This window comes from Amycolatopsis sp. cmx-11-32 (assembly GCF_047608695.1).
In the GTDB taxonomy this organism is placed as follows: Bacteria; Actinomycetota; Actinomycetes; order Mycobacteriales; family Pseudonocardiaceae; genus Amycolatopsis.
In genome coordinates this window covers 331,471-553,421 of sequence record NZ_JADNQN010000002.1, presented here as the reverse complement: position 1 = coordinate 553,421, position 221,951 = coordinate 331,471, and the positions used below count along the sequence as shown (strand labels likewise).

The window sequence follows — 221,951 nt, the reverse complement described above, 5'->3', positions numbered from 1 at the left end:
TGCCGAGCACGCTTTCGCGGGCCAGGTTGAAGTCACGGGCGTGCTTGAGCACCGCTCCGGCGGCGACCTCGCCGATCACCTCGTCCTGCAGGGAGAAGCGGCTGACCAGGCCGTCGAGGGCGGCCGTGAACATGTCCTGGTTCGACGCTTTCGCGTACGGACCGTTCGAGCGGGCGAAGGGGATCCGGTTGCCGCCGATGATCGCGACCTTGCGCACGGGTGCCGTCCTTTTCGTGGCCATTTTTTTCCACTCCTCCGTAGGCTCTCTCACACTGTAACCTACTAGCGAGTAGGTTAGAATACGACGTGATGCAAACTGCACGGGAGGCACGTAATGGCTGACAGGTACCAGCAGTTCACGAAATCCCCGGTGGGGAAGTTCGTGGTGCCGAAGCTCGGCCTGCCGAACCCCGCGACGCTTCGCCGGTACAAGCCCGGTCAGCCTGCCCTTGAAGGTCCCGCACTTCTCGGCGCCGCGCCGGGCGGCCGCCTCGCAAAGGTGATCGAGGCGCAGCTGCACCGCGCCGGCATCGACGTCATCTCGACAGCGGCCGACAAGCACGCCGCGCTCGTCTTCGACGCGACAGGCGTGAAGGACCCGAAGCAGCTTCGTGAGGTCTACTCCTTCTTCCACCCCGTGATCCGCAGCGTCGGTTCGTCGGGCCGCGTCGTCGTCCTCGGAACGCCGCCGGAGCTGGCCGAAGGACACGAGCGGATCGCCCAGCGCGCGCTCGAAGGCTTCGTTCGCTCCGTCGCTAAGGAACTGAAGCGCGGCGCGACCGCTCAGCTCGTGTACGTCGCCGAAGGGGCCGAAGAGGCCACCGAGTCCACGCTCCGATTCCTGCTGTCGTCTAAGTCCGCCTTCGTCGACGCCCAAGTCATCCGCGTCGGCACGGAGACCAAGACCGCGTCGGCCCCGGCCGACTGGGCCAAGCCCTTGGAGGGCAAGGTCGCGCTGGTCACCGGTGCTTCTCGCGGTATCGGTACCGCCATCGCCGAGGTACTGGGCCGCGACGGCGCCCACGTCGTCGCACTCGACATCCCCGCGCAGGGCGCGGACCTGTCCAAGGTGGCCAACAAGGTCCGCGGCTCGGCGCTGCAGCTGGACATCACCGCCGCCGACGCGCCGGAGAAGCTGGCCGAGTACCTGACCACCCGGCACGGCGGCGTCGACATCGTCGTGCACAACGCCGGCATCACGCGCGACAAGACGCTGGGCAACATGACCGAAGGCGGCTGGGACTCGGTCATCGCGGTCAACCTCGCGTCGCAGCTCGCGGTGAACGAGAAGCTCCTGTCCGGCAAGGTGCTCCACGAGAACGGCCGGATCGTCGGCGTCTCCTCGATCGCCGGGATCGCGGGCAACGTCGGCCAGACCAACTACGCCACCAGCAAGGCGGGCGTCATCGGCATGGTGAATGTCGGCGCGCCGAAGCTCGCGGAGTACGGCGGCACGATCAACGCCGTCGCGCCGGGCTTCATCGAGACCAAGATGACCGCCGCGGTGCCGCTGTTCATCCGCGAGGCGGGGCGCCGGCTGTCCAGCCTCGGCCAGGGCGGGCTCCCGGTCGACGTCGCCGAGGCCATCGCCTGGTACGCGAACCCGGCGTCGGCCGCGGTCAACGGCAACGTGGTCCGCGTCTGCGGCCAGGCACTGCTGGGGGCGTGATCATGGCGGTCAAGGAACTTCGCGATTCGCCGAGCCTGTCTTCGCTGTACCCCAAGGCGTTGCTCGGTTCGCTGCGCAAGAGCGGCGGGAGCACGCTGCCGGGGACCGAGTTCGTCCGCCAGGGCGTCGTCGTCGACCCGGCGCACCTCGCCGCGTACAACCAGGTGTGCGGTTTCCGGCTGGACGACGTCCTGCCCGCGACGTATCCGCACATCCTGGCGTTCCCGCTGCAGATGGCGCTGATGACCGAGCCCGACTTCCCGTTCCCGTTGCTGGGCATGGTGCACGTCGAGAACCGGATCACCCAGCACCGCCCGCTGCGGCTCGAAGAGTCGTTCACCCTGCGTGTGCGCGCCGAAGATCTGCGGCCGCACGAGAAGGGCAAGCAGTTCGACGTGATCAGCGAGTTGCTCGTCGGCGACAGTCCTGTATGGACGGACGTCAGCACCTACCTGCGCCGTGGTGGCGGCAGCGGCGAGAAGACCTCGCGCGGCCAGCTCTCACAGCCGTCGCCCAACGCGATCTGGCAGGTGCCCGGCGACATCGGACGCCGCTACGCCGAGGTCTCCGGCGACCGCAACCCGATCCACCTGCACCCGATCACCGCGAAGGCGTTCGGATTCCCGTCGGCCATCGCGCACGGCATGTGGACCAAGGCGCACGCGCTGGCGGCGTTCGAAGGCAGGCTGCCGGAGGCGTTCACGGTCGACGTCAAGTTCAAGCAGCCGGTGCTGTTGCCTGCGAAGGCGGCGCTCACCACCTGGAGTGAAGGCGGTGGCTGGGCCTTCGAACTCTGGAACGCGCGCAAGCCGAAGCCGCACTTGGAGGGATCAGTCGTCGCTCTCTGACGGCTTCCAGACATCGCCCTCGACGAGGTCGTTGAACCCGAGCCAGACGAGGTTCATCAGCCACGAGGCGAGTACGCCGTCGGAGACATCGGGGTGGTCGAGCGCCCAGTCGGCCAGCGACTCGGCCGCCCCGACCAGCGCGGCGGACAGCCCGGCGCCGGAGAACTCGGCCTGCTCGCCGAGGCCCTTGCGGGTGCCGGCGGAGACGACCAGCGCGGCGACCAGTTCGATCGCGCGGGTGCGCATGGCGGTGATCTCCGCGGCGAAGGCGCCGCCGACGGTCATGGCCTGGCGGTGCAGCACCGTCCAGGACTCGCGGTAGTCGGCGACGAACCGGTAGAACGCGCGAAGCCCGTGCCAAAGCTGCATGTCGGGTGGCAGATCGGGCTTGATGCCGTCCTGCACCGCCTCGAGCAGGCGAGTGGCCTCGCGGCGGATGCACGCGCCGAAAAGGTCTTCCTTGGACCCGAGGTAGGTGTAGATCATCGGCTTGGACACGCCGGCGACCTCGGAGATCTCGTCCATCGACGCGGAGTGATAGCCGTAGCGCGAGAACACCGAGACCGCTGCGTCCAGGATCTGGCGTTCCCGCACCGCTCTCGGCAGCCTTTTGGCGCGTTCGGCGGGACGCGGTACTTCCTCGGACACTCAGGACCTCCCCTTAGTTCGCGTGAGACGCTACCGGGCTACCTCCGGCAAGGGTGATTTCGGCACGCTTGCCCACCTACCTACTGGCGGGTAGCCTTACGTCTTGGTAGGTGGAGCTGGAGGGAAAGATGACCGAGATCGTGGGGCTGACCGGCCGCGCGCTGGTCGACGCGCTGGACCGGATCGAGCCGGATTCGGCCGAGGCGCACGCTCTCGACGTCAACGAGGTCGCGGGTGCCATCGACCCGAAGGATCTCGGCAAGGACGACGTCCGGCGGCTGCTGGCCGCGCTCGGGCGGCTCGCGGAGTCCGCGCCCGCGTTCGACCTCCGCAAGGTCGACCCTGCCCGGTTCGCGAACCTCGTCGCCCGCGCCTCGCGCACGCAACTGGAGAGCGTCGTCGCCGAGCGGCCGCTCCGGGAACGCGTGCTGCGGGAGATCTTCGACCGCATGGGTGCCCACATCCGGCAGGACCGGGCGAAGACCCTGCACGCCGTCGTCCACTGGCGGCTTTCCGGCGGCATCGGCGAAGGCGGGTACGACCGCTACGAGACGGTGATTTCCCACGGTGAGTGCACGGTCGGCCGGGACATGAAGGAGAAGCCGAGGGTGACGATCACGATCGCGCCCGTCGATTTCTTCCGGCTCATCACCCATCAGGCGACACCCGCTGTGCTATTCGTCACCGGAAAGATCAAAGTAAAAGGTGACCTGGCCTTCGCGGCCGGCCTGATCGGTTTCTTCGACCTTCCGAAGCCTTCCTGAGCCCGGCCGAGCAGATACACTTCCGTGCCGTGCCCCGAAATTCTCCGAACCGGCGCAGGCGGGACAAGGTGCGCTTTTCCCGCCCGTTACGGCTGCACAAGACGCGCACCGGCGGTGAGCACGTCGTCAACGCCTTCGCGGAGAAGCTGGAGCTCGCCAAACTGAGCCCCGAGCAGTTCGTGCAGGTGCTGGAAACCCTGCATATGCTGGGCGAAGCCGGCGCGGGTATCGAGTTGAGCTCACTGGAGACCGAGGTGCTGGTCGACATCGTTCAGCGGGCGTCACGGGAGCAGCTCAAGGCGATCTCCGATCACCCGGAACTGCGTTCGGCGTTCCTCGACGAGATTTTCCGCAGAATGTCGGACCATTTCGTTCCCGAACGCGCGCGGCATGTCGAGTTCGTCGTCGCATGGCGTTTTACCGAAGGTGACGGAGAAGACGGTTTCGATCGTTTTCAAACGGTCATCGAAGACGGTGTCTGCGTTTCCAGCATTGATCTCGCGCGCTCGCCGGACACCACCATCACGCTGTCCGTCGACGACTTCATCCGGATGGCCACCGGCAACGCGGCCGTGGCGGCGATGTTCGTGACCGGCAAGGTGAAGGTGAAGGGCGAGTACGCGCCTGCCGTCCGGTTCAGCGGCTATTTCGACATCCCGAAGCCGAACGGGACCTGAAGGGGCCCTTCACCGCATGCGATGCGGTGAAGGACGCTTTCGTGGCTTGGGATGCGGGGAAAGTCCCCTTCAGCCCAGCTTCGCCGCTAGCAGCGTAGTGGCGAAGCTGAGGGGACTCAGCCCTCGACGATGCGGCCTTCGATCACCGGCGGTTGCTTCTTGGCGGCTTCGGCGGGAGGCGTGTCCATGACGACCTCGCTGTCCACCACCATCACCGGTCCACGCGCGTGGTTGGCGTACTTGACCGCCCGGCGCTGCATCCGCTTCTGCCAGACCTTGCGCGCGACACTCCGCGTCGGCGGCAGGATGAGCAGCAGTCCGAAGACGTCGCTCACGAAACCGGGCAGCAGGATCAGCAGACCGCCGAGGGCGATCAGCATCCCGTCGGTGAGTTCCTTCTCCGCGTCGGCCGGTCGGCCGAGGCGCGCGGACTCGGCGAACGCCCGGAAGGCGCGCCCGCCTTCGCGGCGTGCGAGCCAGGATCCGACGAACGCACCGGCGAAGAGCAGGGCGATCGTGCCGAGCACGCCAACAGCCGAGCCCACCGCCCACACGGCGGCGATCTCGGCGACGACATAGAGCAGGAACGCGACAGCCATACTTGGACAACGTACGGCTTGCCCGTTTTGCTCCCAACCCCCGATACGGTGGTCGGTCGGGTGGACTTGGCTGAGGCATGGAGACCCTCGTGTACTCGGTGGGATGACCGCGGCGGCGGCAAGCGGACGCTGAACTCACCGTCGTCGCCGGTCTGGGCGGTGTCGTGCTGCTCGTGGTGAGCCTGCGCAAGCAGCGAGTCGCCGTGAGCTGTGAAGGGGTTATCTTCCGGGGGCCGGTGACGCGGTTCGCAGGACGGCTCCTGTTCGGCGAGTTCACCGACTGGCGGGCGGGCTTCACCTTCTCGCGATACGAAGTCGCCCATCGTCGCCCCCACTTTCAAAGGAGAGTATGGGCTGGTGCTTTTTACTTCGCCGGAGCAAGGTCGAGGGCGTGAGTTTCGCCCTCGACCCCGATCCGGTCGAAGGTCAGCTGACGGCCTCGTCGAGATAGGCGGCGGCCTGCAAGGTGAACAGGTCGGCATAGCCCGCCTTCGCCGCCATCAGCTCGTCGTGCGTGCCGTATTCGGCGACCTTTCCGTGCTCGAGCAACAGAATCCGCTCCGCCTGCCGGACGGTGGAGAACCGGTGCGAGATGTACAGCGTCGTGCGTCCCTCCGAAAGCTCCCTCAGTCGCGAGAAGAGATCATGCTCCGCCTGGGCGTCCAGGGCGGACGTCGGTTCGTCGAGGATCAGGATCGGCGCTTCCCGCAGGAACGCCCTCGCCAGCGCGATCTTCTGCCACTCGCCGCCGGAAAGGCTGACACCCTGGTCGAACCAGCGGCCGAGCGGACTGTCGTACCCGCTGGGCAGGCGCTCGATCCGCTCGTCGGCCCCGGCTCGTTTGGCGGACTTCTCGATGCGCTCGCGGTCGACGAGGTGCGTCAGATCGCCGAGTCCGATGTTCTCGGACGCGGTGCCCTGGTAGGTCACGTAGTCCTGGAACATCGCGCTGACCCGTTTCCGCAGTTCCACCGGGTCGTATTCGCGGATGTCGACACTGTCGAGCAGGATCCGGCCGCCCGTCGGGTCGTACAGCCGGCACAGCAGTTTGAACAGCGTCGACTTCCCGGCGCCGTTGCGGCCGACGACGGCGACCGTTTCGCCAGGCCGGATCTCGAAGCTCACGCCGTCGAGCGCGGGTTCTGGTGCGCCGGGGTAGGTGAAGGACACTTCCTCGAACTCGATGTGTCCTTCCACAGTGGATGGAAGGGCGCGGGGTTCCGGCGGCGCGACGATCTCCGGTTTCGTGCCGAGGAAGCGATACAGCGTGTCGAGGTAGAGATTGTTCTCGTACATTCCGGAAAACGCGGTGAACAGGCCCTGGACCGACGTCTGCACCGAAGCGGCGGCGGCCGTGTACAGCGCTAGATCGCCGAGAGTGAGCCTGCCGCCGACGGCCTCCAGTGCGATGTACAGCGCGATCGCGGATCCGGCGGCGGTGCTCAGCAGACCCCATGACGTCGAACTGACACTGCGCTTGCGGGTCAGTTTCCGCTGGCGGTCGTAGGAGACCTGGCCGAGCCGCTGGAACCGGTCGACGAAGTACGGGCCGAGACCGAAGAGCTTGGTTTCCTTGGCATAGGTGTCCGTGGTGACCAAAGAGGACAGATAGTCCATGCGCCGTTTCAGCGGGGACATCATCAGCGTCAGCCAGAACGCGCGGGCACCGTACTTCGACTGCGAGATGAACGCGGGGATCGGCGCCACGAGCGCGACGAGCGCCAGCAGCGGGCTGATCGAGACGAGCAGCGCGACCATGCTGCCGAACGTGATCGCCGTCCGGACAAGGCCCAGCGCCGAGTTCATCATCGAAAGCGGCCGGGTCGGTGCCTCCTGCGCGGCCTGACGCAACATGTCGTAGGACGCGGAGCCCTCGAAGTACGACAGATGCAGCTTGCTCGCGTGGTCCATCACCTGGTGGCGGATGGTCAGCGTCATCCGTTCCTGCAGCAGGGTCTGGCCATAGGTGGTCAGCGCCTGCGAGAGCGCGGTGAGCACGAGGACACCGAACTGGAACAGCGCGACGCCGACGATCGCGCTCTTGGTCCCGTGCCCCTGGATCGCCGCGACCACCGAATCGATCAGCAGCTTCGCGATGTACGCGGTCGCCGTGGGCAGCAGCCCGGAAAGCAGCGTCACCAAGGTGATCATGATGGTCAGGAACGGGCTCGCCTGCCAGGTCAGCTTCGTGACCTTGGGCAGGCCGCGGAACGTGCCCGAGACGTTGACCCACATGCGGCCGAGCCGGGACTTCAGGTCTTTCGGGCCGGCTTCGGGTGCGGGCTCCGGGATGTCGACCGGACCGGTCAGCCCGCTGTCGGGCACCGTCGACGGCGGGCGGCGTCGCCTGCCACCCCGCGCCAGCAGCATCTCCATCCCGCCCCCGCCGGGCGGGCCGATCACACGGTCCCCAAGGTGCCGTTGAGGAACACGTCGACGAGTTCCATCGTGGTGGGTTCGTCACCGGTCTCGCCGAACCGGATCCGGCCGCTGAACAGCAGTGACAGGAAGAGCGCCGCGGATTGCGCCGCGGGCAGGCGGAGCCGGTCCTTCTCCGGTTCGAACAGTTCGACCATGGCGTCGCGCATCGCGCTCATCGATTCCTTCCGGCGGTCCCCCCGGCCGTCGGGGCCGTGGCGGTGTTCGGGTCGCCCGCCGGTGCCGTGCATGGCGGCCATCAGCGCAGCCATCCGCTGGAGGTGCGCGCTGAGTGCGTCTGCCGCTTCGATGAGCCTCTCGTCGAGGGGTTGATCGAGGTCGATGACCGCGATCGCGTCGAGCACCTGGTCGGGTTTCAGTGCTTCGGCGAAGCAGGTGGCGAAGAGTTCGTCCTTGTCCTTGAACACGCGGAAGACCGTGCCCTCGCCGATGCCGGCGGCGCGGGCGATCTGGGCCGACGTGACGCCGGCGCCGTGCTCCACCAGCAGGGGCAGCACGGACTGGACGATCATCCGGCGCCTCTCGTCGGCACTCATCCCCGGCGCTCTTCGCCGTGAGGTGGTTTCTGTCATGCTTCCAGTCTGCGGAGTGAGCGCTCACTCCGTCAAGTGATTAAGCGGCGCAAGGGCCCAGAAGTATGTGAAGGCCCCTTGCTTGCGCTTGGCGCAAGCAAGGGGCCTTCACATACTTGGGTCAGTAAGTGATCGCAACCGCGGGGTCGGCCAGCAGCGCGCCGACGTCGGCCAGGAACTCCGAACCCTGCTGCCCGTCGACCACGCGGTGGTCGAAGCTCAGCGAAAGCTGGAGGACCTTGCGCACCTTGATCTCTCCGTCGACCACCCATGGGGTGTCCTTGATCGCACCGAGCGCGAGGATGGCGGACTCGCCAGGGTTGATGATCGGGGTACCGGTGTCGATGCCGAAGACGCCGATGTTGCTGATCGTGAAGGTGCCGTGGAGCATCGCCGCCGGTGTGGTCTTGCCTTGACGGGCGACATCGGTCAGCTCGGAGATCGCGGCCGCGAGGTCCTTCAGTGAGAGAGAATCCGCGTCACGGACCTTCGGCACGACGAGTCCGCGCGGGGTGGCCGCGGCGATCCCGAGGTGCACGTAGTCCTTGAAGACGATCTCTTGCGCCGCTTCGTCCCACACCGCGTTGATGTCCGGAGTGCGCTTGGCCGCCAGGCACACGGCCTTCGCCGCGAAGGTCAGCGGGGTGACCTTGACCCCGGCGAACTCACGCGACTTCTTGAGCTTCTCCCGGAACTCCATCATCGGCGTGACGTCGATGGTGAGGAACTCCGTGACGTGCGGGGCGGTGTAGGCGCTCCGCACCATCGCGGCCGCGGTGGCCTTGCGGACACCCTTGATCGGCACCCGGCGTTCGCGGGTCGCGGGGTCGTAGCCACTGTCCACAACGGAGGGTGTGGCGGTGGGCGCGGCGGAACCGTTGGCGGCGGCGTGCACGTCGTCACGGGTGATGACACCGGCGTTCGCGGTGCCGGTGAGCGCGTGCAGGTCGACGCCGAGGTCCTTGGCGAGTTTGCGCACCGGCGGCTTCGCCAGCGGCACGTACCCGCCCTTCGGCTTCGAAGGGGCGACGGCCACAGCAGCGGCTGGGGCAGGGGCGGGAGCGACGGGTGCCGCGCCCTTCCGTGCCCGGCGCTGCGTGACGACGGCCTTGGAGCCGTAGCCGACCAGCGGCTTCATCTCCTCCTCGGCCGGTTCCTCTTCCTTCGCGGCGGCGGGTGCCGGGGCGGAAGGAGCCGCCTTGCCACCGGGGTCGACGTCGATGGTGAGGATCGGCGCGCCGACCTCCACCGTCTGACCCGGTTCGACGAGCAGTTCGGTGACCACACCCGCCCACGGGATGGGCAGTTCGACGGCGGCCTTCGCGGTCTCGACCTCGACCACGATCTGGTTCACCGTCACGGTGTCACCCGGTTTGACCTGCCAGGCGATGATGTCGGCTTCGGTCAGCCCCTCGGCCGTGTCGGCGAGGGGAAAGTGTTTGTACTCGGGCATTTCAGGAAATTCCCCCTTACCAGGCGAGTGAGCGGTCGACGGTGTGCAGCACCCGGTCCAGGTCGGGGAGGTAGTGCTCCTCGAGCTTGGCGGGCGGGTACGGCGTGTCGAATCCGGTCACCCGGAGCACGGGGGCTTCGAGCGAGTAGAAGCATTCCTGCTGCACGCGCGCGGCGATCTCCGAAGTCAGCGACGTCTCCGACGGCGCCTCGCTCAGCGCGATGAGTCGTCCGGTCTTGCGCACCGACTCGAACACCGGGTCCAGGTCCAGCGGGGACAGCGTCCGCAGGTCGATGACCTCGAGGGACTTGCCCTCGTCCTCGGCGGCGGCGGCCGCGTCAAGCGCGACCTTCACCGAAGGGCCGTACGCGACGACGGTGGCCGTGGTGCCTTCGCGGACGACGCGGGATTTGAACAGCGCGTCCGGCGTGCCTTCCGTGTCGACTTCGGCCTTCATCGCGCCGGAGTGGTACAGCTTCTTCGGCTCGAAGAACAGGATCGGGTCGTCGGACTTGATGGCCTGCTGGATCATGAAGTAGGCGTCGACGGCGTTCGAGCACGAGACGACCTTGAGGCCGGGGACGTGCGAGAACAGCGATTCCGGCGACTCCGAGTGGTGCTCGACCGCGCCGATGCCGCCGCCGAACGGCACCCGGATCACGATGGGCATCCTGACCTTGCCCTGCGTCCGGTAGTGCAGCTTCGCCACCTGGCTCACGATCTGGTCGAAGCCGGGGAAGATGAAGCCTTCGAACTGGATCTCGCACACCGGGCGGAAGCCGCGGACGGCCAGGCCGACCGCGGTGCCGATGATGCCCGACTCGGCGAGCGGCGTGTCCAGCACGCGCTGCTCGCCGAAGTCCTTCTGCAGGCCGTCGGTGATGCGGAAGACGCCGCCGAGCTTGCCGACGTCCTCACCCATGATCAGGACCTTGGGGTCGGCTTCCATGGCACGCCGGAGGCCGAGGTTGATCGCCTTGCCGATGGTGAGTTTCTGGAGGTCGCTCATCTCAGTGCTCACCCGCCTCGACGAAACCGTCCATATAGGACAGGAACTCTTCACGCTGCGCGTCCAGCAGTGGCGTGGATTCCGTGTAGACGTTGGAGAAGATCCGCTCGGGAGGCGGTTCGGGCATGTTGAAGCAGTACTCGCGCAGCTCGGCCGCGAAGGCGTCCGAATCGGCCTGCACCTGGTCGAAGAACGCCTGGTCGGCGCCGCCACCGCGGGCGAGGTACGCCCGGACACGCTCGATCGGGTCCTTCAGCTTCCACTCCTCCAGCTCGTCGGAGAGCCGGTAGCGGGTGGGGTCGTCGGTGGTGGTGTGCGCGTCCATCCGGTAGGTGAACGCCTCGATCAGCACCGGGCCGTTGCCGTGGCGGCACTCCTCCAGCGCCCAGCGGGAGACCGCGAGGCAGGCGAGGACGTCGTTGCCGTCCACGCGGATGCCGGGGAAGCCGTAGCCGCGGGCGCGCTGGTACAGCGGCAGGCGTGACTGGCGTTCGGTGGGTTCCGAGATCGCCCACTGGTTGTTCTGGCAGAAGAACACGAGCGGTGCGTCGTAGACGGCGGCCCAGACGAAGCCCTCGTGCACGTCGCCCTGCGAAGTCGCTCCGTCACCGAAGTAACAGATGGTGGCCTCGCCGTCGTCGTCGCCGACCTTGCCCTCGAACTTCTGGCCCATCGCGTAACCGGCGGCGTTGAGCACCTGGTTGCCGATCACGATGGTGTACGGGTGGAAGCCGTGGGCCTGGTAGTCCCAGCCGCCGTGGTCGGTGCAGCGGAAGATGCCGAGCACCTCTTTGAGGTCGACACCGCGGGCGTACGCGACGCCGTGTTCGCGATAGCTGGGAAACGCCATGTCCCCCTTCCGCAACGCGCGACCGGAGCCGATCTGCGCGGCCTCCTGGCCGAGCAGCGGGACCCAGATGCCGAGCTGGCCCTGGCGCTGCATCGCGTTGGCCTCGCGGTCCGCGCGGCGGACCAAAACCATGTCGCGATAGAGGCCGCGAAGGGCTTCGGAGTCGATGTCGTCGACATACCGGTCGAATCGCGGCGAGGGGATCCGTTCGCCTTCGGGGGTGAGCAGCTGAGTCAGCTCAGCGCCACCTTCACTCGTTGCTCGCAAACCGGCGATCACCTGTTCAGGGGACGGTTGCGCCGATACGGCGGCGGGACCATCTCCAGGTTCCGGGTGCGTCCAGTGTTCGGACGGCATGAGCTGCTCTCCTTGATGTCGGCGCCTCTGGCGGCCACTTGTGGCGGCCACAGTGACTGCGCCGGCGGGGACCAGCACGTCGGATCTGAAGCGCTGGGTCACCATCGGCGTTGACGGTTCGTGCGCACATCCTGGCATGCCGGACGCCGTTTTGGTCAGTGGCGGATGCTGATTTGTTGCTGAGAAAGAGTGCCTGATCAGGGAAAATGCTAGGACTCCCGAGTGTGGGGCCGCCGAAAGTAGGGGTTTCACCCGCGCCCCGACCAGCGGGCGGTGAGCCCCGATGGGCGTAGCGCCCCGCTTGCGCGATGACGATCCGTGCCCGCCGCTGTGACCCACAACACCCTCGTGAAACCGTGGCAGGATGGCGGACGTGGAGCAGAAATCCGTACGCGAAACCGTGGTTTCGAACTGGGCGCACGACGTCCTTCCCAGCTTGTCCGGCCTGGTGGCGATCCCGGCGTTGTCACCGGCGTTCGACGCCGAGTGGGCGGCGAACGGCCATCTGGCCGGTGCCGTCGAGCACGTCCGCTCCTGGATCGCCGCCCGGGAGATCCCCGGCGCGACGCTCGAGGTCGTGGAACTCGAAGGCCGCAGCCCGCTCTTGGTCGTCGACATCCCGGCGACGTCCGAAGCGGCCGACAAGGGCACCGTGCTGATGTACGGGCACCTCGACAAGCAGCCGCCGGTCGGAGGCTGGTCCGAGGGGCTCGACCCGTGGACGCCGGTGATCCGCGACGGCCGGTTGTACGGCCGCGGCGCGGTCGACGACGGCTACTCCGGCTACGCGGCGACCACGGCGATCGAGGCCGTACGCGCCGCCGGTGGTAAGCACTCCCGCGCGGTCGTGCTGCTCGAGACCGGTGAGGAGTCCGGCAGTCCGGACCTGCCGGCGTACCTCGAGCACCTGAAGGAGCGGCTCGGCACCGTCTCGCTGGTCGTCTGCCTCGACGCGGGCGGCACGGACTACGAGCGGCTGTGGCTGACCACCAGTCTGCGCGGGATGCTGCACCTCAACGTCACCGTCCGCGTGCTCGAATCGGCGCAGCACTCCGGCATGGCCAGCGGCATCGTGGCGAGTTCGTTCCGCGTGCTGCGTGCCCTGATCGACCGGATCGAGGACGTCGAGACCGGCGAGATCAAGCTCGCCGAACTGAGCGTCGAGATTCCGGAGAACCGCGTCGACGAGGCTCGCGGTGTCGTCGAGATCGCGCCCGGCGCGGCGAAGAAGCTCTTCCCGGTGGTCGGTCGCCCGATGTCCGACGACGACCTCGAACTGCTGCTCAACAACTCGTGGCGGCCGACGCTTTCGGTGATCGGCGCGGAGGGCTTCCCGCTCCCGGCCGACGCGGGCAACGTGCTGCGCGACAGCACCACGCTCACGCTGAGCTTCCGGCTGCCACCGACCGCCGACGCGCCGGCCGCGATGGAGGCGGTCCGCCGCGTGCTCACCACCGACGTCCCTTACGACGCTTCGGTCGAGCTGGGCGGGTTCCAGGCCGAGAACGGCTGGAACGCGCCCGTCAGCGCCCCGTGGCTCGACGACGTCCTGCACCGCGTGAGCGGCGAGGTCTTCGGCGCGCCGCACAAGAGCTACGGCATGGGCGGGTCGATCCCGTTCATGGGGCTGCTCGGCGAGAAGTACCCGGAGGCGCAGTTCGTGGTCACCGGCGCTTGCGGGCCGGACTCGAACATCCACGTGCCGGACGAGTGGCTGAACATCGACTTCGCGCAGCGGGTCACCGAAGCGGTCGCGCACATCCTGGACGCGCACGCCCGGAGCTGATTTCCTCGTTCAGGCTGTGATGAACGGGACTTTCCTTGCACAATTTGCAAGGAAAGTCCCGTTCATCTCATCTCGGGAGGGTCATGTTCGAGGGATTCAAGCTCGAAGAGGCCGACGTCGGCGAAGTGACCCTCAGGGTCCGTCACGGCGGTTCAGGACCGCCTCTGGTCCTCCTCCATGGACATCCCCGCACCCACACCACCTGGTACGACGTCGCGCCCCGGCTCTCGGACGCGTTCACCGTCGTCTGCCCGGATCTCCGTGGCTACGGCCAGTCCTCGAAGCCCGCGAGCACCGAAGACCACTCCGCGCACTCGAAGCGCGCCATGGCGAACGACGTCGTCGCGCTCATGCGGCATCTCGGACACGAGCGGTTCGCCGTCGCAGGCCACGATCGCGGCAGCTACGTCGCGCACCGGCTGGCGGTGGACCACCCCGAGAACGTCACCAAGTTGGTCATCCTCGACGGCGTCCCGATCGGCGAAGCGCTCGCCCGCGCCGATGCGAACTTCGCGCGGAAATGGTGGCACTGGTTCTTCTTCGGCCAGCTCGCGAAACCCGCTGAGCGGGTGATCAACGCGGATCCGGACGCCTGGTACGGCGGCGATCCCGGCGTGATGGGTGCCGAGAACCACGCCGACTTCCTGCGCGCGATCCACGATCCCGAGACCGTCCACGCGATGCTCGAGGACTACCGCGCGGGCCTCGGTCCTGACCGCGACGCCGATGACGCCGACAAGGCGGCCGGGCGGAAACTCGCCTGTCCCCTCCTCATGTTGTGGTCCAGTCGCGACGACATGGCCGATCTGTACGGCGACCCGATCGCGGTCTGGCGCGAATGGGCCGAGGACGTCCGCGGTTTCGCCATCGAGTCCGGCCACCACATGGCCGAGGACAACCCGGCAGACCTCGCGGCGGCGCTACGCGAATTCCTGGCCTAGCGACACATGCTCACGTCTGATCACGCGACTTGGGCGAACTTGTTCAGCGCGGCGGTGGGTTCCGTCAGCTGCGGCGTGAAGCGCTGGTGGGAGAACGGTGTCTCGTTGTTCCAGGGGATCAGCTTCCCGGCCTTCACCGCGGGCAGCTGCGCCCAGGTCGGCACGCCGCCGAGCCCGGCCGGGCCCAGCGAAAGCGAACCGCCGCGGTTGTCGTACATGATCACGTCGGCCGGATACTTGCCGATGTTCTCCCAGCTGATCTGCTGGTAGTACCCGCCCTGGCTGTCGTCCGGAGCCTTTGGCGTGACGAAGTTCGGGCCTGACGGCTCACGTCAGCCGGGTCAGCTGCACCGAGACGTCCAAAGTGGACTGCCCGCCGCCGGTGAAGATGCCCTTGAGCGGCGCGACGTCGGCGTAGTCCCGCCCGTACGCGACCCAGACGTGCCTCGTGCCGACCGGGATCGCGTTCGTCGGGTCGTAGGCCCACCAGCCGCCGGTCCAGACGTCGACCCAGGCATGGCTTTCGCCTTCGACCGTCTCGCCGAGTTTCGCCTCCGGTTTCGTGTGCAGGTACCCGGAGACGTACCGCGCCGGGACGCCGATCGCGCGCAGCATCACCAGCGTCACGTGGGCGAAGTCCTGGCAAACCCCTTCGCGCGCACGCCAGGCGTCGGTCGCCGTGCTGTGCACGCCGGTCGTTCCGGGCTGGTACTTGAGCTGTTCGTTGACCCAGCCGCAGATCGCGAGCACGGCCTCTGCCGGGTCGAGCCCCTTCCGCAGTTCGCGCGCGACCTTCGTCAGCTCCGGATCTTTTGGTGTGTACGGCGTCGGCGTCAAATACTCGGTGCGGTGGTCGACCACGGTGTCGCCGCGCAGGTCCTTCCACGACGCCGAACGGATCGGCTCGCCTTCGTCGGCGGTCTCGACCACCGACGTCGCGAGCACGGTGAACTCGGTGTGCGGCGCGTGAAGGTCGAACGAGGTCACGACGGTGCCCCAGTAATCCGTGTACCGGTAGGCGCGGGTCGCCGGCGTCGTCTCGACCCGGTTCACGACCGTGGTCTGCCGCCGGTCGGATCGCGGGGTCAGCCGCGCCTCGTTGTACGACTGCGTGGCCGGCGTCGCGTACCGGTATCCCGTCCGGTGAGCCACCCGAAGCTGCCAGGTCACAGCGAAACCTCCGCACCGCTCCAGGCCACCCACGGCGACGAATGGAAGTACTGCACCGAAACCGCGTCGCCGATGTCCTTGATCTCCGTCTGCAGGGCGCCGAGCCGTTTCGGCAGGTCGTCCAGCAGATCTGACTGCCGCAGGAACTCCAGCTCACTGCGGGCGCGACCGAGTTGCCGCAGCGCTTCGGACTTCTCGTTGGCACGCGAGCTGACGCCGGGGTCCAGCCGCTCCAGGCATTCCTCGGCCTGGCGCAGCGCGTGGAACACCGACCGCGGGAACAGCGTGTCCCGCATCAGGAACTGCACGACACGGCCGGCGTCGAGTGCGCCGCGGTAGGTCCGCAGGTAGGTGTCCTGCGCGCCGGCCGAGCGGAGCACGGTGATCCAGCCAGGCGAGGACGCGCTGTCCTGGACCCGCGAAAGCAGCAGCCGCACCACCATGTCCGCGCGCTCGACCGAGCGGCCGAGCACCATGAACAGCCAGCCGTCGTCACGGCTCATCGTGGAATCCGCGAGCCCGGCGAACATCGCCGCGCGCTCCTCCACGAAGGAAAGGAAAGCGTGCGGCCCCGCCCGGCGCGCGTACCGCTGCCTGTCCGGCACCGCGTTCCACGTCGCGTTGAGGCATTCCCACAGCTCGGTCGAGACGACCTCGCGGGCGCCGCGCGTGTTCTCGCGGGCCGAGTTGATCGAACCGACGATCGACGCCGGGTTGTCCTTGGCGTAGGCGACCAGCTCGGTCAGCTTCCACACGTCGAGCGAGTCCACGCCCTCCGGCGAGATGCCGAGGACAGCGAGCAGTTGGCGGCTCGCGTGGTCCGAGTCGACGCTCGCGTCTTCGAGCAGCTGATGCACCGCGACATTGAGGATCCGGGAGGTGTCATCGGCGCGTTCGACGTACCGGCCGATCCAGTACAGCGATTCCGCGTTGCGGGCGAGCACATCAACCTCCCTGTGCCTGTTGCTGCTGTTGTTGCTGGGTCGTGGTCAGCTCGGGGCCCTGTTCGGCGACCAGACCATCCACATGGGACAGCTCGCCGAGTGCGGGCCGTTCCAGCTCCCGCTCCGCCGTGGAGGACCGCGGCGCCAGTACCCAGGTGTCCTTGGACCCGCCGCCCTGCGACGAGTTGACCATCAGGCTGCCCTCCGGGAGCGCGACCCTGGTCAGGCCGCCCGGCACGACGAAGATGTCCTTGCCGTCGTTGACCGCGAACGGGCGCAGGTCGACGTGCCGCGGCGCCAGTAGGTCGTCCACTTTGGACGGTACGGTGGACAGCTGGACGACGGGCTGGGCGATCCAGCCGCGTTTGTACGCCCGGACCTTCCGCTTCAGCGCGGCCAGTTCGGCCTGCGTCGCGTCCGGTCCGAACACGATGCCGTACCCGCCGGAGCCTTCGACCGGTTTGATGACCAGCTCTTCCGTATGCTGCATGACGTAGTCGAACTCGTCCGGCAGCCAGCAGCGAAAGGTGTCCACATTGGGCAGCAGCGGTTTCTCGTCGAGGTAGTACTTCACCATCTCGGGCACGTAGGTGTAGACGAGCTTGTCGTCACCGACGCCGTTGCCGACCGCGTTCGCGATCACCACGTTGCCCGCGCGGGCCGCGTTGAGGATCCCGGCGACGCCGAGTACGGAATCCGGCCGGTAGTGCACCGGATCCAGGAACTCGTCGTCGATCCGCCGGTAGATGACGTCGACCTGCTGTTCGCCCTCGGTGGTGCGCAGGTAGACGACGTTGTCGCGGCAGAACATGTCGCGACCTTCGACCAGTTCGACGCCCATCAGCCGGGCCAGCAGCGAATGCTCGAAGTAGGCGGAGTTGTGCACACCGGGGGTGAGCACGACGACCATCGGATCGGCGACGTTCGCCGCGGCCGCCGCCCGCAGCGCGCGCAGCAGATGCGAGGTGTAGTCACCGACCGGGCGGACCCGGTGCTGGGCGAACAGATCCGGGAACACGCGCGCCATCGTGCGGCGATTCTCCATCACGTACGACACGCCGGACGGGTTCCGGAGGTTGTCCTCCAGCACCCGGAACGTGCCCTCCTCGTCGCGCACCAGGTCCACACCGGACACGTGGATACGGACGCCGTTGGGCGGGTTGATCCCGAACGCCTCACGCTGGAAATGCGCACACGAGGTGATCAGCCGTCGCGGCAGAACGCCTTCGCGCAGGATCTGCCGGTCGCCGTAGATGTCGGCGAGAAACGCTTCGAGCGCGCGGACCCGTTGCGCCACACCACGTTCGAGTTTGCTCCATTCGGCCGAAGTGATCACCCGCGGCACCAGGTCGAGCGGGAACGGCCGTTCCTGGCCGGACAGCGAGAACGTGATGCCCTGATCCACCATGGCCCGGTCGATCGCCGCTGAGCGGGACGAAAGGTCCGCCGAGGTCAGTGCGGAGATCGACTCGTACAGCGCCCGGTACGGCTGGCGGACCGTGCCGTCGGCGGTGAACATCTCGTCGTACGCGCCCGCGTGCGGCCGTGACGGCGAGAGATAGCCGTCGAACTGCGCTCCGGGTTTCGACGCCCGGGGTTTCGCCGCCCGCCCCGCCGAAGTGGTGGCGCGGGGGCGGCGTCCGGCCGGTGGAAGGCGCGGCGCCGAGTTGTTGTTCATGGTCGCCATACTCACTCACCTTGCCATGTCGGCGCGATACCCGACGGCTGACCAGTAACGGCCGAAACGGCGCTGTAACGTCGTAGTGCTGTGCTTGCCGCCGGATGAGTGGCAATATGCGTGCTCTCGACACATGGGAACTACAAGGAGTGACGACGTGGCCCGATTCAAAGCGCTCGCCCTGATCCCGGCGCTCGCCCTAGCCGCGGGCGCGCTGTCCGCGTGCGGCGAGGAAGGCGGAACCGCGGCCGGCGGCGTCCAACTCGTCGCGTCCGGCAAGGTCACCACCTGCACGCACCTGCCCTACCAGCCGTTCCAGGTCAAGCAGGGCGACAAGGTCGTCGGCTTCGACGTCGACCTGGTCGACCTGGTCGGCAAGAAGCTGGGTGTCGAGCAGAGCATCGTCGACATCGCCTTCGAGAACATCGAGTCCGGCGAATCGATGAACAGCGGACAGTGCGATCTGGCCGCGGCAGGCATGACGATCACCGACGAGCGCAAGCAGAAGTTCGACTTCTCCGACCCGTACTTCGAGGCGACCCAGGCACTGCTGGTCAAGACCGGTTCGCCGGTCAAGGACCTCACCGGCGTCGCGGGCAAGAAGATCGGTGTCCAGTCGGCCACCACCGGCGCCAAGTACGCGGAGAAGGAGGCCAAGGGCGCCGAGATCGTCACGTTCGACGACCTCGCGCTGCTGGAGCAAGCCGTCAAGAACGGAACGATCGACGCGGGCGTCAACGACAACGGCGTCCTCTACGACTTCGCGAAGACGAACCCGGACACCACGGTCGTCACGGAGTTCAAGACGAACGAGTTCTACGGAATCGGTGTGAAGAAGGGCAACACCGCCCTGCTCGCCCAGATCAACGAGGTGCTGAAGGCGTCCGTGGCGGACGGCTCTTACGCGCAGATCTACCAGAAGTGGTTCGGCAAGGCCCCGGCCTGGCAGCCGGGCGGCCCGACCGCCAGCTGATAATCCGTCTCCGGTGGCCGGTGCCCAGTGCACCGGCCACCGGTTTGTCGCCACTTGGTTGAGGAGAGAAATGGCTTTGAGCCGCCGCCAGCGACGTTCGGCGTTCCGAACCGGGCAATACAGCCTGCTGCTGGTGATCGTCATCGTGCTCGCGCTACTGGCCGACTGGAGCAAGATCGGCAAGGCGTTCTTCGATCTCGAGGTCGCCGCCAACCAGTTCCCGGACGTCATCACCGTCGCACTGAAGAACACCATCGTCTTCACCACACTGGGCTTCGTGCTCGGTCTCGGGCTGGGCCTGCTGCTCGCCCTCATGAGACTTTCCTCGGTCGCCCCGTACCGCTGGGTGGCGCGCGGGTACATCGAGTTCTTCCGCGGCCTGCCCGCGCTGCTGATCTTCATCGCCGTCGGCATCGGGGTGCCGACGGCCTTCAACACGAACCTGCCGCGCAACATCGCGATCATGCTGGCGCTGGGCATCGTGTCCTCGGCCTACATGGCGGAGACCATCCGCGCCGGGATCCAGGCGGTGCCACGCGGACAGGTCGAAGCCGCGCGTTCACTCGGCATGTCGCCCGCGCGCACGATGATCACCGTCGTGATCCCGCAGGCGTTCCGGATCATCCTGCCGCCGCTGGCCAACGAGCTGATCATGCTGACGAAGGACTCTTCACTGGCGTTCCTGCTCGGCACCACGCCCTTGCAGCAGGAACTGGCGCAGTTCAGCCGTCAGGCGCTGATCGAGGCCAGGGGACTGACGCCGGTCGTCGTGGCCGGTCTGTGTTATCTCGTCATCACGATTCCGCTGTCGATCCTGCAGCAGCGGCTCGAAAAGAAATACGGGGCCGGAGTGCCCGGCGGAGGAACGGTATGAGCGCCAAGACGGACACCGGACCGATCGTCAAGGTTTCGGGACTGCACAAGGCTTTCGGCGAGCTCAAGGTGCTCAAGGGCATCGACCTGCACGTCGAACGGGGTCAGGTCGTCTGCATCATCGGCCCCTCGGGTTCGGGTAAGTCGACGCTGTTGCGCTGCGTCAACCTCCTCGAGGAACCGCAGCAGGGCAAGATCGTGGTCAACGGCAGCGAGATCACCGACCCGGACGTCGACATCGACGGCGCCCGCACGAAAATCGGCATGGTCTTCCAGTCGTTCAACCTGTTCTCGCACCTGAGCGTGCTCGAAAACCTCACCGTCGCGCAGCGCAAGGTTCTGAAGCGTGGCAAGGAAGAGGCGGAGCGTATCGCGCGGGACAATCTGGTGAAGGTCGGCTTGGCGGAGAAGGAGACTTCGCTGCCGCTGCAGCTTTCCGGCGGTCAGCAGCAGCGGGTCGCGATCGCCAGGGCGCTGTCGATGGACCCCGACGTGATGCTGTTCGACGAGCCGACGTCGGCCCTCGACCCCGAACTGGTCGGCGATGTCCTCGCGGTCATGCGGCAGCTCGCGCAGGAGGGCATGACGATGCTCGTCGTCACACACGAGATGCAGTTCGCCCGCGAGGTGGCCGACATCGTGCTGTTCATGGACGGCGGCGTCGTCGTCGAACAGGGCACGCCGGACCAGGTCATCGGCGACCCACAGGAGGAACGCACGAAGACGTTCCTCTCGCGGGTCTTGAACCCGAACCACCAGGGCTAGCGGCCGCGTAGCTGCGACTCCAGCTGGACGACTTTGGCGGCGATTTCGTGCGGCCCGGCGCCCATGAGGCTCACCCAGCCTTTGGTGTCCGGGCCGAACACGACGCGGCCCTGTTCGGTGTCCATCCAGCCCGGCGGTCTCTCCACGCGTTTCCGGTTGCCGCCGCCGTCACGGATAGCGACATACAGTCGTCCGAAGAAGGTGTGCGGCGACCGGATCCACCGGAGGATCTTCTTGGCGTCGCGGATGCTCGGGCCGCCTCCGGTCAGCATTTCGCCCTCCATCAGGACCTGCAGGTCGGCTTCCGCGCAGTTCAAGGACGGTGTGCGCGCGGGGAGAGCCTCGGGGAGCAGCCCGGTGAAGTCCTGCGCGAGCGTGTCCGGCCGGGTCGGCTTCAGGTAGACGACCTTGTCGACCAGGACGACGGTGAGCGCTTCCCGACCACTGCCCGCGGCGCGAACGGTCTGTTCGCACCCCTCGGACTTCACCCACGAGTAGTACTCGACTGCCGGCCGCTGCAGGAAACGCAGCGTGTCGAGGAACTCGTCGTCGATCCGGCCTCGCCGCAGCAGGCCCTGTCTGTCCAATTCGGACTGGGCGGTGGCGGCCAGCTCACGGCGTTCCTCGGGCAGGTACCACCGCGCGCCGCGGACGAGCGTCGGGTGGATGTCACCGAGGTTATGCTGGTCCAGCAGGGTTTCGTAGGTCTGGAGCGTCAGTTCGACGGGTTTCTGGAGCACGGTTATGCGCCGATCACCGGCGGAACCGGCTTGTCACCGTCGTAGCCGCCGAAGATGGAGTCGCCGTCCTCTTCCTGCAGCGTGATCTTGCGCTGGTGCTCCTCGTCCTCGCCGCCCTTGCCCCCTTTGCCCGCGCCGGCGCCCATACCGCCCATTCCGGGAGCGCCGGGCCTGCCTGCCGCCGGGCCACCCGCGGGTGTTCCGGCCGGACCGCGCATCGCGCCTTCGCCGGGCATCCCGGCCCCGACACCGCGACCGGGCCCCATACTCCCCGGCCCGCCCGTCGATCCACCCGGTCCGAATCCGCCGCCGGGCCCGAATCCGCCACCCGATCCGAATCCGCCGCCGGGTCCGCCGCTTCCTGGCCCGAAATTCGGCGGGCGGTGCTCCCCTGGACGCAGCTGTGGCCCGTGGTCCGTCCTGGACAGGCCGGTCTGGTCGTTCGGTCGCGGAGACGGCATCGGCGTCGGTCGCGGAGGTTGCGGCATCTGCGGCATTCTCGGCGGCTGCGAGATCTGCGGCGACCTCGGCGCCTGATACCCCTCGGCCCCCGGAGGCGCGCTGTACGAACTCGGCCCGCCCGTGTACCCACCGGGCCCACCATGCCGTCCCGAGTCGCCACCGGGATACCCGCCGCTGAACCCGCTTACCTTGGTCTGTCCGGGATCCACCGGGTCCGCCGTGATCGGTCCGGCGGAGACGTTCGGATCGTGCGCGGCCGGATAGACCGGCGCGAGCGTCAGCTGCCGTGGCTGGGTGCTCTGGTAGTACGGCTCGTAGACCTCGACGTTGTGCTTGGTGTCCGCGTCGAACTTCGCGGCCGCGATCTCGTCGTCACTGGCACCGATGGACAGCACGTCTTCGGGCCCGCTGTCCCCGGCGCGCTCCTTCTCCACCGGGCGGACGTTGCCGCGCGTGTAATGGAAGGAGGCGTTCTGGTCGAACATCGACTGACGGGCGCGGTCCATGTTCTCGCCCGCGATCTTGGAGGTCGCGATGAGCGGGGCGAGACCTGCCGCGCCGCTGTCGGCGGCTTCGCCCTTCCAAAAGGAACTCAACGCGGTCTGGCTGTCTCCCATGGCCTTGCTGATGTCTTCATGGATGACCAACAGCTTGTGGGACGACACCTGAGCCGCGTCGAGTCGCTTGGTCGTGTTGGGGTTGGCGTTGAGCTTGGTGAAGATCTCCCAGCCGCTGTAGGTCATTGGGCCGCCTTCAGGTGCTGGACAGCGAACTCGCCGATTTTCGTGAGCAGCCCGCAGGCGTCGTTGTACTTGGGGCTGCCCTTGAAGAGTTGTGTGGTCAGGACGTACATCATGTCGTCGCGTACGCCGATCGCCAGGTTGCAGACACCTGCGCCCTCGCCGCCATTGGCGTAAACGACCGCCGGGTAGCCGGCGATGTCGGCCACTGGCTGAAATGTCGTCACCCCGCTGCCCTGTGCTTTGAGCGCGTAGAGGTGGCTGAGCCCGTCGGGCTCGTTGACATTGAGGTTCCCGGTCACCGTCCCGGAGGTGTTCGTGAAGATCCACAGGCAACCTTTGCCGCCTGCGATCTCCTGCGGTTCGGCCGTCTTCAAAGTCACGCCGGTGCCGTTGATCTCCGATTCGGACGCTGCCTCACACGCGTTCGTTTCGATGGCTGTCGTCTTCAAAGGAGTTCCCACCTTCGGGGCGCCCGCCCTCGGAAGGCCGGACTCCGCGGCGGAAGACGCTGTCGGGCCAGGAGCGGGCGTACCCGGGGTCTCGCTGCCGCACCCGGCGACTACGGCGGCGGCTGAGACAACGGCGGCAAGGGTGGCCACGGACCGAGAACGCATTTAAAGTGCCTTTCCGATGGAGCGAATCGCGTCGAGTGCGGCCTGGTCTTGATTCTGATAGGCCGTCTTGATGTCTATCAGGGTTTGCATATATGCCTGCGCGTAGGCGGCGGCTCCGTTGAGAAAGGTCTGGTAGGCCGCGCCGGACGCGTTCGCCATGGCGACATAGCCGTCACTCGCGATCTCGGCACCCATGGCGTCGATACCAGTGAGGTTGCTGGCTTCGGCGCGTGCTCGGCTGAAGTCGCGTTCGATGCATTCTTGGAGCCGCTTGATGACGTTGTCCATGGCTTCGGCGTCGAATTCCCAGCCGCCGTTCGCCGAGGCGGCGGCGAAGTCGGCCTTCGCCTGCCCGGTGCCCAACTCGCCATAGTTCGGTGGCGGTTGGGATGGCGGCGCCGCGGCGGCGCCCGGAATCATCCCCGAGCCCGTTGGCGGTGCTTGCGGCCCTGGCCCGTTGATCTGGTCGTAGACCCCCTGAGAGCCGCTTCCCGGTCCTGTCATGACGTGCCTCCCCGCACGGGCCGCGTTGGGGCGCGACCTACCCGTAGTTCGCTTCTGACTCCAACCAGTGACCATAGCAGCCGGTAAACCGCCGATCAGCCCATCGCGGAAGATCGCCGTCGAAAGATGTCGGATCGACCTAACTTTTGTCCTGAACAGCCCTTTCGTATGGCGCCGGAACCCCGGTGGCTGTTCTGCCGTCGCGATCCCATGACAGGTTCCGGTCTACTGACCTGGGCCCCTTGCGAATCCACTGCGTGATCGGCTTCGCTGGTGCCAGGGGAACGACGGGGGAGGGAAGCGAGACGATGCCGGGCTTTCGGCGCAACAACGGGCCGCGCGATCCGGGGGAAGGGGAGCCGAACGGCGATGCGGTCCTTCCGCCGCTCGACCCGTTCGACCCGAACCCCGACAAGCGGTACGAGGTCCCGGCGTCCGAGCTGATGAAGCCGGGTTCGACCGGTCTGCTCCGGTGGCGCCGTCAGGCGACCAACGCGCCGATCGTGCAGGTCGAGGACGCCTACATCACCGGGACGCTCGATCTGCGCGCCGCCGACATCAAGTACCTGTTCCGGTTCGAGCGGTGCCGGTTCGAGCATCCGCCGGACGTTCGCGAGGCACATCTGCTCGGGCTCGTGTTCCGCAAGTGCTGGTTGCCCGGGCTCAAGGCGCGGAACCTCCGCACCCGCAACGACGTCCGCCTGATCCGCAGTGTCGTGCACGTCGACGGCGAGCACGAGATCGAGGAGACCACGGTCCAGCGCGGCGACGATCGCGAGCGCGGGATGCCGAACGCGGCGGTCAACCTCACCGACGCGGTCATCGAGGGCTCGGTCGTGCTGACCCGTACGGTGATCACCCATCCGCGGGGCAAGGCGATCCAGGCCGACCGGGTCAACATCGTCGGCGCGCTGCTCGCGTATCGGCTGGTGGCCAACGGAGAAGTCCGCATCCCGGGTATGCGGGCCGGCGGTAACGTCAACTTCTCCGGTGCGACGCTGAACAACCGGGACGGCTTCGCGCTCAACGGGAACGGGATCCACATCGGCGGCAGCCTGTTGTGCGAGGTGGACAACTACGGGCCCGCCGCGCAGCGGAAACGCTTCTCCGCCAGTGGGATCGTGTTCCTGCCGAGTGCCACTGTGGACAGTGACATCGTCATGCGGGAGGCCAGGCTGTCGGTGAACCAGTCCGGGCCGATCGTGGTGGACGCCTGGAAGTCGAACGACCCGTACATCGACCCGCGTCCGGCGCTGGTCGCGGATCGGTTGACGGTCAACGGAAACCTCGAACTGAGCGACGGTATGCAGGCCACCGGGACACTGCGGATGGTCAACGCGCGGATCGGCGGTTCGCTCCGGCTGGCGGGCGCCGAGATCCAGGTCGTGCGCGGGCAGAGCATTCCTTACTACGACCGCGCGATCCACCTCGACGGGACGACGATCGGCGGTGACATCGAGGCGACGAGCCTGCGGGTGCCGTCGGGACAGTTGCGCATGGCGGACATCACCGTCGGCGGCAACGTGCTCGCCTGGAATTCGATGTTCCTGCATCCCCGTCGCGACGTCTTTTCCGCGCGGCGCGCGAAAATCGCGGGCAACTTCCAGCTCACCGACGCGACCGTCCAGGGAACCCTGCGGCTGCAGGGCGCCGAGGTCGGCGGCAGCGTGAACCTCTTCGGTACCAGCCTGACCGAGCCCGGTGCGCGGACGAACACCAGTTACTCGCTGGACGTCCGCACCGCGCGGATCGGCCGCGACCTCGTCCTCACCGAGAACAAGGAACGCCCGTTCATCGCGCAGGGCGGGGTCAACCTCGACGGCGCCCAGGTCGCGCGGCGCGTCGACTTCCGTGGCGCGCGGCTCGGTTCCCTGCCGCAGCACGGGATCGCGCTCGACGGCAGCGATGTCTCGGCCGACGAGTTCCTGCTCACGCCCGCGACGCCGCCGGACGGCCGGATCGTGCTGCGGCGCGCGCATTGCGGGACCCTGGGCGACAACGAGGCGTTCTGGGCGTCGGCGGCGGGGATCGAGTTGGAGGATTTCCGTTACGACGCGCTGCAAGAGGACATCGCCCTCGACGACGACCGGGCGATCGACCATCGGATCGTGTTGCTGCGCGAGGCGATGGACGGCTATCGGCCAGGGCCCTACGACCAGCTGGCGGCGACGCTGCGCGCGTCCGGTAACGAAGAGCACGCCTCCACGGTGCTGCTGAAGAAACAGCAGTTCCGGTACGTGGCGCTCGCGAAGGGCTTCAAGTTCTTCGGACCCGGCGTGCACTTGTGGAGCTGGTTGCAGCGATCGATGGTCGGCTACGGCTTCCGTCCGGTGCGCGCGCTCGGCTGGCTGTTGACGTTGCTCGTGCTCGGGAGCCTGTGGTTCGGGCTCGGGGTCGACGACTGCATCACCAAAGCCAATCTCACCGTGAGCGGGCCCCGGTGCCTCGTGAACCAGGACGACACCGGGCTGCAGTGGAACCCGGTGCTGTACACGGTCGACCTCCTGGTCCCGATCGTCGACTTCGGCAACAAGTCGCGCTGGTACATGCACGGTACGGACAACTGGGTCGCGGCCGGGTTCACCGCGTCGGGCTGGGTGCTGGCGACGACGGTGGCGGCCGGTATCAGTCGCATGCTCCGGCGGGACAACTGAGGGTATTTCACATACCCTCAGTACGGAGGTATGTCATGACCGAGCCCAGCGCCACCGGCAAGATCGCGATCGCCGCCCCGTCCGAGAAGGTGTACGCCCTGGTCAGCGACCCGGGCGCGCTCGCGGGGATGGCCGAGGAGTACGAAGGGCACCGCTGGGTGGGCGACGTGAAGACCGTCGCCGTCGGCGCGAAGTTCCGCGGCCGCAACCGTCGCGGGGTCCGCCGCTGGAGCACCCTGTCGACGATCACCGACGCCGACGAGGGCAGGCGGTTCGCGTTCGAGGTGACCACTTTCGCCGGGCTTCCCGTGGCGCGCTGGCAGTACGACATCGAGTCCACGGAAGACGGTTGCGTGACCGTCGAGAGTGCGTGGGACCGGCGGCCGGGCTGGCTCCGCGGTCCGACGTCGCTGTTCACCGGGGTCTGGAAGCGGGACGACGCCAACCGGGCGAACATCGCCGCGACCCTGGCCCGGCTGAAGGCCACCGCCGAATCTTGACCCTCAACGCCGAAGCGAGCCGACCAGGCGCCCTCCTCGGGCTGGTCGTCGCGCCACACGCTGGCCACCAGCGAGGTCAGCTTCAGTCCACGCGGCGGCTAATCCACGAACCGCGACCAGAACTCCACCTGCCGCGGCCCGCCCGGTGGCGGCGGGCCCAGCGGCTGGTCGCAGAAGTCGTGTCGCAGGTATCCCCGTAGGTCGTAACCGTAGTAAACGATGTCGGTCTGGTACACCGACAGCACCGGAAATCCCGTGCTCCCGGCTATCCCGGGCAGATACCGATGCCCGCATACGGGGACTAGCTGTGGAACACGCTTCAAATGTGAGCGCGCTCGCGAAAGGGCGTCGGCGAGTTCGATCGGGCGCAGGCCCCAGTCCGACAGCCAGAAGCCGTTGTGCTCGATGTCGTAGAGCACCCCGTCGACCGGCCAATCCAGCCGTTTGCGCAACTGTTCGGGGTTGCCGCAGCGCCAGTCCGGCCAGCGGTCGCCGATCGGCACCCCGGCGGTGAGGAAGGTCCGGTGATCGGCGGCAAACCGGAAGCCGAAGCGTGCTTCGACGTCGTCGAGCTCGGCCTCGCTCAACCCGGGACGCACGGGTTCGGCCAAGCTCGCCTGGAGGTCACGTGCCTCCTTGAGAGTGAAGGCGGGCTCAACTGTGGACATGTGTTCGAGCCTAAGTCGCGCGACGCGGAGACGCCTTCTCTTTTAACGTGGCCTCCACGCGTGCCCTCATCACCCACATGAGGCTCCTCCCCTGGGGTGAGCTAGCCCTCTCAACGCCTGGACCTCGGAACAGAGCGGCTCCGCGTGTAGTTCACTCATGGCGTGACTTCTCCACGAACGCAGTCCCGTGTGCGGGCACCCGAGCTCGCCGGCGACGGGTGGCTCAACACCGGCGGCGAGCGGCTCACCCTCGCCGGGCTGCGCGGCCGCATCGTCCTGCTGGACTTCTGGACCAGCGGCTGCGTCAACTGCCTGCACGTGCTGGACGAGCTTCGCCCGCTGGAGGCCGAGTTCGCCGACGTCCTGGTGACCGTCGGCGTGCATTCGCCCAAGTTCCTGCACGAGGGCGAGGCGGCCGCGATCGAGGCCGCGGTGCGCCGCTACGAGGTGCACCACCCGGTGCTCAACGACCCGCAGATGACCACCTGGTCGCAGTACGCGGTCAAGGCGTGGCCGACGCTTGTCGTCGTGGATCCCGAGGGCTACGTCGTGCACGTCGCCGCCGGTGAAGGGCACGCCGAGGCGCTGCGCCGGGTGATCGCCGACCTCGTCGCGACCCACGAGGCCAAGGGCACGCTGCGCCGCGGCGGCAGCCCGTACGTCCCGGCCGAGGAACAGCGCTCCGAGCTGCGCTTCCCGAGCAAGGCCGTCACCACCGCCGAGGGCCGGATCCTGGTCGCGGACACCGGCAACCACTCCATCGTCGAGTTCGCGTCCGACGGCGAGACGATCATCCGCCGCTTCGGCAGCGGCGCACGCGGTGCGCAGGACGGGCCCTTCGACCTGGCGACCTTCACCGAGCCGTCCGGGATCACGCTGTTGCCGTACGAGGTCGCGGAGCGCGCGGGCTACCACGCCGTCGTCGCCGACACGGCAGGTCACCGGTTGCGCGGGATCGATCTGATCACCGGCGAGGTCAGCACGGTCGCCGGGACCGGCCGCCAGTGGCGCGACGGCGTCGACACCGGCGATGCGCTCGACATCGACCTCACCAGCCCCTGGGACGTCGCCTGGTGGGGCCCCGCGGGCGGGGTCGTGGTCGCCATGGCCGGCAACCACACGCTGAGCGTGTTCGAGCCGGTCTCGGGCACCATCCGCCGCTTCGCCGGTACGACCGTCGAGGGCCTGCGAGACGGCGATGTCCACGAAGCGTTCTTCGCGCAGACGTCCGGTCTCGCACCCGACGGGCAGCGGCTGTGGCTCGCGGACCCCGAGACGTCGGCTCTGCGCTGGATCCAGCCCGAGGGCGAAACGTTCACCGTGCACACCGCGGTCGGCGTCGATCTGTTCTCCTTCGGCCACGTCGACGGACCCGCGGACCAGGCGCTTCTGCAGCATCCGCTCGGCCTCGCCGTGCTGCCCGGCGACACCATCGCGATCGCCGACACCTACAACGGCGCCATCCGCCGCTACGACCCGCTCACCCGCCGGGTGACCACGCTCGCGACCGGTCTCGCGGAGCCGTCCGGCCTGCTGGTGCACGACGGCGAACTGCTGGTCGTCGAGTCGGCGGGGAACGGGATCGGGCCGGTGCCGCTCGGCGAGCAGGCGGTGACCGGGGACGCGCACGCCGTCCGCCGTCCGCCGTCCGTGCTGGCGCCGGGTGAGCTGGAGTTCTCCGTCGTCTTCGCCCCGCCTCCCGGTGAGAAGCTCGACGACCGCTTCGGCCCCTCGACGCGGCTGGAGATCAGCGCGTCGCCGCCGGAATTGCTCGTCGACGGCGCGGGGGTGGGCACGGACCTGTTCCGCACGCTCCGTTTCGCCGAGGGCGTCACCGAAGGCGTCCTGCAGGTCGTCGCACAGGCCGCGAGCTGCGATGACGGCGGCGAGCACCCCGCTTGCCGCATCACCCGGCAGGACTGGGGGGTGCCCGTCCGGTTCGAAGACGGTGGAGAAAGCACGCTGAGCCTGGTCATGGCGGGGGATCCGGGTAAGTAGAGTCGTACTCGTGTCAGACGGGCCGAAACTCGAGATTCAGATGTTGCAGGACAGGGTGCTCGTGAAGCTGTCCCCCGAGGACGGGGAGCGCCGGAGTTCCGGCGGCATCGTCATCCCCGCCACCGCGCAGGTCGCGCGGCGGCTCTCGTGGGGTGATGTACTGGGCGTGGGCAACAGTGTGCGGAACGTCAAGACCGGCGACCGTGTGCTGTTCAACCCGGACGACCAGCACGAGGTCGAGATCCAGGGTGAGGGGCACCTGGTGATGCGGGAGCGGGACATCCACGCCGTGGCGACCGAACGGTCCGAACACGGCACGGGGTTGTACCTGTAGCTCCAGTCGCGGGAGGGGTGGTGAGAGTGGGTGCGTGATGAGCACGACGAACCGGGCACCGACCTGTTCACCGACGAACTCCTTCCCGCTGTCGAGACCGACGAAGACCTGGTAGACGAGCTTTTCGAGGGCGACAGGGTGGTGGTGCAGCCGCTGCCCACGCCCGCGTCGAGGTTCCGCAGAGGCCTCGGTAAGGCCTTCATGCTCGCCGGCGTGCTCATGGGCCTGTTCGTGCTCGCGTACGCGGGGGACCTGATTTTCAGCGCCGGGGACGTCCCGCGCGGCGTCACCGTCGCGGGGATCGACGTCGGAGGCCTCACGCACAAGGAAGCCGAGTCGAAGCTTCGCCGCGAGCTGGAGCCGAGGCTGATCGAGCCGGTGCGGGTCCGCGCCGGCGACATCCGCACGGTGCTGTACCCCACGTCGTCCGGTCTCGGCCTTGACTGGCCGCAGACGCTGGGCCGCGCCGGTCACCAGCCCCTGAGCCCGTACACGCGGGTCATGTCGTTCTTCACCAGCCGTGAGGTCGGTGTCGTCACCTGGACCGACGCGCCGAAGCTCGAAAAGGCCGTCTCCGACCTCGCCGCCGCGAAGCTGAACCGCCCGCCGGTCGAAGGCGACATCACCTTCCAGCCCGTCGCGGGCACTGACGGCGGGGTCTTCCCGGCCGCGGTCGAGCCGCGGGCCGGTCAGACGCTCGCCGACGTCAGGGCGTCGGTCACCGCGGTCACCGATGGCTGGCTGAGCGATGGTGGCGTCGAGCTGAAGGTGAACGTCGCGCCGGTGAAGGCGACTTCGCCGGGGGTACACGCGGCGCTGGACAAGATCGTCGTCCCGGCGGTGGCGAAGCCGCTGCTGATCCGCGGCGAGGGCAAGGACGCGACGCTGAAACCGGTCACGATCGCGGGATCCTTCCAGTTCGCCCCGCGCGACGACGGCAACCTCGAGGTCCGCATCGATCAGGGCAAGCTGCGGGCCGCCGCGCAGCCCCAGCTCGAGCCGACCGAGACCGACGGGGCGGACGCGCAGATCGTCTTCGTCGGCGACCGGCCGGCGGTCCAGCCGTCGAAGGACGCGCGGAAGGTCAACTGGGACCTCACGTTCTCCGCGCTGACCACGGCGCTCGCGAAGAGCGAAGACCGGGAGCTGAAGGCGGTCTACGACGCCAGCAGCCCGGCCGTCAGCACCGACGCGGCGAACGTCCTCGGCATCAAAGAGGTCATCGGCGAGTTCACCACGTCGGGCCTGAACGGGCAGGCGATGACGAACGTCCAGGCGCTGGCCACCCGGGTGTCCGGCACCATCGTGAAGCCGAACGAGACGTTCAGCCTCGGCGCCCGATCGGGAGCGCGGACGGCGGACGCGGGCTACGTCCCCGCCCCGGTGAGCGAGGACGGCACCGGGCCGGTCGTGGTGGGCGGCGGCGTCTCGCAGCTCGCGACGACGCTCTACAACGCCGCGTACCTGGCGGGACTGGCCGACGGCGGGCATCTGGAGCACGACCACCACCTCGACCGCTATCCGGTCGCGCGGGACGCGAAGGCGATCAACAACGATGGTTCGCCGGTCGAGATGCAGGTCGTCAACGACGCCCCGACCGGTATCGCGATCCAGGTCGTCCCCGCCAACGGCTCGGTGACCGTGCGAATCTGGGGCACGAAACGGTTCTCGGTCCAGAGCGTCGGCGGCGAACGGCACTCCTACGTCGCCCAGCCGGTGCAGGTCGGTTCGGGCCCTGGCTGCGTGCCGGATCCCGGTGCCGCCGGTTTCAGCACCTCGGACACCCGCGTGCTCATCGACGTCGTCACCGGCACGGAGGTCCGCCGGGAGACCCGCAACGCGACCTACTCGCCGCGGACCACGATCATCTGCGCTTGAGGGTCACTGTTTCGCCAGCCGCGCGGCCTGCTCGGTACCGGTTTCGGTCGTCCGCCGCAGAAACCGTTCGATCACCGTGAGTTCGTCGGCGCTGAAGTCCGCGAGAACAGCCGCGAACGCGTTGCCGGGCTCCTCCCAGGCCGCCCCCGCCTCGGCTCCGCGCCGGGCCGCCAGTGAGACGAGGGCCTTCCGGCGATCCAGTGGATCCGGCATCCGGGTGATGAACCCCGCCTTCTCCAGCCGGTCCACGAGGCGGGTCGCGGATCCGGAGGTGAGTCCGATCGACTTCGCGATCTCGCCGGTGGAAAGCGGCTCCGTTTCGAGTTCGAGCAGGCCGAGGCATTGCAGATCGGTGGGATGCAGACCGAGCCGGTTGGCGAGAGCCTGGTTGAACAGGGTGTAGGCGACGTAATGCCGCCGGGCGGCCACGGTGACGGCCTTCAGCAGTTCCGCGTGCTTCTCGTTTGACACGGGTAGACATCCATTCCTAAAATGTCTGCGTGACGCAGAGACTGTGTTACGCAGACACTTCTCTCTCCAGGAGTTCACTCATGGACACTTTGCCCGACGTCGACCTTCGCGAGCTGTATGCCCGCTGGTCCGAGCTGTGGCGCGGTGATTTCCGGCACGCCGAGGACGTCCTCGACCCCGGCTTCGTCGTGCATCAGGCGCGTCCCGACGGCACCGATTCGGAGGCGACGACCGGCCCCGCTCGGCTGCTTCCCGAAATCGAGCAGACCAGGGCGGCGTTCGACGACATCGACATCAGCGTGGATCTCGGTCCTCTCGTCGACGGCGACCTGGTCTCGGCGCGGTGGACCATGCGTGCCACGTACGCGGGCGGTCTGCCAGGGGCCACCGCGCCGGTGGGGACCGAGATCGCGTTCAGCGGTCACGACATCCTGCGTGCCTCGGGCGGGAAATTCGTCGAGTACTGGACCTGCACCGACATCTTGGACGGGCTCACCCAGCTCGGCGCGATCGCCGGTCCGAACGGGCCCGCACTGGCCGGATAGGGCTCACCGCAGCACCATGCAGCCGCGGTCCTCGAAATCTTCGAGCCACGACGGCTCGCGGAATTCCTTGTTCCAGCGCAGATCCAGTTTGTCCAATTTCGACAATCGGGCGAGGGAAGCAGGCAGGGTGGTGAGCTGGTTCTCGCGCAGGTCCAGCTGGCGCAACTCGCTCAGCTCACCGAGGGAGTCCGGCAACGACGTCAGCCGGTTGCGCCGCAGATGCAGTTCGCGCAACGGGGAAAGCGTCCCCAGTGACTCCGGCAGGGCGGTCAACCTGTTGCCGTACAAGCGAAGTTCCCGCAGTGAGGCCAGCCCGGACAGGTCGTCCGGCAACGTGGAGACGCGATTGTCCGTGAACCCCAGGTATTTCAGCCTTCCGAGCGAGCACAGCGCGGCGGGGAACTCGGTCAGCCGGTTGTCGCTCAGGTAAAGGTATTCCGTCAGCCCGGAAAGCTCGCCGAGCTCGTCCGGCAGGGCCGAAAGCTCGTTGTGCCCCAGATCGAGGGTGTGCAGCTGCCGCAGGGCGCCGATCGAAGGTGAGATGGAGGTCAGCCGGTTGGTGGCCAGATTCAGTACCCGGAGGCCGGACAGCGACCACAGCTCCTCGGGAACGGAGGTCAGCCGGTTGTCGTACAGGTCCAGGTACTCGAGGGAGGCCGGGAGGGGGACGCCGGTCAGGGAGGTCAGCCCCTGGCCACTGAGTTCGAGTCGAGTGGTCACAGGGGCTGACCGTAGCCCTGATCAGGTCACGGTACGGTGCCCGCCGCCCTTGACCTTCGCGTAGATGGCGGCCGCGGCGATGACGCCGATGACGGCCGCGCCGACCTGGAAGGCGTGCCGGATCCAGTCGATGCCCGCGGTGTCGCGGACGCCGAACACGCCGGCCAGCCAGTTGCCGATGAAAGCGGCGACGATGCCGACCAAGATCGTCAGCCACATCGGGATCTTCTGATCGCCGGAAGCCAGCATCCGGCCGATGACGCCGAGGATCAGACCGACCACGATCGTGGTGATGATGCCCCAAAGGCCACCCAACATGGTTCCTCCTTCGCTGGAGAATCGAGTTGGACCCACCGTGACACCAAAACCGCCTTGTCGCGCCTCAAGACCCCTTACCGGGTGACACCCCGGCGTCCGTAAAGGTTCGCGGCCAGGGCGACACCGACGGCCGCGACCACGATCTGGGTGATGAGTTCGAGCCAGTCGAAGCCCTTGGTGTCCGCGTAGCCGAGCCCGCGGGCGATCCAGGTGCCGATGAAGGCGGCGACGATGCCGACCCCGATCGTCAGCCAGATCGGGATCGATTGCTTGCCGGGGGCGAAGAACCTGCCGAGCACCCCGAGGATCAAACCGACCACGATCGCCGTGATGATGCCGGTGACTGTCATTGAAAAACTCCTTTGCCGAGGTCTCCGCCGAGGGGCGGACTCAGCACGGAAATGCCCCCGGGAAACCCACTCGAAACCAGAAAAGCCCCCTCCGTGCTGGAAGGGGCTTTCCGGTGTCCGAATGGCCTAGAAAGCGGCTTCGGAGAGCTCCATGAGGGCGTTGTCCGCGGCCTCGACGATCGCCCGGCGCGACGTCAGCTCCGGCAGCACGCTCTTCGCGAAGAACGACGCCACGGCGATCTTGCCCTCGTAGAACGGGGTGTCCTTCGCCGACGCGCCGGCGTCGAGCTTGCCGATGGCGACCTCGGCGTGCTTGATGAGCTGCCAGCCGATGATCAGGTCGCCGACCGACATCAGCAGCCGGACCGTGTGCTGGCCGACCTTGTTGATGTTCTGCGGGTCTTCCTGCGACGAGGTCAGGTAGCCGATCAGCGAGCCGAGCATGCCCTGGGTGTCTTCGAGCGCCTGCTTGAGCAGACCGCGCTCGTTCTTGAGCCGCCCGTTGCCGATCTCCGACTCGATGGTCTTCGTGATCTCCCCGGCGACGTAGGCCAGCGAAGCGCCCTTGTCGCGGACGATCTTGCGGAAGAAGAAGTCCAGCGACTGGATGGCCGTGGTGCCTTCGTACAGCGAGTCGATCTTCGCGTCACGGATGTACTGCTCGATCGGGTAGTCCTGCAGGAAGCCCGACCCGCCGAGGGTCTGCAGCGACTGCACGAGCTGCTCGGTCGCGCGCTCCGAACCGACGCCCTTGACGATCGGCAGCAGCAGGTCGTTGACGCCGTGCGCCACCTTCCGCGAAGCCTCGTCGCCCTCGCCGGTCCACACCTGGTCCTGGAACGACGCCGTGTAGAGGTACACCGCGCGCAGGCCCTCGGCGTACGCCTTCTGCAGCATCAGCGAGCGGCGGACGTCCGGGTGGTGGGTGATCGTGACGCGCGGCGCCGCCTTGTTCAGCATGTTCGGCAGGTCGGCGCCCTGGACGCGCTCCTTGGCGTACTCGAGCGCGTTGAGGTAACCGGTCGACAGCGTCGCGATGGCCTTGGTGCCGACCATCATGCGGGCGTACTCGATGACCTGGAACATCTGCGCGATACCGTCGTGCACCTCGCCGAGCAGCCAGCCCTTGGCGGGAGTGCCGTGCTGGCCAAAGGTCAGCTCGCAGGTGGTGGAGGCCTTGATGCCCATCTTGTGCTCGACTCCTGTGACGAAGGCGCCGTTGCGCTCGCCCAGCTCGCCGGTCTCGCCGTCGAAGTGGAACTTCGGCACGAGGAACAGCGACAGGCCCTTGGTGCCGGCCTTGGTCTCGATGCCGGGACCCTCGGGGCGGGCCAGTACCAGGTGCAGGATGTTCTCGACCATGTCGTTCTCGGCCGAGGTGATGAACCGCTTCACGCCGTCGATGTGCCAGGAGCCGTCCTCCTGCTTGACGGCCTTGGCGCGGCCGGCGCCGACGTCGGAACCGGCGTCGGGCTCGGTGAGCACCATCGTCGCGCCCCAGCCGCGGTCGATCATGACCTGCGCCCAGCGCTTCTGCTCTTCGGTGCCGTTCTTGTCGACGATCCCGGCGAAGCTCGGGCCCGCCATGTACATGAACAGCGGCGCGTTGGCGCCGAGGATCAGCTCGGCGGCGGCCCACTGCACGGTCGGGGGCAGGCCGAAGCCGCCCAGCTCGTTCGGCAGGCCCAGCCGCCACCATTCGCCGTCCATCAGCGCCTGGTAGCTCTTCTTGAACGACTCGGGGATCTTCACCGAGAAGGTCTTCGGGTCGTACACCGGCGGGTTGCGGTCCGCGTCGGCGTACGAATCGGCGAGGGGACCGGAAGCGAGCTTGTTCAGCTCGGTCAGCACGCCGCGCGCGGTCTCCTCGTCGGATTCCGCGAGAACGCCCTTGCCGAGGCGGTCCTGCACGCCGAGGACCTCGAAGAGGTTGAACTCCAGGTCTCGGACGTTGCTCTTGTAGTGGCCCATTTCGTCACTCCAATGTGTTCGGCTCCCCGGCCGGGCACACGTCCCCTACTCGCCGGTAACTTCAGGATATTACCTGTGGGTAACCGGCGGCAAGTGAATGGCCACTGTTGTGATGTGTAAATCAGCAATACGGGGGGTCTCAGCGAGGTGACGGCGCGATCGACGTGGCCGTCGAGGCGTCCGGCGGATCGTGCGCGTCGTCAGGGTTCGTGACCAGGATGCCGGATCGGAACGCGATGGTGACCGCGTGTGTCCGGTCCCGGGCCGACAGCTTGCGCAGGATGCTCTTGACGTGGGTCCGGACGGTTTCCACGGACAGGAACAGGATCTTCGCGATCCCGGAGTTCTCCAGCCCTTCGGCGACCAGTTGCAGGACCTGGTACTCGCGCCGGGACAGCGGCATCAGGCCGCGCGCGGTCGCGGGCTTGGGGGGTTCGCCCGCCTTCGGGAGTACGGGCTGGCGCTTCGGCCGCGCCGTCAGCGCCGCCAGCGTCGGGTCGATGTAGCGGCGGTCACTGTGCGCGCGCCGGATCGCCTCGGTCAGATGCCGCCCGTCGGTCGCTCGCGGCACGATCGCGTGCACGCCGGCCGCGATCGCCGCGGCGAGGTACTGCTGTGTGCGGTTGGTGTCCCTGACCAGCGTGATGATGACCAGCGCCGGGTCGCCGCCACTGAGCAGCCGGGACAGGTGGCAGTTCGGGTCGAGCGCCGAATCCAGCACGATGACGTCCGGTTTGAGCTGCTCGCACAGCTGGAGCGCGGCATGGTGGCTGCTCGCGTGCCCGAGCCAGTGCAGCCCCGGCGTGCGGTGGACCAGCGAACTCAGGCCCTCACAGAAGATCGGGATCGGATCGACGGCGGCCACGCCGAGCCCTCGGCCGCCTGGTGGCGGTCCGCCAGGCCTCCCGACCTGCGTTCGGTTCGGTTCGACGCTTCGCATCACGGACCCCTCCGTTTTCCTGCCCGTCATTCCCGGACGAGAGGACATGAAGTCCCTGCGGCGCCCATGGCCCCCCGGCGTGGTCGCCCTCGTCAACCGGTCCCCCCTGCGGGACCGGACGGAAATAACACCTCGTAACTATTACGAGTCAGTAGGTCTGTGGACGTGACGCGGTATCCCCCTCATAGATGTATCGCATCGTCGCAGCAAACTCTGCGTACCTGCTGGTTGTGGATCTCTTGCTCGAATGAGCGCGACAAGGGTAGATCCTGACGCGTTCACTACTCAGAGTGGACTTCGGCCCGGAGGAGGCCGAACTCGTCCCCGAGCGCCGCGGGCGTCCAATGCGCGTTCAACCCACTCGGATTCGGCAGAACCCAGACCCGCGCGCCCCCGATCTCGCCGTCCTGCGGGCCGACCTTCGCCTTCGGCAGCCGGAACGCGGTCCGGAAGGCCGTGATCCCGACCACGGCGAGCCAGCGCGGCCGGTATTCGGTGACCCTCGCCGTGAGAAGACGCCCGCCTTCGAAGAATTCGTCCTTTGTCAGTTCGTCGGCCCGTGCCGTCGTCCGCGCGACGACGTTCGTGATGCCGAGCCCGTACCCGAGCAGTTCGTCCTGTTCGCTCGGATCGAGCAGGCGCGGGGTGAAGCCGCCGCGATGCAGGGCAGGCCAGAACCGGTTTCCCGGCCTGGCGAAGTGCAGGCCGAGGGCGCCGGAGTAGAGGCCGGGGTTGATCCCGCAGAACAGCACGTCCAGGTCCGGCGCGATGACGTCGTCGATGGTCTTGCCGTACGCGGCGGCCTGCTCGTCCTTGGTCGGTCGTGTCCTCACCGGGCCAGTTTCCGGCACGCTGGCGGGTATGGAGCAGGGGGTGTTCACAGCCGACGGCTGTTCGGTCGAGGTGTATCGGCTGCTGCCACCCGCCGGGGAGGCCGGGATCGTGCACGCGGCCGTCCCGGACGGCGCCTCGATCCTGGAGCTCGGCAGCGGCGCCGGGCGGGTCACGCACGCGCTGCTGGATCTGGGCCATCCGGTGGTCGCGGTGGACGACTCACCGGAGATGCTCGCCCACGTCCGTACCGCGACGGTTTGTTCGAAGATCGAGGACCTGCGGCTCGACCGGGACTTCGACGCGGTGGTGCTCGGCAGTCACCTGGTCAACACCGCTCTCGACGCCGACCGCGCGGCCTTCCTGAGTACCGCTCGCGAGCACGTCGCGCCCGGTGGGCGGGTGCTCGTCGAATGGCATCCACCGGACTGGTTCGACACGGTCCGCGATGGTCAGGGCGGACGCCTCGGCGAGGTCGATGTCCGGCTCGGTGACCTCGTCCGCGACGGTGACCTGCTCTCGGCCGTCGTCCGGTACTCGTCGGGCGGCCGGTGGTGGAATCAGGCGTTCACCTGCCGTCGGCTGGAACCGCCGGGTCTGGACGCTGCCCTGGCCGCCGCTGGTCTGGTCATCGAACGCTGGTGTACCGACGACCGGACGTGGTTCTCGGCCGTCCCCGCGTGACCCGGGACACGATCAGTCGTCGCAAGGGGTGGCCAAGTCAGCACGACATGCGTACTGTTTGTGATCTCGCGCACAAGGTCCGTATTCGAGGAGGCGTTTTGCAGCTCTCGCTCATCCTCGGCCTGGTCGCGTTGATCTTCGTGGTGGCCACCGTGCTGGTGGTCGCGGAAGACCGGCGGGCCGCGCGGCGCGTGGCCCAGCGGCGGCAGGCGAGGCTAGCGAGCCTGGGCGAGGTCGACCCGCTCGCGGCGCAACGGCTGCGCCAATGAGCCCTCGGCGGAGACAAGTACCTCGGACCGCATCTCGACCGTCGGAGCAACGGGCTTCCGCACCAGGCTGAGCAGCAGGGCTCCGGCGATCCAGCCGAGCATCGCGCCACCGGTGTTGTTGAGCAGGTCGTCGACGTCGAAGATCCGGTAGACGTAGGGCGCGGTGCCGAAGTTCGCGGTCAGCTGTGTGAACTCGATCAGCAGCGACGCGGCGAGACCGATCAGCGTCGTGCCGATGAGGCCGCGTTTCCAGAGCGTCCTGGCGAAGAAGCCGAGCGGGACGAACAGCAGCACGTTCATGGTGGCCTGCTGGAAGGTCTGGGTGGTGAACCAGTCGGCCATCGGGAGCCCGTGCTTGAGCAACTCGGTGTGGATGTCGGTGATCCACTGGAACGCGTGCGGCTGCACGGTCTGGCTCAGCCGTTCGGCGCCGGGGCCGGGCAGCGGCAGGAAGGTCACCGCCAGGGTCATGGTGCCGTAGAGCAGCACGGCGGCCATGGTCAGGACGGGACGAAGGCGCACCTGGCCGTGCCGCGCGTGCAGGAGGATCAGCTGCGGGATCAGCACCGTCGCCCAAAGCGCGAAGAAACCGATCAGCCCGTACTGCAGGGCGGTGACCTGTGCGTTCGTCATGACACCGACGTTATGGATCATGAGGGGTCTGCCACTTCGGTCGAAGAGCCGCGCCGGGCGGGACCGGATCGGCCGAGTGGCCGACCCTGACCCTGGCCGGTCGGTGAAATCCGCTCCCCGTCAGGACGGTGGCCGTGGGATTCTGCCGGGATGCTGCTCGTTCGACGGCTGGCCGCCGGAGACCTCGACGTCTTCCGCGAGATCCGCCTGCGTGCTCTGACGGACACCCCCGAGAACTACGGCTCGATCGCCGCGGTGGAACGGGCGCAGTCCGATGAAGAGTGGCTCGCGCGGCTGGCCGGGGACGCCTGGTTCGTCGCGTTCGATGACGGCCGCCCGGTCGGCCTGGTCGCCGGCCGGGCCCGCGACGACGGCTGGATCCTTTACTCGATGTGGGTCGAGGCCGAGGCACGCGGCCGAGGCCTCGGCGAGAGGCTGGTGCGCGAGGTGCGGTCGGCGGCCGAGCTGGGTGGCGCACGTGAGGTGTGGCTGCACGTCGCGGAGGACAACGACCGGGCGCGGCGGTTGTATCTGCGACTGGGGTTCATCGCGACGGGTGAACTGGAGCCGATGCCGAACGACGTCACCCGGCGGCGCGAACGTCTTTATTTACCTGTTACCGCTGGTAGCAGGAAATAGCCTGGCCTCGCGGCGTGGACAACGTCGTCTTCGACCGCGCGGACAAGGGCGAGCCGCTGGTGCCGTGATCCCGCCGCTCACACCGCACCGAGACTTCATCACCGTCGACCCGCCCGGCTTCCGGTTCGCGGGCGTCGTCGAAGACATCCCGGTGACCATCGCGTGGGCGCGGCACGACCGCATCCTCGCCCGCCCGAAGGCGGAACCGCTGGTCCTTCCCGGCTGCGGGGCACGTGCCGATGAACGACGAGCCCGAGCTGGTGACGCGAGTGCTGCTGAACGGTTCACGCGACAGGTGACGTTTGCTTATCGTCCTGGTTTTTCCTCTGGTGAAGGTCAGCTTCGCCAGGCAAACTCCTCCGCCGTGCGCCCAAGAATGAAGCTGGCCGTGATCGCCGGTGCCGCGCTGACCACGCTGGCCACCCTCGCCGCGCCCGCGTCCGCCGCGCCGGCCACCACCGACGTCCGGATCGTCACGTTCAACGACCTGCACGGCAACCTCGAACCGCCGTCCGGTTCGAGCGGCCGCGTCACGTTGCCCGGTGGCGCGCCGGTCAACGCGGGCGGTGCCGCCTACCTCGCGACGCACCTGAAGCGGCTTCGCGGTGAAGTGCACAACTCGGTCGTGCTTTCGACCGGTGACAGCATCGGTGCGTCGCCGGTGATCTCGGCGCTGTTCCACGACGAGCCGACCGTCGAACTGCTGAACCTGCTCGGTGTCGAGGCTTCCGTGGTGGGCAACCACGAATTCGACGAAGGACTCAAGGAGCTCCGCCGGATCCAGCACGGCGGCTGCCACCCGACCGACGGCTGCCAGTTCCGGAAGTCCTTCGAAGGCGCGAACTTCCCGCTCCTCGGAGCCAATGTGTACTACGAGAACGGCTTCCCGGCCCTGCTGCCGTTCAGCGTCGAGTTCTCCGGCGGTCTCCCGATCGGCGTCATCGGCGCGACACTGAAGGATCTGCCGCAGGTCGTCACCCCCGAGGCGATCAAGGGCCTGAAGTTCGGTGAAGAGGTCCAGGCGATCGACCGCACCGCGAAGCTGCTCGACCGGTTCGGCGTCAAGGCGCAGGTCGTGCTGCTGCACCAGGGCGACAACTCCGAGACCGCCGGCCCGGACGAGTGCAAGGTCAAACCGGGCGCCGCGACCGCGATCGCGCGGAAGGTGACGTCCAAAGTGGACGCGATCTTCACCGGGCACAGCCACCAGCAGTACAACTGCGTGATCAACGACCCCGATGGCAAGCCCCGCCCGGTGATCCAGGGCGCGTCGTTCGGTCGTCTGCTGTCGGTCGTCGACCTGAAGATCGACCGCCGGACCCGTGACGTCGTGCGTGGCGAGACCAAGGCGCACAACGAGATCGTGACCCGCGACGTCAAGCTGGACGGCGACGTGCAGAAGCTGATCGACGAGGCGAAGACCAAGGCCGCGCCGATCGCGAACAAGGCCATCGGCACCATCACCGCGGACCTGGTCGCCAAGGGTGTGCCCTCCGGCGAGTCCCCGCTCGGCGACGTCATCGCGGACGCTCAGCTCGAGGCCACGCAGTCGAACGGTGCCCAGATCGCGATGACGAACCCGGGCGGCATCCGCACGGACTTCACCTACGCGTCTTCGCCCGCCGGTGAAGGCGCTGGTGTCGTCACCTACGGCGAGGCGTTCGCCGTGCAGCCGTTCGCGAACATCATGCAGACCATCACGCTCACCGGGGCCAACCTGAAGAACGTGCTCGAACAGCAGTGGCAGGCGAACGGGATCGTGCGGACCCTGCAGATCTCGAAGTCGCTGAAGTACTCGTTCTCGGCTTCGGCGCCCGCCGGATCGAAGATCTCGAACCTGACGCTCGACGGCACGCCGATCGACCCGGCGGCGTCGTACCGCGTTTCGGTGAACAACTTCCTCGTCGCCGGCGGGGACGGCTTCACCGAGTTCACCAAGGGGACCGATCTCGCGGGTGGTCCGGTGGACCTGGACGCGCTGATCGCGTACTTCGCGGCGCACCCGGGCATCGCCCCACCGGCCGCGGACCGGATCACCGTCCTGCCATAACCCTCTCCGCGCTTGTCAGTGACCCAGGGCACAATGGCCGCCATGACGACCTGGGAAGAAGTCGTGGACCTGGCGGGCAGGCTGCCGGAGGTCGAGGAGTCCACGTCGTACCGCACACCGTCGCTCAAGGTCGCGGGCAAGAACTTCGCCCGGCTGCGCAGCGAGGCCGAGGGCGGGCTGATGCTGCTGTGTGAGCACGCGGAGAAGGAGGCCCTGCTGGCCTCCGGCGACCCCGCGTACTTCACCACGCCGCATTACGACGGCTACGGCGCGATCCTCGTCGACCTGGAGAAAGTGGAGAAGGCGCAGCTACGTGAGCTCATCGAGGAGGCCTGGCGGATGAAGGCACCCGCCAGGCTCAAGAAAGGTCTGGACGACTAGCGGAGCTCCCCTTCGAGCAGGCTCATCAGGTACTCGTCGTGCCACTCGCCGTTCTGGCCGCGGAACGACTGCCGGTGCCTGCCGTCCACCTGGAACCCGAGCTTCTTGTAGATGTGGATCGCGGCTTCGTTGTCGACCACGACCCACAGCGCGATCATGTGCAGCCGCATCATTTCGAAGCCGTAGCGGCAAAGTGTGCGCATGGCGTCGGTGCCGTAGCCGCCGCCCCAGTGATCCCTCTCGCCGAGGTAGATGTCGAGTTCCGCGCGCCCCTGTTCCGGCGTGGCGTCGCGCAGGGTGCACGTGCCGATCAGCGTGCCGACGGCGAGGCTCTCGATCGCGAAGCTCGCCCGCGCGTAGCTGTTGGGCTCCCGCTTGGTGAAGCGCTCGCGGATCTGGGCGAGCGATTCCGGGTGGTCCGCGGTCAACCAGCGTACGACCTCCGGGTCGTTGTGCCAGCGCCACAGCGTGTCGGCGTCCTCGGGCTCCAGCGGCCGTAAGCGGATCAGTTCACCGGTCAGCATCGTCCATCCCAAGATCGGTATCGGACTTTCCAGACTATTCGGCGACACCCTTGAGCAGCCACCGCTTTACGGGCATTTCCAGCAGCGCTCAGGCCGTCCGCGCGGAGTGTGCACAACAGGCTCGCGGTCCCGCGTGAGACGTTCGATAAGCGATTGATCACGTTTCACCTGGTCAGCTTGCCCGAAAGCTAGGGTCCCGGGCGTATGAAGGTCCACCAGTACTGCTACTTCGCTTTGAAGAGCGAAACCGTGTCCGCCGCGGAGATCACCGCGCGGCTCGGCATGCAGCCCGACGAGGTCCTGGTACTGGGTTCGCGGTCCGCCGAACACCGGTTGCCGCGGATGCACGCCTGGAAGGTGACGCATCGGGGTTCGGAACCGGTCGACGACCAGATCGAGAGCGTGATCGGCAGGCTCGCCCCGGTCCGCCCGGGAATCCGGGCGCTGGCGGACGAGGGGGTGACCGCGGTGCTGCAGGTGGTGCGCTACTTCCATCACCGCGACGGCGGCGAGGAATTCGGCTGGTACCTCTCGCCCGCCGTGATCGCGTTCCTCACCGAAGCCGCCGCCGCGCTGGACGCCGACGAATACGACCTCAGCGAATGACCTTCCGTCGAGCCGGTGCGCGACGGGAACGCCGGAGATGGTGGGATGGTGCCCCACAGCCGGACAACCCCGTTGGGAGCCCAGCATGTCGAGCGAGAACTGGCCGCTGCGTCAGGACCCGGAGTCGCCGGTCATCATCTCCCGGTCGCTCGTGGAGGACCCGTCGAACCTCGCGTTCGTCGTGCTGGACGACGACGGTGACTGGTTCATCAGCGACGGCAACGAGTTCTCCGAGGACATGGAACTCAACCGCGACGCGTTCGGCGCGCTGCCCCTGCGGGACGCGGTGGACCTCATCCCCGAAATCGCCGCGCTCGCCGGCCTCCCCACCGGCATGGCCGCCGACTGGGACCCGGAGCGCCGCACCTGGCTGCTGAGCTCGGTCGCCGACTCGGATGACGACGACGAGGACCTCCTGGTGCGCGCCGCCCGCCTCGCGGCGTGGACGCACCCCGGCTCGCCGCTGGAAGAAGTCCAGGTGAGCACCGAACTCGCCGAGATCCCCACCGACCCCGCCGCACCGGCCCGCGCCGTGCGCCAGGTCGTCCGCGAGGCGGACGGCACCTGGCTGCTCGTCGGCTTCCAGGTGCCGGAGAACGAGGATTTCGAGGTCGAAGCCCTCGAGATGGAGCACGCCGTCACCCTGTACCCGGACGTCGCGCTGGTGCTGAGCGCCGCGCCCGGCCAGGTGTACGACCGCGTCAGCGCCGACGCCTCGTGGGAACTCGTCGAGGGCTGACCCTCAGCCGAAGTCGCAGTACATGACGTGCAGCCCGATGCGCCCCAGCGTCGGGTGCTCGAACGCACCCGGCACCGTCCCGACGATCTCGAACCCGAGCCGCTCGTAGATCCGGATCCCAGCCGCGTTCGACTCGGCGACCGCGTTGAACTGCATCCCCGCGAACCCCTGTTCCCTGGCCCAACCCAGGACATACGCGCACAACGCGCTGCCGATGCCCTTGCCGCGAAGGTCCTTGTCCACCATGAAACTGGCCGTCGACACATGTGCCCCGGGCCCGTCGCGGTTCGGCCCCATCTTGGCCGTGCCGAGCACCCGGCCGTCCTCGACCGCGACCACCGTCAGGCCCGGCGGTTTCGAGATCCATACCGCGCGTGCGTCGTCCTCGCTCAGGCCGGGATCGTAGGTGTACGTGTCCGCCGCCCGCACGACTTCGCGAACGATCGGCCACACCTGCGGCCAGTCGTCTTCGGTGCTCTCCCGGATCTCCATGCCCGGCACCGTAACAACCGCGCCGCCCGACCCGACCTCCGAGCGCGGCGAACTTCCGCGACCCGAGGAGTTCGGATGGCCGAGTACGAGCGGTGGCCACATCCTGGCCGTCGGCCGCGGTGTCACTTGCTGCGGGCCGACGATGTCTATGCGTCGATGGACAACGGCGATCAGTACTTCACCGATGCCAACGGCCGCAAAGCCTCTGTGCGGAAATGAGCTTGTTCCTGCGGCGTCGAAACGCTGAGGTCCACGGCCGACGCCAGCTTGCGGAACAATTTGGACAACTTGCCGCGCTGCGACTATTGAAGGGTAATTCGAAGTGCCGTGGCGACACCCCCGTTGCGCCCAGCTGCCCATCGTCATGGTGGGGCGAGTGGGCGTTAGATGACCCAAAATCCACACAGTCCGCCCCACGAAGGTCGCCGCCCCGCTCACGAACACGACACCTTTGCCTCAACCGTCAATAGAAACCGTTGCGGCGGTTCTGGAACCACCGCCAGGCGAAGCCGGAACCCAGGAGCAGCCCTGCGCCGGTCAAGCCCGCGCCGATCCAGATCTCCGTCGTTCTGGACTCCCGCTCGACGCGCGTCCCTGGCGGCAACTCGGCCGCGATCCCCTCGATTCTTCCCTGGATCGCACGCTGGTCGAAGACGCTCAGGTCACCGTCCTCCAGCAACGTGGTCAACCAGCGACGCACCTCGTTGTTCTGCTCAAGGGAGAAGCCAGGAAATTCGATCGAGGACATCCGGAACAGCCCGGGCCCCATGCATCTCAGTGGCTCTCCGGTGGACGCGTCGAGATACTGTCCGGTCGCGCCGCATTCGTCGCCCGGCTTGGCGAAAATGGCGGTGTACGGCCCCGGGGCACTGCCCGTGTTCAAGCCGATGATGAGGAAGATCGCGCCGACCAGCAACAGCGGGAGGAGCAGCGCCCCCGCCAGAACGGTCAGCAAGGCGGCCGCTGTGCTGTCGCTCGGCATTCTTCGCACGCCGCGGACGGTAACGGCGGTTGCGGGGAGGGGTCCCGAAAACCGATCGGCACAGGACTCCCTCTGGGTGGGCACCTGACACTCGGTGCGGCTGTGATCACAGGGGGCGCGCACAATTGTGGCTAGGATGAAGTTACAGCGACTGGCGAAAGCCCAGATCCGGTTGCGCCTCGCGAGGAGGCCCGCCGCCTCATCGAGGCTGTTCCTGACGAGCGGGTGTCCGCCGCGTTGGCTGCGCTCAGGCAGTTGGCTGACGCGCAGCCGGACACCGAGTCGTCGCTTTCGTACGGTAGGTGTGTTCGACGAAGTGGCTCGTCACGAACTCGGCGGCGGATCAAGTAAGTCGGCGTGATTCGAGCTGTACAAATGGTTGCTGCGTAGGCACATTTCGCCGGACCTGGGCGGGGTCGAGCTGGGCAAGTCGTCCATGGCGATCATTCGACAGTGGCAGGCCGACCGACTGGCGGTTGCGGGTGATCCTGAATACGCCGGTGGAGGAGGACAAGATCTCGCCTCGCAACCCGTGTCGGGTCCCGCGGGGCCGATCGCGCGAATCCGGACGAACGCCCGGTGATCACCGTGGCCCAAGTGTTCGACCTGGCCAGCAGGATGCCGGAGCGGTTCCGCGTCGACCAGCACCGGACGGGCAACGCGGACGACGATGACGACGGCCTGAGCGGTCAGCCGTGCCCGTCGGCTAATGGCCCGTTAATGGCCGGGCAAGCACAAAGCAAAAGCCCCAGGTCTAAAGTGGACATCCACTGACCTGGGGCTTTCGCAGGAGAGCGGATGACGGGAATCGAACCCGCGTATTCAGCTTGGGAAGCTGATGTTCTACCATTGAACTACATCCGCAGTGCTCGGCCAGCATACATGGTCCGGATCTCCCCTTGCCAAGACCCACCCCGCCTTGACGTCGCCGTCAAAAGTGACAACACTTGTTGTCTACATCGGAGGTGAGCCGGATGGACGAGAGGCTGCCCGACCCCGAGCTGTTCCGCCAAGGCGGGTTCCGGGTCGCATCGAGGTTGTTCATCGAGGGCGACATCAGGGGCGACGAGCGCCAGGTTGCCCGGCTGCGGAAGTGTGCGCAGCGGGAGGACCCGGCGGCGGACTCGTTGGTGCCGTACCTCCGAAGCGGCGGTCACAAGAAGTTTGAACAGGCGCTGCGACAAGGCATCGACAGTGTCGAGGAGCCGCCGGAGGAGCTCGAAGCCTTCTTCCGCAACGTCGAGGCGACGCCGTACTGGGTCGACCCGGATCGCCTCGATCGCGGAGCGCGGGCGATCACGCGTGCCGGGTTGCTCGGCCTCTTTCCGCTTGGTGACGTCTCGCTGATGGGCGGTTATCTCGCGTCGCGTGCCACGAAATCGCTCGTCGGCACCGGTGAGATCGAGTACAAGGCGGCACGGCGTCTCGTCGAGACGGCGACGTGGTGGATCCACGTGACTACGCCGGGCGCGTTGGTGCTCGGTGGGCGCGGGTACGAGTCCGCGTTGCGGGTGCGGGTGGTGCACGCGCATGTCCGTGCGGCCATGAACCGCCGCAAGGACTGGGATTACGCCGCTTGGGACCGGCCGGTCAACCAGGTTCAGACGGCGGGCACGCTCCTGCTCTTCTCCCTCGTCTACGTCTTCGGCACGCAACTGCTCGGGCTCCGCTACAGCGCCCGCGAGCGCGCGGACATCCTGCACCTCTGGCGGTACGTCGGTTGGCTGATGGGCGTCGACGAAGAACTCCTGCCCGCCGGCGAGGACGACGCCTGGCGGCTGCTGTGGCTGCTCGCCACCACCGAGTTCATCCCCGACGACGATTCCAAGCGGCTCGCCGCGGCGCTCATGAAATCCCACGCCGCGATCGGCGAGGGCCGGGGCGCGGTCGGCAAGGTCCTGTCGCATGTGTCGGTCGCGGCACACGGGTCGATCAGCAGGCTTCTCCTTGGCAAGACCAACGCCGACTTCCTGGAACTGCCCGACGATCCGATCGCGCAGGCGGCCGTGGTCGCGGTGGCGGGCGTCAACTTCGCCGCCGAGACGGTCCGGCGGCTGGTGCCGGGGGCGACGGCGCTCCAGGAGCGGATCGGGGCCGCCGGGCGACGCCATTATCTCCGGCAGGTCACCAAGGTGTTCGGGCTCGACCCCACCTACGGCAGGCACATGAAGGCCGCTTGACTACGCTGATCGCGTGCTCCTCAGCGACCGTGACCTCCGTAAAGAGCTCGACGCCGGCCGTCTTGGCGTCGACCCGTTCGACCCGACGATGGTCCAGCCGTCGAGCATCGACGTGCGCCTTGACCGCTTCTTCCGCGTGTTCGACAACAGCAAGTACACGCATATCGACCCGCAGCTCCAACAGGACGAGCTGACGTCGTTGGTCGAGAAGGAGGGCGAAGACCCCTTCGTCCTCCACCCCGGCGAGTTCGTGCTCGGCTCCACCTACGAGACCGTCACGCTCGCCGACGACCTCGCCGGCCGCCTGGAGGGCAAGTCGTCCCTCGGCCGCCTCGGTCTGCTCACCCATTCCACCGCGGGCTTCATCGACCCCGGTTTCTCCGGCCACATCACCCTCGAACTGTCGAACGTCGCCAACCTGCCGATCACGCTCTGGCCGGGCATGAAGATCGGCCAGCTCTGCATCTTCCGGCTGTCCAGTGCCGCGGAGTTCCCGTACGGCTCGAATGAGGCAGGCTCGCGCTACCAGGGGCAGCGGGGACCGACCCCGAGCCGCGCGTACAAGAACTTCCACCGCGTCGACACCTGGCGGTGATAGCTGTCGAGCGCTGACGAGAACCCGCCGAAGGGGCGTCGTTCCGAAGGTCTCTCACTGTGGCTGAGCAAAGCGGCCTCTCGGCCGTCGAAAGCAGGGTGGCCGACTACCTCGCTCGCTTCGGCCCGCAGACGACGAAGGCGCTTTCGCAGCTGGTGGGGCTCTCGCTGGCGTCGATCACGGCACTCATGTGGCGATGACGGCCAGTGCCGCCCCGCTGTGGGATCACCTGGTGAAGTCGGTCTGCGAAGCCTGCGAGAAGTACACGGACGGTGAGCTCCCTTCCTGGCCGGCACGAAGGCGATCACGCACGAATCGACAGGGGTTGATCACCCGGTTTTAGATGACAGAGCGCGACCGCTGACCCGTATTACTACTTTCGGGGGTATTGCCGTAACCAGTTCGTGATAGTTTTCGGCCTCGTGTCCCCCAAAAGAGCGAGAAACCGGTTACTTCTTGTCACGCTCAGCTTCCTGCTGGGTGGGGTGCTCGCCGGCGCGAGCTACCTGATGGTGACCGACCGGTTCCAGGGGACGGCGCTGAGCAACCTGTCCTTGAGCGTCCCCGACACCAAGGGCAGGCCCGGTGACGCGCTCGCGAAACCGCCCGCCTACTTCGGCCAGACGTCCGCTCCGGCAGCGGGCGACCCCGGGGCAGGCTCGCCCGCTCCGGCGGCGTCTCCGGAAGCTCCCACGTCTTCCTCCGCCCCGCCCAGCTCGTCCTCCGCCCCGGCCGAGCCGCCAGCCCAGACATCCGAGGCTCCGAAGCCCACTCCCAGCAAGGCCGCGGATCCGCCTCGCTCGCCGGACGGTTCGCTCGCCGGTCAGGTCATCGACCTCGTCAACTCCGAGCGCGCCGGAGCGGGCTGTTCGCCGGTGAGCAACGAGTCGCACCTCGCCGCCGCGGCGCAGGGGCACAGCGACGACATGTCCGCCCGTAACTACTTCTCGCACACCACGCCGGAAGGCACCACGTTCGACCAGCGCATCCGGGCCGCCGGCTACGACAAGCCCGGCGCCGAGAACATCGCCAAGGGCCAGTCGAACGCCGCCAAGGTGATGGACGCCTGGATGAACTCCGAGGGCCACCGCGCGAACATCCTCAACTGCAAGCTGAAGAAGATCGGCGTCGGCGTCAACACCAAGGGCATGTACTGGACGCAGAACTTCGGCTACTGACCCTTGTCCCAGCGTTCGGCGATGTCGCCGTAGCGGGCCAGTACCGCCGCGCGCAACTCGGGATCCGTGCGCGGGACCGGTTCGATGAACACCTCGGTGACGTCCCCGAACGATCGCGTCAGTTCGACCGCGAGCCGGACGCAGGCGCGTTCGACATCCGGCGCGCCCAGTGAATCGTCGAAGTCGACACGCGCGCACACGAGCACCTGGTCGGTGCCCATCAGCATGGTCTGCAGGTCGACGACGGCCTCGATCTCGGGCGCGCCGACCAGGTGGTCCCGGATCTCGCGCACCAGCTTCGGATCCGCCTGCCTGCCGATCAGCAGGCCGCGGTTGGTGCGTCCGAGCACGTAGGCGACGAGCGCCAGCAGCACGCCGATCGCGATCGACGCCGCACCGTCCCAGACGTGCGAGCCGGTGAGCTGGTGCAGCCCGATCCCGGTGAACGCGAGCAGCAGGCCGATCAGCGCCGCCGAGTCCTCGAACAGGACGGTCTTCGGCGCCGGGTCGTCGATCGTCCGCAGGTAGACTGACACCTTCTTACCCGCTTGGGCGGCGTCGCGCCGCACTTGCCGCACGGCCTGGAACCACGAGACGGATTCGAGGACGAAGGCGATCGCGAGCACGACGTAGCCGACGATCGGATCGGTCTGGTCGGTCGCCTCGCCGAACACCGTCGAGAAGCCTTCGTACAGCGCGAACATCGCGCCGGACGCGAAGATCGACACCGCCGCGAGCAGCGACCAGAAGTACCGCTCCTTGCCGTAGCCGAAGGGGTGGACGCGGTCGGCGGGCCGGTCCGAGCGTTTCAGCGCGGTCAGCAGGAGGCCTTCGGTGATCGTGTCGGCCACCGAGTGCGCGGCTTCCGAGAGCATCGCGCCGGAGCCGGTGATGATCCCGGCGATCAGTTTCAGTACCGCGATGGCGAGGTTGACCCCGCCCGCCAGCACTACGGTCAGGGTGCTTTCGCCACCGGGTTCTTCACTCACCTTGCGTAGCGTAGTGCGAGTGCGCCGATCTCACAGGCGACGCAATCCGTGCAGGACGCGTTCCATCAAGGCGAGTGCCGGATGACCGTCGAATTCAGCTTGCGTTTCATGAACGGTAACCAGGCCGAGTTCGGCCATATCACCCAAAAGGACCTTTGCAACGCCGAGTGGAACGCATAATGAAGCGGCTACTTCGGCGACGGAAGTCGGACGGCGGCACAGTGAACGGACCGAATGGAATTCCACGCTGAACCCGGGCGCGGTCCACGGTGCGTCGTTCCGGACGGAAATCATCGCTTCGATCGCGAAGTTCCGCTTGGACTGTGTGCGTCCGCCCGTGCGGACGTACGGGCGGACGCGCGTGCGTTGCCGTTCCTGTCGCGGCGGCCGCCGGGCGGCCGGGATGCTGGGGATGGTCGCTTCCTGGGCCATCCGGGCGAGCGCCGCGGCCGACGGCAGGCGGGCCATCGGACGACCTGTCGACGACCCCGGCATCGCGAGGCGGTGTGCCATGCCCGGACGGAGTTCGTGACGGTTGCCCATTGATTTCCTCGCCCCCTTTTTTTCGAACCTATCGCCTGTGCCGCCTAAAGCAACCTCGTAGACGACAACGGCAACGAGGAAACGCCAGCTTATCGCCACCGTGTACCGCCGAACGGGTAAGGGAACGGAATGGTCTGGACCGGATAAAGCATGAGGGAACATTCTCTCGCATTATGTGCGAGAGAATGTTCCCTCCGGCCTCGACGTGCTACTTGTCTTCCTCCGAAAGTGGACTCTCGGTGGCGGGCTCGTCCGCCTTCTCGTCGAGTTCAGCATCTGAGACGGCGTCCAAGGACGGCGCGCCGGCCGGGACCAGTTGCGGCTCCGGCTTGCGCTTGACGGCGGTCAGCAGGAGCTGCGCGACGTCGACGATCTCGACCTTCTCGCTCGCCTGGCCGTCGCTCTGGCGCGCGGTGAGGCCGTCGTTGAGCATCACCTTGCAGAACGGGCAGCCGGTCGCGATCTTCGACGGCGCGGTGCCGAGCGCCTCGTCCACGCGTTCGACGTTGATCCGCTTGCCGATCTTCTCTTCCATCCACATCCGCGCGCCGCCGGCGCCGCAGCACATCGACCGGTCGCCGTGCCGCGGCATCTCCCGCAGCGTCGCGCCGGTGGCCCCGACGAGCTCGCGGGGAGCGTCGTAGACCTTGTTGTGGCGGCCCAGGTAGCACGGGTCGTGATAGGTGACGTCCTCGGCGACCGGGGCCACCGGGGTCAGGTGCTTCTCCCGCACCAGGCGGTTGAGCAGCTGCGTGTGGTGCACGACGTCGAACTGGCCGCCCAGTTCCGGGTACTCGTTCGCGAGGGTGTTGAAGCAGTGGGCACAGGTGACGACCACCTTGCGCGCCTTGCGTTCGCGGCCCTCGAACACCGAGTTCAGGATCTCGACGTTCTGCTGCGCCAGCATCTGGAACAGGAACTCGTTGCCTGCCCGGCGGGCCGGGTCGCCGGTGCAGGACTCCTCCGAGCCGAGCACGGTGTACTTCACGCCCGCGATGTGCAGCAGTTCCGCGACGGCCCGTGTGGTCTTCTTCGCGCGGTCCTCGAACGCGCCGGCACAGCCGACCCAGAAGAGGTACTCGGTGTCGCCGAGGTCGCCGTCGAACACCGGCACCTCGAACTCCAGGTCCTCGGTCCAGGCGAGCCGGTCCTTGGCGTTCTGGCCCCACGGGTTGCCCTTGTTCTCCAGGTTCTTGAACATCCCGTTGAGCTCGCTGGGGAACGCGGACTCGATCATCACCTGGTAGCGGCGCATGTCGACGATGTGGTCGACGTGCTCGATGTCCACCGGGCACTGCTCGACGCAAGCACCGCAGGAGGTGCAGGACCACAGCACCTCGGGGTCGATCACGCCGCCGTCGTCGCCGATGAGCGCCTTCTGGGACTCCGCGATCGCGAGGACGTCGATACCCGCGTACATGTCGTCACCGGACAGTCCGACTTCGTCACCCGCCATGTCGCGCTTGCCGCCCGCGAGCAGGTACGGCGCCTTCGCGTAGGCGTGGTCGCGAAGCTGCGTGATGAGCAGCTTCGGGGAGAGCGGCTTACCGGTGTTCCACGCGGGGCACTGCGACTGGCAGCGGCCGCATTCGGTGCAGGTGGAGAAGTCCAGCCAGCCCTTCCAGCTGAAGTCCTCGACCTTGCCGACGCCGAACGTGTCCTCGTCCGGGTCCGCCTCTTCGAGATCGAGCACCTTGCCGTTGCTCATCATCGGCTTGAGCGCGCCGAGCGCGACCTCGCCGTCGGCCTCGCGCTTGAAGTAGATGTTGAAGAAGGCGCTGAACCGGTGCCAGGCGATGCCCATGGTCATCGTGCGGGCGATGACGAACAGCCAGATCGTGGCGCTCATCAGCTTGACGAACGCGAACACCGAGACCAGGTTCGGGCTGGCCGGCAGCAGCTCACCGATCGGATGCGAGACGAACGCGGCCCAGACCGGGGCTTCGTGGACGTTCATCGCGGACTTCGCGGCCCGGACGCCGATGATGCCGATGCCCTCGATGAGCACGACGGCCTCGATGAAGTACGCCCACTTGAAGTTGGAGCCCTGGAAACGGGACTGCCGGTCGGCGCGGCGCGGGTGGTTCTTCTGGCGGATCCCGATCAGGACCAGCGCGCCGACGATGGTGCCGACCCCGAGCAGCTCCATGAGCAGCTGGAACAGCGACCAGTCTTCGAGGATGGGCCAGCCCCACGTGGGGACGAAGACTTCGCCGTATGCCTCGAACAGGGCGAGCGACCCGAGCAGGAAGCCCCACATGACCAGCCAGTGCGCGGCCCCGACGCTCCGGATCTTGTTCATCCGGGTGTGCGCCGCGAATTCCTTGATCAAGGTCTTCATCCGCGCCGTGATCGGACCGTTGCGGGTCGAGTCCGGCTGGCCGAGGCGGATCACCCGCACGAAGCGGGCGATGGTCGCGAAGAACATTCCCCAGGCGACGACGCCGAGCAGGACCGAGATCCCGCCGAGCGTCAGCTGTACAGCGCCCATCGTCGGGTGCCTTTCGTCCGAGTGAAGCTGTGGTGGTTCGGGCAGACTAATGCTTCTTACTGATGGGTAACCCACTGGCCGCGCCCAAGTCCCACCGATGTGGTGTACGCCTCTCTTTGTTTTAAGACGATCGTCCAGTTAAATTTTGTAACATGGGTGCGTACCTTCTCCTCGCTTTCGCCATCGCCGCCGAGGTGACCGCCACGGTCTCGTTGAAGCTCTCCGAGGGCTTCAGCAAGCTGGGGCCCTCGATCCTCGTGGTGGCCGGATACGCCTTCGCGTTCGTCGCGCTCGCATACGTTCTGAAGGCGGGCGTGCCGGTGAGCGTCGCCTACGCGATCTGGGCCGCGGCAGGCGTCGCGCTGGTGGCGGCCGTCGGCATCGTGTTCTTCAAAGAGCCGGTCAACCTCGCCGTGATCGCCGGGCTGGTGCTGGTGGTCGGCGGTGTCGTGTTGATCGAGGCAGGGAGTGCGCGCTAAGTGAAGATCCAGGTCGACGGCCGGAAGGCCAGGGGCGAGAAGCGGCGCGAGGAGATCATCGCGGCCGCGCTGCGGGTGATCGAGCGGGACGGCGTCGCCGGTGTCACCCATCGGACGGTCGCCACCGAGGCGGGCGTGCCGACCGCGTCGACGACTTATCACTTCTCCAGCCTCGACGACCTGCTGATCGCGACCCTCATCTCGTGCGCGAGGGATATGGCGACCGAGGTCTACTGGATGATCGACAGGGCCCGTTCGCGTGGCAGCCGCGGCGCGGAGGAGGTCGCCGGACTGCTCGCCGAGGCGCTGGGACCGCGGCGCGGGCGGACGATGGCGGAGTACGAGCTGTACCTGCTGGCCGCGCGGAAACCCGAACTGCGGCCCGCCGCGCGGCGTTGGCTGGACGTGCTGACCTCGATGGTCCGGCACGACGACGAGGTCGCCTTCCGGGTGTTCCTCGCCGGCATCGACGGCCTGCTGATCCAGGGCCTCATCGACGACGAGCCGCCGTCCGCGGACGAGCTGCGGCCGGTGGTGGACTACCTGCTGAAACCTCGTTGACCTGCCGGGTAGCTTTCGGATCATGAGGACTGTCGGCGCGTACGAACTGGATGACGACCCGGCTCGGGTGGACCTCGACGTGGTGTGGAAGTGCCTGTCCACCAGCGTCTACTGGGGCAAGTGGCGAGACCGGGAAATGATCGAGAAGGTCTTCAGGAACGCGTGGCGCGTCGTGGGTGCGTACGAGGATTCGACAGGCCGCCTGGTCGGCTTCGCGCGGGCGTTCTCGGACACCATCGGCAGCGCCTACCTGGCGGACGTCTTCGTCGTCGAGGACGCGCGCGGCGCGGGACTCGGCAAGGAACTGGTCCGGGAGATGATCGACAACGGACCGGGCGCGGAGTTCCGATGGATGCTGCACACCGCCGACGCGCACGAGCTGTACCGGCCGTTCGGCTTCGGCGACCCGGAGGAGGGCCAGTACATGGAGCGGTCCAGGCCGCACGGCCGGAGCTGAAGGGGACTTTCCCCGCATGCGACGCGGTGAAGGACGCTTTCACCACGTCGCACGCGGTGAAAGCGTCCTTCAGCCCCTGAAGCCGCTCAGTCCTTGTTCTCGTGCAGGGCAGTAAGAGAAGCTCGCGCGATCGCGTGGCTGAAGAGGTTGAAGCCGAGCAGAGCCGGCGTAGCGTCTTCGCCGACATCCAGCTTTTCGACGTCGACAGCGTGCACCGTGAAGATGTACCGGTGCGGCCCGTGCCCGGGCGGCGGTGCGGCCCCGAGGAACTGCTTCACGCCGCCGTCCCCCTTCAGGGTGACAGCGCCTTCGGGCAGGCCGGAGCCCGCCTCGTCGCCGGCGTTCCCCGCCAGCGCGTTCACCGAGGCGGGGATGTCGAACACCGCCCAGTGCCAGAACCCACTCGCGGTGGGGGCGTCCGGGTCGTAGCAAGTCACGGCGAAGCTCTTGGTCTCGGCGGGGAAGCCGTCCCAGGACAGCTGCGGGGAACGATCCTCGCCGCCCGCGCCGAAGATCCCGGACAGCTGGGGCGTCGGCAGGAAACCGCCTTCTTCGATGTCGGTGCTGCTCAAGGTGAAGGCAGGCAGATCGGGCAGGAAGTCGTACGGATCGGGTGCCTGCGGCATGCGTCCTCCTGATCGTGGAACCGGTGACGAAGCCAGGTTAGGACCCCGAGAACCCCGGCGCGGGATCAGGGACGATTCCGGGGGTTACCCCTATGTCCATCCCGGCGCGGTGCCCTTAGCTTCGAGACACACGAAAACCTGCTCTGGAGGGACTCAACACCATGGCCCGCCCACTCCTCGCCATCGGAGGCATCGCCTTGATCGGCGTCGGTGTCCTCACCGGCCTCGGCTGGTGGTGGCCCTCCGACGCGGAGGCGACCTCCGAGCTGACCCAGTCGATCAAGAGCGTCCGCGTCGAAAACGACGAGGGCGCCGTCAAGATCCGCACGGGCAGCGGCCCGGCGAAGGTCCGCCAAGAGTTCTCGTACCGCTGGAACAAGCCCAGCGACGCCTATCGCGTGGACGGTGACACCCTGGTCCTCGCCGGCTGCGGGAACAACTGCGAGGTCGACTACGACGTCACCGTCCCGGCGGGGGTCCCGGTCACCGGGCGGGTCGACTCCGGTGCGGTGGAGATCGCCGGTGTGTCCACTGTGGATATTTCGGTCGACTCCGGCCGGGTCGAGGTGCGCGACGTGCCGGGCACCGTGAAGGTCAGGGCCGACTCCGGTCGCATCGAGCTGAAGAACATCGGGCAGGACGTCGACATCCACGCGAGTTCCGGCGCGATCAAGGGCGAGCGGCTCGGCGGGAACGTGCAGGCACAGGCCGACAGCGGCCGCATCGAACTCGAGCTGGTCGAGGCCGCGAACATCACGGCCCGGAGCGACAGCGGTTCGATCGAGGTCACCGTGCCCTCCGGCGACTACAACGTCAGCGGCACCACCGACAGCGGCAGCCGCGACATCGACGTGAACCAGTCCGGTTCGGCCCAGTACAAGCTCGATCTCAACACCGACAGCGGAAGCGTCAAGGTCAACGCGGCCTGACGGACTTTATCGGGGGAAACACTTTCTCATGGGGAACAAAGAGAAGCGCGTCCTCGGCGCGCTCGCGCTCGGCGCGCTGACGGCCTTCGGGATCGTCGGCTGCGCAGGCGAAAGCCGCCAGACGCTGAGCGACGGCACACCCGTCACCGAGCAGATCACCGCCGTCCGGGTCGACGTCCCGGTCGGCGGCGTCACACTCCGGGTCGAGGACGGCGCACCGGTCTCGCTGCGCCGCGAAGTCACTTACACCGGCCGGAATCCCGGCAAGACGCACAGCGTCGAGAACGGCACGCTCGTCCTCGGCGGCTGCAGCCAGTGCGGCGTGGACTACGACGTCGTGGTCCCGCGTGAGCTGGCGATCTCCGGCGGCATCGGCACCGGCAAGATCACGCTCACCCGCGCGGCCGCGGTGGACCTCCGGGGCGACACCGGGGAGCTCGAGGTCCTGAGTTCGACCGGTCCGGTGAAACTGACCATCGGTACCGGGGACATCAAGGTGGGGCTGGCGAAACCGGGCGCGGTCACCGCGAACGCCGACACCGGGAAGGTCACCGTCACCGTTCCCGATGCCGCGTATCGCATCAACGCCAGGTCGGAGTTCGGCAAGGTCGAGACCGCCGGAATCCGGCAGGACCAGGCTTCGGCGAACGTCCTGGACCTCAAGTCCGGCACCGGTTCGGTCACGGTGAAGCCCGCGTGAACAGGAAGACGAAGGCGCTCGCCGCCGTCACCGCGCTGGCCCTGCTCCCGCTTTCCGTGCTGCCTGCTTCCGCCGCGCCGCGGATCGCTTGGAAACCGTGCGCGACCGAGTACGCGCCGACACTGGAATGCGCGAGCCTCCGGGTGAGCGGTCCCTTCACGATCGCGCTGGCGAAACTGCCCGCGACCGATCCCGCACGCCGCGTCGGTTCCCTGCTGACGAACCCTGGCGGGCCGGGCGGCTCCGGCGTCACCGTGCTCAAGTACGGTGGCCGCGGTTTCGCGCTGGACAAGCTGGAAATGGCCGAAGCGCGACAACGGTTCGACGTCATCGGTTTCGACCCGCGGGGCGTCGGGGCCAGTACGCCCGCGGTGACCTGCGGGCCGACGCTGCACGACCCGTCGATCAGCCGCTTCCCCCGGAATCGCGCGGAGTACGACCGGTTCATCGAGCACAATCGCGCTTCGGGTCAGGACTGTCTCGACAGGACCGGTCCAGCGATGTCCCAAGTGGACACCTGGAACGCCGCCGACGACATCGAGTCGATCCGGGTCGCCCTCGGCGAACCCAAGGTCAACTGGCTCGGGGTCTCCTACGGTTCCGAGCTCGGCGCCGTGTACGCGGAGAAGTATCCGAAGCGCATCCGCGCGATGGTCCTCGACGGTGCCATCGACCACTCGGTGCCGACGCGGAAGGCGATCCTCGACGAGACCATCGCGACCGAAAGCGCACTCAAGGACTTCGCCCGGTGGTGCACGACGTCGGCCGAGTGTGCGCTTCGCGGCAAGGACGTCCTCGCCACCTACGACGCGCTCATGGCGCCGCCGGGCGGTGTCCCGTCGAGCGAACTCGGGCGGAACGTGACTGCCGAGGAAATGGCGGCCGGTGTCTACGGCTCGATCATCCTGCCGGCGTTCTGGCCGGACCTGAGCAAGGCGATCTCGATCGCGACGGCGGAGAAGCCGGACGCCTCGGGACTGGTGCCCTACTCGCAGCTGGACCCGTCGTACGGTGCCTACCGTGCGATCGGCTGCCACGACTTCGGCCCGGCCTTCACCTCCTACGCCGACATGAGGGTGATGCAAGGGCTGGTGAAGACCCTCGCCCCGCACAGCTGGCGCTACTCGGAGTTCTGGGACATCGCGAGCGGCTGCGCGGGCTGGCCCGTCACGCCCGCGTACCCACCGCGGCCGCAGAAGGTGCGGGGGGCGGCGCCGATCCTGGTGGTCGGCGGCGAACACGATCCGGCGACGCCGCTGGTGTGGGCGAAGGGGCTCGCGCGGAACATCGAGAACTCGACGTTGCTGGTCGACGCCGGGTACGGGCACACGGGGCTGCTCAACTCCGCCTGCGTGCGCACCGAAGAGGTGAAGTACCTGGTGAGCGGGGTCACACCCACTTCGGGCAAGGTCTGCCGGTAGTCCGGGAACAAGACGACCGGGTCGCTCGTTGAGCCGGATACAAGGTTGAGTGCAGGCGACTCAAGTCCAGCTTGACGGAAGCCGCATCATCCCGATAGAACTTGCGTGACACCCACTCAAGGTGGGAGTGAACCCGCAGGTCAAGAACTAGCAGGAGGAACACACCATGGCGCGAGCGGTCGGCATCGACCTCGGCACGACCAACTCGGTCGTCGCCGTCCTGGAGGGCGGCGAGCCGGCGGTCATCGCCAACTCGGAAGGTTCACGTACCACCCCGTCCATCGTCGCCTTCGCCAAGAACGGCGAAGTGCTGACCGGTCAGCCTGCCAAGAACCAGGCCGTGACGAACGTCGACCGGACCATCCGGTCGGTCAAGCGGCACGTCGGCACCGACTGGAAGACCGAGATCGACGGCAAGGCCTACACCTCGCAGGAGATCAGCGCCCGGGTGCTGATGAAGCTCAAGCGTGACGCCGAGGCGTACCTGGGTGAGACCATCACCGACGCGGTCATCACCGTCCCCGCCTACTTCGAGGACGCACAGCGGCAGGCCACCAAGGAGGCCGGGCAGATCGCCGGCCTGAACGTGCTCCGCATCGTCAACGAGCCCACCGCGGCGGCGCTGGCGTACGGCCTCGACAAGGGCGAGAAGGAACAGACCATTCTGGTCTTCGACCTCGGTGGCGGCACGTTCGACGTCTCGCTGCTGGAGATCGGCGAGGGTGTCGTCGAGGTCCGCGCGACCTCGGGTGACAACCACCTCGGTGGTGACGACTGGGACGAGCGCATCGTCACCTGGCTGGTCGACAAGTTCAAGGCCTCCAACGGCATCGACCTCACCAAGGACAAGATGGCGCTCCAGCGCATCAGGGAAGCCTCTGAGAAGGCGAAGATCGAGCTGTCCAGCTCGAACTCCGCGGGTATCAACCTGCCGTACATCACGGTGGACTCGGACAAGAACCCGCTGTTCCTCGACGAGCAGCTTTCCCGCGCCGAGTTCCAGAAGATCACTTCGGACCTGCTCGAGCGCACCCGGAAGCCGTTCAACAACGTCATCCGTGACGCCGGTGTCGCCGTCGGCGACATCGACCACGTCGTGCTCGTGGGTGGTTCCACCCGCATGCCTGCCGTGTCGGACCTGGTCAAGGAGCTGACCGGCGGCCGCGAACCGAACAAGGGCGTGAACCCGGACGAGGTCGTCGCCGTCGGCGCGGCGCTGCAGGCCGGTGTGCTCAAGGGTGAGGTCAAGGACGTCCTGCTGCTCGACGTGACCCCGCTTTCGCTGGGCATCGAGACCAAGGGCGGCGTGTTCACCAAGCTCATCGAGCGCAACACCACGATCCCGACCAAGCGTTCGGAGATCTTCTCCACCGCGGACGACAACCAGCCGTCGGTGCAGATCCAGGTGTTCCAGGGTGAGCGCGAGATCGCGGCGCACAACAAGAAGCTCGGCATGTTCGAGCTGACCGGTCTTCCGCCCGCGCCCCGTGGCGTGCCGCAGATCGAGGTCACTTTCGACATCGACGCCAACGGCATCGTGCACGTCCTCGCGAAGGACCTCGGTACGAACAAGGAGCAGTCGATGACGATCACCGGTGGCTCCGCGCTGCCGAAGGACGACATCGAGCGCATGGTCAAGGACGCCGAGGCGCACGCCGAAGAGGACAAGCAGCGCCGCGAGGAGGCGGAGACCCGCAACCAGGCGGAGACCCTCGTCTACCAGACGGAGAAGTTCGTCAAGGACAACGAGGACAAGCTGCCCGAGGAGCTCAAGGGCAAGGTGAAGTCCGCGATCGACGAGGCCAACGAGGCGCTCAAGGGCACCGACTCGGCGAAGATCCGCGAGTCCATCGAGAAGCTGAACACCGCTTCGCAGGAGCTTGGCACGGCGCTCTACGCCAACGCGGCAGGCAACGCCGCCGATGACGCCGCCGCCGGCGAAGGCGCGACGGGTGCCGCCGGCGGTACCGGTTCGCAGGCCAAGGCCGACGACGTCGTCGACGCCGAGATCGTCGAAGAGGACGAGAAAGACAAGAAGGACAAGAAGTGACGGGGCGCTACGACGAAACCGAGGGCCGGGGCCCGGAGGAACCGGTGGTCGTGCGGGACCAGCGGCGGATTGATCCGCTGACCGGCGAGGTCCGTCCGGCCGCCCCGGCAGCCGATCCCCAGGACGGTCCGAAGCACGCCGCTCCCTCGGAAGACCCAGTGGCGCCCGCGCCGGAGCCCGCGACACACGCGGGCCCCGGCCTCGGGGACTCCATCATGGACGATTCGGTGATGGTGGCCACCGGTCTGGAGAAGGAGCTGGCGGAGCGCACCGCCGACCTCCAGCGTCTCCAGGCGGAGTACGCCAACTACCGCAAGCGCGTGGACCGCGACCGTGAGCAGGTCGTCGCCGCCGCGAAGGCGGCGGTCGTCGGTGACCTGCTCCCGCTGCTCGACGACCTCGAGCGCGCGGAGCAGCACGGCGATCTGACGGGTGCCTTCAAGGCGGTCGGCGAGAAGCTGGTCGGGAGCCTGCAGCGGTCGGGTCTCGAGCCGTTCGGTGCCGAGGGTGAGGCCTTCGACCCGAGCGTGCACGAGGCCGTCCAGCACAGCACCTCGCCGGACGTCGCGGGCCCGACGGTCACCACGGTCATGCGCCGCGGTTACCGCTTCGGCGAGCGCGTGCTTCGCGCGGCGCTGGTCGGGGTCACCGACCACGAGCCCGGCGCGGCCCCCGCACCGGAGGCGCAGGCTGCTCCGGTCGACCCGCCCGTCGGTGGCGAGCTGCCGCTCGACGGCGAGCTCTTCGATGAGAACAACCGCTGATCGGCGATACGGCGTGAAAGGAGGAGACGTTCGATGAGTGCACGGGAATGGATCGGTAAGGACTTCTACCGTGAGCTGGGCGTCTCCTCCGACGCCACCGCGGACGAGATCAAGAAGGCCTATCGCAAGCTGGCCAAGGAGAACCACCCCGACGCCAACGCGGGCAACGCGGAGGCGGAGAAGAAGTTCAAGGCGGTCTCCGAGGCTTACGGCGTTCTTTCCGACACGTCCAAGCGCAAGGAGTACGACGAGGCCCGGCGCCTCTTCGGCTCCGGTGGTCCCGGTGGCTTCGGCTTCCCGGGTGGCGGCGCCGGTGGCGGCGGATTCGACGTCGGCGACATCTTCGGCCAGTCGGGTGGTCAGCAACAGGCCGGTTTCGGCGGGCTCGGCGACATCCTCGGCGGCCTCTTCGGCCGTCGTGGCGGCGCCGCCGGTGCCACCGCGAACCGGCCGCAGCGCGGCGCGGACGTGGAGACCGACGTCCGGATCGACTTCACCGAGGCGGTCAAGGGCGCGACCCTGCCACTGCGGCTGTCGAGCCCGGCGACCTGTTCCACCTGCGGCGGGAACGGCGCGAAGCCGGGGACCACCCCGAGGACGTGTTCGAACTGTCAGGGCAGCGGGCTGGTCAGCCGGAGCCAGGGCGCGTTCGCGTTCTCCGAGCCGTGCCGCGACTGCCGCGGCCGCGGCACGATCATCGACGACCCCTGCCCGGAATGCGCGGGCGAGGGCGTCAGCACCCGCACCCGCACGCTGACCGTGCGGATCCCGCCGGGCGTCGCCGACGACCAGCGGATCCGGCTCGCCGGCCAGGGTGAACCGGGCCGCGGCGGCGCGCAGCCGGGCGATCTGTACGTCCGCGTGCACGTCGCGCCGCATCCGGTGTTCGGGCGGCAGGGCCTCGACCTGACGATCACCGTGCCGGTGTCCTTCGCGGAACTGGCCCTCGGCGGCACGATCACCGTGCCGACGCTCGAGGGCAAGGTCTCGCTGAAGGTGCCGCAAGGTACGGCCAGTGGCCGCGTGCTTCGCGTGCGCGGCAAGGGAATCGCCAAACGGGACGGCGCACAGGGCGATCTGCTGGTCACCCTGCAGGCGGCCATTCCGTCCAAAGTGGACGACAAGGCCCGTGAGGCCTTGGAGGCCTACGCGGAGGCCATGTCCGAGCACGACCCGCGACCGGAGATCACCGAACTTCTCGAAGGCAGGTGAGCACGATGTTCGGCGGGCTGCCGCACGACGGTGCGGACGAGGACACCCCGGTGTTCGTCATCTCGGTGGCGGCGCAGCTGTCCGGCCTGCACGCGCAGACCCTGCGGTCCTACGACCGCCAGGGTCTCGTGTCGCCGGGCCGGACCTCCGGTGGTGGACGTCGTTACTCCATGCGGGACATCGCGTTGCTGCGTGAAGTGCAGCGACTGTCCCAGTCCGACGGTGTCAACCTCGCGGGCATCAAGCGGATTATCGAGCTGGAGAACCAGGTCGACGCGCTTCGTGCGCGGATCGGCGAGCTGACGGAAGAACTCACGGCCGCGTACGTCTCCGCCGAACAGACGGCGGCGGCCGTGCATGCCTCCTACCGCAAGGACCTCGTCCCGCTGCGCCAGCAGACGGCACTCGTGGTGTGGAAGCCCAAGAAACGCAATTAGTCCTCTAGTTGCGAAGAATCGCAACTAGAGGACTAAACGCGGTCGTCAGCCGGGGACCAGTGTCCGGATCTGCTGGACCTCGCCGGTGCGCGAGTCCATGATCCGCTGGGCCAACGCCTTCGACTCCGGGTTCTTGCCGTCCTTCAGCTCGGTCCTCGCCAGCGCGACCCCGTTGTGCTGGTGTGCGACGAAGATGTCGGCGAAGTCGAGGGTGAACTCCTTGCCGTCCTTTTTGGACAAGGCGTCGAGCAGGCCTTTGTCCGTGAGCCCGTCGCCGCCGTGATGGTGGTGCGCGTGCGGATCCATCGAGCCCGTCTCGGGTTTGCCCCAGGACTTCAGCCAGTTCCGCATGTCGGTGGTCTCGGTCTGCTGCGTCGCCTCGATGGCCGCCGCGAGATCCTTGAGCTGCGGTTGCTGCGCCTGTTTGGCGTGCACCAGCTTGACGATCTCCACACCCTGTGCGTTGTGGGCGATCATCATCTGCAGGAACATCACGTCGGCGTCGTTGTACTCCGCGGACGCCGGGGCACCCGTCGCCGACTGGGGGAGCGGGGAGATCGGGGCGCCGGCGGTGCTGGGTGAGCCATCACCGGTCCCGCAGCCCGCGAGGGCCACGAGACCGGCGACGAGTATCAGGCCGAGCCTCACTGGCGCGTCCACAGCGCGGGTGTGTTCGGCGGTTCCCAGCCCTGGATCGCCGTATGCGCCAGCTGGCACCGGTAGCTCGCGCCGCCGTAGGTGACCGTGCTGCCGACCGCGTACGCCGTCCCGGCCGCCCAGGTGCCGCCCGCGGGCGGGTTGCTGGTGCTGGTCGGCGGGTTCGACGTCGTGGGCGGGTTGCTGGTGGTGGGCGGGTTGCTGGTGCTGGTCGGCGGGTTGCCGCCGCCGATCTGCAGGTCGATGCAGCTGTAGAAGGCCATCGGCGTATCCGCGATGTTCCAGATGGCGAGCACCTTCTGGCGGCCGCTGAAGCCGTTCAAGCTCACCGTGTGGGACGTCGGGTCCTTCGGCGCGGAGTTGTTCCCGCTGATGTTGGCGATCCTGGTGCCGCCGATGTAGTACTCGTAGTTCGTGGTCCGGTGGTAGGCGGTGAACTTCCAGTTGAAGGTCACGCTGTTGCCGACCGAAGCGGCGGGCCACGGCTTCGAGTCGTCGTTGAGCTGCGCGAACCCGGGGAGGCCGCCGTTGCAGCTGCGGAGCCCCTTGGGGCCCTCGACGCTCTGCGGTTCGTAGGCGATGCTGCCGCAGCCGGAAACTTTGCCCTGGGCGCAGTTCGCCTGGCGGCTGGGCGGGGTCAGCACGTAGCCGTGCGCGCTGGCCACCTGCGGGATGGCCACGATGGCGATCGGGGCGAGGATCGCCCCGGCGGCGGCTGCCACGAGTTTGCGTTTGACGGTCATGCCGGCTCCTGAGGTGGAACGACGGTGTTCCCGCGAGGGGGAGCAATGTGGTCTAGACCATAAATCCGACGGTGACCGCGGTCAATGGTTCATGGACCTACTGCTGCGTAAAGCCCAAGTAGTACGGCCGAACGGCCTAATACGAACGAATCGCCCGCTCAATCCAGGGTGAAGGGGTCGTACTTGATCCTCGCCAGGTCCGTGCCCGCGCCGAGCAGTTTCGCGATCGTCGCGCGGATCATCGCCGGAGACCCGGCGACGTACACGTCGCGGTCCTTCCAGGCGCCGCGCTGCGTGACCGCCATGGCCAGCGTGCCGCGGTCACCGCCGGGGACGGTGCCTTCCTCGGTTACCGGGGTCACCGTCAGCCAAGGGCAGGTGACGGCCAGCCCGCGGAGATCGTCGAGGGCGTAGAGGTCTTCCGGTTCGCGGCCGCCGAAGAACAGGTGCACCGGCGGGTTGTGCTTCCAGCGCGACATTTCGTCGAGCAGGGCGAGCAGCGGCGCGATCCCGGTGCCCCCGCCGATCATCAGCAGCGAACGGTTTTCCGTGTGGTGCACCGAAAGCGCGCCGAGTGAGGGGCCGAGGCGCCAAACGTCGCCGACCCGGGTGTGGTGGACGATCGCGCGCGAGACCCAGCCGCCGCGCACGGCGTGCACGTGGAACTCCAACATCCCGTCGTCGTGTGGCGCGGTCGCCGGCGAGAAGTACCGCCACATCCGGGGCCGCTGCGGGACTTCGACGCTGACGTAGCCGCCGGCCCGGTACGGGAGCGGCTGGTCGGTGCGCACCTTGATGACGGCGACGTCGCGGGACGCGGGACGGTGTTCGACCACGGTCGCCTTCCACCACGCGGGCCCGATCTCCTTGACGGCGGCCTCGCGCATGCTTGTCGAAATGACGCCGTACGCGGTGACCCAGGCGTCTTCCACCTCGGGTGTCCAGTCGTCTTTCGAGAACCGTTTCAGTGCGGCGATCAGCGCGACACCGACTGCGTCGTAATGGCGGCCGAGGACGTCGAACTTCCGGTGATCCCGGCCGAGCTGGCCGAGGAAGGTGGCCAGTTCGTCGGGCCGGTCCACCATCTGCACGACGTAGACGAGCGCGCGCAGTAAACGATTTCGTTGCGTGGCCATGGTGATCGGGAACAATGCCCTGGCGTCCGGTGAAACGGAGAAGAGCACCCCGTAGAAGTACTGGGACAGCTCCTCGGCCTTGGCTTCGACGGCGGCGAAACTCTCCCGGATGAGTTTGGCCAGCTGGACGGTCTTGTCCGCTGAGGGCGCTTCGACCAGTGGCGGGACGGGAACCGGTGAAGATCTCGACGAACTCGGTGGATGTTCGTATTTCACTGTTTCGGCTGCCATGGGTGACGATGTTCTCCAGTTTGATCGGGCATATTCTCCAAACCCGATGTCGTGATCGTGCTCGTGGTCCCCCGAAGGTTCTCGACTGTATGCCCGAAGGTCGGAAAAGGATCCGGGAATGGATGTTTCCCGCTCGAACGGACCAAACGATATACGCGCCGTCAACCCCGTCTGGCACTAAGTAAAAATGATCATGCGAGTCCGTTTTCCGTTGCCTGCCAGTGATTTTCGCAGTTCGCGGCGAAACATGATCCGCCGATCGAGTGGCGTTCTTTCCGCGATCAGCCGGTTACGTAACGGTGCGCGGACTTTCGCTGATCTCCATTGTGGAGTCGCCTTCACCGACGACTAGTCGATGGTGAAGGGGTCGTACGCGATCTGGTCGAGCGCGCTGCCCGCGACCAGCATCCGGGACACCGTCGCCCGGATCATCGTGGGCGAACCGGACACGAGGATTCGGTGCCCCGGCCAGGATCCTTGCTGGGTAACGGCTTCCGCGAGCGTGCCCTGTACACAACCGGGGGCTTCGTCACCGCGTTCGACCACCGGGGTCACGGTGAGCCAGGGGTTCGTGGCCGCGAGGGCACGCAACTCGTCGAGGTCGTACAGGTCCTCACGCGACGGTCCACCGTAGAACAGCTGGACGTCGGGGTTCTCGCCCCATTGCGCGAGGTCGTCCAAAATGGCGCGCAACGGCGCGACGCCGGTACCGCCGGCGATCATCAGGACGGGGCGGGCGTCGGCCCGGTCGACCGCGAGCCTGCCGAGCGGCGGCCCCAGCCGCCAGACGTCGCCCGCCTGCGTGTGGCTCACGATGGCCCTGGACACCCAGCCGCCGTCGACGGCGCGCACGTGGAACTCGATGCCACCGTCCTCGCGCGGCGCGTTCGCCGGGGACAGGTAGCGCCAGAGCCGCGGCCGCTGCGGGACCTCGACGCTCATGTACTGACCGGGCTGGTACGGCACCGGGAATTCGGGCTGGACGCGGACCAGGGCGAGATCCCAGGTGAGCCGCCGGTGTTCGAGCACGGTTGCCGACCACGACGCCGGGTTGACGTCGGCCGCGGCGGCCTCCTGCATCGCGCGGGCGACGATGGTGAACGCCTCCGCCCATGCCCGTTCGACCTCCGGTGTCCAGTCCGGGCCGAGGTGGTTCTTGAGCGAGGCGAGCAGTGCCGTGCCGACGGCCTCGTAGTGCCGGGGGATGACGCCGAACTTGCGGTGGTCGCGGCCGAGCTGGGTCAGGAACGGCACGAGGTCGTCCGGCCGGTCGACCATCTGCACGATGTGGACCAGCGCGCGCACCAGCCTGCCGCGCTGGACCTCCATGTTGATCGGGAAGAAGTCCCGGGTGGCGGGCGCGAGGGTGAACAGCATCCCGTAGAAGAACTGGGAGATCTCCGGAATGAAGGGCTCCGACTTCGCCCAGGTGTCGCGGATGAGCCGCACCATCGCGGTGACCGCGGGCGGGGCTTCCCGTGGCGCGGAGGACCGCGGGACGGGACTGATCGCGTCGGCCGTCACGGGCGCGGATTCACTGATCGGGAAGTGCATACCGGAAGGGGATTCCGACGGTTCACGGACGAGGGACCACTGGAGAAGAATTCACGGTTCATTCACCTCTCCGGTCAGTGGCTGTCCGCCGGTCGGCTGGTTCCGGCTCGTCCGCGAGACTAGCTGCCGAGAGCCCTTTTGCCCGCATCGTTGCTCCGGACGGGTGTACTCGAAACCAGGCCGCAGTGGGCGATCTCACGAGGTAAATAGTTGCCTTGCGCAAGTGTTGCCGAATAAAGTTGTATTGTACAAGTAGCTGGGAGGCAACGATGAGCTCCGCCGACGACGCCAGGGTCGAACTGATGCGTGAGTTGAAGGCCGCCTCCCACTTGCAGCACGCGTGGATCATGCAGGCCTGGCAGGACGACCCCGGTTTGCATCCCGCCGCCGCGATGCTGCTGTCCGATCTGGCGAAGCACGGCGAAGCGCGCCCTTCGGAACTGGCCAAACGACGTTTTGTGGACCTTTCGGTCGTGAGCCGTCAGATCTCCCAGCTGTCCGCGGCGGGGATGGTCGACCGACGTCCCGCGCCCGAGGACGGCCGTGCGTCGATCATCAGCATCTCCGAACAGGGGCGCGCGGAACTGGGTCGCAGACGGGCGGGCTATCTGGCGTTCATGGAGCGTGCGCTCGGTGACTGGGACGAAGAGAAGGTCCTCGAGTTGACCACGCGCCTCGCCGAGATGAACGCCGACGTTCGCGCCGTCCTGTCGGTGCGGACGTGCGACGTTTGACGTCCGCCGTTCCTACCCGCCGGTCTTGACTGAACGGACCTTTCGTAGCGCTGTGACGCCGGTAGCGTCGAAGTCGTGCGGAGCCGGGTCGCGTTGCTGGTCGCCTTGGGTATCGACAACTTCGGCTCGGGACTCTTCCTCCCGCTCGGGCTGGTCTTCGTCATCCGTGTGGTGGGTCTGCCCCTCGCCCAGGCGGGGCTCGCGGTCACTCTCGGTGCGTTCGCCGGTCTGCTCGTTCCCGCGTTCGCCGGGCGGCTCGTCGACCTGTTCGGCTCGCGCACGGTGATGATCTGCTCCCATCTTCTGCAAGCCGCCGGGGCGGGCGCGTTCCTGCTGGCCGGTGGTTTCGCCGGGGTCGTCGGCGCGTCGGTCATGCTCGCGGCCGGGCAACAGCTGTTCTACAGCTCGCAGTTCTCGCTCATCGCCGACGTCGCGGGCGAAGGCCCGAAGGACCGGCCGTTCGCCGAAGCCGCGATGGTCCGCTCCGCGGGCTTCGGGCTCGGCGGGCTCGCGGCGGCCGTGCTGCTGGTGTGTGCCGGGGCTGAGGGCCTCTATGTCGCCGTCATCGTCGACGTCTTCACCTTCGTCGTCGCCGCGGCCATCCTCGCGACACTGATGCCGCCGCTGCCGCGGCACACGCGACGGCTCTCGGGGCCCGCACGGGTCTGGCGGAACCGCCCCTACCTCTCGCTGATCGTGTTCAGCGGGCTCTTCGCGCTCACGATGGACTTCTTCCTCATCGGGATGCCGGTGTACATCTTCAACGCGCTGCAGGGTCCTGGCTGGCTTCCCGGCGCGATCATCGCCCTGCTCACCGTCGTCACCAGTCTGGGTGGTGTCGTCGGGTTGCGGCTCACCCGGCGGCTGACCCGGATCGCCGCGATGCGCGCGGGCTCGGCGTTGTTCGCGGTGTGGTGCCTGGCGTGCCTCGCGGTGGTTTTCGTCCCGAAGGTCCTCCAGCCGATCTACCTGCTCGGAGCGACCCTCGTGCTGGCCGCGGGCGATCTCGCGTTCGGCCCGCGGTCCGGGGCGCTGGCCGAAGCCGCGGCGCCGCCGGAGGCGCGAGGGCGGTATCTGGCGGCCTTCCAGTACGCGTTCACCCTCGCCGCGATGATCGCTCCGGCCGTCGTCGCGCTGTTCTCCGTGGCAGTCTGGATCCCGTGGGTGCTCGTGGCCGCGTGCGCCTGCGCCGCCGTCGTCGGCCTCGGCAGGGTGGGCCCGCGCCTGCCCGCGGAGGCGGTCTCGCCGGGTGGCGGCGGAGGAATTCAGAGTTGAGCGGAACAGACTCAACTTTCCTGGCGTTGTACCTGTCGACAACAGCATCGCAGGACCTAGCACGAGGTGAGGGATGGACGCTTTCAACCCGACCACGAAGACCCAGCAGGTGATCTCGTCGGCGGCGCAGGCGGCCACGATGGCGGGTAACCCGCACGTGGCGGCCGCGCACCTGCTCGGCGCCCTGCTGGCGCAGGGTGAGGGGCTCACCGCACCGCTGCTGACCGCGGTCGGGGCCGACCCCGCGCAGGTGCACAAGGAGCTGGAGCCGCTGATCGCGGCGCTGCCCTCGGCGACCGGTGCCACCGTGTCGAGCCCGCAGTTCGACGCGCACGCCGTCAAGGCGCTGACCCACGCGCAGAAGCTCGCGACCGAACTCGGCGACGAGTACGTCTCGACAGAGCACCTTCTCGTCGGCCTCGCCACCGAAGGCGGCCCGGTGGCCGACCTGCTCAAGCGGCACGGCGCCACCCCGGACGCGCTGCGCGAGGCGTTCGCCAAGGTGCGCGGCTCCGCGCGGATCACCAGCGCGGATCCGGAGAGCACGTTCAAGGCGCTGGAGAAGTACGGCGTCGACCTGACCGAGCGCGCCCGTGCCGGTGAGCTGGACCCGGTGATCGGCCGTGACACCGAGATCCGCCGCGTGGTGCAGGTGCTCTCGCGCCGCACCAAGAACAACCCCGTGCTGATCGGCGAGCCCGGCGTCGGCAAGACCGCCATCGTCGAGGGGCTCGCCCAGCGCATCATCGCCGGTGACGTGCCGGAGTCGCTTCGGGGCAAGCGGGTCGTGGCGCTGGACCTCGGCTCGATGGTCGCGGGCGCCAAGTTCCGCGGCGAGTTCGAAGAGCGGCTCAAGGCCGTGCTCAAGGAGATCACCGACTCCGCGGGCGAGGTCGTCACCTTCATCGACGAGCTGCACACCATCGTCGGTGCGGGCGCGACCGGCGAGGGCGCGATGGACGCGGGCAACATGATCAAGCCGATGCTCGCCCGCGGCGAGCTGCGGATGGTCGGCGCGACCACGCTCGACGAGTACCGCCAGCACATCGAGAAGGACGCCGCGCTGGAGCGGCGCTTCCAGCAGGTGCTGGTCGGCGAACCGTCCACAGAGGACACGATCGGCATCCTGCGCGGGCTCAAGGAGCGGTACGAGGTGCACCACGGTGTGCGCATCACCGATGCCGCGCTGGTCGCCGCCGCGACGCTGTCCGACCGCTACATCACCGCCCGGTTCCTGCCGGACAAGGCGATCGACCTGGTCGACGAAGCCGCGTCGAAGCTCCGCATGGAGATCGATTCGCGGCCGGTCGAGATCGACGAGGTCGAGCGCGCCGTGCGGCGGATGGAGATCGAGGAGATGGCACTGTCCAAAGAGGACGATGCCGCCTCGAAGGACCGGCTCGCCGTGCTGCGTTCGGAGCTGGCCGAGAAGCGGGAGACGCTGACGGCACTGACCGCGCGCTGGCAGAACGAGAAGGGCTCGATCGAGCGCGTCCGCGACCTCAAAGAGCAGCTGGAGCAGCTGCGCGGCGAATCCGAACGCGCCGAACGCGACGGCGACCTCGGCAAGGCCGCCGAACTTCGCTACGGCCGGATTCCCGCGCTGGAGAAGGAGTTCGAGGCCGCGATCGCGGCCAGCGAGGTCAGCCAGCAGAACGTCATGCTGAAGGAAGAGGTCAGCGCGGACGACGTCGCAGACGTGGTCAGCGCCTGGACCGGCATCCCGGCGGGACGGCTGCTGGAGGGCGAGACGGGCAAGCTGCTCCGGATGGAGGACGAGCTCGGCAGGCGGGTCGTCGGGCAGAAGGAGGCCGTGCAGGTCGTCTCGGACGCGGTGCGCCGCACCCGGGCCGGCGTCGCGGACCCCGACCGGCCGACCGGTTCGTTCCTGTTCCTCGGCCCGACCGGGGTCGGCAAGACCGAGCTGGCGAAGGCGCTGGCGGAGTTCCTGTTCGACGACGAGCGGGCGATGCTGCGGATCGACATGAGCGAGTACGCGGAGAAGCATTCGGTGGCGCGCCTGGTCGGGGCACCGCCGGGGTACGTCGGCTACGACCAGGGCGGGCAGCTGACCGAGTCCGTGCGCAGGCGGCCGTATTCGGTGGTGCTGCTGGACGAGGTCGAGAAGGCGCACCCGGACGTGTTCGACGTGCTCCTGCAGGTGCTCGACGACGGACGGCTCACCGACGGCCAGGGCCGCACGGTGGACTTCCGCAACACGATCCTGGTCCTGACCTCGAACCTCGGTTCGCAGGCCATCGCCGATCCGGCGCTCGACGAGCGCCAGCGCCATGACGCGGTGATGGCGGTGGTGCAGCGGCAGTTCAAACCGGAGTTCCTGAACCGGCTGGACGACATCGTGGTCTTCCACGCGCTCGGCACCGACGAGCTGACGTCCATTGTGGACATCCAGATCGATCGGCTCGCCTCGCGGCTCTCGCGGCGCCGCCTGACGCTGGAGGTCACCGCCGGGGCACGCGAGTGGCTCGCGCTGAACGGCTTCGACCCGATCTACGGCGCGCGGCCGCTGCGGCGGCTGGTGCAGTCGGCGATCGGGGACAAGCTGGCGAAACAGTTGCTGGCCGGTGAGATCCGCGACGGCGACACGGTCCGGGTGGACATCCCCGCCCAGGAGGCGTCGGAGGCCCTGACGGTCAGCCGGGTGGAGTGAGCTAGCGGTCCGTGAAGGCCTCCTTGAGGGACCCAGAGTCCCTCAAGGAGGCCTTCACGGACTTGCGTGAATCGTTGGCGATACAGCGATTTGTCGACGTTTCGGGAAGTCTCCAGGGGTGCGGCACCGAAAGGGGTGGCGCGACACGGCGCCCAGCGATCACGTCCGGTGAGCGCGGGGGGATACCCTGACCGTCGTGGGTATTCCGGCGTGGATCTGGTTCGTCATCGCCGCCGTCGCCTTGGTGGCGGGGCTGGGGCTGCTCGCGGCCGACCGGGCGAAGGAAGGCTCGCGCAATCGCGAGCGAATGCGCTGGGCCGAGCTGCGCGGCTGGCAGTTCGCCGAGGAGGACGAGCGGTTGCCGCGGCAGTGGTCGGGCGGTGCCATCGGGTACTTCGGTGCGCAGGTGGCGGTCAACGTCGTGGCCGGGTCCACCTTCACCTCCGACGGACGGCGTCCCGTCTTCATCTTCGACATCGAGACCGAGGGCCAGATCCCGGCGGTCGTGGTCGCCGTGCGCTGCAACCGCGTGCACGAGACGCCGCTGGAGATGTGGTTGTCCAGCGTGCCGTTCCAGCGCCAGGGCATGCCCGAGATGCTCGGCCCGATCGGCCAGCGTTACGCCTTCGCGGACGACGCCGAGGGCGCCCGCAAGGTGATCACGCAGGAACTCGTCGACGCGGCGGACTCGCTCGGCGGTGACGTCGGCGTGGCGTGGCTGGAGAACGAGTGGGTGCTCGCGAGTGTCGCCCCGAACGCCGGGCCGTCGCGGCTCGAGCGGCTGCTGCGCGACCTCGGCGAGATCGCCGACATCGTGGACCCGTTCGACGAGGAGTACAACAACGCGCCGACCCCTGGCCGCCACTGGCAGGCCGAGAAAGCCGACGATGCGGAGTCCAAGGGCTAGGAGTCAGGCGCGGCCTGCCCGTCAGGACCGCTTGAGTTCCAGCGGAAGCGCGCCGGCGATGACGCCGGTGTGCTTCCGCTGACCGAGCACCGTCAGATCGAGCGTTCCGGATTGCCTGAGATGCCCGGCTTGCGCGGGATCGCCGGTGGGCAGGACCCCGCGCGATGACGTCGCCGTGGTTCCGTGAGCGGATGCCACGTCGCCGACGCCGAGGTCGCCGCTGATCGTGTTCGCGCCGGACCCGGTGAGCGCGGAGCCGTGCCGTGCCAGGCTCGCGTCCTGCTCGGTGGTCACCAGCCCGGTCGCCGGGCCGACGGTGCCGCCGAGGACGTGTTTCTGGCCGAAGCCGGTGCCGGAACTGACGGCCAAGGGCAGGACGCCCTTGAACCGGCCGCCACCGTGCTGTGCCGACGTCGTCCCGATGGCGGCGAAATTCCCGAGATCGAGGGCGTGCCCGGAAGACCGGCCTGCCTCGAGCAGTCCGCCGAGGTCGCCGGAAAAGCCGCCGTCGAGCCGCAGGGCCCGGTGGAGTTCGCCGACGGCGCGCTGGTCGGTCTCATTGATCACGCCGAACCCGGGTAGCGGGCGGAAAGCCTGGTAAGTCCCCTCGGACGCGCCGATTCCACGCCCGTCCTCGGTGATGAGGGCGGGCGTACCGGTGCGCGGATCGAGGACGGCCTCGGTCAGCCGCGCTCCGCTCCGCTCGAGTTTGGTCTCGTTCCCGGCCACGGCACTGCCGTAGGGAGCGAGCTTCACCGTGTTCCGCTGGCCTTGCGTGACGACCTCGGTGGTCTTCGACGCGGCGAGCGCGCCGACCTTGTCCCCGCGGACCGTGACGCCGTCGCGGGTCTCGACGGTCTCACTCGCCGATCGGCGGACATCCGCGAAGACCTTCGAGCCGCCGAGGTCCTTGCTGTAGACGTTCCGTTCGGCGATGTTCAGGAAGCCGCGAAGGACGGACGTATCGCCTTCGCTGGTGACGCCGATTCCGCGGTCGAGGGTGCCTTCGCGCTTGTGGTCGAGAGGCAGCGGGGTCGGCGGGTCGGTCTGGGCGGCGAGCGAGGTGGCCGGGCCGGCGAGCAACAACGCCAGCGGCGCGGCACCGGCCGCGACCTTGGGCAGATAGCTCGGCTTGCGCCTGCTGTGCTTCCCCATGCTGCGGGACGATACTTCCCGACTTCGCCAGATGCACTTCAGGTCCCCACTGTGGGTGGTTTCCCAGGCCGACCGGCGAGTAGGTTCCCGGTATGACATCCACCGCCCTGATCACCGGCGCCACCGCCGGCATCGGCGCGCAGTTCGCGCGCAGGCTCGCCGCCGAGGCCTACGACCTCGTGCTCGTCGCCCGCGATGTCGACAGGCTGGAGAGCTTCGCCGCGGAACTGGTCGAGGCGCACGGCGTCGAGGTCGTCGTCCTGCCCGCCGATCTGTCCGAAGTGGACGGACGTGCGCTCGTCGAGGCCCTGCTGGCCGAGGAGCCGGTGGACCTGCTGGTGAACAACGCGGGTTTCGGGCTCAACGGCGACTTCTGGACCATCCCGCCGGACGCGTTGCAGCGTCAGCTCGACGTCAACGTCACCGCTGTCCTGCGGCTGACGCGCGCCGCGCTGCCGGGAATGATCGAGCGCGGCGAGGGCGCGATCATCAACGTCAGCTCGGTCGCCGGCTTCTTCAGCGGACGCGGCTCGACGTACACGGCCAGCAAGAACTGGGTCACGTCGTTCACCGAAGGCATCGCGGCCTCGCTGCCGGAGAACGTCCGCATGATGGCGCTCTGCCCCGGGTTCACCACCACGGAGTTCCATGAGCGGGCGGGTCTGGACAAGCCGGGCCCCAGGGCGTTCTGGCTTCGTGTCGAGCAGGTGGTGGACGAGGCGCTCGCGGATCTGCGCCGCGGCAAGGTGATCTCGGTGCCGAGCCTGCGGTACAAGGCGATCGTCGCGGTCGGCGGCCTGCTGCCGAGGGCGGTGCTGCGCAAGCTCGGTGGCGGGTTCGGCGGCAAGGGCCGCACCTGAGGGTCCGGCATCGGGGTGACACCGTTACCCCACGGTGCCCTCCAGCGGGACAACGGTTCGCGCCTGTGCCGGGCGGGTATTCGTGGATCATGAGGTCATCACGTCTTGTCGCGGCCGGAGTGCTGACGCTGGCTTTGGCCGCTTGTTCCACCGAGCCGCCGGCGGGCCCGGCGGCACCGGCGCCAGGCGGGGAGAGCGCACAGCCGGTGAAGGCGATCGAGGCGGCGGCGGGCGCCGTGCCCGACGGGCGGGTCTTCGATGTGGAACTCGCGAAAGACGGGTGGGAGATCAAGGTCGCGTCGAACGGGCAGGAACACAAGGTGCGGGTGAGCCGCGACGGTGGCCAGGTGCTCGGCAAACAGCAGACGGCCAAACCGAGCGACGACTTGGCGAAGGTCGAACAGTCGGGTGTCGACGCGGTCAAGGCACTGCGGACCGCACAGCAGCGCCAGCCCGGTGAGCTGGACGAGTTGGAGATCGATCGCGCCGCCGACGGCACCCTTGTCTGGGAGGTCGCGCTTCGCGACGGCACGGGAACCGAGCATGAGGTCATCGTGGATGCCAAGACCGGCGAAGCTCGCTGATCCGACGGGGTAGGGCGCGCCCTACCCCGGAAACGCACGTTCACCCCAGGGTGCATTCGGCCAGGTGTTCCTAGGGTTTTCCCCATGAACACTGGGTGCAGCGGTGACGCGGTCCGGCTCGACGGCGTCCGCAAGGAATACGGCAAGGGCGTCATCGCCCTGGACGGGGTGACACTGGCGTTCCCGCGCGGCGGCTTCACCGCCGTGATGGGCCCTTCGGGCTCGGGCAAGAGCACCTTCCTGCACTGCGCGGCCGGGCTGGACCGGCCGACGTCGGGGTCCGTCGTGCTCGACGGGCAGGAGCTGGCCGGGATGAGCGAGACGAAGCTGACGAAGCTGCGCCGCGACCGGGTCGGTTTCGTCTTCCAGGCCTTCAACCTGCTTCCGGCACTGACCGTCGAGCAGAACGTCACGCTCCCGCAGCAGCTCGCCGGTGCCAAGCCGGACCGCCGTGTCGTCGAGGAGATGCTCACCCGCGTCGGGCTTTCGGGGCGCCGCAAGCACCTTCCCGGCGAACTTTCCGGCGGGCAGGCGCAGCGCGTCGCGATCGCGCGGGCGCTGGTCACCCGGCCCGCGGTGGTCTTCGCCGACGAGCCGACCGGCGCGCTCGACACCCGCACCGCCGCCGAAGTACTGGGACTGCTGCGCGAGTCGGTCCGTACCACCGGACAGACGGTGATCATGGTGACCCACGACCCGATGGCCGCCTCGTACGCCGACCGCGTCATCTTCCTCGCCGACGGCCGGATCGCGGACGAACTGCACGCGCCGACCGCGGACGTCGTCGCCGAACGCATGATCCACCTGGGTGCCTGGGGCAGCCCCGCGCGGGCGGGTGCGTGATGCTGCGACTCGCTTTCCGGACCCTGCGCCTGCGCAAGGGCGGCTTCATCGGCACCTTCATCGCCGTCTTCTTCGGCGCGCTGATCGTCGCCTCCTGCGGTGGCCTCATGGAGACCGGCATCCGCGGCAACGCGGAACCGCAACGTCTCGCGGCGGCGCCGATCCTCGTCACCGGCGATCAGACCTTCGAACTGTCCAAAAGCGACCCGGCCACCCTCGACCCCGACGACAAGCACAAGACCGAGGGTGTGCGGCTCCCCGAGCGGGTCCGGCTCGACAACGGCCTGATCTCCCGGATCCGCTCCGTGCCAGGTGTCTCGGACGTCGTCGGTGAAGTGAGCTTCCCACTCGCGGCGGCCGGGCGGCCCGCGCTCGGCCACGCTTGGGATTCCGCCGCGCTGACCCCGTACGTGCTGGTCGAGGGTGTCGCGCCCGCCGCGGGTGAGGTCGTCGTCGAGTCGACGTCGGGTCTGAAGCCCGGCGCCCTCGTCGACGTCGCCGCGCGCGGCACGACCGCGGGCTTCCGGGTTTCGGGGGTGGCCGGTGCGCCGCGTTCGATCACGCCGGCCGCCGTGTTCTTCTCCGCCGCCGACGCCGCCAGGCTCTCCGGATACCCGGGCAAGGCCGACGTCATCGGCGTCTTCACCAAACCGGGCGCCGACGTCGAAGCGGTGCGGGCGAGCGTCGCCAAGGCCGCGGCCGGGGCGACCGTCCTGAGTGGCATCGACCGCGGTGTCGCGGAGTTCCCCGAGGCCGATTCGAGCGGGGCCAACCTGATCGTCATCGCCGCGGTGTCCGGCGGCCTTTCGGTGATGGTCGCGATGTTCGTCGTCGCCAGCACGCTGAGCCTGTCCACCCAGCAGCGTTCGCGTGAGCTCGCACTGATGCGGGCGATCGGCACGACCCCTCGCCAGCTTCGGCGCATGGTCCTCGGCGAGGCGCTGGCCGTCGGTCTGCTCGCCACCGCGCTCGCCGCCGTCCTCGGCCCGTTCCTCGGCGAGTGGTTGTTCGGGCAACTGGTCGAAAACGGTGTCGTGCCCGAGGTTCTGCGGTTCTACCAGGGCTGGCTGCCCGCGGTGGTCGGCGCGGGTGCCGCGATGCTCGCGGTGTTCGTCGCCGCCACCGTGGCAGGCCACCGGGCCGGGAAGATCCGGCCGACCGAGGCGCTCGCCGAAGCCGCGGTCACCCGCCGCTGGCTGACTCCGACGCGTGTCGTGGTCGCCGCACTCTGCTTCGGTGGCGGCCTCGCGCTGGCCATCGTGACCGTCGCGGTGATGACCGGCCCGATCGCGGCCAGCACGGCCGGGCCCGCGGTGATCCTCTGGGCGATTGGCGTCGCGATGATCACCCCTGGCGTCGCGAAGGTGATGACGGCGATCCTGCAGTGGCCGATCCGCCTGCTCGGTGGCATCGACGGCCGTCTCGCCGTGCTCAACACCCGTGCCGGGATCGTCCGGGCCGCCGGTGCGGTCACCCCGATCATGCTCGCCGTCGGGATCGCGACCGCGCACATCTACCTGCAGACCACCCAGCAGGAGCTGGCGAATCAGGCGTTCACCGAGGACGTCCGCGCCGACGCCGTGATCGGCACACCGCACCGAACCGGGTTGTCGCCGGACCTGGTCCAGCGGATCCAGAACGTGCCCGGTGTCGCCGGGGTGTCCGAGTACGTCACCAGCACCGTGTTCATCGAGGCACCGTACGACGACTCCGACGACGGGCGCCCGGCGATCGGCCTCACCGCGTCCGGCGCGGGCGCGACGACCGACACCAAGGTGACCCAGGGCGACCTCAAGGCGCTGACCGGCAGGAGCGTCGCGCTCCCCGACGTCTTCGCGAAGGACTTCGATCGCGGCATCGGCGACACGCTGAGCCTGAAACTCGGCGACGGCGCCGCTGTCGACGTCAAGGTCGTCGCGGTGACCAGCCAGCGCCCCGGTTTCGAGAGCCTGCTGCTCCCGGCCGATCTCCTGGCCCCGCACACCACCGCCGGGCTCGCCGGGCAGATGCTGGTCCGCGCCGCTCCGGACGTCGATCCGGCGGCGCTGACCGAACGGCTCCGCGAGGTGACGGCCGGGCAGCCGGTGTCCGTCGGCGACCGGGACGCGCTCGTCGCGGCGCACGCCGCGGACCAGGCCGTCGGCGCGTGGGTGAACTACCTGCTGGTCGGGATGATCACCGCCTACACGGTGATCTCGGTAGCCAACACACTGGTGATGGCGACCGTGCGGCGGCGCCGCGAGTTCGGCCTCCAGCGGCTCACCGGCTCGACCAGGGCACAGGTCCTGCGGATGGCGGGCTTCGAAGGCGGGCTCGTCGCGCTGATCGGGATCGTGCTCGGCACCGTAGTCTCGGCGGGCGCGATCGTCCCGTTCTGCCTGGTGGCGACCGATTCCCTGCTGCCGATGGGCTCCCCGCTGATCTACCTGACCATCATCGGGCTCGCCGCGGCGCTCGCGCTGGCGGCGACCCTGGTCCCGGCCTTCGCGGCGACCCGCGGTCAGGCCGTGGACGCCGCGACGTCCGGCAGTGACTGAGCGCACTGGAGGAAACACCCCGGTGGTGCGCCGCGAGCCGTGTGTAAGACTCTCGGCCGTGGCGTACCCCGGGGTTGATCAAGCGGCAAAACTCGAACTGGCCAGGTTGGTCGGCGAACTGGCCGTCGTGCACGGCAAGGTGACCTTGTCTTCCGGCAAGGAAGCCGACTATTACATCGATCTCCGGCGGGCGACGCTGCATCACGCGACCGCACCGCTCATCGGGAAGCTGCTCCGGCAGCTCACACACGACTGGGACTACGTCGCCGCCGGCGGCCTGACCCTCGGCGCGGACCCGGTGGCGCTGGCGATGCTGCACTCCGCGGCCACCGACGGTGTCGTGCTCGACGCGTTCGTCGTCCGCAAGGGCGCCAAGGCGCACGGCATGCAGCGCCAGATCGAAGGCGTCGAGGTGCTGGGGCAACGGGTGCTCGCCGTCGAGGACACCTCGACCACCGGTGGCAGCGTGCTCACCGCCGTGAAGGCGCTGCGCGACGCCGGGGCGAACGTGGTCGGCGTAGCGACCGTCGTCGACAGGGACACCGGAGCCCGCGAGGCCATCGAGAAGGAAGGCCTCGAATACCGTTACATTCTGAACAAGGACGACCTCGGTCTGTCCTGATTCAAAGCATCCCGAAGGGGGCATCCTCCGCGCGAACGGAAGATGCCCTCTTTTTTCGTGCGCGTTTCTCGATACGAGAGGGGTAACGTCCCTGGTAGGGGTGTGAAAGGGGGCGTACTGGTGGCCGGGTTCTTGGCGAACGTGACGGTGGCGGTGCACATTCTCGCGCTGTTCTTCATCGGATTCGGTGGATTCCTCGCGTGGCGATGGCCGAAGGTGATCTTCGCGCATGTGTTCTTCGCCGCATGGGGGATCCTCGTCAACGTCTTCCCCTGGCCATGCCCGCTGACGGCGGCCGAGAACTACTTCCGGCACCAGCAGGGCCTCGGCGACCTGCCCGGCGGCTTCAACGCCTACTACCTCTACGACACGGTGTTCCCGCGTTCGATGCTGCCCGTCGTCATCGTGATAGCGATGGCGACGGTGATCATCTCCTACGTCGGCACGGTCCAGCGCTGGCGTCACCGCCACCACGACGGGGACGCACCGGCGCACCGCGTGAGCATGGGCTGAGTGACAATCACTCAGTGAACTCGGAAGAAGCCGGCCCCACCGAATGGGTGGCGCGGGAAGAGGTCGGCGTCGGTCCGTGGGAGGGCGAGTGGCCCGCGGACGAGCGGTACGACCCCGAACTGCTGGCCAACGGTGATCGCCGGAACGTCGTCGACCCGTACCGCTACTGGCGGCGCGAGGCCATCGTGTCCGATGTGGACGGCCGTCGGCACCCGTTCCACGTCGCGATCGAGAACTTCCAGCACGACCACAACATCGGCACCGTCGTCCGGACGGCGAACGCGTTCGCCGCGGCCGCCGTGCACATCGTCGGGCGGCGGCGCTGGAACCGGCGCGGCGCCATGGTGACCGACCGCTACCAGCACCTTCTCCACCACGAGGACGTCAACGGGTTGCTGACCTTCGCCGCCGCGGAGGGACTCGCCGTGGTCGCCGTCGACAACACCCCCGGCTCGCAGCCCGTCGAGACCGCGGAACTCCCGCGCGAGTGCGTGCTGCTGTTCGGCCAGGAAGGGCCAGGGCTTTCGGCCGAGGCGCAGAAGACCGCGTCACTGGTCGTCTCGATCGCCCAGTTCGGCACGACACGCTCGATCAACGCCGGCGTCGCCGCCGGGATCGTCATGCACGCCTGGGTCCGGCAGCACGCCGACCTCACCACCGCCTGGTAACTCCCGCGTTTCGTCCTCTGGTTGCGGTCCTTGCATGCGCAACTACCGCAACCAGAGGACGTAACGCGAGCTAGACCGGGGCGACCTCCACCGGGATCCCGTTCAGGACGGCGTTCCCGGACGGGACGTCGAGCAGGGTCTCGTCGGCGACCAGATTCGAGTTGACCCCGGCGTGCGCCGTCGCGACCTTCGTGCGCATGCCGTCGACGTCGTGCCCCCAGCCGTGCGGCATGCTCACCACGCCGGGCCGGACGTCGGCCGTGACCTCCACCGGCGCTTCGAGCTTCCCCGCCCGCGACGTCACCGAAGCGAGCCCCCCGTCGGTCAGCCCGAGCCGGGAGGCGTCGTCCGGGTGAACCTGGACGGTGCACCGGTTTCCGCCGCGTACCAGCGGCGTCAGGTTGTGCATCCAGGAGTTGTTCGAGCTCAGGTGCCGTCGTCCGATCAGCAGCAGGCCGCCGTCGGGCACCTTGTCCAGTTCCGCGCGCAGCCGCGGGATGTCCTTCGTGATCGCGTCCGGCGCCAGCTCGACCTTCCCGCTCGCGGTGGTGAGCACCTCCGGCAGCCGCGGCTTCAGCGCGCCGAGGTCGATCCCGTGCGGTGCGGCTTCGAGGTCGGCGAGTTTCAGCCCGTACGGTCCGCCGCGCAGCATCAGGTCGATCATCCGCGCCGGTCCCGTACGGCCTTCGGCGAGCGACAGTTCGACACCGGTGCGCCGCGCGGTCTCGCCCGCGACCATCGTGTCGAAGGCGGCGACGTCGACGTCCGGGCCCTGGCCTGCGGCGATCCCGGCCATCCGCAGCAGGGTCACCCACTCCTGCGGCATGTCCGTGTCGAGCGTCGGCGGCGTCCAGTTCGCGACGTTGCGCACGGCGAGGGTGTACAGCGCGACGTCGTAGTGCGGTCGCTCCAGCGGTGACGGTCCGGGCAGGATGACGTCGGCGTGCCGGGTGGTCTCGTTGAGATACACGTCGAGGGAGACCATGAAGTCCAGCTGCCGCAACGCTTCCGTGAACCGCGCGGAGTTGGGCGTGCTCAGTGCCGGGTTGCCGCTGACGGTCACCAGCGCCCGGACCTTGCCCTTGCCGGTTGTCTCGATCTCGTCCGCGAGTGTGGCCACCGGCAGTTCGCCGAGCACCTCGGGATACCCGCGCACCCGGCTCGTCCAGCGGCCACTGGTGAACGGCGAAGACCGTCGCGGCTTCCACGCGGCGGGCAGCGGGAACATCACGCCGCCTTCGCGGTCGAGGTTGCCGGTGAGCGTGTTGACGACGTCGACCAGCCAGCTGGCGATGGTGCCGTACGCCTGGGTCGTGGTCCCCATCCGGCCGTAGACCGCGGCGCGTCCCGCGTTCGCGAGGTCGAGCGCGATGCGGCGGATCTCGGCCGCGTCGATCCCGGTCGCGGGCGCGACCGCCTCCGGGGTGAACGGCTCCGCGAGCGCGCGTACTTCTTCGACGCCGTTCACCTGCTCACTGGGAGTGACCAGGTTCTCCGTGAACAGGACGTTGACCAGCGCGAACAGGAACAACGCGTCGGTGCCGGGCCGGATCGCGTGGTGCTCGTCGGCGAGCTGGGCGGTCCGGGTGCGGCGCGGATCGAGGACGACGATCCTGCCGCCCCGCTTTTGAATCCCGCGCAGCCTGCCGCGGATGTCGGCCGCGGTCAGCAGGCTTCCGTTGGACACCAACGGGTTCGCGCCCAGGATGAGCAGGTGCTCAGTGCGGTCGAGGTCGGCGACGGGGATGGTCTGCGGGTCGCCGAACAGGTAGCCGGACGAGAAGTGTTTCGGCATCTGGTCGACCGTGGTCGCGGTGTAGAAGTTCTTGGTGCCCAGAGCTTTGAAGAACACGCGGCCGTAGAGCACCAGCGCCGCGTTGTGCACCGTCGGGTTGCCCGAGTACACCGCGACGGCGTCCTTGCCGTACTCGTCGATGATCGGCCGCAGTCGCTTGTCGATCTCCGCGAACGCCTCGTCCCAGGTGACCTCGACGAACTCGCCGTCGCGTTTTACCAGCGGCGCGGTGAGCCTGTCCGGGTCGTGGTGCAGTGCGCCGAGCGAGGCGCCCTTCGGGCAGATGTACCCCTGTGAGAAGACGTCCTCGCGGTCACCTCGCACTCGGGTGACCAGGCTCTTCTCGTCGATCGTCACCTCCAGGCCGCAGGTCGCTTCGCAGAGCGGGCAGGTCACATGCGCCGTGGTCATGAGCACCTCGCGGGTTCGGGAACCGTCTCAACATACTGAGCGGTATGTCAGCGGGCAAGGGATGATGGCGCGATGACTGCTCTCGCCGACCGGGCCGCGGCCGCCGAGCGCGCGGTCCGCGACCGGCATCTGCGCCGGGTTTGGGGACTGCCCGGCACCGTGCTCGGCCGCAGCGGCTGGCCGCCCTCGGCGGGCCAGCGCGTCCACTGGCACTGGAACTACTGGTGGCAGGCACATCTGCTGGACACCCTCGTCGACGCGCAACTGCGGGACCCCTCACCTGATCGACTGAAGCTGATCGACCGGTTCGTGGCGTCTCTCCGGCTGCGCAACTTCGGAAAGTGGATCAACGACTACTACGACGACATCGCCTGGCTCGGCCTCGCGCTGCAACGCGTGGGGCATCTCGGGCTGGACGTGCGCGGCGGGCTGGAGGCGATCAGTTCGCGCCTGCGCGAAGGCTGGACCGACGACGCGGGCGGCGGGATCTGGTGGCGCGTCGGCGACAAGTTCAAGAACGCGCCCGCGAACGGTCCGGCCGCGATCTTCCATGCCCGCGAAGGCTCGGTGCAGCACGCGGAGGGCCTGACCGAGTGGATGACCGAACGGCTCGTCGACCCGGAAACCGGACTGGTCTGGGATGGCCTGCGCGTCGACTCCGGTGAGCTGGTCAAGCATATTTTCACGTACTGCCAAGGGGTCTATCTCGGCGCCTGCCTCGAACTGTCCGAAGTAGACAGAGTGGAGCACTCGATCCACGCGGTCGCGGAACATGTCGCGCCGGACGGCGTGATCCGGGGGCAGGGCGACGGCGACGGCGGCTTGTTCGCCGGAATCCTGGCGCGGTACCTGGCGCTCGCGGCGCCGCTGCTGCCGAGCGGGGTGGCGCGTGATCTGGTCATCCGGTCGGCGGAAGCCTGCTGGAGCGGCGCCACCGAGACGCCGCACGGGCCGCTCTTCAGTGCCGACTGGGCGACTCCGGCCCCTTCGCTGCCCCTGGCTCCTGACGCGCCTGAGCGTGACCTGTCCGTCCAGATCAGCGCATGGATGCTGCTCGAAGCCGCCGCCACCCTGACCCACGACCGCAACTAGAGGACTACTTGCGGTCGTGGGTCACCAGACGTCGCCCGAGCGCCAATCCGCGGTGATCTCCCCGTCCAGGTCCATCGTGACCCCCACCGGCAGCACGTGGATCGACCCGTCGTCCTCCTTCGTCGCCTCCACGCCCGAAGGCGTCATGGCCGACAAAGGACCGCGCCACAGCAGCCAGCCACGCGACGCGTAGAACTCCAGGGCCTCTTCAGACGCCGAAAGCGCCCCGAGGTCGTATGCCTTCCGCAGGACCCGCTCCAGCGCGTCCATCATCGCGGCGCCATGACCGCGCCGCCGGTGATCCGACCGGACGGCGACAGCCTCGACGTAGCCCGTCCGGAGTGCCCGCCCGTCGTGCACGAGCCGCCGCTGGACCAGCGACGCGTGCCCGATCAGCTCGCCGCCCTCCCAGATCAGCGTATGCATGCCGCCGAGAGCGTTTTTCCAGTCGTCATCGCTGAAATCGCCATCGAAGGCGTCGTCGAGCAGGGCGCGTGCCGCTTCCAGCACGGCGGCGTCGAGGTCGGCGGTATGCACGGTCCACAGCTCGGTCATTCCGCCATCTTCACCCGGCGGCGGCGTTCTGACCAGCCAGATCCGAAGCACTCTTCACCGCTGAGGATCCATCGGCGCGGTGTGACTCAGCAGCCGCACGACTGACGGTGTATGAAGCGCGGCGCGAGCCGTACGGATTCAGGTCGTCGCTCTGGGTCGGTGATCCGGGCCAGCAGGAGTTCGACGGCTTTGCGCCCGATTTCTTCGATCGGCTGCGCCATCGTGGTCACCGCCGGGGTCACCTGCCCCGCCCATTCCATGTCGCCGTACCCGACGATCGCGAGGTCGCGCCCGATCCGGATGCCGAGCCGGTGTGCCTCGTACTGGACGCCGATCATCATCGCCTCGCTCGCCACCACGAGCGCGGTCGGCGACGGCCAGCTGTCGAGCAGCTTCGCCGTCGCGGCGGCCGCGCCCCCCGCGGTCGACTGTCCGCACGCGACCAGCTGCGACGTCCACCGGATGCCGGAGCGGCCGAGACCGAGCCGGTAGCCCAGTGCCCGCTCCTCGAAGGTGGTCATGTCCTCTTCGCCCGAGATGAAGCCGATCTTGCGGTGCCGCAGCCCGGCGAGGTGCCGCACGAGCGCGCATACGGCCTGGATGTTCTCGGAGCCGACCTGGTCGACGTCGTTGCGTCCGGCCATCCGGTCGACGAGCACGGTCGGCACGCCCATCCGGACCAGTCCGTTGATCACCGCGTCGTCGCCCGCCGACGGCACGAGCAGGACGCCGTCGACGCGGTCCGCCCGCAGCGCGCGGATGACCGCGGCCTCTTCGGCGACGCTGTCCCCGGTGTCGGCGAGGGTGATCTCGCAGCCGTGACGGCGCCCGGCGCGGCGGATGGCGCGGATGAGTTCACCCGAATACGGGTTCGCGTGCATCGCCATGGCCACCCCGAACCGGTGGGTGACAGGGGTGTCCTCCCACAGGGGTAACGCCGGGGACAATGCGGTCATCACTCCACGCCTTCATCCGAGCTTGAATGAAGGTAACGGCTGACGGGGCATCGCTTGGCCGCAAGAGCGGAAAGTCTGCCGACAATCATCAATGTGAGTGAACGAGCGCGCATCCGCACGACGCCCGATGGCGCAGCGTAGGCGGAATCCGAATCGTCTGGGCCTTGCGCGCGGGATCGTTGATCCTGGCCAGCAGGAGGCGTACCGCCTGTGTGCCTATCTCCTCGATCGGCTGCGCCATCGTGGTCAGCGGCGGATCGACCAGATCTGCCCACTCGACGTCGTCGTAGACCACCACCGGCAGGTCGATCCCGGCACGCAGGTCCCGGCGCCGCAGCTCGTGCAGCACCCCGACCATCATGCTGTCGTTGCCGACCACCAGCGCGGTCGGTGGTTCCGGGAGCGCGAGCAGGGTGCTCAGCGCCAGTGCCCCGCCCGCCCGCGACGACTGCCCGCACGCGACCAGGTCTTCCGACCAGGTGAGCCCCGAACGGCCGAGTCCCAGCCGGTAGCCGAGGATGCGCTCTTCGCTGGTGCTCAGCCCCGCCGCGCCGCTGATCATCCCGATCCGCTGGTGCCCGAGCGACGCCAGATGCGCGGTCAGCGCCGACGTCGACTGGATGTTCTCCGCGCCGACCTGGTCGACGTCGGTGCGCGTGGACAGCCTGTCGATGAGCACGGTCGGGACGTCCAGCGAGACGAGTTCGCCGATCACCGAACCGTCACCCGGCGAAGGCGTGATCAGCAACCCGTCGACCCGGCGGGAACGCAGGGTCCGGACTGTTTCACGCTCGGTGTCGACGGTGTCGTGCGTGTCCGCCAGCAAGACCGTGTACCCCGCCGAGGCGGCTTCGCGCTCGATCGCCTGGATGAGCACGGCGAAGTACGGGTTCGCCAGCAGGGAGATCGCGACGCCGATCGACCGCGTACCACCGGTGACCAGGGATCGGGCGATGGCGTCGCCGGTGTAACCGGTCTGCTCGATCGCGCGGAGAACCGCGGCCTTGGTCTCCTCGGCCACCGCCCTCGTCCCGTTGACCACGTGTGAGACTGTCGTGATCGAGACTCCCGCCAGCTCGGCGATGTCGCGTTGGGTGGGGCGGGAGGAGCGTGACGGCGGCATTACCAATCCTCGATCAGGTACTCGAACAAGAGGTATGGGCAAGCGTTTGCGCAAACGCTTGCGAGCGAGCATAACCCTGTCTACCTTCCGGTCCATCGCCGATAGCCTTGAATCGGAGGGCATCCCATGAGACAGCGCAGTCTCGTCGCGCTCGCCCTGGCCGCCGCGCTGACGGCGACCACGGCCGGGTGCACGGTCGAACGCCACTGGGGTGGCGGATCGAACGCCGGAGGCGGTGGCAAGGCCAAGGTCGGCCTGGTCACCAAGACCGACACCAATCCCTACTTCGTCGAACTGAGAGCGGCCGCCAAGGCCGCCGCCGAAGCGAACGGCGCGGACTTCAGCGCGCTCGCCGGCCAGTTCGACGGTGACAACGACGGCCAGGTCCGGGCCATCGAGAACCTCATGCAGCAGGGTGCGAACACCATCCTGATCACGCCGAGTTCCTCGACCGGCGTCCTCGACGCCATCGACCGCGCCCGCAAGGCCGGGGTGCTGGTCATCGCGCTCGACACCGCGACCGAGCCCGACACCGCCGTCGACGCCACCTTCGCCACGGACAACTTCGAGGCCGGGCGTCAGCAAGGCGCGTATGTCAAAGCCGTGCTCGACGGCAAGCAGCCGAAGCTGTTCATGGTGGACGGCACCGCCGGATCCACAGTGGACACTCAGCGGCACACCGGGTTCCTCAAGGGCATCGGGCTGACCGACGCCTCGCCGGAGATCAAGGGCAAGACGCCGGCCAACGGCGACCAGAGCCTGGCTCAGCAGGGCGTGGAGAACCTGTTGCAGCGCACCACCGACATCAACGCCGTCTACACGATGAACGAGCCGATGGGCCGCGGCACCTACGCCGCGCTCCAGGCCCGCGGCCTGGTGAACCAGATCGTGATGGGCTCGATCGACGGCGGCTGCGAAGGCGTCAAGAACGTGCGCGACGGCCAGTACGCCGCCACGGTCATGCAGTTCCCCAAGAAGATGGCCGAGCAGGGCGTCCTCGCCGCCATCGAGTACGCCAAGACCGGCAAGAAGCCGAGCGGCTTCGTCAACACCGGATCCGCGGTGATCACGGACAAGCCGATCCCCGGCGTGGAAAGCCAGGACACCAAGTGGGGCCTCGAGAACTGCTGGGGGACGAAATGACTACGGCGACCCTCGAACGCAACGAACGACCGACGATCGGTGAGTTCTTCCTCCGCGCACCAGCCGTCGGGCCGACGCTGGCCTTGCTCGTCGCGATCGTGGTGTTCTCCTCCTCGACGGACACCTTCCTCGATCTCGACAACCTTTCCCTTGTGGTGCAACAGTCCCTGGTGGTCGGCACCCTCGCCCTCGGGCAGACGCTGATCATCCTGACCGCGGGCATCGACCTGGCCAATGCGGCCGCGATGGTGCTCGCGACACTGATCATGGCGAAGCTCGTGGTCGGTGGCGTGTCCGGGATCTGGGCGCTGCTGCTGGGAATCGTGGCGACGGTGGTGATCGGGATGGTCACCGGCTCACTGGTCACCCGGATCAAACTGCCGCCGTTCATCGTCACGCTCGGCCTGCTGACGGTGCTCACCGCGGCCGCGAAACTGTTCGCGAGTGGCCAGGCCGTCCCGGTCGCCGACACGCTGCTCAAATGGCTCGGCACCCGCCGCTACCTGTTCGGCGGCATCCCGATCACCTACGGCATGACGCTGGCTTTGCTGATGTACCTGGCACTTTGGTACGCGCTCACGCGGACACCATGGGGCAAGCACGTCTACGCGGTCGGCAACGCGCCGGAATCCGCGCGACTGTCCGGGATCAAGGTCAACCGGACCATTCTTTCGGTGTACATCGTCGCCGGGGTGATCGTCGGGATCGCCGCCTGGCAGGCGCTCGGCCGCGTGCCGAACGCCGACCCGAACGCCTTCCAGCTCGGTAACCTCGACTCCATCACCGCGGTGGTGCTCGGTGGCGCGAGCCTGTTCGGCGGCCGGGGTTCGGTTCTCGGCACGATGATGGGCGCGCTGGTCGTCGCGGTGCTGCGGTCCGGCTTGACCCAGCTCGGGGTGGACGCGCTCTACCAGGACGTCGCCACCGGTGCCCTGCTCATCGGCGCTGTCTGCGTCGACCGTTTCGCGAGGAGGCAGCAGTCATGACGACACCCACGACGCTTGAACCGACTCTAGCCGCGCGGGGACTGGTCAAACGTTACGGCCGGGTCACCGCCATCGACGGTGCCGACTTCGAACTGTTCCCCGGTGAGGTGCTCGCCGTCGTCGGTGACAACGGTGCCGGGAAGTCGAGCCTCATCAAAGCCTTGTCCGGCGCGGTGGTCCCGGATTCCGGCGAGATCGAAGTGGACGGTCAGGTCGTCCACTTCAAGTCCCCTTTGGACGCTCGTCACCACGGGATCGAGACGGTGTACCAGGATCTCGCCGTCGCGCCCGCGCTCGACATCGCGTCGAACATGTTCCTCGGCCGGGAAAAGCGGCGGAAGGACCTCTTCGGACAGCTGTTCAGGAAGCTGGACACCGCGACCATGCGAGCCGACGCGCAGCGGATCCTGGACGAACTCGGCATCAACATCAAGTCCATCACGCAGCCGGTGGAGACCCTGTCCGGCGGGCAGCGCCAGGGTGTCGCGGTCGCGCGGGCGGCCGCGTTCGGTACCAAGGCGGTGATCATGGACGAGCCCACCGCCGCGCTCGGCGTCGCCGAGTCCGGCAAGGTCCTCGACCTGATCAACCGGATCCGCGAACGTGGCCTGCCGGTGGTGCTGATCAGCCACAACATGCCGCATGTGTTCGACATCGCCGACCGCATCCACGTGCACCGGCTCGGCAAACGCGTCGCGGTCGTCTCGCCGAAGACGCACACGATGAACCAGGTCGTCGGCCTGCTCACGGGTGCGCTGGTGCTCGGTGAGAACGGCGAAGTCGAAGAGGTCGCTTCAGCCGTCCACACTGGACTGTGATGCGAGTGCTGCTGGCGGGCCTGTGCACCGTCGACCAGGTTCAGCGCGTCGCCGAGTTCCCGGCGCCGGGCGAGAAGGTGCGTTCACTGTCGATGGACGTCGCCGCCGGAGGGCCGGCGACGAACGCGGCGGTGACCGTGGCCTCGCTCGGCGCCGGGGCGACGCTCCTGACGGTCGCCGGCGCGCACCCGCTGGCGGCACTCGCCCGCGCCGACCTCGAGGCGCACGGCGTCGACCTCGTCGATCTCGACCCCGACCTGCCCGATCCGCCCGCGATCAGCGCCATCGTGGTCCGTGATTCCGACGGTGAGCGCACCGTCGTCTCGCGCAACGCCCACGCCTCTTCGCGATTCGTCCTCTCGTTGCGGTCCTTGCACGCGCAACTACCGCAACCAGAGGACGAATTGCCCGGGTGCGTACTCCTCGACGGGCACCATCCGGAGGTCGCCCTGGAAGTGGCGCGCTGGGCGCGGGAACGGAAGGTGCCGGTGGTGCTCGACGCCGGGAGCTGGAAGCCGGTCTTCGAACAACTCTTGCCGCTGGTCGACATCGCCGCGTGCTCGTCGCTGTACCGCGGCGACGACCCACGCGAGCACGGCGTCCCGGTCGTGATTACAACGGCGGGCCCCGAGCCGGTCCGCTGGTCGACGGCGGACGGCTCCGGTGAGATCCCCGTTCCCGTCACCCGGGCGCGTGACACGCTAGGGGCGGGCGACGTCTGGCACGGGGCTTTCGCGTACGCGGTCGCCAGGGACACAGGGGACGTCCCCGGCTGGATCGAATTCGCCAACGAGGTGGCCGCCGAACGGGTGCGGCATGAAGGACCGAGGTCATGGACGGCCGCGGTCGCGAAGAGGGGAGAAGGACTGCCATGACTGCCATGCCTCCGGTGTTCGAGGACCTGTTGAGCAGGGCTCAGACGCTGGCGAAGCCGGGACAGCGCAGCGTGCTCGGCATCGTCGGCGCCCCCGCGTCCGGCAAGACGACGCTGGCCTGGGGCCTGGCGAAGGCGCTGGGCACGCGGGCGGCCGTGGTCGGGATGGACGGTTTCCACCTGGCGCAGGTGGAACTGCAGCGCCTCGGCCGCGCGGAGCGCAAGGGCGCGCCGGACACCTTCGACGCCGCCGGTTACGTGCACCTCCTGCGAAGGCTCGCCGAAGGCCGCGAGACGGTCTACGCGCCTGAGTTCCGCCGTGAGATCGAGGAGCCGATCGCCGGTGCCGTCGCGGTGACGCCGGACGTCCCGCTGGTCATCACCGAGGGGAACTACCTGCTCATGCAGGACGACCCGTGGAGCGGCGTCAAGCCGATCCTCGCCGAGTCGTGGTTCCTCGCGCCGGACGAACCCGAGCGCATCGAGCGGCTCGTGTCGAGGCACCGCCGCTACGGCCGTTCGCTGGTCGACGCCCGCCGTCGCGCGCTCGGTTCCGACCAGCGCAACGCCGATTTGATCGCGTCCACCAGCGGCCGGGCCGACCTGGTCCTGGAGAACCTCCCGCTGGTCAACTTCGTCATATGACCGGCGTCATCGTCGTCACCGGCGGCGGCAAAGGCATCGGCGCGGCGGTCTGTGAACTGGCCGCCGCGCGTGGTCACGACGTCGTCGTCAACTACGCGGGCGACGCCGAAGCGGCTGAAGGCGTCGCTTCACGCGTCCGGGAACACGGCGCCCGGGCGATCACCTATCGCGGGGACGTCGCGTCCGAAGACGATGTCGTGGCGCTGTTCGACGCGGCTGTCGAACTCGGCCCGCTCGCCGGGGTGGTCGCGAACGCCGCCATCACCGGCAACACCCCAGGCCGCTTGGACGAGTACGAGGTGGACGTCGTCCGCCGCGTGGTGGACGTCAACATCACGGGCGTCTTCCTGTGCGTCCGCGAGGGCATCCGCCGGATGTCCACCCGGTACGGCGGCGCGGGCGGCGCGATCGTGACGGTGTCCTCCACCGCCGTGCGCACCGGATCGCCAGGGGAATGGGTCCACTACGCGGGAACAAAGGCCGCGGTCGAAACGATGACTTACGGTGTCGCGCAAGAAGTCGCGAGAGAATCCATCCGGGTCAACGCCGTCGCGCCGGGCATGATCCACACCGGACTGCACGCGGCGGCGGGGATGCCCGATCGCCTGGACCGGCTCGCCCCGACCATCCCGATGGGGCGGGCGGGAGAACCCGGCGAAGTCGCGGAAGCCGTGCTGTGGCTGCTTTCCCCGGCCGCTTCGTACACTACCGGGACGGTGCTGACCGTCGGCGGCGGACGTTGACATCCGGGGCCACGGACCGGTTACGAGCGGATATCGGGTCCGCGTGCGGTTCAGCCAATTTTTAACACTGTTTCCCGGCGGATATCACGATTCATGTGGGAAGTCGGCGGATCACCTCGCCGCCGGAGACCCCTGTGTCACTCTGGGGGCGCCCCCAAGCTTCTTGATCAGGACGGTCATCCCCGATGTCCAAGCTCATGTCTGTGCACCACCTGGCACTCACCGTGACCGACGTGGACCGGAGCGTGCCCTGGTACGCCCGAGTGCTCGAACTCGAGGAGTTCACGCGTCGTGAAGACCCCGAAACGGGGCTGCGGAAGGTCGTGTTGCGCTCGCCGAGCGAGGGTTTCGCGGTGGTGCTCGTCGAACATCAGGACACCGAGCGGCCGCGGTTCGACGAACGGCGGACCGGTCTGGACCATGTGGCGTTCAAGGTCTCTTCGCGGTCGGAACTCGCCGAATGGGAAGCGCGGCTCTCGGAGTACGGCGTCGTTTACACGCCGTCGAAGGAATCACGGACCCTGGAAGGCTCGTCGGTCATCGTGTTCCGCGACCCGGACGGGATCCAGCTGGAGATCTGGGCGGACCCGGAGGCTTAGGACACGGCCTAAGTGGTCGTGCGGTCTTCGACCTCGTCGGCGGGGCGCCGCATCTCCTGGCGGTAGCGGATCACGCCGTAGGCCGTGCCCACCACGAAGAACGCGATGCTCACCCAGAGCGCGGCCGTCTTCACCCACGGAAGCTGGTCCAGCAGACCGGCGCCGTAGTAGCCGAGCAGCACCAGCGTCGGCACCCAGAGCAACCCGCCGAGCGCGGTCGCGATGGCGAACCGGCGCGGATCCATCCGCGCGGTCCCCGCGATGAGCGGCGCCAGCGTGCGGATCCACGGGATCCAGCGAGCGGCGACGATGGCGAAGAAACCCCGTCGGTCCAAAAACGCCCTGGCCCGTTCGAGGTTGTGCCGGTTCAGCACCTTGCCGCCGCGCCGTGCGATCAGTTTCGTGCCCGTCGACCGGCCGATGTAGTAACCCACCTGGTTGCCGAGGATCGCGACGAGCAGTGCGGCGGCCGAGAGCAGCCACGCGTTCAGGTCGGAGCCGTGCTGCGCGAGAACGACCCCGGCCGCGAACAGCAGGGAGTCGCCGGGCAGGAACAGCCCGATGATCAGCGCGCATTCCACGAAGATGAAGCTCAGCACGATCACCCAGACGAGCACCGGCCCGGCGGTGTCGAGCCAGCTCACGCCGATGCCCGCGGCCTCGGTGTACACCTCACTCACGTCGTGAGCCTACGTGTAACCGGCGAACCCCACGCGGCCGAACCATGGAATCGGGGTGTCCGAAAGTCCCGGTCACGCACCCGGCCGATGCTATGAACGGTCCGTTACTTGCAAAATTTGCAAGTAACGGACCGTTCATAGCATTCGCCCCTAGCGTTGGATGAGCTCGTCGAGCGCCTGGTCGTAGCTCAGCCGGACGTCGTGTTCGGCCTGGTCACCGCCCAGCAGCTCCACCCGGCTGGTGGCGGGCGGGTAGCCGCTGGCGATCACCGTGTACGTCCCGGCGGGCAGGTCGCTGACCGTGTAGTTGCCCTCCGCGTCGGTCCTCGCCACGGCGGCGACACCGCCCGAGGAGTCGAGCACGGTGATCCGCGCGTCCGGCACCACTTGCTCCCCGTCGGTGCGGGCGACCCCGCTGAGCAGGATCGTGCTGACCAGTTCGACGTCGTGGCGCAGCACCCCGGCGCCGGTGGCGGTCAGCGTCGCCGCGACCGGCCGGAACCAGCGACCGCTGGCGACGATCGTGTACCGGCCGCCCACGATGCCGGCGAACGAGTAGACGCCGTTCTCGCTCGTGTGCGTCCTGGCCACCTGATTGCCGTTGTGGTCGATCAGGGTCAGCGCCGCCCCCACGACGTTCGTCGCGTCGTCCCGGCGGACGTGCCCGCTGATCTGCGCGGATCCCGCCCGGTAGACGCCGTTCCCGTTGGCCACGTGGCCGTTGCCGCTGGGCAGCGCGTGCTTGCCGGGCTCGACGGGCGCGGTCACGACCGTCTTCTCGGAGGCCGTTTCGGCAGGCGCGGGCTCCTCTTCTTCGTCGAGGAGGGCTTCGCCGCCTTCGAGAGCCGACGCCGCCGAAGGGGTCGACCCGCCGAGCAGCGGGATCTCCTTCATGAACATCAGCACCAGCGTCGCCAGCAGCGCGACAGCGCCCGCCACGTAGAACACCGTGGTGATCGACTCGGTGAAGCCGATCAGCACCGGGGTCTTGATGGCCTCGGGCAGGTTCGCGATACCGCTCGTGTTCGACTGGATGTCGCCCAGCGCCGCCGCACCTTCTCCGGTGGGCGCGTTGCCGCCGAATGCCTTGGTGATGTTGCCCGGCAGGACGTTGAACAGGATCGTCAGGAACACCGCGACACCCGCGGTACCACCGATCTGCCGGAAGAACGTCGCCGAAGCGGTCGAGACGCCCATGTCGCTGCGCGGGCCCGCGTTCTGTACCGCGATGATCAGCGTCTGCATGCAGGCGCCGAGGCCGAGACCGATGATCGCGGCCGCGACCAGCGGGTGCCACAGCGCGCTGTTGTACTCGACCTGCGCGAAGAAGAACGCGCCCGCCGCGATCAGCAGCGTGCCGACCACCGGGAACACCTTGTAGCGACCGGTCTTGCTGGTGATCTGGCCCGAGATGATCGAACCGCTCATGATGCCCGCCATCAGCGGGATCATCAGCAGACCCGACTCGGTCGGCGAGAACTCCTGAACCACCTGCATGTACTGCGGGATCATCATGATCGCGCCGAACATCGCCACACCGACGATGACGCCGCCGATGATCGCGACCGTGAAGGTCGAGTTCTTGAACAGCCGCAGCGGGATCAGAGCCGCGTCCTTCATCAGCTTCTCGATGAAGATGAAGGCCACGACGCCGATGGCGCCGACGACGTAGCAGATGATCGCGTTCTGCGAGCCCCAGCCCCATTTGTTGCCCTGCTCGGCGACGATCAGGAACGGCACCACGGCGACGACGAGCGCGAGCCCGCCCCACCAGTCGATCTTGTGGTCGTGGCGCTGGTGCGGCACGTTGAGCACGCGGGCGACGACGAACAGCGCGACGATCGCGATCGGCACGTTGATCAGGAACACCCAGCGCCAGCCGGCGATGTCGTAGCCGAAGACGCTGCCGAGCTTGTCGAAGTCGGCGAAGAACCCGCCGAGTACCGGGCCGAGCACGGTGGAGATACCGAACACGGCGAGGAAGTAGCCCTGGTAGCGGGCGCGTTCCCGAGGCGGCACGATGTCGCCCATGATCGTCATCGCCAGCGACATCAGACCACCGGCCCCGAGGCCTTGGACCGCGCGGAACGCGGCCAGCTCGTACATCGACGTCGCGAACGCCGAGGCGATCGAACCGATGAGGAAGATCGTGATCGCCGCGATGTAGAACGGCTTGCGTCCGTAGATGTCGGACAGCTTGCCGTAGATCGGCGTGACGATCGTCGAGGTGATCAGGTAGGCGGTGGTGATCCAGGCCTGCAGGTCGAACCCGTTGAGGTCATTCGCGATGCGGACGATCGAGGTACCCACGATCGTCTGGTCGAGTGCCGCCAGGAACATGCCCGACATCAGGCCGATCAGGATCGTGACGATCTGACGGTGACTGAGCCGGGGACCGTCTTCATGGACGGCTGGCGGACTTTCTACGGTGGTGCTCACTTCAGGCCCCCTTGGCCTTCGACGCCGACGCGGGGTCGGCGAACTGTGGAGATGTTTTTTCGATGTCGTCGTTCAGCCGGTGGAACAGCGAGTTGAGGGTTTCCCGGTCCGCGTCGGACCAGCCGCCGAGTACTTCGGCGAGCCACTGATTCCGTTGCTTGCGGTTCTCCTCGAACACCCGGAGTCCTTCGGCGGTCGGTGCGAGCAGGCAGGCGCGGCCGTCTTCGGGGTCGGCCAGGCGCTCGACCAGCCCGTGCTGGACGAGGGAGCTCGACTGCCTGCTGATGGTCGAGATCTCGGAGTGCAGGAACTCGGCGAGCTTGCTGGTCCGCTGGGGCCCGACGTGGATGAGGCAGAAGAGGATCGCGTACGCGGCCCGCTCGATGCCGTCCGGCCCCTGCTTGGACACCTGGGACTTCGCCCGGTTGACCAGGCGGACGAGCCGCACGAGCTCGTGCCCGAGGGTGTCGGCCAGATCGAGGTCGGACTTCGACCTGGTGCCGGGTGTCGTGGGTGTCATGATCGTCTCTCTCGCCGGTTGCTTGGTCACTGCAACTAGTTGCCTAGAGCAAGGATGTTCCTCTCGCCGGAGCTTCGCAAGGAGAAATGACCTTGTGTGTCGGACAACACTTTAGTTGTCGCATGCAAGCACATTTATTCGTGCATGTTTGTCCGGTTCGCCCGTCTTGGGGTGCTGGGCAGGCCTTTTGCTCGCCCTGGAACAAGCCGGGCCGGTCGCGCTCTCCCTCTACGACGCCGAAGCCGGCGCGATCCTGATCTCGATCACCGCGCCGCGCGCCAAGGCGCTGGTGGACCGCATTTAGTCCTCTAGTTGCGGTACTTGCACGCGCAACTACCGCAACTAGAGGACTAAACGCGGGCGGTGGTGACGATGCCGAAACGCACCGGGCCGGCGGGGTGAAGGGAACCTTCCTCGCGTGGAATGCGGCGAAAGCGCCCTTCGCCGCGTGAGACGCGGTGGCGCCTGGCGCGGCGCGCCAGACCGCAATTAGAGGACTGAACGCGAGGGGTCAGCGCTGGATGCGGGCCGTGATCTCGTCCATCCGGTCGAGCAGGTGAGTCGGGTCCTCGCCGCCGAGCGCGGCCCGCAGGTAGAGCCCGTCGCCCACCAGGATGACCAGTTCCGCGGTCAACGGATCATCGACGTTCTCGCTGATCATGGCGTGGATCTTCTTGTTGTAGGCCTTCACGAGGTCGGCGACCCGCGGCTCGTTCAGCAGGATTCGGATCGTAGCCATGGTCGTGCGGTGCAGTGGCTTCTGCATCGTGACGTCGGTGATCGCGGTGCGCAGGTAATACAGGACCACCCCTTCGGGTGCCTTCCGTGCGCGCTCCATGTCCTCGTCCGACAGTCTCGCCAGCCGCTCCATCATGCCGTCGACCAGGGCATCCTTCGAGCCGAAGTGGTAGAGCAGGCCGCCCTTCGACACCCCGGCTTGCGCGGCGACGGCTTCCAGGGTGATGCCACCGGGGCCCTGTTCGATGAGTATCTCCTCGTACGAATCGAGGATGCGTTCCTTCGCCGAGGGCTTCGCCATATCAATTGACTATACCGTCCGGACGGTTTATCTTCGAGTGAGACGGTAACTGTACCGTCCAGACGGTTTACCTACTTGAGGAGAGTGCGCCATGGCGGGGCGCAAGCAGTGGTCGGCGTTGGCGGTACTGGTGCTTCCGGTGCTGCTGATCAGCGTGGACATGACGGTGCTCGGGTTCGCGCTGCCGTTCCTTTCCGAGGATCTGGCGCCGACCGGTGCGGAGCAGCTGTGGATCGTCGACATCTACTCGTTCATGCTGGCGGGCCTGCTGGTCCTGATGGGCACGCTCGGCGACCGCATCGGACGCCGCAAGCTGCTGCTCATGGGTGCCGCGGCGTTCGGTGCCGCGTCGGTGCTCGCGGCGTTCTCGACCAGCGCGTTCATGCTGATCATCGCCCGGGCCCTGCTCGGGGTCGGCGGTGCGACGCTCATGCCGTCGACACTGTCGCTGATCCGTAGCATCTTCCTCGATCCCAAGCAGCGCCGGACCGCGATCGCGGTGTGGAGCGCCGGGTTCTCCGGCGGCATGGCACTCGGGCCGGTGCTCGGCGGCTGGCTGCTGGAGCACTTCTGGTGGGGTTCGGTGTTCCTCATCAACGTCCCGGTGATGCTGGTGCTGCTGGTCGTCGGACCGTTCGTGCTGCCGGAGGCGCGTGACCCGAAGCCGGGCCGCTTCGACCCGTTGTCGGCCCTGCTGTCGCTGGCCGCGATGCTGCCGGTGGTCTACGGCATCAAGCTGATCGCCGAACACGGTTTCACGTGGAAGGCCGCGGTCAGCATCCTGATCGGTCTCGCGCTCGGTGTCCTGTTCGTCCGCAGGCAGAACCGCCTCGACGAGCCGATGCTCGACCTGAAACTGTTTTCGAACCGGGCCTTCAGCGGTTCCGTCGTGACGAACATGCTCGGCGTGTTCGCCATGGTCGGCCTGCTGTTCCTGGTGCCGCAATACCTGCAGCTGGTGCTCGGGCTGACCCCGGTCGTCGCCGCGCTGTGGATGCTCCCGGCGACGGTCGCCGGTATCGCCGGCGCGCTGCTCGCGGCATGGCTCGCGAAGCGGATCCGGGTTTCCGTGCTGGTCAGCGTCGGTCTGCTGGTCGCCGCGGTCGGGTTCCTTGCGCTGACGCAGGTCTCGTCCGGCGGTGGGCTCGCGTACGTCGTGGTGTCGTTCACGCTGCTCGGGGGCGGTGTCGCCCTGTCGGAGACGCTCACGAACGACCTGGTCATTTCGGCCGCTCCGGCCGAGCGGGCCGGGGCCGCGTCGGCGATCTCCGAGACCGGATTCGAGCTGGGCGGCGCGCTCGGCACCGCCATCCTGGGCAGTGTCGCGACCGCGGTCTACCGGTCCGGCCTGCCGGAGGGCACGGCCGAGGCCGCGCGGGACACACTCGGCGGTGCCGTCGCCACCGCGCAGCAGCTCGCCCCCGTTGAGGGTCAGGCGCTGCTGGAGTCGGCTCGTGAGGCCTTCACCCAGGGTGTGCACGTCACCGCATGGGCGGGCGTGGCCGTGCTCGTCTATACAGGTGTTCAGGCTTTCATTTTGCTCGATCGGAAGAAAAGTTCCGCAGTGCGGATCTAATCGAGCCTACGATGAGGGCATGAGCAACGACGCCTTGGTCACCCGTCTCCGCGAGCATCTCGGCAAGGCCGCGGTGCTCACCGACTCCGATGTCACGGACGCCTACTCGCGCGACATGATGCCGCTCGCCCCTGGCGGCAAGCCGCTCGCGGTGGTGCTGCCGTCCGACGTGGAAGGGGTGCAGGCCGTGGTCAGGGCCTGCGCGGAGTTCGAGGTGCCGATCGTGCCCCGCGGCGCCGGCAGTGGCCTGTCCGGTGCCGCGAACGCGATCGACGGCTGTGTCGTGCTGGTGCTGACCAAACTCGATCAGATCGTCGAGATCGACGAGGGCAACCGGCTCGCCGTCGTGCAGCCCGGCGTGGTGAACCTCGATTTCCGCAACGCGGTGGAGAAGCACGGCCTGTTCTATCCGCCGGACCCGTCCAGCTACGACTGGTGCACTCTCGGCGGCAACCTGTCCACCAACGCCGGTGGACTGTGCTGCGTGAAGTACGGCGTCACCACGGATTCCGTGCTGGGCTTGGAAGTCGTGCTCGCCGACGGGTCGCTGCTGAAGACCGGGCGCCGCACGGTGAAGGGTGTCGCGGGCTACGACCTCGCGCGGCTCTTCGTCGGCAGTGAAGGCACGCTCGGCGTGATCACGCAGGCGACCGTCGCGCTGAAACCGTTGCCGCAGCCGCCTTCCACCCTCGTCGCGGCCTTCAACAGCACGGAGGCCGCCGGTGCGGCCGTCGCGCGAGTCGTGCGCGAGGGACTGGTGCCGTCGCTGCTGGAGATCATGGACGCGACCTCCATCAAGGCCGCCGAGGCCTACCTCAAGACCGACCTCGGCACGAGCGCGGACTGCAAGGCCTTGCTGCTGGGGCAATCCGACGCAGGCGGCGAGGTCGCGCGGCGGGAACTCGCGGCGCTGGAACAGATCTGCATCGACTGTGGCGCGGACCTGGCCTACGCCACCGAGGATCTCGAAGAGGGCAAGATGCTGCTGCAGGCGCGGCGGGTCGTGCTCACCGCGCTGGAACTGTACGGCGTCTGGCTGACAGACGACGTCTGCGTGCCGCGCACCCGCATCGCCGAACTGATCGCAGGCTGCGAGCGGATCAGCGAAGAAGTGGGGTTGCGGATCGCCGTCGTCGGCCACGCCGGTGACGGCAACATGCACCCGACGATCGTCTACTCGCCCGACTCCGAAGAGGAATTCGCCCGCGCACGGAAGGCTTTCGACGCGATTCTGGAGGTCAGCCTGTCGCTGGGCGGGACGGTCACCGGCGAGCACGGCATCGGCCGGATCAAGCGCGAGTGGCTTGCCAGGGAGATCGGCGAGGTGGGCCTTCGTGTCCACCGTCAGATCAAGCAGGCCCTTGACCCGGGAAACCTCTTCAACCCGGGCTCGATGTTCTCCCTCTGAACGGCGGGTCAGTCGCGTACGCGCGGGATCTGCTGCGTCGCGTCCATGTCCACGGCCGGAGCGGCGGCGGGCGCGTGCTTCTTCTCGCGGCGCGCCTTCAGGTACTCGATCACGATCGGCACCACGGAGATCAGCACGATCAGGATGAAGATCGCGTCGATGTTGTCGCGGACGAACGGAATGTCGCCGAGCAGGTGGCCGAGCGCGGTGATCCCGGCGGCCCACAGGATGCCGCCGATGACGGTGTAGGTGAAGTACTTCTTCGGGTCCATCTTGCCGATGCCCGCGATCCAGGTGATGAACGTCCGCACGAACGGCACGAACCGCGCCAGCACGACCGCCTTCGGCCCGTGCTTCTCCAGGAAGGCGTGCGTCTGGTCGACGTACTTCTTGTTGAAGAACTTCGAGTCGGGCTTGCGGAACAGCCAGGGCCCGATCTTCCAGCCGAGGCCGTAGCCGAGCAGGTTGCCGAGCAACGCCGCGACGGTGACCAGGACGCAGACCAGCCACAACGGCGCTTCGATCGAGCCGCTCGCGATGAGCAGGCCCGCAGTGAACAGCAGGGAGTCACCGGGCAGCACCGGGAAGATGCTGCTCTCGATGAAGATGATCAGGCAGAGCACCGTGATGACCGGGACGGTCAGCCCGCTCAGCAGGTGCATCGGGTCCAGCCACTCCGGCAGGAGGCCCATCGTCGTCACGTTGTTCTGCGCCAGGATCACACCAAAACGGTACAGGGTGACGCTGAGTGCCTCGACCCGACGGCTGAGGGCGGTTCAGATCAGCGTGAGCAGCCCGACCACTGAACCGGCGGCCAGCCCCAGCAGTACAGCCAGCAGCAATACCCAGTACGCGGGCAACGGCGCGCTTCCGGGCGAAGGCGCCGGAGGTGGCGTCGGACGCTCCGCCAGCCTGGCCGTTTCCGCGTCCTCCAGCGCGACGCGCTCCCGTTCGAGCGAGCCGGCACCGGCACCGGAGAGCAGTCCGTACTGCAGCGGCAGCTCGTGTTGCCCGGTGGACGGCTCAGGGGCCTCCGCGTCGTTCGGATCACTCTTGGTGTCCGATTTGACCGGGTTCTCGACGGAAGCCTCAGTGATCCGTTCCGCCGAAGGGGCGAAAACGGCCTGAGCGCGCAGAGCGTCGGCTAGGAGTTTCTCCGGGTCCTTGGGCTCGCTCATCCGGACTCCTCTCGCCGCTACCCGTCGCTGACCGACACACCGCCTTCGACCGCACCGCTCAGTGGGGCCGTGGCGCTCAATGTAGCCGCAGCCTCGTCCTTGACCCACTCGCCCTGGCGCAGCACCTTGGCCGGTCGAAGGTCGCGGTCGAGCACGACGACGTCGGCCGCGAGCCCGGCGCGCAGCGACCCGGTGCGGTCGGCGATGCCGAGCAGTTCGGCGGGCCGTCCGGAGGTCGCGCGGACGGCGTCGAGCAGGTCGATACCCGCGCCGCGGACCAGGTTGCGGAAGGCCGCGTCCATGGTCAGCGTGCTGCCCGCGAGCGAGCCGTTCCCGGCCAGCGTGGCGACACCGTCGCGGACGTCGACCTCGAGGCGGCCGAGGATGTAGCTGCCGTCGGCGGCGTCGGTGGCCGACATGGCGTCGGTGATGAGCACCGTCCGGCCCTTGCCGGCGTGGTGCGCGGCCAGCCGCAGCACCGTCGGGTGCACGTGGACGAGGTCGCAGATCAGTTCGACGGTGACGCGTTCGTCGTCGAGGAGGGCACCGATCGGGCCCGGCTCGCGGTGGTGGAGGGGCCGCATGGCGTTGAAGAGGTGCGTGGCGACGGAAGCGCCCGCGTCGATCGCGGGGATGATCTGGTCCTCGACGCCGTCGGTGTGCCCGATGGCGGCGATGACGCCCGATTCGGCCAGTTGCCGTACCGCCTTGATCCCGCCTTGGAGTTCGGGGGCGAGGGTGACCATCCGGATTTCGCCGCGGCCCGCGCCGAGCAGCGCGTTGACCGTCGCCGTGTCCGGCTCGATCAGGGTCGCCGGGTCGTGTGCCCCGCAGCGCGCCTTCGAGATGAAGGGTCCTTCGAGGTGAATTCCGGCAAGTTCACCCTCTTGGACCAGCTCTCGCAGGGCCGCGATCTGGTCCCTGAGCACCGGAATGGGATCCGAGACGAGGCTGCCGAGCATGGTCGTGGTCCCGTGTCGCCGATGCGCGCGCACCGCGCGGAACAGCTCCTCGGGATTCCCGCTGGAGAACGACCCGCCCCCACCGCCATGGCAGTGGGTGTCGATGAAGCCGGGCACCACCAGGCACCCGTCTACAGGAACGCGGTCGATGTCCGGGGGTGTCCCGGTACCGACTTGGACGATCTTGCCGCCGGCGATAGCCAGCCAGCCGTCGTCGAGTACACGGTCCGGGGCGACGACCCGGCCGCCCACGATCACGAAATCTCCGGCGCCTCTCACGCCCCCCAGCATATATTGGTCTGGACCAGGCATGGCGGCACAACCCAGCGCTCGAGATCGAAGCCGGGTGTCAGTTCGGCGACTGCATCGCTTTCTGCAGTGCCTCCAGCGCCCGGCTGGCGGTTGACTTCACGGTACCTTTCGAAATACCGGCGGCCTCGGAAATCTCGGCCTCACTCAGCCCACCGTAGTAACGGAGCACCAGAACTTCGCGCTGACGGGGCGGCAGTTTGGACAAAGCGCTCACCACGGCCTGATGTTCACTCGACAGCATGGCGAGGCTTTCGGCCGAACGCGCGTTGACGGCGTGCGGCGCGACGTACTCGCGAGCTGTCTTGCGGCGGCGCAGCACACTGCGTGATCCGTTGACCACCGCGGTGCGCAGATAGCCGACGGCCGCGGCGGCGTCCCGCAGCTTTCCCCAGTTGCGGTGCAGCCCGGTGAACGCCTCCTGGACGACGTCCTCGGCCGTGGCCGGTTCGTCCACGAGCAGGATGGCCAGCCGGACGAGCCGCATCCGATGCTGGCGATAGAGATCCTCAAGGGTCAGCGGTGCCGCAGGCGGCGGTGGCGTGACCGGTCCGTCCATGGTGCGCAGATGGCCGAGGGTCACCTCGACACTGCGTTCCGCGTTGCCCTCGAGCATGTACCCCTACCTGTTCATTTACCCCTTTGAAGCACAACCTGTGCGTGGCGCGCGATCAGCGTATCGGGTCGGGCGGGACCTCTGCCTGATCGGATCCTGAGAACGCCTTCCGGAGTCGGATAGCGTCTGGGACGGCACTGTTGAAGCGATCTTGGGAGACGTCGATGGCCTGGTTCCTGGTGGAGATCCGGTACGTACGGGAGAAGTTGGAGGATGTGCGTCCCCGGCACCGGGAATTCCTCTCCGGCCTCGCCGACCAGGGCGTTGTCGCGCTCGGTGGGCCGCTGGGAGACGACTCCGGTGGCATCTCGCTCTACCAGGCGGCCGACGAGACCGCGCTGAACGAGATCATCGACCAGGATCCATACCACCTGGAAGGCGTTGTCGCGGAGCGCACCGTCCGCGAGTTCAAGCCGGTGATCGGGGCCTGGCTGCCGCGGGAATCCTGACCTGTCAGAGATCGAGGGTGACCGGCTCGCGTTCGACGCAGATCCGGACGCGGTCGCCGGTCACCGTCGGCAGCTCGCAGGTCCCGCAGAACCCCTGGCGGCACGAATACGCGATACCGGGCACGGTTTCGCGAAGGACGTCGAGTGTCGTCCGGTCGGCGGGCACGTCCAGTGTCACGCCGCTGCGGGCCAGTTCGACGCGGAACGGCCGGCCGCCGACGATCGGCGGCGTCGAGAACCGTTCGAAGAACACCGGTCCGGACGTCCGCAGCGCCGCGTCCGTCCGGACGCCGACGATCATCGGAATCGGGCCGCAGCAGTAGATCGGGGCACTCTTTTCTGCCCCTTCGAGCAGTTCCGCGCCCGAGGCGGGGATCCCGTACTCGGTGTCCGGACGGATCCGGACACGACCTTCGAATTCGGACAATTCCTCCAGGAACGGCATCGAAGCCCGGTCGCGGCCGGTGTAGACCAGCCGCCAGTCCGCGCCGGAGGCCGCCGCCTGTCGCACCATCGGCAGGATCGGCGTGATCCCGATACCGCCCGCGACGAACAGGTAGGCGGGGCTCGCGACGAACGGGAACGCGTTGCGCGGGCCGCGCACCGTGATCCGCGTGCCCTTTTTCAAAGCGTGCACCGCCGTCGATCCCTCACCGAGCAGCCGGACGCCGACGCGGTAGGCCGAGCGGTCGTCCGGGTCGCCGCACAGGGAGTACTGCCGGACCAGCCCCGGCCGCGGTGAGAGGTCGACGTGCGCGCCGGGCCGCCACCGGGGCAGCGGTTCGCCGTTTTCGTGCACCATGCGCACGCTGACCACGCCTTCGGCCTCGACGCGGACGTCATCGACGATCAGCGGGAGATCGCGATCGACGGCGGACACCGGAGGACGACGGCGTCCGCTTACCCCACTGAGCCTGCGGTACAGCGCGACGACACCGGTCAGCGACGCCATCACGTGGTCGGTCCGCCCGCTGCCGTCGAGCCGCAGCGGTCGCGTCATCGTGGATGGTCGGCCGCCAGCGCGGCCGGTGAGCCCGCGAGGTACGCGACAGCCTGATCGGTGTCGCCGGTTTCGCCTGGATGATAGGACTTCCGGAAGTACGGCCGGATCTCACGCCGCAACTGCTTGCCTGAGGGCAGAAGCCCGAGTTTCGCCACTCGCAGATATGTCTTGAAACTTGTCTTGCCCGGCCTGGTCGGGTCGTTCTTCATGAGGAACCTGGTGCCGCGCAAGAAGACCCACGCGAGCACCGGGGTCACCACGAGCATGCTGCGCACGCGACGCCCGTAGCGGCCGTCGAGGTGCATGAACAGGTCGAACGCCACAGAGCGGTGCTCGACCTCTTCGGCGCCGTGCCAGCGCAAGAGATCCAGCATCGTCGGGTGCGCGTTCGCGTCGTCCAGTTCCTTGGCGTCGAGGATCCATTGGCCGAGGAACGCGGTGTAGTGCTCGATCGCGGCGACGATCGCGAGCCGTTCGATCAGCCACTCTTCCCGCCGTTCGGCGGAAAGCGCACGATCGCCGAGCAGGCGGCGGAACATCCACTCCATCTGCGCGATGTACGGCCGCACGGTGACGCCCGACGCTTCGAGGTGTTCGGCGGCACCGTCGTGCGCCTCGGCGTGCATGGCCTCCTGGCCGATGAAACCGAGGACGTCCTCCTTGAGCCGTTCGTCGCGGATCAGCGGCACGGCCTGCTTGAACACCTCGACGAACCAGCGTTCGCCCTCCGGCAGCGCCAGGTGCAGCACGTTGATCGTATGCGTCGCCTGCGGCTCGCCGGGGATCCAGTGCATCGGCAGCGACGCCCAGTCGAACTCGACGTCACGCGCGTGCAGGACGATTTGCTCGTGGTCTTCTTGCTGAGCGGTCATGACGCCCGCCCGCTGAGTTCGTAGTCGGTCGCGTCGACCTTGCGGGTCTGGAGCCAGTAGCGCCAGGTGAAGCCGGGCCAGATCGTCCGGTTGACGCCCTTCGCGTCGAGATACCAGCTCTTGCAACCGCCCTGGGTCCACACCCCCTTGACGAGCTTTTCCTGGATCTCGCGCTGGAACTTCTCCTGCACGCCGGGCCGCACGTCGAGCGCCGCGGCGCCGCGCGAGTCCGCGAGCCTGATCGCGTCGACGACGTACCGCGACTGCGATTCGATCATGAACACTACGGAGTTGTGGCCCAGCGCGGTGTTCGGGCCGAGGAGGAAGAAGAGGTTGGGGAAGCCGGAGACGCTGATCCCCTTGTGCGTGCGCATCCCCTCGGTGGCCCACTCCTTGGCGAGGTCGCGGCCGTCGATCCCGGTGATGTCCAGGTATTCCAGGGCATCCGTGACCTTGAAACCGGTGCCGTAGATGATCGCGTCGACCTCGTGCTCGACGCCGTTCCCGTCGACGACGCTGTGCGCCTTGACCTCGCGGACACCATCGGTGTTGACGTCCACATTGGACCGGCCGATCGCCGGGTAGTAGTCGTTGGAGATCAGCACCCGCTTACAGCCCATGGTGTAGTCGGGGGTGATCTTCTTGCGCAGCGCGGGATCCTTGACGCCCTTGCCGATGTGGCGCTTCGCGATCACCTGGCCGGCCTTCATCATCGCGGGGTGGCCGTTGAAGCCGATCGCCCGCGCTTCGAGGAACCAGTAGAGCGCGTTGCGGTAGAGCCGCTGTACGCCGGGGACGCGGCGGAACGCGGTCTTGGCCCAGCCGGGCATGGCGTGGTCCGGCTTCGGCATGATCCACGGCGGCGTGCGCTGGAACAACGTCAGCTCGCTGACCTCGGGGGCGATCTCCGGCACGAACTGGATCGCGCTGGCGCCGGTGCCGACCACGGCGACCTTCTTGCCGCGCAAATCGTATTCGTGGTTCCACTGCGCGGAGTGCCAGGTCTGGCCCTTGAACTTCTCGATCCCTGGCAGCTTGGGGACCTGCGGGATGTGGAGGCCGCCGACGCCGGAGACGACGAACTGGGCCTCGATCGTCTTGCCCGCCTTGGTGTGGACATGCCAGCGGCGCGAGGTCTCGTCCCAGTCGGCGCCGGCGAGTTCGACGCCGAACCGGATCCTGTCCCGCAGCCGGTACTTGTCGGTGACGTCCTTGAGGTACTGGAAGATCTCCGGTGCCGGCGAGAACGACCTCGACCAGTCAGGATTCTGCTCGTACGAGAACGAGTACATGTGGGACTGCACGTCGCAGGCGCAGCCGGGGTACGAGTTGTCGCGCCACGTACCGCCGACTTCGTCCGCCTTCTCCAGGATCACGTAGTCGGAGATCCCGGCCTTTTCGAGCTGGATGGCCTGGCCGAGCCCGGAGAATCCGGTGCCCACGATCACGACCTTGAATCGCTCGGTCATTCTGCGCCCTCCGTGTCGCGGCTCTCTTGCGCAGATGACGTTACCGGAAGTAACAGTTACTTTCTAGTACGACTTACCGGTCAGTATGTTCCGCTGAGCTTCGAGTGGTCCCAGCTCACGATCTTGGTCGGGGTGAAGATCAGCCCGATTCGCTTCGCGGCCTGCTTGGCGATGAAGCCGGCGAGCTCGTCTGGCACCGGCTCACCGGGCTTCGCGCCCGCGTACCGCTGGGTCAACGTGATACCCATCTGGGTGACCATGAGCGTGTCGGTGACGACCTCGACGTCGGCCTCGATGGAGATCCCGCGGAGCTTGTCGTAGGTGTCGCCGTCCTCGATGAGCACGGTGGCACGCGGGTCGCGTTCCAGGTTCTTCGCCTTCTGGGACGAGCCGTATGTCCAGGTCGCGATGCCCGACCCGTGGGGGTAGTACCAGAGCGGGGCGAGATGGGGGCGGCCGTTGGGGCCGATCGTCGCGACGTTGATGACTTTCTGCTCGTCGAGATACACGGTGAGCTCATCGGGTGTCATGCGGATCTGGTCGCGACGCGACATAGGTGGTCAGCCCTTCTTCGTAGCCGCCCGGCCTGCCTGACCGGTTATCGAAGATTCGTACGCGCCACGCTGCTCGATGTCCACGAGCGCGGCCGCGTCCGCCTTCTTGATCCGGCTCTTCGCGCCGAGCTCGATGATCGGCGGCAGGAACGCGCGGATCAGCTTGAGCCCGCCGACCCAGCGCGGGACGTGGATGGTGCGGGCGCGCTTGTTGACCCCGGTCTGGAGGAGGTCGAGCGCGACGGACAGCGGGTAGGTCTTGCCGAGCAGGCCGGGCATCCCGGTGCGGAGCTTGCCGAAGACCGGGTGTTTGTCGGCGCTTTCGACGAGGTCGGTGCGGATCCAGGTGGGGTGCGCGACGCCGACCTGCACACCGAGGTGGGCGACTTCGGCGCGGAGGCTGTTGGAGAACGCCTCGACGCCCGCCTTCGCGGCGGCGTAGTTGGCCATGCCGGGAGCGTGGGTGATCGCGGCCAGCGAGGAGATCGCGAGCAGGTAGCCCTTGCGCTCGATGACGTGCGGGATCGTGACGCGGAAGGTGCGCCAGACACCGAGGAGGTCGACCTCGATGACCTTCTCGAAGGCGGCCGGATCCACCGACCGGACGAAACCGGAGGTCGCGATGCCGGCGTTCGCGATGACGATGTCGATCCCGCCGAAGTGCTCGACGACACCGGCGGTGGCCCGCTCGAGGTCGTCCCAGCTGGTGACGTCGGCTTCCCAGGCGTGGGCGGCGGGGCCGATCCTGTCGGCGACCACCTGCTGTTCCTTGGCTTCGATGCCGACCAAGGCGACCTTCGCGCCCTGCGCGGCCAGGCGTTCGGCGAGTCCCGCGCCGATGCCCCTCGCGGCGCCGGTGATCAGGACGACCTTGCCGTTCACGCTGTTCTTGGCCACGTTGCCTCCTCGTCCGAGCCCTACGGCTTTTCGGACGGTACCTCAACCTACCCGGAGTAAGCTACCCGCAAGTAAGTCCGCGTTTCGTCCTCTGGTTGCGGTAGTTGGTAGTGCGAACTACCGCAACCAGAGGACGAAACGCGGGGGTTTCAGCGCGAGGCGGCGGTGAGGGCGTCGACCTCGTCGGCGGTGAGGGCGAGGTCGGCCGCGGGCAGGAGGTCGTTCAGCTGCTCGACCGAGCGCGCGCTCGCGATGGGCGCGGTGACGGTCGGCCGCGCGAACAGCCACGCCAGCGAGACCGCCGCGACCGAGACGCCACGGTCGGCCGCGATCGCGTCCAGCGCGGCGAGGACACGCTCTCCGCGTTCGTCCAAATAGGACGAAGCTCGGGCAGCGCGCGGGCTGTCGCCGATGGCGTCCTTCGAGCGGTACTTCCCGGCGAGGAAACCCTTGGCCAGCGCGAAATACGGCAGGATGGTCAGGCCTTCGCGCTCGACCGTCGGCGCCAGTTCGGTCTCGTAGTCCCGCTCGACGAGGTTGTAGTGCGGCTGCAGGACGGTGTACTTCGCCAAGCCTTCACGGTCCGAAATGGACAGTGCATCGGACAGTCGTTCGGCGGAGTAGTTCGACGCCGCGATGTAGCGAACCTTGCCCGCGCGCACGAGTGCGTCGAAGGCCCGCAGCGTCTCTTCGATCGGGGTCTCCGGATCGTCGATGTGCGCGTAGTAGAGGTCGATGTGGTCGGTCTGAAGCCGTCGAAGCGAGTCTTCGGCCGCCGCCGCGATGTTGGCCGCGGACAGGCCTTTCCGCTCGTCCCACATGCCGGTCTTGGTCGCGATGACGACGTCGTCGCGACGGCCCCGGTTGGTCAGCCAATTGCCGATGATCGTCTCGGAGCCACCCTTGGAGTACAGGTCGGCGCTGTCGACGAAGTTGCCGCCCGCCGCCGTGTAGGCGTCGAGGACGGCGAAAGACTGCTGCTCGTCCGCGGTCCAGCCGAAGACGTTCCCGCCGAGGTTGATCCCCCGGACGTCGAGGTCGGTGTTGCCGAGTTTCGCCATGTCCCGAACTTAAGGGAAGACATCGGCAGGGGTTGGTGTTAGCTCGGATCATGGGACTCGAACTCGGCAGAATCGGTATCTGGCAGCTCGAAGGCGTGCTCACCCCCGAGCTCGCACGCGAGGTGGAAGAACTCGGCTACGGCGCCATCTGGATCGGCGGCTCGCCGTCCGGCGACCTCGCGAAGGCGGAGGAACTCCTCGACGCGACGAAGTCGATCAAGGTGGCCACCGGCATCGTCAACATCTGGAAGGACGACGCGGCCACGGTCGCGGAGGCGTACAAGCGCGTCGCCGCGAAGCACCCGGAGCGCTTCCTGCTCGGTGTCGGCGCCGGGCACCCGGAGCACACCGCGGAGTTCAAGAAGCCGTACGTCGCGCTCGTCGAGTACCTCGACGCTCTCGACGCCGCCGGAGTGCCCGTCGAAGGCCGCGCGCTGGCGGCTCTCGGCCCGAAGGTGATCAAACTCGCAGGAGACCGCACGGCGGGGGCCCACCCGTACCTGATGACGCCGGAGCACACGCGTCAGGCGCGCGAGATCCTCGGCGAGGGACCGCTGCTGGCGCCTGAGCAGAAGGTCGTCCTCGAGACCGATCCGGCGAAGGCCCGCGCCGTCGGCCGGAAGTCCGTGGCGTTCTACCTCGGCCTGGTCAACTACACGAACTCCCTGCGCAAACTCGGTTTCACCGACGGGGACCTGGCAGGCGAAGGCAGCGACAAGCTGGTCGACGCGCTGGCCGTCCACGGCGACGCGGAGGCCGTCGCCCGTGGTGTCACCGCGCATCTCGAGGCCGGGGCGGACCACGTGAACATCCAGGTACTGAACTCCGACCCCCTGCCGGTCTACCGGGCGCTCGCCGGCGTCCTGCTCTGACGCGACGGCTGTAGGCACCTCCCGGCCGACCTCGTACGATGCGGCCGAGAGGTGCACCAGCCTGCTTCGAGGAGGAGTAAACGATGCCCATCGCCACCCCCGAGGTCTACGCGGAGATGCTCGACCGGGCGAAGGCGAACGAATTCGCCTACCCGGCCATCAACGTGACCTCGTCGGAGACCCTGAACGCCGCGATCCGCGGGTTCGCCGAGGCGGAGAGCGACGGGATCATCCAGTTCTCCACCGGCGGCGCGGAGTTCGCGTCCGGCCAGAAGGTCAAGGACATGGTGACCGGTTCGGTCGCGCTCGCCGAGTTCGCCCAGGTCGTGGCCGCCAAGTACGACGTGAACGTCGCGCTGCACACCGACCACTGCCCGAAGGACAAGCTCGACGGCTTCGTCCGCCCGCTGATCGACATCTCGGCCGAGCGGGTCAAGAACGGCCGGAACCCGCTGTTCCAGAGCCACATGTGGGACGGCTCCGCGATCGACCTCGACGAGAACCTCGAGATCGCGCAGGAACTGCTGGCCAAGGCCGCGGCCGCGAACATCATCCTCGAGGTCGAGATCGGCGTCGTCGGCGGCGAGGAAGACGGCGTCGAGGCCGAGATCAACGAGAAGCTGTACACCGCCGAGGGCGACTTCCTGAAGACGATCGACGCGCTCGGTTCCGGCGAGAACGGCCGCTACCTGCTGGCCGCGACCTTCGGCAACGTGCACGGCGTCTACAAGCCCGGCAACGTGAAGTTGCGCCCGGACGTGCTCAAGGGCGGACAGGAGGCGGCGTCGAAGAAGCTCGGCCTCCCCGCCGGCTCGAAGCCGTTCGAGCTGGTCTTCCACGGCGGTTCCGGTTCGCAGCCGGAGGAGATCCGCGAGGCGGTGTCCTACGGCGTCGTGAAGATGAACGTCGACACCGACACGCAGTACGCCTTCACGCGTCCGATCGCGGAGCACTTCTTCAAGAACTACGACGGCGTCCTGAAGATCGACGGCGAGGTCGGCAACAAGAAGGTCTACGACCCGCGTAGCTACTTGAAGGCCGCCGAGACGGGCATGGCCGCTCGCATCGTCGAGGCCGCTCAGTCGCTGGGTTCGGCGGGCAACAAGCTCTCCTGACCCTCGCGGAAACCCGTGGAGGCCTCCTTGCCACCCTGAAGGTCAGGGGCTCGGCAAGTCGCTGATCCGGGCTTTTCATCGCTAGTGCCCGCAAGGGCCGAGCGGGGAGGATTTGGGACGTTCACCGTCCGAAATCCTCCCCGCTCGGGGGCATGTCCGTGAACATCGGTCGATGCGGCTCCGCAACCGGCATGACCCCGCGACGATGAGCCGCCCGACCTGCAAGACCTCGACTCTGCCGAGACCCTGAGCCTCACGGACCCAGACCTCAGCCTGCCGGAAGCTCTGTGCGGCTCCGGCGTTTCTCCAGCCGCGAGTTCACCGCCCGCGTCCCCGGCCCGGCGGCGGCCCACAACGCGCCGACCCCGACCAGGCAGACCGCGGCCGTCCAGTAGGCCACCGGCGGCGCCGACTCCGTATGCGCGTCGCCGAGGATCCATGGCCGGAACTGCGACTGCACCCACAGCATCCCGTAGCCGAACGCCGTCACCAGCAGCGCGCCGACCCCCGCCGTCAGCAGCGGATGCCCTCGGCCGATGCGGAACGCCAGGTCGACCGCGAGCCCGACGGCGAGCAGGTAGAACGGCACGACCGAGATCGGGAAGCCCATCCCGAGTAGCAGCGGCCACATCACCAGCCGGTAACCGAGATAGGCCGCCGCGACCGTGGTGCCCGCCCAGCGGAAACCGGTCGTGTACCGCGCGAGCGCGAAGATCAACGCCATCACGCCGATGCCCCACAGCGGGTAGACCCAGTCGTCGATCGGCATCGTGAAGTACTCGACGGCCACCCGGTCGACCGGGTGCCCGATCTGGCTCGCGGCGAAGTTCAGCAGTTCGGGCTCCGCCTCGGGCGTGCCGCGCTCCCAGGCGCGCAGGCCGAGGATGCCGTACTCCTGCTGACCGTTCGGGAAGAAGGTGTTCTCGAGGAAGAACGCCCACAGTCCGATGAGGACACCGGTGCGCGTCCGGCCGGGCTTGGCGTACTTCAGCCAGCCCATGATCACGCCCGCCTGCATGATGCCCGTGCCGATGTAGAGCATCATGTGCGACGGGCTCCACGCGGTCAGGTCGAGGCCGTTGACGCGGTGGTTGATGACGTCCAGCGGCGCCGCGATGAGGAACACCACGAGCCCGATCTGCATCAGCCGCAGCGAGCGTCGATCGGCGCCCATCCCCGTGTAGCTGTGGATCGCGACCAGCACCATGATGATCACGGTGCCGACGGTGTTGATCAGGTGCGGCGGGGCGAGGTCGTCCCGGAGCCACATGAAATGCCACGACATGTCCCAGGACGAGCCCACCAGTTTGAAGGCGAACGCGGCGAGCCACATGCCGTAGCAGAAGTTCAGCACCCAGTCCGGTGTCGCCTGTCCTGGCGCGCCACGGTGCCAGTGCAGCTTGAAGAACAGCCTCGTCTTCGCGATCGGACTGCGGGGGATGACACCCGGCGAGAGGTCCCCGGTCACTTCTGTCGCCTTTGTCATGCCCGACATCTTCCCTGCTCCAGGTCACGGGATGGGCAATTGGGGTCGAAAATCGGGGTTCACCCGTAGGGGTGGCGGATTTGCGGCCGGCGCGCGAAGCGGGGCAAGGTGTGCCGCCATGATGCCGAAACGACTTGTCGCGGCGGTCCTCGTCGCCGCTCTGGTGCTGGCCGGTGGGGGCATTCTCGTCAGCCTGTTCTTCTGATCACAGCACGATGTGAAGTCTCCGTCGGGCGCAGGGCGCCCTTCGGAGACCGTGTCGGCACAATGGCCTGCATGACGAACCTCCTCGGCCCCCAGCCGACGCACCTTCCCGAGCACACCGCCGCGCAGGCGGCGCTGGACGCCGGGAGCGACCCGGCCGCCGTCGCCGCCGAACACCCCGACTACAGCGAGGCCTGGGCTTCGCTCGCCGAGAAGGCGTTCGACGCAGGCGAGACCGTCGCCGCCTACGCGTACGCCCGCACCGGTTACCACCGCGGCCTCGACCAGCTTCGCCGCGCGGGCTGGAAGGGACACGGACCGGTGCCGTGGGCGCACCGCCCGAACCAGGGCTTCCTGCGTTCCCTCGCCGTCCTCGGCAAGGCCGCCGGCAAGATCGGCGAGTCCGAGGAGTACGACCGCTGCAGGACCTTCCTCAGCGACTCGGACCCCGCCGCCGCGGAGGCGACCGGCCTCAAGTGACGTGAGATGACCGGAACTTTCCTTGCAAAATTTGCAAGGAAAGTTCCGGTCATCACATCGGTGGCCCTAGAACAACCCGCAGTTCCCGAAGGCGGGCAGCCCCGCGAAGCGACCCTCAAGCCAAGCGAAAGCCTCTGGGAACGCCCGGATCGCCCCGCCGACGTGCGTCGGAACCAGCGAAGTCGAGAACTGCACCTTCGCACCCTTCGCGCACCACGAGCGCGCCATGGTCCGCCCCTGCGCGTAGGGCACGATGTCGTCGAGTGCACTGTGGACGACCAGCGTCGGCGCGCCCGGTTTCCGCGCTCCGATGAGCTGCTCGTCGACCCGCGTCTTGAACGGCTCTTCGCCGAGGTACGCGGTCAGCGGCCTGCCGTCCTTGGTCAGGGTCTTCGACTGCGTGAACGCGTGCCCGAAGATCGCGCCAACGGTGCACTCCTGCTTGACCTTCTCGAACGCTTCGACGCCCTTCGCGTTGAGCAGGGTCGGGATCTTCAGCTCCGGATACGCCGCGTCCATGCTGACCAGCGTGAACCCGAGGAACCCGAAGGCGTAGTGCCCGTCGATGTTCTTGCCGACCTCGGCCAGGTTCGCCGGGACGGCGCCCGCGTACGAGCCCTTCAGCTTGAGTTCGGGCGCGTACGACGGCTGCAGTTCGGCCGCCGACGCCGACGCCCCGCCGCCCTGCGAGTAACCCGCGGTCGCGACCGGGCCGCTGTCCGGCAGGTTCGCTTCGGGCAGGCGCTGTGCCGCGCGGATCGAGTCGAGGACGGCGTTGCCCTCTGCGACGCGGTTGACGTACGTGTGAACGCCAGGAGTGCCGAGGCCCTCGTAGTCGGTGACGACGATGCCGTAGCCGCGAAGCAGCAGCCCGGCGATGAAGGGCCCTTCGTACTCCATGCCCGCGGAGAGGGCCTTCGACGGCGCGCACTGGTCGCCGACGCCCTGCGTCCCGGCCGCGTAGCCGATGAGCGGCCGCTCGCCGGGCCCGTTCCACGCCTTCTTCGGCGTGAGGACGGTGCCGGTCACGGCGTTGGGCCTGCCGTGGGTGTCGGTGCTGCGGTACATGATCCGTTGAACGTTCGCGTCGGCCTTGATGAGTTTCACGGGATCGACGTAGAACGTGGACGGTTCGTGCCGGATGATGTCGCCGGGAACACCCGCGGGCAACGGCGACGGGGGATCGTAGAAGGACGGGGCGGCGACGGCCTGCTGTGCCCCGAAGGTCAGCAGGGCCGCGATGGTGGCCGCTGAGACGGCTGCGGACACACCGCGCCGGGATCCTGGACGCATGCTTGCTCCTCGTTGAGCACAAACATTTTCGACAGAGATGTCGAAAAAGAGAGTCAGTGAGGTGGCGCATAATGTCAAGTCCGGCGCCGAGAGGAAGACCGCGCAAGCTCCCGCTCGGTGAGCAACGCGCCAGGGTGCTGACTTCGGCGGCCGGTGTCTTCGCCGCGCACGGCGCGCAGGCCGCGACGATCGAGCAGATCGCCCGGCGCGCGGGGGTGTCCCGTCAAGCCGTCTACGAGCAGTTCAGCGACCGTACGACACTGTTCGCGCAGGTCGTGGCGGATATCGAGGAGCGGGCCTTCGAGGCGATCGGCGCGCCCGCCCTCGACCTTTCGCAGCCTGAACTCCGATCTTGGGCGCGCGGCAACTACGCCAACATGTTCGCCTTCGTCGCGGCGAACCCCGACGCGTTCCCGGTGCTGCGCGAGGCGGAACGCATGGGCGATCCGGCCCTCACCCGGCTGCGGGAGCGGCTCGCGGGTGTCTACACCGAGGCGAGCCGTCAGCGCTGGGCGCGCCACGGCGTCGACTCTGGCCGTGCGGACAAGGCCCTGGTCACCTTGTTCTTCGCGATGACCGAAGCACTCGTCCAGGCGAGCTGGGACGGCGAGCCGCCCGACGCGGACGCGCTCATCGACCTGCTCACCGAATTCACCGTCGGCGGCGTGGTCCGCCTCAGGACCGAGGCCGCCGACGTGATGGAACGGTTGCGTTAAGCCGCGACGGCCTCCAGAGACTTTTCAGCCTCTTCGGCGACCGCCGCCAGGTCCGGTGAGGACACGACGCGGTTGCGTCCGTTGCGTTTCGCCGCGTAGACGGACGCGTCGGCCGAGGCCATGACCTCGTCGATCGTCCGGCCGTCGAGCGGGAATGCCGCGACGCCGACCGACGCCGTCCGCTGCTCGATGACCACGTGGTTGCCCTCGTTGTCCTGAGTCCTGATGACCATTTCGCTGATCCGCTGCCGGATGCGCTCGGCGACCGCGACGGACTCCTGCTTCGAAGACGAGGTCAGGAGTACGACGAACTCCTCACCGCCGAAGCGGCCGGCGAGGTCCTGCGCCCGGGTTTCGCCCTTGACCAGCGCCGCGACGCCCTTGAGCACGTCGTCGCCCGCCAGGTGGCCGTAGGTGTCGTTGATGCTCTTGAAGTGGTCGAGGTCGATCATCAGCGCGCCGAACTGGCCGTTCTCGCGCTCGGCGCGCGCGACCTCGCGGACGGCGCCCTGCTGCCAGGTGGTGGCGTTGAGCAGCTGGGTCTTCTGGTCGGTGGTGGCGAGTTCTTCGAGCTGCTTGATCAGCACCGAACGCTGCAGCAGGTACAGCGGCAGGAAGACGAGCAGCACGAGCACCGGCTGCTGAGGTAGCACGGCGAGCACCAGCGCGCCGATGCAGACCGTCGACGCTTCGAGGATGTTGTCGTCCCACGAACCGAGGAGCGTCTGGATCGTCGCCTTCTTCGGCGCCGCGAAGTACAGCCCGGTACCGGTGAAGACGGCGTTCATCAGGAAGAAGGCGAGGCTCGCGGCGCAGATCGACGTCACCGACGCCACGTCGGCGCCGACGACCTGCACGGCCGCCCAAGCGGCGAAAGCGGTCAACGTCATGGAGGTGGCGTTCGCCACAGTTCGGTGGGGGTTGACCGTGCGAAGGCCTGCCCAACTGCGATATCCGAGGTGAAGATAGATCACGGTCACGAGAAGTGCGGTCAACTGGGGCGGCAGCAGAATCGCGCCGGGCAGCACCCAGACCGAGGTCATGTTGATGTGCGGGGTGACGCTCATGCTGCGCCTCTGCCGCTCGATCCGGCGGGTCGCCTCGGTGTGGGCGATGGCGAGCCCCGCGAGCAGGAAACACAGCAAGACCTGCGAAGACGTGATGGCGATGGATGTGGCGAAGACCCCCGTCAGTGCCAGCATCGTCGCCACGGACAGCCCGGTGTAGGCGATCCAGTGCTCAGGCCTCTTCCACAGCTCCCACGTCGCTACCGTGAGAGCCGAACGATGTCCAGCGCGTTCCTCCGATGTGATCATCTTTCCCCCTGACTCTTGCGTCATTCTCCGAAACCCCCTACTTACGGACAGCTTCTACCGACTTGCGGGCTGTCGACAAGGGCCCTAGGTGTGTACTTTTCTCTGAGAGGTCGAGGGAAAGGTGCCAGCGATGGCCGGTAGGGATCAGTGAACTGGGGCGTGCGCCAGATGGCCGCGCGATCGGGCCGGCGCGTGGAACACCTCAATGTTCCGCGCGTGCGGCGTCTTTTTCCTGCCACCGTTCCGGATCACCGTTGAGGTTCCGCCCCCAGCTCAGCGCGAGCGGGATCGTCAGCACCAACCCCGCAAGCCCGAAGAGGCCGACCGTCGACTGCGGGCCGACCTGATCCGCCAGGATGCCGCCGATCAGCGGGCTGACGCCCATCGTCGTGGTCAGACCGGTGTTCGACAGTCCCATCACCTGTGCCCGGCTCTCGTCCGGCACGGCCAGCGTCAGTGACGCCGTCGCCTGCATCAGCGCCACCGTGCCGAAGCCGCCGCAGACCACGAACAACACGATCGACGACAGCGGACCCGGTTGCAGGAAGCAGAACAACAGCGGGACCGCGGTCAAGGCCGAAAGCGGCCCGATCAGTTTCGGTCTGACGTGCGCCGGCACCCAGCGCGAGTAGATGAACGCGCCGATCACGCTGCCGATGGGGTCGGCGGCCAGCAACAGGCCGATGACTTCGGGGCCGCCGCCCGACGAGGCGACATAGGGCGCCGCGATGCCCTCGTACACCGGCAGCAGGCCCATCAGCCAGGTGAACAGCAGCAACGAGCGTAGTCCCGAGCTGGCGAAGACGATCTTCCCGCCCGAGCCGATCGACGCGAAGAACGACTTGCGCTTCTCGCCCGTCGCCGCGGCGGGGCGGGCGGCCAGTCCCAGCCGGACGAACAGCGCCGAGATCAGGAACGTGATCGCGTCCAGCGCGAGGGCGATCTGGGGTTCGAGTGTGGTCAGCAGGAGCCCGCCGCCGGCGAATCCGGCCAACTGGGCCGATTGGACGGTCATGCTGCGGATCGCCATGCCGACGACGAACCGGTCGCCTTCGAGGATCTGCGGGAGCAGGGCCAGCTGGGCGGCCTTGAACGGCGGGTTCAGCAGCGAGACGGCGCCGACGAGGACACACAGGACCCAGAACGGCAGTACCGGGACGGCGACCAGCGCGATCAGCGCGGCCCGCAGCAGGTCCACGGTCACCATCACGGCTCGCCGGGGGAAGCGATCGGCGAAGCCGGTGAGGAAGATGCCGCCGAGCAGCGAGGGGGCGTAGGTCAGCGCGTAGGTGAGACCGGTCAGGGTCGCGGAGCGGGTTTCGGAGAAGACGAGGACCGAGAGAGCGACTCTGGCGAGCTGGTCGCCGAAGATCGAGAACAGCTCGGCGAACCAGAGTGAACGGAACTCGGCTACGCCGAACACCTCGCGGTAGGTGACCCGTCCGGCCGAAGCCATGTTGCCCCCAATAGGGTCCTTATTACGCGACAAACTCGTGACCGAGAGTAACGCGGTCACGAGCTCGTCACGAAGCGTCATTCGTTCACGTAAGTGTCTCCTGACTGTTGGTGATTGGCTAGGTTCTTTCGCCGGGTTTCTGGGGCAGAGATCTTTTTCGAAGGGGAGCGGCCAGGAGCCGCCGATGTCCCGAGGGCCCGTATCAAGGTCTAGACCAGCGGTTTTCGGCTTTTCGCTCCTGTCGTCAGCAAAATTCGGGTGTAGCCGCGCCGCTCGACTTCGGATTCCGACGGCGTGACAACGACTCACGCGAGCCCTCGCGGCCTGTGCGCGGAGGTGTGTCCAAACGCGCTTCAACTCCGCTGTGCGACCGTCATGGCGCGCTGACCCCATAGGCCAAATGGATGAACAGCCATCGGTCGTGAACACTTCCCGGGCCAAAGCCGCCTTCGAGTTCTTCGCTGCGTCGCTCGACGTCCTCTTCGGATGGTTCTTCGGCGGCTCGAAGAACTGCTCGAACTTCAGGAAGCCGGACTCGTTTCCTTCCTCGGCGCCGAAACGCGCGTTTCGGCCGATGAGGAACGCCGGGTCTTTGTCGCGTCCGGCGCGAGCTTCCCAGGTGAGACCGAGGCGCACACCCTCGTCGAGGCCAGGTTGACCGAGCCGAACGTCGCCCGCGCGTCCGATGTCCTTTTGCGACAGTGCCGGTTCGCGCTCGGCCCGCACACGTCCGCGCGATCAGCCGGGGCCTTCACCCGGCCGCGGACCAACGCGCTTCCGCTCCGGCGGAACGACATCGTCGCGCGTGAGGTCTTGAGGCTGACTCGGCGTCCGCGGTCACTTGATCCCCGAGCAGCGCTCGTCCGGCGTCGGCCGCCTCCACCGTTCCGGTGTCGACGAACTGGTCCGCGCCCTGCGGCGGTATCAGTTGCGGCAGGCCCGCCGACAGCGAGCCGAGTATGGTCCCGGTTCCGCCGGGTCGACGACCGTCGTTCCCTTGTGGACGGTCAGATAGCCGGAGCCGAGCTGGGATTCCGCGCCGAGGGCGGACAAGGCCCAGAAGGGATGTGGCGGGGTGGGACACCGGGTGGCCGCCAGCGGGGAACGGGCGCGTTTTCCCTGCGCCGAACCGATTCACGCTAATCACGCGACTTGAGGACGGCCCACATGCCGAGCGCCACTCCCAGCCCGCGAAACATCTCATGATCCCGCTCGGCAGTCAGGGGAGTACATGAAGGTCCCCATCCTCGCGCCTGGATGGGGGCCTTCATGTTCGTGGGAGGTCAGCAGCGGTTGAGCATGTCCGTCAGTGCGGTCTTCTCGGCCGTCTTGATGGTGAGCTTGTACTTGTGCTTCACCGTGGTCCACATCTTCGCGTAGGTGCACCAGTAACCGGTGGCCGGCGGCTTCCAGGCGTCCGGCGACTTGTCGCCCTTCTCCTGGTTGACGTTGTCGGTGACGGCGATCAGCTGCGGCGCGCTGAGGTCGTTCGCGAAGGCCTGTCGCTGCGCGGTGGTCCACGAAGAAGCCCCGGTGCGCCAGGCGGCCGACAGCGGGACGACGTGGTCGATGTCCACATCGGACGCCGCGCGCCACGTGGCATCGTCGTACGGGCTGAACCAGCTGCCGGAAACGGCGGCGCAACCGCTGTCCTGCTGCACGTTCGTGCCGTCCCGCTTCAGCACGACCTCGCGAGTGTTGCAGCTGTTGCCCTGGTCGGCCCAATGCGGGAACTTGTCGCGGCTGTACCCGCTCGACGAGCCGTCCGGCCGGACGGTCAACGCGGCGAGCTGCGTCTTGGCGGTCGCGGTCGACGGAATGCCCGGGGGTGTCGCTTCGGCGACGCCGACGACGCCTGCCGAGACGATCACCGAGACGGCGAGAACGGTGAGTGAGCGACGAACAGCAAGCCCGGTTGGCATGTTGCTGCCTCCGTGTCAGGTGTGGGGACCAAGTCACCTTGCGATACGGATATGACCTGCGCAACACCATCGGGTGACACCGTGGGCGGCCATTCGTGAACAGAGGGTGTCGCGAACAGGCAGGATTCGGTGTACGCCCATCGAAAGAAATTCGGAAAGTCCAGCGGATGGTTCTGGGCCGGACGGGCTACACCAGCCCGCGGACCAGCCGGAGGTCCTCGGTGTGCCGGTACCAGGTCCACCGGCTCATCGCGCGCGGGTGGACGACGCCGTCGCTGCTCGGCCGGGTCGGGATGCAGCCGAGCTGGAACGCCCGCGCGTACTGCGTCGAAGGCCGTTTGAACAACGTCCCCTTGGTCACCCGGACCATCAGTCCCGGCCCGCTCGCGTCCGGTTCGACCTCGATCGAGCGCGCGGGCCCGCGCAGGACGGTGTGCTCGTCGCAGTAGGCCACCCCGCGCACCATCCCGACCACGCCGCGGCCGACGAGCACGCCGCCGGTGTCGTCGCGGATCAACGGCACCGGGTCCACCTCGCCACGCAGCGCGAGCGCGAGAGCACGCAGTGGCTGGGTCGGCAGGCTCCAGACGCGGGCGACGTCGGAGTCCGGCGAGGACGGCACGAATCCGAGCGACACGCCGGTGAGCTGTTCTTTTCGCAACAGTCGAAGCGCGACCGCCGCGAGGTCGGCGTCGGTGCCCGCGACCACCAGGTGATCGTGTTCCCCCAGCAAGGGATCGATATCCGCCTTGCCGGGACGGCTCGGGACGCGCACCATTTCGACGTCGTCGATCTCCGGGAGGGTGGGCTCGCCCTCCGGACAGACCACCACTATTCCGCGCACCCGAAGGCCCTCCGTTACGCTCATGCACCGGCATTTACCAGCGCCAAACCACAAGTCGCCGAACACCTGGAGTGTCACATGCCGGCCATCGTGCTGATCGGGGCCCAATGGGGGGACGAGGGCAAGGGCAAGGCCACCGACCTGCTCGGCGACCGCGTCCAGTGGATCGTGCGTTACCAAGGCGGTAACAACGCGGGCCACACCGTAGTCCTTCCCGACGGGCAGAACTTCGCCCTCCACCTGATCCCGTCCGGGATCCTCACGCCGGGCGTCACCAACGTCATCGGCAACGGCGTCGTGATCGACCCGGGTGTGCTGCTCGACGAGCTCGCCGGGCTGGAAGAACGCGACGTCGACACCAGCAAGCTGCTGATCTCCGCCGACGCGCACTTGATCATGCCGTACCACGTGGAGATCGATAAGGTCACCGAGCGTTACCTCGGTAGCCGCAAGATCGGCACCACCGGCCGCGGCATCGGCCCCTGCTACCAGGACAAGATCGCCCGCGTCGGCGTCCGCGTGCAGGACCTGCTCGACGAGAAGATCTTCCGGCAGAAGGTCGAGTCGGCACTGGAGTTCAAGAACCAGGTGCTGGTCAAGGTCTACAACCGCAAGGCCCTCGACGCCGACCAGGTCGCCGACGAGGTGCTGGCCGCGGGCGAGAAGTTCGCGCACCGCATCGCCGACACGCGCCTGCAGCTCAACCTGGCCCTCGAACGCGGCGAGACCGTGCTGCTCGAAGGCTCGCAGGGCACCCTGCTCGACGTCGACCACGGCACCTATCCGTTCGTGACGTCGTCGAACCCGACGTCCGGCGGCGCGAGCGCGGGTTCGGGCATCGGCCCCGGCAAGATCACCACCGTGCTGGGCATCCTGAAGGCCTACACGACCCGCGTCGGCTCCGGCCCGTTCCCGACCGAGCTGGACGACGAGTCCGGCGAGTACCTGCGCAAGCAGGGCGGCGAGTTCGGCGTCACCACCGGCCGCTCGCGGCGCACCGGCTGGTTCGACGCGGTCATCGCGCGCTACGCGGTGCGGGTCAACGGCATCACCGACTACTTCCTCACCAAGCTGGACGTGCTGTCCGGGCTGGAGAAGGTGCCGGTGTGCGTCGGTTACGAGGTCGACGGCTTCCGCACCTACGACATGCCGATGACGCAGACCGACGTGCACCACGCGCTGCCGATCTACGAAGAGCTGCCGGGCTGGTTCGAGGACATCTCGGGCTGCCGCACCTTCGAGGAGCTGCCTGCGAACGCGCGGGCGTACGTCGAGCGGCTCGAGGAGCTTTCGGGCGCGCGGGTCTCGGCGATCGGCGTCGGTCCTGGGCGGGAACAGACGATCGTGCGACACGAGTTCGTCTGACCGCCTTCCGCGAGACGGGGCAGCGGTCCGTGAAGGACTCCTTGAGGGACCCAGAGTCCCTCAAGGAGTCCTTCACGGACTCAAAACCGGCGCGTGAGGGCCCCTTCCCTCGGCTGAGCCGAGGGAACGCCTGATACCTCAGGCGAGGTGCTCGACGGCGACGGAATCGACTTCCACGGCGAGACGGTCAGCGCGCGGGCCAAGGGGTTTCGCGGCCTCGGTGCAGGTCGCCGGAGCCGCGGACATCCCGCTGATCGTCGCCGCGATGGGGCGGCAGGCGCTGCGCGTCACCGGCGAACTCGCCGACGGCACGATCCCGTTCCTCGCCGGGCCGGCGGCGCTCTCGAACCTGATCGTCCCGGAGATCGCCAAGGCCGCGGCCGGTCGTCCGGCGCCGCGGATCATCGCGATGGTCCCAGTGGTCGTGACCGACGATCCCGACGCCAACCGCGCCACGGTCGACCGGCCGTACGCGTTCTTCCGCGACATCCCCTCCTGCCGCGCGGTCTTCGACGCCCAGGGCGTGGATTCCGCCGGGGACGAGGAGACCGTCGCCGCCGAGATCCGCCGGTACTTCGACGCCGGGGCGACCGAGGTCATCGCGACCCAGAGCGGCATCCGGAGTTCCGAAGAGCGGCTCCGCACCTGGGCGTGTGCTGGGAGACCTCGTAGAGGCCTGAGACGTGTCCCGAAAGCCCCTTTCGCGACATCCAGGGGTCCAGTGGCCTTGCTCACAGAGTTCGTATTGTGCATACTCGTGCGCATAGCGAACACAGCTGGAGGTCTCCATGTCCCCTGTCGCGGCCCGTTCGTGGGTGGTACCGCTCGCCTGGACGGCGGTACTGCTCGACGGATTCGATCTGGTCGTCCTTGGCACGGTGCTGCCCGCACTGCTCCGTGACCACGTCTGGGGGCTGACACCCGGCACGGCATCGGTGATCTCGACGTTCGGCCTGGTCGGCATGATGATCGGCGCGCTGGCGATCGGCACGATCACCGATCTCATCGGCCGCCGGAAGGCGCTGATCATCGCGGTCGTCGCCTTCTCCTTGTGCACCGCGCTCTGCGCGATCGCGCCATCGGCGTTCTTCTTCGGGTTGTTCCGCTTCCTCGCCGGCCTCGGCCTCGGCGGCTGTCTCCCGACGGCGATCGCGCTGGTCACCGAGTACGCCCGCAAGGGAAAGGGCGGCAGTGCGACCACCACGGTGATGACCGGTTACCACGTCGGCGCGGTGCTCACCGCCCTGCTCGGCATCTGGCTGATCCAGCCGCTCGGCTGGCGCGCGATGTTCGTCGCGGGCGCGCTGCCCGCGCTCGTCCTGGTGCCGCTGATGATCAAGTACCTGCCCGAATCCGAGTCCTTCGAGCGGGCGCGGGAGACGCAGGACAAGTCGGCGGCGGACGTCGTCGGCGGCCTGTTCCGTGGCGGGCTCCTGCGCGCCACCATCGCGTTCTGGGTGACGTCGTTCATGGGACTGCTGCTGGTCTACGGGCTCAACACCTGGCTGCCGGAGATCATGCGCCAGGCCGGGTACCCGCTCGGCGCGGCGCTCGGACTGCTGCTCACGCTGAACCTCGGCGGTGTCGTCGGCCTGCTCATCGCGGGCCGGGTGGCGGACAAGGTCGGCGTGCGACCGGCGGTGATCTGCTGGTTCCTCGGCGCGGCGGTGTTCCTGGCCTTGCTGAGTGTGAAACTGCCCGCGGCCGGCCTGTACGTGGCCGTGTTCCTCACCGGCGGATTCGTGTTCAGCGCGCAGGTGCTCGTGTACGCCTACATCGGCAAGACGTACCCGGATTGGCAGCGTGCCACCGGTATCGGCTGGGCGGCGGGTGTCGGCCGGATCGGCGCGATCTGCGGCCCGATCCTCGGCGGCGCGCTGCTGACCGCCGGGATCGCTTACCCGTGGGGCTTCTACGCCTTCGCCGGGGTCGGCGCGCTCGGCGCGGCCGCGGTGACCGGAGTCCGCGTCGGCCGCGCCCGGGAGGCCGCCGCTACCCCAATTCCTTGAGTTCCCGTTCCACGGCGGCGAGTTCCTCCTCGGAGCCCTGCACCTTCGGGCCCGTGAACCACTTGCGTGCCGAGGCGAACCACCACACGGCCGCACCACCGAGTACGACCAGGAAGGCGATCGGCGTGTAGTTGAAACTGTCGATGGTGATCGGTGCTGCCTGCGGGAGCATGAACAGTACGAAGATGAAGCACACCCAGACCGTCGCGACGGTCCCGATGAGCTTGCCCCAACGGCCGAGGCTCCACGGTCCGGGCTCGAAGTCGTCGCCCTTGCGCACCCGCAGGAACACCGGGATCACGTAGGCCACGTACAAACCGACAACCGCGATCGAGGTCACGGCGGTGTAGGCGGTCTGGCTCCACAGGTACGGCAGAGCGAGCAGGAGTGCGCCGCCCGCGGCCAGCCACACCGCGTTGGTCGGCGTCTGGGTGCGTTTGTTGATGCGGTGCCAGAACTTCGAACCCGGGATCGCGCCGTCGCGGGCGAACGCGTAGATCATCCGCGAGTTCGCCGTCACCGACGCCATGCCGCAGAACAGCTGCGCGCCGATGCAGATCAGCAACAGGAACTTGCCGGTCGTCGCGCCGGTCGCGTCGATGAAAATCTGCGCGGGTGGCACCCCGGTCTCGGAGCCGGCGGCGCCTTCGTAGTCCTGGATGGCGAAAGTGAAGCCGATGAGCAGGACCCAACCGGCGACCAAGGAGACGAGGATGGAGTTGATGATCCCGCGCGGCCCGGCCTTCGCCGCGTTCTTGGTCTCCTCGGTCATGTGGGCCGAGGCGTCGTATCCGGTGAGTGTGTACTGCGCGAGCAGCAAGCCCAGTAAGAAGACGTAGACCGGTGACGCCCAGCCGGTGTTGTTCACGAACTCGCCGAAGACGAAGGACGCGTCCTGGTGCTTCTCGGGCACGATGATCAGCACCCCGACGATGACCAGCACACCCGCGAGGTGCCACCACACGCTGACGGTGTTCAGCAGCGCGACGATCTTCACACCGAAGGTGTTCAGCAAGCCGTGGATCACCAGGATGATCGCCAGCAGCAGGATCGTGTGACCCGGCGTCGCCTCGAAGCCGAACTGCAGGTCCAGGAAGGCGTTGAGGAACAGGGCCGCGCCGAAGTCGATGCCCGCGGTGACCGCGATCTGCCCGATGAGGTTGAACCAGCCGGTGAACCATGCCCAGGCCGCGCCGTTGCGCGGGGCCAGCTTCGCTGCCCAGTAGTAGAGCCCGCCCGCGGTCGGGTAGCTGGAGCAGACCTCGGCCATGCCCAGCCCGACGAGGATGACGAACAGGCCCACCAGCGGCCAGCCCCAGATCATCGCGGCGGGACCGCCGGTCTTCATGCCGAACCCGTAGAGGGTCAGGCAGCCGGAGAGGATCGAGATGATCGTGAAGGAGACGGCGAAGTTGGAGAAGGTCGACATCGTGCGCCGGAGTTCCTGCGCGTAGCCGAGTTGGTGGAGCCGGGCACTGTCTTCGTCGGCGGGTTCGGCGGCACGGGCGTCTGAGACATCCATCGGGCACCCACTTAAAAGGTATGCGGACAGACCATTGAGATCCGCCGAAATTAGGCCCGCCGACCTGCGCATGTCAAGGTCCCGTCAGGAACTACCCCAGGGTTACGAACGGACCTTTCCGGACAAGATCTGTCAGGAAAGGTCCGTTCATAACACGCGCGAAGCTGCGATCAGCGCCCCCGGAACGCCTTCACGGCCTCCAGTGCGGTGTCCGGGTGGTCGGCGAAGTACCCGTCGACACCCGCCTTGAGAAACGCCTCCTGCTCGGCGAACGCGTCGCCCCACTCGGCGAGGTTCGCCGACGAGCGCAGGTTCTGCGGGAGGAAGTTGTTCTCGTTGCGGAACGTGTACGGCCCGACCTTCAGGCCGGCCTGGTGCGCGTCGCCGACGAGCCTCGTCGGCTGCCCCAGCGCACCGTTCACCACGGGGATGACCTGTGCCTTCTCCGGGCCCAGGTAGTCCGCGTACTTCGAGATCTCCTTCAGGCCCACCGGCGTGACGAGGTCGGCGTACGTCCGCGGGTCGCCCTTCGCGACGAAGTCGGCCGGAGCGCCGGTCGCCGAGGTCAGCTGCAGTAGCGGCACCCGCACCTGGCGCGAAAGCGCGATCAGGTTCGACACCTCGAACGACTGGATGATCACCGGCGCCTTCGGGTGGTTGAGCCCGTTGCGCTTGACCAGCTCGACCAGCTTCGGCTCGGTCGGGTTCTTGATCGAGGAGAAGTAGGTCGAGTGCTTGATCTCCGGGTAGGTCCCCAGCTCACGGCGCAGTTCGCGGCCCAGCCGGCGCGTCAGGTCGAGCACCTCTTGGTAGGTGGCGATCTGGTAGCGACCGTCGTAGAGCCGGTTGTTCGGCCGCAGCTGCGGGATCCGCTCGGTCGCGCGCAAGGTCTTCAGCTCGGCGAGGGTGAAGTCCTCGGTGAACCAGCCGGTGAACGACGCGCCGTCGATGACCTTCGTCGTCTTCCGGTTCGCGAACTCGGGGTGCTTCGCGACGTCGGTGGTCCCGCCGATCTCGTTCTCGTGCCGGGCGACCAGCTGGCCGTCCTTGGTGGGCACCAGGTCGACGTCGACCCAGTCGACGCCCTGACGGTAGGCGAGCTCGTACGAGGCGAGCGTGTGTTCCGGGCGGTAGCCGGGGGCGCCGCGGTGTCCGACGATCACCGGACCATCGTGACCCCTGGCCTGTGCCGACACCTCTTGGGCACCCGTCTCGGCGGCGCCGGCCAGCCCTGTGACGCTGAGTACGGCGAGACCGGACAGGGCGAGCACGCCCAGGCGTTTTCGCATGGTGGGTAACCTCTTTCGACTTGAACGCGGGTACCGCGCCACCCTTGACGCAGGAGGCGTCCGGACGGCGAAGTCGGACCGGCGGGGTGCTGACCGCCGGGTGAACGCCGGATGGAACCACCCGCACGAGGACGGCGACGTGTTCGGGCTGTGTCGATCGGTGAACCCGCGACCGCGATCGCGTCGCCGGGGTAGGTTCGTGTTTTCGCAGGTCAGACGGCGGCTGCCCCGCCGCCACGATAGCGGGGCCGCCGGCCGGGGGCGGGTTTCACGTGGCTCCGCCAACAGGTCCTCACCGGCCCGGTTACCCTGTGCGTCGTGCGCGTACTGGTAATCGGGTCCGGCGCCCGTGAGCATGCACTTGTCCTCGCGGTCGCGGAAGACCCTTCCGTCACCGCACTGGCCTGTGCCCCGGGCAACGCCGGCACCTCTTCGGTGGCCGAGCAGCTCGGCGTCGACGCGGCCGATCCCGAATCGGTCTCAGCCCTGGCCAAGCAGTGGCAGGCGGACCTGGTGGTGGTCGGTCCCGAGGTCCCGCTGGTGGCGGGAGTCGCCGACGCGGTCCGCAAGGCGGGCATCGCCTGCTTCGGCCCGTCCGCGTCCGCGGCCCGGATCGAGGGCTCGAAGGCGTTCGCGAAGGACGTCATGGCGGCCGCGAAGGTGTCGACAGCGCACTGCGAGGTGGTCGACAACCCGGCCCGCCTCGACGCCGCGCTCGGCCGCTTCGGCCCCACCTGGGTGGTCAAGGACGACGGCCTCGCCGCCGGCAAGGGCGTCGTGGTCACCACGGACTTCGACGTCGCGCGCAAGCACGCCCTGATGCTGCTCGACGGCGGCCACCCGGTGCTCCTGGAGTCCTTTTTGGACGGTCCGGAGGCCTCTCTCTTCTGCTTCGTCGACGGCCGCACGGTCGTCCCCCTGCTGCCCGCGCAGGACTTCAAGCGCGTCGGCGACGGCGACGCGGGCCCGAACACCGGCGGCATGGGTGCGTACGCGCCGCTGCCGTGGGCGCCGAAAAACCTGGTCGACGACGTCGTCGAGCGGATCGTCCAGCCCGTGGTCGACGAACTCGACAACCGCGGCGCCACCTTCTCCGGCCTGCTCTACGCCGGTCTCGCGCTGACCACCGAAGGCCCGCAGGTCATCGAGTTCAACTGCCGCTTCGGCGACCCGGAGACCCAGGTCGTCCTGGCGCTGCTGCGCAGCCCGCTCGGCCAGGTCCTGCACGCGACGGCGACCGGCAAGCTCGCCGACCTGCCGCCGCTGGACTGGGACTCGGGTGCGGCGGTCACCGTCGTGCTCGCCGCCGACGGCTACCCCGGCAAGCCGAGGACCGGTGACGTCATCACCGGTGGCGAGATCGAAGGCGTGCTCCACGCCGGCACCCGTCGCCGTGACGATGGCGCCGTGGTCTCCTCCGGTGGCCGCGTGCTGTCGGTCGTCGGCACCGGCAAGAACCTGAAGTCCGCTCGCAAGGACGCCTACGCGACGGTCGAGAAGGTCCACCTGGCCGGCTCGCACCACCGCACCGACATCGCCCTGCTCGCCGCCAAGGGAGAGATCGCCGCCCCGGTCTCGTGAAATCTGGGGTCTCGTGAATTTCGGACGGAACCGTCCCGGCGCCCGGTGCGTCAAACCGGTATTTCCTGCAAAGCTTAGGCAACCGATACATCGGCGTTGGTAGCCTCGGCAGGGCGAACGGTCACCGTGCGTACTTCTAAGGGGTGGGGAATGTCAGGATCGAGCAAGGTCCAGGACCTCGCGTCGGCGGTCCCGGTTCCGCCGTCGGTGGCCGATATCCGGGTTGATCCGTCGAAGCTGCTCGAAGTGGCGAAGATCGTCGAGCAGCAGGTCGACGCGCTGCAGGACAAGCTTTTGACGCGGCTCGACCAGCTGCGGATCGACACCCCGGCCAACGACACCGTCAGCGTGCACGCGACCAGCGTCTGGAACGAGCTGGTGGCCGATGGCGACACGTCGTATGCCGCGCAGGTCAAGGCGTACATCGCCGGTCTTCGCGGGCTGGTCAAGCAACTCCGCACGGCCGCTAAGGAGTACAAAACCAGCGATGCGGACAAGGCCGCCGCGTTCGGGGACCGTGGTGTACACCGGGCGTAGGCCCCGTGTGCTGGTATCCGGCGGGGTGCTCACCCTCGCGCTGGCCGGATGTGCCACGGACACGGGCGGACAGGCGTTTCCCGACGAACCGGCGCTGGCTTCGGCCACGCAGGGCGCCAAGGCGTCCGCGCTGCCCGCCAGGCCTGCCGAACTGAGTCTTCAGGGCGTCGATCCGTGCGCCCTGGTCACCGCTGCGCAGCTCGACCAGCTGAAGGTCAACAGCAAGCCGCGCGCGGCCGCGGAACCGATCGACGGCCCGACCTGTGTCTTCGACGCGGACGCCGTGGAGCCCTTCCACACCTTCTACGTCCGCACGATCACCGCGGACGTAGAAGAGTGGATCACCGGTAAGCGCCGCAAGAACAGCATGACGACCGAGCCGAAGGCGGTCGGCGGGTTTCCCGCCGTCACGAACTACCGCGACGCCGGGAAACCGAGTGATTGCGAGACGCTCGTCGGCGTCGCTCGAGGACAGACGCTGGCGGTGCGCGCCATCACCGTCACCGCCGGCGCGTTCACCATGCCGCAGCTGTGCGAGATGTCCGCGCAGGCGGCCGATTTGGCTTTGCAGACCTTGAAAGCACGCAATTAGGGAGAGCGCCGTGAACGTTTCCGACCTCGCGGGCAGGCTCCGCGATCTTCGTTTCGAGGGCTACACCGACACCGGGATCGCGACCGAGATCGAACGCTTCCGCAGCGGTGACGGCACCGGCAGCATCGGCATCGCCGTCGACGCGCTGAAGTCCGTCGCGACCGCACTCGCCGACACCGACAAGACGCTGCGCGACGAGCTGGGCAAACTCGGCGTGGAATGGCAGAGCGAGGCGGGTGGCGCCGCCGGCCAGGTGTTCACCGAGCAGGCGGGCTTCTCCCAGGACGCGAACTCGAAGGTCTCGCACTCCGCGGAAATGATCTTCGCACAGGGTGAGGCCTTCAACCGGACGCTGCACAAGCTCCCTGACCCGGAAGTGGTCCGGAAGGGCGCGGGCGGCTTGACCCTCGGCGACGTCGTGCTGAGCCTCATCGGGTTCGAGACCGACCACGCCAAGAGCGTCGGTGCCGCGAACAACGCGCGGGCGCAGGCGGAGGAGGCGTTGAACGACTACGCCAAGACCAGCGGCGAGAACCTGCTGACGACCGACACACTGGCCGACCCGCAGGCGATGAACCTGACCCAGAACACGACCGCCGCCGGAGCGGGCGGCGGTTCCGGCACGCTCGACCTCGCGGGCACGGCCACCGACCTGACCCCGGACGGCAGCGTGCGGCCCGCGTCGGCCGCCGTCGAGTCGAAGTACGTGCCGCCGGTCGTGCAGCCCGTCAGCAACCCGAAGTCGCCGTCCTACGACGCGCCGACCCCGGCATACGGTGTCGCACTCGGCGGTGGCGCTCCGGCCCGGAAGACCAGCTCCTCGGTGCCTCATGGCGGTGCCACGGCTCCCGCGGCCGCCGCGCCGACCACGCCGTCCGGCACCTCGAGGCCGGCGCCCACTCCAGGCGGCGCCTGGGTGACACCGAATCGGCCCGCACCGCAGCCCGAAGCGGGCAGGCCGTCGTACCCGATCACGGGATCGCCCGGCTCTCCGCCGTTCATCCCGCCGGGTGCGCCGAACCTGCCGCCGGGTTCCACGAACGTCCCGCCGGGCCAGTCCACCGGGAGCTTGCCGCCGAGCAACAGCACCACGTCGGCACAGCCGGCGGGCAAGTCGTTCGGCACCGGCCCCGGTATCGACGGCGCTCTCGGCAAGGGCCCCGGTTCCAGCTCGGGCCCCGGCGTCTTCGGTGGCGTCGGCGGGAGCACCGGCGGCGGCGACCAGGCCATGGGCAAGGGCCGCACGGTGGGCACCGGACCGCAGGCGCCGCTGGCCGCCGGAAACGAGTCCGGCCGCGGCTTCCCGGCCGTCCCGAAGATCACCGGCCCGGCCGCGGGCGACCTGGGCGCCGGTGCCGCCGCGCTCGGCGCCGGTGCCGCGGGCGGCGCGCTGAGCGGTGACAAGGAACGCGACCGCCGTCCCCGTCCGGAAGGCGGCGGTGTGAAGCCGACCCGTCAGCTGCCGATCGGCGAGCTTCCCGAAGAGGAGGCCATGCGGCGCTCGGAGAAGATCGGCGCGAAGCAGCCGAAGGCCGAGTCGAAGTTCATGGAGCGCGCGGCCACCCAGGACGTCGAAGAGGACGCGGAGCACATCCGTCGCTACGGCGTCGACGACAAGGACCTGTTCACCGACGAGCGCATGGTGTCGCCCGACGTCATCGGTGACCACGGCAACTCCGAAGCGCGCTGAACCTGTGTCGAACGAAAACGGCAGCCTGGTGCTGTCCGCACTCGAGTTCGAGATGCTTTGGGAAGCCGAACGGCTGCCCCGTCGCCATGTCGCGCTCGACGTGCCGAGCCCCGGAACGACCCGCACGGAGCGGGCGGCACTGATCGAAGAGGCCTGGGAATCCCTGCGCGAACGAGGCCTCGCGCGGGGGTACCAGGCCTCGGGCGAGTTGGTCGACATGCTGAACCTGTTCGCGCACCCCCGGGTCGCGATCGACGTCTGGGTGTGGACCGACCGCGAGATCAAGGGCCAGGCCGTCAGTGTCGGCAACCAGGCGCTGCTCGGCGTCATCGACTCCGGCCAGGTGTGGCTGATCCCCGCCCGCGAAAGCTCCCTCGCCGAGGCCGCCGTCTCGGTCGCGGGTGACCTCGGCCCCGGCGTCGGCCAGTCGATCAGCATCCCGCACGACCTGCTCCGCGACGCCGACGCCGCCGCCCGCGGCGACGCGAAAGCGATGGTCACCGCATTGGAGGATCTGGACGTCCCGTTGTGGCAGGCCCAGGAAGTGGCGGGAATGCTCCTCGGCCAGGAGGCCCGCGGCCAGTTCGGCGTCGAACGCGCGGGCCGCGACGGCCGCCCTCGCCGCGCGGACAGCGTGGTCGCCTTCTACGACACGGACGCGGGGCGGTACCTGTTCCAGGTCGCGCGGAACCGGGACGGGCGGGAGTGGGCGACCATCACACCGGCAGACAACCAGCTGCTGGTGACGCGGATCCGGGAAGTCTCCGACTTCTGAGGCAGGGCTTGGGAAGCCCGGACATGACGGCTTCGGCGAATGCTTCAGCCAGGGGACAGACGGATTTCAAGTCCGTCTCCCGCGCGGCGCTGAACGACACGGTCACCCCGCCGGAATCGCGAACGGAAGCCCTCATCGTGGGCGAATCCCGGATGGGCCTGCTTCAAAGCGACAAGGCGCCCGACCTGCCGGGGTTCACCCGGATTCAACGGTTTCACGAAGTCTTCCCTCCCCGGATGCAAGCTACAAAGCGTGTCCGGGAGGTCGCAGGCTTATCGGCGGGGTGGAAGTCGGCGTGGAAGCGCACACCGCCCGCTGCCGAGGTCTTACAGTATGCGCGGGAACCGTCCTGATCGCCGGAGCGTCTGATCGGGCGGACACAAGTTTTCCGTGAAGGGGATGACGAACCGTGCCTGTGTACGACCCGGATTCCATGGGGATCGCCGCCGGTCAGGTGGAGAAGCTCAAGGACGAGTTCGAGAAGTCCAAGAAGCAGGTCACCGGCGTCGATGACGAGAAGGAAAGCCCGTTCGGCACGATGGGTGGTTCGGGTGACGTGCACGGTGCCGTGGGCTCCTTCAAGGACGGCGTGCACAACGAATTCGACTCCGCGGGGAAGCTGATGGAGGCGACCGCCTTCGTGCTGCGCAAGGCCGCCGGGCTGATCCAGGAGACCGAAGCCGTGCACGTCGACAATCTCAAGCTGCACGAGCACGGCAAGCAGTGAGTACGCGTGAGACGGCCCTGGGGGGCCTGATTGCTAGGGGGCGTTGTGGGCGATATTGATTTCCCGCCAAACTGGCCGCAGGTCATTGAGAAGGCGAAGCAGGTCGCGGGCATCAAGCCGGAGGCCATTCAGAAGGCCGCGGACCAATTCCATGCTGCCGCGTCGCAGGCCGGTGACCACAGCGCCTCCCTGAAATCGTCGACCGACGCGTTGAACGGCGGCGTCTGGAAAGGGCCTGCGGCTGACGCCTTTTTCGACTACGTGAAGCAGATCACCTCTGCCGGGGATCGCGTCAAAGGACACCTGGACGAGATCAGCAAAGACCTGGGCGAGCTTCAAGTCCAGCTGAGCGATATCAAGCGCAAGATCGAAGACGCCAACAAGACGGCGCACGACACGATCCAGAAGTGCATCGACACGGAGAACCCGAAGGTCGCGGCGGCTCGCCAGCAGGCCGCTGACGCCGCGAATCCGGACAAAAAGGTGCCGCCGCCGAACCCGAGCGCCGACCAGATCATCACGGCGGCCAACGCCGCCAACCTGAAGACGGCGAGCGGAGCCGTCGAATCCATCGGTGGACTGCTGACCCAGGCGGACGGACTGATCAAAAAGTCCCAAGAGCTGATGAAGAAGGACGTGGAGGGCGGCGGTTACTCCAAGGTCCCGATGCCCGGCAAGGACGGCACCGTCCCCAAGCGCACCGGAGGTCTCCACACCGGAGGCGGTGGAGGAGGCGGCGGTGGCGGCGGTGGCGGTGGGGGCGGCGGCCTCGGGTCGAGTGGCGGTCCACCGTCGACGACGCCGCCGGGCAACGTCCAGCAGTGGATCCAGGAAGCCATCAAGATCCTGCAGGCGGCCGGTATCCCGGTGACCGAAGCCGACATCAACAAGATCTGGACGATCATCGAGAAGGAGTCCGGCGGTAACCCCAACGCCATCAACAACTGGGACTCCAACGCGGCGAAGGGCACTCCGTCCAAGGGACTGATGCAGTGCATCGACCCGACCTTCAACGCGCACAAGCTTCCCGGGCACGACGACATCTACAACCCGATCGACAACATCATCGCGGGCGTGCGGTACACGTTCTCGCGGTACGGCGGGTTCGAGGGGCACCCGGGTCTGAAGTCCATGGCCGGTGGTGGCGGGTACCAGGGTTACTAGCGCTTGCCCGTCGCTCGTGAGTGGTAAGGACGGTCAGGGCCAAGGGTGTTAGGTAACTACTGCGGTGCGCCCGGTGGCGGTCTCACGTGACTGGCGGGTCAACTCGCGGGATGGGATGGACGACACGCGTGTCCAGAGGGACGTCTCGCTGGAGAGCCCGGCCGCGTGGCGTGTCGTCCATCCCGTCACGCGTGTCGTCCGGCTGATCACATATGCCGTCCAACCAGTCACGCGAAACGACCACTCCCGAGCCGCTCAGTAATCCTTCAGTACCAACGCGTTCGACGCCTCCGTCAACGGCCGCATCGCCGCTTTCATCACCCGCGAGCGGAACGGCAGATAGGGCAGCGTCCGCATCGACTGGATCTGCTTCCACTGTGCGAACCGGGTCTGCTTCCGTTGGTTCAGCGAAGCCAGTGCCTGGTTCTGAAGCACAAAAGGCCTAATTTCCCTTTCGTAAGAGGAAAAAGCCGCGCGGTGATCTTGATGGACGGCTAGCGAACCGGCCAGCACGTATGCCCCGACGAGCGCCAAACTGGTGCCCTGTCCTGAAAGTGGCGAAGGGCCGTAGCCCGCGTCTCCGACCAGCGTGACCCGTCCTTCGCTGAACCGGTCCATCCGGATCTGGGTCATCGAATCGAAGTACAGTTCGCTCGACTCCATTTCCCGGACCAGCCGCGATACTTCCCAGCCCTGGCCGAGGAACCGGTCGGTGATGAGCTTTCGTTGCTGCTCAGGGTCATGACGGTCGAAATCGAGTTCCGGCGATTGGAAGCCGAGTATCGCCCGAGCCTCCGTGTTCTTCCGCGCGCTGTACAGGCCTGCCATTTTCCCCGGCGTCATGTGGAAGGTCTGCCAGCGGTCCAGATCGAGGAAGTTCGGCACGGTGAACACCGCCAGATAGGTGTCCAGGTGATGTGAAAACTGTTTCTCAGCCCCGAAAACCAGCGAACGCACGGCCGAGTGCTGCCCGTCCGCGCCGATCACGAGAGCGAAGTTCCGCGCCTCGCCGTGGGCGAAGGTGACCCGGACACCGTCGGCCTGCTGCGTGATCCCGCTGACCCAGTCGCCGTAGACGTACTCGACACCCTCCTGCGCGACCGACGCCAGCGTGTCCGTGAGGTCGTCTCGCAGGATCTCGATGTCGTCGCTGTCGGTGAGTCCGCCGGTCAGCGTGTGGTCGGTGACCTTCACCAGGGTCTTCCCGGCCCCGTTCACGAACGACATCCCGCGCATGTCCGTGCTCAGCTCCCGAAGACGCCCGAGTACCCCCATCCGGTCGATGACGCCGAGTGCCGTACCGCGGATGTCGACGGCGTGCCCGCCGGCGCGTGGTGCAGGCGCCCGCTCGACGACGGTCGGCGCGAAACCGTGTCGCCGCAGCCAGTAGGCCAGTGTCGTCCCGGCGATCCCCGCGCCCGAAATCAGCACCTTCTGCATGTGAACTCCCCTGTGTACGCTGTTTTGAAGCACTGCGTACAACGTATGACCGCTTCGGTGGAGCCCCAGGAAAAGCGGCAGAAAATCTGAGGCGTACTAGTGCAGCTAGCCGCAGGAAGCGAAAAACGGCAGCGAAGCGCACTAGGGCAAGGAGTCGACCATGACCGATCCGCCCTACCTGCGGATCGCCGCCGAGATCCGCCGCCGGATCGTCGCCGGTGAGCTGCGCGAAGGGGACAAGGTCCCGTCGACGCGCCGGATCATCGCCGAGTGGGGTGTCGCGATGGCGACCGCGACGAAGGTGCTCGCCACCCTCAAGCGAGAGGGCCTGGTCAGCGCCAAACCCGGCGCCGGAACGGTCGTCGCGGGCCGCACCCGGAAAGCCGCGCCGAGGACCGAGGCGGAGCTGTCACGCGAGCGAGTGGTGAAGGCGGCGATCCGGATCGCCGACGCCGAGGGCATCCGCGCGTTGTCCATGCGCCGCATCGCGTCCGGGCTCGGTGTCGCGACGATGGCGCTTTATCGCCATATCGCCGCGAAAGAAGAGCTGATCCTCGAGATGGCGGACGTCGCGCTCGGCGAGATCCGCTTCCCGCCCGAACCGCCACCCGGCTGGCGGGCGCAACTGGAGCTGATGGCCAGGGCTCAATGGGCCTTGTTCCGGCGGCACCCTTGGCTCGCGCAGGCACTCTCGATCACTCGCCCGCAACCGCTGCCGAACCTGCTGCGCCACGCGGACTGGGCCACCCGCGCCCTCGACGGCCACGGCCTCCCGTCGTCGACGATCATGTACGCGCACATCACGATCTTCAACCACGTCCGCGGTATCGCCCTCAACTTCGAGGCCGAGGCCGAGAACGAATCCGGAACCGCGGTCACGGCCGACGCCTGGCTCGCCGAGAACGAGCCGATCCTCTGGGACCTGGTCTCCGAGGGCCGTTTTCCGAACTTCGCTGCCGTCGCCTCGCGCGCACCGTTCGACTACGACCTCGACACACTCTTCGAGTTCGGCCTCCAGCGTCTCCTCGACGGCTACGCGGTTCTCCTGGCGAAGGCGGGTTAGCCTCACTCCATGTCCTTTCCTGGCCCAGCCGCACGTTCCGACGTCCCGCCGTTCCACGTCATGGACGTCCTTTCGGCCGCGCAGGCACGGCAGCGCAGTCATGGCGATCTGGTCCCGCTGGTCGCGGGGCAGCCGTCAGCTCCGGCGCCGAGGCCGGTGCTCGAAGCCGCCGAGCGGGCGCTGAAGGACCATCACCTCGGCTACACCGAGCAACTCGGCATCCTCGAACTGCGCGAGGCCGTCGCGGCGCACTACCACCGCACGTACTCCGTCGACGTGAGCGCGCGGGACGTCATCATGACGACTGGCTCCTCCGGTGGCTTCCTGCTCTCGTTCCTCAGCGCTTTCGAGGCGGGTGACCGCGTCGCGATGGCACGACCGGGTTACCCGGCCTACCGCAACCTGCTGAAAGTGCTCGGTTGCGAGGTCGTCGAGTTCGCCACCGGACCCGAGACGAACTTCCAGCCGACCGTCGCACTGCTCGACGCACTGGGGCCGATCAAGGGACTCATCGTGGCCAGCCCCAGCAATCCCACCGGCACCGTCCTGCCACCGGGTGAACTCGCCGCGATCAGCGGCTGGTGTGCGTCACGCGGCGTGCAGTTGATCAGCGACGAGATCTACCACGGGATCTCCTACGGCGCCGGACTCGACTGTGCCTGGCGGTACGGGAACGAGGCGCTCGTCCTCGGTTCGTTCTCCAAGTACTTCGCCATGACCGGCTGGCGGCTCGGCTGGATGCTCGCGCCCCCGCGGCTGCACCGCGCGATCGACGTCCTGACCGGCAACTTCACCATCTGCCCGCCCGCGGTCTCCCAGCACGCCGCGATCGCCGCGTTCACCCAGGAGTCGTACGCGGAGGCTGACGGCCACGTCGAGCGCTACCGCGCCAACCGCGACGCGCTCTTTGCCGGTCTCCAACGCATCGGCATCGACAAGCTCGCGCCGGCCGACGGTGCCTTCTATGCCTACGCCGACGTCTCCGCGTACACGAACGACAGCCTCAGCTGGTGCCAGCGCCTCCTCGCCGACACCGGTGTCGCGATCGCGCCCGGTATCGACTTCGACCCGGTCGACGGCGGCAGGTTCGTGCGGTTCTCCTTCGCGGGTTCGCGCGAAGACATCGACGAGGGGATCCGGCGGCTCGGCGGCTGGCTCACCGGTCAGGGGGAACCCGGAATTCACCCTGAACGTTAGGCAGAACGAAAGCAATTACGAGCTCAGCCTGACAACCTGAACTCACCAGGCCCGCTCGGGCACGGTGAGGCAATCGGAGGATGCCATGTTCTGGAAGATCGTCGGCGGGCTGATTGTGGCTTGGGTGGCCTTCATGGTGCTCGGGTCCGTGCTCGGCTTCCTCGTGAAGGCCGTCTTTTGGATCGCCATCATCGGCGGTGCGGTCTTCCTCGGCACGGCCGCGTATGGCGCCATCAAGGGCAAGCGCACCCCGAAGCAGCTTCGCTAAGGGGCTAAGGCTTACGCGCCACCCCGCCGAGCGACGTGTAGTTCACGGGCGAAAGCGGGGTGAAGCGCGGGCCGTCCGGCCACCACAGGTGCGGGTAGGTCAGCCCGGGTTCGAGGAGATCGAGTCCCTCGAAGAGCGACTCGATCTCCTCGCGTGTGCGGTACAGCGTGTCGAGCCTGGTGCCGCTGAAGCGCTTCTCGAGTGACGTCGCGACGTCGGCCGCTTCGGAGCCGTCGGCAGGGTTGTGCTGGTGCAGCAACGCGACGAACGAGCCCGGGGCCAGCGCGTCGACGTAGGCACGGACGATTTCCCGCGCCTCGTCGAGGTCCTGGATGTGGTGGATGATCGAGCACAGGATCAGTCCGACGGGCCGGTCGAAGTCAAGCCGGTGGGTGCTCGCGAGTTCCTCGACGACCTTGGCCGGTTCGGCCAGGTCGGCACCGGCCATATGCGCGAAGTCGTTCGCCGCGAGCAGCGCGCGGCCGTGTGCCTGTACCACCGGATCGTGGTCGACGTAGACGACCCGCGCCTCGGGGTTGTACCGCTGCGCGATCTGGTGCGTGTTGTCCACGGTCGGGAAGCCGGAGCCGAGGTCGAGGAACTGATCGATGTCCGCCCGATCGGTCAGATAGCGCACGGTCCGGATCAGCCAGTGCCGGACCTCCTTGGCCATGACCTGCGCTTCCGGCGCGAGTTCCAGGATTTGGCGCAGCACCACCCTGTCGGCCTCGTAGTTGTCCTGGCCGCCCATGAGCGCGTCGAAGACCCGCGCGATACTCGGCCGGTCGAAATCGACGGGCACGAACGGACGCCGGTCGGCTTGACCTGGCATGGGCACCTACCGTGGACAATTCGGTTCGGGACGAAGCCAGCTTAGGACATCCGATTCACCGCGGGTGAGCGGATGAGCGGTCAGGGTGACCATCTCCGCCCGGTCAGCCGAGTGCCGCTTCCACGGTTTCCACGCCGAGCCAGCGCTCCGCCTTCATTCCCACCGCCCGCGCACCGTCTACATTGGACTGACGGTCGTCGAAGAACAGGCAGTCCGCCGGTTCGGCGCCGAGTTCGTCGAGCAGGATCCGGTAGATCTTCGCGTCGGGTTTCATGCAGCCGAGATCGCCGGAAAAGAGCTTTACGCGGAACAGGCGCGCCCATTCCTGCTCGCGGACCCAGCGCCCGAAGGTCGACGACGCGTTGGAGAGCAGCGCGAGCGCGGCGCCCGCCTCGTGCAGCCCCTCCAGCAGCTCGATCACCGCCGGTTCCAGGTGCGTCCAGCCGGTGACGTCGATGCGGGTCAGTTCGTCGGCGAAGGCTTTGTCGACGGGAACGTTCAGCGCGCGGCCGACGCTCTGCCAGTACTCGAGATCCGAGCCACCCGAGTCGTACCGGACCCGTTCGGCCCAGTAGTGCGGTTCGAAGTCGGTGAGTTCGAGGTCGAAGGCCTTGGCCAGGGTCGGCAGCGCGTCGGTGTGCTCGCTGATGACGTCGCCGTAGTCGAAGACGATCCAGTTCATGTGTCAGCCCCCGGTCTTGACGCGGTGAAGGGTTTCTTCGATGTCGGCCGCCGACAGGTCGCGGTGCACCACGAACCGGATCCGGCCCGAGCTGGGCAGCGTCCGGATCCCGTGCCCCGCCAGCCACGCCGACCGGCCTACCAGGTCGGGTGCGGTGACCTGCACGATGTTGGTCTCGGGTGTGTTGACCTCCCAGCCGTGCTCGGCGAACCCGGCCGCGAGCCGTGTCGCGTTCTCGTGGGTCTCGGCCAGATCGCCGATGCGGTCCAGCGCGACCAGGCAGGCCGCGGCCAGCACGCCGGCCTGGCGGACGCCGCCGCCGAGCATCTGGCGCATCCGCCGCGCCTCTTCGACGAACTCCGGGCTGCCTGCCACAACCGAGCCGACGGGCGCGCCGAGGCCCTTGGAGAAGCAAGCCGAAACGGTGTCGACGCCGACGGTGAGGGCCGCGGGCGGGATTCCCAGCGCGACCGCCGCGTGCCAGATCCGGGCACCGTCGAGGTGCACGGTCAGCCCCGCCTCTTTCGCCACCGCGACCAGCTGGGCGTGTTCGTCGGGCGGAGTGATCGCCCCGCCCGCCGTGTTGTGCGTGTTCTCCAGGCACAGCAGCGGGGTGCGCATCGCGTAGTACGGCCCGCGCGGGAGGCCGATCGCGGCCGAAAGCGTTTCCGGCGTCGGCCGCCCTGGTCCGGCGTCGTGCTCCAGCGGATCCGGCATGCCGCCGGCGAGCCAGGCGGCGGAGCCGAGTTCGTCGGTGATCACGTGCGAGCCGCGCGGAGCGAGGAACCGGTCGCCGCGCCGGAGATGGCTGCTCAGCGCGATCAGGTTCGCCATGGTCCCGGTCGGCGTCCAGAGCGCGGCGGGCATGCCCAGGAGTTTCGCGGCGCGCTGTTCCAGGGCGCCGACGGTGGGATCGCCGTCGAGGACGTTGTCGCCGACCTCGGCTTTCGCCATGGCCTGGCGCATGACGTCGTCCGGCCGGGTCACGGTGTCGGAGCGGAAATCGATCGTCGAGGTCACGGTACGATCACATCACATCGTCCGGCCCGCCACGAACCTCCTCCCGGCTGGTCCGCCACGCCCGCTCATGCAACCGTGGACGCCCCCGGTTCCGTCCTACCCACCGACGAGGCAAGAGCGGAGACAACAACCGCGTGAACCAGCGCGACGAACAAGAGTTCGCGGAGTACTTCGCCGCGAAGCGGGACTCCGTGCGCAGGACCGCGTACATGCTCTGCGGTGACTGGCATCGCGCGGACGACCTCGCGCAGACGGCGTTCGTCGCGCTGCACCGGAGGTGGAAGAAGATCAGGGAACGGGCGGCGACCGACGCCTATCTGCGGAAGACGCTGGTCAGGGCGGCCATCGACGAGTCGAGGCGGCCGTGGCGGCGGGAGTGGCAGACCGAAGAGCTGCCCGAACCGCCGCAGGACGGCTTCGACCTCGGCGAACAGGTCGTCACCAGGGAAGACCTGCTGGCCGCGTTGCGCGAAGTGCCCCCGAAACAGCGGGCCGTGCTGGTGCTCCGGTTCTTCGAAGGGCTGGACGTCGGTGCGGCGGCGAAGGCACTCGGCTGCAGCGAAGGGAACGTGAAGAGCCAGACTGCGCGCGGACTGGCGAACCTCAGGCAGGTCATGGAGAAGGAGGAGGTGGCACGGGATGGACGAGAATGACCTTAAGGCGTTGTTCCGTGACGCCCCCGGTGATGCGCCGTCGTCGAGCTTCGACACCGGCGACGTCGTCCGCGCCTCTCGACGCGCCACCGCGCGACGCCGCAACGGTATCGCCGTGGCCTGTAGCGCGCTGGTTTTGGTCCTGGCCGGAGCGGGCATGTTCGGCGTGCTCGGCGGAAGCGAACCCCAGCTGGGCAGTGCTGCCAAATCCGACAGCGAGGCCGCTTCCCCGGGGCAACCCGGGGCGGCCTCCGCACGTCCCCTAGACAGCGGGGAGTCCTCGAACTTCTCGAACCCGCCGCCTCAGCAGGGGGGCGGCGGTCCAGAGAAGACCGGCCAGATGACGGCCGAAGGCACCTACGGGTGCGACCAGGTGGATCGGGAGCTCGCCACCGCCCTCGCTGGCGAGCTCCCGGTCCCCGTGGATGTCGCCAAGTCGACGCCCGGCGACATCTGTACGACGGGAGCCAGGTCCGCGGGGTTCCAGGTGCCGGGCGGCACGGTTTCCGCCGCGGTCTTCCCGGAGGGCGCGTCCGTTCCGGCGACCCCCACCGGCGCGTCCAGTGCGCGGCGGACCACGGCCAAGGGATCGCTGGTGGTCGTGGTGAGCCTCGGCGACGGTTCGGGCAGGCCCGCCTTCCCCAAGTCCGACGTCGACAGGTTCGTCGCCGTCCTCGCGGCCCGGTACTGACCGCGCCTGGCAAAATAGCCCGTCATGACTGTCGCAGCGACAACGCCGAAGGGTGAGCGAAGGCGCGCCGAGCTCATCGATGCCGCCGCGTCGCTGCTGGCCGAAGGCGGGTTCGACGCCGTGCGTCATCGTGCGGTCGCCGAACGCGCGGGATTGCCGCTGGCCTCGACGACGTACTACTTCGACTCGCTCGAAGAGCTCGTCACCGCCGCCGTGGAACACCACTCGAATCAGGAACTCGAAATCGGACGGCGGCGGCTCGACGAGCTGGCGACCCGCAACCGCGGTGTCGAGGCCACCGTCGACCTGGTGCTGGACATGCTCCTCGGCCCGCTTCGCCCCGATCGCGAGGCTGACGCCGAAGCGGTTCTCCTTCGCTACGAACGTCTCGTCGGGACAGGTCGCCGTCCGTACCTTCGGCCCCTGATGCGGACGTTGTCCGCGCAGCTGTACGAACTGCTCCACGAGATCTTCGCGCGCTCCGGCACCCCGGTGGACGCCACCGAACTGGAGCGGCTGGTCGCCCTGGTCGACGGCGCCGTGGTCAACGCGCTGATCGAGGTCGACCCGGAGCCACGGGCCGCCGCCGCACGCATGCTCCAGGCCGCCCTCGCCTGACATCCCCCGCAATTCGTCCTCTAGTTGCGGTAGTTGGCGACACGAACTACCGCAACTAGAGGACGAATTGCGGGGAGGGCGTTCAGCCGCGAGCAGCGGGCCGATCCCGGCCGGTTAGTCTGGCCGCGTGACGGACAAGCCCCGCATCCCCAACGTGCTCGCCGGCCGCTACGCCTCGCCTGAGCTGGTCGAACTGTGGTCCCCGGAACGCAAGGTCGTGCTGGAGCGAGAGCTCTGGCTCGCCGTGCTCCGGGCACAGGCCGACTTGGGCGTCGAGGTGCCGGACGGAGTCGTTGCGGACTACGAGCGCGTGCTGGAGCAGGTCGACCTCGACTCGATCGCCGCGCGCGAGCGGGTCACCCGCCACGACGTGAAGGCCCGGATCGAGGAGTTCAACGCGCTCGCCGGGCACGAGCACGTGCACAAGGGCATGACGTCACGCGACCTCACCGAGAACGTCGAGCAGCTGCAGGTGCGGCGCTCGCTGGAACTGGTCCGGGGCCGGGTCGGCGCGGTGCTCGCCCGGCTCGCCTCGATCGCGGTCGAACACTCCGACACGGTGATGGCTGGCCGCTCGCACAACGTCGCCGCGCAGGCGACGACGCTGGGCAAGCGGTTCGCCACCGCCGCCGACGAACTGCTCGTCGCGTTCGAGCGGCTCGACGAGCTGATCGGCCGTTACCCGCTGCGTGGCATCAAGGGCCCGGTCGGCACCGCACAGGACATGCTCGACCTGCTCGGCGACGAGTCCACTTTGGACGAACTGGAGTCACGGGTCGCGACCCACCTCGGCTTCGAGCGGGTCTTCACCAGCGTCGGCCAGGTGTACCCGCGGTCGCTCGACTTCGACGTGCTGTCCGCGGTGGTCCAGCTGGCCGCGGCGCCGTCGAGCCTCGCGAAGACGATCCGCCTGATGGCAGGCCACGAGCTGGTCACCGAGGGCTTCAAGCCCGGCCAGGTCGGCTCGTCGGCCATGCCGCACAAGATGAACACGCGTTCGTGCGAGCGGGTCAACGGGCTCGCCGTGGTGCTGCGCGGTTACCTGTCGATGATCGGCGAGCTTTCCGGCGACCAGTGGAACGAAGGCGACGTCTCCGACTCGGTCGTCCGCCGCGTCGCGCTGCCCGACGCGTTCTTCGCGCTGGACGGGCTGCTGGAGACCTTCCTCACGGTGTTGGCCGAGTTCGGCGCCTTCCCGGCGGTCATCGGACGTGAGCTCGATCGCTATCTGCCGTTCCTCGCGACCACCAAGGTGCTCATGGCCTCGGTCAGGGCGGGGGTCGGGCGCGAAACCGCTCACGAGGCGATCAAGGAGAACGCCGTCGGCGTCGCGCTCGCGATGCGGGAGCAGGGGCTCGCGGAGAACGACCTCCTCGACCGTCTCGCCGCCGACGAGCGCATCCCGCTCGACCGCGGTGAGCTGGACAAACTCCTCGCCGACCGGATCTCGTTCACCGGTGTCGCACCGCGTCAGGTGGCCGCGATCGTGTCGCGTGTCGAGGCGATTCTCGAGCGTTTCCCGGAGGCCGCCGTCTACTCACCGGCCCCGATTCTCTGAAGGACGCTTTACCCGCATGCGATGTGAGGAAAGCGTCCTTGGCCGCGTGAGATGAGGGCAAAGTCCCCTTCAGCCGCGTGTGAGCAGCCCCACCGCAGAGCGTTCACAGAGTGAGACGAAGTTACTCGATCGGGCGAAATGCCTAATCTCGATCGCTGAACCCGGAGCGCCAGGCCGCCCATGAGGCGGCCTGGCGTGTTTGTATCGCGCCTTGGCGCCAAAGAACCCACGGAAGAAGCGATGAGATCCACCTGGGAGAAAATCGTCGCCGTCGTCACGGCGGGAGCGGCCACCCTCGCCCTCGCGGCCTGCGGCTCCGGTGACACCGCGAGCGGCCAGAAGCTGCGTGTCGGCACCCTGACCGACGCGCCGCCGTCCATCTACCTGGAGAACGGCACCTTCACCGGCTACGACAACGAATTGCTCCGCGACATCGCGAAGCGTGAGGGCTTCGAGGTCGAGTTCGTCGGCACCGAGTTCGCCGGCCTGCTCGCCGCCGTCGCCACCAGCAAGTTCGACATCGGCAGCTCCACGATCTCCACCACCGAGGCCCGCAAGAAGACCGTCGCGTTCAGCAACGGCTACTCCACCGGGTTCACCACGATCGTCACCAAGAAGGGCGCGAACCTCAAGGACGTCGCCTCCTTCGGCGGCAAGCGGCTCGGCGTCGTGCAGGCGTCGGTGCAGGACGATTTCGCCACCGGCAAGGTCCCCGGCGCCAACGTCGTCCGCTTCCCCGACTACAACGCCGGGTTCGCGCAGCTGAAGGCCGGCGGTCTCGACGGCTGGGTCGTGCCGAAGGACATCGGGCACAAGTACCTCGACCAGAACCCGGACGTGCCGCTGGAGTTCGGCTACACCGTCGAGACCAAGGACACGCCGTCCGCGTTCGCCGTCCGCAAGGACAACAAGGACCTGCTGAAGAAGCTCAACGACGGTCTCGCGAAGGCCGTGGCGGACGGCACCGTCGCCCGCCTGCACGATCGGTTCTTCAAGAACGAGCCGCTGCCGAAGGAACTCGAGCAGGGCGGCCCCGGCCTGCCCGTCCAGAACCCGGGGGTCTGAACACCATGAAGAAAAGCCTGATCGCGACATTCGCGGCCGGTCTCGTGGCCGTGCTCGCCGCCTGCGGTGGCGGGGACGCCGCCGCCGACAAGACCTTCCGCGTCGGCACCCTGAGCGACGCGCCGCCGAACATCTACGTCGAGAACGGCAACTACACCGGCTTCGACAACGAACTGCTGAAGGCCATCGCCGCCAAGCAGAACCTGAAGCTCGAGTTCGCCTCGACCGACTTCTCGTCGCTGCTGGGCCAGGTCGCGAACAACCAGTTCGACATCGGTTCGTCGGCCATCGCGCAGACCGACGAGCGCAAGAAGAACGTCGACTTCTCCAGCCCGTACAACTTCGAAGTGATGAGCATCCAGACCAAGGACGGCTCGCCGATCACCGAGGAGAAGGCGTTGTCCGGCAAGCGGGTCGCGGTCATCCAGGCGACCGTCGGCGACAAGTGGCTTTCCGCGACCGTGCCCGACGCGCAAGCCGTGCGTTTCCCGGGTTACGCCCCGGCGCTGGCCGCGCTCAAGAGCGGCGCCGTCGACGCCTACGTCCTCGACCAGGCGATCGCCGAGACGAACGTCAAGGACAGCACCGACCAGAAACTCAAGGTCGTGAAGTCCTTCACCACCGACGTGCCCCACGGCTTCGCGGTGAAGAAGGGCAACGCCGAGCTGCTCACCAAGATCGACGACGGCCTGAAGCAGGTCATCGCCGACGGCACCTGGGTCAAGCTGCACGAGAAGTTCCTGCCGACGGCACCCGTGCCTGCCCAGTTCAAGGCGTGAGGATCACGATGAAGAAGTCATTCGCCGCTGTCGTCGGTGCCGCTCTCCTGGCGGTGCTGGCGGCGTGCGGCGGCGGTGAGGAAGCCGGAGCGCGCACCTTGCGCGTCGGTACCCTCAGTGACTCGAAACCCAACGCCTATCAGGAAAACGGCGTGTTCACCGGGTTCGACAACGAGTTGCTGAAGGCCATCGCCGCGAACCAGAACCTGAAACTCGAGTTCGTCTCCACGGAGTTCTCGGCGCTGCTGGGCCAGGTCGCCACCGGCAAGTTCGACATCGGCAGCTCGGGGATCTCCCAGACCGACGAACGCCGCAAGACCGTCGACTTCTCGGCGCCGTACAACTACCAGTCGCTCGGCATCGAGACCCGCGAAGGCGTCGGCATCACCGACGAGAACTCTTTGGCGGGCAAGCGGATCGGCGTGGTCCAGGGGACCGTGTCGGACAGCTGGCTGGCCTCGAACGCGCCCACCGCGCAGGCCGTGAAGTTCCCGCAGGACGCCGCCACGCTGGCCGCGCTGAAGTCCGGCGCCGTCGACGGCGCGATCTTCGACCAGGCGACCGCCGAGGACTACGCGGCGAAGAATCCGGACGCGAAGCTCAAGGTGGTCAAGACGATCACCACGACCATCCCGCACGGGTTCGCGGTGAAGAAGGGCGACACCGAACTCGTTGGCAAGATCAACGCGGGTCTCAAGGCGGTCATCGCCGACGGGACCTGGGAAAAGGTGCACCAGCGGTTCGAACCGAACGCGCCGGTGCCCGCCGACTTCAAGGCCGGGCAGCGATAAGTGAACGACTTCTTCACCACCTTCCTGAACTGGGACTACATCTGGGAAGTCTTCCCGGACCTGCTCAAGACCGGGCTGCTGAACACACTGATCATGTCGGTGTTCTCGGCGCTGATCGGCACCGTGCTCGGCATGCTGCTGGCGACGATGGGCTTGTCCAGCAAGGCATGGCTGCGCTGGCCCGCCCGCGTGTACACCGACATCTTCCGCGGTCTGCCCGCGATCCTGACCATCCTGGTGATCGGGCAGGGCGGCGGGATCCTCATCCCGTCGCTGGCAAGGAACACCTACCCGCTGGGCATTCTGGCGCTCAGCCTGATCGCGGCCGCGTACATCGGCGAGATCTTCCGCGCCGGTATCCAGAGTGTCGAAAAAGGACAGCTGGAGGCCAGTCGCGCGCTGGGCATGAGCTACCCCAAGGCGATGGCGCTCGTCGTCATCCCGCAGGGCGTGCGGCGGGTACTGCCCGCGCTGGTGAACCAGTTCATCGCGCTGATCAAGGACTCCAGCCTGGTGTACTTCCTCGGTTTCCTCGCCGAGCAGCGCGACCTGTTCCGGATCGGGCAGGATCTCGCCGCCAACACCGGGAACCTGTCACCGCTGGTGGCGGCCGGGTTCCTTTACCTCGTGATCACCGTTCCGCTGACCCATTTGGTCAACTACATCGACAAGAAGCTGCGCACCGGCAGAAAGGTCCGCGCTGATGAGGACGGTGGCGACCTCGAACTCCTGAACGCCGGAAAGGTGCCGATGTCATGACCACAGCCGTGCGTTCGTCGAGCGTCGAACTCCGCGACATCCACGTCTCCTTCGGCACCCTCGAGGTGCTGAAGGGAGTGAACCTCAAAGTCGAGAAGGGCCGCACGACCTGCATCATCGGGCCGTCCGGCTCCGGCAAGTCGACGCTGCTCCGCTGCGTGAACCGCCTGCAGGAGCCCGACTCGGGTGATCTGCTGCTGGGTGGCGAGAGCGTCATCTCCTCCGACCCGGACGCGCTGCGCCAGCGGGTCGGGATGGTGTTCCAGCATTTCAACCTGTTCGGTCACCGCAGTGTGCTGGACAACATCACGCTGCCGCTGCGCAGCGTGCGCAAGCTCGGCAAGGCGGAAGCGGCCGAGATCGCGCACGCCCGCCTCGCCGAGGTCGGCCTCGCCGTCAAGGCCCCGTACCGGCCGAGCGCACTCTCGGGCGGGCAGCAGCAGCGGGTGGCGATCGCGCGGGCGCTCGCGATGGAACCCGAGGTCATGTTGTTCGACGAGGCCACCAGCGCCCTCGACCCTGAGCTGGTCAAGGGCGTCCTCAACCTGATGGCCGGCCTCGCGGAGCGCGGACTGACACTGCTCGTGGTCACCCACGAGATGGGTTTCGCGCGTGGCGTCGCGGACGAGGTCGCGTTCATGGACGACGGGAAGATCGTCGAACATGACGCTCCAGAGGCGATCTTCGACGCTCCGCAGAGCGAGCGGTTGCAGCGCTTCCTGTCCCAGGTGCTCTGACGCGGGCGACTCGCTAATCTGCGGCCATGGCGAGAGTGGCGAAGCTGGTCTATTACCCGGTCAAAGGTTGCGCGGGGACGTCGGTCGAAACGGCCGACGTCACCCCCGCGGGCCTGAAGTTCGACCGTTCCTGGATGGTCGTGTCGCCGGAGGGTGAGTTCCGCAGCCAGCGGAAGCATCCGGTGATGGCTTCGATCCGGGCCGAGGTGCTGGACGGGGGCGCCTGCCTGCGGCTGGCCGCTCCCGGCGTCGAGGACCTGCTGGTCGAGACGGTCTCGGACGGGCCGCGGCGGCCGGCGTCGACGTTCACCTGGCAGGGCAGGGGCGTCCACCAGGGTGACGAGGCCGCCGAGTGGTTTTCCGACGTCCTCGGCCTGCCGTCGGTGTTCGTCGGGCTCGCGCCGGAGCACGAGCGCGTCACCGACGGCGAGATCCCCGGCACCGCCGCGTTCGCCGACGCGCACGCGATCCTGCTCACTTCCGAGTCCTCTTTGGACGTTCTGAACGAGCGGATCGCGTCCAGGGGCGCCGAGGCCGTGCCGATGGACCGCTTCCGGCCCAATATCGTCGTCTCGGGCTGGCTCCAGGCGCACCGGGAGGACGACGTCCGTTCGCTCACCGTCGGCGGCCTGGAGCTGGGTTACGCCAAGGTCTGCATCCGCTGCACGGTGCCGATGGTCGATCAGGAGACCGGCAAGAAGGCCGGTCCGGAGCCGATCCGGTCGCTCGCGGACTACCGCCGCGAGCCCGAGGGCGGGGTCTCGTTCGGGATCAAGATGGCGGTGACCGGGCCGGGTCAGCCGGCCGTCGGCGACGAGGTGATCGTGCACTCCTGGGCGGGTCCGAGCCGCAGCACCGACGCGGCCGAGCCGCCGTTCACCGCGACCGCGAGCCGTCCCGACGAATCGGTGTAGAGCACGTTCTCTCCCGGCGGCACCGTGCCGAAGGTGTCGCCGACCCGAGCCTTCACCAACACGTGCTCGCTGCTGACCGAGACCGTGCCGGACAGCCCGGCTAGTTCGAGGTCCGCCGGGCTCGCGGACAGCTGCACGTTGCCGAAGTGGTCGACCGTGAGCACTTCGGCCACGAGCTTGCCGGGGAACACCGCGACGAACGGATCCGGCAGCCGCACGAGGTCGTCGGCGGGCGCTCCGAGCCGTTCAGGCGGGACTCCGAGCGCGAGATGCGCCGCCGCCGGAGCGAAGACGTCGCGTCCGTGGAACGTCGACGACGTCACCGGAAGGCGGTATTCCGGGGCCGTGAGTTCGTACGCGGCTATCACCCCGCTGAGTGTTTCGGCGGCGGGAATGAGGAGTCCGTTGTCCGGGCCGACGAGGATTCCGCGTTCGGTGACCACCACGACCCCGCGCCGCGACGTGCCGACGCCCGGGTCGACGACGGCGAGATGGACGGCCTCCGGCAGATACGGCACGGTCTGCGCCAGCACCTCGGCGCCGGTCCTGACCTGCTGTGGAGGGATCTGGTGGCTCACGTCGATCAGCCGGACGGACGGCGCGATCCGCGCGATCACACCATGGCAAGCGGCCACGAAACCGTCGCACAGTCCGTAGTCGGTCGTGAACGAGACGCAGTGGATCGGCATGATCAGCCATCATCCTTGATCGCTAGGGTGCAGCCGTGACGACGCTCGAATACCCGAAGATCGCCGCCGGCAAGGTCCGTGAGCTTTACGCCGTCGATGACGAGCATCTGCTGCTCGTCACTTCGGACCGGATCTCCGCCTACGACGTCATCTTCACCACGCCCATCCCCGACAAGGGGCGGGTGCTCACCGCGATGAGCGTGTTCTGGTTCTCCCGACTCTCCGATGTCCTCCCGAACCATTTGGTCTCCTACGACGACGAACGCATCCCCGCCGAGGTCCGCGGCCGGGCGCTGCTGGTGCGGCGGCTGTCGATGCTGCCGCTCGAAGCCGTCGCCCGCGGCTATCTCACCGGGACCGGCCTCGCCGATTATCGCGCGCGTGGCACGGTCTGCGGCGTCGAACTTCCCCCCGGCCTGACCGAGTCCTCCAGGCTCCCCGAACCCATCTTCACTCCAGCCACCAAGGCCGATCGCGGTTCGCACGACGAGAACATCGACTTCTCCGACGTCGTCGGGCAGCTCGGTCGCAAGCGGGCCGAGGAAGTCCGAGAGGCGACGCTGGCGGTGTATCGCCGAGGTGCGGAACTCGCCGCGGAACGCGGCCTCCTGCTCGCGGACACCAAGCTCGAATTCGGCGTCGACTCCGGCGGGAACCTCGTCCTCGCCGACGAGGTCCTCACCCCGGATTCGTCCCGCTACTGGCCGGCGAGCGGTTACCCGGCCGGCAGCCCGCGGCCGTCGTTCGACAAGCAGCCGCTGCGGGACTGGCTCACCAGCCCGTTGTCCGGCTGGCACCGGCTCGAGAGACCGGAGCCACCGCCGCTGCCCGATGAGATCGTCGCCGCCACCAGGGCGAGGTACATCGACGCGTACGAACGCATCACCGGCTGCTCGCTGGAGGATTGGCCCGCCTGACCAGCGGCGTTCACTCCGTCGTCAGTCCGTCGCAAGGCCGGTCTGGCCCACTGGTCATCGTGGACGCACGTTTGCTGGTTTCCCTGTCCGGCGTGACCACCCGGACGTTGCACCGCTGTGCCGACCTCGCGGCCGAACTCGACCGGCGCGAGGTCCCGTTGTCCGTGCTCTACGCCGCCCGCACCGGCGAGGGCCCGGTGACCGAGTGGGTACGGGCGCGCCGCATTCGCGGCGACTCCGTCCTCCTCCATGGTTACGACCATCGGATCACCCCCACTCACCGCGCCGTCTACCTGGGCAAACGCGCCGAATTCGCCGCTCTTCCCGCGCACGAGGCGCGGCTGCGGCTGATCGCGGCGAAGGCGGCGCTCGACGCCAACGGCATGGCCGTCGACGGGTTCGCGCCGCCGCGCTGGATCGCGTCGGAGGGCACCGTGCAGGCCCTGCGCGAGCACGGGTTCGCGCTGTGCGCGGACCTGGTCTCGGTGCGGGACCTGGTGACCGGCCAGGTCCGGCGCTCGCGGGTCCAGGAGTTCAGCGGGCCTTCGCAGCGGACGGAGACCGTCCGGTGCTTCGCGCTGGTGCTGGCCGCCGCCAGGGCCGCACGCCGTGGCGGGCTCGTGCGGCTCGGCATCGACGCCGCGGACCTCGCCAGGCCTGGGTTGCGGCAGGCGTTCCTCGACGCCGTCGACGTCTCGCTGGAGAACCGCGCCTTCGGGACCACCTACGGCTCGCTGCGGGCAGCGGCTATACCCGGACCCCGCCCCACCTCCGCCCTCAACGGACAGGCTTCGCCTGGTTGATCAAAATTCAACGGGCTCCCCGACGTCGAGGACCTTGACCTCGGTGCCTTCCGGGGCGAGGTTCGCGAACAGGCCGTAGTGCATCTGCGGCCGCGCGAGGACGGCTTCGTGGATCGGGACGGCGAGGCGCGGCGACACCGCTCGCAGGTAGTCGACGGCTTCGCCCGCCTTGAGCCACGGGGCGCCGGTGGGCAGGCCGAGGACGTCGATCTGCTGCTCCGGCACGAAGAACGAGTCGCCAGGGTGGTAGAACGCGCCGTGGTCGACGACGTAGCCGACGTTGGGGATCGCGGGGATGTCCTCGTGGATCACCGCGTGCTCGCCGCCGACGACGTTGACGCCGCTGGAGCCGATACCGAAGGCGTCGCCGGGGTTCGCGATCTGGAACTCGGCGCCGATCTTCCGCACGGCCTCGGCGGAACCCGGGTCGACGATCAGTTGGGCGCCGGGGTTCGCCTCCAGCAGCGCGGGCAGCCTGTCCGCGTCGAGGTGGTCGAAATGCTGATGGGTGATCAGGATGGCGTGCAGCTCCCGCTCACCTTCGAAACCCACCGAGAAGGCGCCGGGGTCGATCAGGATTCGCGCGCCCTCCGTCTCCAGAAGGGTGCAAGCGTGTCCAAAATGGACAATACGCATCAGGGTTCTCCTTCGCGGTAGGTCATTTCCAGCCTATGCCCGGAGCAGGGAGTCGCCAAGTTCGGTGCGCAGATAGCGCACTTCGCGGCCGCGCCGCCGCGTTTCGAGCAGGCCCGCCGCGCGCATCGCGGTCACATGCGCGGAGATCGTCGGCGCCGAGAAGCCCAGCCTGCGCGCCAGCTCGGTGGTGCTCGCGGGTTCGTTGAGTGTCGTGAGCAGGGTGGCCTTGGTGCGTCCGAGCACCCCGGCGAGCGCGCCGGACGGGCGTTCGGGGTCGGACCAGAGTTCGGCGACACCGCGGGCCGGGTAGAGCAGCGACGGCTGCCACGGTTCCATCGTGATCACCCCGACCGAGGGCCACGCGAAGACGCCGGGAATCAGCAGCAGGCCGCGACGGTCGAGGTGGACCCGGCTGCGTTCCTTCATCTCGATGACCAGGACGTCGTCGACGAGCCGCACCCGCGGGTGGATGTCCTCCAGTACCAGTGCGATGCCGCCGGCGGCCAGGCGTCGTGAGCGCTCTTCGATATCGGCGACGAGGAAGCGGCGCATACGCGGCCAGTGCGGCTCGACCAGTTCGGTCCAGGCGATCTCCATCTGGTCGGCCAGTAGTTCCCTCGCCTCGGCGGGGTCTTCGGGCAGTCCACTCAGGTCGGCGTCCACTTTGGACAGTTCATGGGCGACTTGGCCCGGTGGGGTCCGGCGGATCTCGGCGAACTGGGCGGACGCGGTGGTCTCCGGTCCACTCGGCGGAGGACTGAGGAAGTCGGTGATGTAGTGCCGCGCGCCCATCACCTCGGCGAAGTCTGCGATGGGCAGATCCGGCACCTTCGCGGCGGCCTCGCGCAGCCACGGCAGATGACTCGGGTGCCCCCGGCGGCCGAGGAGGGTCTGCATCGCGCCCATGGTCTCGTCGAGCGGGGAGATGCCGAAGCGGACGCGGTTGGCGCTCCCGGCGGTCAGGACCAGCTCGATCATCTGATTAGGCTATACGCTAATCAGTGTTCCTGCCCCGATGCGTTCGGCAGGCTTTCCGACATGACCTTGCTTCGCAATTCCGGGTATTGGCGCTGGTCGGCGGGGGTACAGCTGAACCGGCTGCCCGCGATGATGGCGCCGCTGGCCTTCACCGTGCTGACCACCGCGACGACCGGTTCGTACCGGCTCGGTGGCGTCATGATGGCCGTGTTCGTCGGCGCCGAGATGGTCGGCGCCGTGCCGATCGGACGGCTGCTCGACCGCGTCGGACCCGCGCGAGGACTCGTCGTGATGCTCCCGCTGGTCGCTCTTGGCCTGTTCGTGCTGGCCGCCGTCGCTTCCACCGGTGCTCCGGACCTGGTGCTGCTCGCGCTGGCGATCCCGCCCGGCCTGGCCGCGGGCGGGCTGAACGGCGGCTTCCGGACGCTGCTCGCCGGAACGGTGACCGAAGAGGAACTGCCACGGGCCGTCTCCGTCGACGCGATGATCCTCGAAGGCGTCATCGTCGGCGGACCGCTGCTCGTGGCGCTCCTGGCGACGTCCGGCCCGGCCGTCCCGGTGCTCGCGATGGCCGTCGTCGCCCTGCTCGCGGCCCTGCTGGTGCCGAGGCGTGCCGTCGTTTTCGGTCCACAAAGGACTGCTGAGCATCAGCCGATCCCGGTCGCCGCCTGTGTTCCCTGGCTGATGGGGTTGTTCACCGTCGGCTTGCTGCTGTCGACCATCGAGGTCGGCTTGTTGCCGCTCGTCCAGCGCCTCGGCGCCCCCGATTCGACGACGGCGATCGTCATCGTCGTGCTGTGTGCCGCCAGCCTCACCGGGAGCGCGCTGTACGCGGCACGCGGGAAGGTCGGCGATCCCCGGCTGTTCCTGGCCGGATTCGTGCTCGGCGGGATCGTGGTGTCGATGGGCATCGGCTGGGCCGGGCTGCTCGGTGGGGTCGCGCTGATCGGGCTCTGCACCGGCCCGCTGATGGCCGTCTCGTCGGTCAACCTGCAGAAACTACTGCCCGAACGCCGTCGCGCGGAGGGGTTCTCACTGGCTTTCACCGTGCAGTCTTCGGGGTTCGGGCTGGGCTCGCTGGCGATCGGGGTGCTGCCGGTGTGGCTGTGCCCGCTTTTCGGTGTCCTCGCCGCTCTTGTCTCCTGTGCAATGCTGGTACGACGCCCCAGGCGAGCTATTGGCACGCCGTCAGTGACGTCGTAGCCTGGGCTTTGAGCCGAGACACGGGAGAAGTCGATGACCGCAGTCCAGCCGAAGCCGACCGCGCACAGCGTGGGGGAGACCTTCGATTCCCTCAGCCCGGCGACCGACGAGGTCGTCGGCACCTACCCGGTGCACACCAGGGAGGACGTCCTCGCCGTTGTCGCCCGCGCGAAGGACGCCGCCGCATGGTGGGCCGCGCTCGGCTACGACGGCCGCGCGGAGCGTCTGCGCCGCTGGAAGGGCGTCATCACCCGGCGGCTGCCGCAGCTGTGCCAGGTGGTGCGCGACGAGACCGGCAAGCCGATCGCCGACGCGCAGCTGGAGAGCGTCCTAGCCATCGAGCACATCGCGTGGGCGGGCAAGAACGCGCGCAAGATCCTCGGCAAGCAGCGTCGCGCGGCCGGGCTGATGATGTCGAACCAGGCAGCAACGGTCGAGTACCAGCCGCTCGGCGTCGTCGGCGTGATCGGCCCATGGAACTACCCCGTGTTCACCCCGCTCGGCTCCATCGCCTACGCCCTCGCCGCGGGCAACACCGTCGTCTTCAAACCGAGCGAGTACACGCCGGGTGTCGGGAAATGGCTGGTCGACGCCTTCAACGAGGTCGTCCCGGAATGGCCGGTGCTGCAGCTGGTCACCGGCTTCGGCGAGACCGGCGCGTCGCTCGTCGGCGGAGGCGTCGACAAGATCGCCTTCACCGGGTCGACCGGCACGGGCAAGAAGATCATGGCCGCGGCCGCCGAAAGACTGACGCCGGTGATCATCGAGGCGGGCGGCAAGGACGCGGTCCTGGTCGACGCGGACGCGGACCTCGAGGCCGCCGCCGACGCGACCGTGTGGGGAGCGTTCTCCAACTCGGGTCAGACCTGCATCGGCGTCGAGCGCGTGTACGTCCACGAGCGGGTGCACGACGAGTTCGTCGCGAAGGTCGTCGAAAAGGCGAAGGACGTGCGGGCCGGCTCGGACGCTGAGGCCCAGTACGGCCCGGTGACGATGCCTTCGCAGCTCGCGGTGATCAAGCGGCACATCACGGACGCCATCGAACGCGGCGGCAAGGCACTGGTCGGTGGTGTCGACGCGGTCGGCGACCGCTATGTGCAGCCGACGGTGCTCGTCGACGTGCCGGAGGACTCCTCGGCGGTCAAGGAGGAGACGTTCGGCCCGACCGTCACCATCGCCAAGGTCCGCGACATGGACGAGGCCGTCGAGAAGGCCAACGACACCAAGTACGGCCTCGGCTCGACGGTGTTCTCGAAGTCGCGCGGCATGGAACTCGCCGCCCGCCTGCGCACCGGCATGACGTCGATCAACGCGCCGCTCTCCTTCGCCGGTATCGCTTCGCTGCCCTTCGGCGGCGTCGGCGATTCGGGCTTCGGCCGGATCCACGGCCCGGAAGGACTGCGCGAGTTCGCCCGGCCGAAAGCCGTCGCGCGGCAGCGATTCACCGCGCCGATCGTGCTGACCTCGTTCTCCCGCAAGGAAAAGACCGACGCCCTGGTGGCGAAGCTGATCACCGTCCTGCACGGAAAACGCTGACCCCGCAACTCGCGTGATTGGACGGACAACACGCTGTTGTCCGTCCAATCACACGTGATCGCCGTCTGATCACGAGAGTTCGCCGGTCACGCACCCCGGATGAGGTCCGCGGCCTTCTCCGCCACCATGATCGTCGGCGCGTTCGTGTTCCCGCGCGGCACCACCGGCATCACCGACGCGTCCACCACCCGCAGTCCCTCCACCCCGTGCACCTTCAGCGACGGGTCGACGACGGCGTTCTCGCCCGTCCCCATCGAACAGGTCCCCACCGGGTGGTACAGCGTCTGCGTCTTCTCGCGCACGTAGTCGGCCAGTTCGGTGTCGGTCAGGTCCTGCCGCTCCGGCAGGAACGGCTTGTCCAGGTAGCGCGCCAGCGGACCGGACTTCCCGATCTCGACCAGGGCCCGCAGGCCTGCCAGCATCTTCTCCATGTCCACGGACTCGGCGTAGTAGGCCGGGTCGATTTCGGGCTTCCACAGAGGATTTCCCGACTTCAGCCGCAGACGGCCCCGGCTCGCGACATCCACGAGCGTCGCCGCCGACGTGAAGCCCGGCACTGTCGGTTCGCGCATCCCGTTGTCGTAGAACAACGTCGGCGCGACGTGGATCTGCATGTCCGGCGGCGAAACACCGTCCGCGGCGGGGAAGAACGCGCCCGCTTCACCGATGTTCGAGGCCAGCGGGCCGCGTTTGGTGAGCTGGTAGCGCACCAGGCCGCCCGGCGTCGCCGCGTCCACCAGATCGGTGGTGCCGCGGGTCGACCAGATGATCCCGCAGGCCGGGTGGTCGTGCAGGTTGTCGCCGACGCCGGGAAGAGCGGCCACGACGTCGATCCCGTGTTCCCGCAGGTGTTCCGCCGGGCCGACACCGGAAAGCATCAGCAGCTGTGGCGAGTTCACCGCGCCACCGCTGAGCAGGACCTCGGTGGACGCGCGCACCGTCGTCTCGGTACCTTTGTCCAAATAGGACACGCCGACCGCGCGCGTGCCTTCGAAGACGACGCGTGTCGCCTGCGCGTTGGTCCGTACGGTGAGGTTCGGCCGTGTCGACGCGGGCCGCAGGTACGCGTCGGCGGCCGACCAGCGGCGGCCCTTCTTGCATGTCACCTGGTAGACGCCGGCGCCTTCCTGCGACTCACCGTTGAAGTCGTCGGTGCGCTTGAGTCCCCATGCGACCGCGGAATCCACCCAGGCCTGGGAAAGCTCGTGGGTGAAGCGACGGTCCTCGACGTTCAGCGGCCCGTCGGTGCCGTGCAACGGCCCACCGAGCCGCTGGTTCCCCTCCGCCCGTTTGAAGTACGGCAGGACGTCGTCGAAGCCCCAGCCCTCGGCGCCGTGCCCGTCGCGCCAGCCGTCGTAGTCCGCGCGGTTGCCGCGGATGTAGATCATCGCGTTGATCGAGGAGCAGCCGCCGAGTGTCTTCCCGCGCGGCCAGTACAGGGTTTTGCCGGTGTGCTTCTGCTCGACCGTCTCGTAGTTCCAGTCGAACTTCGTCTTGAACAGCCCGGGGAACGCGGCCGGGATGTGGATCTCGTCGGCGTCGTCCTCGCCGCCCGCTTCGAGCAGGAGGATCCGCGCTGACGGATCCTCGCTCAGCCGGTTCGCCAGCACGCATCCCGCGCTGCCCGCGCCGACGATGACGTAGTCGAAGGAGTCCTGATCGGCCACGGTGCCTCCTGCTGCTGCTCACCCGGGTATTGGCGCCCCGCCAATGGGCTCATCTTGGCCCAGCGCCGCGCTCCGAGCATCCCCCAGTCGAAGGATTGGGGCGCGCTCAGTCGGAGTCGGGTGAAAAAGAGGTCACGCAGGGGCCGCCGTCTGCGCCGTCCTCGGTCTCGACCCGCCCTGGCTTCTGCACACCGTCCACGAGACCGGAGAGGTGCAGGATCGTCTGTTCGGCGGTGGTCAGCACGTCGGCCTTCTCGACGGTGTACCTCGCCTCGCCGTGGATGATCTGCTGCACGCCGTCGCGGGTCGTGTCGGGCACCTCCCCGCACAGCACGGACAACGCGGCCGGGATGTCGCGCGCGTTGATCGCGTCGACGAACTTGGTCCCCGCCTCCTCACCGGTCTTCACGGCCGGCCGGGGCGCGGGCTTCGTCTCGATGCCCGGCAGTGGCTCCGGCTCGCCACCGACCTTGGCGTCGCGCACGCACCAGCCGCCCTCGCCGGGGATCATCGCGATTCCGACGGTCAGTCCCGCGGCGGTGAACGCGGCCGAGTACTCCTGGTCCGCGCGCTGACGCGCGGGCGTGCTGAGCTGCGCGTCCTCGGAGACGGCCATGGTCTGCTCGAAGCTGTAAGACCGCTTCGACCGGATGTCGCACCAGAGCTGACTCACGCGGTCTTCGGCGACGCCGTTCACGAACGACTGGCTCAGCTGCTCCGGCGTCGCACGTGAGGTGGTATCGGCCTTCGTCTCGAAGAAGCCCGGCGTCACGAAACCGGTGAACGCGACACTGCCCGCGATCAGGACCAAGACCAGCGTCAGCATGATCCAGAGCCAGGTTTTCGGCTTCTTCGGCGGCGCGTACTGCCCGTAGGTCATGCGGCAACCGTAGTGAAGTAGGCTCGGGCGGTACCCACGACCTGCGTGAATAAGGAGCGGCCTGCCGTGGCCCGAGTCGTCGTCGACGTCATGCCCAAGCCCGAAATCCTCGACCCGCAGGGGCAGGCCGCGCTCGGCGCGGCCGGTCGTCTCGGCTTCACCGGGATCGCTGAGATCCGTCAGGGCAAGCACTTCGAGATCGAGGTCGACGACTCCGTCGACGATGCGACGCTCGAAAAGATCGCCGAGGGCTTCCTCGCGAACCCGGTGATCGAGCAGTGGACCATCAAGCGGGTCGAGGCGTGAGCGCCCGGATCGGGGTCATCACCTTCCCCGGCACGCTCGACGACGGTGACGCGGCCCGCGCGGCCCGCTACGCCGACGCCGAAGCAGTGCCGCTGTGGCACGCCGACGAGGACCTCAAGGGTGTAGACGCGGTCGTCGTCCCCGGTGGCTTCTCCTACGGCGACTACCTGCGCGCCGGCGTCATCGCGCGGTTCGCGCCGGTGATGTCGTCGGTGATCGAAGCCGCCCACAAGGGCATGCCGGTGCTGGGCATCTGCAACGGCTTCCAGATCCTGTGCGAGGCCGGGCTGCTGCCGGGCGCGATGATCCGCAACGCGGGTCTGCACTTCATCTGCCGCGACCAGTGGCTGCGCGTCGAGAACAACGACACCGCGTGGACCACCCGGTACGAAAAAGACGCCGAGATCCTCATCCCGATGAAGAACATCGACGGCTGCTTCGTCGCCGAGCAGGCCACCCTCGACGAGCTGGAGGGTGAGGGCCGCGTGGTGTTCCGCTACGTGGGCGGCAACCCGAACGGCTCGCGCAACGACATCGCCGGCATCCGCAGCGAGAACGGCCGCGTGGTCGGGCTCATGCCGCATCCGGAGCACGCCATCGACGCCCTCACCGGGCCTTCCGATGACGGCCTCGGCATGTTCTACAGCGCCGTGGACGCCCTCGTTTCCGCTTAGCGGCGTGCTATGAACGGTCCGTTACTTGCAAATTTTGCAAGTAACGGACCGTTCATAGCATTTCAGGACGCCGCGGCCACCAGAGCCGCGTAGGGCCCACCCGCCGCAAGAAGATCCGAGTGCGAGCCCAGCTCGGTGACCCGGCCGCCCTCGATGACCGCGACCCGGTCCGCCGCGGCCGCGGTGTGCAGCCGGTGCGCGATCGCGATCACCGTGCGCCCCTCGAGCACCGCGCTCAACGACCGCTCCAGCTCCCGCGCCGAACCGGTGTCCAGCAGTGACGTCGCTTCGTCCAGCACCAGCGTGTGCGGGTCGGCCAGCACCACTCGCGCCAGCGCCAGCTGCTGCGCCATCGCCGCCGGAACCGCCGTCGCCCCGGCCCCGACCTTCGTGTCCAGCCCGTCCGGCAGCCCGGCCACCCACTCCGAAGCGCCGACCGAGGCCAGCGCGGCCAGCAGTCGAGCGTCGGACCAGTCCCCGGCGGGCAGCGTCAGGTTGTCCCGCAGCGTTCCCGCGAACACGTGGTGCTCCTGGGTCAGCAGCAGGATTTCGCCGCGCAGGACGTCGTCCGGCAGTGTTGACACCTCGGCCCCGCCGATCCGCACCGAACCCGACGTCGGCGCCGACATCCCGGCCAGCAGCCTGCCGAGGGTCGACTTGCCCGCACCCGACGGCCCGACGATCGCCAGCCGCTCGCCGCGCGGCACTCGCAGGTCGATGCCGTGCAGCACTTCGCGGTCCGCGTTGTAGCCGAAGCGCACGTCGCGGACCTCGATGTCCTGGCCGCGCGGAGGCTCGCCGGAAGTATCCGCGACAGTGGTGGGCCGCACGCCCAGCAACCGGCGCAGCGAGGCCCCGGCGACCTGCATGTCCGCGAGCCAGAACAGCGCCTCGTTCAGCGGACCGGTCATGACCTGCGAATACAGCAGCATCGCGGTGATCGTGCCGAGCCCTTCCCAGCCGTTCGAGTAGGCGAGCAGGCCCAGCCCGAGCATCACCGGCACCGGCAGCACGTAGCTGATTTCCAGCGACGGGATCCACCACATCTGCAGTGCCCGGATCTTGCGCTCGCCCAGCATCGCCTCGTCGAGGCCGTCGTGCCCGGCGCGCACGCGGCGGCCGGTCAGGTTCAGCGCTTCGGCGGTCCGCGCGCCCTCCGCGGTCTCGTGCGTGGCCGACTGCAGTTCGGACCACCGGTCCAGCATCCGCCGCATCACGTCCGGCACCCGCCGCTGGTACCAGATGTTCACCGGCACCAGCAGCGGCAGCGCGACCAGCAGCCCGAGCGCCAGGAACGGTGACGTGAGCACCATCGCCACCACGGTGAACACCACGGTGACCGCGGCGATCAAGATCTCGGGCGCGCCGTGGCGCACCGCGTGGTCGATGCGGCTGACGTCGGTGGTCGCCCGGCTGAGCAGGTCACCGGTACCCGCCGCCTCGACCGTGCCGAGTGGCAGGTCCAGCGCGTTGCCGACGAACTCCTCGCGGTTGTGCGCCAGGATCCGTTCGCCGAACACCCGAGCGCGCAGCCGCGCCAGTCCCTTGAACCACGCCTGCGCGCCCAGCACGGCCACGAACGCGATCGCGATCCAGGTGATCGTGGTGGTCGTCGTGCCTCCGGCGACCTCGTCCACCAGCGCGCCCAGCAGTTGCGGCCCGGCCAGCCCGATCGCGGTCGCGACGCAGAACAGGCCGAGCATCACGGAGAACTCACGCTTGTTGTCCCGCGCGGTCTCCTTGATCCATCTTCGGACGTCTTGCTTGTCTGCCAGCGGCAGCTTTTTCATGCTGTGATTTCCTTACCCCCGAGGTGGCGGACGCGGCGACTCCGTCTTCAGGCCACCACTTGCGTACTCACGACCTCGTCGGCGACATGTGTCCACAGTGGACTCTGGCTGAACACGACGGTGGTCTTGCCGCGCCGCAGCTTCGCGACGCGTTCGGTTATGCGAGCTTCGGTGTGCGCGTCGACGGCCGAAGTCGGCTCGTCGAGCAGCAGGACGTCGGCGTCGGTCGCCAGTGCGCGGGCCAGGTTCAGCCGCTGCCGCTGACCGCCGGAAACCTCACGTCCGCGTTCGCCGATCACCTCGTCGACGCCGTTGGGCAGCGCGTCCACGATGTCTTCGGCGTCCGCCGCGTACAGCGCTTCGGTGATCTCGACGTCGCCAGGCTCCGCGGGGGTGACCTGCTCGCGCAGCACCCCGGAGAACCAGATGTCCTGGTTGTGCGCGAAGACCACCCGCCGCCGCAGTTCGCCGAGGGCGACTTGGTCCACCGGGACCCCGCCGCAGAGAGCAGGTTCACTCGGATCGGTGAACCGCGCCATCCGCGAAGCCACCGCCTCGGCATCGGCACCGACGTCGATCACGGTCAGCTTTCCGGCCTCGGCCCTGATCCCGGACGTCTCGTCGTACAGCTCCAGCAGGCCTTCCGGCAGCGGCCGCGGGGACTCCGGTTCGGCGAGCGTGCGTTCGGTGGACAGCAGTTTGCACACCTTCCGCGCCGAGACCAGCGCGGCGCTCAGCACGCCCGCGAACTCGGTCGCCGTCGTCACCGGCACCACCAGGAACACCGAGACGCCGTAGAACGTGATCAGCTCGCCGACGCCGATGGTGCCGTTGATCGCCAGCTGCGCGCCCAGCCAGGTGATGACCACCGTGACCAGGCCCGGCAGCGCGACCTCCGCCGCCGAAAGCCACGCCTCGCTGCGCCCGACCTGGACACCGGCCACGCGGACTCGCTGGCTGGAGCGGCGGAAGCGGTCGAGGAACTGCTTCTCGCCGCCGACACCGCGAAGGATCCGCAGGCCGGAGACGATGTCCGCGGCCAGCGCGTTGACCTCGGTCTTCTCCTCGCGCTGCTTCGTCTGGCGCTTCTCCAGCGGCTTCAGCATCGGGCCGATGCCCACCACCGCCAGCGGGACGCCGACCAGCGCGACCACACCCAGCAGTGGAGATGTCGTCAGCAGCGCCGTCGCGCAAACGATGAATGCGATCAGCGAACCGAAGGCCCGGCCGAGTACCTCGAAGGAGTCACCGATCGGATTGATGTCGCTGGTGGTGATCGCGACCACGTCACCGGTGGTGGTCGTGTCCCGCAGGTTCGCGCCCAGCTTCGCGGCGTGCTCGGTGGCCAGGCGCTGAGTGACCCCGGCGCCGTGGATCCAGCAGCCGTAGGACGCGAAATGCTGCACCGTGCCCGCGAGCGTCTGCGCGATCCCGAGCCCGGCCGCCGCCAGACCCCACAGCCAGACCGAGTCACTGTCGCCGCGTCCGATCGCGTCGATGCCCCTGCCGATCGCGACCGGCAGCAAGGCGATCGGCAACGACCAGAGCGCACCACTGATCGCCGACACGGCGAGCAGTCCCGGGCGCGCGAGCATCATCGCGACCAGGTAGCGCCAGGCGGTCGGCTTGGCGGGCAGCCTCAGTCGCGGAAGGGGATAAGTGGCGGAAAGCACGATTGTCGACGGTAAGCGGATCACCGTCGTCGGCGCGACCGATTTATCCGTGGGCGACGGCAGGGTGAACAGACCCCTCACCTACTCCATCCATGCCCCCGCCACCACCCTCAACGGAGAAGCTCCGCTCCACTGGCCTAATCTGATGGCCGTGGCGAACCCTGATGTGGACACCGTGACCAGCACCGTTGACATCCCCGTCGACACCACCGCACTTGCCGGAGCGACCCCCGAACAGACCCAGCCGTACGTCGAGCTCGGCCTCGCCGACGACGAGTACGCCCGCATCCGGGAGATCCTCGGCCGCCGTCCGACCGACGCCGAACTGGCGATGTACTCGGTGATGTGGAGCGAGCACTGCTCGTACAAGTCCTCGAAGAAGCACCTGCGCTACTTCGGTGAGACAGCCACTCCCGAGATGAAGGAGAAGATGCTCGCCGGTATCGGCGAGAACGCGGGCGTCGTCGACATCGGCGAGGGCTGGGCGGTCACCTTCAAGGTCGAGAGCCACAACCACCCGTCCTATGTGGAGCCGTACCAGGGCGCCGCGACCGGCGTCGGCGGCATCGTGCGCGACATCATGGCGATGGGCGCGCGCCCGCTGGCCGTGGCCGACGCGCTGCGGTTCGGCCCGGCCGACGCCCCCGACACCCGCCGTGTGCTGCCCGGTGTGGTCGCCGGCGTCGGCGGCTACGGCAACTGCCTCGGCCTGCCGAACATCGGCGGCGAGCTGGTGTTCGACCCGAGTTACTCCGGCAACCCGCTGGTCAACGCGTTGTGCGTCGGCGCGATGCGCGTCGAGGACCTGCACCTCGCCTTCGCCTCCGGCAAGGGCAACAAGATCATCCTGTTCGGCGCGCGTACCGGCCTCGACGGCATCGGCGGCGTGTCCGTGCTGGCGAGTGACACCTTCTCCGGCGACGAATCCTCGGGCGGCCGCAAGAAGCTGCCGAGCGTCCAGGTCGGCGACCCCTTCACCGAGAAGGTGCTCATCGAGTGCTGTCTCGAACTGTTCGCCCAGAAGCTCGTCGTCGGCATCCAGGACCTCGGCGGCGCCGGGCTTTCCTGCGCGACGTCGGAGCTGGCGGCGGCCGGTGACGGCGGTATGCACATCTACCTCGACCGGGTTCCGTTGCGGGCCACCGGGATGACCCCGGCGGAGGTGCTCTCCAGCGAGTCGCAGGAGCGCATGTGCGCGGTCGTCTCGCCGGAGAACGTCGAGGCGTTCATGAAGGTCTGCGAGAAGTGGGACGTCATCGCCACCGACATCGGCGAGGTCACCGACGGCGAGCACCTGGTCATCACCTGGAACGACGAGGTCGTCGTCGACGTCCCGGCGCATACCGTGGCACACCAGGGCCCGGTGTACGACCGCCCCATCCAGCGTCCGTCCACACAGGACGCCTTGCAGGCCGACACCTCGGCGAAGCTGCCGCGTCCGTCCACTTCGGACGAACTGCGCGCCGACATCCTCGAACTGATCTCGTCGCCGAACCAGGCGTCGAAGGAATGGGTGACCTCCCAGTACGACCGCTACGTGCGCGGCAACACCGTGCTCGCGCAGCCGTCTGACTCCGGCGTCATCCGGATCGACGAGTCGACCGGCCGCGGCGTCGCCGTTTCGACCGACTGCAACAGCAAGTTCGTCTTCCTCGACCCGTACGAGGGCGCGAAGCTCGCACTGGCCGAGGCGTACCGCAACGTCGCCACCAGCGGCGCGAAACCGGTCGCGGTGTCGGACTGCCTGAACTTCGGCGCGCCGACCGACCCGGGTGTGATGTGGCAGTTCGAGCAGGCCGTGCACGGTCTCGCCGACGGCTGCGTCGAACTCGGCATCCCGGTCACCGGCGGCAACGTCAGCTTCTTCAACCAGACCGGTGACACGGCCATCCTGCCGACCCCGGTGGTCGGCGTGCTCGGCGTGATCGACGACGTCACCCGCCGCATCCCGACCGGTATCGGTGCGGAGGCCGGGGAAACCCTGCTGCTGCTGGGCGAGACCTACGACGAGCTCGACGGCTCCGCCTGGGCGCGCGAGCTGCACGGCCACCTCGGCGGCCGCCCGCCTCGCGTGGATCTGGCGCGCGAGAAGCTGCTCGCCGACATCCTCATCGCCGGTTCACGCGACGGCATGATCTCCGCCGCGCACGACATCTCCGACGGCGGCCTGATCCAGACCCTCGTCGAGACCGTCCTCATCGGACAGTGCGGTGCCCGTGTCTTCCTCGACGCGGAGCAGGATCCGTTCGTGCAGCTGTTCTCCGAATCCGCGGGCCGGGTACTGGTCGCCGTGCCGCGCACCGAGGAACTGCGGTTCACCGAGATGCTCACCGCGCGCGGCCTGCCGTGGCGCAAGACCGGTGTGGTGGACCCGGAATCGGGTTCGCTCGAACTCCAGGACCTCACCGAGTTCACCCTGGACGAGCTTCGGGAGCCCTGGGAGCGCACGCTTCCCGCGCTCTTCGACTGAGGAGCTGAAGGGGACTTTCCCCGCATAGGACGCGGTGAAGGGCGCTTTCCCCCCCATCACATGCGGGGAAAGCGTCCTTCAGCTCTCTTTGGCCAGGACCGAACCGGGCGCGAACTTCGCGCCCTCCAGCAACGGTGCCTCCGCGAAAGCGGTTGTACTGAAGTCGACCGGGGTTTCGACGGTCAGGCCGTCCATCTGCACCCGTCGTTTGAAGGTTGCCCCGGTGAGCCTGAGCTGGCCGCGGATTGTCGCGTGGTTGAGCGAGAACTTCCCGGCGAGTTCGGCGTTCTCGAGGACGAGATGATGCAGCACCTCACTGCGATCCGCGCCGAACCAGCCGACCCGCCTCGCCGTCAGTTCCAGCTTGTCGATCCGCGCGTCGCTGAGGTTGAGCCCGAAGGTCGGACCGGTGGTCCCGGCGTGCGGCAGGACGTCGCGGATCAGCCGTTCGGCCGCGCGCCGGACCAGCCGTTCGCGTTCGGCCTCGGCCCGGTTTTCCGTGACCCACTTGGTGTCACTCTTGAACTTCGGATGGTCGAACGGCCGCCGCAGGTAGGCACACAGCACGTCGAGCACCGTCTGCCGGTACTCCGGCCGCGCCCTGGCCAGCCCCGCGAGCGAATGCATCGCCCCCACCCTGACCTGGTCTGCCTCGTTGCCCAGCAGTTCGATCGACTTGGCGAAGCGCTCGTCCGAGACCCGGCTCCGCTCGATCTCGTGCCGGCCCTCCTCGGTCCGTCTCCGCCGGTCGTTGAGCCAGAGACCGTAGAGCGCGGCGATCGCCCCGCCGGCGAGGGCGCCGGTCTTGAGCGCGTCACCGCGGCTCGTCGCGCGATCCGTCAGCAGCCAGGCGGTCACTCCGACCAGCACCGCGACCGAGGACAGCAACGTCCACAGCAGCGGTGACCGCAGCAGGCGCTTCATCCGTCCTTCACCATGAGCCGGGCGCGGCCGTCGGGCAGGTTCTCGATGACCCAGCCTGGCGGGAGTTCGTGATCCTTGGCCGGTTCCACCGTCGTGTTGTACAGCGACACCGATTCCGGCGCCTTGCGGAACTTCAGGTCGCCGAAGCCCTCGAACCGGGCGCGCCGCAGATCCAGCGTGTTCCTGAACTCGGACTCGCCGAAGTCCGCGTTCTTCGCGAAAACGCTGTCCTTGAACGACGTCTCTCCCGCGAACACCGTGCCGCGGAACTCGGCGTCTTCGGCGAACCGCACTCCGCTGAACCACGCCCGCTGCGAGAACTTCGTTCCGTTGCACCGGAAATACCCGATCCGCTTGTCGACGGCGGTACCCGCGCCGGTCAGGTACACCGGTCCGAGGAAGACACAGCCGGAAAGGTTGGTGCTGCTGTACAGCCCGCCGTAGCGGAGCAGCAGTTTGCCGATCTTCCGGTCCGAAAGGTCGAAGTACTCCAGCACCGCCCCGGTCAGATCGAGGTCGTACCCCGGCGTGCCCTCGGAATCCGCGGCCGGGAGCAGTTCCCCGATGAGCCGCTGGGCGGCCTGCCGCACCTGGAGTTCCTGCTCCTGCTCCGGGTCACCGGGTTTGGGCGGCTTGTTCCCCGGAGGCTTCGCCTCGTCCTTGTATCGCGGATGCGTGAACGGCCGCCGCAGGTACGAGCACAGGATGTCCAGCACGGTCTGTGTGTAGATCGCCCGGCCGCGGGCCAGCCCGGCCAGCGCGTGCAGGGCTCCCACCCGCACCTGGTCGGCGTCGTGTCCCAACAGTTCGACGGCCTTCGCGAACCGCTCGTCCGAGATCCGGTCCCGGTCCTGGTCGGCCCGCCGCAGTTCGAGTTCCTGCCGCTGCCGCTCGATTTCCTGCCGCCGCTCCTCGACCCGGCGCCGCCGGTCGTTGAGCCACAACGCGTAGAGCGCGACGATGGCGCCGCCGGCGATGCCGCCGGTCTTGAGTGCCTCGCTGCGGCTGGTCGCCGGATCGGTCAGCAACCAGCCGCCGACGGCGAGCAGCAGCACGAGCGAGACGACGAACGTCCAGAGCAGTGGAGAGCGGAGCAACCGCTTCATCTGCTCAGAATACGAAGAAGTTGCGGACGCAGAAGGACTTGTCCGGGTTGTCGTCCGAGGAGATCCCCGATCCGCTCACCTTCTTGCCCTTGACCGTGCCCTCGATGTCACCGGTGATGAACCCGTCGCCGATGCCCGCGGTCGAGGTGACCTCCAGCTGCGACGGCGCCGGGGCCATGATGTCGATCGAGTCGCCCATGGTCGCCTTCATGTCCGCGCAGACCAGCGACAGCGCCCCGGCCTTGTCGCCGGCGCTCACCTTGGCCAGGAAGTCCTTGAGGTTCTGGACGCCCTTCGGGTTGCCTTCGGAGCCCGCACCCCCGCTTTCGGTGCTCTTCGGGCTGCTCTTGGGCGCGCTCGACTTCGGGCTGCTCTTCGGCGCGGAAGTCGGGGCCTTGCTGGACGACGCCGGCGGCGGCGCGGCCGTGTTGTTGCCTTCGTCCTTGCTGAGCAGGAAGCCCGGCGCGACGAAACCGGTGACACCGAACGCGATCAGCACGACCACGCCGATCACGATCCCGATGATCAGCCCGGTCTTGCTCTTCGGCGGCGGCGCGGGCGGGCCGCCGTAACCCTGCGGGTAGCCCGGGTTGTTCGGGTCCCAGCCCTGCTGCTGCGCGTTCGGATCCCAGCCTGCCTGCTGCTGCGGGTACTGCTGCGTCTGGTCCCAGCCCTGCTGGGGCTGCTGCTGGTACTGCTGGGTCTGGTCCCAGCCCTGCTGCTGTCCGTACTGCTGAGGCTGACCGTACTGCTGGGTCTGGTCCCAGCCACCCTGCTGCGGATGACCGCCGGGCTGCTGCCCCTGGGGATCTTGGCCGTAGGGCTGGCCTGGCTGGGGTGGGTAGGTCATCGGTCTCGCCTTCCGTACTGGGGCCTGAGGCTGGAGATCAGACGGCAGGCGGTCGGCGCTGGTTCCGGATCCGCCCGTGCCAGGGGTTTCAGGGGGAAGGTACCTCGCGCGCGAAAGCGGCTCCCGGCCGAGGCCGGGAGCCGCTTCTTCACGAAATGCGCAGCTCAGCCGTTGGCCAGTGCCTGCAAGCGGTCGTATGCGCCGTTGAAGGTGTTCTGGTCGAGCGGACTGGAGGTGTACTGCCACACGGTGTAGAAGCCCCAGCCGTACGGCAGCGCACCCACGGTGGAGGCGTAGCGCGCGATCCACAGCGGGACCGTGCCACCGAAGTTCTGCGCCGATCCGACACACGTGTTCCACCAGCTCGTCGAGGTGTAGATGACGGGCCAGCGGCCGGTGCGCGCCTGGTAACGATCGTGGAACGCCCGGATCCATGCCCCCATGGACGCCTGGCTCAAGCCGTAACAGGTGGCCCCGTACGGGTTGTACTCCATGTCCAGCGCGCCCGGCAGGGTCTTGCCGTCCTTGGACCAGCCTCCGCCGTTGTTGATGAAGAAGTCCGCCTGCGCAGCGCCACCGGAGACGTTGGGCAGGGCGAAGTGGTACGCGCCGCGGATGAAGCCCTGGCTGTAGGAACCGTTGTACTGCTGGGCGAAGTACGGGTTCTTGTAACTGGTGCCTTCGGTGGCCTTCGTCCACACGAAACGCTTGCCCTGGCCCCACCAGTAGCCCCAGTCGACGTTCTTCTGGTAGCTGGCGACGTCCATCCCCGCGACGGTCGCGAGCACCCCGGCTTCAGGCTGCGGCCGCGCCGCCCTCTCCTTGGACTCCGGGGTGGAGGTGTCGCCTTCCACCCGCCGGATCTGCGATCCGATCGTGTGGTCGTTCCGCTGGAGATCCTGGTCGATCGACATGATCTCCGGAGACGGGGCGGCCGACGCCTGGACCGTGCTGCCCAGCAGGAGCAGCGCGGAGCCGACGGCGATGGCGATTCTTCGGGAAGTGCGCATACGACAATCCCTTCACGGATAACCCTCGCTGAGGACGACTATTTGCAGGTAGCCGTCCGGGCACGATTGTTGACGACGAGTGCCGGGTTTGTCACTAACTTCCGTGAAATTGGTGCTACGCGTGGGTGATTTTCATTTCCATCTTGGCGGTGCTTTGTGATCTTGTAACACTCAACGGGTGAGTGTTGAGCCGACCGACAACGCGCGTACTCGATCTTCCGCGCCGTTGAACCAGTTCTGGTCGCCTGGCAGGCTGCCCCTGTCCGCGAACTGCCAGATGGTCTGGGTCTTCCAGCTGGCGGGCAGCTCGCCGATCTCCGTGTGGTAGCGCGCGACCCACAACGGGTTCTGCCAGAACAAGTTGCTGTTGCCGGTGCAGCGCTTCCACCAGCTCGTCGACGTGTAGATCGTCGGATGCCGCCCGGTCCGCCACAGATAGGTCTCGGCGAACGACGCCATCCACGCGACCATCTGCGCGGCCGTCTTGCCGTAACAGGTTTCGCCGTACGGGTTGTACTCGACGTCGAGCGCGCCCGGCAGGGTCTTGCCGTCACCGGACCAGCCGCCGCCGTGGTCGACGAAGTAGTGCGCCTGCGAGGCGCCGTCCGAGATGTCGGGGCGTGCGAAGTGGTACGCGCCGCGGACCAGGCCGACGCCGTAGGAACCGTTGTACTGCTGGGGAAACCGGGGATTGACGAATCCGGTGCCCTCGGTCGCCTTGACGTAGACGAACTTCGCGCCGGTCCTGGCCGCGCCGGGCCAGTCGACGTCGCCCTGATGTCCGCTGACATCGTGGCCGAGGGTCTGTCCCTCGCCGCCGTACAGCGGCCCGAGGGCCGAGTTGACGCCTTCGTGCAACGCGATCTGCGAGCCCGCGTAGTGCTCCTCGGCCCCGTCGTATCTGGGCCCGGTTTCCTGTGCCACGGCAGGGGTCTGTGCGAGCAGCAAGACCCCCGCCGCGAGGACGGCCCCCCAGCCTTTTGAACACACTCTGCGACTCATCACGTCGCCACGATCCCCCGTGAAAAGGGAATCAGCGACTCGAACATCACCCGAAAGAGTTGCGCTCGACCTGAATAAATTGGGCCGAGTGGGTTAATCGAGCCCTAACGACGCTCGTCCGAAAGGGCCTTGTCGAGGTGCTCCGATCCGACGATGGCGGTGAGCCGATCGTGCGGATTGACGGCCACCGGATGCCCGGCCAGCAACGGGACCATGTCCCGGCCCAGCACCGCGCGGGCGTGCGGCCATTCGCGCGGGACCAGCGCCTTGGCCGTGTACGCGGGCACGAGCACCCGGCCGTCGGTGTCGTGGAAGCCGATGACCGTGCGCTGCACCGGCGAAAGGGCGTAGACGAACAGCGTCGAGTCGAGGAAGACCCGCGGCAGGTCGGCGGCCGGGCGATGGTTCGTCCGCACCAGCTGCAGCAACTGCTCGAGTTCGTTGCGTGGTTCCGGGAAGCCGAGCGCCTTTGGCGAGGGGCGGTACCGGTCGTTGGAATGGAAGTCCTCGACGATCTCGCCCGCGCCGTTCACCGGATACGCGCCGACGACCGCCCAGGACGGCACCGGGCCGTCGGGGTCGAAGGCCTCGTCGATGACATACAGCCAGCTGTTCGGGTTGGCCCTGGCGTTGGCGCGCATCTCTTCGGTGATCTTCGGCTTCCCCGGTTTCAGCTTGCCCGCCGGGCTCGACGCCAACCGATCCGCCTCGTCCCGCTGCGCCATCGCCATCCCCACGTTCCGGGTGCCTGAAGGTTTGTTCGCGCTCACTCTACTGTTCTTCCATGGCCTCTTCGCGTTCGGTCGACCCCGCTGAGTTACGTGCCGCGATCATGGCGATTTTCCCCTGGTTGAGCGGATCCAGTCCGGATCCGGCCCGTCCAGACCTGGCCGCGGCGGTGCGGCTGAGCCTGCGGACGCTGGCCGCGGACGCGCCAGGGAAGAGTGTCGAAGTGCGGGTGCCACCGTTCGCGGCTGTGCAGTGCGTCGAAGGATTGCGGCATACGCGCGGGACGCCGCCGAACGTCGTCGAAACGGATCCGCGCACGTGGCTGGAACTGGCGACCGGGCAGCTCGGCTGGGCCGACGCCGTCGAGTCGGGGCGGGTCACCGCCTCCGGGAGCAGGGCCGATCTGGCCCGCTGGCTACCCTTGGTCCGCCTCTGAACCTTGGCCCCTTGAGGAGATGAACGGGGCTTTCCTCTCAAACTTCGAGAGGAAAGCCCCGTTCATCTCACTCGTGAGGCGGGGGTCCTACTTCTTCCGGCCGATCCCGCCCGAGATCGTCCGCTGAGCCGTGTTCAGCTCCTTGATCCGCGGGCCGTCCGGCCACCAGTCGGCGCACAGCTTGACGCCGGGCTCGACCATCTCGAGGTCGTGGAACAGCTCCTCGATCTCGGCCTTGGTACGGAAGGTGCCCGAGCCCATCGGGCTGTGGATGAAGAAGTCCTCCATCTTGCGGGCGACCTCGGACAGCTCGTCCTGCGGGTCGGAGAAGTGCGAGATCGCCACGTACGAACCCGAGGGCAGCGCGTCGATGTACCTCTTCATGATCTTGGCCGGATCTTCCTTCGGCCCGTTGTAGTGGTGCAGGGTCCCGAGCTGCAGCAACGCGATCGGCCGCGAGAAGTCGAGGTGTCGGAGGATGTCCGGGTTCTCCAGGATCCGCTCCGGCTCGAAGATGTCGTCCGAGACGAAGTGCGTGTTCTCGTTCTCTTCCAGGAGAGCGCGCCCGTGTGCGAGCACCACCGGGTCGTTGTCGACGTAGACGACCTTGATCTCCGGGTTGATCCGCTGCACGACCTGGTGCGTGTTCTCGGCGGTCGGGAGGCCGGATCCGAGGTCGAGGAACTGGGTGATGCCCGTCTGGCTGGCGACGAACCGGCACGCGCGGATCAGGAAGCCGCGGTTCTCGGTCGCCAGGTCCTGCGCCTCGGGGGCGGCCTGCTGGACCTTCCGCAGCACTTCCCGGTCGATCTCGTAGTTGTCCTTGCCGAGAAGGAAGGCGTCGTATACCCGGGCGATGCTGGCCCGGGTCGGGTCGACACCCACAGGTACTCGTTCCGTCCGGGGCGGGGCGTCGGGCATCTTGAACCTCACAAAACTGTGTCGGAAGTCTCGGACTCTACGTAGAGTAGAACCACGTACGCGGCGGGTAAACCGAGCCATCCCTGTCGTGTCGAGGCCCAAACGTGTACTTTGAGTAGTCGGCTTGATCCCCTGGTGAATAGAGACATACGAAAGGTCCCCGGTCGATGAACGCGGTCAACCCGCCCGGCGGTGAGCAGTCACTGGGTCCCACCGCGCGGCGGATGATCCTCGGCTCACAGCTCCGGCGGATGCGCGAGGACGCGGGGATCACGCGCCAGGAGGCCGGCTACAGCATCCGCGGTTCCGAGTCGAAGATCAGCCGTCTCGAACTCGGCCGCGTCGGCTTCAAGGAACGCGACGTCGCCGACCTGCTGACCATGTACGGGATGACCGATCCCGACGATCGGCAGCAGTTCCTCGACATGGTCAAGGAGTCGAACGAGCCGGGTTGGTGGCGCCGCTACGGCGACCTGATGCCGAGCTGGTTCAACGACCTCGTCGGACTCGAAGAGGCCGCGGCCCGGATCCAGGTCTGGGAGCCGCTGTACGTCACGGGTCTGCTGCAGACCGAGGCCTACGCGCGGGCCATCATGAGCCACGGCCGCAAGGACATGGTCGACGAGCAGGTCGATCGCCGGGTCGCGCTGCGGATGCGGCGGCAGAAGATGTTGTCCCGGCCGGACGCGCCGCGGCTGTGGCTGGTGCTCGACGAGTCGGTGCTCCATCGCCCGATCGGCGACCGCGAGGTGCTGAAGGGCCAGATCGATTACCTGCTGGAGATGATCCTGCAGCCGAACATCTCGGTCCAGATCCTCCCGTTCGACCGGAGCGGCTACTCCGCCGACAGCGCGTTCTCGCTGCTCAGGTTCGCGGAAGAGGAACTGCCGAACATCGCCTACACCGAATATCTGACCGGCGCGCACTACATCGACAAGCGCGACGAGATCGAGCGGTACAGCCGGGCGCTCGACATGCTCGCGGTCGACGCGGAGACGCCGGACCGCAGCCGTCAGATGCTCCTGAAGCGCCGCGCGGAAATCTGAGTCACTCACCGTTGTGGGCTCTTCGCCGTACTGGTGACGGCCGGGATTTTCTTGCCTGCGCGCAAAAAGCCCGTGATGACTGGTAGTCGTTCACCTCTTGGGGAGGCGCGGCCTCACCCGTTTGGGGGACGGGCGGGGATCGAGTTCTCACTGCACGCGAATTCTGCAAAAAATTCTGCACGTGCATTTACCGTTGCAGTCACACGTGCTAACTTTGGGATCACAGGCAAATGCACATGCAGATGCATCGCCCGAAGTCTTGAGTCGGGGAAGGTGGGGACCATGGCTGAACAATTCGACAACGGCATCCCGGCCGATCGTCTTACCGGGGCGCCTTGGCGCAAAGCGAGCTACAGCAACGCGATCGGCAACTGCGTCGAGGTGGCTCCGCTCCCGTCCGGCGAGATCGCGATGCGCAACTCGCGCTTCCCGACCGGCCCCGCCTTGATCTACACCCAGGCCGAGATGGCCGCGTTCCTCGCGGGTGCCAAGGACGGCGAATTCGATGACGTTCTCAGGTGACACCATCACCGCGGAAATCACCGATATCGAAAGCGGTTTGCAGGAGCTGATCCACCGCGGATACCAGTTCGTGCACCCGTGCGACGCGAACGGCGAGGTCACAGCCGTGGTCGGCGTGCGAGTCCACGACAACGTGGTCGACGTGGTCCGGCTCAACGCCGAGGACGACGTCGTGGCGACCCGCATGCCCGGTACCGAGGAGGACATCCTCCAGCCCGAGGTGTGGCTGTGGCGGTTTGCCGGCGACGCGGCGACGGTGCTGACGGCACTGCTCGCGCTCCCGGACGAACGGACGCCCGGCTCACTGTTCCCTTCGGAGACCGCGTCCAAGGGCTGCTGGGTCCCTGGTCGCGGCGGCACGTCCAAGTGGCTAGCCGCCGGGTGAAAAGCGGCCGGCTGATCTCCGACACCCCACTGCACAGTCGACCGCCTCTGTCGAGGGGGAGCGGTCGGCTGGTCGGGGGTCGTGAGTGACGGGTCTTGACACCCGCCCGTCACCCACGGTCACTGAACGCGATGGGATGACCCCGGCGTCGATCGCAGACGCGGGGTCACTTACTGTCATCGACTGAAGCGTGTCCAGTGCCACGTCGCACGACGCGTTGATCTCCGGCTCACCGTTTACACTGGTGGCGGCCTACCCTCTTCTCCCTGGGAGCACCTCGGTGGTTTCCGACCCGTCCCTCGCCGGACAGCCCGTGACCGACCAGCCCGATCCGGAACCCCGTGAGGAATGCGGTGTGTTCGGTGTCTGGGCGCCCGGAGAAGAGGTCGCGAAGCTGACCTACTACGGGCTCTACGCACTTCAGCACCGCGGCCAGGAAGCGGCCGGCATCTCGGTCTCCGACGGTTCGCAGATCGTCGTCTTCAAGGATCTCGGCCTGGTCAGTCAGGTCTTCGACGAGCAGGTCCTGCAGTCGCTGCAGGGACATATCGCCGTCGGGCACTGCCGCTATTCGACCACCGGCGCGACCATCTGGGAAAACGCGCAGCCGATCTTCCGTACCACCGCCACCGGCAGCGGATTGTCGTTCGCGCACAACGGAAACCTGGTCAACACCGCCGAACTGCGCGATCGCACGGTCGCCGCCGGCATCAAACCGCACCTCGGCCTGACCGGTTCGTCCAGCGACTCCGACCTGGTGTGCGGACTGCTCGCGGCCAACGCCGCGGACAGGGGCATCGAGGCCGCCGCGCTGGAACTGCTGCCCACCCTCAAGGGCGCGTTCTGCCTGGTCTTCGCCGACGAGTCCACCTTGTACGCGGCCCGCGACCCGCACGGTGTGCACCCACTGGTGCTCGGCAGGCTCGAACGCGGCTGGGTGGTCGCCAGTGAGACGGCCGCGCTGGACATCTGCGGTGCGTCGTTCGTCCGCGAGGTCGAGCCCGGTGAGCTCATCGCGATCAACGCCGAGGGCCTGCGCTCCTCGCGGTTCGCGAACCCCGAGCCCAAGGGCTGCGTCTTCGAGTACGTCTACCTCGCGCGGCCCGACACCTCGATCGCCGGCCGCAGCGTGCACGCCACCCGCGTCGAGATCGGCCGCAAGCTGGCCGCCGAGCACCCGGCCGACGCCGACCTGGTCATGCCGGTGCCCGAATCCGGCACCCCGGCCGCCATCGGGTACGCGCAGGGCTCCGGCATTCCCTACGGCACCGGCCTGGTGAAGAACGCCTACGTCGGCCGCACCTTCATCCAGCCGTCGCAGACCATCCGCCAGCTGGGCATCCGGCTGAAGCTGAACCCGCTGCGTGACGTCATCCGCGGCAAGCGGCTCGTCGTGGTCGACGACTCCATCGTCCGCGGCAACACCCAGCGCGCGCTGGTCCGCATGCTGCGGGAGGCCGGCGCGCTCGAGGTGCACGTCCGGATCGCCTCACCGCCCGTCCGCTGGCCGTGTTTCTACGGCATCGACTTCGCTTCCCGCGCCGAATTGGTGGCCAACGGCGTCGACCTCGACGGCATCCGCCGGTCCATCGGCGCGGACACCTTGGGCTACATCTCCCTGGACGGGCTGGTCGCGGCTTCGGAGCAGCCGAAGTCACGACTGTGCACCGCGTGCTTCTCCGGCGAGTACCCGATCGCGCTCCCCGAGGACGCCCTGATCGGGAAGCACCTGCTGGAGAGCCTGGACTCGGTCAATGGCGCGGCGAAGCCTGTCAGCCCTGCCGGGTACGGTGCTGAGGACGCCATCCGGCGTCCCTAGTCCTTTCTTCCAGAGTTGGAGTCCGCTTCCGTGAGCGAGTCCACGAGCGCCACGTACGCCGCCGCCGGGGTCAGTATCGACGCCGGTGACAAAGCCGTTGAGCTGCTCAAACCGCACGCCGAAAGGGCCACCAGGCCCGAGGTGATGGGCGGGGTCGGCGGTTTCGCCGGGCTGTTCTCCCTGAAGCTGGACAAGTGGAAAGAGCCGGTGCTGGCCTCGTCGACCGACGGGGTCGGCACCAAGATCGCTGTCGCGCAGGCGCTCGACAAGCACGACACCGTCGGCATCGACCTGGTCGCGATGGTCGTCGACGACCTGGTCGTCACCGGCGCCGAGCCGCTGTTCATGCAGGACTACATCGCCGTCGGCAAGGTCGTGCCGGAGAAGATCGCGGCGCTGGTCGGCGGCATCGCCGAGGGTTGTGTTCAGGCGGGTTGCGCGCTGCTCGGCGGCGAAACCGCGGAGCACCCGGGCCTGATGGGCGAGCACGACTACGACCTCTCAGGCACCGGCATCGGCGTCGTCGAGGCGTCGAAGGTGCTTGGTCCGGAGCGGGTCCGCCCCGGCGACGTCGTCCTCGCGCTCGGCTCGTCCGGCCTGCACTCCAACGGTTACTCGCTCGCCAGGCGCGTGCTGCTGGACATCGCGCGCATGCCGCTCGACGGGCATGTCGAGGAGTTCGGCCGCTCGCTGGGCGAGGAGATGCTGGAGCCGACCAGGATCTACGCGAAGGACTGTCTCGCGCTGGTGGCCGAGGCCGATGTCCGCGCGTTCGCGCACGTCACCGGCGGTGGGCTGGAGCAGAACCTCGCCCGCGTCATGCCGCGCGGCCTGGTCGCGAAGCTCGAACGCGGCACCTGGACCCCCGCGCCGGTTTTCGCCCTGATCGGACACCGCGGCAAGGTCGAGCGCGCCGAACTGGAGAAGACCTTCAACATGGGTGTCGGCATGGTCGCGATCGTCGGAGCCGACGATGTCGATCGCGCGCTGGCGATGCTGACCGCGCGGCACGTGCCGGCGTGGATCCTTGGCGACGTGCAGCCCGCGGAAGACCCGGATGGCCCGCGCGCCGTGCTCTCCGGCGACCACCCGCGCTTCTGACCGCGCAGAGACAAAAATGGTCTTCCCCCTGATGTCACACTGGGCCCGTGGCTGATGACGTGGTGGTCGGCACCCGGTTCGTGATCCCGGGCACCGATTTGAGCGAACGGTTCTCCCGGTCGTCGGGTCCGGGTGGGCAGGGCGTGAACACCACGGACTCGCGGGTCGAACTCTCCTTCGACGTGGCCGGTTCGGCTTCGATCCCGGAACACCTCCGGGCCCGGATGCTGGACCGGCTTTCGTCGCGCCTGGTCGACGGCGTCGTCACGATCACCGCGTCGGAACACCGCTCCCAGCTGATGAACCGGGAAGCCGCGCGGGCGCGGCTGGTCATGCTCCTGGTGGACGCGTCGGCGCCACCGGCCGCCAAGCGGCGTCCCACCAAACCCTCACGGGGTTCGAAGGAACGCCGCCTGGCCTCGAAGAAGCGCCGCGGTGAGGTCAAACGGACCCGCCGCGGCGGCTACTCGGACGACTGAGTTTCCAGTGGTCCGCGGGTGGTCACTCGTCGAGGTGGACCCCTGCTCCGCCGACAGGGACCGACAGGTGCACGCACTCGGCCGCGGTCTCGAAACCGACCCGGCCGTAGACGCGTTCCGCCTGCCCGGCGCCCGGTGTCAGGAACACCGAACGCCCGCCCCGTGAATGGGCCTCACGGGTCAGGTACTCCGTCATCGCCGCCGCGATCCCGCGGCTCCGGTACCCCTCGATCACCCCGATGCCGGCGATTTCACTGGCGCCGTCCTGGATCGCCGTCGCGACTCCGCCGCCGGCACATTCACCGGCTTCGGTGAGCGCCATGACCGAGATCGTCTCGCCGCTCAGCTGATCCGGTGACGGGTCGAGGTGCTGATCGGGATCGGTCTCCCCGAAGGCGAGGTTCTGCGCCTGGATCATCTTCCGGAACTCTTCGGGCGTCTTCGGGGTGAACAAGCTGATCCCAGCCGGTTTCGGCTGCTCGACGAGCTGCTCCGGAGCGCAGATCATCAGCGGGACCCGCCGCTCCAGGGTGTACCCGCCCTCGACGAGCACCGCCTCGGCTGCCGGAACCGCTTCGGTCAGGAACTCCAGGCGCGGCACGAGTCCGCGCTCGCGGAACGCCTCGGTGAGCCGGGCGACGTCGCCCGAAGTGGGGACGGCGCCGTCATCGGGGATCGCGTAGTTGAGAAAGGGGCTGTCGGCCTCGAGGTAGTACGTGGCCAGGAAGGGCCCGATCCGCTCGGTTTCGCGGTACTTCGCCGCGGTGACGCGGATATAGGACTGCAGAGCACTGATGGTCTCGGAAAGCACTGGTCGCCATGCCTTTCGGGCAAGAAAAAGGGACGCACGGGAAGACCCGCGTGCGTGGTGGAGCTGGCGTGGGCGCCGGCTAGCTCGTGCCGACGCCGCTGAAGGCGTCAGGCATGAGGCATCCCTCTTTCTTGACTGGACAAAGCCCGTAGGCAGGGCTTTCGCGATCACCTTCGCACGGCGGTCAAGTGGTTTACCGGCCTTGCGGGCGGCGCCGACCACGGCGCTGTCGCTCGGCGCGAGGCGCAGGTCGGTGCCGGGTTCGAGGTCCAGCCTGCTGCCCTGCGCGTCGGTCACCGGCATCGTGACCAGGCACAACGCCCAGGAAGCAGACCAGCACAAGCGCCATGTCCACAGCGGTGGTCGCCGAGGCGGAGGAGCGGTCGGCTTGTCTCCGCCGTCGATACCCGCGAGCACCGGCCAACCGGGTAACGCGAACGGAATCGCGGTGATCGTCAACGAAAGATCGACTCGGTATGCGAGGCGACCGCGCTAAGAGGTGATCTTTTCCGGTAGCGGAAAGGGCTTTCCCGTGCTTGGGTCAGGGCGGTGAACGTCCACAATGGAGCCTGTGGACAACCTGTGGACAACTGTGAAGCGGCAGAGAGAAGGCGTTGCCGTATAAGGGAAAGCTTCGTAAGGGACCTGTGTACTACTTGCCGTGCCCGGCGAGTTCGCGTGCGCGTTCGATCAGTTTCTGCAGGTGCAGTCCGCGACGCACGTCACACGGGTGCGAGGTCGTTCCGCTCGCGGCCATCGCGGCGAAATCGTCCAGGAGCGCGGTGTACGACTCATCGGCGGAACCCGGTTTCCGCCCTAACGTGCGGTAGCCGTGCTCCCCGTAAACGGTCACTTCGACGACCGTCGGCTGGATCGGCATCCGCAGCGACAGGGTCGCCGTACTGGTCGCGCCACCCGCGTGGGCGAACAGCACCTGCCACAGATCGTCGTCGGTCCGGTTGGCGGCGAGCACGTCGGTGATTTCACCGAGCGCCGCGTCCAGTAGATCGAACGCGTGCGGGCCGATGTCGGCGAGCGCGCCGGAGTCGTGTCGCCACGCCGAATCCCGGTACTGCCCGCCGAGCAGCGCGCCCGAAAGCCAGCGCGCGCCGCCGCCTCGCCACCCGCCCGCTTCCTTGATCCCGTCGAGCCAGTCCCGGGTCATCGGCGAGTAACGCAAGATCAGGACCACGAGACCGACCACGCCGGCGGCCTCGACCGCGTCCGCGAGCCGCCGCGCGCCGTCGAGATCCGCGGCGATCGGCTTCTCCAGGATGAGGTGCTTGCCCGCCTCGGCCGCTTTGACCGCCAGCTCCGCCTGAACGGCGGGTGGCACGGCGAACGCGACCGCGTCCACCTGGTCGAGCAGCTCTTCGAAGCTGCCGACGGCCTCGGCGCCGTGCGCCTCCGCCAGCTCCGCGGCCGCTTCAGGGCGCCTGGCCCAGACCGCGCTCAACGTCGTACCCGGGTGATCGGCGAGGCCCGGCGCGTGCACCGTCTTCGCCCACGGACCGGCACCGACCAGACCCGCGCGCAGCTGTCCCTGTCCCACGACCCCGAGTCTAGGTGTGCCGATGCTTGCTCCCGGCGCTGCCCCACCCCCGCGATTAGTCCTCTAAATGCGATCCTTGCACGGCGCAACTACAGCACTAATTGCGCAGGAGAGGCCGGGCAACCCGGTCGTAGAGGTCCAGGAGTTCGCCCAGCTTGGCCGAGGTCGGAACGTGCGCGGTATCGAGGTCGAAGACCCGGAACCGGTTGCGGGGGGTGCGCTCGTCGGCCTCCCGGATCATCCGGTCCTGCAACGCGAGCGGGATGATGTTGTCCCGCAGGTGCCGGACGTACACGCGCGGGATGTGCCCCCAAGTGCGCAGGTCACCGCGGGAATCGACGTCGCCCTTGCCGGGGAGTTCGTCCGGCATCATCGAGTTCAGGAACGTGTGAAACTCGGCGTCGGTGCTGTCGCTCATGAAGGCCTCTTTCGCCTTCGCCAGGCGCACCGGGTCGGCGATACGCCAGTTCGAACGGAACGCCCCGACCACCGCTGGGTCGGCTGCCATGAACTCCAGCAACGCCATGACCTGCGTCGTCTTACCCTCGTCGGTCTGCAGGTAGTGACCCGGAGTGGGCAGCGTGCCGCAGCAGAACGCGGTGTCGTAGACCAGCAGGTCGATCAGCCGCGGCACCTGGTTCGCGACCAGGCTGATCGCCGCGCCGCCGATGCTGGCGCCGACGAGCACGACCGGCCCGAGCGCGGCCGCCCGGCGGACGGTTTCCACGGTCGCGGCGATGTGGTCGGCCACGGTCACCCCGGCCAGCGGCGACGGTTCGGTCGCGAACGCCGCCAGGTCCTGTGGAGCCTGGTAGGACAGCCGGAACTGGGCGTCTGTCGGCCGCTGGCCCGGCAGGTCGACGCCGACGCAGCGGTAACCGCGCAGCACGAGTTCGTTCGGGACGCCGGAGACGCCGTTCGCACCCGCGGCGAACACGAAAGTCGGTACTCCACGGCGTTGACCCGCGGACGCCGAACCCGCGGTGGCGAGTCCGGTGAGGCCGGTCAGCCCGGCGACAGTGATTGCCTTACGACGCGTGTGCTCGTTCATGCCGTCCATGCAACAGGGGACACCGGTTGCACGGACAGCCGAACAAGTGGTCGCCCGCCGGTACGAAAGTTGCGGATCAGGAGTAGCTGTAGAACCCGCGGCCGGTCTTCTTGCCGAGCAAGCCGGCGTCGACCATGCGCAACAGCAGCGGCGGTGAGGAGTACAGCGGCTCCTTGAACTCGGCGTACATCGAGTCCGCGATCGCCTTGATGGTGTCCAAGCCGATCAGGTCCGACAGCCGCAGCGGGCCCATCGGGTGCGCGGTGCCCAGCTCCATGCCGCGGTCGATGTCCTCCGCCGACGCGAAGCCCGACTCGATCATCCGGATCGCCGAAAGCAGATACGGCACGAGCAGCGAGTTCACGATGAATCCGGCGCGGTCCTGCGAACGGATCACCGTCTTGTGCAACGCCGTCGTCGCGTGCTCCTCCGCGCGGCGGGCGGTGTCGTCGCTGGTCAGCAGCGAAGGCACCAGCTCGACTAGCGGCAGCACCGGGACCGGGTTGAAGAAGTGGATGCCGACCACCTGCTGCGGGCGGTTGGTCGCCATCCCGAGTTTCATGATCGGGATCGACGAGGTGTTGGACGCGAACACGGCATCCTCACGCTCGACGATCTTGTCCAGCGACCGGAACATTTCGACCTTGGCCTGCTCCTGTTCCAGGATGGCCTCGATCACGAGGTCGCGGTCGGCGAACTCGCCGATCTCGGTGGTGAAGCGAACCCGTCCGAGCGCCGCGTCGGCGTCTTCCTGCGACAGCTTCCCGCTCTTGACGCCGCGTTGCAGCGACTTCTCGATCCGCGCCCGCCCGGAGTCCAGCGCCGGCTGGCTCACCTCGGTGACGATCACGTCGAGACCGGCACGCGCGTGCACTTCGGCGATGCCGGAGCCCATGAGCCCGGCTCCGATCACACCTACTCGCGATACGTCGGACATGGCACCTCTTCCGTATTTTGGGCAGCACGCGACACGCGAGGGTGGACCACGGGGTTCAACCCGTGCCACCCTCGCGTGTCACGCCTGCTCAGCGGCGGTATTCGTCGTACCCGTCGTACGGGTCGTCGTCTTCCCGCTTGTCGTCCTCATGCCCGTAATCCGAAGAACTACTGGACAGCTCGCGCTGCAAAGCATCGAAGTCGGTTTCGTGCGAGCTGTACTTGAGCTCACGCGCCACCTTCGTCTGCTTGGCCTTAGCCCGGCCGCGCCCCATGGCTCGACCCCCTCGCACAGGGGCGGGGCGGCCGGGGGAATCGGCGGCCCCGCATCGTCTCGACAATTATTTCCTGCTGACACCGTACCGTGCCCGGGGGGTTGGATGCGACGTGGCACGGTGTGCCGGTGGCGACAGTGTTCACCGGACGCCGGTTACCGGCCGGTCGGTGGCGATAGTCGCAGGTCGGCGTGTCACGATGCTCGTGTGCCCCGTCCGTTCGCGGCCTATCTCCGCGTCTATGAGCCCCTGCTCGCGCTGGGCGATCCACCGGACGAACGCCTGCTGGAGGCCATCGAAGCGGCCCGGCTCGATCGTTCGGCCGCGGGCGAACGCGAGCAGTCACTGTGGCTCAAGTCACAGCATGTCGGACGGTTGCTGCCCGCCGAGCTCGCGGACGGCCGGGCCGCGCCCAGCCTCGTCACCGACGTCCTCGTCCTCGACCCCGAAGACGTTCCGGAAGGTGAGCACGGCGACGCCGGACCGGGACCGCTGCTGTGCCCGATGGAGATCCGCGCCCGCTCGGCCGCGGCGCTGGTGACCTTCCTCGGTGACGCGCATCCGGCGCTGAAGAACGCGGTGCTCGACGCGGGCGGCGCTTCGCTCGACATGATCCGCTCGCGGGCGAAGTCCGCCATCGGCGACCTGTCCGCCTCGGCGTCGCACACGCTCTCGACGACGTGGACCGTCCCGCTCCCGTGGTTCGTGCTGTTCGATCCAGGGATGCGCCGGGTCAAGCTGGGCAAGGGCCGCGACGACCCCGAGCGCGAGGTGTCCTGGCGGGTCTCCATCACCGACGCCCGGCATCGGGCCCGCGAGGTCGGTGACCTGCTCGAAGCGACCTTCGGTGATTCAGCGCCCGGCCGGGTGCTGCTCGAGACGCGACGCTGGCTCGACAGCTTCCACCCCGGCTCCGCGGTCGAACTCGACTACGGCGGTCTCGTGCAGCTCTTCGCCGACTCGATCCTTCAAGCCGACACGACCGCCGAAGAGGTGCACGACATCCTCGACGCGCTCCGCACCGGCAACGTCGACGAGCTGGCCGAACTGTTCGCCGACTTGCGGGACTTCTGGGGCGACCTGGCCGCGCGGGAACGCGCGAACTAGTCGAAGAGACCCGCGGTGACACGCAGTTCGCCGACCGGCTTCCCGCCGCCCAGCACCGCGTCGCGCGCGAGGTCCGCGGCTTCGTCGCCGGGGTCGATGCCGAGGTGGCGCAGGGTCGCGAGCAGCAGCGGGAGCCGTGCCCGCGCGGCACCGTCATCGATCTTCAGTGCCAGCGCGGTGCCGTCGGGGAGGGCGAACGCGTGCACTCCCTCGGCGCCACCCTTCGAGAGCAGACCCTCGACGCCGGTCATCAGCGCGGTGTCCTCGCGGCCGGTGCCCGCGACCTGCCACGGATGCGCGCGGACGGCGTCCGCGACCCGACGGTCCGGCCCGCCCATCGCGGTGACCAGCCTGCCGAACGAGCGGGCGAGCCCGGTGAGGGAGAACGCGAACAGCGGGGCGCCGCACCCGTCGACACCGACCGTTTCGATCGGCTCGCTCGTGAGATCGGCGACGGTGGCCTGGATGACTTTCTGCAGCGGATGGGTCGCGGCCGCGTAGTCCTCGGTGGACCAGCCGAGCTGGGCGCAGGTCGTGAGCATCGCGGCGTGCTTGCCGGAGCAGTTCATCGAGGCGCGGCGTTTCCCCGTCGCGGCCACGGCGAGCATGCTCGGCTCGTGCAACGGGAAGGCGGGCGGGCAGGCCAGCGCGTCCTCGGTCAGGCCCGCTCGGGAAAGCATCGACAAAGCGCCCTCGACATGGCCGGGCTCGCCGTTGTGCGATCCGCAGCCCAACGCGAGATCCTGGTCGCTGATGGTGAGGCCGGCGCGCAGCATCCCGACGGCCTGCAGCGGTTTGTTGGACGAGCGCGGGTAAACCGGTCGCTCGATGTCGCCCGCGGAGAACCGCACCGACCCGTCCGGGGCGGTGATCACCAACGCGCCCCGGTGCGTGCTCTCCACGAAACCGGACCGGACGACCTCGACCAAGACGGGATTCGTCACTCGGAGCCGCCACGTTCGGTGTCGAGCAAGTCGTCGACCGACGCCGTGCCCTGGCGGTAGCGGGTCGCGATCTCGGCGTTGATCGTGTCCATCACGCCCTGCACCTCGCGGCGGTACGACGACACGGAGACCTCTTCGTCGGCGTACCTGTTGAGGGCGTTGACCAGCTTCCCGTCCGAGAGCGTGCTGACGTCGGAAAGATCCGTGTCACCGATGAGCGCTTCGGCGAACCGCCGGTGCTCGCCCGCCCGGGACGGCTCCAGCCGCTGATGCCTGCCCGAACCCGTGGCCGGGCCGATCGCGTTGTCCGCCAGGATCGCGGCCAGCCGCTCGACCACACTGCTCTCGCCACCCGAACTGCGACGCTCCTGCTCGGCCCGGACGATGTCGATCCGCGCGTGCAGCAAACGCCGCAGGTACGACAGGTCGGTCTCCTCCTGCGCGGCCTCGTCACGGCGCTCGCGCAGCACGGAAAGGGTCAGCTCGCCGAGGTCGCTGAGATACCCAGGGCCGAGCACGCGGTCGATACGACGGCGACCACCGGGCCGGACTTCGATCACCCGCGTAGCTTATCGCGCTCCAGCGGAAATGTTCCGCAGGGCGTGATACCACAAGGATCTTCGCCCCTCCCGCCTACCTCCCCTGCTCTTTCGGTCACCTCCAGAGCGCCCCCCACCCGTCCCGGGGGCGGCCCCTGGTCCAGTTTACCGGGGGTGGGGGTGGAAAAGTGCTGGTCGGCGAGTTTGTCCACAGGTGGGCAGAGTTGTGGATAACTGGGTGAGGTCAGGGCGAAGGGGGCTTTCGCCGCGTGAGATGCGGGGAAAGCGTCCTTCATGTACTTGGAACGTGGGCGAACGCGACTTTCCTCCGCTGAGCCGAGGGAAGGGGGCCTTCATGCGCCTTCGATGGTGCAAGCGGCGGTCCCGGAGCAGGTGAAGGGAACTTTAAGGGACCCAGAGTCCCTCAAGGTGGCCTTCACGGACCACCGGTCAGCCGCCCTAGCGAAGCCAGCCCAGCGAAGCCCCCCAAAGCCCCAAAGCCCCAAAGCCCCAAAGCCCCCGAAACGTCAGCCTCGCAGCCGCTGAGCGGCCTCCCGGCCAGGAGCGGGGGCCTCAGCCGGAACGGAGTCCGGGTCGATGGCCGCCTGCACGACGCGGTCCTCGGCACCGACCAGCAGTTCCGCACCTGGTCGCGTCGAGCGCTTGACCAGCGCCAGCGCGATCGGTCCCAGTTCGTGGTGTTGCACGACACTGCCGACACGCCCGACGGTCCGCTCCCCGAGGACCACCGGGTCACCGGTTTCCGGCGTGATCTCCGGCGAACCGTCCAGGTGCAGCAGCGCCATGTACCGCGGCGGCCGCCCGACGTTGTGGACCTTCGCGACGGTCTCTTGCCCGCGGTAGCAGCCCTTCGCCACATGCGCCGCGGAGTCGACCCAGTTCACCTCGTGCGGGATCGTGCGCTCATCGGTGTCGATTCCAAGTCGCGGCCGCAGTGACTCGACCCGCAGCGCGTCGAACGCCCAGCTGCCCGCCGGTCGCGCGCCCGCGTCGGTGAGGCGGCGCCACCAGTCGGCCAGTTCGGCGCGGGGCACGACGAGGTCGGCGCTGTTCCGTCCAGGCCACGGCATCCGCCGCGCGAAGCCGCCACCGGGGAGTGACACGACCGAGTAAGGGTCCGGGCCCAAGGAAACATCGACGGTGGCCAGCACTCGGTCCGCGTCGGGGCCGAGGACGGTCACCAGTGCCAGTTCGCCGGAGACATCGCGGATGTCCACTTTGGACCAGAACTTCATCGCTTCGAGGTACTCGCGCAGAGTCTGCTTGCCACCGGACGGCAACGCGCTGGACGCGACCGCGCCCCGGTCGCTGTCCAGCCACACCGTTCCGTCCGCGTGCGCGACCACCATGTGGGTGTCCACCCGGCCATGGCTGTCCAGGACGAGCGCCTCCGTGCCGGTGCCTTCGGCGAGCCCGGTGACGTGTTGCGAGATCACCAAATGCAGCCAGGACAACCGTTCTTCCCCGGTCACGGCCAGGATCTCGCGGTGCGAACGGTCGATCACGACCGCGCCGCGCGTCGCCGTCCGTTGCTCGGCGAAGGGGTCTCCCCAATGCCACGGGACACCCTCTTCAGGATGCCCGTCGGGTGCCGCGATCGGTCCGGGAAGCTCGAGCAGGGGGGAGCGGTAGGGCATGAAACCCATGCTAGTGAGTACCGTGTCCGTATGCGCGTGCTTGCCTTCCTCGACGGGACCCTGGCCGACCCCGAGGCCGCCCACCTGCGAGTAGACGACCTGGGACTGCTTCGCGGCGACGGCGTGTTCGAGACGATCCTCGTCGTCGACGGGCGACCTCGCGAGCTTCGCCCGCATCTCGAGCGACTGGCCCGTTCCGCGGCCATGCTCGACCTGCCTGAGCCGGACCTCGCGGCTTGGGAGCGTGCCGCGCAGACCGTCATCGACAACTGGTCCGCCAGCTCGGAGATCGCCCTGAAACTGGTGTATACCAGGGGAATCGACGGCGACCCGGAAGCGAAGCCGTTCGGGTTCGCGCTCGGTGTGGAGATCGACGAGAAGGTCCTCCGCGCCCGTGTCGAAGGCGTCGCGGCGATCACCCTCGAACGAGGGATCGAGCCCGAACTCGCCGACCGCGCGCCGTGGCTCCTGCTGGGCGCGAAGTCGATTTCGTACGGCGTCAACATGGCCGCGCTGCGGGAGGCCGCCCGCCGTGGCGCGAGCGATGTGATTTTCACCGCCGCCAACGGCTCGGTCTTCGAAGGGCCGACTTCGACCGTCGTCCTCGCGAAGGACAAGACGCTCCACACGCCGCCGGCGAGCATCGGCATCCTGCCGGGGACGACGCAGGCGGCGCTGTTCCGCGGCGCCGAGCGGGCGGGCTGGTCGATCAAGGTCGAGCCGCTCCAGGTCAAGGACCTCAGCGAGGGCGAGGGGCTGTTCCTCGCCTCGTCGGTCCGCAAGCTGACCAAGGTGCACACACTCGACGGCGTCGCGCTGAGCGACTCCAGCGCGATCCACGCCGAACTGGCCGCCGCCTACGAGAGCGAATACGCGTTCAGCTGAGCGTCGCGCGCAGCTTGGCGATGGTGCGAAAGACCTCGTCGCGGAACCGCGGGTCGCCCATCAGCCGAGCGGGCTGATGATCAGCAGGTGCGGCAGGATCGCTTCTTCGCGATAGGCCGCGATCTTGTGGTGCCCGTCGAGGATCACCGCCGCGTCTGCGGTTTCCAGCACGACCGCGACCGGCCGGTGCCCGCTCTTGATCGCCGTCCGGTAGTAGCCGACCCGGGAGGCGTCGGCGGGCGGCCAGTCGGCGCTCGGGGTCAGATAGCGGTCTTCCGCCAGCCGTTCCGGTCCGGCGACCTGGTACTTGCCGTCGGCGAAGAGATCGAGGAGCGGGCGCAGCGTGTCGCCGAGAGGTCGTCGCATCTGCCCCGTGGCGAGCGCGATCCGCAGTGACTGGGGCAGTTCTGGTTGGGTGGGGACCGAATTCGTGTCGATGACACCTGTGCCACCGTCGACCGTTACCTTTTCCACACCCTCGTGGACGAGTGAAAGCGGAGAAGGGTTCCGGGACGGGCCTGCGCGAGCGCCGGGAGTGACGCCCGTCTCACCACGGCCGCCACCGGATAACCGCCGGTAGTTGGATGATCCGCCAAGAACACGACCGGCAGCCCGTTCGGCGGGACCTGGATGGCGCCGGTCAGCAGGCCTTCGCTCGGGAGTTCCTTTTCGGCGTATTCGTCCTCGCGCGCCAAAGGAGTCCCGTCGAGCCGGAGACCGACGCGGTTGGATTCCGCCGTCACCGTCCACGTCTTCGCGAGCCCGGCTTCCAGGCCCTCGAACCAATGCGCCCGCGGACCTGGCTCGACCGGCACGACCAACTCCGCCGCGGCCACCGTTGGCAGCACGACGTCGGCGCCTTGAGCCACACCGGACGGTGTGCCGAGCGGGAGGACATCGCCCGCCCGGAGCGGCGCGGGACCGATCTCCGAGAGGACGTCCCGCGACCGGCTGCCGAGTTCGGTGCCGACCGCGATTCCACCGGAAACCGCCAGATAGCACCGCAATCCGGTGGCGAGCGCGCCGATCTCCACAACCTGACCCGGCGCCAGCCACACCGGCGCGTGCGATCCGACGGCGTGTCCGTCGACTTCGACGACGACCACGGGGCCGGTCACCGCGACCGTGCAGGACGTCTTCGCGCGCAGCCGTAGCCCGCCGAACAGGCACTCGATGCCCGCGGCGGCTTCGTCGTTGCCGACGAGCCGGTTGGCCAGTTTCAGCGCCGGGACGTCCAGCGCTCCGGACGGCGGGACACCGAGATGCGCGTAACCGGGCCTGCCGAGGTCTTGGACCAGTGCGAGCGGGCCGGTCTCGACCACTTCGAGGGTCCTCATCGGGCGCTCCGGAACCGGACCCGGTCGCCAGGCGCCAGCAACGCGGGCGGGTCGGCGCGCGGGTCGAACAGGACGGTCCGGGTGTGGCCGATCAGCCGCCAGCCACCGGGCGAGACGCGCGGGTACACCCCGGTGAACTCGCCCGCGATGCCGACCGAACCCGGCGGCACGCGAGTGCGCGGAGTGGACAACCGCGGCTGCCGTAGTGACTCGGGAAGTCCTGTCAGATAGCCGAAACCGGGCGCGAACCCGGTGAACGCCACGGTGTAGACGGCATCGGTGTGCAACCGAACGACGTCCTCAGTGGACACTCCGGCGTCCTGGGCGACGAGTTCGAGATCTTCGCCGTCGTAGGTGACGTCCAGGGTGATTTCGCGGGGTTCGCCGTCGGGCGGATGTTCGAGATCGGCGCCGGACAGGAGTTCACGGACGGCCGCGAGGGCACCCGAGCCCGGGGTTTCCACCACGAGCAGGCTCCGGGCGCCGGGGACGAGTTCGGCGATACCGGGTGGCCGCGAGGACGAGACCGTGGCGTGTGCCGCGATCGTCTGGCTCAGGGAAGCACAGTCGAGCAGGGCGGCGTGCTCGCCGTAGGCACGCCACCGCACGGGAGAAGGTCAGCCCACCACGCGACGCAGCAGCGCCGACGTGTGCGGCTGGAGTTCCTGGCCCATCATGGCGCGTTCCTCGACGTAGCCGAGTTCGCCGTTGATGATGCCGTAAAGCCGCTGGGACGCCGTGACGTCCTTGGCCGTCGAAGAGCGGACGACGGCGTCGGTGCCCAGTTCCCAGGCCGGGACCGAGGCCTTGCCACGCGGCTTGCCGTAGAAGAGCTCGATGATGCCGGTGTTGTGGGTCAGCAGCAGTTCGATCGTGTCGTCGGCCTGCGGACGCCAGAACCCGGATTCGCGCGCTGCCGGGCGGATGACGTTGCCGTCCTCGTCGAGCAGCCAGGCGCGAGCCTCGTGCGTGAGGAAGGGGCGGCCGTCGTGCGCGATGGTCAGCTGCATGCCGAACCGGCGCGGGCCCTCGATGGTCGGGTAGTCGACCTCGCCTTCGCCGCGCCAGACACCGACCAGCGGCAACAGCGCCAGACAGGCGTCATTGAGGTTCGGGCCCTCGCGCAGGTTCGCCGTGTCGCCCGGGACGGGCATGTCGTCGAACTGCGGGAGGTTACGTTCGCGCGTGTTTTCCGCGCGCTTCTCCGCGGCCTGGATGGCCTCGTCGCCACTCGCCGTCATGGGTCAGCGCTGGTCCGCGTAAAGCCGGTAGACGACGTACACGGCGAACCAGGTGATCGCGACGCCGGCGAGCACCAGCAGGGTCGTAAACAGGATCTCCACGACACGCACTTTAGTCGCTACCTGCTCAGACGGCCTTGCGCAGGGTGCGTGGCAGTGCACACAGGAGCTGAAGGGGACTTTCCCCGCATCAGACGCAGCGAAGGGGCCCTTCACCGCTGGAATCCAGGCCGGGCGCGCAGCGCCTCAGTTGAGGGCGGCGCCGGGGCATGGATGGAGCGGTGAAGGGCCCTTCGGCCCGTCTTAGGCGACGGAGACCTGGAGCTGGTGCACGCCGGGTCCCTGAGCGGTGACGGAGGCTTCGCCGTTGCCGGAGCGATGCAGCACGCGCACCGTCCAGTCGCCGGGAGCCGCGTAGAAGCGGAAGTCGCCGTCGGCCGACGAGACGACCTCGCCGGTGAAGTCGCCGCCGCCGTCCAGCAACCGCACGAAGGCACCGCCGACGGGTCCTTCCGCCCCGGTCACCTTGCCTGCCAGCACGACCTGGCCGCGGGTGTCGTAATCAGCGGGCGTGGCCTCCTGGACCGGCGCGCCGCAGCTGTCGTCTGCCACCATCACTTGGCTCCCAACTCGACCGGCACGCCGACGAGCGAGCCGTATTCCGTCCATGAACCGTCGTAGTTCTTCACGGCGTCGTAGCCGAGGAGCTCGTGCAGCGCGAACCACGCGATGGACGAGCGCTCACCGATCCGGCAGTACGCGATCGTGGACTTCGACTCGTCGAGGCCCTCGTCGGAGTACAGCTCCTTGATCTCTTCCTCGGTCTTGAAGGTGCCGTCCTCGTTGGCGACCTTCGCCCACGGGACGTTCAGCGCACCGGGGATGTGGCCAGGGACCTGGGACTGCTCCTGCGGAAGGTGCGCCGGGGCGAGCAGCTTGCCGGAGAACTCGTCGGGCGAACGCACGTCGACGAAGTTGCTGCCGCCGATGGCCTGGACGACCTCGTCGCGGAACGCGCGAATCGACAGGTCCTGCTCCTTGGCCTCGTACGTGGTGACCTCGCGCTTGACCTCTTCCGAGTTCAGCTCACGGCCGTCGAGCTCCCACTTCTTGCGGCCGCCGTCGAGCAGCTGCACGTTTCGGTGGCCGTAGAGCTTGAAGTACCAGTACGCGTATGCGGCGAACCAGTTGTTGTTGCCGCCGTAGAGGACGACGCGGTCGTCGTTCGAGACGCCCTTCTCCGACAGGAGCTTCTCGAAGCCCTCCTTGTCGACGAAGTCGCGGCGGACCCCGTCCTGCAGGTCCTTGCGCCAGTCGAACTTCACCGCACCGCGGAGGTGTCCGTTGTCGTACGCGGTCGTGTCCTCGTCGACCTCGATGAACACGACACCAGGGGTGTCCAGGTTCTCCTCGGCCCACTGGGTGGTGACCAGGACGTCTTCACGGCTCATGGAGCTGACTCTCTTTCTGGGGTTCAGAACGCGCGCGGGCTGGGGCTGAAACGCTTGATGAGCAGGTACATCTCGCAACCGAGACAGAAGTTGAACGCCGCGTTGAGGAAGGCGGCGAACAACGCGAACGCCGTCGCGACGAACCCGAGCGCGGTCAGACCGGCGGCGAAGCCGACGGTGCCGACGACGGCGAACACGAAGCCGACGGCCTGCGCGAACCGCAGCGGCGCGGCGTCTTCCCGTTCGGTCGTCGAGCCGAGGCGCGGCGCGACCAGGTAGCGGTAGACCAGGGAGTACGGCGCCGGCTTCAGGCCGATGAAGGCGCCGATCGCGAACACCACCGCCTGCGCCGCGAGCAGTGGCCACCACTGGGTGATGAGCACGACCGCGAGCACGATCGTCGTCAGGATGGCGGCGAAACGCGGACCACGGGGGTCGACGGCCGGTCCTGCGGACATGGATCCTCCTGCGAACGAGAGGGAAAAAAGCGCGTGCCCGATGGGTACGCGGGCGTGGTTCAGCGAACGCCGGGCCGAGCCGGACACAGGCTGCTGCGAACACGGCACAGATCCACTGCGCGGCGCTGGGTCAGCAAGGTTCGGGGCAGCCTGTTCACGGGCACGAGGGTACGCAGAGCTCCCTCAGGTTGGGAACCGTGTTCACACCTTGGGACGCTTCCCGAAATTCGGGATCAGACGTTCGCCAGGTGCGGCTTCAGGGCTTCGAGAAGCTCCTGACCTCGGGGAACGCCGCCGACGCGGAAGACCTCCCGGCCGTCCGGTGTCAAGGCCAGCGTCGTCGGAGTCCGCAACACGGAAAGTGCTTGCGCGACTTCCGGGGTCTCGGTGACGTCCAGATCGACGTGGGTGAGGCCGTCGGTTTTCTCCGCGAGAACCGACAGGATGGCGCGCGTGTGGCGGCACGGCGCGCAGAACGTGGTGGAGATCTGGATCAGGGTGACACCTTCGGACGCGAGGGCGTCCGAGACCCGACCGGGCAGTGTGGACGCGCTGGACTTCGCCGCGCGCACGCGGCCGTTGCGTGCCCGCAACAACGCGCCCACCACCGCGCCGAGCACCAGAACGCCCAGCAGCACCCACACCCCGGTCATGCGAGATCACCTCTGCGTCGAATCAACCCTGTCTTGAAATCAACCCTGCGGCTTCGCTCCGCTGAAGGCGGCGTTCTTGCCCTCACCCTTGATGGTCACCGAGCCGCTGTTCACCCGCACCGACGTCGGGGTCACCGAAAACGGCATGGCGCCGGTGTCGATGGTCGCGTTGAAGTTCGGCAGCAGCAGTTCCTGCACCGCCTGGGGAACGACGGTGGTCTCCTTGTCATTCCCGAACTGCAGCCGCTTCGGCTCGAGACGGATCTTCTGCCCGTCCAGTTCGATCATCGCGAAGCAGAAGATCTCGATCTTCTGGCTGTTGATCTGCACGTTGCCGGACAGCCGGATCCCGGCGCTGGCGGAATCCACCGGCTCACCGTTCTCGTTCGTGGTCGTCGTGGGCTTCGTTTCGCCCTGCCCGCTGTCGCCGTCGCGGACGTAGTCCTCGGTGACCGGCTCGATCTTCAGGTTCTGGATCTTGTCCAGCGGCGACTGCCGCGCGATGTCCGCGGCCTTGATCGTCACCTCGCCCTTGAGCGTGCCGATGACGATCGACTTGGTGTTGCCGTTCATCAGGTCGGAAAGCGGCGCCGTGACGTCGCTCATGTCGGCGTTGAAGTCCACATCGTTCAACCTCGGCGGAACGGCGACGCCCTGGGCGTTGATGGTGATGTGACTGTAGTCACCGGAGAGGGCCTGTGTCAGGAACGGGAAACCGTGCACCGTGACCGCCGGATCGTTCTTCAGCCCCAGCTGTTCGCGGGTCTTCTGGGAGATCGTGTGCTCGGCGTACGCCGCCGCCCCGAAATCGGCTCCGACCAGCAGTACCAGCAGCACCGCGAGGGCGATGAGCCAGCCTCGGCCACGCCGCTTCGGTCGCCTGGCGGACCGGCCGGGGGACGGTCGTCCGTCGTACGCCACGGGCCTGCTCACCATCGCGTCAAATCTCCTTCGTATCCCTCTTTGGCCAGGTGTGATCGATCCAGCACGGGGTAGGTGTCCGGCTGTTCACCCGCTATTCTCGCTAAGCACCGGCTGTAGCCACGTTCGAGGCGACTACGAGTGAAGGCGGTGCGGCGATGAGCCTGGACCTTCTGGTACTGACCGCGGAAGCAGATGCCACCACGGTGCTGCCCGCCCTGGATCTGCTGCCGCACACCGTACGCGTCCGTGCTCCGGAAGTGACCGCGCTGCTCGACGCCGGCCACCGCGACGTCATCGTCCTCGACGCCCGCAGCGATCTCGCCTCCGCGAAGAGCCTCTGCCGTCTGCTCAAGGGCGCCGGTGAGGACGAGGCCTCCACGCCGATCATCGCCGTTGTCGGTGAAGGCGGTCTGGTCGCGGTCAGCGCGGAATGGCGCACCGACGACATCCTGCTCCCGACGGCCGGTCCCGCCGAGGTAGACGCCCGGCTGCGGCTGGTCACCACCCGCGACGGCGGCTCCGCGCAGGTGGACGCCGAACTCCGCGTCGGCGAGCTGGTGATCGACGAAGCGACATACACCGCGAAGCTCCGCAAGCGCACTCTCGAACTCACCTACAAGGAGTTCGAACTCCTCAAGTACCTCGCTCAGCACGCCGGCCGGGTGTTCACCCGTGCCCAGCTCCTGCAGGAGGTCTGGGGTTACGACTTCTTCGGTGGCACGCGCACGGTCGACGTCCACGTGCGGCGCCTGCGCGCGAAGCTGGGGCCGGAGCACGAGCAGATGATCGGAACCGTGCGCAACGTCGGCTACAAGTTCGAGCGGCCGGCCAAGGGTGCCGCGGCGAAGCAGCAGCAGGCCATCGCCCCGGACGCGAGCGTCTACGAGCCGAGCGAGCTTTCCGCGCACTGAATCCCTTCCTCTCCTGTCTGACAAGACGTCCGGGCGTGAACAGGGTTCCCTAGTACTGTCGGTTTCATGCTCGATCTGCTGTGGACCGGTGAACCGGAAACGGAAGAGATCCGCCGCTTCCTCCTCGCCGTGCGCGAGGCCGACGGCGATCCCCTGGACACCGGTTTCCCCGGTGGGCAACACCTCCTGGGGCACCTCGACGGCGAATTGGTCGCGTACGCGCACCTGGACACCGGAGGTGACTCGCACGGCAACCAGGTCGCCGAACTGTTCGTCCACCCCGCGCACCGCCGCTCCGGTCATGGCAGAGCGCTCACCAAGGCGCTCGTCGACCACGTCGAAGGGAATCCGCTGCGTGTCTGGGCGCACGGTGATCACCCCGCCGCCGTCCACATCGCCGGGACCGAAGGCTTCGAGCGCGCTCGCGAACTGCTGATCCTGCACGCCGACACGGAAGCCGCCGACTGGCCGGAACCCGTGACGCGCGAAGGGATCGAGCTGCGCACCTTCGTTCCCGGTCAGGACGAGGAAGCGATGGTCCGCGTCAACGCGCGTGCCTTCGACTGGCATCCCGAGCAGGGCGCTCTGACCGCCGACGAGGTCCGCGCGACCGAGAAGGAAGACTGGTTCGACCCCGAGGGCTTCTTCCTCGCGGAGCAGGACGGCGAGGTCGTCGGCTTCCACTGGACGAAGGTCCACGAGGCGGTTCCCGGCCGGTTCGGCGGTGAACCCGCTGGCGAGGTCTACGTCGTCGGCATCGATCCGGACGCGCAGGGCGGCGGCCTCGGGAAGGCACTCACGCTCGCCGGACTGCGGTATCTCCGCGATCGCGGGCTGGGTCAGGTGATCCTGTACGTCGAGGGCGACAACGCCCCGGCGCTCGCCGTTTATTCGAAACTCGGCTTCACCCGATACGAGGTCGACGTTCAGTACGCTCGGTAATCGGGTTCACACTTCTGGCTCTTGACCGGTCACGGAGAGCAAACGCGCAGGTCACGGGCCGGACACGGTCCACGTTCGGAGTAGTCGCGCTGCTCACATCGGGCGCCTTGTTCACCTTTCGTTCACCCTGTGACGGCCACCTGTCCACTGTCAGTGCCTAGTGTCCGGATCCGGCAGGAACGTTCCCGTTCCACCGATCCGGCGAAAGTCTCCCAGTGGAGGAAATGCAGTGAAGATCATGCGGCCCGCGGGCGCGATCGGCATCGTGGCTAGCGCCGCCCTCGTGCTCGGCGCCTGTGGATCCGACCCGGCGGCGACCAAGCCCGAGAGCTCGGGTGCCGCTTCCGCGCCCAGCGGCACGGCTGACGTCGAATGCGGCGGCAAGAACCCGCTTTCGGCAGAGGGGTCGTCCGCGCAGAAGACCGCGATCGACATCTTCGTGCAGGCCTACGCCGCCAAGTGCTCCGGCCAGAAGGTGAACTACAACCCCAGCGGTTCGGGCGCCGGCGTCAAGCAGTTCAACGGCAACCAGGTCGACTTCGCCGGATCCGACTCGCCGCTCAAGTCCGGCGAGGAGGCCGACAAGGCCAAGGCCCGTTGCGCCTCCGACGCGTGGAACCTCCCGCTCGTCATCGGCCCGGTCGCGGTCGCGTACAAGGTTTCCGGCGTCGACAAGCTGACCCTGACCCCCGAGGTCACCGCCAAGATCTTCAACGGCGGCATCACCAAGTGGAACGACCCGGCCATCAAGGCGCTCAAGGGCAACGAGAGCGTCAACCTGCCGGACAAGGCGATCCAGGTCATCTCCCGCACCGACGAGTCGGGCACCACGGACAACTTCCAGAAGTATCTGAAGGTCGCTTCGAAGGGCGCTTGGACCCAGGGCGACGGCAAGAAGTTCAACGGTGGCGTCGGTAACGGTGCCGAGAAGTCCAACGGTGTGGCCAGCGCGGTCAAGGCCACCGATGGCGCCATCACCTACGTCGAGTCCGCCTTCGCGAAGGAAGGCCTCAGCGCCGCCCTGATCGACAGCGGCTCCGGCGGTGTTGAGCTCACCGCCGAGAACGTCGCCAAGTCCCTCGACGCGGCGAAGTTCAAGAAGGAGGGCAGCAACGACCTCGCGCTGGACCTGGACTCGATCTACTCCAGCAACGTCGCCGGCGCCTACCCGGTCATTCTCGCCACCTACGAGATCGTCTGCTCCAAGTACGCCGACGCCGAGGTCGCCAAGGCCGTCAAGGCCTTCCTGACGGTCGCCGCCACCGACGGCCAGAAGCCGCTGTCGGACAAGGGCTACGTGCCGATCCCGCAGAGCCTGCAGGACAAGGTCCTGACCGCTGTCAAGGCCATCGCCTGACCCTGTTGCCAACCTCAGGCTGATCAGTAAAGACAGGCTGGACAGAAGTAGTCGATGAGCGATTCGTCTTCGCCCAGAACGCCCACCGGCGACCCCGGTGGGCGTTCTGGCGTCCGCGAGACCTTCACGGAGGACCCGATTTCGGAGCAACCTGCCGCGTCACCGCCCGAGAAGTCCTCGGTGCAACTCGCGAGCCCCAATTCCAGGACGGTGCGACCCGGTGACCGCATCTTCCAGTTCCTGACCACCGGAGCCGGCGTCTTCGTCGTCTCGCTGATCGGCCTGATCGGGCTGTTCCTGCTGGTGCAGGCCATCCCGGCGCTCCAGGCCGACAACGTGAACTTCCTGACCAGCCAGACCTGGCAGACCGAACCGAACGACATGAAGTTCGGCATCATGGGCCTGCTGCTGGTCACCGTCTACAGCGCGTTGCTGGCGCTGATCATCGCGATGCCGATTTCGCTCGGAATCGCCCTCTTCCTGACGCAGTACGCGCCGAAGCGGCTCGCGCGGTCTTTCGCCTACGTGATCGACCTGCTCGCCGCGGTCCCCTCGATCATCTACGGCCTGTGGGGCCTGATGGTCTTCGCGCCGACGATCGAGCCCTTCTCCCAATGGGTCAACGACACCTTCTCGTGGATCCCGATCTTCGCGGCGGGCAACGTCTCGCCGGACATGCGCGGCACGATCTTCACCGCGGGCATCGTGCTCGCCGTGATGATCCTGCCGATCATCACCTCGCTGTCGCGTGAGGTGTTCGAGCGGACCCCGACCCCGCACATCGAAGGCGCGCTGGCGCTGGGCGCCACCCGCTGGGAGGTCATCCGCACCACGGTCCTGCCGTTCGGCAAGGCCGGCTACATCGGCGCTTCGATGCTCGGCCTCGGCCGCGCGCTCGGCGAGACGATCGCGCTCGCGATCATCCTGACCGGCGCCGTGGGCCGCGAGTTCACCTTCAGCCTCTTCGACGGCGGCGCCACGTTCGCCTCGAAGATCGCGGCGGACTACGCGGAGCTCAACAACGAGATCTCGGCTGGCGCGTACATCGCGGCGGGCCTGGTGCTGTTCCTGCTGACGTTCATCGTCAACTTCGCCGCGCGGTCCATCATCGCCAAGAAGGGGGACTGAGCATGTCCACCACGCTCGAGAAGACCCCCGCCATCACCCCCGCCTTCCAGCAGGTCAGCCTCGCGAGGAAGACCAAGAACGGCCTCGCGACGGTCCTGATCTGGCTGTCCTTCCTGATCGCCGTCGTGCCGCTGGTGTGGCTGCTCGCCACGGTGGTCATCAACGGCGTCAAGCGGCTCCCCTTCAGCAACTGGTGGACCGAGGACTTCGGCTCGGTACTGTCGGACGAGGTCGGCGGCGGCGTGCTGCACGCGGTCATCGGTTCGGTGCTGCAGGGCCTGGTCTGCGCGATCATCGCGGTCCCGATCGGCATGCTGGTCGCGATCTACCTGGTCGAGTACGGCCGCGGCAAGCTCGCGAAGATCACGACGTTCATGGTGGACATCCTTTCCGGTGTCCCGTCGATCGTCGCGGCACTGTTCATCTACGCGCTGTGGATCACGACCCTCGGCCTGCCGCGCAGTGGTTTCGCGGTGTCGCTCGCCCTGGTGCTGCTGATGATCCCGGTGGTCGTGCGCTCCTCGGAGGAGATGCTGCGGATCGTCCCGGACGACCTGCGCGAGGCCTCCTACGCGCTCGGCGTGCCGAAGTGGAAGACGATCATGAAGATCGTCCTGCCGACCGCGCTGTCCGGCATCATCGGCGGCATCATGATGGCGCTCGCCAGGGTCATGGGTGAGACCGCGCCGCTGTTGGTCCTCGTGGGCTACTCCGCCTACGTGAACTGGGACATCTTCGGCGGCGAGCAGGCCGCTCTGCCGCTTCTGATGAACAACGAACGGGTCAGCAACCCGTTCGACGAAGGTACCGTCGCGTTCGACCGGATCTGGGGTGCCGCGCTCACCCTGGTGCTGATCATCGCGGTCGTGAACCTCCTCGCCATGCTCTTTGCCCGTCTTGTCGCCCCGAAGAAGAAGTGAGCTGTTTGAGATGGCCAAACGAATCGACGTCAAAGACGTGGACATCTACTACGGCAAATTCCACGCCGTGGACGGCGTCACCCTCTCGGTGCCGCCGCGGAACGTCACCGCGTTCATCGGCCCCTCGGGCTGCGGCAAGTCGACGGTGCTGCGCACGCTGAACCGTATGCACGAGGTCATCCCCGGCGCCCGCGTCGAGGGTGAGGTGCTGCTCGACGGCGAGGACATCTACGGCGCCGGGGTCGACCCGGTGCAGGTCCGCCGCACGATCGGCATGGTCTTCCAGCGGCCCAACCCGTTTCCGACGATGTCCATCCGCGACAACGTCGTGGCGGGCCTGCGGCTGGGCGGCACCAAGGGCAGGAAGGAACTCGACGAGGTCGCCGAGCGCGCGCTGCGCGGCGCGAACCTGTGGAACGAGGTCAAGGACCGGCTGAACAAGCCGGGCGGCAGCCTCTCCGGTGGTCAGCAGCAGCGGCTCTGCATCGCGCGGGCGATCGCCGTGCGGCCGGACGTGCTGCTGATGGACGAACCGTGCTCCGCGCTCGACCCGATCTCGACCCTCGCCATCGAGGACCTGATCGGTGAGCTCAAGAAGGAGTACACGATCGTCATCGTGACGCACAACATGCAGCAGGCGGCGCGGGTCTCGGACCAGACCGCGTTCTTCAACCTGGCGGGCGTCGGCCAGCCGGGTCGCCTGGTGGAGCTGAACGACACCGAAAAGATCTTCTCGAACCCGGACGAGAAGGCGACCGAGGACTACATCTCGGGCCGGTTCGGCTGAGTCGGCCACCTGGACCCACTCGGTACCGGCGCCCTGGTCATCTGGAGTACACGAGCCCCTGGGAAGGGCGTGGCGACCAGAGAGCCAGTGAAGGCCTCCTTCCCTACCTTGAGCGTAGGAGGGAGGCCTTCACTACCCCTTGGCCGCCTGACCAGTGGTCCGTGAAGGCCACCTTGAGGGACTCTGGGTCCCTTGAAGTTCCCCTCACCTGCTCCGGGACTTCCCGACAGCACCACTAGCACCATCAAGGGCACGTGAAGGCCCCTTCCCCCAGCTCAGCGAAGAGAACTCGGCGTTCGCTCACGTTTCAAGTACCTGAAGGCCCGCTTGCGCTAGGCAGTGAAGGGGCCTTCACGGACCGGATCTGCGACCAGCCGAAGCCAGAATCCACCCTCGGCCCTGATCCGAATCGCCACTCACGACCACCGGCGCCTCACGCGCCCCGGGCTGCCGACGTGACGAAGGGGCCCTTCACCGCGTCACATGCGGTGAAGGGCCCCTTCGTCACGTCTTATGCGGGGAAAGTCCCCTTCAGCTCCTACAGCTCGTCGGGGCCGTAGCCGGGCATCTTGCCGGTCACCACGAAGATCATCCGGCGCGCGACCGAGACGGCGTGGTCGGCGAAGCGCTCGTAGAAGCGGCCCAGCAGGGTGACGTCCACCGCCGCGGCGACGCCGTGGTCCCAGTTCCGGTCCATGATGACCGTGAACAGGTGCTTGTGGATCTCGTCGACCTCGTCGTCGTCCGACTCGATCGTGCGGGCGGCCTCGACGTCCTTGGACTTGATGACCTGCTCGGCCTGCCTGGCCAGCTTGACGGCCACCTCGCCCATCTTGGCGAAGTCGCCCCGCACGGCGTCGGGGAGGACCGGTTCGGGGTGACGTCGCCGCGCGGCCTTCGCCACGTGCAGGGCCAGATCGCCCATCCGTTCCAGGCTCTCCGCCGCGTGGATCGCGGCGAGGACGGTCCGCAGGTCGGTCGCGACGGGTGCCTGCAGGGCCAGCAGCGCGTACGCCTGCTCCTCGCATTCGGCGCGCGCGTCGTCGACCTTCGCGTCGTCGCTGATCACCTGCTCGGCGAGTCCGAGATCGACCTCGAGCAACGCCCGGGTCGCCCGCTCCATCGCGTCGGCGACCTGGAGCGACATGCTCGCTAGGTTCTCGGCGAGCTGTTCGAGTTCGACATGGTAAGCCTCACGCATGGCCCAACCCTACGGGGAACAGGGGCCAAAAGCCGCATCCCAGAGTGAACCTGACATGAACCCGGACTAACGAATGATCCTTCCACGGATCATCAGCCTGAGCTGCTGCTCCTCCTGGAGGTGCTGGACTTGGCGGAGCTCGTCGGAGCGGACGCGGTGCTGTTCGGCGGTGGTTTCGAGGCCTTCTCTTCCAGCGGCGTGTTGTTGATCAGCGCGTCGAAGAGGACCTTCGACTTGCTCTGCAACAGCACCTCGTTGCCGCGGTTGTTCGCCTCTTCGGTGGTGGGCACAGTGAGGAACTTGACCTTGCCCGAGTCCATCCCGCGCATCGACTTCGCCAGCGTCATCATCTGCTTGATGCCGAGGTTCTCGCCGAAGGTGGCCTTCGCGAACGCGTCGATGAAGCCGCTCAGCTTGCCGGTGTCCAGGATGACGTCCTTGGACATCACCGTCTTCAATAGCGCGCCGAGGAAGGCCTGCTGCCGCTTGATCCGGCCGTAGTCCGACGTCGGGTCGCCCTTGACGTGCCGCGCCCGGACGTAGTTCAGCGCCTGGTCGCCGGAGATCCGGACCTCGCCGGCCTGCGGGATGACCATGCCGAGAGTGGTGTCGTCGACGGGCTTCTCGTTGTACACGGTGACACCCTGCACGGCGTCGACCATGGATTTGAAGCCGTTGAAGTCGATGCCGACGAAGTGGTTCATCTTCATGCCGGTGATCTGCTGGATGACCTTCGTGACGCACTGCGGGCCACCGACCGCGTAGGCGGTGTTCAGCTTCGCGATCTTCTTCGCCGGCGACGTCTCTTCGGAGTACGAAGACGTCGCCGGGTCCCAGCGCTTGCACTCGGGACGGTTGATCTCGAGGTCGCGCGGGAAGGACACCATCACGACGCGCTGTCGGTCGGCAGGGACGTGCGCGATCATGACCGTGTCCGAGCGGGCACCCGGAGTGCCCTCTGTGTCGCCGACGCCGTCTTCGACGGCAGCGCCGTCACGGGAGTCGGAACCGACCATCAGGAAGTTCTCGTCGCCGGTCTGGCCCGCGGCGTCCTGGATGTCGGCCGAGTCCTCGTCGAGTGAGGCGACGGTGTTGAACTTCGCGTCGAACCAGGTCTGCGCGCCCCACGCGGAGCCGAGAGAGAGGAACACGAGCGCGGCGACCACGGCGGCGGCGATCCGGCCGGCCTTGGCCGACTGCCTGGTCTTGCGTTCCTTCTTCTCCTGCAGGCGGGTCTGCGGCGACGACTGCTCGGCGGCCGTGGCTTCGGCGGGATCGGCGTCGTTGGTCGTGACCACCCGCTGCAGTGCCGTGCGGGTCTGCTCCAGCAGTGCGGCGGGACGGGCGGCGAGCCGTTCACGGCGCTCGCGCTTCTTGGCCTCTTCGGCTTCGAGTTCGTCGTGCGCGGCGGAGAACCGGGCGAGCGTGTGGTCGATCTTGCGCTTGGTGATCGTCGCGTCGTCGATCGCCTCGAGTTCGTCGGTCATGGTGAGCCGGTCCAGCTCGGACCGCGGCGGAACGCCTGGTGACAGCTGCGGGGAAGCCGACGGCGCCGGCGCCGTCGCCGGCGGCTGCTGGGCCGGTCGCTGCACCGGACGGCGAGGACGTCGCGGCGGTGCCGGCACCGCGGGCTGCTGCTGCGCGCCCGGATTCACCACCGGCGGACGGCGCTGCGTCGGCGCTTCAGGGCTGGGCGCGGCCTGCGCGGCGCGGCGCGGCTGGCGCGCCCGAGGCGGACGCGGGGGCTCGGTGGGCCGCGGGTCCCGGGGCGGCGCCGGTGATGTGGCGGGCTTGGCCGCACGGGACGCGGGCGGCGGGTTTTCGGCCGGGCGGAGACGACGGGGTGCGGGCGCTTCCGCCCGCGCCGCGTGTGAGGGTCTCGAAGGCTCGGGCCTCGAAGGCTCCGGCGTCGGCTCGTCCTGCCGGAGGCGGCGCGGAGCGGGTGTCTCGGCGGCGGGGTCGAAAATCGGACGTTCACCGGTGTGACGTGCGACGACGTCGGAAACGCTGATCCCGCCGTGGGTGTCCATCGACCGGCGACGGCTCCCGCGACCGCGCTCGCCGACGCTCTTGTCCGCGTGGCTGTGGCGACCGGTCCCCGGGTTGTGGTGCTCGTCGGGCACTCGGTCTCCTTTCACGACTCGGTCGAGGCTCTTTCGTTATCGTACGGACACCTCGGGTTCGTGACGACCACCATCCCGGAATTTTCTTCACCCAAGGTACCGACAAGCGCCGAACGGTCCATGCGATCGGGTGAGCGGTCCGGGTTAAAGGTGTGTTAAAACGTATGAAACTGTTACGCAGAGTGCGACGATCACCGAGTGAGTGGCTAAGCGTCCGTGGCGTCCACGGAGTTCATCGACGAGGAATTGTCCGCGACGTTTCCTTGTCCCGATAGGCCACTTTGTTCCGACCGGCCCGTTTCGCTATATACAACAAAGCGTCGGCGCGGCGCAACTGCCGTTCCGGTTCCGCCGCGCGATCCGGCTCCGCGCGGCTCTCGTGCGCGAGTCCCACGCTGATCGTCACCGAGAGTCCCGGCCGGATCCGCCGCCACGGGTGGCGGGCCACCCGGATGCGCGCGGTGTCGGCGATGCGCACCGCCCGGGCGGCGTCGACGGCAGGGATGACGAGCGCGAACTCCTCGCCGCCGTAGCGGGCACAGAACGCTTCGGGCGGAAGTCCTTGTTGCAGCAGGTCGGCCACCTCGCGCAGCACCCGATCGCCGACCAGATGGCCGAAAGTGTCGTTGACCGCTTTGAACAGGTCGAGGTCGACCAGCGCGATCGCGATCCCGGGCGGGCCGCGGTGTTCGACGGCCGGGCCGTGCAGCCATTGGTCGAGGTAGCGGCGGTTGTAGCTGGACGTCAGCGTGTCCCGCAGGCTGCCGGCGCGGGCGAGGTCGAAGGCGGATTTGAGATGGTGGTAGGCGCGACGCCAGTCACCCTGGGTGGCGAGTACCCCGGCGATCGATTCGTGGAGGCTGAGCAGGTCGGTACCCGGCACGCCCGGTGGGAGCGCGGCCTCGTCGTCGGCTGCCACGCTCACCTCCGCCACGACTTGGTTTTCGTCGTACAGGAGGCAGGTCTTGAGGTATCGGTACGGTTCGAAGCGAATATCGCTCAAGTGGACGACGGCTAGACGCCATTGTCACGCATCGAAGTACCGTTCTGTAAGGCCGAAAACGGCTCTAAGTCTTTGAGCTGCGAGAATTGATCTTTCGCCCAGTAACTCACGTTGGTCACATCGTCGTTCAGCAACAGTGCGTAATCATTCCAGCTCACCCAGCGCCAGTCACCGACTTCGTCCGGATGCGGTTCCGGATCGTCGTCGACCCAGGCGACGAAGACCGGGCAGAACTCGTTCTCGACCACGCCTTCGAACGACGGCGTCCGGTAGCGGTACGCCGGAAGGACACAACGGAGCCCGGCCAGCCGGGGCAGCCCGAGCTCGAAGGCGGCGCGGCGCCGGACGGCCTCCTCGATCGGTTCACCCGGTGCGGGGTGCCCGCAGACACTGTTGGTCCAGACCCGGGGCCAAACCTTCTTCGTCGCGGCGCGGCTACTGATCAGCAGGGCTTGATCGCTGCTGCGCAACAGATAGCAGGAGAACGCCAGGTGCAGCCGGGTGTTCTCGTGGTGGGCGGCCAGTTTGGGCGCGGTTTCGCCGGTCGGCTCGCCGTCCTCGGTCACGTAGACGATGCGTTCGGTGTCCAGCTCGGTCGTGTTGTTCACCGGACCCACTGAACCAGCAGGCTCGCTGTAACCGGTACCGCGACCAGAGTTACCCCTGTTAGTGGGACGAAAGGTGCTCCACTAGCAAAGAAGTGACGGCCTCGGGCGCCTCTTCCACCACCCAGTGGGAGGCGTCCTCGATCATCTCGAAGCGGTACGGGCCGGTGACGCGGTTCGCGGTGTCGAGCGCGGCCGTCGACCCGAAGGCGGCGTCCTCCGTGCTCCAGATGTAGAGCGTCGGAACCTCGATCGGCCCGATCTTCCCGCCTGGACGGCCGGCGCGGTACCAGTTGAGCGCCGCTGTCAGCGCGCCCGGTTCGGACAGACGCTGGACGTACTCGTCGACCTTGCTCGGCGGCACCTTCCAGTCGAAGATGCGGCGCAGCGCGTCGGCGTTGTTCTCGAGCATCCGCCGTTCGGTGACGCGGGTCTGCCGCCATTCGGTCAGGTATCCCGAACGGAGATGCTGGTCCTCGTCGGTCTTCATGGCCTCCGCGAGCGCCGCCGGATGCGGGGTCGAAATGACGGCGAGACTGCGGAGCCTGGCGGGATGCGCGTCGGCGGCCCACCACGCGACCGCGCCGCCCCAGTCATGTCCGACGAGGTCGAATTCGTTCCACCCCAAGCGATCCGCGATCGCGATGACGTCGCCGACGAGGTAGTCGATGCTGTACTCGGAAGCCTGTTCCGGCCGGACGCCCGGGGAGTAACCGCGCTGATCCGGTGCCACCGCGCGATAGCCGAGCACGCCGAGCGTCGCGACCTGGTGCTCCCATTCCACCGCGGCCTCGGGAAACCCGTGCAGCAGCAGGACGGGGCGGCCGTCTTCGGGGCCCGCGGCGATGGCGTCGAAGGTTCCGGCGTCGGTGGGGATGGTCAGCTGGTCGATCACGACGCCGACTTTACGGGGACCGGGCTGTCAGCCGCCCGAGTGCATGTCCTCGGCCTCGGGGACACAGTCGTCGTCCGGATCGTCGAGCCAGCCGTGCGGCAACGTGACCTTGCCCGGCGAACCCTGCCGCCCACGCGGGCCGGTGGCGGCGCTGGGGAACGGGGCTTCGTGGTCGAGCTGGGCGATGAGGTCGTCGAGCTGGTCCATGCTGGAGAGCATCGCGAAGCCGCGACGCAGCTCGGAACCGACCGGGAAACCCATGAAGTACCAAGCCATGTGCTTGCGAATGTCTCGCATGGCCTTGTCATGACCGTCGTGTTCGACGAGCAGTTCCGTGTGGCGGCGCAACACCTTCGCGACTTCGCCGAGATTCGGCGGGGTGGGCTGCGCGCGCCCGGCGAAGGCGGCTTCCAGCTCGCCGAACAGCCACGGCCTGCCCAGGCAGCCACGCCCGACCACGACGCCGTCGCAGCCGGTCTCGTCGACCATGCGGAGCGCGTCCTCGGCGGAGAAGATGTCGCCGTTGCCGAGGACCGGGATGCCGGTGACGGCCTCTTTGAGCGACGCGATCTTCGTCCAGTCGGCCTGGCCGGAGTAGCGCTGCGCGGCGGTGCGCGCGTGCAGGCTGACCGCCGCCGCGCCCTCGGCCTCGGCGATGCGCCCGGCGTCGAGGTAGGTCAGGTGGTCGTCGTCGATGCCCACGCGGAACTTGACCGTGAACGGCACGTCCGCCTCGGCCGCCGCCTTCGCCGACTCGCGCACGATGTCGGCGAACAACTTGCGCTTGAACGGCAACGCCGCGCCGCCACCCTTGCGCGTCACCTTCGCCACCGGGCAGCCGAAGTTGCTGTCGATGTGGTCGGCGAGACCCTCGCCGGTGATGATGCGGACGGCTTCGGCCATCGTCTTGGGGTCGACGCCGTAAAGCTGCATGGACCTGGGCTTTTCGTTCTCGCCGAAGGTCATCATGTGCATGGTGCCGGGGTGGCGTTCGACCACCGCGCGGGCGGTGATCATTTCGCAGACGTAGATGCCCGCGCCGTACTCCTGGCACAACTGCCGGAACGCGACGTTGGTGATGCCTGCCATGGGAGCGAGCACGACCGGGGGATCGACCTCGTAGGGGCCGATCTTCAGGCTGGGCTTGCTCAGGGTGGCTGTCACGCCCCCCATTGTCGCCTGTGGTGTCTGTCACTCGCAGGTGGGATCGAAGTCGAGGTTCAGTTCGACGGCCAGATCCCGCGCTTCGGAGTTTTGACGAACCAGAACCCGCCCGTCTTGTAGCGCCGTTCCTTGATAGGTCTTCATTGAGTCCAACCGAGGGGTTTTGGTTGTGACTGTGTGGATTTTGGGACATCTGACGTCCCGAAATCCACACAGTCATCGAGCGCGCTCGCCCATATCACCCGACGGGGTTCGGGAAGGAACTTGTTGCGCAGCGGGTACGAACCGTACCTATGGCGGTAGGACGTGCTGCCTAGGCTTGTCGGATGTCCGTGTCGCAGGCCTTTGCCGACGAGTCGTTCAAAGAGGACGACGGTGGGGGCTTTTATGTGCTCGCCGCAGCGGTATTGCCTGTCGACCGCCACGCCGAGTTGCGCGAGGTCATGCTCGGTCTGAGGTCGGAACGTACTGGGAAACTGCACTGGAATGTGCTGACCGGCGATCAGAAGCACGCGGTCGTCAAGCGTGTCGCCGACTTCGAGGAGCTGCACCTGGTAACGGTCGGCGCCCCGGTACCCGCCCGTGGGCAGGAACGTGGCCGTTCCTTGTGCATGCAGCGTCTGGTGTTGGAACTGCATGCGCTCGGCGTCAGCCATTTGGTCGCCGAAGGTCGCACCGTCCAGCTCGATGCCCGAGACGTGCGCACCATTCAGCAGAGCCGCTTTTCGTTGCCCCAAGGCGCCGAGTTCCGCATTCGGCATGCTCGCGGCGTCGATGAGCCGCTGCTATGGATTTCGGACATCGTCGCCGGTGCCATCCGCGCCCGACGGCAAGGAATGCCTGAGTTCGCCGATCGACTCGCCCGATGCGCGATCGAGCTTCAGGTCGACACCCATCCTTGACCTTGGTATGCGTAAGGCCAGGGTCCCGGTATTCCCCGGGTGCACCTGGCCTCGCGACTCGTGCGACGCCCGCGGCGCCACACTCTGCATCACCCGGAAACTGCTCGGGCAACACGTCAAGGGTAGCTCATGAGCGCATATGTTCACACTTGACCGCTCACGTGCGAACAGCGATTTCGGTAGCTTAGCTTCCATGAGCGTCCGCACCAGGATTGACGACCTCTACGCGCGACGACTTCGCGCCCGCCTTCTCCGCGGCCCCCTACCGCGGCATGTCGGCGTGATCATCGACGGCAACCGCCGCTGGGCCCGCCAGATGGGCTTCGAAGACGTCCGCGAAGGCCATCGTCACGGTGCCCAGCACATCGCCCGGCTGATGGCGTGGTGCGAAGGCCTCGGCATCGGGCACGTGACGGTGTACCTGGCCTCGGTCGACAACCTGACGAAGCGCGCGTCACCGGAGATGACCTTCCTGATGCAGGTGATCGAGGACGTCGTCCGCGAGCGGCTGACCGCGCCGGGTGCGAACTGGCGGATCGCAACGATGGGACGCCTGGACATGCTGCCGTCGTCCACGGCCGAAGTGTTGAAGCAGGCCGAAGAGGACACTCGTGGCGCGACGGGGCCTGAGCTGACCCTCGCCATCGGTTACGGAAGTCGCGAGGAGATCGTCGACGCCGTACGTGACCTCGTGCTCGTAGGGGCGGTGGACGGCAAGTCTCTCTTGGAGATCGCGGAAGCCGTATCCGTGGACTCGCTTTCCGCCCATCTCTACACGGCGGGCAGCCCGGAGCCGGACTTGATCATCCGGACCAGCGGTGAGGTCCGCCTTTCCGGATTCCTCCTCTGGCAGGCGAAGGGGGCGCAGCTGTACTTCTGCGACGTCAACTGGCCGGGTTTCCGCTATCTGGACCTTCTGCGGGCGCTCCGCGTCTGGGCGCGAAAGGCTATCCCATCGTGATGATCTTGCAGGTCGCGACCACATCGTCATCACGATTGAGTAGTGCTACGGATCCATGGGCGGCCTCCAGGATCCATGCTGTTCGCCATGACCACCGATGGGGATGTGCTCCTCAGGCTCGCCGGGGAGATCGACGACCTTGGGGCCCGCCTCGCGCGGGTCGGTACGGAGCTGCGGACCGTCCAGGCCGAAGCGGAGCCGACGCGCGAAGAGGTGCCTGAGCAGGCAACTCAAGAGCAGCCTGCCGCCCCGCAACAGCCGCAGGCCGAGCAGCCTCACCCGCAGCAGCCCCAGGCCCAGCAGCCCCAGGCCCAGCAGCCCCAGGCCCAGCAGCCTCACCCGCAACAGCCACAGCCGCAGGTCCCGCAGCAGCCGTACCCCCACCACTTCCCCCACCCGCAGCACGCCCAGTACCAGCAGCAGTACCAGCAGGCTCAGTACGCGCAGTGGCAACAGCAGCAGTACCGCCACCAGGCAGCCCAGCACCCCCGCCCGCCGCAGCAGCCGTACCAGCCCTATCGCCCGTACCAGCCTGTCCCGAAGGTGTCGCTGGCCGAGAAGCTGGGCAAGGAGGGCGCCGGCAGCAGGCTGCTGGCCTGGGTCGGCGGGGCGGTCACGCTCCTCGGCATCGTGCTGTTCCTCGTGCTCGCCATCCAGCGCGGCTGGTTCGGCCCGTTGCCGCGGGTGATCGGCGGCGCCGTCCTCGGCCTGACGCTGGCCGGGATCGGCCTGCGCCTGCACCGCACCCCGGCGGGCCGTACGGGTGCGTTCGCGCTCGCCGCGACGGGTATCGGCACGCTGTACCTCGACGCCATCGCCGCGACGACGATGTACGAGTACCTCCCGGCCTACGCCGGTCTCGCGATCGGGCTCGTGATCGCGGTCGGCGGGTTGCTGCTGGCCGTACGGTGGAAGTCTTCGCTGCTCGCGACGGCCGTCGTGCTCGGCTGTGTGGTCTGCGCACCGCTGATCACCCAGGGGTTCACGCCCGAACTGGTCGCGTTCCTGCTGGTGGTCCAGGTCGCGTCGACGCCGGTGCAGTTGCGCCAGTCGTGGCCGTCGGTCGCGGTCGCCGCGGGGATTCCGCCGCTGATCGCGTCGGTCTTCAGCACGGCGTTCACCGGTCTCGGCGGCAGCACCGCCAACACCGCCGCCGCGCTGGCCGCGGGTGCCGTCGGAGTCACGCTCGCCCTGATCGTCACCGTCAAGCGTCCCGGTGACGCCGCCGCCCTCGCGCTGCTCGCCGTCGCACCGGCGCCGTCGTTGCTCGCCGCGCTGTTCCTGCCGAAGACGCAGGCCGTGCTCGTCACCGCGGCGGTCGCGCTGGTACTGCTCGGCGTGTGGACGGCCGGTCACTGGCTCAACGGCTGGACGGGTGACCTCGCGGGTGCCGCCGGTCTCCTCGCGGCCCTTCAGACGACGATGACCCTCTTCGACGGCAGCGCCCGCTCGGCGATCCTGATCGGCGAAGGAGTCCTGCTGGCCTTGGTCGCGTTGTGGACGAAGAAGCACGTGGCGTTCTTCGGCGGGCTGGGCTTCACCGTCATCGGTGGCATCATCGCGCTGGCCTTCGACGTCCCGCCGACGCTCTTCTTCCTGATCAGGAACCGCCCGGACGCCGACCTCGCCGCCGCCTTGCTGGTGGCCGTCGCGATCCTGGCCGTCTCGATCACGCTTCCGTGGGTCGCGCACCGGCTCGGGCTGTTCAAGGCGGCGTCGGAGAACGTGGTGCCGTGGCTCTTCGCCGGCGTCTGCGCGCTCTACGGCGCTGGTGCGCTGGTGCTGTGCGCGTCGCTGCTGGCCGTCCCGGGCCGCTCGGGCTTCCTGGTCGGGCACGTGGTGATCACGGTGTCCTGGACGGTCGCCGCCCTCGTGCTGCTCATCCGCGGCATCTCGGTGGTCGGCCTGCGGGTGATCGGTCTGGTGCTGGTCGGCGCGGCGGTGCTGAAGCTGGTCCTGTTCGACCTCGCCGCGCTCGACGGCCTTGCCAGGGTCGCCGCCTTCCTCCTCGCCGGGCTGGTCCTGCTCGGCGCGGGGACGCGCTACGCCAAGCTCGTCGCGTCTCGCTGAGCAAGACCGGAAGAAAAGCCCGCGGGTCGTGGTTGGTCGGTTCATGAGCTATCAACCCGACCCGCGCCTGGCCGAACGCGCGAAGGAGAAGGTCGCCTGGCTGACCACGATCAGCCCGAAGGGCAGGCCTTCTCCTCGCCCGGTGTGGTTCGTGCTCGACGGTGAGGACTTCATCCTCTTCAGCCAGCCGGACACCGCCAAAACCCGGCACATCGAAGCGAACCCCGAAGTCAGCGTTCACTTCAACACTGACGAGTACGGCGGCTCGGTCCTGGTGATCGGCGGCAAGGCCGAGATCCTGCCGGACGGTCTCGCCTCGGAGCAGCCGGGCTTTCTCGCCAAGTACGAAGAGCACTACCCGGCGATCGACTACGACGTCCCGAAGTTCGACAAGGAGTACAACGTCCGGATCAGGATCCGGCCGGAACGTACTTGGGGCTTCTAGGCTGTGTCCGGTAAGTCATGTTCGCGGTCTTCGGGCCCAGGTGGTCACTGGACCTCGAAGCCCATCGAACAGACTCACCGGACACGGCCTAGAAACCGACGGTCACACAGGCCAGCCGCGCACCCGCGGTCCCGGCGTGGCCGGGGTCGGTGTGGGTGTGGTGTTCGTGGATCACGATCGAATTCGCCCGCCGCGTGGTGAACGTCCAGTCCACTTTGGACACCGCGGCGCCGCGGCCGGTGGCGTCGGTGGTGAGGTCCAGCCAGATCTCGTTGCGGGGGTTGGCGTAGGCCGGATCCACCGACGGCTTCACCGGGTCTTCGATGTTCTGGTAGTGCGGTCCGGCGAGATCCCCGGTGGCACCACACGGCTTCGTGTGCGCGTGGGCGCCGTATTCACGGTTGGGCAGCAGGCCGGTCACGAGGACCGCGGTCGAGGTGCCGATGGCCTTCGAGGTCAGCCCGAAGACGTGCGCGCGGGCACCGGGCGGGACCAGTTCCGGTTTGTAGCTCGTGAGACCGCTCTTGGCGGTGATGACGTGGACTCGGGACTCGGGGGAGGCGGTGGCCGGCCCGGCGCCGGAGGTGAGGGCCAGGGCGGCGGTGGACAGGACGAGGGCGAGTACGGGGACGGGGCGCATGTCCTCTGCCTAGCCTGATCGAAGTCGAACCCGCCAGGACCATCACTCGAACGGATGTAGCAATTTCAAACCAATGGAACTATAAGTGCCGGCCATAACGCCCGCGAGGGCGGCGGCGGGGCATGGATGGCAGGTCAAGTGAACACCACCCCTCCGGATCGCACCTGGCTGGTCGCGGTCGCCGCGGCGCTCTGGGGCACCGACGGCCTTCTGCGGCTCCCGCTCGCCGAGGCGCTCCCGGCGGCCACGGTCGTCTTCTGGGAGCACCTGCTCGTGGTGCTCGTGCTGAGCCCGCTCATCCCCGGCGCCTTCCGTGCGCTGCGGCGGTGCGGTCCGCGGGAATGGCTGGCGGTGCTCGCCATCGGCGGCGGCTCGTCCGCGCTGGCGACGGCGATGTTCACCGCCGCCTTCAAACTGGGTGATCCGGTGACGCCGTTGGTGCTGCAGAAGCTTCAGCCGGTGTTCGCCGTCCTCGCCGCGTACTTCGTCCTCAAGGAGAGAGTCCGCCCTGGATACGCCTTCTTCGCGATCCCCGCCTTGCTCGGTGCCTGGCTGCTGGCTTTCAAGGATCCGCTGAACATCCAGCTCGCCGCGGCGAAGGCGGCGCTGCTGGCGATCGGTGCGGCCGCGTTGTGGGCGGCTGGCACGGTGCTCGGCCGGTTGCTCTCCACCGAACTGGCGCCGAAAGAGGTCACCACACTGCGCTTCACGGTCGGGCTTCCGGTCGCGGCCGGCATCGTGGCGGTCCAGGGCGGCGGATTCGCGGTCGGCTGGGACAACGCGCTCGGGCTCGGACTTCTCGCGCTGGTACCGGGTTTGCTGGCGCTCAGCCTGTACTACCTCGGCCTGCGGTCGACCCCGGCAGCCAGGGCGACGTTGGCGGAACTGGCTTTTCCCGTCACGGCCGCCGTTATTGGCGTATCGTTCCTGAACGCGCATTTGTCCGTTACGCAGTGGCTGGGTCTCGCCGTCGTGGTCGTCGCGGTGACCTCGCTCGGCTGGCACGAAAAGGTCAGGCGTCAACCGATGGTCTTGGAGTCGCCGCATGGTCGAGCACACCGGAGAGACGAAGAACGAACGCCTGACCCGCAACGTCAATGAGCTCCTGCAGGAACTCCGGGTCGCACAGGCCGGTGTCCAGATCCTCTTCGGGTTCCTGCTGACGGTGGTGTTCACCGACGAGTTCCACGAGGCGAGCGGGTTCGAGAAATCCGTGCACCTGGTGGCGGTTCTGCTCACGGTCTGCTCGACGGTGTTGCTGACGGCGCCCGCCGCGTGGCACAGGTTGTTGTTCCGCACCGGAAACCGTGAGCGGATCCTCACCGTCGGCAACCGGTCCGTCCTCATCGGACTCGGCTGCCTCGCGGCCGCGATCATCACGACCGTCACGCTCATCGCCAAGGTCGTCTTCGGCCCGATCGCGATGGCGATACTCGGCGTGGTGACAGCGGTGCTGTTCGTGGTCATGTGGTTCGTCGTGCCGCGGCGGATCAGCCGCGAAGACAGCGACTAGGGCGGTCTCCCAAACTGGGCTGGCAGGTTGGGCGAAAGCATGCTTCGAGAGAGACAGCCCAGGACATCAACGCCAGGCGCGGACGGGTGTGCCTGGCGGCAGACCGAACGCGGCGGGTGACACCGTCTCCGGGCCGTCCGGGCTCGCGCCGCCGATCACCCGGCGGGCGCCGACCCACGAGAACATCGCCTTGACCGAAGGCGAGTAGCCCGAGCCGTCCTTCGCGAGTTCCCGGTCGAGCACGCGGTAGCCGTCCCGCGTGCGTTCGACGCGGTAGACCATCGGCTGCCGCCGGAATCCGCTGCCCGTGACGAGCCCGCCGTGTCCTTTCGCGACCTCGTCGCAGCTCGCGACCAGGCCGATCTTGACCCGGTCGCCGTCCGGCCGGGTCTCGATCACCTTCTGTGTACACACCCACCGGACCTCCGTGAGCCCGGAGTCGGTGAGCGTGCCCGCCCACCCGTTCGCCCGCAGATGCTCGTCGATCGGCGGCAGTGCCTCCCGCGCGACGGCGTCGTCCACCGTCGGCATCTCGTCCACGATCCACCAGGTGGCCGCGGCCACCACCACGCCGACCCCGGCGAGCACGGGCCAGCGTTTGACGTTCCCCATGGGACGAAGCTACCGAGCGGAGCAAGTGTTCATCCGCGGTTCGGGACACGTTGCCTCCGCGAACGTAGGTTGCGGCCGTGAACGACTCCTCCAGACGGACCTTCCTGCGCGGTGCCGGGCTGCTCGGCGCCGGTGCGGCGGTCTCCGCGGTGCCCACCCTCGGCGCCCCGGCGGCTTCGGCGACCTTCGGCCACCACGGCCCGGACGCCGAAGACGGCCGCTTCACCCTCGCGGTCCTGCCCGACACCCAGTACCTTTTCGACGCCGACCGCGGCGATCCCGCGCCACTGGACGCCACGCTGCGGTACGTCACCGGTGGCGGCGAGAACATCGTCTTCCTGGCGCACCTCGGCGACCTCACCGAGAACGGGCAACCGGGCGAGTTCGACCAGATCAGCCGGTCGTTCCAGCACCTGGACCGGCGCCGGTTCCCCTACAGCACGCTGGCGGGCAACCACGACATCGAGTCCTCGACCGACGACCAACGCGGCCGCACGCCGTACCTCGACGCGTTCGGCCCGCGGCGGCAACGGGGTTCGCGGACCTTCCGCGGCGCGAGCGCGGACGGCTACAACAGCCACCACGTGTTCCGCGCGGGCGGGCGCGAATGGCTGCTGCTGGCACTCGACTGGCGGCCGTCGGCGGGCGGGCTGGAGTGGGCGCGGTCGGTGCTCGCGCGGAATCCGCGGCTCCCGGCGATCGTGACCATCCACGAACTGGTCTGGTCCGACGAACACGGGCAGGCGCGACTGTCCGAGTTCGGGCAGAAGGTGTGGGACGAACTGATCGCCGGGAACGACCAGATCTTCCTGACGCTCAACGGACACTATTGGCCGCCGGGCCGCGCGGTGAAGCAGAACAAGGCGGGCAACGACGTCCACCTGCACATCACCAACTACCAGGACCGCTACTACGGCGGCAGCGCGATGATCCGGCTGTACCGGTTCGACCTCGCGCGGAACGTGATCGACGTCCGCACGGTCTCGCCGTGGCTCGCCGACCAGGCGCCGCGGCTGAACGAGTTGCAGCGGCGGGAGATCGAACGGACCGGCCCGGTGGACTATTTCAGCCTGGAGATCGACTTCGAGCGCCGGTTCGCCGGTTTCGCGCCGGTCCCGGTACCGCCCGCGCGGCCAGCCGAACGGCAGTTGATCCGCGGAACCGTGGCGTATTGGCGGTTCGAAGGACGGGACGGCACACCGGTTTCCCGCGTCCGTGACCTGTCCGGCCGGGGCAACGACCTGGTCCGGGTGACGCTGCCCGGCAGCCCCGGCGAAGCGCTGCGCTACTCCGGGGAGTTCTCCGGGCGGCAGCCGTCGAGGTCGAGCCTCCGGTTCGACGGCGGTAAGAAACCGGCCCGCGGGGCGTATCTGCGCACGACGGATGCCGCGCCGATGAACGCGGAGACGTTCTCGCGCGGCTACACCGTCGAGGCTTTCGTGAAGCTGCCCGAGGATTTCAAGGACGGCAGCCATTCCTGGGCCGCGATCTTCGGCAGGCAGGGCTCCGGCGGCAAGGCGGGCAAGACCGGTGACGACCCCGGCGAGCCCGCCGCGACACTGTCCCTTTCGGACGGTGCGGCGTTCCAGTGGGCGGTGTTCCCGGTGAACCAGAACGGGATCTCCACCTGCTGGGGGCACGAACTGGCGTCGCGAGAGTGGATCCACGTCGCCGCGGTCAACGACGGCAGGCGGACGACGCTCTATGTCGACGGTTGCCCGGTGCTGCGCAATCCGAAGACGGCGGCGGCGGGGATCGCGAATCCCGGTGGCTCTTGGCTGATCGGCGCCTACGCCTACGACTCGATCGTCGAACAGGCCTTCCACGGCTGGCTCGGCGATGTCCGGGTGGTCGGAAGGGCGCTGGACCCCCGCGCGTTCATGCTCGGCTGAGGTTTCGCGGATCGTGCGCGGTAATGGTGGATCTTCACCCCATTATCGCGCACGGTCGTTCCCGGAGAAGGACCGGGTTCCTCTTGACAAGGGGTGGACAATAAAAAATCGGCGCTCAAATCAGATAGCTGATTTGTACGCCGGACTTGTCAGTAGTCTAAACGCTGTGAGGGACACTTGTCAAATCAGGGGTACGACGAGGAATTGCGGACCGAACGGGACTACATCGCGTCGCTCTACGGGCGGCTGGACGGCGAACGTACGCGGGTGAGCGAGGCATACGCCGGTGCGCTGCGGGGAGAAGGGTTCGTGCTTTCGGACCGCGAAGTCTCCGTCAGCACGAAAGCCCGGCAGCTCGCGCGGCTGAAGATCGCCGACGAGGGCCTTTGTTTCGGCCGTTTGGACGCCCTTTCGGGAGAGCGTACGTACGTCGGCAGGGTCGGCCTTTTCGACGACGAGAACGACTACGAACCTTTGCTGCTCGATTGGCGGGCGCCGGCGGCGCGCGCGTTTTACTGCGCGACGGGCGCGTCTCCAGAGGGAATGTCGCGGCGCCGTCAGTTCCGCACTCTCGGCCGCCGGGTCCTCGACTTCACCGACGAGGTCTTCGGCCGTCCGGAATCGGGGGAACGGGGTGACGTCGCGCTGCTGGCCGCGGTCAACGCGCCACGCGGCGAGGGGATGCGGGACATCGTCGCGACGATCCAGGCCGAGCAGGACGAGATCATCCGGCTGGATCACGCGGGTGTCGTGGTCGTGGAGGGCGGCCCCGGCACCGGCAAGACGGCGGTGGCGCTGCACCGGGTGGCGTACCTGCTGTACACGAAACGGGAACGCATGGAACGCCGCGGCGTGCTCGTGGTCGGGCCGAGCAGCGGCTTCCTCGACCACATCGGCCGCGTCCTGCCGTCGCTCGGCGAGACCAGTGCCGTCTTCGCGACGCCGGGGAGCCTCGTCGCGGGCCTGCGTGCCGAACGCGAGGATCCGCCGCCGGTCCAGCGGCTCAAGGGCTCGCTGGCGATCCTGGACGTGCTCGCGGCGGCGGTGACGGACCGGCAGGAGCTGCCGGCCGAGCCGGAGCCGATCGAACTCGACGACGTCACCGTGCCGTTCGACGCCGAGGTCGCGGCGGCCGCGCGCGAGGTGGCCCGTGACAGCGGCCTGCTCCACAACGAGGCTAAGGCCGTCTTCGAACGTGAGGTGATCACCGCGCTCACCGAGCGCGCGGTCGACCGGATCGGCGACGGCTGGCTGCCGAGGGACGACAAGCACGCCCGCCCGGAGATGCTGAAGAACGTCCGGCGCGACCTGGAGGGCAGCTTGGGGCTCGGGGCGGTGCTGGATCGCCTGTGGCCGGTCTTGACGCCGCGACGGTTGCTCGCCGACCTCTACGCCTCGCCGGAGCGGCTGCGGGCGGCCGGAGCCGATCCGGCGCTGTTGCGCGAGGACGCGGCCGCGTGGACGGTGTCCGACGTGCCGTTGCTGGACGAAGCCGTCGAACTGCTCGGCTGGGACCGCACCGCCGAACGTCGGGCGGAGGAGCGGCGGCAGCTGGCACAGAAGGACTACGCCGAGCGCGTGCTGGAGCTCATCGAGGTCGAAGAGGACCACGACGACTACGAGTTCGCGCTCCGGCCGACGGACGTACTGAAAGCGGAGGACCTGGCGGAGCGGTTCGCCAAGCGCGACGAGCGGGACCTCGCCGATCGCGCGGCCGCCGACCGGGAATGGACCTATGGCCACGTCGTGGTCGACGAGGCGCAAGAACTGTCCGAAATGGACTGGCGGGTATTGATGCGGCGGTGCCCCAGCCGGTCTTTCACCGTGGTCGGGGATCTCGCGCAGCGCCGATCGCCGTCCGGCGCGCGGTCGTGGGACGCGATGCTCTCCCGGTACGTCGCCGACCGGTGGGTGTACCGGAAACTGACCGTCAACTACCGGACGCCGTCGGAGATCATGGCGGTGGCGGCTTCGCTGCTGGCGAGTTTCGCGCCGGACGTCGTGCCGCCGGACTCGGTGCGTTCCTGTGGTGTTCGGCCGTGGGCCCGCCGACTGTCCGAAGTGGACATCGAGGACGCTGTCGCGGAGTTCGTCCGGGAGGAATCGGGGCGTGCGGGGACTTCGGTCGTCATCGGGCCGCCGGGTGTGCCGGGCGCGATCGCGCCGTCCGCGGCCAAAGGGCTGGAATACGACGCCGTCCTGGTGGTCGAGCCGGAGCGAATCCTCGCGGAAGGCCCTGGCGGTGAGGCGGAACTGTACGTCGCGCTGACACGGGCGACGCAACGGCTCGGGGTTTTGTACAGCGAGACACTGCCGAAGGTCCTTCGCGGGCTCGACACCCGGCGGCGGACTCCGGACGCGTATCTGCGCTGCGTCTAACGTCGCTCGATCCCGCTCGCGATGAAGGGGCCTTTCAGCGCGAATTTCGCGATGAGAGGCCCCTTCATCGCACTGGGCCGCGGGTTCACCGCGTCAGGTTGCCCCAGGCGTATGTCTGTTTTGCGAGTTTCAAGTAGATCAACGTTTCAGTGCTGACAACACCCGGGATAGGCCGGATGTCATCGTTCAGCACACTCAAGAGGTGTTCGTCGTCCCGGCAGGCGACCTCGGCCAGCAGGTCGTAGGTGCCCGCGGTGAGGACGACGTAATGGACGTCCGGTAGCCCCGAGAGCTGATCCGAGACCGAACGCGGATCGCCCTGGACCTTGATTCCGACCATCGCCTGACGGCCGAGGCCGACGTTGGTCGGATCCGTGACCGCGACGATCTGCATCGTTTCGTCCCTCAGCAGCCGCTGGACGCGTTGCCGCACGGCCCCTTCCGACAAGCCGACGGCCTTGGCCAGCGCCGTGAACGAAGCCCGCCCGTCGACTTGTAGCAGGGCGATCAGAGTGCGATCGGTATTGTCCAAACCTCTAGGTGTGCGCTGCTCCATCTGCGCGCGTGGTTCGTCACCCATGCCGTCCCTCCCTTTGTTTCGGCATGCGATTTCTTGTCGCGCAGCGTATCGACCAATGTCCAGAATGCTACCGCCGTTAAGTTGTTTGTCGCGATTCTCTTTCCCGGCGCCGTCGCGCGAAGGATTCTGTCGCTCGACAGGGAGGGTGCCGAGGTTTTCGGAAGGTGTGTCAGCCGAGATCGCGTTTCAGCAGGTCTTCCTCGGTTTCTCGGCGGACGAGCAAGGTCGCCGTACCGCCCGAGACGCCGACGATCGGCGGCCTGCCGACGAGGTTGTAATTCGACGCGAGTGAGTGGTGGTAGGCGCCGGTGCAGGGCACGGCGAGCAGATCGCCGGGGTGGACGTCGTCGGGGAGGGCGAGTCCGTCGGCGAGGACGTCACCCGATTCGCAGTGCCGTCCGACCACCGTCATCGGCCGCCGGACCGCGCGGCTGCGCCTGCCGATCAGGCGCGCGGTGTAGGCCGCCCCGTAGAGCGCGGGCCGCGCGTTATCGCTCATCCCGCCGTCGACGGCGACGAAGGTGCGCGAGCCGCGTTTCACCGCGCAGACCCGGTACACGGTGATACCCGCCGGTCCGACGATCGCCCGGCCCGGTTCGATCGTCAATTTCGGCTGGGGAAAACCGTGCGACGTGCATTCGTAGGCGAGTGCGACACGCAGACGCCGGACATAGCCGTCGATGTCGAAACCGGTGTCGCCCGGCAGATAGCGGACCGCGTGCCCGCCGCCGAGGTCCAGTTCCCGCAGAGTGACGCCGTGGGTCTCGCGGAGCCGGACGAGCACCCCGACCATCTTGCGGGCGGCCAGTTCGTAGAAGTCCACACGGGACACCTGCGAGCCGATGTGGCAGTGCAGTCCGGCGAGGCGGAGCCCTGGTTGCGCGAGGACCGCGGAGACCGCCCGGTCGAGGTTGTCCCGGACCTCCTCACGCAGCGAGAACCCGAATTTCTGGCCTTCGGTGCCGGTGGTGACGGCCGCGTGCGTGCCGGCGGCGACGTCCGGCGTCACCCGGATCAGCACCTGCTGCGCGCCGGTGGCGAGCGCGCCGAGCTGCTCGATCTCGTCGAGCGAGTCCACCACGATCCGGCGGACGCCGTAGGACAGCGCGGCCTTGAGGTCTTCGGGGGTCTTCGCGTTGCCGTGCAGCAGGATCCGCTCGGCGGGGAAGCCGACCGACCGCGCCACGGCGATCTCGCCCGCGGAGCAGGTGTCTAGCGAAAGCCCTTCCTCGGCGACCCAGCGCAGAACCGCGCGGGTGCACAGCGCCTTGCTCGCGTACGCCACCTCGGCGTCGGGCAGGGCCCGGCGATACGCGCGGGCGTTCTGCCGGACTTCGTCCTCGTCGAGCAAGTACGCCGGTGTCCCGAACCTCGCGGCGAGGTGGGACACCGGCGCACCGGCGAACAGCAGTTCCCCGCCGGGACCGAGCCGGGTGCTCCGCGGCCAGACCCCCGGCTCGAGGTGGTCGGCGGCCTCGCAGCCGAGGCTGGGCAGGAGCTCGCTGAGCGTCACGGTTACCTCCGCGTCGATCGGTCAGTGCTCCGCCAGCACAACTCCGATCGGCCCGGCCCGGCCGCTCCGCCAACACCTCCCTGACGCCTTCGGCGATCTCGCTGACGTGTTGTTAACGCGCGAGTAACCCCGGCCACAGTGGTTCAGGGGGCCAAGGTCAGCGGACCGGCCCCGGAACGGTGTCGAGCGCCCGCACCATGTGCACGGCGAGGGAGAACGCCGCTTCGTTCTCTACTCGGTTGTTTCGGGTTTCGTGGCGCACGTGCAACCGCGGCTGAACCCACCGGCAGCGGTCGCGGTGCAGAACCGCCGGGCGATCGCGTCGTGCGCCGACAGCGGATGCGGGCAGTTCGGGCAACGATCGTCGGCGGCGGGTTCGGCGACGTCGCCGAGGGAGCGGGAGGCGTTCATCGCGCACTCGCCGTCGCTCGGGCGCGCAACGGGGCGCCGACCTCGTGAAGATGCCTGAGGACGTACCCGTAGGACGCCGCCCAGCCGCACTGCGCGTAGTCGATGCCGTGCTTCGCACAGAACTCCCGCACGATCACCTGCGCGTGTTTGAGGTTCGGCCGCGCCATGCCCGGGAACAGGTGGTGCTCGATCTGGTAGTTGAGCCCGCCGAGGGCGAAGTCCACGACCGGCCCGCCGCGCACGTTGCGCGAGGTGAGGACCTGCTTGCGCAG

Annotated in this window: 227 protein-coding genes, 1 tRNA gene and 2 pseudogenes (2 of these 230 only partly in view); 118 read left to right on the top strand and 112 right to left on the bottom strand. The window is 68.0% G+C overall.

The genetic code is table 11. The annotated features are described in order from the left end of the window. On the bottom strand, positions 1–241 hold the beginning of the coding sequence (locus ACM6LR_RS07435; protein WP_414936696.1) for an acetyl-CoA C-acetyltransferase. It extends 1,049 nt beyond the left edge of the window; only the first 241 of its 1,290 coding nucleotides appear in the window; it begins with the start codon at positions 239–241; its stop codon lies off the left edge, out of view. Positions 242–334: 93 nt separating this feature from the next. Between ACM6LR_RS07435 and ACM6LR_RS07430 the strand changes: the two genes are divergently transcribed. Together ACM6LR_RS07430 and ACM6LR_RS07425 are read left to right on the top strand one after the other, a co-directional pair. Further along, the gene (locus tag ACM6LR_RS07430; protein ID WP_414943439.1) at positions 335–1,669 is read left to right on the top strand and encodes a 3-oxoacyl-ACP reductase; all 1,335 of its coding nucleotides are present in this window, start codon (positions 335–337) and stop codon (positions 1,667–1,669) included. Between the two features lie 2 nt (positions 1,670–1,671). Beyond that, positions 1,672–2,517 (top strand): MaoC/PaaZ C-terminal domain-containing protein, encoded by an 846-nt coding sequence (locus ACM6LR_RS07425; RefSeq protein WP_414936698.1) that lies wholly within the window; start codon positions 1,672–1,674, stop codon positions 2,515–2,517. Here ACM6LR_RS07425 and ACM6LR_RS07420 read toward each other — a convergent pair. Further along, positions 2,500–3,165, bottom strand: a complete 666-nt coding sequence (locus ACM6LR_RS07420) for a TetR/AcrR family transcriptional regulator (protein ID WP_414936699.1) — start codon at positions 3,163–3,165, stop codon at positions 2,500–2,502. The two genes, ACM6LR_RS07425 and ACM6LR_RS07420, sit on opposite strands and share 18 nt — an antisense overlap. A gap of 128 nt (positions 3,166–3,293) precedes the next feature. Between ACM6LR_RS07420 and ACM6LR_RS07415 the strand changes: the two genes are divergently transcribed. Further along, positions 3,294–3,929 (top strand): SCP2 sterol-binding domain-containing protein, encoded by a 636-nt coding sequence (locus tag ACM6LR_RS07415; RefSeq protein WP_414936700.1) that lies wholly within the window; start codon positions 3,294–3,296, stop codon positions 3,927–3,929. Between the two features lie 68 nt (positions 3,930–3,997). After that, a complete protein-coding gene (locus ACM6LR_RS07410; RefSeq protein WP_414943532.1) occupies positions 3,998–4,606 on the top strand; it encodes an SCP2 sterol-binding domain-containing protein in 609 nt (202 codons plus the stop codon). 116 nt (positions 4,607–4,722) lie between these two features. Here ACM6LR_RS07410 and ACM6LR_RS07405 read toward each other — a convergent pair whose 3' ends face one another. The 6 genes from ACM6LR_RS07405 to pdhA form a co-directional block, all read right to left on the bottom strand. Continuing rightward, positions 4,723–5,205, bottom strand: coding sequence for an FxsA family protein (locus tag ACM6LR_RS07405; protein WP_414943438.1), 483 nt, complete (start codon positions 5,203–5,205; stop codon positions 4,723–4,725). Between the two features lie 426 nt (positions 5,206–5,631). Beyond that, a complete protein-coding gene (locus ACM6LR_RS07400) occupies positions 5,632–7,581 on the bottom strand; it encodes an ABC transporter ATP-binding protein (protein WP_414943531.1) in 1,950 nt (649 codons plus the stop codon). A 23-nt stretch (positions 7,582–7,604) separates the two neighbouring features. Beyond that, the gene (locus tag ACM6LR_RS07395; protein WP_414943530.1) at positions 7,605–8,180 is read right to left on the bottom strand and encodes a TetR/AcrR family transcriptional regulator; all 576 of its coding nucleotides are present in this window, start codon (positions 8,178–8,180) and stop codon (positions 7,605–7,607) included. Between the two features lie 157 nt (positions 8,181–8,337). Further along, positions 8,338–9,669: a dihydrolipoamide acetyltransferase family protein gene (locus tag ACM6LR_RS07390; protein ID WP_414943437.1), complete on the bottom strand. Its 1,332-nt coding sequence runs from the start codon at positions 9,667–9,669 to the stop codon at positions 8,338–8,340. Positions 9,670–9,685: 16 nt separating this feature from the next. Further along, positions 9,686–10,678: an alpha-ketoacid dehydrogenase subunit beta gene (locus tag ACM6LR_RS07385; protein ID WP_414936703.1), complete on the bottom strand. Its 993-nt coding sequence runs from the start codon at positions 10,676–10,678 to the stop codon at positions 9,686–9,688. Between the two features lies 1 nt (position 10,679). Further along, positions 10,680–11,885 carry a pyruvate dehydrogenase (acetyl-transferring) E1 component subunit alpha gene (pdhA, locus tag ACM6LR_RS07380; RefSeq protein ID WP_414936704.1) on the bottom strand — a complete coding sequence of 402 codons (1,206 nt, stop codon included), beginning with the start codon at positions 11,883–11,885 and terminating at the stop codon, positions 10,680–10,682. A 373-nt stretch (positions 11,886–12,258) separates the two neighbouring features. Here pdhA and ACM6LR_RS07375 point away from each other — a divergent pair, with 373 nt between their 5' ends. Together ACM6LR_RS07375 and ACM6LR_RS07370 are read left to right on the top strand one after the other, a co-directional pair. Further along, positions 12,259–13,671, top strand: a complete 1,413-nt coding sequence (locus tag ACM6LR_RS07375; RefSeq protein ID WP_414937113.1) for a M20/M25/M40 family metallo-hydrolase — start codon at positions 12,259–12,261, stop codon at positions 13,669–13,671. 83 nt (positions 13,672–13,754) lie between these two features. Next, positions 13,755–14,612, top strand: a complete 858-nt coding sequence (locus ACM6LR_RS07370; RefSeq protein WP_414936705.1) for an alpha/beta fold hydrolase — start codon at positions 13,755–13,757, stop codon at positions 14,610–14,612. Positions 14,613–14,632: 20 nt separating this feature from the next. Here the strand turns inward: ACM6LR_RS07370 and ACM6LR_RS07365 are convergent. The 4 genes and pseudogenes from ACM6LR_RS07365 to ACM6LR_RS07350 form a co-directional block, all read right to left on the bottom strand. Beyond that, positions 14,633–14,884 (bottom strand): annotated as a pseudogene (locus ACM6LR_RS07365) (ABC transporter substrate-binding protein); the annotation flags it as partial. A 55-nt stretch (positions 14,885–14,939) separates the two neighbouring features. Continuing rightward, a complete protein-coding gene (locus ACM6LR_RS07360; protein WP_414936706.1) occupies positions 14,940–15,782 on the bottom strand; it encodes a transglutaminase family protein in 843 nt (280 codons plus the stop codon). Continuing rightward, entirely contained in the window at positions 15,779–16,726 is a 948-nt protein-coding gene (locus ACM6LR_RS07355; RefSeq protein WP_414936707.1) for an alpha-E domain-containing protein, read from the bottom strand. Before ACM6LR_RS07355 ends, ACM6LR_RS07360 begins: the two co-directional genes overlap by 4 nt. A 1-nt stretch (position 16,727) precedes the next feature. Beyond that, positions 16,728–18,413: a circularly permuted type 2 ATP-grasp protein gene (locus ACM6LR_RS07350; RefSeq protein ID WP_414943436.1), complete on the bottom strand. Its 1,686-nt coding sequence runs from the start codon at positions 18,411–18,413 to the stop codon at positions 16,728–16,730. 148 nt (positions 18,414–18,561) lie between these two features. On the opposite strand from ACM6LR_RS07350, the gene ACM6LR_RS07345 reads away from it, so the two are divergent. The 3 genes from ACM6LR_RS07345 (at position 18,562) to ACM6LR_RS07335 (ending at position 21,015) form a co-directional block, all read left to right on the top strand. Beyond that, the gene (locus tag ACM6LR_RS07345; protein ID WP_414943435.1) at positions 18,562–19,377 is read left to right on the top strand and encodes a basic amino acid ABC transporter substrate-binding protein; all 816 of its coding nucleotides are present in this window, start codon (positions 18,562–18,564) and stop codon (positions 19,375–19,377) included. A 70-nt stretch (positions 19,378–19,447) separates the two neighbouring features. After that, on the top strand, positions 19,448–20,251 hold the full coding sequence (locus tag ACM6LR_RS07340) for an amino acid ABC transporter permease (protein ID WP_414936710.1): 804 nt from the start codon (positions 19,448–19,450) through the stop codon (positions 20,249–20,251). After that, on the top strand, positions 20,248–21,015 hold the full coding sequence (locus ACM6LR_RS07335; protein ID WP_414943434.1) for an amino acid ABC transporter ATP-binding protein: 768 nt from the start codon (positions 20,248–20,250) through the stop codon (positions 21,013–21,015). The genes ACM6LR_RS07340 and ACM6LR_RS07335 overlap by 4 nt, the downstream gene beginning before the upstream one ends. On the opposite strand, the gene ACM6LR_RS07330 is transcribed toward ACM6LR_RS07335, so the two are convergent. The 4 genes from ACM6LR_RS07330 to ACM6LR_RS07315 are packed head-to-tail and all read right to left on the bottom strand — an operon-like array spanning position 21,012 to position 24,078. Next, on the bottom strand, positions 21,012–21,755 hold the full coding sequence (locus ACM6LR_RS07330; protein ID WP_414936712.1) for an ESX secretion-associated protein EspG: 744 nt from the start codon (positions 21,753–21,755) through the stop codon (positions 21,012–21,014). The two genes, ACM6LR_RS07335 and ACM6LR_RS07330, sit on opposite strands and share 4 nt — an antisense overlap. Before the next feature lie 2 nt (positions 21,756–21,757). Beyond that, a complete protein-coding gene (locus ACM6LR_RS07325; RefSeq protein WP_414936713.1) occupies positions 21,758–22,960 on the bottom strand; it encodes a hypothetical protein in 1,203 nt (400 codons plus the stop codon). Then, a complete protein-coding gene (locus tag ACM6LR_RS07320) occupies positions 22,957–23,574 on the bottom strand; it encodes a DUF3558 domain-containing protein (RefSeq protein ID WP_414936714.1) in 618 nt (205 codons plus the stop codon). Before ACM6LR_RS07320 ends, ACM6LR_RS07325 begins: the two co-directional genes overlap by 4 nt. Next, on the bottom strand, positions 23,575–24,078 hold the full coding sequence (locus ACM6LR_RS07315) for a hypothetical protein (RefSeq protein ID WP_414943433.1): 504 nt from the start codon (positions 24,076–24,078) through the stop codon (positions 23,575–23,577). It abuts the gene before it with no gap. A 308-nt stretch (positions 24,079–24,386) separates the two neighbouring features. Here ACM6LR_RS07315 and ACM6LR_RS07310 point away from each other — a divergent pair, with 308 nt between their 5' ends. Beyond that, the gene (locus tag ACM6LR_RS07310; RefSeq protein ID WP_414936716.1) at positions 24,387–26,732 is read left to right on the top strand and encodes an oxidoreductase; all 2,346 of its coding nucleotides are present in this window, start codon (positions 24,387–24,389) and stop codon (positions 26,730–26,732) included. 35 nt (positions 26,733–26,767) lie between these two features. Beyond that, positions 26,768–27,232: an SRPBCC family protein gene (locus tag ACM6LR_RS07305; RefSeq protein WP_414936717.1), complete on the top strand. Its 465-nt coding sequence runs from the start codon at positions 26,768–26,770 to the stop codon at positions 27,230–27,232. Positions 27,233–27,330: 98 nt separating this feature from the next. Here ACM6LR_RS07305 and ACM6LR_RS07300 read toward each other — a convergent pair whose 3' ends face one another. Beyond that, positions 27,331–27,900 carry a hypothetical protein gene (locus tag ACM6LR_RS07300; protein WP_414936718.1) on the bottom strand — a complete coding sequence of 190 codons (570 nt, stop codon included), beginning with the start codon at positions 27,898–27,900 and terminating at the stop codon, positions 27,331–27,333. A gap of 189 nt (positions 27,901–28,089) precedes the next feature. Between ACM6LR_RS07300 and ACM6LR_RS07295 the strand changes: the two genes are divergently transcribed. Genes ACM6LR_RS07295 through ACM6LR_RS07285 form a run of 3 tightly spaced genes read left to right on the top strand, consistent with a single transcriptional unit; the run spans position 28,090 to position 32,110 of the window. Continuing rightward, on the top strand, positions 28,090–29,898 hold the full coding sequence (locus ACM6LR_RS07295) for an NHL domain-containing thioredoxin family protein (protein ID WP_414937114.1): 1,809 nt from the start codon (positions 28,090–28,092) through the stop codon (positions 29,896–29,898). A gap of 40 nt (positions 29,899–29,938) precedes the next feature. After that, positions 29,939–30,232, top strand: coding sequence for a GroES family chaperonin (locus tag ACM6LR_RS07290; RefSeq protein WP_101611429.1), 294 nt, complete (start codon positions 29,939–29,941; stop codon positions 30,230–30,232). 30 nt (positions 30,233–30,262) lie between these two features. After that, positions 30,263–32,110, top strand: a complete 1,848-nt coding sequence (locus ACM6LR_RS07285; protein ID WP_414943432.1) for a VanW family protein — start codon at positions 30,263–30,265, stop codon at positions 32,108–32,110. A 3-nt stretch (positions 32,111–32,113) separates the two neighbouring features. On the opposite strand, the gene ACM6LR_RS07280 is transcribed toward ACM6LR_RS07285, so the two are convergent. Further along, complete coding sequence (locus ACM6LR_RS07280; RefSeq protein WP_414936720.1) at positions 32,114–32,581, bottom strand: MarR family winged helix-turn-helix transcriptional regulator; 468 nt, start codon at positions 32,579–32,581, stop codon at positions 32,114–32,116. Between the two features lie 80 nt (positions 32,582–32,661). Between ACM6LR_RS07280 and ACM6LR_RS07275 the strand changes: the two genes are divergently transcribed. Continuing rightward, on the top strand, positions 32,662–33,126 hold the full coding sequence (locus ACM6LR_RS07275) for an ester cyclase (RefSeq protein WP_414943431.1): 465 nt from the start codon (positions 32,662–32,664) through the stop codon (positions 33,124–33,126). Positions 33,127–33,129: 3 nt separating this feature from the next. Here ACM6LR_RS07275 and ACM6LR_RS07270 read toward each other — a convergent pair whose 3' ends face one another. The 6 genes from ACM6LR_RS07270 to mug all read right to left on the bottom strand — a co-directional run bounded on the left by ACM6LR_RS07270 (position 33,130) and on the right by mug (position 38,258). Further along, entirely contained in the window at positions 33,130–33,846 is a 717-nt protein-coding gene (locus ACM6LR_RS07270; RefSeq protein ID WP_414936722.1) for a leucine-rich repeat domain-containing protein, read from the bottom strand. Positions 33,847–33,867: 21 nt separating this feature from the next. Further along, positions 33,868–34,164, bottom strand: coding sequence for a GlsB/YeaQ/YmgE family stress response membrane protein (locus ACM6LR_RS07265; protein WP_414936723.1), 297 nt, complete (start codon positions 34,162–34,164; stop codon positions 33,868–33,870). Positions 34,165–34,238: 74 nt separating this feature from the next. Next, positions 34,239–34,514: a GlsB/YeaQ/YmgE family stress response membrane protein gene (locus ACM6LR_RS07260; protein WP_414936724.1), complete on the bottom strand. Its 276-nt coding sequence runs from the start codon at positions 34,512–34,514 to the stop codon at positions 34,239–34,241. Between the two features lie 126 nt (positions 34,515–34,640). Further along, a complete protein-coding gene (locus tag ACM6LR_RS07255; RefSeq protein WP_414936725.1) occupies positions 34,641–36,485 on the bottom strand; it encodes an acyl-CoA dehydrogenase in 1,845 nt (614 codons plus the stop codon). Between the two features lie 139 nt (positions 36,486–36,624). Continuing rightward, positions 36,625–37,425 carry a response regulator transcription factor gene (locus ACM6LR_RS07250; RefSeq protein WP_414936726.1) on the bottom strand — a complete coding sequence of 267 codons (801 nt, stop codon included), beginning with the start codon at positions 37,423–37,425 and terminating at the stop codon, positions 36,625–36,627. A gap of 281 nt (positions 37,426–37,706) precedes the next feature. Next, on the bottom strand, positions 37,707–38,258 hold the full coding sequence (gene mug, locus ACM6LR_RS07245) for a G/U mismatch-specific DNA glycosylase (protein ID WP_414943430.1): 552 nt from the start codon (positions 38,256–38,258) through the stop codon (positions 37,707–37,709). A 28-nt stretch (positions 38,259–38,286) separates the two neighbouring features. Between mug and ACM6LR_RS07240 the strand changes: the two genes are divergently transcribed. Continuing rightward, positions 38,287–38,940, top strand: a complete 654-nt coding sequence (locus ACM6LR_RS07240; RefSeq protein WP_414943429.1) for a class I SAM-dependent methyltransferase — start codon at positions 38,287–38,289, stop codon at positions 38,938–38,940. 47 nt (positions 38,941–38,987) lie between these two features. Further along, entirely contained in the window at positions 38,988–39,209 is a 222-nt protein-coding gene (locus ACM6LR_RS07235) for a hypothetical protein (protein ID WP_414943428.1), read from the top strand. On the opposite strand, the gene ACM6LR_RS07230 is transcribed toward ACM6LR_RS07235, so the two are convergent. Beyond that, the gene (locus ACM6LR_RS07230; RefSeq protein ID WP_414936730.1) at positions 39,156–39,842 is read right to left on the bottom strand and encodes a VanZ family protein; all 687 of its coding nucleotides are present in this window, start codon (positions 39,840–39,842) and stop codon (positions 39,156–39,158) included. The two genes, ACM6LR_RS07235 and ACM6LR_RS07230, sit on opposite strands and share 54 nt — an antisense overlap. A gap of 150 nt (positions 39,843–39,992) precedes the next feature. On the opposite strand from ACM6LR_RS07230, the gene ACM6LR_RS07225 reads away from it, so the two are divergent. Further along, complete coding sequence (locus ACM6LR_RS07225; RefSeq protein WP_414936731.1) at positions 39,993–40,481, top strand: GNAT family N-acetyltransferase; 489 nt, start codon at positions 39,993–39,995, stop codon at positions 40,479–40,481. Here the strand turns inward: ACM6LR_RS07225 and ACM6LR_RS07220 are convergent. Then, positions 40,459–40,656, bottom strand: coding sequence for a hypothetical protein (locus ACM6LR_RS07220; protein ID WP_414936732.1), 198 nt, complete (start codon positions 40,654–40,656; stop codon positions 40,459–40,461). The two genes, ACM6LR_RS07225 and ACM6LR_RS07220, sit on opposite strands and share 23 nt — an antisense overlap. A gap of 201 nt (positions 40,657–40,857) precedes the next feature. Here ACM6LR_RS07220 and ACM6LR_RS07215 point away from each other — a divergent pair, with 201 nt between their 5' ends. Both ACM6LR_RS07215 and ACM6LR_RS07210 read left to right on the top strand, forming a co-directional pair. After that, on the top strand, positions 40,858–42,531 hold the full coding sequence (locus ACM6LR_RS07215; RefSeq protein ID WP_414937115.1) for a bifunctional metallophosphatase/5'-nucleotidase: 1,674 nt from the start codon (positions 40,858–40,860) through the stop codon (positions 42,529–42,531). Positions 42,532–42,573: 42 nt separating this feature from the next. After that, positions 42,574–42,912, top strand: a complete 339-nt coding sequence (locus tag ACM6LR_RS07210; protein ID WP_414936733.1) for an MmcQ/YjbR family DNA-binding protein — start codon at positions 42,574–42,576, stop codon at positions 42,910–42,912. Here ACM6LR_RS07210 and ACM6LR_RS07205 read toward each other — a convergent pair. Then, positions 42,909–43,436 (bottom strand): GNAT family N-acetyltransferase, encoded by a 528-nt coding sequence (locus ACM6LR_RS07205; RefSeq protein ID WP_414936734.1) that lies wholly within the window; start codon positions 43,434–43,436, stop codon positions 42,909–42,911. The genes ACM6LR_RS07210 and ACM6LR_RS07205 overlap by 4 nt on opposite strands. A gap of 204 nt (positions 43,437–43,640) precedes the next feature. On the opposite strand from ACM6LR_RS07205, the gene ACM6LR_RS07200 reads away from it, so the two are divergent. Further along, entirely contained in the window at positions 43,641–44,042 is a 402-nt protein-coding gene (locus ACM6LR_RS07200; RefSeq protein WP_414943427.1) for a DUF4279 domain-containing protein, read from the top strand. An 85-nt stretch (positions 44,043–44,127) separates the two neighbouring features. Continuing rightward, positions 44,128–44,781: a hypothetical protein gene (locus tag ACM6LR_RS07195; RefSeq protein WP_414936736.1), complete on the top strand. Its 654-nt coding sequence runs from the start codon at positions 44,128–44,130 to the stop codon at positions 44,779–44,781. A 3-nt stretch (positions 44,782–44,784) separates the two neighbouring features. Here ACM6LR_RS07195 and ACM6LR_RS07190 read toward each other — a convergent pair whose 3' ends face one another. Further along, on the bottom strand, positions 44,785–45,273 hold the full coding sequence (locus ACM6LR_RS07190) for a GNAT family N-acetyltransferase (protein ID WP_414936737.1): 489 nt from the start codon (positions 45,271–45,273) through the stop codon (positions 44,785–44,787). Positions 45,274–45,348: 75 nt separating this feature from the next. Between ACM6LR_RS07190 and ACM6LR_RS07185 the strand changes: the two genes are divergently transcribed. Further along, a complete protein-coding gene (locus tag ACM6LR_RS07185) occupies positions 45,349–45,492 on the top strand; it encodes a hypothetical protein (protein ID WP_414936738.1) in 144 nt (47 codons plus the stop codon). Positions 45,493–45,736: 244 nt separating this feature from the next. On the opposite strand, the gene ACM6LR_RS07180 is transcribed toward ACM6LR_RS07185, so the two are convergent. Further along, positions 45,737–46,255 carry a hypothetical protein gene (locus ACM6LR_RS07180; protein ID WP_414937116.1) on the bottom strand — a complete coding sequence of 173 codons (519 nt, stop codon included), beginning with the start codon at positions 46,253–46,255 and terminating at the stop codon, positions 45,737–45,739. A gap of 579 nt (positions 46,256–46,834) precedes the next feature. On the opposite strand from ACM6LR_RS07180, the gene ACM6LR_RS07175 reads away from it, so the two are divergent. Continuing rightward, complete coding sequence (locus ACM6LR_RS07175; RefSeq protein WP_414936739.1) at positions 46,835–47,029, top strand: hypothetical protein; 195 nt, start codon at positions 46,835–46,837, stop codon at positions 47,027–47,029. 19 nt (positions 47,030–47,048) lie between these two features. Here ACM6LR_RS07175 and ACM6LR_RS07170 read toward each other — a convergent pair. Further along, positions 47,049–47,119: transfer RNA gene (locus tag ACM6LR_RS07170), tRNA-Gly, on the bottom strand. A gap of 110 nt (positions 47,120–47,229) precedes the next feature. On the opposite strand from ACM6LR_RS07170, the gene ACM6LR_RS07165 reads away from it, so the two are divergent. The 4 genes from ACM6LR_RS07165 (at position 47,230) to ACM6LR_RS07150 (ending at position 50,208) form a co-directional block, all read left to right on the top strand. Then, positions 47,230–48,435 carry an oxygenase MpaB family protein gene (locus tag ACM6LR_RS07165; RefSeq protein ID WP_414936740.1) on the top strand — a complete coding sequence of 402 codons (1,206 nt, stop codon included), beginning with the start codon at positions 47,230–47,232 and terminating at the stop codon, positions 48,433–48,435. Between the two features lie 13 nt (positions 48,436–48,448). After that, entirely contained in the window at positions 48,449–49,030 is a 582-nt protein-coding gene (dcd, locus tag ACM6LR_RS07160) for a dCTP deaminase (RefSeq protein ID WP_016338162.1), read from the top strand. 59 nt (positions 49,031–49,089) lie between these two features. Next, positions 49,090–49,230, top strand: a complete 141-nt coding sequence (locus ACM6LR_RS07155; RefSeq protein ID WP_414936741.1) for a hypothetical protein — start codon at positions 49,090–49,092, stop codon at positions 49,228–49,230. 285 nt (positions 49,231–49,515) lie between these two features. Continuing rightward, complete coding sequence (locus tag ACM6LR_RS07150) at positions 49,516–50,208, top strand: CAP domain-containing protein (protein WP_414943529.1); 693 nt, start codon at positions 49,516–49,518, stop codon at positions 50,206–50,208. Here ACM6LR_RS07150 and ACM6LR_RS07145 read toward each other — a convergent pair. The 3 genes from ACM6LR_RS07145 to ACM6LR_RS07135 all read right to left on the bottom strand — a co-directional run bounded on the left by ACM6LR_RS07145 (position 50,202) and on the right by ACM6LR_RS07135 (position 54,231). Then, on the bottom strand, positions 50,202–51,197 hold the full coding sequence (locus ACM6LR_RS07145; RefSeq protein ID WP_414936742.1) for a cation diffusion facilitator family transporter: 996 nt from the start codon (positions 51,195–51,197) through the stop codon (positions 50,202–50,204). The genes ACM6LR_RS07150 and ACM6LR_RS07145 overlap by 7 nt on opposite strands. A 30-nt stretch (positions 51,198–51,227) precedes the next feature. Then, positions 51,228–51,740 (bottom strand): DUF742 domain-containing protein, encoded by a 513-nt coding sequence (locus ACM6LR_RS07140; RefSeq protein ID WP_414937118.1) that lies wholly within the window; start codon positions 51,738–51,740, stop codon positions 51,228–51,230. Between the two features lie 208 nt (positions 51,741–51,948). Further along, complete coding sequence (locus ACM6LR_RS07135) at positions 51,949–54,231, bottom strand: (Fe-S)-binding protein (protein ID WP_414936743.1); 2,283 nt, start codon at positions 54,229–54,231, stop codon at positions 51,949–51,951. 152 nt (positions 54,232–54,383) lie between these two features. On the opposite strand from ACM6LR_RS07135, the gene ACM6LR_RS07130 reads away from it, so the two are divergent. The 3 genes from ACM6LR_RS07130 to ACM6LR_RS07120 are packed head-to-tail and all read left to right on the top strand — an operon-like array spanning position 54,384 to position 55,728. Continuing rightward, positions 54,384–54,710, top strand: a complete 327-nt coding sequence (locus ACM6LR_RS07130) for a DMT family transporter (RefSeq protein ID WP_414936744.1) — start codon at positions 54,384–54,386, stop codon at positions 54,708–54,710. Beyond that, positions 54,711–55,271 carry a TetR/AcrR family transcriptional regulator gene (locus ACM6LR_RS07125; RefSeq protein ID WP_020632424.1) on the top strand — a complete coding sequence of 187 codons (561 nt, stop codon included), beginning with the start codon at positions 54,711–54,713 and terminating at the stop codon, positions 55,269–55,271. It abuts the gene before it with no gap. 22 nt (positions 55,272–55,293) lie between these two features. Continuing rightward, complete coding sequence (locus ACM6LR_RS07120; protein ID WP_414936745.1) at positions 55,294–55,728, top strand: GNAT family N-acetyltransferase; 435 nt, start codon at positions 55,294–55,296, stop codon at positions 55,726–55,728. A gap of 86 nt (positions 55,729–55,814) precedes the next feature. Here the strand turns inward: ACM6LR_RS07120 and ACM6LR_RS07115 are convergent, their stop codons facing one another. Further along, positions 55,815–56,354 carry a YbhB/YbcL family Raf kinase inhibitor-like protein gene (locus tag ACM6LR_RS07115; RefSeq protein ID WP_414936746.1) on the bottom strand — a complete coding sequence of 180 codons (540 nt, stop codon included), beginning with the start codon at positions 56,352–56,354 and terminating at the stop codon, positions 55,815–55,817. Positions 56,355–56,515: 161 nt separating this feature from the next. Between ACM6LR_RS07115 and ACM6LR_RS07110 the strand changes: the two genes are divergently transcribed. The 7 genes from ACM6LR_RS07110 to ACM6LR_RS07080 all read left to right on the top strand — a co-directional run bounded on the left by ACM6LR_RS07110 (position 56,516) and on the right by ACM6LR_RS07080 (position 63,867). Next, the gene (locus ACM6LR_RS07110; protein WP_414943426.1) at positions 56,516–57,283 is read left to right on the top strand and encodes a DUF4097 family beta strand repeat-containing protein; all 768 of its coding nucleotides are present in this window, start codon (positions 56,516–56,518) and stop codon (positions 57,281–57,283) included. A 28-nt stretch (positions 57,284–57,311) separates the two neighbouring features. Next, on the top strand, positions 57,312–57,983 hold the full coding sequence (locus ACM6LR_RS07105) for a hypothetical protein (protein ID WP_414936748.1): 672 nt from the start codon (positions 57,312–57,314) through the stop codon (positions 57,981–57,983). Continuing rightward, positions 57,980–59,404 (top strand): alpha/beta hydrolase, encoded by a 1,425-nt coding sequence (locus tag ACM6LR_RS07100; RefSeq protein ID WP_414943425.1) that lies wholly within the window; start codon positions 57,980–57,982, stop codon positions 59,402–59,404. The genes ACM6LR_RS07105 and ACM6LR_RS07100 overlap by 4 nt, the downstream gene beginning before the upstream one ends. 166 nt (positions 59,405–59,570) lie before the next feature. Then, on the top strand, positions 59,571–61,454 hold the full coding sequence (gene dnaK / locus ACM6LR_RS07095) for a molecular chaperone DnaK (RefSeq protein WP_414936750.1): 1,884 nt from the start codon (positions 59,571–59,573) through the stop codon (positions 61,452–61,454). Then, a complete protein-coding gene (grpE, locus tag ACM6LR_RS07090; protein ID WP_414943424.1) occupies positions 61,451–62,218 on the top strand; it encodes a nucleotide exchange factor GrpE in 768 nt (255 codons plus the stop codon). Before dnaK ends, grpE begins: the two co-directional genes overlap by 4 nt. A 33-nt stretch (positions 62,219–62,251) precedes the next feature. Continuing rightward, positions 62,252–63,430 carry a molecular chaperone DnaJ gene (gene dnaJ / locus ACM6LR_RS07085; RefSeq protein WP_414943423.1) on the top strand — a complete coding sequence of 393 codons (1,179 nt, stop codon included), beginning with the start codon at positions 62,252–62,254 and terminating at the stop codon, positions 63,428–63,430. 5 nt (positions 63,431–63,435) lie between these two features. Further along, positions 63,436–63,867 carry a heat shock protein transcriptional repressor HspR gene (locus tag ACM6LR_RS07080; RefSeq protein ID WP_414937119.1) on the top strand — a complete coding sequence of 144 codons (432 nt, stop codon included), beginning with the start codon at positions 63,436–63,438 and terminating at the stop codon, positions 63,865–63,867. A 45-nt stretch (positions 63,868–63,912) separates the two neighbouring features. Here the strand turns inward: ACM6LR_RS07080 and ACM6LR_RS07075 are convergent, their stop codons facing one another. The 4 genes from ACM6LR_RS07075 to ACM6LR_RS07060 form a co-directional block, all read right to left on the bottom strand. Next, positions 63,913–64,527, bottom strand: coding sequence for a DUF305 domain-containing protein (locus tag ACM6LR_RS07075; protein ID WP_414936753.1), 615 nt, complete (start codon positions 64,525–64,527; stop codon positions 63,913–63,915). Continuing rightward, a complete protein-coding gene (locus ACM6LR_RS07070; protein WP_414936754.1) occupies positions 64,512–65,267 on the bottom strand; it encodes a lytic polysaccharide monooxygenase in 756 nt (251 codons plus the stop codon). Before ACM6LR_RS07070 ends, ACM6LR_RS07075 begins: the two co-directional genes overlap by 16 nt. A gap of 158 nt (positions 65,268–65,425) precedes the next feature. Continuing rightward, positions 65,426–66,526: a globin domain-containing protein gene (locus ACM6LR_RS07065; RefSeq protein WP_414943528.1), complete on the bottom strand. Its 1,101-nt coding sequence runs from the start codon at positions 66,524–66,526 to the stop codon at positions 65,426–65,428. 456 nt (positions 66,527–66,982) lie between these two features. Then, on the bottom strand, positions 66,983–68,188 hold the full coding sequence (locus tag ACM6LR_RS07060; RefSeq protein ID WP_414936755.1) for a globin domain-containing protein: 1,206 nt from the start codon (positions 68,186–68,188) through the stop codon (positions 66,983–66,985). A 269-nt stretch (positions 68,189–68,457) separates the two neighbouring features. Between ACM6LR_RS07060 and ACM6LR_RS07055 the strand changes: the two genes are divergently transcribed. The 4 genes from ACM6LR_RS07055 to ACM6LR_RS07040 all read left to right on the top strand — a co-directional run bounded on the left by ACM6LR_RS07055 (position 68,458) and on the right by ACM6LR_RS07040 (position 73,775). After that, positions 68,458–68,922, top strand: a complete 465-nt coding sequence (locus ACM6LR_RS07055; RefSeq protein WP_414936756.1) for a MarR family winged helix-turn-helix transcriptional regulator — start codon at positions 68,458–68,460, stop codon at positions 68,920–68,922. Positions 68,923–68,997: 75 nt separating this feature from the next. Next, the gene (locus ACM6LR_RS07050; protein WP_414936757.1) at positions 68,998–70,197 is read left to right on the top strand and encodes an MFS transporter; all 1,200 of its coding nucleotides are present in this window, start codon (positions 68,998–69,000) and stop codon (positions 70,195–70,197) included. Between the two features lie 73 nt (positions 70,198–70,270). Then, positions 70,271–72,868 carry an ATP-dependent chaperone ClpB gene (gene clpB, locus ACM6LR_RS07045; protein ID WP_414936758.1) on the top strand — a complete coding sequence of 866 codons (2,598 nt, stop codon included), beginning with the start codon at positions 70,271–70,273 and terminating at the stop codon, positions 72,866–72,868. A 196-nt stretch (positions 72,869–73,064) separates the two neighbouring features. Then, complete coding sequence (locus ACM6LR_RS07040) at positions 73,065–73,775, top strand: hypothetical protein (protein WP_414936759.1); 711 nt, start codon at positions 73,065–73,067, stop codon at positions 73,773–73,775. A 21-nt stretch (positions 73,776–73,796) separates the two neighbouring features. Here the strand turns inward: ACM6LR_RS07040 and ACM6LR_RS07035 are convergent, their stop codons facing one another. Then, positions 73,797–74,930 (bottom strand): hypothetical protein, encoded by a 1,134-nt coding sequence (locus tag ACM6LR_RS07035; protein ID WP_414943422.1) that lies wholly within the window; start codon positions 74,928–74,930, stop codon positions 73,797–73,799. A 92-nt stretch (positions 74,931–75,022) separates the two neighbouring features. Between ACM6LR_RS07035 and ACM6LR_RS07030 the strand changes: the two genes are divergently transcribed. The 7 genes from ACM6LR_RS07030 to ACM6LR_RS07000 all read left to right on the top strand — a co-directional run bounded on the left by ACM6LR_RS07030 (position 75,023) and on the right by ACM6LR_RS07000 (position 81,557). Continuing rightward, positions 75,023–75,790, top strand: a complete 768-nt coding sequence (locus tag ACM6LR_RS07030) for an SDR family NAD(P)-dependent oxidoreductase (RefSeq protein ID WP_414943421.1) — start codon at positions 75,023–75,025, stop codon at positions 75,788–75,790. A gap of 89 nt (positions 75,791–75,879) precedes the next feature. Beyond that, on the top strand, positions 75,880–76,374 hold the full coding sequence (locus tag ACM6LR_RS07025) for a PepSY domain-containing protein (protein WP_414936762.1): 495 nt from the start codon (positions 75,880–75,882) through the stop codon (positions 76,372–76,374). Between the two features lie 84 nt (positions 76,375–76,458). Further along, positions 76,459–77,217 (top strand): ABC transporter ATP-binding protein, encoded by a 759-nt coding sequence (locus ACM6LR_RS07020; protein WP_414936763.1) that lies wholly within the window; start codon positions 76,459–76,461, stop codon positions 77,215–77,217. After that, a complete protein-coding gene (locus tag ACM6LR_RS07015; protein WP_414943420.1) occupies positions 77,217–79,754 on the top strand; it encodes an ABC transporter permease in 2,538 nt (845 codons plus the stop codon). Before ACM6LR_RS07020 ends, ACM6LR_RS07015 begins: the two co-directional genes overlap by 1 nt. 58 nt (positions 79,755–79,812) lie before the next feature. Beyond that, on the top strand, positions 79,813–80,376 hold the full coding sequence (gene pyrE / locus ACM6LR_RS07010; RefSeq protein ID WP_414936765.1) for an orotate phosphoribosyltransferase: 564 nt from the start codon (positions 79,813–79,815) through the stop codon (positions 80,374–80,376). Between the two features lie 120 nt (positions 80,377–80,496). After that, positions 80,497–80,889, top strand: a complete 393-nt coding sequence (locus tag ACM6LR_RS07005) for a DUF2784 domain-containing protein (RefSeq protein ID WP_414936766.1) — start codon at positions 80,497–80,499, stop codon at positions 80,887–80,889. A 14-nt stretch (positions 80,890–80,903) separates the two neighbouring features. Further along, positions 80,904–81,557: a TrmH family RNA methyltransferase gene (locus ACM6LR_RS07000; RefSeq protein WP_414936767.1), complete on the top strand. Its 654-nt coding sequence runs from the start codon at positions 80,904–80,906 to the stop codon at positions 81,555–81,557. Between the two features lie 70 nt (positions 81,558–81,627). On the opposite strand, the gene ACM6LR_RS06995 is transcribed toward ACM6LR_RS07000, so the two are convergent. Continuing rightward, entirely contained in the window at positions 81,628–83,763 is a 2,136-nt protein-coding gene (locus tag ACM6LR_RS06995; protein WP_414943419.1) for a molybdopterin oxidoreductase family protein, read from the bottom strand. A 72-nt stretch (positions 83,764–83,835) separates the two neighbouring features. On the opposite strand from ACM6LR_RS06995, the gene ACM6LR_RS06990 reads away from it, so the two are divergent. Further along, a complete protein-coding gene (locus tag ACM6LR_RS06990; protein WP_414936769.1) occupies positions 83,836–84,855 on the top strand; it encodes a glycoside hydrolase family 76 protein in 1,020 nt (339 codons plus the stop codon). A 21-nt stretch (positions 84,856–84,876) separates the two neighbouring features. Here the strand turns inward: ACM6LR_RS06990 and ACM6LR_RS06985 are convergent, their stop codons facing one another. The 3 genes from ACM6LR_RS06985 to ACM6LR_RS06975 all read right to left on the bottom strand — a co-directional run bounded on the left by ACM6LR_RS06985 (position 84,877) and on the right by ACM6LR_RS06975 (position 87,489). After that, positions 84,877–85,410 carry a GNAT family N-acetyltransferase gene (locus ACM6LR_RS06985; protein ID WP_414943418.1) on the bottom strand — a complete coding sequence of 178 codons (534 nt, stop codon included), beginning with the start codon at positions 85,408–85,410 and terminating at the stop codon, positions 84,877–84,879. 86 nt (positions 85,411–85,496) lie between these two features. Continuing rightward, entirely contained in the window at positions 85,497–86,366 is an 870-nt protein-coding gene (locus ACM6LR_RS06980; protein ID WP_414943417.1) for a LacI family DNA-binding transcriptional regulator, read from the bottom strand. Positions 86,367–86,454: 88 nt separating this feature from the next. Then, the gene (locus tag ACM6LR_RS06975) at positions 86,455–87,489 is read right to left on the bottom strand and encodes a LacI family DNA-binding transcriptional regulator (RefSeq protein WP_414943416.1); all 1,035 of its coding nucleotides are present in this window, start codon (positions 87,487–87,489) and stop codon (positions 86,455–86,457) included. A 126-nt stretch (positions 87,490–87,615) separates the two neighbouring features. Between ACM6LR_RS06975 and ACM6LR_RS06970 the strand changes: the two genes are divergently transcribed. The 7 genes from ACM6LR_RS06970 to ACM6LR_RS06940 all read left to right on the top strand — a co-directional run bounded on the left by ACM6LR_RS06970 (position 87,616) and on the right by ACM6LR_RS06940 (position 93,297). Next, positions 87,616–88,632, top strand: a complete 1,017-nt coding sequence (locus ACM6LR_RS06970) for a substrate-binding domain-containing protein (protein WP_414936773.1) — start codon at positions 87,616–87,618, stop codon at positions 88,630–88,632. Further along, positions 88,629–89,618: an ABC transporter permease gene (locus tag ACM6LR_RS06965; RefSeq protein ID WP_414936774.1), complete on the top strand. Its 990-nt coding sequence runs from the start codon at positions 88,629–88,631 to the stop codon at positions 89,616–89,618. The genes ACM6LR_RS06970 and ACM6LR_RS06965 overlap by 4 nt, the downstream gene beginning before the upstream one ends. After that, on the top strand, positions 89,615–90,436 hold the full coding sequence (locus tag ACM6LR_RS06960; RefSeq protein ID WP_414936775.1) for an ATP-binding cassette domain-containing protein: 822 nt from the start codon (positions 89,615–89,617) through the stop codon (positions 90,434–90,436). Before ACM6LR_RS06965 ends, ACM6LR_RS06960 begins: the two co-directional genes overlap by 4 nt. After that, positions 90,436–91,311 (top strand): PfkB family carbohydrate kinase, encoded by an 876-nt coding sequence (locus ACM6LR_RS06955; protein WP_414943415.1) that lies wholly within the window; start codon positions 90,436–90,438, stop codon positions 91,309–91,311. The genes ACM6LR_RS06960 and ACM6LR_RS06955 overlap by 1 nt, the downstream gene beginning before the upstream one ends. Continuing rightward, a complete protein-coding gene (locus ACM6LR_RS06950; RefSeq protein WP_414936777.1) occupies positions 91,308–91,955 on the top strand; it encodes a nucleoside/nucleotide kinase family protein in 648 nt (215 codons plus the stop codon). The genes ACM6LR_RS06955 and ACM6LR_RS06950 overlap by 4 nt, the downstream gene beginning before the upstream one ends. Next, positions 91,952–92,698 (top strand): SDR family oxidoreductase, encoded by a 747-nt coding sequence (locus tag ACM6LR_RS06945; RefSeq protein WP_414936778.1) that lies wholly within the window; start codon positions 91,952–91,954, stop codon positions 92,696–92,698. Before ACM6LR_RS06950 ends, ACM6LR_RS06945 begins: the two co-directional genes overlap by 4 nt. 185 nt (positions 92,699–92,883) lie before the next feature. Beyond that, on the top strand, positions 92,884–93,297 hold the full coding sequence (locus ACM6LR_RS06940) for a VOC family protein (protein ID WP_414936779.1): 414 nt from the start codon (positions 92,884–92,886) through the stop codon (positions 93,295–93,297). An 8-nt stretch (positions 93,298–93,305) separates the two neighbouring features. Here ACM6LR_RS06940 and ACM6LR_RS06935 read toward each other — a convergent pair whose 3' ends face one another. The 4 genes from ACM6LR_RS06935 to ACM6LR_RS06920 all read right to left on the bottom strand — a co-directional run bounded on the left by ACM6LR_RS06935 (position 93,306) and on the right by ACM6LR_RS06920 (position 97,975). After that, complete coding sequence (locus tag ACM6LR_RS06935) at positions 93,306–93,977, bottom strand: DedA family protein (protein ID WP_414936780.1); 672 nt, start codon at positions 93,975–93,977, stop codon at positions 93,306–93,308. A 150-nt stretch (positions 93,978–94,127) separates the two neighbouring features. Then, complete coding sequence (locus ACM6LR_RS06930) at positions 94,128–96,416, bottom strand: MFS transporter (RefSeq protein ID WP_414943414.1); 2,289 nt, start codon at positions 96,414–96,416, stop codon at positions 94,128–94,130. 1 nt (position 96,417) lies between these two features. Beyond that, the gene (locus ACM6LR_RS06925) at positions 96,418–96,936 is read right to left on the bottom strand and encodes a MarR family winged helix-turn-helix transcriptional regulator (protein WP_414943413.1); all 519 of its coding nucleotides are present in this window, start codon (positions 96,934–96,936) and stop codon (positions 96,418–96,420) included. Positions 96,937–97,447: 511 nt separating this feature from the next. After that, on the bottom strand, positions 97,448–97,975 hold the full coding sequence (locus ACM6LR_RS06920) for a TetR/AcrR family transcriptional regulator (RefSeq protein WP_414936783.1): 528 nt from the start codon (positions 97,973–97,975) through the stop codon (positions 97,448–97,450). Positions 97,976–98,066: 91 nt separating this feature from the next. Here ACM6LR_RS06920 and ACM6LR_RS06915 point away from each other — a divergent pair, with 91 nt between their 5' ends. Both ACM6LR_RS06915 and ACM6LR_RS06910 read left to right on the top strand, forming a co-directional pair. Beyond that, a complete protein-coding gene (locus tag ACM6LR_RS06915; RefSeq protein WP_414943412.1) occupies positions 98,067–99,551 on the top strand; it encodes an MFS transporter in 1,485 nt (494 codons plus the stop codon). A gap of 19 nt (positions 99,552–99,570) precedes the next feature. Then, entirely contained in the window at positions 99,571–100,959 is a 1,389-nt protein-coding gene (locus ACM6LR_RS06910; protein ID WP_414936785.1) for an FAD-binding oxidoreductase, read from the top strand. Positions 100,960–100,967: 8 nt separating this feature from the next. On the opposite strand, the gene ACM6LR_RS06905 is transcribed toward ACM6LR_RS06910, so the two are convergent. From ACM6LR_RS06905 to ACM6LR_RS06890, 4 genes are all read right to left on the bottom strand, one after another. Continuing rightward, on the bottom strand, positions 100,968–101,681 hold the full coding sequence (locus ACM6LR_RS06905; RefSeq protein WP_414936786.1) for a DedA family protein: 714 nt from the start codon (positions 101,679–101,681) through the stop codon (positions 100,968–100,970). A 54-nt stretch (positions 101,682–101,735) separates the two neighbouring features. Beyond that, complete coding sequence (locus tag ACM6LR_RS06900) at positions 101,736–102,137, bottom strand: hypothetical protein (protein WP_414936787.1); 402 nt, start codon at positions 102,135–102,137, stop codon at positions 101,736–101,738. 17 nt (positions 102,138–102,154) lie between these two features. Next, a complete protein-coding gene (gene nagA / locus ACM6LR_RS06895; RefSeq protein WP_414943527.1) occupies positions 102,155–103,357 on the bottom strand; it encodes an N-acetylglucosamine-6-phosphate deacetylase in 1,203 nt (400 codons plus the stop codon). Positions 103,358–103,448: 91 nt separating this feature from the next. Beyond that, on the bottom strand, positions 103,449–104,024 hold the full coding sequence (locus ACM6LR_RS06890; protein WP_101611345.1) for a SigE family RNA polymerase sigma factor: 576 nt from the start codon (positions 104,022–104,024) through the stop codon (positions 103,449–103,451). A 164-nt stretch (positions 104,025–104,188) separates the two neighbouring features. Between ACM6LR_RS06890 and ACM6LR_RS06885 the strand changes: the two genes are divergently transcribed. Next, positions 104,189–104,473, top strand: a complete 285-nt coding sequence (locus tag ACM6LR_RS06885; RefSeq protein WP_414936788.1) for a YciI family protein — start codon at positions 104,189–104,191, stop codon at positions 104,471–104,473. Between the two features lie 4 nt (positions 104,474–104,477). Here ACM6LR_RS06885 and ACM6LR_RS06880 read toward each other — a convergent pair whose 3' ends face one another. The 6 genes from ACM6LR_RS06880 to ACM6LR_RS06855 form a co-directional block, all read right to left on the bottom strand. Continuing rightward, on the bottom strand, positions 104,478–105,473 hold the full coding sequence (locus ACM6LR_RS06880) for a PDR/VanB family oxidoreductase (RefSeq protein WP_414936789.1): 996 nt from the start codon (positions 105,471–105,473) through the stop codon (positions 104,478–104,480). Then, positions 105,470–106,348, bottom strand: coding sequence for a metal-dependent hydrolase (locus ACM6LR_RS06875; protein WP_414943411.1), 879 nt, complete (start codon positions 106,346–106,348; stop codon positions 105,470–105,472). Before ACM6LR_RS06875 ends, ACM6LR_RS06880 begins: the two co-directional genes overlap by 4 nt. Continuing rightward, entirely contained in the window at positions 106,345–107,817 is a 1,473-nt protein-coding gene (locus tag ACM6LR_RS06870) for a flavin-containing monooxygenase (RefSeq protein ID WP_414943410.1), read from the bottom strand. Before ACM6LR_RS06870 ends, ACM6LR_RS06875 begins: the two co-directional genes overlap by 4 nt. 80 nt (positions 107,818–107,897) lie before the next feature. Next, complete coding sequence (locus ACM6LR_RS06865) at positions 107,898–108,371, bottom strand: pyridoxamine 5'-phosphate oxidase family protein (protein ID WP_414943409.1); 474 nt, start codon at positions 108,369–108,371, stop codon at positions 107,898–107,900. A gap of 6 nt (positions 108,372–108,377) precedes the next feature. Next, positions 108,378–109,268 (bottom strand): SDR family oxidoreductase, encoded by an 891-nt coding sequence (locus tag ACM6LR_RS06860; RefSeq protein ID WP_414936793.1) that lies wholly within the window; start codon positions 109,266–109,268, stop codon positions 108,378–108,380. 149 nt (positions 109,269–109,417) lie between these two features. Next, a complete protein-coding gene (locus ACM6LR_RS06855; protein ID WP_414936794.1) occupies positions 109,418–110,329 on the bottom strand; it encodes an aldo/keto reductase in 912 nt (303 codons plus the stop codon). A 50-nt stretch (positions 110,330–110,379) separates the two neighbouring features. Here ACM6LR_RS06855 and ACM6LR_RS06850 point away from each other — a divergent pair, with 50 nt between their 5' ends. Both ACM6LR_RS06850 and fbaA read left to right on the top strand, forming a co-directional pair. Beyond that, positions 110,380–111,201, top strand: coding sequence for an LLM class F420-dependent oxidoreductase (locus ACM6LR_RS06850; protein WP_414936795.1), 822 nt, complete (start codon positions 110,380–110,382; stop codon positions 111,199–111,201). Between the two features lie 83 nt (positions 111,202–111,284). Beyond that, on the top strand, positions 111,285–112,316 hold the full coding sequence (gene fbaA / locus ACM6LR_RS06845) for a class II fructose-bisphosphate aldolase (RefSeq protein WP_414936796.1): 1,032 nt from the start codon (positions 111,285–111,287) through the stop codon (positions 112,314–112,316). A 268-nt stretch (positions 112,317–112,584) separates the two neighbouring features. Here the strand turns inward: fbaA and ACM6LR_RS06840 are convergent, their stop codons facing one another. Next, positions 112,585–113,802, bottom strand: coding sequence for a hypothetical protein (locus ACM6LR_RS06840; protein WP_414936797.1), 1,218 nt, complete (start codon positions 113,800–113,802; stop codon positions 112,585–112,587). A 276-nt stretch (positions 113,803–114,078) separates the two neighbouring features. On the opposite strand from ACM6LR_RS06840, the gene ACM6LR_RS06835 reads away from it, so the two are divergent. Further along, positions 114,079–114,486, top strand: a complete 408-nt coding sequence (locus ACM6LR_RS06835; RefSeq protein WP_414936798.1) for a DUF3151 domain-containing protein — start codon at positions 114,079–114,081, stop codon at positions 114,484–114,486. Positions 114,487–114,552: 66 nt separating this feature from the next. Here the strand turns inward: ACM6LR_RS06835 and ACM6LR_RS06830 are convergent, their stop codons facing one another. After that, entirely contained in the window at positions 114,553–115,779 is a 1,227-nt protein-coding gene (locus ACM6LR_RS06830) for a lipase family protein (protein WP_414943408.1), read from the bottom strand. A gap of 134 nt (positions 115,780–115,913) precedes the next feature. Between ACM6LR_RS06830 and ACM6LR_RS06825 the strand changes: the two genes are divergently transcribed. Further along, positions 115,914–116,495 carry a TetR/AcrR family transcriptional regulator gene (locus tag ACM6LR_RS06825; RefSeq protein ID WP_414937122.1) on the top strand — a complete coding sequence of 194 codons (582 nt, stop codon included), beginning with the start codon at positions 115,914–115,916 and terminating at the stop codon, positions 116,493–116,495. Here ACM6LR_RS06825 and ACM6LR_RS06820 read toward each other — a convergent pair. Beyond that, entirely contained in the window at positions 116,492–117,811 is a 1,320-nt protein-coding gene (locus ACM6LR_RS06820; RefSeq protein ID WP_414936800.1) for a GGDEF domain-containing protein, read from the bottom strand. The genes ACM6LR_RS06825 and ACM6LR_RS06820 overlap by 4 nt on opposite strands. A 202-nt stretch (positions 117,812–118,013) precedes the next feature. After that, positions 118,014–119,267, bottom strand: a complete 1,254-nt coding sequence (locus ACM6LR_RS06815) for an MFS transporter (RefSeq protein WP_414943407.1) — start codon at positions 119,265–119,267, stop codon at positions 118,014–118,016. Between the two features lie 495 nt (positions 119,268–119,762). Between ACM6LR_RS06815 and ACM6LR_RS06810 the strand changes: the two are divergent. Continuing rightward, a pseudogene (locus tag ACM6LR_RS06810) lies at positions 119,763–120,089 on the top strand (adenylate cyclase); the annotation flags it as partial. A 461-nt stretch (positions 120,090–120,550) separates the two neighbouring features. On the opposite strand, the gene ACM6LR_RS06805 reads toward ACM6LR_RS06810, so the two are convergent. Next, positions 120,551–121,189, bottom strand: a complete 639-nt coding sequence (locus ACM6LR_RS06805) for an HNH endonuclease family protein (protein ID WP_414936802.1) — start codon at positions 121,187–121,189, stop codon at positions 120,551–120,553. Between the two features lie 187 nt (positions 121,190–121,376). Beyond that, complete coding sequence (locus ACM6LR_RS06800) at positions 121,377–122,057, bottom strand: hypothetical protein (RefSeq protein WP_414943406.1); 681 nt, start codon at positions 122,055–122,057, stop codon at positions 121,377–121,379. Positions 122,058–122,111: 54 nt separating this feature from the next. Here ACM6LR_RS06800 and ACM6LR_RS06795 point away from each other — a divergent pair, with 54 nt between their 5' ends. From ACM6LR_RS06795 to ACM6LR_RS06785, 3 genes are all read left to right on the top strand, one after another. Then, positions 122,112–123,398 carry an adenylosuccinate synthase gene (locus tag ACM6LR_RS06795; protein WP_414936804.1) on the top strand — a complete coding sequence of 429 codons (1,287 nt, stop codon included), beginning with the start codon at positions 122,112–122,114 and terminating at the stop codon, positions 123,396–123,398. Positions 123,399–123,663: 265 nt separating this feature from the next. Beyond that, positions 123,664–124,299, top strand: a complete 636-nt coding sequence (locus ACM6LR_RS06790; protein WP_414943526.1) for an LLM class flavin-dependent oxidoreductase — start codon at positions 123,664–123,666, stop codon at positions 124,297–124,299. Further along, the gene (locus ACM6LR_RS06785) at positions 124,187–125,407 is read left to right on the top strand and encodes an MFS transporter (protein WP_414943405.1); all 1,221 of its coding nucleotides are present in this window, start codon (positions 124,187–124,189) and stop codon (positions 125,405–125,407) included. The genes ACM6LR_RS06790 and ACM6LR_RS06785 overlap by 113 nt, the downstream gene beginning before the upstream one ends. On the opposite strand, the gene ACM6LR_RS06780 is transcribed toward ACM6LR_RS06785, so the two are convergent. Next, a complete protein-coding gene (locus ACM6LR_RS06780; RefSeq protein WP_414943404.1) occupies positions 125,391–126,929 on the bottom strand; it encodes an amino acid permease in 1,539 nt (512 codons plus the stop codon). The two genes, ACM6LR_RS06785 and ACM6LR_RS06780, sit on opposite strands and share 17 nt — an antisense overlap. 170 nt (positions 126,930–127,099) lie before the next feature. Then, entirely contained in the window at positions 127,100–128,218 is a 1,119-nt protein-coding gene (locus ACM6LR_RS06775) for a glycerophosphodiester phosphodiesterase (RefSeq protein WP_414943403.1), read from the bottom strand. 318 nt (positions 128,219–128,536) lie between these two features. Here ACM6LR_RS06775 and purD point away from each other — a divergent pair, with 318 nt between their 5' ends. From purD to ACM6LR_RS06740, 7 genes are all read left to right on the top strand, one after another. Beyond that, entirely contained in the window at positions 128,537–129,799 is a 1,263-nt protein-coding gene (gene purD / locus ACM6LR_RS06770; protein WP_414943402.1) for a phosphoribosylamine--glycine ligase, read from the top strand. Between the two features lie 150 nt (positions 129,800–129,949). Continuing rightward, positions 129,950–130,336, top strand: a complete 387-nt coding sequence (locus ACM6LR_RS06765; protein WP_409496450.1) for a hypothetical protein — start codon at positions 129,950–129,952, stop codon at positions 130,334–130,336. Continuing rightward, on the top strand, positions 130,287–130,928 hold the full coding sequence (locus ACM6LR_RS06760) for a DUF3558 domain-containing protein (protein ID WP_414943401.1): 642 nt from the start codon (positions 130,287–130,289) through the stop codon (positions 130,926–130,928). The genes ACM6LR_RS06765 and ACM6LR_RS06760 overlap by 50 nt, the downstream gene beginning before the upstream one ends. Before the next feature lie 10 nt (positions 130,929–130,938). Then, positions 130,939–132,618: a hypothetical protein gene (locus ACM6LR_RS06755; protein ID WP_414936811.1), complete on the top strand. Its 1,680-nt coding sequence runs from the start codon at positions 130,939–130,941 to the stop codon at positions 132,616–132,618. A gap of 4 nt (positions 132,619–132,622) precedes the next feature. Beyond that, positions 132,623–133,393: an ESX secretion-associated protein EspG gene (locus tag ACM6LR_RS06750; RefSeq protein WP_414936812.1), complete on the top strand. Its 771-nt coding sequence runs from the start codon at positions 132,623–132,625 to the stop codon at positions 133,391–133,393. 409 nt (positions 133,394–133,802) lie between these two features. After that, the gene (locus tag ACM6LR_RS06745; protein WP_168214442.1) at positions 133,803–134,120 is read left to right on the top strand and encodes a hypothetical protein; all 318 of its coding nucleotides are present in this window, start codon (positions 133,803–133,805) and stop codon (positions 134,118–134,120) included. A 45-nt stretch (positions 134,121–134,165) separates the two neighbouring features. Continuing rightward, a complete protein-coding gene (locus ACM6LR_RS06740; protein WP_414936814.1) occupies positions 134,166–135,284 on the top strand; it encodes a transglycosylase SLT domain-containing protein in 1,119 nt (372 codons plus the stop codon). A gap of 255 nt (positions 135,285–135,539) precedes the next feature. On the opposite strand, the gene ACM6LR_RS06735 is transcribed toward ACM6LR_RS06740, so the two are convergent. Then, positions 135,540–136,724: an FAD-dependent monooxygenase gene (locus ACM6LR_RS06735; protein ID WP_414943400.1), complete on the bottom strand. Its 1,185-nt coding sequence runs from the start codon at positions 136,722–136,724 to the stop codon at positions 135,540–135,542. A gap of 160 nt (positions 136,725–136,884) precedes the next feature. On the opposite strand from ACM6LR_RS06735, the gene ACM6LR_RS06730 reads away from it, so the two are divergent. The 3 genes from ACM6LR_RS06730 to ACM6LR_RS06720 all read left to right on the top strand — a co-directional run bounded on the left by ACM6LR_RS06730 (position 136,885) and on the right by ACM6LR_RS06720 (position 139,252). Further along, complete coding sequence (locus ACM6LR_RS06730; protein ID WP_414943399.1) at positions 136,885–137,787, top strand: TetR/AcrR family transcriptional regulator C-terminal domain-containing protein; 903 nt, start codon at positions 136,885–136,887, stop codon at positions 137,785–137,787. A gap of 9 nt (positions 137,788–137,796) precedes the next feature. Beyond that, positions 137,797–138,984 carry a pyridoxal phosphate-dependent aminotransferase gene (locus tag ACM6LR_RS06725; protein WP_414943398.1) on the top strand — a complete coding sequence of 396 codons (1,188 nt, stop codon included), beginning with the start codon at positions 137,797–137,799 and terminating at the stop codon, positions 138,982–138,984. Between the two features lie 85 nt (positions 138,985–139,069). Then, the gene (locus ACM6LR_RS06720; protein WP_414936818.1) at positions 139,070–139,252 is read left to right on the top strand and encodes a hypothetical protein; all 183 of its coding nucleotides are present in this window, start codon (positions 139,070–139,072) and stop codon (positions 139,250–139,252) included. Between the two features lie 4 nt (positions 139,253–139,256). On the opposite strand, the gene ACM6LR_RS06715 is transcribed toward ACM6LR_RS06720, so the two are convergent. From ACM6LR_RS06715 to ACM6LR_RS06705, 3 genes are all read right to left on the bottom strand, one after another. After that, on the bottom strand, positions 139,257–140,084 hold the full coding sequence (locus ACM6LR_RS06715; RefSeq protein ID WP_414936819.1) for an SAM-dependent methyltransferase: 828 nt from the start codon (positions 140,082–140,084) through the stop codon (positions 139,257–139,259). 103 nt (positions 140,085–140,187) lie between these two features. Then, on the bottom strand, positions 140,188–140,766 hold the full coding sequence (locus ACM6LR_RS06710; RefSeq protein ID WP_414936820.1) for an HAD family hydrolase: 579 nt from the start codon (positions 140,764–140,766) through the stop codon (positions 140,188–140,190). Positions 140,767–140,769: 3 nt separating this feature from the next. Further along, positions 140,770–141,786, bottom strand: a complete 1,017-nt coding sequence (locus ACM6LR_RS06705; RefSeq protein WP_414936821.1) for a threonine aldolase family protein — start codon at positions 141,784–141,786, stop codon at positions 140,770–140,772. A 134-nt stretch (positions 141,787–141,920) separates the two neighbouring features. On the opposite strand from ACM6LR_RS06705, the gene ACM6LR_RS06700 reads away from it, so the two are divergent. The 10 genes from ACM6LR_RS06700 (at position 141,921) to ACM6LR_RS06655 (ending at position 150,351) form a co-directional block, all read left to right on the top strand. Further along, the gene (locus tag ACM6LR_RS06700) at positions 141,921–142,439 is read left to right on the top strand and encodes a SigE family RNA polymerase sigma factor (RefSeq protein WP_414943397.1); all 519 of its coding nucleotides are present in this window, start codon (positions 141,921–141,923) and stop codon (positions 142,437–142,439) included. Then, positions 142,426–143,130 carry a hypothetical protein gene (locus tag ACM6LR_RS06695; RefSeq protein WP_414943396.1) on the top strand — a complete coding sequence of 235 codons (705 nt, stop codon included), beginning with the start codon at positions 142,426–142,428 and terminating at the stop codon, positions 143,128–143,130. Before ACM6LR_RS06700 ends, ACM6LR_RS06695 begins: the two co-directional genes overlap by 14 nt. 24 nt (positions 143,131–143,154) lie before the next feature. Further along, positions 143,155–143,748, top strand: coding sequence for a TetR/AcrR family transcriptional regulator (locus ACM6LR_RS06690; RefSeq protein ID WP_414936824.1), 594 nt, complete (start codon positions 143,155–143,157; stop codon positions 143,746–143,748). 127 nt (positions 143,749–143,875) lie between these two features. Continuing rightward, positions 143,876–145,306, top strand: a complete 1,431-nt coding sequence (gene purB / locus ACM6LR_RS06685; RefSeq protein WP_414936825.1) for an adenylosuccinate lyase — start codon at positions 143,876–143,878, stop codon at positions 145,304–145,306. Positions 145,307–145,546: 240 nt separating this feature from the next. After that, positions 145,547–146,371 (top strand): substrate-binding periplasmic protein, encoded by an 825-nt coding sequence (locus tag ACM6LR_RS06680; protein ID WP_414936826.1) that lies wholly within the window; start codon positions 145,547–145,549, stop codon positions 146,369–146,371. Positions 146,372–146,376: 5 nt separating this feature from the next. Then, positions 146,377–147,150, top strand: a complete 774-nt coding sequence (locus ACM6LR_RS06675; protein ID WP_414936827.1) for an ABC transporter substrate-binding protein — start codon at positions 146,377–146,379, stop codon at positions 147,148–147,150. Between the two features lie 8 nt (positions 147,151–147,158). Beyond that, positions 147,159–147,941, top strand: a complete 783-nt coding sequence (locus ACM6LR_RS06670; RefSeq protein ID WP_414936828.1) for an ABC transporter substrate-binding protein — start codon at positions 147,159–147,161, stop codon at positions 147,939–147,941. Further along, positions 147,942–148,700: an amino acid ABC transporter permease gene (locus ACM6LR_RS06665; RefSeq protein ID WP_414936829.1), complete on the top strand. Its 759-nt coding sequence runs from the start codon at positions 147,942–147,944 to the stop codon at positions 148,698–148,700. Beyond that, a complete protein-coding gene (locus ACM6LR_RS06660; protein WP_414936830.1) occupies positions 148,697–149,437 on the top strand; it encodes an amino acid ABC transporter ATP-binding protein in 741 nt (246 codons plus the stop codon). Before ACM6LR_RS06665 ends, ACM6LR_RS06660 begins: the two co-directional genes overlap by 4 nt. Before the next feature lie 26 nt (positions 149,438–149,463). Beyond that, the gene (locus ACM6LR_RS06655) at positions 149,464–150,351 is read left to right on the top strand and encodes an MOSC domain-containing protein (RefSeq protein ID WP_414936831.1); all 888 of its coding nucleotides are present in this window, start codon (positions 149,464–149,466) and stop codon (positions 150,349–150,351) included. Here ACM6LR_RS06655 and ACM6LR_RS06650 read toward each other — a convergent pair. After that, positions 150,234–151,040 carry an SAM hydrolase/SAM-dependent halogenase family protein gene (locus ACM6LR_RS06650; RefSeq protein WP_414936832.1) on the bottom strand — a complete coding sequence of 269 codons (807 nt, stop codon included), beginning with the start codon at positions 151,038–151,040 and terminating at the stop codon, positions 150,234–150,236. The two genes, ACM6LR_RS06655 and ACM6LR_RS06650, sit on opposite strands and share 118 nt — an antisense overlap. Before the next feature lie 35 nt (positions 151,041–151,075). On the opposite strand from ACM6LR_RS06650, the gene ACM6LR_RS06645 reads away from it, so the two are divergent. Beyond that, the gene (locus tag ACM6LR_RS06645; RefSeq protein WP_414936833.1) at positions 151,076–151,957 is read left to right on the top strand and encodes a phosphoribosylaminoimidazolesuccinocarboxamide synthase; all 882 of its coding nucleotides are present in this window, start codon (positions 151,076–151,078) and stop codon (positions 151,955–151,957) included. A gap of 59 nt (positions 151,958–152,016) precedes the next feature. Next, on the top strand, positions 152,017–152,760 hold the full coding sequence (locus ACM6LR_RS06640; RefSeq protein WP_414936834.1) for a DUF2334 domain-containing protein: 744 nt from the start codon (positions 152,017–152,019) through the stop codon (positions 152,758–152,760). Here the strand turns inward: ACM6LR_RS06640 and ACM6LR_RS06635 are convergent, their stop codons facing one another. Next, on the bottom strand, positions 152,761–153,396 hold the full coding sequence (locus tag ACM6LR_RS06635; protein ID WP_414936835.1) for an MBL fold metallo-hydrolase: 636 nt from the start codon (positions 153,394–153,396) through the stop codon (positions 152,761–152,763). 33 nt (positions 153,397–153,429) lie between these two features. After that, positions 153,430–154,374, bottom strand: a complete 945-nt coding sequence (locus tag ACM6LR_RS06630) for a DUF5937 family protein (RefSeq protein WP_414943395.1) — start codon at positions 154,372–154,374, stop codon at positions 153,430–153,432. Positions 154,375–154,434: 60 nt separating this feature from the next. Between ACM6LR_RS06630 and ACM6LR_RS06625 the strand changes: the two genes are divergently transcribed. Both ACM6LR_RS06625 and ACM6LR_RS06620 read left to right on the top strand, forming a co-directional pair. Beyond that, positions 154,435–155,577, top strand: coding sequence for an MFS transporter (locus ACM6LR_RS06625; RefSeq protein WP_414943394.1), 1,143 nt, complete (start codon positions 154,435–154,437; stop codon positions 155,575–155,577). Positions 155,578–155,610: 33 nt separating this feature from the next. Beyond that, positions 155,611–157,113, top strand: coding sequence for an aldehyde dehydrogenase family protein (locus ACM6LR_RS06620; protein ID WP_414936838.1), 1,503 nt, complete (start codon positions 155,611–155,613; stop codon positions 157,111–157,113). 86 nt (positions 157,114–157,199) lie between these two features. Here the strand turns inward: ACM6LR_RS06620 and ACM6LR_RS06615 are convergent, their stop codons facing one another. Beyond that, on the bottom strand, positions 157,200–158,780 hold the full coding sequence (locus ACM6LR_RS06615; RefSeq protein ID WP_414943393.1) for a GMC family oxidoreductase: 1,581 nt from the start codon (positions 158,778–158,780) through the stop codon (positions 157,200–157,202). 106 nt (positions 158,781–158,886) lie between these two features. Continuing rightward, positions 158,887–159,660, bottom strand: coding sequence for a hypothetical protein (locus ACM6LR_RS06610; protein WP_414943392.1), 774 nt, complete (start codon positions 159,658–159,660; stop codon positions 158,887–158,889). 66 nt (positions 159,661–159,726) lie between these two features. Here ACM6LR_RS06610 and purS point away from each other — a divergent pair, with 66 nt between their 5' ends. Next, positions 159,727–159,966 (top strand): phosphoribosylformylglycinamidine synthase subunit PurS, encoded by a 240-nt coding sequence (purS, locus tag ACM6LR_RS06605; protein WP_414936841.1) that lies wholly within the window; start codon positions 159,727–159,729, stop codon positions 159,964–159,966. After that, positions 159,963–160,640, top strand: coding sequence for a phosphoribosylformylglycinamidine synthase subunit PurQ (purQ, locus tag ACM6LR_RS06600; protein WP_076156231.1), 678 nt, complete (start codon positions 159,963–159,965; stop codon positions 160,638–160,640). Before purS ends, purQ begins: the two co-directional genes overlap by 4 nt. Before the next feature lie 62 nt (positions 160,641–160,702). On the opposite strand, the gene ACM6LR_RS06595 is transcribed toward purQ, so the two are convergent. Together ACM6LR_RS06595 and ACM6LR_RS06590 are read right to left on the bottom strand one after the other, a co-directional pair. After that, on the bottom strand, positions 160,703–162,430 hold the full coding sequence (locus ACM6LR_RS06595; protein ID WP_414943391.1) for an ABC transporter ATP-binding protein: 1,728 nt from the start codon (positions 162,428–162,430) through the stop codon (positions 160,703–160,705). A 47-nt stretch (positions 162,431–162,477) separates the two neighbouring features. Next, the gene (locus ACM6LR_RS06590; protein ID WP_414936844.1) at positions 162,478–164,103 is read right to left on the bottom strand and encodes an ABC transporter ATP-binding protein; all 1,626 of its coding nucleotides are present in this window, start codon (positions 164,101–164,103) and stop codon (positions 162,478–162,480) included. Between the two features lie 145 nt (positions 164,104–164,248). Between ACM6LR_RS06590 and purL the strand changes: the two genes are divergently transcribed. Then, positions 164,249–166,573 carry a phosphoribosylformylglycinamidine synthase subunit PurL gene (gene purL / locus ACM6LR_RS06585; protein ID WP_414943390.1) on the top strand — a complete coding sequence of 775 codons (2,325 nt, stop codon included), beginning with the start codon at positions 164,249–164,251 and terminating at the stop codon, positions 166,571–166,573. A 78-nt stretch (positions 166,574–166,651) separates the two neighbouring features. On the opposite strand, the gene ACM6LR_RS06580 is transcribed toward purL, so the two are convergent. The 6 genes from ACM6LR_RS06580 to ACM6LR_RS06555 form a co-directional block, all read right to left on the bottom strand. Next, positions 166,652–167,497 (bottom strand): hypothetical protein, encoded by an 846-nt coding sequence (locus tag ACM6LR_RS06580; RefSeq protein WP_414943389.1) that lies wholly within the window; start codon positions 167,495–167,497, stop codon positions 166,652–166,654. After that, positions 167,494–168,603, bottom strand: coding sequence for a pentapeptide repeat-containing protein (locus ACM6LR_RS06575; protein WP_414936847.1), 1,110 nt, complete (start codon positions 168,601–168,603; stop codon positions 167,494–167,496). Before ACM6LR_RS06575 ends, ACM6LR_RS06580 begins: the two co-directional genes overlap by 4 nt. Before the next feature lie 4 nt (positions 168,604–168,607). Continuing rightward, entirely contained in the window at positions 168,608–169,453 is an 846-nt protein-coding gene (locus ACM6LR_RS06570; RefSeq protein ID WP_414936848.1) for a Twin-arginine translocation protein TatA, read from the bottom strand. A gap of 164 nt (positions 169,454–169,617) precedes the next feature. Next, a complete protein-coding gene (locus ACM6LR_RS06565) occupies positions 169,618–170,463 on the bottom strand; it encodes a lysozyme (protein WP_414936849.1) in 846 nt (281 codons plus the stop codon). A 171-nt stretch (positions 170,464–170,634) separates the two neighbouring features. After that, positions 170,635–171,465 carry a lysozyme gene (locus ACM6LR_RS06560; protein WP_414943388.1) on the bottom strand — a complete coding sequence of 277 codons (831 nt, stop codon included), beginning with the start codon at positions 171,463–171,465 and terminating at the stop codon, positions 170,635–170,637. 104 nt (positions 171,466–171,569) lie between these two features. Further along, on the bottom strand, positions 171,570–172,196 hold the full coding sequence (locus ACM6LR_RS06555; RefSeq protein ID WP_414937123.1) for a type VII secretion system-associated protein: 627 nt from the start codon (positions 172,194–172,196) through the stop codon (positions 171,570–171,572). A 53-nt stretch (positions 172,197–172,249) separates the two neighbouring features. Between ACM6LR_RS06555 and ACM6LR_RS06550 the strand changes: the two genes are divergently transcribed. Beyond that, on the top strand, positions 172,250–172,630 hold the full coding sequence (locus ACM6LR_RS06550) for a sterol carrier family protein (RefSeq protein WP_414943387.1): 381 nt from the start codon (positions 172,250–172,252) through the stop codon (positions 172,628–172,630). Between the two features lie 87 nt (positions 172,631–172,717). Here ACM6LR_RS06550 and ACM6LR_RS06545 read toward each other — a convergent pair whose 3' ends face one another. After that, on the bottom strand, positions 172,718–173,515 hold the full coding sequence (locus ACM6LR_RS06545; RefSeq protein ID WP_414936852.1) for an SAM-dependent methyltransferase: 798 nt from the start codon (positions 173,513–173,515) through the stop codon (positions 172,718–172,720). Between the two features lie 203 nt (positions 173,516–173,718). Here ACM6LR_RS06545 and ACM6LR_RS06540 point away from each other — a divergent pair, with 203 nt between their 5' ends. The 6 genes from ACM6LR_RS06540 (at position 173,719) to arfB (ending at position 178,903) form a co-directional block, all read left to right on the top strand. Continuing rightward, positions 173,719–174,597 carry a helix-turn-helix domain-containing protein gene (locus ACM6LR_RS06540; protein WP_414936853.1) on the top strand — a complete coding sequence of 293 codons (879 nt, stop codon included), beginning with the start codon at positions 173,719–173,721 and terminating at the stop codon, positions 174,595–174,597. A 282-nt stretch (positions 174,598–174,879) separates the two neighbouring features. Beyond that, positions 174,880–175,119: a DUF397 domain-containing protein gene (locus ACM6LR_RS06535; RefSeq protein ID WP_414936854.1), complete on the top strand. Its 240-nt coding sequence runs from the start codon at positions 174,880–174,882 to the stop codon at positions 175,117–175,119. Next, entirely contained in the window at positions 175,103–175,504 is a 402-nt protein-coding gene (locus tag ACM6LR_RS06530; RefSeq protein WP_414936855.1) for a hypothetical protein, read from the top strand. The genes ACM6LR_RS06535 and ACM6LR_RS06530 overlap by 17 nt, the downstream gene beginning before the upstream one ends. A 280-nt stretch (positions 175,505–175,784) precedes the next feature. After that, entirely contained in the window at positions 175,785–177,323 is a 1,539-nt protein-coding gene (gene purF / locus ACM6LR_RS06525; RefSeq protein ID WP_414936856.1) for an amidophosphoribosyltransferase, read from the top strand. Between the two features lie 30 nt (positions 177,324–177,353). Next, entirely contained in the window at positions 177,354–178,424 is a 1,071-nt protein-coding gene (purM, locus tag ACM6LR_RS06520) for a phosphoribosylformylglycinamidine cyclo-ligase (RefSeq protein ID WP_414936857.1), read from the top strand. A 47-nt stretch (positions 178,425–178,471) separates the two neighbouring features. Then, positions 178,472–178,903, top strand: a complete 432-nt coding sequence (arfB, locus tag ACM6LR_RS06515; RefSeq protein ID WP_414943386.1) for an alternative ribosome rescue aminoacyl-tRNA hydrolase ArfB — start codon at positions 178,472–178,474, stop codon at positions 178,901–178,903. A 22-nt stretch (positions 178,904–178,925) separates the two neighbouring features. On the opposite strand, the gene ACM6LR_RS06510 is transcribed toward arfB, so the two are convergent. From ACM6LR_RS06510 to ACM6LR_RS06490, 5 genes are all read right to left on the bottom strand, one after another. Further along, complete coding sequence (locus ACM6LR_RS06510) at positions 178,926–179,714, bottom strand: GNAT family N-acetyltransferase (protein WP_414943385.1); 789 nt, start codon at positions 179,712–179,714, stop codon at positions 178,926–178,928. A 652-nt stretch (positions 179,715–180,366) separates the two neighbouring features. After that, positions 180,367–181,266, bottom strand: coding sequence for a Gfo/Idh/MocA family protein (locus ACM6LR_RS06505; RefSeq protein WP_414936860.1), 900 nt, complete (start codon positions 181,264–181,266; stop codon positions 180,367–180,369). A gap of 97 nt (positions 181,267–181,363) precedes the next feature. Further along, entirely contained in the window at positions 181,364–182,317 is a 954-nt protein-coding gene (locus ACM6LR_RS06500) for an alpha/beta fold hydrolase (protein WP_414936861.1), read from the bottom strand. A gap of 76 nt (positions 182,318–182,393) precedes the next feature. Then, positions 182,394–183,254 (bottom strand): 3-hydroxybutyryl-CoA dehydrogenase, encoded by an 861-nt coding sequence (locus ACM6LR_RS06495; protein ID WP_414943384.1) that lies wholly within the window; start codon positions 183,252–183,254, stop codon positions 182,394–182,396. 88 nt (positions 183,255–183,342) lie between these two features. After that, positions 183,343–183,528 carry a DUF3073 domain-containing protein gene (locus ACM6LR_RS06490; RefSeq protein WP_076156206.1) on the bottom strand — a complete coding sequence of 62 codons (186 nt, stop codon included), beginning with the start codon at positions 183,526–183,528 and terminating at the stop codon, positions 183,343–183,345. 207 nt (positions 183,529–183,735) lie between these two features. Between ACM6LR_RS06490 and ACM6LR_RS06485 the strand changes: the two genes are divergently transcribed. After that, positions 183,736–184,635, top strand: a complete 900-nt coding sequence (locus tag ACM6LR_RS06485) for a hypothetical protein (protein WP_414936863.1) — start codon at positions 183,736–183,738, stop codon at positions 184,633–184,635. Here ACM6LR_RS06485 and ACM6LR_RS06480 read toward each other — a convergent pair. The 3 genes from ACM6LR_RS06480 to ACM6LR_RS06470 all read right to left on the bottom strand — a co-directional run bounded on the left by ACM6LR_RS06480 (position 184,632) and on the right by ACM6LR_RS06470 (position 187,776). Then, positions 184,632–185,579 (bottom strand): asparaginase, encoded by a 948-nt coding sequence (locus ACM6LR_RS06480; protein ID WP_414943383.1) that lies wholly within the window; start codon positions 185,577–185,579, stop codon positions 184,632–184,634. The genes ACM6LR_RS06485 and ACM6LR_RS06480 overlap by 4 nt on opposite strands. Next, positions 185,576–186,139, bottom strand: coding sequence for an aerial mycelium formation protein (locus ACM6LR_RS06475; RefSeq protein WP_414936864.1), 564 nt, complete (start codon positions 186,137–186,139; stop codon positions 185,576–185,578). The genes ACM6LR_RS06480 and ACM6LR_RS06475 overlap by 4 nt, the downstream gene beginning before the upstream one ends. A gap of 506 nt (positions 186,140–186,645) precedes the next feature. Continuing rightward, positions 186,646–187,776, bottom strand: a complete 1,131-nt coding sequence (locus tag ACM6LR_RS06470; protein WP_414943382.1) for a YgfZ/GcvT domain-containing protein — start codon at positions 187,774–187,776, stop codon at positions 186,646–186,648. 30 nt (positions 187,777–187,806) lie between these two features. Here ACM6LR_RS06470 and ACM6LR_RS06465 point away from each other — a divergent pair, with 30 nt between their 5' ends. Further along, positions 187,807–188,661 (top strand): aminodeoxychorismate lyase, encoded by an 855-nt coding sequence (locus ACM6LR_RS06465; RefSeq protein WP_414936866.1) that lies wholly within the window; start codon positions 187,807–187,809, stop codon positions 188,659–188,661. 60 nt (positions 188,662–188,721) lie between these two features. Here ACM6LR_RS06465 and ACM6LR_RS06460 read toward each other — a convergent pair whose 3' ends face one another. From ACM6LR_RS06460 to ACM6LR_RS06420, 9 genes are all read right to left on the bottom strand, one after another. After that, positions 188,722–189,135, bottom strand: a complete 414-nt coding sequence (locus tag ACM6LR_RS06460; protein ID WP_414936867.1) for a hypothetical protein — start codon at positions 189,133–189,135, stop codon at positions 188,722–188,724. Beyond that, positions 189,123–189,998, bottom strand: a complete 876-nt coding sequence (locus ACM6LR_RS06455) for a biotin-dependent carboxyltransferase family protein (protein ID WP_414943381.1) — start codon at positions 189,996–189,998, stop codon at positions 189,123–189,125. The genes ACM6LR_RS06460 and ACM6LR_RS06455 overlap by 13 nt, the downstream gene beginning before the upstream one ends. After that, complete coding sequence (gene pxpB, locus ACM6LR_RS06450; protein WP_414936869.1) at positions 189,995–190,606, bottom strand: 5-oxoprolinase subunit PxpB; 612 nt, start codon at positions 190,604–190,606, stop codon at positions 189,995–189,997. Before pxpB ends, ACM6LR_RS06455 begins: the two co-directional genes overlap by 4 nt. Before the next feature lie 9 nt (positions 190,607–190,615). Beyond that, entirely contained in the window at positions 190,616–191,239 is a 624-nt protein-coding gene (locus ACM6LR_RS06445; protein ID WP_414936870.1) for an FABP family protein, read from the bottom strand. 303 nt (positions 191,240–191,542) lie between these two features. Next, entirely contained in the window at positions 191,543–191,854 is a 312-nt protein-coding gene (locus ACM6LR_RS06440) for a DUF1416 domain-containing protein (protein ID WP_414943380.1), read from the bottom strand. Next, complete coding sequence (locus ACM6LR_RS06435; RefSeq protein WP_414943379.1) at positions 191,854–192,690, bottom strand: sulfurtransferase; 837 nt, start codon at positions 192,688–192,690, stop codon at positions 191,854–191,856. The genes ACM6LR_RS06440 and ACM6LR_RS06435 overlap by 1 nt, the downstream gene beginning before the upstream one ends. A gap of 23 nt (positions 192,691–192,713) precedes the next feature. Next, positions 192,714–193,148, bottom strand: coding sequence for a DUF4395 domain-containing protein (locus ACM6LR_RS06430; RefSeq protein ID WP_414936873.1), 435 nt, complete (start codon positions 193,146–193,148; stop codon positions 192,714–192,716). A gap of 233 nt (positions 193,149–193,381) precedes the next feature. Continuing rightward, positions 193,382–193,801, bottom strand: a complete 420-nt coding sequence (locus ACM6LR_RS06425) for a TlpA family protein disulfide reductase (protein WP_414936874.1) — start codon at positions 193,799–193,801, stop codon at positions 193,382–193,384. A 39-nt stretch (positions 193,802–193,840) separates the two neighbouring features. Beyond that, entirely contained in the window at positions 193,841–194,737 is an 897-nt protein-coding gene (locus ACM6LR_RS06420; protein ID WP_414936875.1) for a DUF2993 domain-containing protein, read from the bottom strand. 143 nt (positions 194,738–194,880) lie between these two features. On the opposite strand from ACM6LR_RS06420, the gene ACM6LR_RS06415 reads away from it, so the two are divergent. The 6 genes from ACM6LR_RS06415 (at position 194,881) to pstB (ending at position 200,770) form a co-directional block, all read left to right on the top strand. After that, entirely contained in the window at positions 194,881–195,636 is a 756-nt protein-coding gene (locus ACM6LR_RS06415; RefSeq protein ID WP_414936876.1) for a winged helix-turn-helix transcriptional regulator, read from the top strand. 66 nt (positions 195,637–195,702) lie between these two features. Further along, positions 195,703–196,578, top strand: a complete 876-nt coding sequence (gene mshD / locus ACM6LR_RS06410) for a mycothiol synthase (protein WP_414936877.1) — start codon at positions 195,703–195,705, stop codon at positions 196,576–196,578. A 229-nt stretch (positions 196,579–196,807) separates the two neighbouring features. After that, the gene (gene pstS / locus ACM6LR_RS06405) at positions 196,808–197,935 is read left to right on the top strand and encodes a phosphate ABC transporter substrate-binding protein PstS (protein WP_414936878.1); all 1,128 of its coding nucleotides are present in this window, start codon (positions 196,808–196,810) and stop codon (positions 197,933–197,935) included. 210 nt (positions 197,936–198,145) lie between these two features. Beyond that, positions 198,146–199,063 (top strand): phosphate ABC transporter permease subunit PstC, encoded by a 918-nt coding sequence (pstC, locus tag ACM6LR_RS06400; RefSeq protein ID WP_409496639.1) that lies wholly within the window; start codon positions 198,146–198,148, stop codon positions 199,061–199,063. A 2-nt stretch (positions 199,064–199,065) separates the two neighbouring features. After that, positions 199,066–199,983: a phosphate ABC transporter permease PstA gene (gene pstA, locus ACM6LR_RS06395; protein WP_414936879.1), complete on the top strand. Its 918-nt coding sequence runs from the start codon at positions 199,066–199,068 to the stop codon at positions 199,981–199,983. A 10-nt stretch (positions 199,984–199,993) separates the two neighbouring features. Beyond that, positions 199,994–200,770 (top strand): phosphate ABC transporter ATP-binding protein PstB, encoded by a 777-nt coding sequence (gene pstB / locus ACM6LR_RS06390; protein ID WP_414936880.1) that lies wholly within the window; start codon positions 199,994–199,996, stop codon positions 200,768–200,770. Between the two features lie 538 nt (positions 200,771–201,308). Here pstB and phoU read toward each other — a convergent pair. The 6 genes from phoU to dusB all read right to left on the bottom strand — a co-directional run bounded on the left by phoU (position 201,309) and on the right by dusB (position 207,770). Next, positions 201,309–201,971, bottom strand: coding sequence for a phosphate signaling complex protein PhoU (gene phoU, locus ACM6LR_RS06385; protein WP_414936881.1), 663 nt, complete (start codon positions 201,969–201,971; stop codon positions 201,309–201,311). Between the two features lie 92 nt (positions 201,972–202,063). After that, positions 202,064–203,473 carry an LCP family protein gene (locus ACM6LR_RS06380; protein ID WP_414937124.1) on the bottom strand — a complete coding sequence of 470 codons (1,410 nt, stop codon included), beginning with the start codon at positions 203,471–203,473 and terminating at the stop codon, positions 202,064–202,066. Between the two features lie 853 nt (positions 203,474–204,326). Further along, a complete protein-coding gene (locus ACM6LR_RS06375) occupies positions 204,327–205,028 on the bottom strand; it encodes a GGDEF domain-containing protein (RefSeq protein ID WP_414937125.1) in 702 nt (233 codons plus the stop codon). Positions 205,029–205,108: 80 nt separating this feature from the next. Further along, entirely contained in the window at positions 205,109–205,705 is a 597-nt protein-coding gene (gene idi, locus ACM6LR_RS06370) for an isopentenyl-diphosphate Delta-isomerase (RefSeq protein ID WP_414936882.1), read from the bottom strand. Between the two features lie 58 nt (positions 205,706–205,763). Next, positions 205,764–206,597, bottom strand: coding sequence for an alpha/beta fold hydrolase (locus tag ACM6LR_RS06365; RefSeq protein ID WP_414936883.1), 834 nt, complete (start codon positions 206,595–206,597; stop codon positions 205,764–205,766). Between the two features lie 27 nt (positions 206,598–206,624). After that, positions 206,625–207,770 carry a tRNA dihydrouridine synthase DusB gene (gene dusB, locus ACM6LR_RS06360; RefSeq protein ID WP_414936884.1) on the bottom strand — a complete coding sequence of 382 codons (1,146 nt, stop codon included), beginning with the start codon at positions 207,768–207,770 and terminating at the stop codon, positions 206,625–206,627. A gap of 317 nt (positions 207,771–208,087) precedes the next feature. On the opposite strand from dusB, the gene ACM6LR_RS06355 reads away from it, so the two are divergent. The 4 genes from ACM6LR_RS06355 (at position 208,088) to ACM6LR_RS06340 (ending at position 212,139) form a co-directional block, all read left to right on the top strand. After that, positions 208,088–208,663 carry a hypothetical protein gene (locus ACM6LR_RS06355; protein ID WP_414936885.1) on the top strand — a complete coding sequence of 192 codons (576 nt, stop codon included), beginning with the start codon at positions 208,088–208,090 and terminating at the stop codon, positions 208,661–208,663. Positions 208,664–208,856: 193 nt separating this feature from the next. Then, the gene (gene uppS, locus ACM6LR_RS06350) at positions 208,857–209,624 is read left to right on the top strand and encodes a polyprenyl diphosphate synthase (protein WP_414936886.1); all 768 of its coding nucleotides are present in this window, start codon (positions 208,857–208,859) and stop codon (positions 209,622–209,624) included. Between the two features lie 75 nt (positions 209,625–209,699). Further along, on the top strand, positions 209,700–211,694 hold the full coding sequence (locus ACM6LR_RS06345) for a DUF2339 domain-containing protein (RefSeq protein ID WP_414943378.1): 1,995 nt from the start codon (positions 209,700–209,702) through the stop codon (positions 211,692–211,694). 43 nt (positions 211,695–211,737) lie between these two features. Next, positions 211,738–212,139 carry a TIGR03667 family PPOX class F420-dependent oxidoreductase gene (locus tag ACM6LR_RS06340; RefSeq protein WP_414936888.1) on the top strand — a complete coding sequence of 134 codons (402 nt, stop codon included), beginning with the start codon at positions 211,738–211,740 and terminating at the stop codon, positions 212,137–212,139. Between the two features lie 88 nt (positions 212,140–212,227). On the opposite strand, the gene ACM6LR_RS06335 is transcribed toward ACM6LR_RS06340, so the two are convergent. Beyond that, positions 212,228–212,779 (bottom strand): superoxide dismutase, encoded by a 552-nt coding sequence (locus ACM6LR_RS06335; protein ID WP_414936889.1) that lies wholly within the window; start codon positions 212,777–212,779, stop codon positions 212,228–212,230. 138 nt (positions 212,780–212,917) lie between these two features. On the opposite strand from ACM6LR_RS06335, the gene ACM6LR_RS06330 reads away from it, so the two are divergent. Both ACM6LR_RS06330 and ACM6LR_RS06325 read left to right on the top strand, forming a co-directional pair. Next, positions 212,918–213,880 (top strand): DMT family transporter, encoded by a 963-nt coding sequence (locus ACM6LR_RS06330; RefSeq protein ID WP_414936890.1) that lies wholly within the window; start codon positions 212,918–212,920, stop codon positions 213,878–213,880. Next, on the top strand, positions 213,825–214,292 hold the full coding sequence (locus ACM6LR_RS06325) for a DUF6328 family protein (protein ID WP_414936891.1): 468 nt from the start codon (positions 213,825–213,827) through the stop codon (positions 214,290–214,292). The genes ACM6LR_RS06330 and ACM6LR_RS06325 overlap by 56 nt, the downstream gene beginning before the upstream one ends. A gap of 66 nt (positions 214,293–214,358) precedes the next feature. On the opposite strand, the gene ACM6LR_RS06320 is transcribed toward ACM6LR_RS06325, so the two are convergent. Next, positions 214,359–214,904: a hypothetical protein gene (locus ACM6LR_RS06320; RefSeq protein WP_414943377.1), complete on the bottom strand. Its 546-nt coding sequence runs from the start codon at positions 214,902–214,904 to the stop codon at positions 214,359–214,361. 77 nt (positions 214,905–214,981) lie between these two features. Between ACM6LR_RS06320 and ACM6LR_RS06315 the strand changes: the two genes are divergently transcribed. Together ACM6LR_RS06315 and helR are read left to right on the top strand one after the other, a co-directional pair. Next, complete coding sequence (locus ACM6LR_RS06315; RefSeq protein ID WP_414943376.1) at positions 214,982–216,796, top strand: LamG-like jellyroll fold domain-containing protein; 1,815 nt, start codon at positions 214,982–214,984, stop codon at positions 216,794–216,796. 177 nt (positions 216,797–216,973) lie between these two features. Next, positions 216,974–219,175 carry an RNA polymerase recycling motor ATPase HelR gene (helR, locus tag ACM6LR_RS06310; RefSeq protein WP_414936894.1) on the top strand — a complete coding sequence of 734 codons (2,202 nt, stop codon included), beginning with the start codon at positions 216,974–216,976 and terminating at the stop codon, positions 219,173–219,175. Positions 219,176–219,260: 85 nt separating this feature from the next. Here helR and ACM6LR_RS06305 read toward each other — a convergent pair whose 3' ends face one another. The 4 genes from ACM6LR_RS06305 to ACM6LR_RS06290 form a co-directional block, all read right to left on the bottom strand. After that, positions 219,261–219,755 carry an Lrp/AsnC family transcriptional regulator gene (locus tag ACM6LR_RS06305; RefSeq protein WP_414936895.1) on the bottom strand — a complete coding sequence of 165 codons (495 nt, stop codon included), beginning with the start codon at positions 219,753–219,755 and terminating at the stop codon, positions 219,261–219,263. A gap of 169 nt (positions 219,756–219,924) precedes the next feature. Continuing rightward, on the bottom strand, positions 219,925–221,268 hold the full coding sequence (gene lysA / locus ACM6LR_RS06300; protein ID WP_414936896.1) for a diaminopimelate decarboxylase: 1,344 nt from the start codon (positions 221,266–221,268) through the stop codon (positions 219,925–219,927). Positions 221,269–221,499: 231 nt separating this feature from the next. After that, on the bottom strand, positions 221,500–221,679 hold the full coding sequence (locus ACM6LR_RS06295) for an RGCVC family protein (protein WP_414943375.1): 180 nt from the start codon (positions 221,677–221,679) through the stop codon (positions 221,500–221,502). Further along, on the bottom strand, positions 221,676–221,951 hold the 3' end of the coding sequence (locus ACM6LR_RS06290) for a fatty acid desaturase family protein (RefSeq protein ID WP_414943374.1). Its footprint extends 753 nt past the window's final position; 276 of the gene's 1,029 nt are visible here — the last part of the coding sequence; its start codon lies beyond the right edge, outside the window; its stop codon occupies positions 221,676–221,678. The genes ACM6LR_RS06295 and ACM6LR_RS06290 overlap by 4 nt, the downstream gene beginning before the upstream one ends.

Coding starts and splice junctions, on each gene's coding strand:
- ACM6LR_RS07335 (WP_414943434.1), top strand. CDS start 20,248: ATGAGCGCCAAGACGGACACCGGACCGATCGTCAAGGTTTCGGGACTG.
- ACM6LR_RS07290 (WP_101611429.1), top strand. CDS start 29,939: ATGTTGCAGGACAGGGTGCTCGTGAAGCTGTCCCCCGAGGACGGGGAG.
- ACM6LR_RS07070 (WP_414936754.1), bottom strand. CDS start 65,267: ATGACCGTCAAACGCAAACTCGTGGCAGCCGCCGCCGGGGCGATCCTC.
- ACM6LR_RS06800 (WP_414943406.1), bottom strand. CDS start 122,057: ATGAGCGTAACGGAGGGCCTTCGGGTGCGCGGAATAGTGGTGGTCTGT.
- ACM6LR_RS07180 (WP_414937116.1), bottom strand. CDS start 46,255: ATGCCGAGCGACAGCACAGCGGCCGCCTTGCTGACCGTTCTGGCGGGG.
- purL (WP_414943390.1), top strand. CDS start 164,249: ATGGCCGTGGCGAACCCTGATGTGGACACCGTGACCAGCACCGTTGAC.
- ACM6LR_RS07105 (WP_414936748.1), top strand. CDS start 57,312: ATGGGGAACAAAGAGAAGCGCGTCCTCGGCGCGCTCGCGCTCGGCGCG.
- ACM6LR_RS07340 (WP_414936710.1), top strand. CDS start 19,448: ATGGCTTTGAGCCGCCGCCAGCGACGTTCGGCGTTCCGAACCGGGCAA.
- ACM6LR_RS07305 (WP_414936717.1), top strand. CDS start 26,768: ATGACCGAGCCCAGCGCCACCGGCAAGATCGCGATCGCCGCCCCGTCC.
- ACM6LR_RS06945 (WP_414936778.1), top strand. CDS start 91,952: ATGACCGGCGTCATCGTCGTCACCGGCGGCGGCAAAGGCATCGGCGCG.
- ACM6LR_RS07115 (WP_414936746.1), bottom strand. CDS start 56,354: ATGCCGCAGGCACCCGATCCGTACGACTTCCTGCCCGATCTGCCTGCC.
- ACM6LR_RS06555 (WP_414937123.1), bottom strand. CDS start 172,196: ATGGCGATGGCGCAGCGGGACGAGGCGGATCGGTTGGCGTCGAGCCCG.
- ACM6LR_RS06970 (WP_414936773.1), top strand. CDS start 87,616: ATGAGACAGCGCAGTCTCGTCGCGCTCGCCCTGGCCGCCGCGCTGACG.
- ACM6LR_RS07415 (WP_414936700.1), top strand. CDS start 3,294: ATGACCGAGATCGTGGGGCTGACCGGCCGCGCGCTGGTCGACGCGCTG.
- ACM6LR_RS06595 (WP_414943391.1), bottom strand. CDS start 162,430: ATGAAAAAGCTGCCGCTGGCAGACAAGCAAGACGTCCGAAGATGGATC.
- ACM6LR_RS06340 (WP_414936888.1), top strand. CDS start 211,738: ATGAGCTATCAACCCGACCCGCGCCTGGCCGAACGCGCGAAGGAGAAG.
- ACM6LR_RS06975 (WP_414943416.1), bottom strand. CDS start 87,489: ATGCCGCCGTCACGCTCCTCCCGCCCCACCCAACGCGACATCGCCGAG.
- ACM6LR_RS06295 (WP_414943375.1), bottom strand. CDS start 221,679: ATGAACGCCTCCCGCTCCCTCGGCGACGTCGCCGAACCCGCCGCCGAC.
- ACM6LR_RS06680 (WP_414936826.1), top strand. CDS start 145,547: ATGAGATCCACCTGGGAGAAAATCGTCGCCGTCGTCACGGCGGGAGCG.
- ACM6LR_RS06550 (WP_414943387.1), top strand. CDS start 172,250: ATGGCCTCTTCGCGTTCGGTCGACCCCGCTGAGTTACGTGCCGCGATC.
- ACM6LR_RS06960 (WP_414936775.1), top strand. CDS start 89,615: ATGACGACACCCACGACGCTTGAACCGACTCTAGCCGCGCGGGGACTG.
- ACM6LR_RS07275 (WP_414943431.1), top strand. CDS start 32,662: ATGGACACTTTGCCCGACGTCGACCTTCGCGAGCTGTATGCCCGCTGG.
- ACM6LR_RS06470 (WP_414943382.1), bottom strand. CDS start 187,776: ATGCCCTACCGCTCCCCCCTGCTCGAGCTTCCCGGACCGATCGCGGCA.
- ACM6LR_RS06325 (WP_414936891.1), top strand. CDS start 213,825: ATGGTCGAGCACACCGGAGAGACGAAGAACGAACGCCTGACCCGCAAC.
- ACM6LR_RS06815 (WP_414943407.1), bottom strand. CDS start 119,267: ATGGCTTCGGCCGGACGGGTCACCTACCGCGAGGTGTTCGGCGTAGCC.
- ACM6LR_RS06850 (WP_414936795.1), top strand. CDS start 110,380: ATGGGACTCGAACTCGGCAGAATCGGTATCTGGCAGCTCGAAGGCGTG.
- ACM6LR_RS06990 (WP_414936769.1), top strand. CDS start 83,836: ATGACTGCTCTCGCCGACCGGGCCGCGGCCGCCGAGCGCGCGGTCCGC.
- ACM6LR_RS06955 (WP_414943415.1), top strand. CDS start 90,436: ATGCGAGTGCTGCTGGCGGGCCTGTGCACCGTCGACCAGGTTCAGCGC.
- ACM6LR_RS07185 (WP_414936738.1), top strand. CDS start 45,349: ATGGCCGAGTACGAGCGGTGGCCACATCCTGGCCGTCGGCCGCGGTGT.
- ACM6LR_RS06840 (WP_414936797.1), bottom strand. CDS start 113,802: ATGACAAAGGCGACAGAAGTGACCGGGGACCTCTCGCCGGGTGTCATC.
- ACM6LR_RS07110 (WP_414943426.1), top strand. CDS start 56,516: ATGGCCCGCCCACTCCTCGCCATCGGAGGCATCGCCTTGATCGGCGTC.
- ACM6LR_RS06500 (WP_414936861.1), bottom strand. CDS start 182,317: ATGAACGAGCACACGCGTCGTAAGGCAATCACTGTCGCCGGGCTGACC.
- ACM6LR_RS06570 (WP_414936848.1), bottom strand. CDS start 169,453: ATGACCTACCCACCCCAGCCAGGCCAGCCCTACGGCCAAGATCCCCAG.
- ACM6LR_RS06420 (WP_414936875.1), bottom strand. CDS start 194,737: ATGGTGAGCAGGCCCGTGGCGTACGACGGACGACCGTCCCCCGGCCGG.
- ACM6LR_RS07230 (WP_414936730.1), bottom strand. CDS start 39,842: ATGACGAACGCACAGGTCACCGCCCTGCAGTACGGGCTGATCGGTTTC.
- ACM6LR_RS07055 (WP_414936756.1), top strand. CDS start 68,458: ATGAGCTCCGCCGACGACGCCAGGGTCGAACTGATGCGTGAGTTGAAG.
- ACM6LR_RS07240 (WP_414943429.1), top strand. CDS start 38,287: ATGGAGCAGGGGGTGTTCACAGCCGACGGCTGTTCGGTCGAGGTGTAT.
- ACM6LR_RS07120 (WP_414936745.1), top strand. CDS start 55,294: ATGAGGACTGTCGGCGCGTACGAACTGGATGACGACCCGGCTCGGGTG.
- ACM6LR_RS06630 (WP_414943395.1), bottom strand. CDS start 154,374: ATGATCGAGCTGGTCCTGACCGCCGGGAGCGCCAACCGCGTCCGCTTC.
- ACM6LR_RS06715 (WP_414936819.1), bottom strand. CDS start 140,084: ATGCCAGGTCAAGCCGACCGGCGTCCGTTCGTGCCCGTCGATTTCGAC.
- ACM6LR_RS07385 (WP_414936703.1), bottom strand. CDS start 10,678: ATGAGCGACCTCCAGAAACTCACCATCGGCAAGGCGATCAACCTCGGC.
- ACM6LR_RS06965 (WP_414936774.1), top strand. CDS start 88,629: ATGACTACGGCGACCCTCGAACGCAACGAACGACCGACGATCGGTGAG.
- ACM6LR_RS06530 (WP_414936855.1), top strand. CDS start 175,103: ATGACGTTCTCAGGTGACACCATCACCGCGGAAATCACCGATATCGAA.
- ACM6LR_RS06575 (WP_414936847.1), bottom strand. CDS start 168,603: ATGAAGCGGTTGCTCCGCTCTCCACTGCTCTGGACGTTCGTCGTCTCG.
- clpB (WP_414936758.1), top strand. CDS start 70,271: ATGGACGCTTTCAACCCGACCACGAAGACCCAGCAGGTGATCTCGTCG.
- ACM6LR_RS07080 (WP_414937119.1), top strand. CDS start 63,436: ATGTTCGGCGGGCTGCCGCACGACGGTGCGGACGAGGACACCCCGGTG.
- ACM6LR_RS06870 (WP_414943410.1), bottom strand. CDS start 107,817: ATGACCGAGCGATTCAAGGTCGTGATCGTGGGCACCGGATTCTCCGGG.
- ACM6LR_RS06635 (WP_414936835.1), bottom strand. CDS start 153,396: ATGCGTATTGTCCATTTTGGACACGCTTGCACCCTTCTGGAGACGGAG.
- ACM6LR_RS07370 (WP_414936705.1), top strand. CDS start 13,755: ATGTTCGAGGGATTCAAGCTCGAAGAGGCCGACGTCGGCGAAGTGACC.
- ACM6LR_RS06620 (WP_414936838.1), top strand. CDS start 155,611: ATGACCGCAGTCCAGCCGAAGCCGACCGCGCACAGCGTGGGGGAGACC.
- ACM6LR_RS06885 (WP_414936788.1), top strand. CDS start 104,189: ATGGCCTGGTTCCTGGTGGAGATCCGGTACGTACGGGAGAAGTTGGAG.
- ACM6LR_RS07390 (WP_414943437.1), bottom strand. CDS start 9,669: ATGCCCGAGTACAAACACTTTCCCCTCGCCGACACGGCCGAGGGGCTG.
- ACM6LR_RS07395 (WP_414943530.1), bottom strand. CDS start 8,180: ATGAGTGCCGACGAGAGGCGCCGGATGATCGTCCAGTCCGTGCTGCCC.
- ACM6LR_RS06695 (WP_414943396.1), top strand. CDS start 142,426: ATGGACGAGAATGACCTTAAGGCGTTGTTCCGTGACGCCCCCGGTGAT.
- ACM6LR_RS06465 (WP_414936866.1), top strand. CDS start 187,807: ATGCGCGTGCTTGCCTTCCTCGACGGGACCCTGGCCGACCCCGAGGCC.
- ACM6LR_RS06725 (WP_414943398.1), top strand. CDS start 137,797: ATGTCCTTTCCTGGCCCAGCCGCACGTTCCGACGTCCCGCCGTTCCAC.
- ACM6LR_RS07405 (WP_414943438.1), bottom strand. CDS start 5,205: ATGGCTGTCGCGTTCCTGCTCTATGTCGTCGCCGAGATCGCCGCCGTG.
- phoU (WP_414936881.1), bottom strand. CDS start 201,971: ATGCGTGAGGCTTACCATGTCGAACTCGAACAGCTCGCCGAGAACCTA.
- ACM6LR_RS06880 (WP_414936789.1), bottom strand. CDS start 105,473: ATGACGCGACCGCTGCGGCTCGACGGCAGCGGGCGGACCGACCACGTG.
- ACM6LR_RS06560 (WP_414943388.1), bottom strand. CDS start 171,465: ATGAGTCGCAGAGTGTGTTCAAAAGGCTGGGGGGCCGTCCTCGCGGCG.
- ACM6LR_RS06785 (WP_414943405.1), top strand. CDS start 124,187: ATGTCCCCTGTCGCGGCCCGTTCGTGGGTGGTACCGCTCGCCTGGACG.
- ACM6LR_RS06855 (WP_414936794.1), bottom strand. CDS start 110,329: ATGGCGAAACTCGGCAACACCGACCTCGACGTCCGGGGGATCAACCTC.
- ACM6LR_RS06435 (WP_414943379.1), bottom strand. CDS start 192,690: ATGAGCCGTGAAGACGTCCTGGTCACCACCCAGTGGGCCGAGGAGAAC.
- ACM6LR_RS06920 (WP_414936783.1), bottom strand. CDS start 97,975: ATGGCGAAGCCCTCGGCGAAGGAACGCATCCTCGATTCGTACGAGGAG.
- ACM6LR_RS06790 (WP_414943526.1), top strand. CDS start 123,664: ATGGGGCGGCAGGCGCTGCGCGTCACCGGCGAACTCGCCGACGGCACG.
- ACM6LR_RS06675 (WP_414936827.1), top strand. CDS start 146,377: ATGAAGAAAAGCCTGATCGCGACATTCGCGGCCGGTCTCGTGGCCGTG.
- ACM6LR_RS06670 (WP_414936828.1), top strand. CDS start 147,159: ATGAAGAAGTCATTCGCCGCTGTCGTCGGTGCCGCTCTCCTGGCGGTG.
- dnaJ (WP_414943423.1), top strand. CDS start 62,252: ATGAGTGCACGGGAATGGATCGGTAAGGACTTCTACCGTGAGCTGGGC.
- ACM6LR_RS06540 (WP_414936853.1), top strand. CDS start 173,719: ATGAACGCGGTCAACCCGCCCGGCGGTGAGCAGTCACTGGGTCCCACC.
- ACM6LR_RS06320 (WP_414943377.1), bottom strand. CDS start 214,904: ATGGGGAACGTCAAACGCTGGCCCGTGCTCGCCGGGGTCGGCGTGGTG.
- ACM6LR_RS06795 (WP_414936804.1), top strand. CDS start 122,112: ATGCCGGCCATCGTGCTGATCGGGGCCCAATGGGGGGACGAGGGCAAG.
- ACM6LR_RS07310 (WP_414936716.1), top strand. CDS start 24,387: ATGCCGGGCTTTCGGCGCAACAACGGGCCGCGCGATCCGGGGGAAGGG.
- ACM6LR_RS06760 (WP_414943401.1), top strand. CDS start 130,287: ATGCGGACAAGGCCGCCGCGTTCGGGGACCGTGGTGTACACCGGGCGT.
- ACM6LR_RS07140 (WP_414937118.1), bottom strand. CDS start 51,740: ATGGGCAACCGTCACGAACTCCGTCCGGGCATGGCACACCGCCTCGCG.
- ACM6LR_RS06580 (WP_414943389.1), bottom strand. CDS start 167,497: ATGAAGCGCCTGCTGCGGTCACCGCTGCTGTGGACGTTGCTGTCCTCG.
- ACM6LR_RS06865 (WP_414943409.1), bottom strand. CDS start 108,371: ATGTCGCGTCGCGACCAGATCCGCATGACACCCGATGAGCTCACCGTG.
- ACM6LR_RS06690 (WP_414936824.1), top strand. CDS start 143,155: ATGACTGTCGCAGCGACAACGCCGAAGGGTGAGCGAAGGCGCGCCGAG.
- ACM6LR_RS06660 (WP_414936830.1), top strand. CDS start 148,697: ATGACCACAGCCGTGCGTTCGTCGAGCGTCGAACTCCGCGACATCCAC.
- ACM6LR_RS07015 (WP_414943420.1), top strand. CDS start 77,217: ATGCTGCGACTCGCTTTCCGGACCCTGCGCCTGCGCAAGGGCGGCTTC.
- ACM6LR_RS06765 (WP_409496450.1), top strand. CDS start 129,950: ATGTCAGGATCGAGCAAGGTCCAGGACCTCGCGTCGGCGGTCCCGGTT.
- ACM6LR_RS07215 (WP_414937115.1), top strand. CDS start 40,858: ATGAAGCTGGCCGTGATCGCCGGTGCCGCGCTGACCACGCTGGCCACC.
- ACM6LR_RS06455 (WP_414943381.1), bottom strand. CDS start 189,998: ATGAGGACCCTCGAAGTGGTCGAGACCGGCCCGCTCGCACTGGTCCAA.
- ACM6LR_RS06950 (WP_414936777.1), top strand. CDS start 91,308: ATGACTGCCATGCCTCCGGTGTTCGAGGACCTGTTGAGCAGGGCTCAG.
- ACM6LR_RS07190 (WP_414936737.1), bottom strand. CDS start 45,273: ATGGAGATCCGGGAGAGCACCGAAGACGACTGGCCGCAGGTGTGGCCG.
- ACM6LR_RS06415 (WP_414936876.1), top strand. CDS start 194,881: ATGAGCCTGGACCTTCTGGTACTGACCGCGGAAGCAGATGCCACCACG.
- ACM6LR_RS06305 (WP_414936895.1), bottom strand. CDS start 219,755: ATGGGTGACGAACCACGCGCGCAGATGGAGCAGCGCACACCTAGAGGT.
- ACM6LR_RS06910 (WP_414936785.1), top strand. CDS start 99,571: ATGAGCAACGACGCCTTGGTCACCCGTCTCCGCGAGCATCTCGGCAAG.
- ACM6LR_RS06710 (WP_414936820.1), bottom strand. CDS start 140,766: ATGAACTGGATCGTCTTCGACTACGGCGACGTCATCAGCGAGCACACC.
- ACM6LR_RS06445 (WP_414936870.1), bottom strand. CDS start 191,239: ATGACGGCGAGTGGCGACGAGGCCATCCAGGCCGCGGAGAAGCGCGCG.
- ACM6LR_RS07300 (WP_414936718.1), bottom strand. CDS start 27,900: ATGTCCACAGTTGAGCCCGCCTTCACTCTCAAGGAGGCACGTGACCTC.
- ACM6LR_RS06995 (WP_414943419.1), bottom strand. CDS start 83,763: ATGACCACGGCGCATGTGACCTGCCCGCTCTGCGAAGCGACCTGCGGC.
- ACM6LR_RS07250 (WP_414936726.1), bottom strand. CDS start 37,425: ATGCGAAGCGTCGAACCGAACCGAACGCAGGTCGGGAGGCCTGGCGGA.
- ACM6LR_RS07165 (WP_414936740.1), top strand. CDS start 47,230: ATGGACGAGAGGCTGCCCGACCCCGAGCTGTTCCGCCAAGGCGGGTTC.
- ACM6LR_RS07225 (WP_414936731.1), top strand. CDS start 39,993: ATGCTGCTCGTTCGACGGCTGGCCGCCGGAGACCTCGACGTCTTCCGC.
- ACM6LR_RS06730 (WP_414943399.1), top strand. CDS start 136,885: ATGACCGATCCGCCCTACCTGCGGATCGCCGCCGAGATCCGCCGCCGG.
- ACM6LR_RS07315 (WP_414943433.1), bottom strand. CDS start 24,078: ATGACAGGACCGGGAAGCGGCTCTCAGGGGGTCTACGACCAGATCAAC.
- ACM6LR_RS07205 (WP_414936734.1), bottom strand. CDS start 43,436: ATGCTGACCGGTGAACTGATCCGCTTACGGCCGCTGGAGCCCGAGGAC.
- ACM6LR_RS06610 (WP_414943392.1), bottom strand. CDS start 159,660: ATGACCTACGGGCAGTACGCGCCGCCGAAGAAGCCGAAAACCTGGCTC.
- dusB (WP_414936884.1), bottom strand. CDS start 207,770: ATGGGGGGCGTGACAGCCACCCTGAGCAAGCCCAGCCTGAAGATCGGC.
- ACM6LR_RS06805 (WP_414936802.1), bottom strand. CDS start 121,189: ATGCCAACCGGGCTTGCTGTTCGTCGCTCACTCACCGTTCTCGCCGTC.
- ACM6LR_RS07325 (WP_414936713.1), bottom strand. CDS start 22,960: ATGACCTACAGCGGCTGGGAGATCTTCACCAAGCTCAACGCCAACCCC.
- ACM6LR_RS07320 (WP_414936714.1), bottom strand. CDS start 23,574: ATGCGTTCTCGGTCCGTGGCCACCCTTGCCGCCGTTGTCTCAGCCGCC.
- ACM6LR_RS06655 (WP_414936831.1), top strand. CDS start 149,464: ATGGCGAGAGTGGCGAAGCTGGTCTATTACCCGGTCAAAGGTTGCGCG.
- ACM6LR_RS07265 (WP_414936723.1), bottom strand. CDS start 34,164: ATGTTGGGTGGCCTTTGGGGCATCATCACCACGATCGTGGTCGGTCTG.
- ACM6LR_RS07430 (WP_414943439.1), top strand. CDS start 335: ATGGCTGACAGGTACCAGCAGTTCACGAAATCCCCGGTGGGGAAGTTC.
- ACM6LR_RS07030 (WP_414943421.1), top strand. CDS start 75,023: ATGACATCCACCGCCCTGATCACCGGCGCCACCGCCGGCATCGGCGCG.
- ACM6LR_RS07130 (WP_414936744.1), top strand. CDS start 54,384: ATGGGTGCGTACCTTCTCCTCGCTTTCGCCATCGCCGCCGAGGTGACC.
- pstB (WP_414936880.1), top strand. CDS start 199,994: ATGGCCAAACGAATCGACGTCAAAGACGTGGACATCTACTACGGCAAA.
- ACM6LR_RS07195 (WP_414936736.1), top strand. CDS start 44,128: ATGTCGAGCGAGAACTGGCCGCTGCGTCAGGACCCGGAGTCGCCGGTC.
- ACM6LR_RS07400 (WP_414943531.1), bottom strand. CDS start 7,581: ATGGAGATGCTGCTGGCGCGGGGTGGCAGGCGACGCCGCCCGCCGTCG.
- ACM6LR_RS06735 (WP_414943400.1), bottom strand. CDS start 136,724: ATGCAGAAGGTGCTGATTTCGGGCGCGGGGATCGCCGGGACGACACTG.
- ACM6LR_RS06495 (WP_414943384.1), bottom strand. CDS start 183,254: ATGTCCGACGTATCGCGAGTAGGTGTGATCGGAGCCGGGCTCATGGGC.
- ACM6LR_RS06335 (WP_414936889.1), bottom strand. CDS start 212,779: ATGCGCCCCGTCCCCGTACTCGCCCTCGTCCTGTCCACCGCCGCCCTG.
- ACM6LR_RS06720 (WP_414936818.1), top strand. CDS start 139,070: ATGTTCTGGAAGATCGTCGGCGGGCTGATTGTGGCTTGGGTGGCCTTC.
- ACM6LR_RS06625 (WP_414943394.1), top strand. CDS start 154,435: ATGACCTTGCTTCGCAATTCCGGGTATTGGCGCTGGTCGGCGGGGGTA.
- ACM6LR_RS07020 (WP_414936763.1), top strand. CDS start 76,459: ATGAACACTGGGTGCAGCGGTGACGCGGTCCGGCTCGACGGCGTCCGC.
- ACM6LR_RS06835 (WP_414936798.1), top strand. CDS start 114,079: ATGACGAACCTCCTCGGCCCCCAGCCGACGCACCTTCCCGAGCACACC.
- ACM6LR_RS07035 (WP_414943422.1), bottom strand. CDS start 74,930: ATGGGGAAGCACAGCAGGCGCAAGCCGAGCTATCTGCCCAAGGTCGCG.
- ACM6LR_RS07235 (WP_414943428.1), top strand. CDS start 38,988: ATGCGTACTGTTTGTGATCTCGCGCACAAGGTCCGTATTCGAGGAGGC.
- ACM6LR_RS06890 (WP_101611345.1), bottom strand. CDS start 104,024: ATGCTCGAGGGCAACGCGGAACGCAGTGTCGAGGTGACCCTCGGCCAT.
- pstA (WP_414936879.1), top strand. CDS start 199,066: ATGTCCACCACGCTCGAGAAGACCCCCGCCATCACCCCCGCCTTCCAG.
- dnaK (WP_414936750.1), top strand. CDS start 59,571: ATGGCGCGAGCGGTCGGCATCGACCTCGGCACGACCAACTCGGTCGTC.
- fbaA (WP_414936796.1), top strand. CDS start 111,285: ATGCCCATCGCCACCCCCGAGGTCTACGCGGAGATGCTCGACCGGGCG.
- ACM6LR_RS06440 (WP_414943380.1), bottom strand. CDS start 191,854: ATGGTGGCAGACGACAGCTGCGGCGCGCCGGTCCAGGAGGCCACGCCC.
- ACM6LR_RS06565 (WP_414936849.1), bottom strand. CDS start 170,463: ATGCGCACTTCCCGAAGAATCGCCATCGCCGTCGGCTCCGCGCTGCTC.
- ACM6LR_RS06925 (WP_414943413.1), bottom strand. CDS start 96,936: ATGACACCCACGACACCCGGCACCAGGTCGAAGTCCGACCTCGATCTG.
- ACM6LR_RS06425 (WP_414936874.1), bottom strand. CDS start 193,801: ATGACCGGGGTGTGGGTGCTGCTGGGCGTTCTGGTGCTCGGCGCGGTG.
- ACM6LR_RS06940 (WP_414936779.1), top strand. CDS start 92,884: ATGTCCAAGCTCATGTCTGTGCACCACCTGGCACTCACCGTGACCGAC.
- ACM6LR_RS06355 (WP_414936885.1), top strand. CDS start 208,088: ATGTCCGTGTCGCAGGCCTTTGCCGACGAGTCGTTCAAAGAGGACGAC.
- ACM6LR_RS07255 (WP_414936725.1), bottom strand. CDS start 36,485: ATGGGCCACTACAAGAGCAACGTCCGAGACCTGGAGTTCAACCTCTTC.
- ACM6LR_RS06345 (WP_414943378.1), top strand. CDS start 209,700: ATGCTGTTCGCCATGACCACCGATGGGGATGTGCTCCTCAGGCTCGCC.
- ACM6LR_RS06985 (WP_414943418.1), bottom strand. CDS start 85,410: ATGACCGAGCTGTGGACCGTGCATACCGCCGACCTCGACGCCGCCGTG.
- ACM6LR_RS06915 (WP_414943412.1), top strand. CDS start 98,067: ATGGCGGGGCGCAAGCAGTGGTCGGCGTTGGCGGTACTGGTGCTTCCG.
- uppS (WP_414936886.1), top strand. CDS start 208,857: ATGAGCGTCCGCACCAGGATTGACGACCTCTACGCGCGACGACTTCGC.
- ACM6LR_RS06535 (WP_414936854.1), top strand. CDS start 174,880: ATGGCTGAACAATTCGACAACGGCATCCCGGCCGATCGTCTTACCGGG.
- ACM6LR_RS07060 (WP_414936755.1), bottom strand. CDS start 68,188: ATGCACTTCCCGATCAGTGAATCCGCGCCCGTGACGGCCGACGCGATC.
- ACM6LR_RS07200 (WP_414943427.1), top strand. CDS start 43,641: ATGAAGGTCCACCAGTACTGCTACTTCGCTTTGAAGAGCGAAACCGTG.
- ACM6LR_RS06820 (WP_414936800.1), bottom strand. CDS start 117,811: ATGATCACATCGGAGGAACGCGCTGGACATCGTTCGGCTCTCACGGTA.
- ACM6LR_RS06650 (WP_414936832.1), bottom strand. CDS start 151,040: ATGCCGATCCACTGCGTCTCGTTCACGACCGACTACGGACTGTGCGAC.
- ACM6LR_RS06430 (WP_414936873.1), bottom strand. CDS start 193,148: ATGTCCGCAGGACCGGCCGTCGACCCCCGTGGTCCGCGTTTCGCCGCC.
- ACM6LR_RS06900 (WP_414936787.1), bottom strand. CDS start 102,137: ATGAGCGAGCCCAAGGACCCGGAGAAACTCCTAGCCGACGCTCTGCGC.
- ACM6LR_RS06830 (WP_414943408.1), bottom strand. CDS start 115,779: ATGCGTCCAGGATCCCGGCGCGGTGTGTCCGCAGCCGTCTCAGCGGCC.
- pdhA (WP_414936704.1), bottom strand. CDS start 11,885: ATGCCGTCCGAACACTGGACGCACCCGGAACCTGGAGATGGTCCCGCC.
- ACM6LR_RS06980 (WP_414943417.1), bottom strand. CDS start 86,366: ATGACCGCATTGTCCCCGGCGTTACCCCTGTGGGAGGACACCCCTGTC.
- ACM6LR_RS07425 (WP_414936698.1), top strand. CDS start 1,672: ATGGCGGTCAAGGAACTTCGCGATTCGCCGAGCCTGTCTTCGCTGTAC.
- ACM6LR_RS06780 (WP_414943404.1), bottom strand. CDS start 126,929: ATGGATGTCTCAGACGCCCGTGCCGCCGAACCCGCCGACGAAGACAGT.
- ACM6LR_RS07350 (WP_414943436.1), bottom strand. CDS start 18,413: ATGGCGACCATGAACAACAACTCGGCGCCGCGCCTTCCACCGGCCGGA.
- ACM6LR_RS07260 (WP_414936724.1), bottom strand. CDS start 34,514: ATGACAGTCACCGGCATCATCACGGCGATCGTGGTCGGTTTGATCCTC.
- ACM6LR_RS07210 (WP_414936733.1), top strand. CDS start 42,574: ATGACGACCTGGGAAGAAGTCGTGGACCTGGCGGGCAGGCTGCCGGAG.
- ACM6LR_RS06875 (WP_414943411.1), bottom strand. CDS start 106,348: ATGACCGCTCAGCAAGAAGACCACGAGCAAATCGTCCTGCACGCGCGT.
- ACM6LR_RS07025 (WP_414936762.1), top strand. CDS start 75,880: ATGAGGTCATCACGTCTTGTCGCGGCCGGAGTGCTGACGCTGGCTTTG.
- ACM6LR_RS06775 (WP_414943403.1), bottom strand. CDS start 128,218: ATGCGAAAACGCCTGGGCGTGCTCGCCCTGTCCGGTCTCGCCGTACTC.
- ACM6LR_RS06490 (WP_076156206.1), bottom strand. CDS start 183,528: ATGGGGCGCGGCCGGGCTAAGGCCAAGCAGACGAAGGTGGCGCGTGAG.
- mshD (WP_414936877.1), top strand. CDS start 195,703: ATGCTCGATCTGCTGTGGACCGGTGAACCGGAAACGGAAGAGATCCGC.
- ACM6LR_RS07135 (WP_414936743.1), bottom strand. CDS start 54,231: ATGGGCGCTGTACAGCTGACGCTCGGCGGGATCTCGGTCCTGCTCGGC.